General features: G+C 56.1%; 192 protein-coding genes, 1 tRNA gene, 3 rRNA genes and 10 pseudogenes. 78 read left to right on the forward strand and 128 right to left on the reverse strand.

The window, feature by feature from the left end:
* From MKZ35_RS18875 to MKZ35_RS18885, 3 genes are all read left to right on the forward strand, one after another.
* Positions 1-701: DUF547 domain-containing protein (locus tag MKZ35_RS18875; protein WP_482514797.1), on the forward strand; the 701-nt coding region annotated here is incomplete at its 5' end.
* 308 nt (positions 702-1,009) lie between these two features.
* The gene (locus tag MKZ35_RS18880; protein ID WP_482514798.1) at positions 1,010-1,627 is read left to right on the forward strand and encodes a DUF4136 domain-containing protein; all 618 of its coding nucleotides are present in this window, start codon (positions 1,010-1,012) and stop codon (positions 1,625-1,627) included.
* Between the two features lie 225 nt (positions 1,628-1,852).
* Positions 1,853-4,267, forward strand: coding sequence for an endonuclease MutS2 (locus MKZ35_RS18885; protein ID WP_482514799.1), 2,415 nt, complete (start codon positions 1,853-1,855; stop codon positions 4,265-4,267).
* A gap of 235 nt (positions 4,268-4,502) precedes the next feature.
* Here the strand turns inward: MKZ35_RS18885 and murB are convergent, their stop codons facing one another.
* Positions 4,503-5,537 carry a UDP-N-acetylmuramate dehydrogenase gene (murB, locus tag MKZ35_RS18890; protein ID WP_482514800.1) on the reverse strand — a complete coding sequence of 345 codons (1,035 nt, stop codon included), beginning with the start codon at positions 5,535-5,537 and terminating at the stop codon, positions 4,503-4,505.
* Positions 5,538-5,626: 89 nt separating this feature from the next.
* Complete coding sequence (locus MKZ35_RS18895; protein ID WP_482514801.1) at positions 5,627-7,033, reverse strand: sugar MFS transporter; 1,407 nt, start codon at positions 7,031-7,033, stop codon at positions 5,627-5,629.
* Between the two features lie 468 nt (positions 7,034-7,501).
* Between MKZ35_RS18895 and MKZ35_RS18900 the strand changes: the two genes are divergently transcribed.
* Both MKZ35_RS18900 and MKZ35_RS18905 read left to right on the forward strand, forming a co-directional pair.
* Complete coding sequence (locus MKZ35_RS18900; protein WP_482514802.1) at positions 7,502-8,686, forward strand: THUMP domain-containing class I SAM-dependent RNA methyltransferase; 1,185 nt, start codon at positions 7,502-7,504, stop codon at positions 8,684-8,686.
* Between the two features lie 199 nt (positions 8,687-8,885).
* On the forward strand, positions 8,886-10,748 hold the full coding sequence (locus MKZ35_RS18905; protein WP_482514803.1) for an alpha-amylase family glycosyl hydrolase: 1,863 nt from the start codon (positions 8,886-8,888) through the stop codon (positions 10,746-10,748).
* 190 nt (positions 10,749-10,938) lie between these two features.
* On the opposite strand, the gene MKZ35_RS18910 is transcribed toward MKZ35_RS18905, so the two are convergent.
* Both MKZ35_RS18910 and MKZ35_RS18915 read right to left on the reverse strand, forming a co-directional pair.
* The gene (locus tag MKZ35_RS18910; RefSeq protein ID WP_482514804.1) at positions 10,939-11,292 is read right to left on the reverse strand and encodes a four-helix bundle copper-binding protein; all 354 of its coding nucleotides are present in this window, start codon (positions 11,290-11,292) and stop codon (positions 10,939-10,941) included.
* Positions 11,293-11,439: 147 nt separating this feature from the next.
* On the reverse strand, positions 11,440-12,465 hold the full coding sequence (locus MKZ35_RS18915; protein WP_482514805.1) for a hypothetical protein: 1,026 nt from the start codon (positions 12,463-12,465) through the stop codon (positions 11,440-11,442).
* Positions 12,466-12,670: 205 nt separating this feature from the next.
* Between MKZ35_RS18915 and recQ the strand changes: the two genes are divergently transcribed.
* Positions 12,671-14,911 carry a DNA helicase RecQ gene (recQ, locus tag MKZ35_RS18920; RefSeq protein ID WP_482514806.1) on the forward strand — a complete coding sequence of 747 codons (2,241 nt, stop codon included), beginning with the start codon at positions 12,671-12,673 and terminating at the stop codon, positions 14,909-14,911.
* A gap of 242 nt (positions 14,912-15,153) precedes the next feature.
* Positions 15,154-15,957, forward strand: a complete 804-nt coding sequence (locus MKZ35_RS18925; protein WP_482514807.1) for a helix-turn-helix domain-containing protein — start codon at positions 15,154-15,156, stop codon at positions 15,955-15,957.
* A gap of 71 nt (positions 15,958-16,028) precedes the next feature.
* Here MKZ35_RS18925 and MKZ35_RS18930 read toward each other — a convergent pair whose 3' ends face one another.
* The gene (locus MKZ35_RS18930; RefSeq protein ID WP_482514808.1) at positions 16,029-16,550 is read right to left on the reverse strand and encodes a peptide deformylase; all 522 of its coding nucleotides are present in this window, start codon (positions 16,548-16,550) and stop codon (positions 16,029-16,031) included.
* A gap of 171 nt (positions 16,551-16,721) precedes the next feature.
* Here MKZ35_RS18930 and MKZ35_RS18935 point away from each other — a divergent pair, with 171 nt between their 5' ends.
* The 3 genes from MKZ35_RS18935 to MKZ35_RS18945 all read left to right on the forward strand — a co-directional run bounded on the left by MKZ35_RS18935 (position 16,722) and on the right by MKZ35_RS18945 (position 19,857).
* On the forward strand, positions 16,722-17,441 hold the full coding sequence (locus MKZ35_RS18935; protein WP_482514809.1) for a pirin family protein: 720 nt from the start codon (positions 16,722-16,724) through the stop codon (positions 17,439-17,441).
* Positions 17,442-17,536: 95 nt separating this feature from the next.
* Positions 17,537-18,268 (forward strand): GAF domain-containing protein, encoded by a 732-nt coding sequence (locus MKZ35_RS18940; protein ID WP_482514810.1) that lies wholly within the window; start codon positions 17,537-17,539, stop codon positions 18,266-18,268.
* A gap of 560 nt (positions 18,269-18,828) precedes the next feature.
* Positions 18,829-19,857 carry an MFS transporter gene (locus tag MKZ35_RS18945; RefSeq protein ID WP_482514811.1) on the forward strand — a complete coding sequence of 343 codons (1,029 nt, stop codon included), beginning with the start codon at positions 18,829-18,831 and terminating at the stop codon, positions 19,855-19,857.
* 229 nt (positions 19,858-20,086) lie between these two features.
* Here the strand turns inward: MKZ35_RS18945 and MKZ35_RS18950 are convergent, their stop codons facing one another.
* Positions 20,087-21,937, reverse strand: coding sequence for a M2 family metallopeptidase (locus MKZ35_RS18950; protein ID WP_482514812.1), 1,851 nt, complete (start codon positions 21,935-21,937; stop codon positions 20,087-20,089).
* A gap of 607 nt (positions 21,938-22,544) precedes the next feature.
* Between MKZ35_RS18950 and MKZ35_RS18955 the strand changes: the two genes are divergently transcribed.
* The 5 genes from MKZ35_RS18955 to MKZ35_RS18975 all read left to right on the forward strand — a co-directional run bounded on the left by MKZ35_RS18955 (position 22,545) and on the right by MKZ35_RS18975 (position 27,169).
* The gene (locus MKZ35_RS18955) at positions 22,545-24,053 is read left to right on the forward strand and encodes a sensor histidine kinase (RefSeq protein ID WP_482514813.1); all 1,509 of its coding nucleotides are present in this window, start codon (positions 22,545-22,547) and stop codon (positions 24,051-24,053) included.
* A complete protein-coding gene (locus tag MKZ35_RS18960) occupies positions 24,040-24,447 on the forward strand; it encodes a response regulator (RefSeq protein WP_482514814.1) in 408 nt (135 codons plus the stop codon). The genes MKZ35_RS18955 and MKZ35_RS18960 overlap by 14 nt, the downstream gene beginning before the upstream one ends.
* 126 nt (positions 24,448-24,573) lie before the next feature.
* A complete protein-coding gene (locus MKZ35_RS18965; protein ID WP_482514815.1) occupies positions 24,574-26,046 on the forward strand; it encodes a carotenoid oxygenase family protein in 1,473 nt (490 codons plus the stop codon).
* Positions 26,047-26,297: 251 nt separating this feature from the next.
* Positions 26,298-26,666 carry a response regulator gene (locus tag MKZ35_RS18970; RefSeq protein ID WP_482514816.1) on the forward strand — a complete coding sequence of 123 codons (369 nt, stop codon included), beginning with the start codon at positions 26,298-26,300 and terminating at the stop codon, positions 26,664-26,666.
* On the forward strand, positions 26,648-27,169 hold the full coding sequence (locus MKZ35_RS18975; RefSeq protein WP_482514817.1) for a BLUF domain-containing protein: 522 nt from the start codon (positions 26,648-26,650) through the stop codon (positions 27,167-27,169). The genes MKZ35_RS18970 and MKZ35_RS18975 overlap by 19 nt, the downstream gene beginning before the upstream one ends.
* Before the next feature lie 42 nt (positions 27,170-27,211).
* On the opposite strand, the gene MKZ35_RS18980 is transcribed toward MKZ35_RS18975, so the two are convergent.
* From MKZ35_RS18980 to MKZ35_RS18995, 4 genes are all read right to left on the reverse strand, one after another.
* Complete coding sequence (locus MKZ35_RS18980; protein WP_482514818.1) at positions 27,212-28,153, reverse strand: zinc-dependent peptidase; 942 nt, start codon at positions 28,151-28,153, stop codon at positions 27,212-27,214.
* Between the two features lie 148 nt (positions 28,154-28,301).
* A complete protein-coding gene (locus MKZ35_RS18985; protein WP_482514819.1) occupies positions 28,302-28,937 on the reverse strand; it encodes an NUDIX hydrolase in 636 nt (211 codons plus the stop codon).
* A gap of 57 nt (positions 28,938-28,994) precedes the next feature.
* Positions 28,995-29,321 carry a low molecular weight protein tyrosine phosphatase family protein gene (locus MKZ35_RS18990; RefSeq protein WP_482514820.1) on the reverse strand — a complete coding sequence of 109 codons (327 nt, stop codon included), beginning with the start codon at positions 29,319-29,321 and terminating at the stop codon, positions 28,995-28,997.
* A gap of 172 nt (positions 29,322-29,493) precedes the next feature.
* Positions 29,494-30,876 carry a DEAD/DEAH box helicase gene (locus MKZ35_RS18995; protein WP_482514821.1) on the reverse strand — a complete coding sequence of 461 codons (1,383 nt, stop codon included), beginning with the start codon at positions 30,874-30,876 and terminating at the stop codon, positions 29,494-29,496.
* Between the two features lie 205 nt (positions 30,877-31,081).
* On the opposite strand from MKZ35_RS18995, the gene MKZ35_RS19000 reads away from it, so the two are divergent.
* The gene (locus MKZ35_RS19000) at positions 31,082-31,858 is read left to right on the forward strand and encodes an MFS transporter (protein ID WP_482514822.1); all 777 of its coding nucleotides are present in this window, start codon (positions 31,082-31,084) and stop codon (positions 31,856-31,858) included.
* A 3-nt stretch (positions 31,859-31,861) separates the two neighbouring features.
* Here the strand turns inward: MKZ35_RS19000 and MKZ35_RS19005 are convergent.
* Positions 31,862-32,874 (reverse strand): annotated as a pseudogene (locus MKZ35_RS19005) (IS701 family transposase).
* 77 nt (positions 32,875-32,951) lie between these two features.
* Here MKZ35_RS19005 and MKZ35_RS19010 point away from each other — a divergent pair.
* Entirely contained in the window at positions 32,952-33,359 is a 408-nt protein-coding gene (locus tag MKZ35_RS19010) for an MFS transporter (RefSeq protein ID WP_482514823.1), read from the forward strand.
* Positions 33,360-33,374: 15 nt separating this feature from the next.
* On the opposite strand, the pseudogene MKZ35_RS19015 reads toward MKZ35_RS19010, so the two are convergent.
* A pseudogene (locus tag MKZ35_RS19015) lies at positions 33,375-34,159 on the reverse strand (YihY/virulence factor BrkB family protein).
* A gap of 14 nt (positions 34,160-34,173) precedes the next feature.
* The gene (locus MKZ35_RS19020) at positions 34,174-34,332 is read right to left on the reverse strand and encodes a hypothetical protein (protein ID WP_482514824.1); all 159 of its coding nucleotides are present in this window, start codon (positions 34,330-34,332) and stop codon (positions 34,174-34,176) included.
* A gap of 216 nt (positions 34,333-34,548) precedes the next feature.
* Here MKZ35_RS19020 and MKZ35_RS19025 point away from each other — a divergent pair, with 216 nt between their 5' ends.
* Complete coding sequence (locus tag MKZ35_RS19025; RefSeq protein WP_482514825.1) at positions 34,549-35,004, forward strand: DUF2062 domain-containing protein; 456 nt, start codon at positions 34,549-34,551, stop codon at positions 35,002-35,004.
* 81 nt (positions 35,005-35,085) lie between these two features.
* Here the strand turns inward: MKZ35_RS19025 and MKZ35_RS19030 are convergent, their stop codons facing one another.
* The 4 genes from MKZ35_RS19030 to MKZ35_RS19045 form a co-directional block, all read right to left on the reverse strand.
* A complete protein-coding gene (locus MKZ35_RS19030) occupies positions 35,086-35,841 on the reverse strand; it encodes an enhanced serine sensitivity protein SseB C-terminal domain-containing protein (protein ID WP_482514826.1) in 756 nt (251 codons plus the stop codon).
* 372 nt (positions 35,842-36,213) lie between these two features.
* The gene (locus MKZ35_RS19035) at positions 36,214-36,639 is read right to left on the reverse strand and encodes a c-type cytochrome (RefSeq protein ID WP_482514827.1); all 426 of its coding nucleotides are present in this window, start codon (positions 36,637-36,639) and stop codon (positions 36,214-36,216) included.
* Positions 36,636-37,334, reverse strand: a complete 699-nt coding sequence (locus MKZ35_RS19040) for an SCO family protein (RefSeq protein WP_482514828.1) — start codon at positions 37,332-37,334, stop codon at positions 36,636-36,638. Before MKZ35_RS19040 ends, MKZ35_RS19035 begins: the two co-directional genes overlap by 4 nt.
* Complete coding sequence (locus MKZ35_RS19045) at positions 37,331-37,768, reverse strand: hypothetical protein (RefSeq protein WP_482514829.1); 438 nt, start codon at positions 37,766-37,768, stop codon at positions 37,331-37,333. The genes MKZ35_RS19040 and MKZ35_RS19045 overlap by 4 nt, the downstream gene beginning before the upstream one ends.
* Positions 37,769-38,378: 610 nt before the next feature.
* Between MKZ35_RS19045 and MKZ35_RS19050 the strand changes: the two genes are divergently transcribed.
* From MKZ35_RS19050 to MKZ35_RS19075, 6 genes are all read left to right on the forward strand, one after another.
* Positions 38,379-39,209, forward strand: a complete 831-nt coding sequence (locus MKZ35_RS19050) for an IS5 family transposase (protein ID WP_482511268.1) — start codon at positions 38,379-38,381, stop codon at positions 39,207-39,209.
* Between the two features lie 27 nt (positions 39,210-39,236).
* A complete protein-coding gene (locus tag MKZ35_RS19055; protein ID WP_482514830.1) occupies positions 39,237-40,901 on the forward strand; it encodes a hypothetical protein in 1,665 nt (554 codons plus the stop codon).
* Between the two features lie 110 nt (positions 40,902-41,011).
* Positions 41,012-41,224 carry a hypothetical protein gene (locus MKZ35_RS19060; protein WP_482514831.1) on the forward strand — a complete coding sequence of 71 codons (213 nt, stop codon included), beginning with the start codon at positions 41,012-41,014 and terminating at the stop codon, positions 41,222-41,224.
* Positions 41,224-41,916, forward strand: coding sequence for a hypothetical protein (locus MKZ35_RS19065; protein WP_482514832.1), 693 nt, complete (start codon positions 41,224-41,226; stop codon positions 41,914-41,916). The genes MKZ35_RS19060 and MKZ35_RS19065 overlap by 1 nt, the downstream gene beginning before the upstream one ends.
* A gap of 59 nt (positions 41,917-41,975) precedes the next feature.
* Entirely contained in the window at positions 41,976-42,659 is a 684-nt protein-coding gene (locus tag MKZ35_RS19070; RefSeq protein WP_482514833.1) for a hypothetical protein, read from the forward strand.
* A 143-nt stretch (positions 42,660-42,802) separates the two neighbouring features.
* Entirely contained in the window at positions 42,803-43,024 is a 222-nt protein-coding gene (locus MKZ35_RS19075) for a hypothetical protein (RefSeq protein WP_482514834.1), read from the forward strand.
* A 69-nt stretch (positions 43,025-43,093) separates the two neighbouring features.
* Here the strand turns inward: MKZ35_RS19075 and MKZ35_RS19080 are convergent, their stop codons facing one another.
* Entirely contained in the window at positions 43,094-43,858 is a 765-nt protein-coding gene (locus tag MKZ35_RS19080) for a DUF4112 domain-containing protein (RefSeq protein WP_482514835.1), read from the reverse strand.
* A gap of 243 nt (positions 43,859-44,101) precedes the next feature.
* Here MKZ35_RS19080 and MKZ35_RS19085 point away from each other — a divergent pair, with 243 nt between their 5' ends.
* The gene (locus MKZ35_RS19085; protein ID WP_482514836.1) at positions 44,102-45,070 is read left to right on the forward strand and encodes an aldo/keto reductase; all 969 of its coding nucleotides are present in this window, start codon (positions 44,102-44,104) and stop codon (positions 45,068-45,070) included.
* A 350-nt stretch (positions 45,071-45,420) separates the two neighbouring features.
* Here MKZ35_RS19085 and MKZ35_RS19090 read toward each other — a convergent pair whose 3' ends face one another.
* Positions 45,421-46,869 (reverse strand): diadenylate cyclase, encoded by a 1,449-nt coding sequence (locus tag MKZ35_RS19090; RefSeq protein WP_482514837.1) that lies wholly within the window; start codon positions 46,867-46,869, stop codon positions 45,421-45,423.
* Positions 46,870-47,094: 225 nt separating this feature from the next.
* Between MKZ35_RS19090 and MKZ35_RS19095 the strand changes: the two genes are divergently transcribed.
* Positions 47,095-47,343, forward strand: coding sequence for a hypothetical protein (locus MKZ35_RS19095; protein WP_482514838.1), 249 nt, complete (start codon positions 47,095-47,097; stop codon positions 47,341-47,343).
* A 46-nt stretch (positions 47,344-47,389) separates the two neighbouring features.
* Here the strand turns inward: MKZ35_RS19095 and MKZ35_RS19100 are convergent, their stop codons facing one another.
* From MKZ35_RS19100 to MKZ35_RS19110, 3 genes and pseudogenes are all read right to left on the reverse strand, one after another.
* The gene (locus tag MKZ35_RS19100; protein WP_482514839.1) at positions 47,390-47,731 is read right to left on the reverse strand and encodes an NAD(P)/FAD-dependent oxidoreductase; all 342 of its coding nucleotides are present in this window, start codon (positions 47,729-47,731) and stop codon (positions 47,390-47,392) included.
* 59 nt (positions 47,732-47,790) lie between these two features.
* A pseudogene (locus MKZ35_RS19105) lies at positions 47,791-48,030 on the reverse strand (hypothetical protein); the annotation flags it as partial.
* Positions 47,931-48,608 (reverse strand): FAD-dependent oxidoreductase, encoded by a 678-nt coding sequence (locus tag MKZ35_RS19110; protein ID WP_482514840.1) that lies wholly within the window; start codon positions 48,606-48,608, stop codon positions 47,931-47,933. The pseudogene MKZ35_RS19105 and the gene MKZ35_RS19110, both read right to left, overlap by 100 nt.
* Positions 48,609-48,869: 261 nt before the next feature.
* On the opposite strand from MKZ35_RS19110, the gene MKZ35_RS19115 reads away from it, so the two are divergent.
* A complete protein-coding gene (locus tag MKZ35_RS19115) occupies positions 48,870-50,057 on the forward strand; it encodes a cation:proton antiporter domain-containing protein (RefSeq protein ID WP_482514841.1) in 1,188 nt (395 codons plus the stop codon).
* 79 nt (positions 50,058-50,136) lie between these two features.
* Positions 50,137-51,084 carry a mechanosensitive ion channel family protein gene (locus tag MKZ35_RS19120; RefSeq protein ID WP_482514842.1) on the forward strand — a complete coding sequence of 316 codons (948 nt, stop codon included), beginning with the start codon at positions 50,137-50,139 and terminating at the stop codon, positions 51,082-51,084.
* A gap of 44 nt (positions 51,085-51,128) precedes the next feature.
* On the opposite strand, the gene MKZ35_RS19125 is transcribed toward MKZ35_RS19120, so the two are convergent.
* Positions 51,129-51,659 (reverse strand): DUF421 domain-containing protein, encoded by a 531-nt coding sequence (locus MKZ35_RS19125; RefSeq protein ID WP_482514843.1) that lies wholly within the window; start codon positions 51,657-51,659, stop codon positions 51,129-51,131.
* Positions 51,660-51,797: 138 nt separating this feature from the next.
* Positions 51,798-53,111, reverse strand: a complete 1,314-nt coding sequence (locus tag MKZ35_RS19130) for a DUF2254 domain-containing protein (RefSeq protein ID WP_482514844.1) — start codon at positions 53,109-53,111, stop codon at positions 51,798-51,800.
* 239 nt (positions 53,112-53,350) lie between these two features.
* On the opposite strand from MKZ35_RS19130, the gene MKZ35_RS19135 reads away from it, so the two are divergent.
* Positions 53,351-53,926: a DUF421 domain-containing protein gene (locus MKZ35_RS19135; RefSeq protein ID WP_482514845.1), complete on the forward strand. Its 576-nt coding sequence runs from the start codon at positions 53,351-53,353 to the stop codon at positions 53,924-53,926.
* 108 nt (positions 53,927-54,034) lie between these two features.
* On the opposite strand, the gene MKZ35_RS19140 is transcribed toward MKZ35_RS19135, so the two are convergent.
* The 10 genes from MKZ35_RS19140 to MKZ35_RS19185 all read right to left on the reverse strand — a co-directional run bounded on the left by MKZ35_RS19140 (position 54,035) and on the right by MKZ35_RS19185 (position 66,424).
* Positions 54,035-55,813 carry a chloride channel protein gene (locus MKZ35_RS19140; protein ID WP_482514846.1) on the reverse strand — a complete coding sequence of 593 codons (1,779 nt, stop codon included), beginning with the start codon at positions 55,811-55,813 and terminating at the stop codon, positions 54,035-54,037.
* Between the two features lie 98 nt (positions 55,814-55,911).
* Complete coding sequence (locus MKZ35_RS19145; RefSeq protein ID WP_482514847.1) at positions 55,912-56,736, reverse strand: mechanosensitive ion channel family protein; 825 nt, start codon at positions 56,734-56,736, stop codon at positions 55,912-55,914.
* A gap of 202 nt (positions 56,737-56,938) precedes the next feature.
* Positions 56,939-57,895 (reverse strand): DUF5694 domain-containing protein, encoded by a 957-nt coding sequence (locus MKZ35_RS19150; protein ID WP_482514848.1) that lies wholly within the window; start codon positions 57,893-57,895, stop codon positions 56,939-56,941.
* Between the two features lie 99 nt (positions 57,896-57,994).
* The gene (locus MKZ35_RS19155) at positions 57,995-58,372 is read right to left on the reverse strand and encodes a magnesium citrate secondary transporter (protein ID WP_482514849.1); all 378 of its coding nucleotides are present in this window, start codon (positions 58,370-58,372) and stop codon (positions 57,995-57,997) included.
* 1 nt (position 58,373) lies between these two features.
* Positions 58,374-58,679, reverse strand: coding sequence for a hypothetical protein (locus MKZ35_RS19160; protein ID WP_482514850.1), 306 nt, complete (start codon positions 58,677-58,679; stop codon positions 58,374-58,376).
* A gap of 136 nt (positions 58,680-58,815) precedes the next feature.
* Positions 58,816-59,250 carry a nucleoside deaminase gene (locus MKZ35_RS19165; protein ID WP_482514851.1) on the reverse strand — a complete coding sequence of 145 codons (435 nt, stop codon included), beginning with the start codon at positions 59,248-59,250 and terminating at the stop codon, positions 58,816-58,818.
* Between the two features lie 179 nt (positions 59,251-59,429).
* Positions 59,430-60,560 carry a PepSY-associated TM helix domain-containing protein gene (locus MKZ35_RS19170; RefSeq protein ID WP_482514852.1) on the reverse strand — a complete coding sequence of 377 codons (1,131 nt, stop codon included), beginning with the start codon at positions 60,558-60,560 and terminating at the stop codon, positions 59,430-59,432.
* 11 nt (positions 60,561-60,571) lie between these two features.
* The gene (locus MKZ35_RS19175; protein WP_482515221.1) at positions 60,572-62,326 is read right to left on the reverse strand and encodes a TonB-dependent siderophore receptor; all 1,755 of its coding nucleotides are present in this window, start codon (positions 62,324-62,326) and stop codon (positions 60,572-60,574) included.
* Positions 62,314-62,937, reverse strand: coding sequence for a carboxypeptidase-like regulatory domain-containing protein (locus MKZ35_RS19180; protein ID WP_482514853.1), 624 nt, complete (start codon positions 62,935-62,937; stop codon positions 62,314-62,316). The genes MKZ35_RS19175 and MKZ35_RS19180 overlap by 13 nt, the downstream gene beginning before the upstream one ends.
* 451 nt (positions 62,938-63,388) lie before the next feature.
* The gene (locus MKZ35_RS19185; protein ID WP_482514854.1) at positions 63,389-66,424 is read right to left on the reverse strand and encodes a PD-(D/E)XK nuclease family protein; all 3,036 of its coding nucleotides are present in this window, start codon (positions 66,422-66,424) and stop codon (positions 63,389-63,391) included.
* Between the two features lie 126 nt (positions 66,425-66,550).
* Between MKZ35_RS19185 and MKZ35_RS19190 the strand changes: the two genes are divergently transcribed.
* The 9 genes from MKZ35_RS19190 to MKZ35_RS19230 all read left to right on the forward strand — a co-directional run bounded on the left by MKZ35_RS19190 (position 66,551) and on the right by MKZ35_RS19230 (position 79,288).
* Positions 66,551-67,063, forward strand: coding sequence for a hypothetical protein (locus MKZ35_RS19190; RefSeq protein ID WP_482514855.1), 513 nt, complete (start codon positions 66,551-66,553; stop codon positions 67,061-67,063).
* Positions 67,064-67,359: 296 nt separating this feature from the next.
* On the forward strand, positions 67,360-67,965 hold the full coding sequence (locus MKZ35_RS19195) for a TetR/AcrR family transcriptional regulator (RefSeq protein ID WP_482514856.1): 606 nt from the start codon (positions 67,360-67,362) through the stop codon (positions 67,963-67,965).
* Between the two features lie 61 nt (positions 67,966-68,026).
* Positions 68,027-69,430: a TolC family protein gene (locus tag MKZ35_RS19200; RefSeq protein ID WP_482514857.1), complete on the forward strand. Its 1,404-nt coding sequence runs from the start codon at positions 68,027-68,029 to the stop codon at positions 69,428-69,430.
* A gap of 193 nt (positions 69,431-69,623) precedes the next feature.
* Positions 69,624-70,763 carry an efflux RND transporter periplasmic adaptor subunit gene (locus MKZ35_RS19205; RefSeq protein WP_482514858.1) on the forward strand — a complete coding sequence of 380 codons (1,140 nt, stop codon included), beginning with the start codon at positions 69,624-69,626 and terminating at the stop codon, positions 70,761-70,763.
* 239 nt (positions 70,764-71,002) lie between these two features.
* Entirely contained in the window at positions 71,003-74,296 is a 3,294-nt protein-coding gene (locus tag MKZ35_RS19210; protein ID WP_482514859.1) for an efflux RND transporter permease subunit, read from the forward strand.
* A 251-nt stretch (positions 74,297-74,547) separates the two neighbouring features.
* Positions 74,548-75,258, forward strand: a complete 711-nt coding sequence (locus tag MKZ35_RS19215; RefSeq protein ID WP_482514860.1) for a helix-turn-helix domain-containing protein — start codon at positions 74,548-74,550, stop codon at positions 75,256-75,258.
* A 139-nt stretch (positions 75,259-75,397) separates the two neighbouring features.
* Positions 75,398-75,808 (forward strand): DUF2141 domain-containing protein, encoded by a 411-nt coding sequence (locus MKZ35_RS19220; RefSeq protein ID WP_482514861.1) that lies wholly within the window; start codon positions 75,398-75,400, stop codon positions 75,806-75,808.
* Between the two features lie 11 nt (positions 75,809-75,819).
* Positions 75,820-76,731: an oxidoreductase gene (locus MKZ35_RS19225; RefSeq protein WP_482514862.1), complete on the forward strand. Its 912-nt coding sequence runs from the start codon at positions 75,820-75,822 to the stop codon at positions 76,729-76,731.
* An 88-nt stretch (positions 76,732-76,819) separates the two neighbouring features.
* A complete protein-coding gene (locus tag MKZ35_RS19230) occupies positions 76,820-79,288 on the forward strand; it encodes a TonB-dependent receptor (protein WP_482514863.1) in 2,469 nt (822 codons plus the stop codon).
* Between the two features lie 947 nt (positions 79,289-80,235).
* Here MKZ35_RS19230 and MKZ35_RS19235 read toward each other — a convergent pair.
* Positions 80,236-82,488: a xanthine dehydrogenase family protein molybdopterin-binding subunit gene (locus MKZ35_RS19235; protein WP_482514864.1), complete on the reverse strand. Its 2,253-nt coding sequence runs from the start codon at positions 82,486-82,488 to the stop codon at positions 80,236-80,238.
* 28 nt (positions 82,489-82,516) lie between these two features.
* On the reverse strand, positions 82,517-82,990 hold the full coding sequence (locus MKZ35_RS19240; protein WP_482514865.1) for a (2Fe-2S)-binding protein: 474 nt from the start codon (positions 82,988-82,990) through the stop codon (positions 82,517-82,519).
* A 252-nt stretch (positions 82,991-83,242) separates the two neighbouring features.
* Between MKZ35_RS19240 and MKZ35_RS19245 the strand changes: the two genes are divergently transcribed.
* Complete coding sequence (locus MKZ35_RS19245) at positions 83,243-83,764, forward strand: vitamin K epoxide reductase family protein (protein WP_482514866.1); 522 nt, start codon at positions 83,243-83,245, stop codon at positions 83,762-83,764.
* A gap of 450 nt (positions 83,765-84,214) precedes the next feature.
* Here MKZ35_RS19245 and MKZ35_RS19250 read toward each other — a convergent pair whose 3' ends face one another.
* The 13 genes from MKZ35_RS19250 to MKZ35_RS19310 all read right to left on the reverse strand — a co-directional run bounded on the left by MKZ35_RS19250 (position 84,215) and on the right by MKZ35_RS19310 (position 105,687).
* Entirely contained in the window at positions 84,215-85,123 is a 909-nt protein-coding gene (locus tag MKZ35_RS19250) for a hypothetical protein (protein ID WP_482514867.1), read from the reverse strand.
* 178 nt (positions 85,124-85,301) lie between these two features.
* Positions 85,302-86,093 (reverse strand): hypothetical protein, encoded by a 792-nt coding sequence (locus MKZ35_RS19255; RefSeq protein ID WP_482514868.1) that lies wholly within the window; start codon positions 86,091-86,093, stop codon positions 85,302-85,304.
* On the reverse strand, positions 86,080-87,195 hold the full coding sequence (locus MKZ35_RS19260; RefSeq protein ID WP_482514869.1) for a hypothetical protein: 1,116 nt from the start codon (positions 87,193-87,195) through the stop codon (positions 86,080-86,082). Before MKZ35_RS19260 ends, MKZ35_RS19255 begins: the two co-directional genes overlap by 14 nt.
* Positions 87,196-87,230: 35 nt before the next feature.
* Positions 87,231-91,016 carry a hypothetical protein gene (locus MKZ35_RS19265; protein ID WP_482514870.1) on the reverse strand — a complete coding sequence of 1,262 codons (3,786 nt, stop codon included), beginning with the start codon at positions 91,014-91,016 and terminating at the stop codon, positions 87,231-87,233.
* 86 nt (positions 91,017-91,102) lie between these two features.
* Positions 91,103-94,234 (reverse strand): hypothetical protein, encoded by a 3,132-nt coding sequence (locus MKZ35_RS19270; RefSeq protein WP_482514871.1) that lies wholly within the window; start codon positions 94,232-94,234, stop codon positions 91,103-91,105.
* A gap of 5 nt (positions 94,235-94,239) precedes the next feature.
* Positions 94,240-96,159, reverse strand: coding sequence for a DUF6603 domain-containing protein (locus MKZ35_RS19275; protein WP_482514872.1), 1,920 nt, complete (start codon positions 96,157-96,159; stop codon positions 94,240-94,242).
* The gene (locus tag MKZ35_RS19280; RefSeq protein ID WP_482514873.1) at positions 96,048-96,365 is read right to left on the reverse strand and encodes a hypothetical protein; all 318 of its coding nucleotides are present in this window, start codon (positions 96,363-96,365) and stop codon (positions 96,048-96,050) included. Before MKZ35_RS19280 ends, MKZ35_RS19275 begins: the two co-directional genes overlap by 112 nt.
* Positions 96,347-97,669 (reverse strand): hypothetical protein, encoded by a 1,323-nt coding sequence (locus MKZ35_RS19285; protein ID WP_482514874.1) that lies wholly within the window; start codon positions 97,667-97,669, stop codon positions 96,347-96,349. Before MKZ35_RS19285 ends, MKZ35_RS19280 begins: the two co-directional genes overlap by 19 nt.
* 12 nt (positions 97,670-97,681) lie before the next feature.
* A complete protein-coding gene (locus MKZ35_RS19290; protein WP_482514875.1) occupies positions 97,682-99,085 on the reverse strand; it encodes a Nal1-like putative serine protease in 1,404 nt (467 codons plus the stop codon).
* Positions 99,086-99,214: 129 nt separating this feature from the next.
* Positions 99,215-99,592: a hypothetical protein gene (locus MKZ35_RS19295; RefSeq protein WP_482514876.1), complete on the reverse strand. Its 378-nt coding sequence runs from the start codon at positions 99,590-99,592 to the stop codon at positions 99,215-99,217.
* Between the two features lie 527 nt (positions 99,593-100,119).
* Positions 100,120-101,385, reverse strand: coding sequence for a TCR/Tet family MFS transporter (locus MKZ35_RS19300; RefSeq protein WP_482514877.1), 1,266 nt, complete (start codon positions 101,383-101,385; stop codon positions 100,120-100,122).
* A 217-nt stretch (positions 101,386-101,602) separates the two neighbouring features.
* Positions 101,603-103,969: a DUF559 domain-containing protein gene (locus MKZ35_RS19305; RefSeq protein WP_482514878.1), complete on the reverse strand. Its 2,367-nt coding sequence runs from the start codon at positions 103,967-103,969 to the stop codon at positions 101,603-101,605.
* A 26-nt stretch (positions 103,970-103,995) separates the two neighbouring features.
* Complete coding sequence (locus tag MKZ35_RS19310) at positions 103,996-105,687, reverse strand: UvrD-helicase domain-containing protein (RefSeq protein WP_482514879.1); 1,692 nt, start codon at positions 105,685-105,687, stop codon at positions 103,996-103,998.
* Positions 105,688-105,787: 100 nt separating this feature from the next.
* On the opposite strand from MKZ35_RS19310, the gene MKZ35_RS19315 reads away from it, so the two are divergent.
* Genes MKZ35_RS19315 through MKZ35_RS19325 form a run of 3 tightly spaced genes read left to right on the forward strand, consistent with a single transcriptional unit; the run spans position 105,788 to position 106,994 of the window.
* Entirely contained in the window at positions 105,788-106,474 is a 687-nt protein-coding gene (locus tag MKZ35_RS19315; protein WP_482514880.1) for a homing endonuclease associated repeat-containing protein, read from the forward strand.
* A 59-nt stretch (positions 106,475-106,533) separates the two neighbouring features.
* Positions 106,534-106,731: a DUF433 domain-containing protein gene (locus MKZ35_RS19320; protein WP_482514881.1), complete on the forward strand. Its 198-nt coding sequence runs from the start codon at positions 106,534-106,536 to the stop codon at positions 106,729-106,731.
* Positions 106,728-106,994: a hypothetical protein gene (locus MKZ35_RS19325; RefSeq protein ID WP_482514882.1), complete on the forward strand. Its 267-nt coding sequence runs from the start codon at positions 106,728-106,730 to the stop codon at positions 106,992-106,994. Before MKZ35_RS19320 ends, MKZ35_RS19325 begins: the two co-directional genes overlap by 4 nt.
* Positions 106,995-107,005: 11 nt before the next feature.
* On the opposite strand, the gene MKZ35_RS19330 is transcribed toward MKZ35_RS19325, so the two are convergent.
* Positions 107,006-107,143: a hypothetical protein gene (locus MKZ35_RS19330; RefSeq protein ID WP_482514883.1), complete on the reverse strand. Its 138-nt coding sequence runs from the start codon at positions 107,141-107,143 to the stop codon at positions 107,006-107,008.
* 159 nt (positions 107,144-107,302) lie between these two features.
* Here MKZ35_RS19330 and MKZ35_RS19335 point away from each other — a divergent pair, with 159 nt between their 5' ends.
* Together MKZ35_RS19335 and MKZ35_RS19340 are read left to right on the forward strand one after the other, a co-directional pair.
* A complete protein-coding gene (locus tag MKZ35_RS19335; protein WP_482514884.1) occupies positions 107,303-107,653 on the forward strand; it encodes a type II toxin-antitoxin system RelE/ParE family toxin in 351 nt (116 codons plus the stop codon).
* Positions 107,634-107,939 carry a helix-turn-helix domain-containing protein gene (locus tag MKZ35_RS19340; protein WP_482514885.1) on the forward strand — a complete coding sequence of 102 codons (306 nt, stop codon included), beginning with the start codon at positions 107,634-107,636 and terminating at the stop codon, positions 107,937-107,939. The genes MKZ35_RS19335 and MKZ35_RS19340 overlap by 20 nt, the downstream gene beginning before the upstream one ends.
* Before the next feature lie 8 nt (positions 107,940-107,947).
* On the opposite strand, the gene MKZ35_RS19345 is transcribed toward MKZ35_RS19340, so the two are convergent.
* Positions 107,948-108,367, reverse strand: coding sequence for an acyl-CoA thioesterase (locus tag MKZ35_RS19345; protein ID WP_482514886.1), 420 nt, complete (start codon positions 108,365-108,367; stop codon positions 107,948-107,950).
* A gap of 608 nt (positions 108,368-108,975) precedes the next feature.
* On the opposite strand from MKZ35_RS19345, the pseudogene MKZ35_RS19350 reads away from it, so the two are divergent.
* Positions 108,976-110,554: pseudogene (locus MKZ35_RS19350) on the forward strand (DEAD/DEAH box helicase); the annotation flags it as partial.
* A 521-nt stretch (positions 110,555-111,075) separates the two neighbouring features.
* On the opposite strand, the gene MKZ35_RS19355 reads toward MKZ35_RS19350, so the two are convergent.
* The 4 genes from MKZ35_RS19355 to MKZ35_RS19370 all read right to left on the reverse strand — a co-directional run bounded on the left by MKZ35_RS19355 (position 111,076) and on the right by MKZ35_RS19370 (position 115,065).
* Positions 111,076-111,525 (reverse strand): PA2169 family four-helix-bundle protein, encoded by a 450-nt coding sequence (locus MKZ35_RS19355; protein WP_482514887.1) that lies wholly within the window; start codon positions 111,523-111,525, stop codon positions 111,076-111,078.
* Between the two features lie 76 nt (positions 111,526-111,601).
* Entirely contained in the window at positions 111,602-112,444 is an 843-nt protein-coding gene (locus MKZ35_RS19360; RefSeq protein WP_482514888.1) for an alpha/beta fold hydrolase, read from the reverse strand.
* A 286-nt stretch (positions 112,445-112,730) separates the two neighbouring features.
* Positions 112,731-113,984: a BaiN/RdsA family NAD(P)/FAD-dependent oxidoreductase gene (locus MKZ35_RS19365; protein ID WP_482514889.1), complete on the reverse strand. Its 1,254-nt coding sequence runs from the start codon at positions 113,982-113,984 to the stop codon at positions 112,731-112,733.
* Positions 113,985-114,201: 217 nt separating this feature from the next.
* Positions 114,202-115,065 (reverse strand): NAD-dependent epimerase/dehydratase family protein, encoded by an 864-nt coding sequence (locus MKZ35_RS19370; RefSeq protein WP_482514890.1) that lies wholly within the window; start codon positions 115,063-115,065, stop codon positions 114,202-114,204.
* A 121-nt stretch (positions 115,066-115,186) separates the two neighbouring features.
* On the opposite strand from MKZ35_RS19370, the gene MKZ35_RS19375 reads away from it, so the two are divergent.
* A complete protein-coding gene (locus MKZ35_RS19375; protein WP_482514891.1) occupies positions 115,187-116,059 on the forward strand; it encodes an SDR family oxidoreductase in 873 nt (290 codons plus the stop codon).
* 110 nt (positions 116,060-116,169) lie between these two features.
* On the opposite strand, the gene MKZ35_RS19380 is transcribed toward MKZ35_RS19375, so the two are convergent.
* Positions 116,170-117,036 (reverse strand): LysM peptidoglycan-binding domain-containing protein, encoded by an 867-nt coding sequence (locus MKZ35_RS19380; RefSeq protein ID WP_482514892.1) that lies wholly within the window; start codon positions 117,034-117,036, stop codon positions 116,170-116,172.
* A gap of 83 nt (positions 117,037-117,119) precedes the next feature.
* Positions 117,120-117,419, reverse strand: coding sequence for a hypothetical protein (locus tag MKZ35_RS19385; RefSeq protein WP_482514893.1), 300 nt, complete (start codon positions 117,417-117,419; stop codon positions 117,120-117,122).
* A gap of 120 nt (positions 117,420-117,539) precedes the next feature.
* On the opposite strand from MKZ35_RS19385, the gene MKZ35_RS19390 reads away from it, so the two are divergent.
* The 6 genes from MKZ35_RS19390 to MKZ35_RS19415 all read left to right on the forward strand — a co-directional run bounded on the left by MKZ35_RS19390 (position 117,540) and on the right by MKZ35_RS19415 (position 125,256).
* Positions 117,540-118,298 (forward strand): glycosyltransferase family 2 protein, encoded by a 759-nt coding sequence (locus MKZ35_RS19390; RefSeq protein WP_482514894.1) that lies wholly within the window; start codon positions 117,540-117,542, stop codon positions 118,296-118,298.
* A 55-nt stretch (positions 118,299-118,353) separates the two neighbouring features.
* A complete protein-coding gene (locus MKZ35_RS19395; protein ID WP_482514895.1) occupies positions 118,354-119,025 on the forward strand; it encodes an HD domain-containing protein in 672 nt (223 codons plus the stop codon).
* 81 nt (positions 119,026-119,106) lie between these two features.
* Positions 119,107-119,352, forward strand: a complete 246-nt coding sequence (locus MKZ35_RS19400; RefSeq protein ID WP_482514896.1) for a hypothetical protein — start codon at positions 119,107-119,109, stop codon at positions 119,350-119,352.
* Between the two features lie 116 nt (positions 119,353-119,468).
* Complete coding sequence (gene gyrA, locus MKZ35_RS19405; protein ID WP_482514897.1) at positions 119,469-122,036, forward strand: DNA gyrase subunit A; 2,568 nt, start codon at positions 119,469-119,471, stop codon at positions 122,034-122,036.
* A 178-nt stretch (positions 122,037-122,214) separates the two neighbouring features.
* Positions 122,215-123,357, forward strand: coding sequence for a tetratricopeptide repeat protein (locus MKZ35_RS19410; protein ID WP_482514898.1), 1,143 nt, complete (start codon positions 122,215-122,217; stop codon positions 123,355-123,357).
* 870 nt (positions 123,358-124,227) lie between these two features.
* Positions 124,228-125,256 (forward strand): hypothetical protein, encoded by a 1,029-nt coding sequence (locus MKZ35_RS19415; protein WP_482514899.1) that lies wholly within the window; start codon positions 124,228-124,230, stop codon positions 125,254-125,256.
* 415 nt (positions 125,257-125,671) lie between these two features.
* Here the strand turns inward: MKZ35_RS19415 and MKZ35_RS19420 are convergent, their stop codons facing one another.
* Complete coding sequence (locus MKZ35_RS19420) at positions 125,672-126,538, reverse strand: glycerophosphodiester phosphodiesterase (RefSeq protein ID WP_482514900.1); 867 nt, start codon at positions 126,536-126,538, stop codon at positions 125,672-125,674.
* A gap of 148 nt (positions 126,539-126,686) precedes the next feature.
* On the opposite strand from MKZ35_RS19420, the gene MKZ35_RS19425 reads away from it, so the two are divergent.
* Positions 126,687-127,679, forward strand: a complete 993-nt coding sequence (locus MKZ35_RS19425) for a GDP-mannose 4,6-dehydratase (RefSeq protein ID WP_482514901.1) — start codon at positions 126,687-126,689, stop codon at positions 127,677-127,679.
* Here MKZ35_RS19425 and MKZ35_RS19430 read toward each other — a convergent pair.
* From MKZ35_RS19430 to MKZ35_RS19465, 8 genes are all read right to left on the reverse strand, one after another.
* The gene (locus MKZ35_RS19430; RefSeq protein ID WP_482514902.1) at positions 127,676-128,263 is read right to left on the reverse strand and encodes a cyclic nucleotide-binding domain-containing protein; all 588 of its coding nucleotides are present in this window, start codon (positions 128,261-128,263) and stop codon (positions 127,676-127,678) included. The two genes, MKZ35_RS19425 and MKZ35_RS19430, sit on opposite strands and share 4 nt — an antisense overlap.
* Positions 128,157-130,880: a cyclic nucleotide-binding domain-containing protein gene (locus MKZ35_RS19435; protein ID WP_482514903.1), complete on the reverse strand. Its 2,724-nt coding sequence runs from the start codon at positions 130,878-130,880 to the stop codon at positions 128,157-128,159. The genes MKZ35_RS19430 and MKZ35_RS19435 overlap by 107 nt, the downstream gene beginning before the upstream one ends.
* Before the next feature lie 69 nt (positions 130,881-130,949).
* Entirely contained in the window at positions 130,950-131,936 is a 987-nt protein-coding gene (locus MKZ35_RS19440; protein WP_482514904.1) for a YitT family protein, read from the reverse strand.
* A gap of 225 nt (positions 131,937-132,161) precedes the next feature.
* Positions 132,162-133,205, reverse strand: coding sequence for a sensor histidine kinase (locus MKZ35_RS19445; protein WP_482514905.1), 1,044 nt, complete (start codon positions 133,203-133,205; stop codon positions 132,162-132,164).
* A gap of 100 nt (positions 133,206-133,305) precedes the next feature.
* Positions 133,306-134,010, reverse strand: a complete 705-nt coding sequence (locus MKZ35_RS19450) for a hypothetical protein (RefSeq protein WP_482514906.1) — start codon at positions 134,008-134,010, stop codon at positions 133,306-133,308.
* 131 nt (positions 134,011-134,141) lie between these two features.
* Positions 134,142-134,699, reverse strand: a complete 558-nt coding sequence (locus tag MKZ35_RS19455) for a hypothetical protein (protein WP_482514907.1) — start codon at positions 134,697-134,699, stop codon at positions 134,142-134,144.
* A gap of 105 nt (positions 134,700-134,804) precedes the next feature.
* Positions 134,805-135,818: an IS701 family transposase gene (locus MKZ35_RS19460; protein ID WP_482511450.1), complete on the reverse strand. Its 1,014-nt coding sequence runs from the start codon at positions 135,816-135,818 to the stop codon at positions 134,805-134,807.
* The gene (locus MKZ35_RS19465) at positions 135,812-136,402 is read right to left on the reverse strand and encodes a hypothetical protein (RefSeq protein WP_482514908.1); all 591 of its coding nucleotides are present in this window, start codon (positions 136,400-136,402) and stop codon (positions 135,812-135,814) included. The genes MKZ35_RS19460 and MKZ35_RS19465 overlap by 7 nt, the downstream gene beginning before the upstream one ends.
* Positions 136,403-136,666: 264 nt before the next feature.
* On the opposite strand from MKZ35_RS19465, the gene MKZ35_RS19470 reads away from it, so the two are divergent.
* Positions 136,667-137,170, forward strand: coding sequence for a hypothetical protein (locus MKZ35_RS19470; RefSeq protein WP_482514909.1), 504 nt, complete (start codon positions 136,667-136,669; stop codon positions 137,168-137,170).
* Between the two features lie 477 nt (positions 137,171-137,647).
* Here MKZ35_RS19470 and MKZ35_RS19475 read toward each other — a convergent pair whose 3' ends face one another.
* The 11 genes and pseudogenes from MKZ35_RS19475 to hisG all read right to left on the reverse strand — a co-directional run bounded on the left by MKZ35_RS19475 (position 137,648) and on the right by hisG (position 147,647).
* A complete protein-coding gene (locus tag MKZ35_RS19475; protein WP_482514910.1) occupies positions 137,648-138,307 on the reverse strand; it encodes a lipid-A-disaccharide synthase N-terminal domain-containing protein in 660 nt (219 codons plus the stop codon).
* Between the two features lie 8 nt (positions 138,308-138,315).
* Positions 138,316-139,095 carry a glycosyltransferase gene (locus MKZ35_RS19480; protein WP_482514911.1) on the reverse strand — a complete coding sequence of 260 codons (780 nt, stop codon included), beginning with the start codon at positions 139,093-139,095 and terminating at the stop codon, positions 138,316-138,318.
* Positions 139,096-139,244: 149 nt separating this feature from the next.
* Positions 139,245-139,529, reverse strand: a complete 285-nt coding sequence (locus tag MKZ35_RS19485) for a hypothetical protein (protein WP_482514912.1) — start codon at positions 139,527-139,529, stop codon at positions 139,245-139,247.
* A 181-nt stretch (positions 139,530-139,710) separates the two neighbouring features.
* Positions 139,711-140,355 carry a bifunctional phosphoribosyl-AMP cyclohydrolase/phosphoribosyl-ATP diphosphatase HisIE gene (gene hisIE / locus MKZ35_RS19490; RefSeq protein WP_482514913.1) on the reverse strand — a complete coding sequence of 215 codons (645 nt, stop codon included), beginning with the start codon at positions 140,353-140,355 and terminating at the stop codon, positions 139,711-139,713.
* Between the two features lie 7 nt (positions 140,356-140,362).
* Positions 140,363-141,121, reverse strand: a complete 759-nt coding sequence (gene hisF / locus MKZ35_RS19495; RefSeq protein WP_482514914.1) for an imidazole glycerol phosphate synthase subunit HisF — start codon at positions 141,119-141,121, stop codon at positions 140,363-140,365.
* A 28-nt stretch (positions 141,122-141,149) separates the two neighbouring features.
* Entirely contained in the window at positions 141,150-141,866 is a 717-nt protein-coding gene (hisA, locus tag MKZ35_RS19500; protein WP_482514915.1) for a 1-(5-phosphoribosyl)-5-[(5-phosphoribosylamino)methylideneamino]imidazole-4-carboxamide isomerase, read from the reverse strand.
* A gap of 127 nt (positions 141,867-141,993) precedes the next feature.
* A complete protein-coding gene (gene hisH / locus MKZ35_RS19505; protein ID WP_482514916.1) occupies positions 141,994-142,581 on the reverse strand; it encodes an imidazole glycerol phosphate synthase subunit HisH in 588 nt (195 codons plus the stop codon).
* A 251-nt stretch (positions 142,582-142,832) separates the two neighbouring features.
* Positions 142,833-143,933: a bifunctional histidinol-phosphatase/imidazoleglycerol-phosphate dehydratase HisB gene (hisB, locus tag MKZ35_RS19510; RefSeq protein WP_482514917.1), complete on the reverse strand. Its 1,101-nt coding sequence runs from the start codon at positions 143,931-143,933 to the stop codon at positions 142,833-142,835.
* Between the two features lie 145 nt (positions 143,934-144,078).
* Positions 144,079-145,125, reverse strand: a complete 1,047-nt coding sequence (gene hisC / locus MKZ35_RS19515) for a histidinol-phosphate transaminase (RefSeq protein ID WP_482514918.1) — start codon at positions 145,123-145,125, stop codon at positions 144,079-144,081.
* A 211-nt stretch (positions 145,126-145,336) separates the two neighbouring features.
* On the reverse strand, positions 145,337-146,632 hold the full coding sequence (hisD, locus tag MKZ35_RS19520; protein ID WP_482514919.1) for a histidinol dehydrogenase: 1,296 nt from the start codon (positions 146,630-146,632) through the stop codon (positions 145,337-145,339).
* Between the two features lie 164 nt (positions 146,633-146,796).
* Positions 146,797-147,647, reverse strand: a pseudogene (gene hisG, locus MKZ35_RS19525) (ATP phosphoribosyltransferase).
* A gap of 515 nt (positions 147,648-148,162) precedes the next feature.
* On the opposite strand from hisG, the gene MKZ35_RS19530 reads away from it, so the two are divergent.
* The 3 genes from MKZ35_RS19530 to MKZ35_RS19540 all read left to right on the forward strand — a co-directional run bounded on the left by MKZ35_RS19530 (position 148,163) and on the right by MKZ35_RS19540 (position 150,754).
* Positions 148,163-149,071, forward strand: a complete 909-nt coding sequence (locus tag MKZ35_RS19530) for a DUF2911 domain-containing protein (protein WP_482514920.1) — start codon at positions 148,163-148,165, stop codon at positions 149,069-149,071.
* A 99-nt stretch (positions 149,072-149,170) separates the two neighbouring features.
* A complete protein-coding gene (locus MKZ35_RS19535) occupies positions 149,171-149,740 on the forward strand; it encodes a Crp/Fnr family transcriptional regulator (RefSeq protein ID WP_482514921.1) in 570 nt (189 codons plus the stop codon).
* 282 nt (positions 149,741-150,022) lie between these two features.
* Positions 150,023-150,754 (forward strand): sterol desaturase family protein, encoded by a 732-nt coding sequence (locus tag MKZ35_RS19540; RefSeq protein ID WP_482515222.1) that lies wholly within the window; start codon positions 150,023-150,025, stop codon positions 150,752-150,754.
* A 128-nt stretch (positions 150,755-150,882) separates the two neighbouring features.
* Here MKZ35_RS19540 and MKZ35_RS19545 read toward each other — a convergent pair whose 3' ends face one another.
* From MKZ35_RS19545 to MKZ35_RS19585, 9 genes are all read right to left on the reverse strand, one after another.
* Positions 150,883-151,275 carry a hypothetical protein gene (locus tag MKZ35_RS19545; RefSeq protein WP_482514922.1) on the reverse strand — a complete coding sequence of 131 codons (393 nt, stop codon included), beginning with the start codon at positions 151,273-151,275 and terminating at the stop codon, positions 150,883-150,885.
* 349 nt (positions 151,276-151,624) lie between these two features.
* A complete protein-coding gene (locus MKZ35_RS19550; RefSeq protein WP_482514923.1) occupies positions 151,625-152,986 on the reverse strand; it encodes a hypothetical protein in 1,362 nt (453 codons plus the stop codon).
* 141 nt (positions 152,987-153,127) lie between these two features.
* Complete coding sequence (locus MKZ35_RS19555) at positions 153,128-154,417, reverse strand: TonB-dependent receptor (protein ID WP_482514924.1); 1,290 nt, start codon at positions 154,415-154,417, stop codon at positions 153,128-153,130.
* Between the two features lie 26 nt (positions 154,418-154,443).
* Positions 154,444-154,914, reverse strand: coding sequence for a hypothetical protein (locus tag MKZ35_RS19560; protein WP_482514925.1), 471 nt, complete (start codon positions 154,912-154,914; stop codon positions 154,444-154,446).
* Positions 154,902-155,633 (reverse strand): carboxypeptidase-like regulatory domain-containing protein, encoded by a 732-nt coding sequence (locus MKZ35_RS19565; RefSeq protein WP_482514926.1) that lies wholly within the window; start codon positions 155,631-155,633, stop codon positions 154,902-154,904. Before MKZ35_RS19565 ends, MKZ35_RS19560 begins: the two co-directional genes overlap by 13 nt.
* Positions 155,633-156,355, reverse strand: coding sequence for a ribulose-phosphate 3-epimerase (gene rpe, locus MKZ35_RS19570; protein ID WP_482514927.1), 723 nt, complete (start codon positions 156,353-156,355; stop codon positions 155,633-155,635). Before rpe ends, MKZ35_RS19565 begins: the two co-directional genes overlap by 1 nt.
* A 174-nt stretch (positions 156,356-156,529) precedes the next feature.
* Positions 156,530-156,991, reverse strand: coding sequence for an RES family NAD+ phosphorylase (locus tag MKZ35_RS19575; RefSeq protein ID WP_482514928.1), 462 nt, complete (start codon positions 156,989-156,991; stop codon positions 156,530-156,532).
* A 12-nt stretch (positions 156,992-157,003) separates the two neighbouring features.
* Positions 157,004-157,468, reverse strand: coding sequence for a type II RES/Xre toxin-antitoxin system antitoxin (parS, locus tag MKZ35_RS19580; protein ID WP_482514929.1), 465 nt, complete (start codon positions 157,466-157,468; stop codon positions 157,004-157,006).
* A gap of 351 nt (positions 157,469-157,819) precedes the next feature.
* Positions 157,820-158,158 carry a hypothetical protein gene (locus MKZ35_RS19585; RefSeq protein WP_482514930.1) on the reverse strand — a complete coding sequence of 113 codons (339 nt, stop codon included), beginning with the start codon at positions 158,156-158,158 and terminating at the stop codon, positions 157,820-157,822.
* 288 nt (positions 158,159-158,446) lie between these two features.
* Between MKZ35_RS19585 and MKZ35_RS19590 the strand changes: the two genes are divergently transcribed.
* The 5 genes from MKZ35_RS19590 (at position 158,447) to MKZ35_RS19610 (ending at position 161,635) form a co-directional block, all read left to right on the forward strand.
* Positions 158,447-159,781: a hypothetical protein gene (locus tag MKZ35_RS19590; protein WP_482514931.1), complete on the forward strand. Its 1,335-nt coding sequence runs from the start codon at positions 158,447-158,449 to the stop codon at positions 159,779-159,781.
* Between the two features lie 42 nt (positions 159,782-159,823).
* On the forward strand, positions 159,824-160,612 hold the full coding sequence (locus MKZ35_RS19595) for a hypothetical protein (RefSeq protein ID WP_482514932.1): 789 nt from the start codon (positions 159,824-159,826) through the stop codon (positions 160,610-160,612).
* Between the two features lie 37 nt (positions 160,613-160,649).
* Positions 160,650-160,955, forward strand: coding sequence for a hypothetical protein (locus MKZ35_RS19600; RefSeq protein ID WP_482514933.1), 306 nt, complete (start codon positions 160,650-160,652; stop codon positions 160,953-160,955).
* 81 nt (positions 160,956-161,036) lie between these two features.
* Entirely contained in the window at positions 161,037-161,306 is a 270-nt protein-coding gene (locus tag MKZ35_RS19605) for a hypothetical protein (RefSeq protein ID WP_482514934.1), read from the forward strand.
* Positions 161,307-161,428: 122 nt separating this feature from the next.
* Positions 161,429-161,635 (forward strand): DUF305 domain-containing protein, encoded by a 207-nt coding sequence (locus MKZ35_RS19610; protein WP_482514935.1) that lies wholly within the window; start codon positions 161,429-161,431, stop codon positions 161,633-161,635.
* A 173-nt stretch (positions 161,636-161,808) separates the two neighbouring features.
* Here MKZ35_RS19610 and MKZ35_RS19615 read toward each other — a convergent pair whose 3' ends face one another.
* The 3 genes from MKZ35_RS19615 to mnmA all read right to left on the reverse strand — a co-directional run bounded on the left by MKZ35_RS19615 (position 161,809) and on the right by mnmA (position 165,733).
* Positions 161,809-163,455, reverse strand: coding sequence for a S8 family serine peptidase (locus MKZ35_RS19615; RefSeq protein WP_482514936.1), 1,647 nt, complete (start codon positions 163,453-163,455; stop codon positions 161,809-161,811).
* 331 nt (positions 163,456-163,786) lie between these two features.
* A complete protein-coding gene (locus MKZ35_RS19620) occupies positions 163,787-164,548 on the reverse strand; it encodes a hypothetical protein (RefSeq protein WP_482514937.1) in 762 nt (253 codons plus the stop codon).
* 12 nt (positions 164,549-164,560) lie between these two features.
* Positions 164,561-165,733 (reverse strand): tRNA 2-thiouridine(34) synthase MnmA, encoded by a 1,173-nt coding sequence (mnmA, locus tag MKZ35_RS19625; RefSeq protein WP_482514938.1) that lies wholly within the window; start codon positions 165,731-165,733, stop codon positions 164,561-164,563.
* A 197-nt stretch (positions 165,734-165,930) separates the two neighbouring features.
* On the opposite strand from mnmA, the gene MKZ35_RS19630 reads away from it, so the two are divergent.
* Together MKZ35_RS19630 and MKZ35_RS19635 are read left to right on the forward strand one after the other, a co-directional pair.
* On the forward strand, positions 165,931-166,548 hold the full coding sequence (locus MKZ35_RS19630) for a beta/alpha barrel domain-containing protein (RefSeq protein WP_482514939.1): 618 nt from the start codon (positions 165,931-165,933) through the stop codon (positions 166,546-166,548).
* 188 nt (positions 166,549-166,736) lie between these two features.
* Positions 166,737-167,801: an IS701 family transposase gene (locus MKZ35_RS19635; protein ID WP_482511431.1), complete on the forward strand. Its 1,065-nt coding sequence runs from the start codon at positions 166,737-166,739 to the stop codon at positions 167,799-167,801.
* A 222-nt stretch (positions 167,802-168,023) separates the two neighbouring features.
* Here MKZ35_RS19635 and MKZ35_RS19640 read toward each other — a convergent pair whose 3' ends face one another.
* The 13 genes from MKZ35_RS19640 to holA form a co-directional block, all read right to left on the reverse strand.
* Positions 168,024-168,644, reverse strand: a complete 621-nt coding sequence (locus tag MKZ35_RS19640; protein WP_482514940.1) for a maleylpyruvate isomerase N-terminal domain-containing protein — start codon at positions 168,642-168,644, stop codon at positions 168,024-168,026.
* Between the two features lie 9 nt (positions 168,645-168,653).
* Positions 168,654-169,316, reverse strand: a complete 663-nt coding sequence (gene trmB / locus MKZ35_RS19645) for a tRNA (guanosine(46)-N7)-methyltransferase TrmB (RefSeq protein WP_482514941.1) — start codon at positions 169,314-169,316, stop codon at positions 168,654-168,656.
* 181 nt (positions 169,317-169,497) lie between these two features.
* The gene (locus MKZ35_RS19650) at positions 169,498-170,805 is read right to left on the reverse strand and encodes a bifunctional folylpolyglutamate synthase/dihydrofolate synthase (RefSeq protein WP_482514942.1); all 1,308 of its coding nucleotides are present in this window, start codon (positions 170,803-170,805) and stop codon (positions 169,498-169,500) included.
* Positions 170,806-170,931: 126 nt separating this feature from the next.
* Entirely contained in the window at positions 170,932-171,885 is a 954-nt protein-coding gene (locus tag MKZ35_RS19655; RefSeq protein ID WP_482514943.1) for a hypothetical protein, read from the reverse strand.
* A 57-nt stretch (positions 171,886-171,942) separates the two neighbouring features.
* Complete coding sequence (locus tag MKZ35_RS19660; RefSeq protein WP_482514944.1) at positions 171,943-172,356, reverse strand: ExbD/TolR family protein; 414 nt, start codon at positions 172,354-172,356, stop codon at positions 171,943-171,945.
* Positions 172,357-172,449: 93 nt separating this feature from the next.
* A complete protein-coding gene (locus tag MKZ35_RS19665) occupies positions 172,450-173,151 on the reverse strand; it encodes a MotA/TolQ/ExbB proton channel family protein (RefSeq protein WP_084447443.1) in 702 nt (233 codons plus the stop codon).
* A 1-nt stretch (position 173,152) separates the two neighbouring features.
* The gene (locus MKZ35_RS19670) at positions 173,153-174,409 is read right to left on the reverse strand and encodes an HU domain-containing protein (protein WP_482514945.1); all 1,257 of its coding nucleotides are present in this window, start codon (positions 174,407-174,409) and stop codon (positions 173,153-173,155) included.
* Between the two features lie 118 nt (positions 174,410-174,527).
* A complete protein-coding gene (locus MKZ35_RS19675) occupies positions 174,528-176,156 on the reverse strand; it encodes a porin family protein (RefSeq protein WP_482514946.1) in 1,629 nt (542 codons plus the stop codon).
* Between the two features lie 170 nt (positions 176,157-176,326).
* Positions 176,327-177,547 carry a tetratricopeptide repeat protein gene (locus MKZ35_RS19680; RefSeq protein ID WP_482514947.1) on the reverse strand — a complete coding sequence of 407 codons (1,221 nt, stop codon included), beginning with the start codon at positions 177,545-177,547 and terminating at the stop codon, positions 176,327-176,329.
* Positions 177,548-177,703: 156 nt separating this feature from the next.
* On the reverse strand, positions 177,704-179,545 hold the full coding sequence (locus MKZ35_RS19685) for a tetratricopeptide repeat protein (RefSeq protein ID WP_482514948.1): 1,842 nt from the start codon (positions 179,543-179,545) through the stop codon (positions 177,704-177,706).
* Positions 179,546-179,788: 243 nt separating this feature from the next.
* A complete protein-coding gene (locus MKZ35_RS19690; protein ID WP_482514949.1) occupies positions 179,789-180,475 on the reverse strand; it encodes a hypothetical protein in 687 nt (228 codons plus the stop codon).
* An 88-nt stretch (positions 180,476-180,563) separates the two neighbouring features.
* A complete protein-coding gene (locus MKZ35_RS19695; RefSeq protein ID WP_482514950.1) occupies positions 180,564-180,998 on the reverse strand; it encodes a response regulator in 435 nt (144 codons plus the stop codon).
* Between the two features lie 134 nt (positions 180,999-181,132).
* Positions 181,133-182,218 (reverse strand): DNA polymerase III subunit delta, encoded by a 1,086-nt coding sequence (gene holA, locus MKZ35_RS19700; RefSeq protein WP_482514951.1) that lies wholly within the window; start codon positions 182,216-182,218, stop codon positions 181,133-181,135.
* A gap of 115 nt (positions 182,219-182,333) precedes the next feature.
* Here holA and tyrS point away from each other — a divergent pair, with 115 nt between their 5' ends.
* The gene (gene tyrS, locus MKZ35_RS19705; protein WP_482514952.1) at positions 182,334-183,863 is read left to right on the forward strand and encodes a tyrosine--tRNA ligase; all 1,530 of its coding nucleotides are present in this window, start codon (positions 182,334-182,336) and stop codon (positions 183,861-183,863) included.
* 279 nt (positions 183,864-184,142) lie between these two features.
* On the opposite strand, the gene MKZ35_RS19710 is transcribed toward tyrS, so the two are convergent.
* The 4 genes and pseudogenes from MKZ35_RS19710 to MKZ35_RS19725 all read right to left on the reverse strand — a co-directional run bounded on the left by MKZ35_RS19710 (position 184,143) and on the right by MKZ35_RS19725 (position 187,292).
* Positions 184,143-185,039 carry a prohibitin family protein gene (locus MKZ35_RS19710; protein WP_482514953.1) on the reverse strand — a complete coding sequence of 299 codons (897 nt, stop codon included), beginning with the start codon at positions 185,037-185,039 and terminating at the stop codon, positions 184,143-184,145.
* Complete coding sequence (locus MKZ35_RS19715; protein WP_482514954.1) at positions 185,014-185,427, reverse strand: hypothetical protein; 414 nt, start codon at positions 185,425-185,427, stop codon at positions 185,014-185,016. Before MKZ35_RS19715 ends, MKZ35_RS19710 begins: the two co-directional genes overlap by 26 nt.
* Before the next feature lie 204 nt (positions 185,428-185,631).
* Positions 185,632-185,799 (reverse strand): annotated as a pseudogene (locus MKZ35_RS19720) (histone H1); the annotation flags it as partial.
* 248 nt (positions 185,800-186,047) lie between these two features.
* A complete protein-coding gene (locus tag MKZ35_RS19725) occupies positions 186,048-187,292 on the reverse strand; it encodes an aminotransferase class I/II-fold pyridoxal phosphate-dependent enzyme (RefSeq protein ID WP_482514955.1) in 1,245 nt (414 codons plus the stop codon).
* Positions 187,293-187,591: 299 nt separating this feature from the next.
* On the opposite strand from MKZ35_RS19725, the gene accC reads away from it, so the two are divergent.
* On the forward strand, positions 187,592-189,103 hold the full coding sequence (gene accC / locus MKZ35_RS19730) for an acetyl-CoA carboxylase biotin carboxylase subunit (RefSeq protein WP_482514956.1): 1,512 nt from the start codon (positions 187,592-187,594) through the stop codon (positions 189,101-189,103).
* Positions 189,104-189,252: 149 nt separating this feature from the next.
* Here accC and MKZ35_RS19735 read toward each other — a convergent pair whose 3' ends face one another.
* The 11 genes from MKZ35_RS19735 to MKZ35_RS19785 all read right to left on the reverse strand — a co-directional run bounded on the left by MKZ35_RS19735 (position 189,253) and on the right by MKZ35_RS19785 (position 199,837).
* Positions 189,253-189,738 carry a hypothetical protein gene (locus MKZ35_RS19735; RefSeq protein WP_482514957.1) on the reverse strand — a complete coding sequence of 162 codons (486 nt, stop codon included), beginning with the start codon at positions 189,736-189,738 and terminating at the stop codon, positions 189,253-189,255.
* 394 nt (positions 189,739-190,132) lie between these two features.
* On the reverse strand, positions 190,133-190,465 hold the full coding sequence (locus MKZ35_RS19740) for a type II toxin-antitoxin system HicB family antitoxin (protein ID WP_482514958.1): 333 nt from the start codon (positions 190,463-190,465) through the stop codon (positions 190,133-190,135).
* A 23-nt stretch (positions 190,466-190,488) separates the two neighbouring features.
* The gene (locus tag MKZ35_RS19745) at positions 190,489-190,740 is read right to left on the reverse strand and encodes a type II toxin-antitoxin system HicA family toxin (protein WP_482514959.1); all 252 of its coding nucleotides are present in this window, start codon (positions 190,738-190,740) and stop codon (positions 190,489-190,491) included.
* Positions 190,741-190,809: 69 nt separating this feature from the next.
* Entirely contained in the window at positions 190,810-191,529 is a 720-nt protein-coding gene (gene bshB1, locus MKZ35_RS19750) for a bacillithiol biosynthesis deacetylase BshB1 (RefSeq protein ID WP_482514960.1), read from the reverse strand.
* Positions 191,530-191,650: 121 nt separating this feature from the next.
* Entirely contained in the window at positions 191,651-192,724 is a 1,074-nt protein-coding gene (locus tag MKZ35_RS19755; protein WP_482514961.1) for a peptidoglycan DD-metalloendopeptidase family protein, read from the reverse strand.
* A gap of 222 nt (positions 192,725-192,946) precedes the next feature.
* Positions 192,947-193,894: a thioredoxin-disulfide reductase gene (trxB, locus tag MKZ35_RS19760; protein WP_482514962.1), complete on the reverse strand. Its 948-nt coding sequence runs from the start codon at positions 193,892-193,894 to the stop codon at positions 192,947-192,949.
* Between the two features lie 195 nt (positions 193,895-194,089).
* Positions 194,090-194,953, reverse strand: a complete 864-nt coding sequence (locus tag MKZ35_RS19765; protein ID WP_084447456.1) for a sigma-70 family RNA polymerase sigma factor — start codon at positions 194,951-194,953, stop codon at positions 194,090-194,092.
* Positions 194,954-195,062: 109 nt separating this feature from the next.
* Positions 195,063-197,228 (reverse strand): polyribonucleotide nucleotidyltransferase, encoded by a 2,166-nt coding sequence (gene pnp, locus MKZ35_RS19770; RefSeq protein ID WP_482514963.1) that lies wholly within the window; start codon positions 197,226-197,228, stop codon positions 195,063-195,065.
* Positions 197,229-197,425: 197 nt separating this feature from the next.
* Positions 197,426-197,701, reverse strand: coding sequence for a 30S ribosomal protein S15 (rpsO, locus tag MKZ35_RS19775; RefSeq protein ID WP_482514964.1), 276 nt, complete (start codon positions 197,699-197,701; stop codon positions 197,426-197,428).
* A 174-nt stretch (positions 197,702-197,875) separates the two neighbouring features.
* On the reverse strand, positions 197,876-199,309 hold the full coding sequence (locus MKZ35_RS19780) for an LptF/LptG family permease (RefSeq protein ID WP_482514965.1): 1,434 nt from the start codon (positions 199,307-199,309) through the stop codon (positions 197,876-197,878).
* A 114-nt stretch (positions 199,310-199,423) separates the two neighbouring features.
* Positions 199,424-199,837, reverse strand: coding sequence for an START-like domain-containing protein (locus MKZ35_RS19785; protein WP_482514966.1), 414 nt, complete (start codon positions 199,835-199,837; stop codon positions 199,424-199,426).
* A gap of 136 nt (positions 199,838-199,973) precedes the next feature.
* Between MKZ35_RS19785 and MKZ35_RS19790 the strand changes: the two genes are divergently transcribed.
* Positions 199,974-200,047: transfer RNA gene (locus MKZ35_RS19790), tRNA-Met, on the forward strand.
* A gap of 320 nt (positions 200,048-200,367) precedes the next feature.
* On the opposite strand, the gene MKZ35_RS19795 is transcribed toward MKZ35_RS19790, so the two are convergent.
* Complete coding sequence (locus MKZ35_RS19795; protein ID WP_482514967.1) at positions 200,368-201,315, reverse strand: IS630 family transposase; 948 nt, start codon at positions 201,313-201,315, stop codon at positions 200,368-200,370.
* Between the two features lie 592 nt (positions 201,316-201,907).
* Between MKZ35_RS19795 and MKZ35_RS19800 the strand changes: the two genes are divergently transcribed.
* From MKZ35_RS19800 to MKZ35_RS19815, 4 genes are all read left to right on the forward strand, one after another.
* Positions 201,908-203,420: ribosomal RNA gene (locus tag MKZ35_RS19800) — 16S ribosomal RNA — on the forward strand.
* A gap of 241 nt (positions 203,421-203,661) precedes the next feature.
* A 23S ribosomal RNA gene (locus tag MKZ35_RS19805) occupies positions 203,662-206,576 on the forward strand.
* A gap of 84 nt (positions 206,577-206,660) precedes the next feature.
* Positions 206,661-206,772: ribosomal RNA gene (gene rrf / locus MKZ35_RS19810) — 5S ribosomal RNA — on the forward strand.
* The 16S, 23S and 5S rRNA genes sit together here, the layout of an rRNA operon.
* A gap of 123 nt (positions 206,773-206,895) precedes the next feature.
* Positions 206,896-207,909, forward strand: coding sequence for an IS701 family transposase (locus tag MKZ35_RS19815; protein WP_482514968.1), 1,014 nt, complete (start codon positions 206,896-206,898; stop codon positions 207,907-207,909).
* Between the two features lie 755 nt (positions 207,910-208,664).
* Here MKZ35_RS19815 and rplT read toward each other — a convergent pair.
* The 8 genes and pseudogenes from rplT to MKZ35_RS19855 all read right to left on the reverse strand — a co-directional run bounded on the left by rplT (position 208,665) and on the right by MKZ35_RS19855 (position 218,734).
* On the reverse strand, positions 208,665-209,009 hold the full coding sequence (gene rplT, locus MKZ35_RS19820) for a 50S ribosomal protein L20 (protein WP_482514969.1): 345 nt from the start codon (positions 209,007-209,009) through the stop codon (positions 208,665-208,667).
* A gap of 131 nt (positions 209,010-209,140) precedes the next feature.
* On the reverse strand, positions 209,141-209,335 hold the full coding sequence (gene rpmI, locus MKZ35_RS19825) for a 50S ribosomal protein L35 (RefSeq protein ID WP_187312636.1): 195 nt from the start codon (positions 209,333-209,335) through the stop codon (positions 209,141-209,143).
* Positions 209,336-209,510: 175 nt separating this feature from the next.
* A pseudogene (infC, locus tag MKZ35_RS19830) lies at positions 209,511-210,068 on the reverse strand (translation initiation factor IF-3); the annotation flags it as partial.
* Positions 210,069-210,268: 200 nt separating this feature from the next.
* Positions 210,269-211,333, reverse strand: a complete 1,065-nt coding sequence (locus MKZ35_RS19835) for an IS701 family transposase (RefSeq protein WP_482511431.1) — start codon at positions 211,331-211,333, stop codon at positions 210,269-210,271.
* Between the two features lie 46 nt (positions 211,334-211,379).
* Positions 211,380-213,322, reverse strand: a pseudogene (thrS, locus tag MKZ35_RS19840) (threonine--tRNA ligase).
* A gap of 175 nt (positions 213,323-213,497) precedes the next feature.
* On the reverse strand, positions 213,498-214,595 hold the full coding sequence (locus tag MKZ35_RS19845) for a tetratricopeptide repeat protein (RefSeq protein WP_482514970.1): 1,098 nt from the start codon (positions 214,593-214,595) through the stop codon (positions 213,498-213,500).
* A gap of 165 nt (positions 214,596-214,760) precedes the next feature.
* Positions 214,761-215,510 (reverse strand): tetratricopeptide repeat protein, encoded by a 750-nt coding sequence (locus MKZ35_RS19850; RefSeq protein ID WP_482514971.1) that lies wholly within the window; start codon positions 215,508-215,510, stop codon positions 214,761-214,763.
* Positions 215,511-216,008: 498 nt separating this feature from the next.
* Positions 216,009-218,734 (reverse strand): annotated as a pseudogene (locus MKZ35_RS19855) (DNA gyrase/topoisomerase IV subunit A).
* 846 nt (positions 218,735-219,580) lie between these two features.
* Here MKZ35_RS19855 and MKZ35_RS19860 point away from each other — a divergent pair.
* On the forward strand, positions 219,581-220,918 hold the full coding sequence (locus MKZ35_RS19860; protein ID WP_482514972.1) for a M1 family metallopeptidase: 1,338 nt from the start codon (positions 219,581-219,583) through the stop codon (positions 220,916-220,918).
* Entirely contained in the window at positions 220,903-222,054 is a 1,152-nt protein-coding gene (locus MKZ35_RS19865; protein WP_482514973.1) for a HEAT repeat domain-containing protein, read from the forward strand. Before MKZ35_RS19860 ends, MKZ35_RS19865 begins: the two co-directional genes overlap by 16 nt.
* A gap of 85 nt (positions 222,055-222,139) precedes the next feature.
* On the opposite strand, the pseudogene MKZ35_RS19870 reads toward MKZ35_RS19865, so the two are convergent.
* Positions 222,140-224,073, reverse strand: a pseudogene (locus MKZ35_RS19870) (DNA topoisomerase IV subunit B).
* 241 nt (positions 224,074-224,314) lie between these two features.
* On the opposite strand from MKZ35_RS19870, the gene MKZ35_RS19875 reads away from it, so the two are divergent.
* The 5 genes from MKZ35_RS19875 to MKZ35_RS19895 all read left to right on the forward strand — a co-directional run bounded on the left by MKZ35_RS19875 (position 224,315) and on the right by MKZ35_RS19895 (position 228,892).
* Positions 224,315-225,490 (forward strand): AI-2E family transporter, encoded by a 1,176-nt coding sequence (locus tag MKZ35_RS19875; protein ID WP_482514974.1) that lies wholly within the window; start codon positions 224,315-224,317, stop codon positions 225,488-225,490.
* A gap of 157 nt (positions 225,491-225,647) precedes the next feature.
* Entirely contained in the window at positions 225,648-226,112 is a 465-nt protein-coding gene (locus tag MKZ35_RS19880) for a ferritin-like domain-containing protein (protein ID WP_482514975.1), read from the forward strand.
* A gap of 458 nt (positions 226,113-226,570) precedes the next feature.
* Positions 226,571-228,052, forward strand: coding sequence for an exonuclease domain-containing protein (locus tag MKZ35_RS19885; RefSeq protein ID WP_482514976.1), 1,482 nt, complete (start codon positions 226,571-226,573; stop codon positions 228,050-228,052).
* A gap of 259 nt (positions 228,053-228,311) precedes the next feature.
* Positions 228,312-228,434: a hypothetical protein gene (locus MKZ35_RS19890; protein ID WP_482514977.1), complete on the forward strand. Its 123-nt coding sequence runs from the start codon at positions 228,312-228,314 to the stop codon at positions 228,432-228,434.
* A gap of 47 nt (positions 228,435-228,481) precedes the next feature.
* Positions 228,482-228,892, forward strand: coding sequence for a hypothetical protein (locus MKZ35_RS19895; RefSeq protein ID WP_482514978.1), 411 nt, complete (start codon positions 228,482-228,484; stop codon positions 228,890-228,892).
* Positions 228,893-228,976: 84 nt separating this feature from the next.
* Here the strand turns inward: MKZ35_RS19895 and MKZ35_RS19900 are convergent, their stop codons facing one another.
* The gene (locus tag MKZ35_RS19900; RefSeq protein WP_482514979.1) at positions 228,977-230,593 is read right to left on the reverse strand and encodes a hypothetical protein; all 1,617 of its coding nucleotides are present in this window, start codon (positions 230,591-230,593) and stop codon (positions 228,977-228,979) included.
* Positions 230,594-230,686 lie beyond the last annotated feature (93 nt).

Here is a 230,686-nt window from a genome sequence, read left to right on the forward strand (position 1 = left end):
CTACCTCCAAGGACAGTCGCCCCGTGAGCCACGAGCCCTGGGATGCCCTGCTGAAAAAGCACGTAAATGAGCAGGGCATGGTCGATTATACCGGCTTTCAGGCCGATAGCACCACATTGAACACCTATTTGACCACGCTCAGCGACAACCTGCCCAACGATAACTGGAGTGAGCCCGAGCGCCTGGCGTACTGGCTGAATGCCTACAATGCCTTCACCATTCAGCGCGTCATTCGGGCCTATCCGCTCAAAAGCATCAAGGACCTGGGCGGCGACAAAACGTTGGTCAACACCGTCTGGGACCAGCCTTTTATCCGCCTCGGCAACGACAAGCACACCCTCAACGATATTGAGCAGCGCATTGTCCGCAAGAAGTTCGACGAGCCGCGCATTCACTTTGCCCTGGTGTGCGCGGCCATGTCGTGCCCCAAGCTGCGCCGTGAAGCCTACGTCGCCGCCCGCCTCAACGAGCAGCTGGAGGACCAGGCCACTAACTTCATCAACGACCCCACCAAGAACAAGCTTACGCCCGCCGATAAGCCCGAGGTATCGAGCATCTTCAACTTCTACCCCAAGGATTTCGCCAAAAATGATAACTCCATTCAGAAGACCATAAACCGCTACGCCACCCAGAAGATTAACCCTGACGCGACGCTGACTTATATGACCTACGACTGGTCGGTGAACGAGCAGAAGAAGTAGCCAGACTCTTTATCAAGTACATTGATTGACAAAAAGCCCCCCAGCAAAGAAGTTGGGGGCTTTTTTGTTAGTGCTTCTCCAGCGGAATAAAGAGCAGAAAATATTTATTCTCTGATTATTAAAATAATTTAAAGTAATATTTAACTGAGATTACAAGAGGGACAGTTTAACTTAAAAAATGAAGGAATTGGTTTATATGATTATCATAAATTATTAATATATTAAATAATTAAATCGAACAACAATTATTTATTGCCGTAAAAATAAGTAATCAGTTTATATCAATTGATTCGTAAATAAATCTAGCTATGAAAGCTTCACCTCAAATTTTGCTGCTTCTATTATTCGCACTCTTCGCTACCGGCTGTGCTCAACAACCTGGTGTTACCGTTGGCAGCGACCAGCGCGGCGGCCCCGATGTTAATGTCGGAACAGGCGTAACTACTGTAACCCCAACCGATGCTCCTGATTTCAGCAAGTACAAAACGTACTCTTGGGCAAGCCAAGTAAGCGACCCGCAAAACAGTAGTTATTTTCTTAGTGACTTAATGTTCAAGGTAATGTTACGCGACGCCGTGCAGCATGAGCTGGTCAGCCGTGGCTACACGTACCAACCTACGGGCGGCGACCTGGTAGTCAATTTCCGAACGTTCGATGAGCCGGTTGAAATTGTAAGCAACACCAATCTAGGCGATGCCTACTGGGCTTCGACCGAGACGTATACCAACAATGATCAGCGTAAGATCAGCCTGGATAAGGGCAGCATTTTGGTTCAGATGATTGATCGGGAAAAAGGAGTTGGCGTGTGGCAGGGCTATGCTTCTGGCCTCACCGATGGTAATCTTTTTAATAAAAATAAAGACAAAGTATATGTTGCCGTTGGTCAGATCTTCGAGCAGTATAATCATCGAGCTGATAAATTATAATTCTTGATATTATTCCACAAATTAAAAAAGGGCAAAACATATGTTTTGCCCTTTTTTAATTTGTGCTTTTATTCGGACTGTATAGAAGACAAGCTGAGCAGTAAAGATCCAAACCTTATACCTTTCTAACTATACTGCTGTGCACGAATCTTTCTTGGGGCTACTGCTGTTTATCTATCTTCGCAACCTACTCTTACTTTACAGACGGCAACTGCTGCTTTTTCTTTGCTATTACCTTCCAATTTCGAACACAAAATAGGCTTCACGCAGCTGCGTGAGATGTTGGACTCCTTGTGTCTGAGTGCTTTAGGTCGGCATTTTGTGGCCAAAATGCAGTTCCAGACCAAGCACGACCAACTGCAGAAGCTGTTGCTCCAAACCGATGAGTTCCGCGTCCTGCTCCAGTCGGGCGCCGACTTTCCCAGCCAGCATTACCATGATGTGCACCCGCATTTGGTGCGCGCCAGCCTACCAGGTGCTTACCTGGAGGTGACGGCTTTTTTTGCAGTAAAAATGAGCCTGCGCACCATTCGGCAGGCGCTCACTTTCTTTACCCACGCCGAGGAAACGCTGTATCCGACCCTGCGCCTGCTGGGCATCGGCGTGCAGGTAGACCGCAACTTGTTGCTGGCGCTGGACAAAGTGGTGGACGACGAGGGCCAGGTGCGCGACAACGCCTCACCGCTGCTCATGCAGCTAAAGCAGGAGCTGATTGCCCGCCAGGGCCAGTTGCGCAAGCAGATTGCCGGCATCCTGCGCCACGCCAAAACCGAAGGCTGGATACCCGGCGACGCCGAGCCTACCATTCGTGGGGGGCGTTTAGTGCTGCCCGTTATTGCCGAGCACAAGCGCCGCGTCAAGGGCCTGATTCACGACGAGTCGGCCTCGGGCCAGACGGTTTTTATTGAGCCGGAGGCGGTTTTTGAGTTAAACAACGACATCAAAGACCTCGAAAATGCCTACCAGCGCGAGCTCATCCGCATTCTCACCCAGCTCACCGATCAGCTGCGGCCCCACATTCCGGACCTGCGCAAAGCCTATCAATACCTGGGTCTGCTGGACTTTGTTCGGGCTAAAGCCTTGCTGGCCAGTCGACTGGAGGCGTCTTTGCCCACGCTGCACCCGCGTCCGCTGATCAAGTGGGAGAAGGTGCGCCACCCGCTGTTGTACCTCACGTTTCGGGAGCAGCCGAAGGAGACACGTCGCGAGGTGGTGCCTTTGAGCATCGACCTGAATCCTGAGCAGCGCATTCTGCTGATTTCGGGGCCGAACGCGGGGGGCAAATCCGTGGCCATGAAGACCGTGGGCCTGGTGCAGTACATGCTGCAATGCGGCCTGCTCATCCCGGCCGGCGACGGCTCCGAAGCGGGCGTATTCGACGATATTTTCCTGGATATCGGCGACGAGCAAAGCCTGGAGAATGACTTGAGTACCTATTCGTCGCACTTGCTGAATATGAAGCAGTTTTTGCTCTTTGCTGGCAAGAAAAGCTTAGTGCTCATCGACGAATTTGGCACCGGCACCGAGCCCGCGCTGGGTGGTGCCATTGCCGAAGCCGTGCTCGACGAGCTCAACCGCGCCCGCAGCTTCGGCGTGATTACGACCCACTACACCAACCTGAAAAACTACGCTGAGCGTTCGCCCGGAATCGTAAACGGGGCCATGCGCTACGACCCCGAGCGTTTACAGCCGCTGTATCGGTTGGAAATCGGTAAGCCGGGCTCCTCGTTTGCCATCGAGATTGCCCGTAAGATTGGCTTGCCCGCCCAGCTTGTGGAGCGCGCTACCCAACTCGTGGGCAAGGACAAAATCCGCTACGACCGTCTGCTGGAAGGCCTGGAAAAGGAAAAATCTGATCTGGAGCAGCGCACCGCCGAAGCCGAAAAGCAGGAGCGCCGCCTCAAAAAAGCCGCTCAGGAATACCAGGACCTCAAGCGCCACCTCGAAGACACCCGCCTCGACGTATTGCGCGACGCCAAGGCTAAAGCCAAGCTGTTGCTCAAGGATACGAATCAGCAAATTGAGGCCACCATCCAGGAAATCCGCTCGGCCCAGGCCGATAAGGAGCAAACCAAGCAGGCCCGCCAGAAGCTGGACGACTACGTAAAAAAGGAGCTGCAAATTGAGCCGCCCAAAGCCCGCCCGACCCGCGAAACCGCCGACGCCGCCACCCTCCGGCCCGGCGACAAAGTGGCCCTCATCGGCCAGGACGGCTACGGCGAAATCATGAGCCTGAAAGGCAAGACGGCCGAAGTATCGTTTGGCGGCATGAAAACCATCGTCAAGATCGCGCAGCTCGAAAAGCTGGGCCGCGCCGAAATCAAGGAGCGGGAGAAGAAAGCCGAGCGAAATGCCCCCCAGAGCTCCGGCCTGAACATGACCGGCCGCATGGCTAACTTCAGCCCCAACCTCGACCTGCGCGGCGAGCGGGCCGAAGACGCCCTGCAAAAAGTAATGGCCTTCGTCGACGACGCGGTGATGCTGGGCATTCCCGAAATCAAGTTCGTGCACGGCCGCGGCAACGGCATTCTCCGCCAGATCACCCGCGACTACCTGCGCTCCGTGCGCTCCGTAGCCAGCGTCGCCGACGAACACGCCGAACGCGGCGGCGATGGTGCGACGGTGGCGGTGTTGAAGTAGTTATTTTGATTAGATAAGAACGAAGCTCCCCTCCTCAGACGAGGAGGGGACGCCGTCACGAAGTGGCGGCTGGGGTGGTTGACCTCGTTGCTGATGTTGTTCGTCGAAGAAAACCTGCTTCAGGACAACATGCTAAACAATCAAACAACGACCTCAACCACCCCAGTCTCCGCTACGCGGTGACATCCCCTCTCTGCTTCATGCGCAGAATCATCTGAGGAGGGGAGCTTTGTTCTTACATAATGTTCACCTCGGGGTGCAGCTCTACGCCGAACTTCTCTCGTACCGAGGCGATAATCTCGTGGGCAAGGTCTCGGATATTTGCCCCCTGGGCACCGCCGTGATTGACTAATACCAGGGCTTGGTGCTCATGCACGCCGTGGGGGCCGAAGCGGCGACCTTTCCAGCCACACTGCTCGATAAGCCAGGCGGCGGGCACTTTTACGCCACCGGGTACGGGGTAGCCGGGCAACTCAGGGTGCTGGGCTTTCAACTCGTCGAAGCGATGCTGGGAGAGTTCGGGGTTCTTGAAGAAGCTGCCCGCGTTGCCGATTTGGGCGGGGTCGGGGAGCTTACTGCGGCGGATGCGGATGACGGCCTCGCTCACGTCCTGGGGCGTGGGGTCGGCCTCGATGCCCATGTCGGCGAGGGTGGTACGCAGGGCGCCGTAGCTGATATTGAGCTGATGCTTGCGTTGCAGCCGCAACACCACGCTGGTCACGATAAACTGGTTTTTGAGCGGGCCCTTAAACACGCTTTCGCGGTAGCCGAAGCCGCACTCTTCGCGGGTAAACGTGCGCAGGCGGCCGGTGCTGGTTTCCAGGGCTTCCAAGTGGTCGAAGGTATCCTGCAGCTCAGCTCCGTAAGCGCCGATATTCTGCAACGGCGCCGCGCCCACCGTACCCGGAATCAGCGACAGATTCTCAATGCCGCTCAGGTTCTGTTGCAACGTGTACTGCACCATGCCGTGCCACGATTCGCCGGCACCGGCACGCACCAGAGCGGTGTCGGTGTCTTCGTCCTGCTCAATAACTTCGAGGCCTTGAATCTCGTTTTTGAGTACTACGCCCCCGAAATCCTGGGTGAAGAGCAAGTTGCTGCCGCCGCCCAGAATCAGCTTTTCGGCCTGCTGTACTTCGGGCAATGCCAACAAGCCGCGCAGCTCCTCTACGTTGCGGAAGCGGGCAAACAAGCGGGCCTTGACATCGATGCCGAAGGTATTGTAGGCGCGCAGGGAAACGTCGTGTTCGAGAAGGGAAGCCGAAGCCATAGGGAAAGCGAAAAGGTGATTTGGCAGTAAAAGTAGCGCCGTGGCTGCTAAAAAAGCCCCCCAGCACCTAAACGCTACCCCCCAACTGCTTAGCGCACCCGGTAGCCGCTCACGGCATAGTAGAGCAAATAAGCATAGCAGAGCGCCGGCACCACGAAGGCCACACGTAGCCCACCCCCATCGGTGGCCAGCCAACCCATGAGGGGCGGAATGATGGCCCCGCCTACGATGGCCATGATAAGGTAAGAGGAGCCTTGCTTCGTGAATTGGCCTAATCCCTTGATAGCCAAAGGGAAAATAACCGGCCACATAATAGAGTTGCACAAGCCGCAGAGCACAATAAGCCATAAAGCAGCTTCACCTGTGCTCAGAATAGAAGCAACTACCAGCGCCACGCCAGCCGCGCACACAGCTATCAGCATGCCGCGGTTGTTGAAACGCAGCAACAGCGGAATGCCCACCAGTCGGCCTACCAAGGAGCCAAACCAGTAAGACGACACCAGCACCGCACCTACGGCTTTAGTAAAGCCCCCTGAAGTGTCGATGGGCGCAGGCTCCTGACCAAAGAATACTAAAGCGTAGTTGGTCGCCACATTTAGCCCTTGTACTAAGCTTTGAGTGAAGTCGCTAAGTTGCCGAATCCCCTGCGACTCGCCGTAGCGAATCAGAAACGAGCCCAAGCCAACCTCCACGCCCACGTACACGAAGATAGCCACAACGCCCAGCACCAAGTGCGGAAAGCTGAGTGCGCTCGTGCGTGTTGTAGCCTGACCATCTGCTCTCGGAGCCGTTTCTTCGGCGGGCAGACTTTCAAGTTCGGGTAACTTTAACAAGAAAAACACCCCGGCCAAAACCATTAGAAAAGCCGCCAGACCCAGGTAGGGCCCTTTTACCAGTTGGGCCTCCTGGTCCAGGCGCTGCGCAACTGGAAGGGCGGCCAGCTGGGCTTTGAGCGCCACAGAGCCACCGAATAAGATCAATCCGCCAACCAGTGGCGACAAGGCGCCACCAAAATTATTGGCGACCCCGACGATGCTTACCCGCGCCGCCGCATTGCGCGCCGGCCCCAGCACCGATACGTAGGGGTTGGCTGCCACTTGCAGCAGCGTAATGCCGGCGCCGAGTAGGCCTAAAGCCGTGAGAAACAAGGCGAAGGTGCGCGAATTAGCTGCTGGCACGAATAACAACGCGCCGCAGGCCATTACCAACAAACCCAGCACAATACCATTTTTGTAACCCAGGCGCTTGAGTACAAAGCCAGCTGGCAGGGACATCAGAAAATAAGCCCCAAAAAACGCCGACTGCACCAACGATGACTGCAAATCCGTGAGCTGGCACACGTCCTTGAGATAGGGCATGAGCACGTCGTTGAAATTGGTGACGGCCCCAAAGAGGAAAAACAGGGCCGTCATGGCCAACATGGGCACGACGTAGCTGTGACTGGTAGCGCTAGCGCCGGTAGTAACAGGAGAGGAGGAAGTTGTAGGAGCAGCCATTGCGGGCGGGAAGGGGAAAGTTGTGGGCCTTAAAGATAGAAATAGTGAGCGAAGCTTGTTGGAATACTAGTGGGCCGTCAGAACGACAAGCTCCCCTCCTCAGCGGAGGAGGGGACGCCGTGCCGAAGGCGCGGCTGGGGTGGTTGGCGTCGTTGCTGATGTTGTTTGGGCGTTCTAAAAGGCGGTCGTGCCAAGGCCTTGTTGTTCAAAAAGGCGGTCATGCAGAGGCGGAGCCGAAGCATCTCGCGTGCTGATGTTGCAATGGTAATCCAACGACCGCGAGCGAGATGCTTCGGCTCCGCCTCTGCATGACCGCCTTTCGAATCGTTCTCTCAAACAACTAAACAACGACGCCAACCACCCCAGCGGCGGCTGCGCCGCCGCGTCCCCTCCTCGGCTGAGGAGGGGAGCTTGCCGTTCTGCCTTGCTTTTCCCGACCTTTACCCTTCACACCTAAAAAAGCCCCCCATGGCCGACAACCGCCGCGACGAACCTTTTTTCATGACGGCTACCACCCAGTTTGGCCTCGAAGACGTGTTGACTCAAGAATTAGAGCAGCTGGGGGCCAAAATTGAGCAGGTACACAGCCGGGCCATCGAGTTTAGGGGCAATAAGCAGTTGCTCTATGAAGCAAACTTGTGGTGTCGCACGGCCATGCGCATTCTAAAGCCTTTCGCCGCCTTTTACGCCCCCGACGAAAAAGCCCTGTACCGCGAAGTAGGCCGCGTTGACTGGACCCGCTACATTCGGCCCGATCAAACCTTTGCTATCACGGCGGTGGTCAATAAGTCCACGTTTGAGCACTCCTTATTTGTAGCTCAGTTAACTAAGGACGCCATCGTAGATCAGTTTCGCGACCGCACTGGCTCGCGGCCCAGCGTGGACGTAAACAAGCCCGATATCCGTCTGCATCTGCACATGCTGGACAACGAGGTGACCTTGTCGCTCGACGCCTCGGGCGAGTCGTTGCACCGGCGCGGGTACCGGCAGCAAACCAACGCGGCCCCGCTCAATGAGGTGTTGGCGGCCGGCCTGTTGTTGCTCACCGGCTGGGATGGTAAGAAAACGCTCGTGGACCCCATGTGCGGCTCGGGCACCATCCTGACTGAAGCGGCACTCATTGCTCAGCGCATCGCGCCCGGCCTGTACCACCAAGGCAAGTTCGGCTTCGAGAACTGGCCCGACTTCGACCTTGCCCTCTGGGAATCGGTGCAGCTCGACGCCCGCAACGCTCAGATTGAAGAGCCCCAGGCCTACATCGGCGGCTCCGACATTTCGCCCGAGTTCTTGGAACTGGCCCGCCAGAACGTGGAAGCTGCCGGCCTGGAAGATTATATCCGCCTGGCTGTGCGCGACATGCGCGAGGCGAAAGCGCCTAAAGGTGACCCCGGCCTCGTAATAATGAACCCGCCGTATGGGGAGCGAATAGGAGAGGAGGCACAGATGGCCGAGCTATACAAAATGATTGGCGACACGCTTAAGTCAACCTTCCAGGGTTACGACGCTTACATTTTCACGGGCAATCTGGATGCAGCTAAGCGCGTGGGTTTAAAAGCCTCACGCCGCATCCCGCTCTTCAACGGGCCTATCGACTGCCGCCTGCTGAAGTATGAGCTCTACCAAGGCTCACGCAGAGTAGCACGGCCCGAGTAGTAAACCGGCCACTTAAAATCTATATATCAGAACGTCATGCAGAGCACAGCGAAGCATCTCGCGTGCTGACGTTAGGTTTGTAATCCAACGTCAGCACGCGAGATGCTTCGCTCCGCTCTGCATGACGTTCTAGTGTTTTGCTTAGCATTGTTGGTTGTCACAGCTCATTCTGGTCCTTCTCACCTAAACCCTCAACTACATGAAAAAACTCTATTCAAACCTGCTTTTGCTAATGCTGCTGGTACCGCTTTGGGCAATGGCTCAAACCCCGGCTATCCAACGCGTAAATCCTACCAACTGGTGGGTAGGGATGAAGGAGCCGAAGCTGCAACTGCTCGTGTATGGCCCGAATGCCGGCACCCTGACTTACAGCATCAATTACCCAGGCATAAAGCTGATTAAAACCAATACCGTCGAGAATCCGAATTACGCCTTTCTGGATCTGACTATTGCCGGCTCTGCTAAGCCCGGTACTGTCCAGATCGTAGGCAAAAAAGGCCCCCAGACTGTAACCCAGGCCTGGGAATTAAAAGCCCGCGACAATTCGCCAAAAGGCCAGGGCGTCACGCAGGCGGACTTTATCTACCTGGCCATGCCCGACCGCTTCGCCAACGGCGACCCAGGCAACGACAAGTTCGCCGATATGCGCGACCCCAACCACGATCGGAGCAACGGTTTCCTGCGCCACGGCGGCGACCTGGCCGGCGCTACCCAGCGTCTGCCGTATCTTAAAGACCTGGGTGTTACGGCCGTGTGGTTTACGCCGGTTATTGAAAATAACCAACCCTTAACCAATGAGGGCGGCAGCATGCGCGCTTCTTACCACGGCTACGGCTTCACCGATCATTACAACGTGGACCGCCGGTTGGGGGGCAATTCTGCCTATAAAGCCTTCGTGGAGAAGGCGCACGCGGCCGGTATGAAGGTCGTGCAGGATGCGGTTTATAACCACATTGGCAATACGCACTGGTTTATTCAGGATTTGCCCATGAAAAGCTGGCTGCACCAGTGGCCAAGCTATACCAATACATCCTACCGCCAGCAGCCCATCACCGACCCGTACTCTTCCCAGATAGACAAGAAGATTACGCTGGATGGCTGGTTCGTACCCTTCCTGCCCGATCTGAACCAAGAAAATCCCTACGTAGCCAACTTCCTGATTCAGCACGCCATCTGGTCGGTGGAGAACTTTGGCGTAGATGCCTGGCGGATTGATACCTATATGTACAATGACCAGCCGTTTATGAACCGCTGCAACGCGGCTCTGCTCGCCGAGTACCCGCGTATTCACATCTTCGGGGAGTCGTCGGTGAATAACGTGGTGGATCAGGCCTACTACGTGCGCAACAACATCGATTTCAAGTTCAAGTCCAACCAGCCTGGCGCCTTGGACTTTATCCTGGAAGGCGCTATGGTAGAGGGACTAAAGCATGATGGTGGCCCCCAGCGCATGTACGAGGCCCTGGCGCAAGATGCAGTCTATCAGGACCCGACCAAGTTTGTCACCTTCCTCGACAACCACGACCACGACCGGTTTCTGTCGGTGATGGGCGAGGATTTCGACAAGTACAAAATGGGCCTGACCTGGCTGCTTACCACCCGCGGCATCCCATCTATGTACTACGGCACCGAGATTCTGATGAAGAACCTCAAAAACCCCACCGACGCCGAGGTCCGCAAGGACTTCCCCGGTGGCTGGCCCGGCGACAAGCAAGATAAATTCACGGCCGCTGGCCGCACAGCCAAGGAAAACGAAGCCTTCCAGTTCGTCCGCACCCTGGCTACCTATCGCCGCGACCATCCCGTGCTGCACTCCGGCAAGCTCATGCAGTATCTGCCCCAGGATGGCCTCTATGTGTACTTCCGCTATGATGATAAGGGCACAGTGATGGTCGCCACCAACGCTACTGATAAACTCATTAGCATGCCCACGGCGCGCTTTTCAGAGCGGATGAATGGCTTTAGCAAGGCTCGTAATGTGCTTACGGATGAAACGTTAGCTAGCGTTGCTACCGTGCAGGTGCCCGCCAAAACCGCTCTTGTGTTGGAACTGATGAAGTAGCAAATAAGAGGTTGTAGAGACGCAAAATATTGCGTCTTGTCATTGTGGACGTTATTTAACCCTGTCGTTCAACTCCTAGACGCAAAATATTGCGTCTCTACTACAGTTTTGTACAATATAGCATCAAACAAAAAGGGAGGCGCCGCATTGGCACCTCCCTTTTTGTGTTTTACGAGAATATATAGGGCATTTAAGCCTTGTAGCTCTTACAAGCTTCTACGCAAGCCCGGCAAGCAGCGGCGCACTGCTGGCAGTGCTCGTGCTCGTGACGGCCGCACTCGTCGGCGCACTTCTGACAGATTTCGATGCACTCGCGCATGATGTGCTGGGCATGGTCGGAGCCACGGGCTATAAAAGCGGCCGTGAGTCGGCAGATGTCGGCGCAGTCGCGGTCGAGGCGAATGCAGGGCACCATCATCTGAATGTTCTCTTCGCTTAAGCAAGCATCGGAGCACATTTCGCAGGCCGCGATGCAGCGGCTGAGGGCGTCGAGTACCGTCTGGGCGTTCTGGTTTTGAGTGGCGTAGGTGCGGGATTGTTCCATGATAAAAAGGATCTGGTTTATAACACGTTAGCTTACTCTTACGCCGATACTGGTGTAAAGGATAGTGCAGGATTGTGCGGGCAGTGAATACAATTCCTGCTTTAACGTCTTGAAAATGCCCCCAGACCGTCAAAACTCACCTTAAAGTTAAAGTGGACACTGCTTGCGCAACTGCTGGTAGCCTGCGTGCTGATCGAGGCCAGTGATAGACTCGAACATGCTGACAAAGGCGCGTACCAGCTCAGGGTCGGCCGTGAGCATGGCCCGCGCCTCCGTAAGCTTGTTGAGGTTGTATTGACCCAGAAAAATAACCAAAGCCCGAAACGGCTCGGGCCCCTCCAGGTCAATCTGAATAAACACTTGCAAGGGCAGCACGGGCAGCCGCAGGTGAGGGCCCAGGCCGGCTGCTTTTTGCTCCTGGTGCCTGGGGGCAGCATCGAAAGCGACTTGCACTTCCTCCAGTGTGCGCTGATGAATTTGCCGCTGGGTATCCCAATCAGCTTCGGTCAGGGGCTTGTCGGGGTTGAATTGCTGCCAAAACGGCTGCACGTACTGGCTAAACAGAGGGTTGTCGGCAGCGGTAGGGGGAAAGGCCGCTAACTGCTCCTCGGTGCCGAGGGTAGCCAGATAAAACTCACGGGCGTCCTGGACGCGGGCCAGCAGCAAGTCGTGAATGCGGGAAGTCAGCAGGTGTAGCTCGCGCGGGTTGAGGGGCGGGTGGCGGAAGTACTCATACGGCTTACCGATGGCGGCCGAATCGGTCATGATGGCCACAAACTCGCTGTTGGCGGCGCGGTCCAGGAACTCCCGCACTTGCTCCAGAATAGGCTGCAAGCCTTTGTGCAGCTCACGGGTAGCATCAGAAATAGTGTCCACGGCCCGCCTGATTTGCTGGTCAATGGCGTAGTTGGAGTGCGCTAATTGTTGGGTTTCATGGGCAATACTCTGCATCTGTCGCAGGGCTTCATCGGTTTTACGGGATGCCTCATCGGCCGCCCGCCAGCTCTGAAATGCTACAAACAAGCCCAGAAACGAGGCCACGCTACCAATAATGGAATAGTGCCCGATTAGGGCCTGGTACAGGTTTAAGCCCAACGCAATCAATACCACCAGCAAAGCCAGGTAGAATAAACTGTTTTTGGCGGGGTCGAATAGAAAGGGGCGGCGGTGCATAGATGGGTAAGCAAATGTTTTGGTCTGAACGCAAGGAACGGGCGCAGGTTGTAGGGTGTTTTGACCCTTATACAAAACCCCAAAACGTCATGCTTCATCTGGCGTCCGCCCGTCGAAGCATGACGTTTTGATTTTTTGTGACGACGCTGCAGGCAGGCTTTTATTCTGCCTTTCAACTCCCACCTAACCGCCGTATTTTTACCGAATGTTATTTGCCCCCCAAACCTATACGCCGACCTTAGAATCTGCCCGGCAAGTCTTAAAGCAATACTACGGCTACGATTCGTTTCGGCCTATGCAGGAGGAGATTATCTCCTCTATATTGAGCGGACGAGATACGGTGGTGCTCATGCCGACGGGGGGCGGCAAGTCGGTGTGCTTTCAGGTGCCGGCCGTGGTGAGTGAGGGCGTGTGCGTGGTGGTGTCGCCGCTGATTGCCTTGATGAAAGACCAGGTAGAGGCATTGAAGGCCAACGGCATTGCGGCGGCGGGCATCAACAGCAGCATCGGGCAGAGCGAGCAGAACAACATTGGCGCGGCCTGCATGAGTGGCTACCTCAAGCTACTGTACGTGAGCCCCGAGAAGCTGCTTTCGCCGGGCTTTCTGCAGTTCTTACAGCGCCTAAAAATCAGCATGTTTGCCATTGACGAGGCCCACTGCATCTCGTCGTGGGGCCACGATTTCCGGCCCGAATACACGCAGCTCCGGCTCTTGCGCGAGCAGTTTCCGCAGGTGCCCATTATTGCCCTGACTGCCACCGCCGACCGCCTTACCCAGCGCGATATTCAGCAGCAGTTGCGCCTGAGTGAGCCCCAGGTTTTCACGGCCAGCTTCGATAGGCCCAACCTCAACCTCATCGTGCGGCCGGGCCAGGACCGCGTGGGGGGCATTTTGGAGTTCCTGGATCGTCACCCCGATCAGCCGGGCATTATCTACTGCCTCTCGCGCAAGCAGTGCGAAACCTTGTCGCAGAAGCTAATAGCCAAAGGCTACCGCGCTGGCCACTACCACGCCGGCATGACGCCCAACCAGCGCTCCTCGGTGCAGGAAGGCTTTTTGAAGGACGATTTGCAGGTGATTATTGCCACTATCGCCTTCGGTATGGGCATCGATAAGAGCAACGTGCGTTGGGTGATTCACTACAATCTGCCCAAAAATATCGAGGGCTACTACCAGGAAATTGGCCGCGCCGGCCGCGACGGTACCGATGCCACGGCCCTGCTTTTCTACAGCTTCAGCGACGTGATGAGCCTTCGGGACATGCTCACCAAGGACAACCCGAACCTTACTCAGCTTAACCTGACTAAGCTGGAAAGGATGCAGCAGTTCGCGGAAGCGGCCAGCTGCCGCCGCAAAATCCTGCTCAACTACTTCGGCGAAACCCTAGCCACCGACTGCGGCAACTGCGACATCTGCCGCAACCCGCCCACCACGTTCGACGGCACGCTCATTGCTCAAAAGGCACTGTCGGCAGTGGTGCGAATGCGGGAGCGGGCCAGCATTGGTCTGCTCATCGACGTGCTGCGCGGCATGCGTAACCAAGCCGTGCTCAGTGGCGGCTACGACCAGATAAAAACCTACGGCGCCGGCGCCGATTTGCCTTACCTGGACTGGTACAGCTACGTGCACCAGATGCTCAATGACGGCCTGCTTTATATTGCTTATGAGGAAGGCTACTCGCTGAAAATCACGGAGCTAGGCAAAGAAGTGCTGCAAGGCCAGCGCCAGCTGCCGCTTAAACAATTTAAGCCTGCCGAGAAGGCTGAAAAAACAACGCGTGCCAGTCGCAAAGCGGCCCAGGCTGCTGTCAAGCCCGCCGATGCTACGACAGCTCTGTTTGAGCGTCTTCGCCAATTGCGTAAGCGCATTGCCGATGAGCAAAACGTGCCACCCTACGTGATTTTTACCGATACGACCTTGGAAGAAATGGCAGCGGAAAAACCTGTTTCGCGGGTGGCGATGCTGGCTATTTCGGGCGTGGGTATGAAGAAATTCGAGACCTATGGTGAGGCCTTTATCAAGGAGATTCTGGAGCACAGGGGTGGTGGCGCGCCCGACGCGAGCAATACGGTGTACGCCGATAGTACGGATGGCCTGGAAGAAATGCCCCCCACGCCCGCCCCACGCAAGCGCGAAGTGGGCGACACCCACGAAACGACGTTTCAGCTGCACCGCGTGGGCCTGAGTGTAGATGCCATTGCCGAGCGCCGCAGCCTGAGCACCGGCACCGTGCGCGCCCACATTGAAACGCTCTACGCCAAAGGCTACCAGATTCGGTTGGAGGAGTTTCTGACCATGGATGAATTTGCCGAAATTCAGACCGCCCGCGACCAGCTCGGCGGCGAGCCGCTACTGCGCGACTTGTTCGACCACCTGCGCGAAAAGCACGATTACTTCAAGCTACGGCTGGCGGTGCATTATCAGAAGCGGCTGCGGGGCGAGTAGTATTGCAGGCGTTGGGTTCCCGCAGCGGAAAATCCGAGGGTCGGCTAACGCCTTCCTTCAGGTCGCGGAGTGCTGACGATAGAACACTGCGAACCTCCGCGTTTTCCTCTGCGCTCCACTGCGGGAACCTCTTATCTATAAAAAAATAATAGCTAATTGAATTAGTAAAGCTGCAAGAATGTTGCTAATTTCACGAGCCGGTAATGTTTTGATGTCGAAGCTTTTCCCGTCTCTCTTTAGCGATGATTAACACGAACTTAAAATTCTGGCGCCGTGAGCTAGGCCTCACCCAGGCGCAAATGGCCGAGAAGCTAACTATAAAACGCTCTTTAGTGGGCGCCTACGAAGAAGGCCGCGCCGAGCCCAAACTCACGACCCTCGTAAACATGGCCCGCTTGTTTGGCATTACGCTGGACGCGCTGGTAACCACTGACTTTAGCAAAAAGAGCGTAGCCAAAGCGGCGATGCGCCACCTCGACCCGGCCCTACAAACGCCCGAGCCGCCGCGCCCCGCCGACCGTCTGCGCGTACTGGCGCTTACGGTCGATAAAGATCAAAACGAGAACATCGAACTGGTGCCTCTAAAGGCCAGCGCTGGTTACCTCAATGGCTATGCTGATGCCGAATTCATTGAGGAACTGCCCAAGTTCCGTCTGCCTATGCTGGGCTCCGGCGGCACGTACCGCGCCTTCGAGATTGAAGGTGACTCGATGCTGCCCATTGCCTCGGGTACCGTCATCGTCGGCCGCTACGTAGACGACTGGCTGACGCTGAAAGACGGCACGCCTTGCGTGGTAGTAAGCGCCAAGGAAGGCATCGTGTTTAAGCGCGTGTTCAACCGCCTGAAGCAGGGTGCTATGCTGACTCTGCACTCCGACAACCCCGTGTACTCGCCCTACGAGATTGACGTGGAGGACGTGCTCGAAATCTGGGAGGCCAAAGCTTATATCAGCAGCACTTTCCCGATTGCCGACCTCTCGCTGAACCGCCTGGCCAGCATTGTGCTGGACCTCCAGCAGCAGATGACGATGTTGAAGAAGGCCTAAGCGCAGCTACGCACTCAGCTACAATAAAAGGCACGAATCGGAATGGTTCGGGCCTTTTTGTTTTATCGGTACTATTCATCTATGGTCCAATTCCCAAGAGCAGGAGTAGGGCGCCAGCGAAATGACAGCGGGTCGAGGGCTCGCATGGTACAAAGGATGCCGTCGAGGTGGTCGCATTCGTGCTGAAGCAGCTCGGAGATACCATCCTGCACGGTCCAGATTTGGGGCTGCCAGTGCTCATCGAGATAGCGCACCGTGACCTGCTGATGGCGGCGCACTTGCACCAGCAGATTGGGGAAGCTCATGCAGTCATCCCACAGCTCGAAGGTGGCCGTGCTCAAGTCTACCAGCTCAGGATTGAGGAGTACGTGAGGCTGTCCGTCGAGGTGCAGGTACACCAGGCGCTTCATCACCCCAATCTGCGGGGCAGCAATGCCGCGGCCAAAGTGGTAAGTGGCTCTGATATCGGCCATTACCGCGTGCAGGTCAGCCACCCAATCTGCTACTAGCGGCAACTCTTCTTCCAGTACTGGCGCGCACTGCTCGTAGAGGCGGGAGTCGCCCAGCAGCACTATATCGGCTATGGTTTTCATGCCCCTAAGGAAAGCATAAGTTGACTTTTATTGATTACTGGCTTTTACCCGCCGCTGGGGGGCATTTCATTGACAAAACGCCCCCCAGCGGTAGGCCTGGGGCCATAGAGCTAACTTACCTGTGCTGCCTCGCGTATGCGAAAGTATTGGCCATCAACCCAACCAGCCCCTATGCTCAAGTATATTCCTGCCACCGAACGCCATCATGCCGCACCTGTGCAGTGGCTTAGCAGCTACTTCCTGTTTTCTTTCGCTGATTACCACGAAAAGGATAACATGCAGTTTGGCCCTTTGCGCGTGTTCAACGACGATACCATCGCGCCTAAGTCTGGCTTTCCGCAGCACCCACATTCCGACATGGAAATTGTGACCCTGGTGCTCGACGGTGAGGTAGCCCACGAGGATACCATGGGCAACCGCGCCGTGATAAAAAAGGGCGAAGTGCAGCGCATGACGGCCGGCACGGGCATGGCCCACGGGGAACGCAACGAGACAGATGAAGAGCTGCGCATTTATCAGCTCTGGTTTATCCCCAATCAGAAAGGCTTAAGTCCGAGCTATGAGCAGAAGGATATTGATTTTCTGGCTAGCAAGAATGAGCTGATTCCGCTGGTGTCGGGGCAGAAAGTACTGGAGGATGTGGTGTACATAAACTCCAACTCGACTGTTTATTGGGCTAATCTAGACGCCGAAAAAACCATCACGTTCAAAACGTTTCCCATTCGCAATACCTTTATTTATGTGCGTCAGGGCACTATCTATGTCAACGGCTCCGAGATTGGTCCCAGCGACCAGGCCCGTTTGGTAGATGAGCACGTAGTTGAAATTCGGGGTGAGAAAGATGCGCAGTTTATTCTCATCGACTTGCCGGCCAACGAGGCTAACTATTAGGGAACCTGCCGGACGCTGGGGTGTTGTAAGCGCAGGGCTTCGACGCTGAGCGCTTCCGCCCAACGTCCGGTTATTTTTCCGCTCTATCCATTTGCATGAATAAACCTTTTCCCCAATCCCTGATTCCGGCCGACGACGCCACGCGCCTGCGGACCCTGCATCAGTATCAGATCGTTAATACGACCCCCGAGGCCATTTTCGACGACTATACGGCTTGGGCGGCGCAGCTCTTTGGTACGCCTATCGCCCTTATTTCGCTGGTTGATGACGAGTATGTGTGGTTTAAATCGGTAAACGGCGCGGAAGGCATTCCGGGCCTGCCGCGTCAGGAAAGCATGTGCTCAGCGGCCATTCTGCAGGATGAGCCAGTCATTACGTCGGATTATAAGCCCGAAAGCTGCACCCTCATCAAGCCCGATGTGGCTCAAGCCATTGGCCTGAAGTTTTACGCGGGTGCCGCCCTGCAAATGCCCGGCGGCGTGCGTGTGGGAATGCTGGCCGTTATTGGCCGCGAGTTTCGGGAGATTTTAAATGTAGAGGCGGCGGTGTTAGCCCGGCTGGCTGGCTTAGTCAGCCAGACTATTGAGCTGCGGGCCCGCTATCTGAGTGCCCTGCAGCCGGGCAAATGGGAGAAGGCCCAAGCCGAGCTGGCCGATACGCTGGACGAGAACTCGGCCCTGGCCCGCTACCTGACTTCGCGCAACCAGCGTATCAACTTCGAGGACGAGGAGGTGGCTCAGTTAATTGCGCGACGTCTGGATGGGCTGGCAAAAGTGCTCAAGCGCCGCTTGGCAAAAGCGCCCGCGCTTACAGAAGAGGCGGCATGAAGGAATAACAGCTTTGGCTAAAATACCTTTGCTGCTACTCCAATGAGGGTGACCGCTACCACAGACCTTACAATTTTGGACGGAGCCGGTCAGCAAAGCCGGCTTTTTCGTGCCCAGGCATTATAAGTAGCCAGGGTATCTCAATGGAATGGCCGATTCTTATCGGGTCAACAACTTTATAAAAGGCCCCCAGCAGGATAACGCGGCAGCGGTAGAAGTGCTGCACCATTCTGAGAACTGCTCTAACGTAGGCAAAGCGGCCGATCCGTGGCTTCTGGTGGGTTTTGCCAGACTTTCATCGGTCGGGGTTGAATCTGGTTTATATTTGAGGGATCAGCCTTTGGTTGCTTGCTTTCTGCCCTCATGGGGGGCATTTTGTGGCCCATTTGGCGCTAAAACCTCGCGCGAATGGGCCGCTTTTCTTATATCACCCGCGCCGTCTGGCTGCTCTCGCTTATCAGCCTCTTCACCGATCTGGCCAGCGAGATGCTGTACCCGATTATGCCGCTTTATCTGCAATCCATCGGCTTTTCGGTGTTCTACATTGGGTTGCTCGAAGGGTGGCCGAAGCCACCGCAGGGCTCAGTAAAGGATATTTTGGGCAGTGGTCTGACCGGCTGGGGCGGCGGGTGCCTTTCGTGCAATGGGGCTACGGACTCAGCGCCTTCTCCAAACCCATGCTGGCAATATTGGCCACTCCCATCTGGGTTCTGCTCGCCCGCACCATCGACCGGCTGGGCAAAGGCCTGCGCACCGGGGCCCGCGACGCCCTCTTATCCGATGAAACCACGCCGGAAAATAAAGGCAAGGTTTTCGGCTTTCATCGGTCTATGGATACGCTGGGGGCCGTTTTCGGTCCTGCTGTGGCTCTGGTTTGGCTAGCCGCCCGGCCCGGCGAGTTTCGGCCTCTATTCCTGATTGCGTTCCTGCCTGGTCTGCTGGCCATTGGCATTGCCTTTCTGCTTAAAGAGCGGCGAACTACACCCTCAAACCGTCCGGTTCAACCATTTTGGGCCTCGTTCAGCTACTGGCGGGCTGCTCCGCCCGCGTACCGGCAGGTTGTAGGCGCACTGGTACTTTTCGCCTTATTCAATAGCTCCGATGCCTTTCTGCTGTTGCTGGCCCGACAGCGCGGCCTGTCCGATGCCACGGTGGTGGGCCTTTACATCTGGTACAACGCGGTGTACGTGCTTAGCGCCTGGCCCCTCGGCCACCTCGCCGATAAGCTGGGGCCGCGCCGGCTGCTGGTAGCCGGGCTCCTGCTCTTTGCCGTGGTGTACGGCGGCGTAGCGGTAGCGCACACTACCTGGGCCTTCGCCACTATGTTTGGCCTTTATGGTGTGTATGCCGCTGCCACGGAAGGTGTGGGTAAAGTCTGGGTAAGCAACCTCTGCCTTAAAGCTGATGCCGGTGCCGCCCTGGGTACTTTCTCCGGTCTTAGCAGCCTGGCTGCCCTGGTTGCCAGCGCCAGCGCTGGGCTGCTCTGGCAGTGGCGCGGGCCGGCCCTTACGTTCGGTGTCACGGCAATCGTAGCGCTGGGTGTCGCCGGTTATTTATCCATTGTACGCCTACGGGGGCAGACTGAGTAGTGAAGCCAGAAGCATGCATCTTCAGCAGCTACTGACTCTTACAGTGAAGTGTTGATTGACATATTACCGCTACTCAGACCGGTTGGATTTAGTTTTTATACGCCTGATATTATGGATGTTGCTTTAGGTTTTATGAAGCCTAACTTGGTTTAAAGCAAAGCGAGGAGCCTGGGGGGCTTTTTGCCACCTCACCCAGACTCCTCGCTTCCTTACGCTGATCAAGTGGACGCTACATGGTGTACTTGCGCCCTTTGTTCTGCTCCTTCAGATAGGCCATCAGCGGCTGAAAATAATCGACCATGGCGCGGGCGGATAAGTCTTCGCCGGTCTTTTCTTTCAGCACGGTGCGCCAGTCTTTGCTGGCACCAGGCCGCATGATGTCGGCCAGAAAAGTGCCCACTTCCTTGCTGCCGTAGTAGTTGGTGGCGTGCGGGTCCTGCTTCAGAATTTTCTTGGCGATGTGGTCGTGAAGCTGGAAGAGAATGACGTAGCTAAGGGCGTAGTCGTAGTACTGCGCCGGGTCGTCGTTAATGTGGGTTTTGGTGGCCGGGTCCAGAAAGTTTTCACCGCGCGCGGTGGGCGGCGTAATGCCCTGATACTTTTTTACCAGCTCCCACCACTTCGCGTTGAGCTGGTCGGGGGGCAAATTCTCGGCGTAGAAACTGTTTTCCCACTCGCTCATCACCCCCGAGGCAAACGGCAAAAAAGTCACGTAGTTAAGTGCCTCTTTGAGCAAGGTTTGCGTCTGGTCCGTCTTTGCTGAAGCGGGCACTAGGTCCAGACCTACCAGGAAAGGCTTTTGCGTAGCCGCCAAACCCATGAGGCTGCCCATGGCCTCGTGGTAGGCGCGGTTGGCCCCGCTGCGCAGCAGTACCGGCACCTCGGGGTTGGTGTAGCTCATGAAGTAGTAGATGTGGCCTAGCTCGTGGTGGGTGGTTTCGTACCACTCCGTGTTGGGCTCCACGCTCATCAGGCTGCGCACATCATTTTCCAGGTCCAGGTGCCAGGCCGAGGCGTGGTTGTTCTTCTTATAGTTGGCGCCGGCGGGCAATGGGTACAGGCTGCTCTTTTCGTAGAAGCTGGGGGGCAAAGCGGCGAAACCTAAGCTCTGGTAGAAGCGCTCCGCTTGCTTTACCTGCCACTCAGCGCCTTTTTTGGCTAACACCGCGTCGAGGTTCAGGCCTTTCACGTCTACCATGGCGCTCCAGTCCTGGCCCCAACGGTTGGGCAGCCAGTGAGCAGGCAGGTAATCGGGCACCTGCTTCTGCCCATATTTTTTAGCCAATTCGTAGCGGGCGTAGGTGTGCAGCTCGCGGTAAAGCGGCCGCAGCTCCGTGTTGATCTGCCGTACCAGCTGCATCATCTCCTCCCGCGTAAGACCGTAATCGGAGGCCTGGTAGGTGAAATAATCGGGGTAGCCGAGGGCCTTCACCGTCTCATTGCGCAGGCCGCGCAGGTTGAGTAACCCTTCCTTTAGCGTCGGACCAATGGCTTTGCTGGCTTCCCAAGCGGCTTGGCGCTTGGCGGGGTTTTTCTCCTTGCGCAGCACTTCATCAATATCATTGGTCGTCACCGACTTACCCTGATATTTGTAATCGAAGCCATACAGCTTTTCGACCTGCGCCGTCTCGGCTTTAATACGGCGCGTAACTACGTCGGCAATGGTCTGGGGCGAGTTGGCGGCGTTGTAGAGAGCGGCCTGCAATTGCTTGGTTTGCAGCTCACTAAGTTCCGTCTTGTGCTCTAATAGCTCTCGCAGTCGGGCAATGTTTTCAGTACTACCGGTGAAAGCGGCCATCGCCTGATTGGCGCGGGCGGTGGCCGCCGCATTCGTGGTGTCGCCGGCCACAATGTGGGTATTCGAGCGCCACTCTGCCTCCTGCGACTGCGTATACAGGCGCTGGTATTGGGTGGCGTACTGTTGCAGGAAAGCATCGGCCTGGGCACGCCAGTCGGGTGCTGACGGCTGGGTTGGCGCAGGCGTTTTGGTGGCAGTGCCGGCCGTGGGGGGCATTTTGGCCGTGGGAGCGCAGGCCGTCAGCACGGCGACCGTCAGCAGGGGCAGGAAAGATTTTTTCATTAAGACAAAGCTAAAATTTCAGTTGGATTACCTGCGCGTCCACTTCTGCGTCGCTGCCCGGAAAAGCAAATCGCAGAAAGGTCTGCGCGCACTTAAGATAGGTTGGGACGAGTTGCTACGAGCAGACACAGAGAGCCACAAGGCGTTGTCGGCGCTAAAGCAGTGAGCTGCGCGAAGCCAGTTTACTGGAAAATGCTTCATTTCCTGAAAGTAGACAAGAAATTGGTTGACGGATAAGTAGAATACGTTAACCTCACCACTTTCACTTCTTAGATTTTTAAAACCCTAGGAAAGCTGGTATTCAGGGCATTCTGCTTCGTGTTAATCAATTTTTTAGATGCCGCTGACTATAATCATCATCAGTATAAAGTATAATTTATTAAAACATTTTCTGCTCTTACGAATTAACTGTAGCAAGCCCTAAAATCAGCGATTTAAGTGTGTTTCCACTTTATTAACTGTTTTTATGAAGCTTAACTAGAAAGTCATCAGTATCCCTTGAGTTAAACAGTAACTTGCTAAAATACTACTTGGTGGCATCCCGTTTTGGAGTCTTTTCTAACTACTCATCATCCCGCATAAACCGCCTCATTATCACTTGCAACTTATGACACAAGAGTATTCGCAATTAGAAACTGAATTTCACGCACGGTCGCGGGCTGATGCGACCATCACTGACTTTTTGCAGAATCAAACGCTCGATGGCCTCTGGTACCAGGATCTGCAAACGCCCGCGAGCGAGTGGGTAAACGCTAAATTCTGGCAAACCCTGGGCTACGCGCCCGACGAGGCGCCCACCAGCCGCCGGGACGCCCTGCACCCCGACGAGCTGGCAGCTGACCAGCACTACACGGAAACCTGCACTCAGGACGCGGCTCAGCCCTCCGACCACGTGATGCGCTACCTGCACCGAGATGGCTCCACGGTGTGGATGCGGACTCAGGGCCTAGTACTGCGCGACGCCGCCGGCCGCCCTACCCGGCTGGTGTGGGCGCTACGCAACATCACGAAGGAAAAGCTGGCCGGAGCCTACTCCCAAGAGGTAGCTACCCATTATGGCCAGATTCTGAGCAATCAGTCGGTTTATATCGTCAAAACCGATCCGCAGGGCAACTACACGTACGTCAACGATTTCTTCTACGAGCGCTTCGGCTACGACAACGCCATCCTTGGCACTTCGTCCTTAGCCAGCATTGTTGAGGAAGACCGGCCCAAGTGCCTGGCGGTGGTGATGCAGTGCTTTACCGAGCCCGAAGTACCCCACCAGGTAATTTTGCGCAAGCCTTACGTGGACAACACGGTGAAGTCGAACCACTGGGAGTTCAAGGGGATTCGCGGGCCGCAGGGCGAGGTGGTAGAAATCCTGTGCGTGGGCTACGACATCACGCTCCTGATGGAGAATCTACACAAGTCTCAGCACCTGCTCGACGTGACCAGCGAGCAGAACATCCGGCTGCAAAACTTCGCCTACATCATTTCCCACAACATCCGGTCCCACTCGGCCAATCTCACTTCCCTGGTGCGGATGCTAGCCGAAGCCGAGGATGCCGAGCAAAGCAGCCTGTTTTTGCAGATGCTGCACACCAGCACCGAGCAGCTAGCCGACACCATCGTCAACCTGAGCGACATCGTCACGGTCAACGGCAACGTGAACAAGCCCAAGGAATCCCGGCAGCTGAAGGCAGAAATCGATAAAACCTTAGAATCTTTGAGCGTACTGATCCGTCAGCACAAGATAGCGGTAGAGGTGCAGGTACCAGCTGATATTGCCGTGACCATCGTGCCCGCCTACCTGGATAGTATTCTGCTTAACCTTATCAGCAACGCCGTGAAATACCGGTCGCCCCAGCGGCCGGCGGTCATTCGGCTGCAAGCGCACCGGGAGCCGGGGTTTGTCGTGCTGGCCGTGCAAGACAATGGGCTGGGCATCAACCTGGTAAAAAACCGGGCGAAGCTGTTTGGCATGTACAAAACGTTTCACGACAACGAGGACGCGCGCGGGGTGGGCCTTTTTATCACCAAAAACCAGATTGAGGCCATGCAGGGTAGCATCACGGTGGAGAGCGAAGTAGGGGTTGGTTCCACGTTTAAAGTGTCCTTCAATGAGAACGCCTAAGCTGGTCTATGTGGTGGAGGACAACCCAATAACGTCCACTATCACGGAGCTAGTCGTCAAAAAGCAGCTACACTGTAATCAAGTGCAGAAGTATGCCAATGGGCAGCGGGCCCTGGATCAGCTCCTGACGGTGCTGGACGAGGGCGGCGACGTGCCGGACCTGATTCTGCTGGACTTGAATATGCCCCTGATGGACGGCTGGGAGTTCCTGGCGGCTTTTACCGACCTGCCGCTGGCTACCGGCGTGTGCGTGTTTATTCTGACTTCCTCCATTCACCCCCACGATATTGCCAAGGCCAAGCACTACAAGGAAGTGCGGGGCTACTTTTCTAAGCCACTGGAAAAAGGCAACGTGACGCAAATGCAGCAGCTATTCGAGGAAGCTACCGACTGAGGCCGCCAGAGGGGTTGTTCGTCGCAAATAGCGGCGGTGTCATCCGTCCCGTTGTCTTTCCTCATTCCGTTTAAAAAAATGCCCCCCAGGCCGGAATTTTCCCTGGCTTCCCGGTGGCCCACCCGCATGTCCGTCCGCTACCACCCAACCCTGGGCGACTACCTCGCGGCCAACCGCTGTGGTGCCGCCGAATACGACGACGCGCCCCTGGAACTGGTCGAGGGCGCGCTGCCGCCCGACCTGGTGGGCACGCTGCTACGCAACGGCAACGGGCGCTTCGAGCACCACGGCGTCCGCTACGAGCACCTGTTTGACGGCGACGGCATGGTGGCGCGCTTTCAGTTCGATGGGCAGCAGGTGCGCTACCGCAACCGCCACGTGCGCACGGCCGAGTACGTAGCGGAAGAAAAAGCGGGTCGGATGCTCTACCGCAGCTTCGGCACCAACCTGCCCGGCGGCCTGCGGACCAACTTCCTGCGCACGGCTTTCAAAAACACGGCGAATACTAGTCTGGTGCAGCATGGGGGGCATTTATTGGCTCTCTGGGAAGGCGGCCTGCCTCACCGCCTCGACCCCGACACGCTGGCCAGTCAGGGGCGATTCGACTACGAGGGCGTGCTGCGTAACCCCTTCTCTTGGCTCGACCGGCGCATCTCGCCCGAGCTGCCTTTCTCCGCTCACCCTAAAGTACACCCCGAAACGGGCGTGCTGCACAACTTCGGGACGGTAGCCGGAAGCCGCCACCGCCTGGTGCTGTACGAAGTGAGCCCGACGGGGCAGGCCCGAATCGCGCAGGTGGTGCCCATGCCCGCCGCCACCTTCGCCCACGATTTCCTGCTGACCAACAGTGGACACCAGATTTTTCTGCTGACGCCAGTAGCTTTCGATGTGCTGCGGGCGTTTTCGGGCCTGGCCTCGCCGGCGGCTTCTCTGCGCGTGGACCGCACCCAAGCCACGCAAGTGGTAGTAGTAGACCCTACGGGTAAAGTCCACCGCCTGCCCACGGAGTTCGGCTTTGTGTTTCACTTCGTGAACGGCTACCAGGACACCGACGGTACGCTGGTCGCCGACGCGCTGCTGCTGGCCGATTACCCCAGCCCCGCCGCCCTGAAAGAGTACCTGACTGGTCGCGTCCCCGATGACCAGCCCCTGGCGCGCTTCGTGCGCTTTCGCGTGGATTTGGTCAATGGCACCGTCACCCGGCAGGCGCTGGCGAAGCACGAGGGCGAGTTGCCCGTGGTGAACCCTGGCTGGGAGGGGCGGCCCTACCGGTATACCTGGGCCATCGGCCGGCCGCCAGGGCATCCGTTGCCGCTGCTGGATCACCTGATCAAGCTGGATTGGCGAACCGGGGCTGCCCGCCACGCTTACCTGCCCGGTACCCTGTGCAGCGAGCCCGTAGTCGTGCCCCGTCCGGCCCCGACGGGCGACCCCAGCAGCCCGGAAGATGACGGCTACCTGCTATACCTGCGGTTTGTCGCTGCTTCCTGCACCACGGAGCTAGTGGTAGCCGACGCGGCCGACCTGCGCACGCTGGCCCGCCTGCGGCTGCCCGATAACATCCCCCTAGGGTTTCATGGGTTGTGGTTACCAACCTGAAGCTGATATGAACGTGCTGGAATAGAGTGGACAAGGCGCCTTTCTCATTTAATAAATCACATTCTCCATACAAGCGAAAGTATACTCGCAGCTATTTTCGGCACGCTATTTAGCAGTCCAAAGCCGCTGAACTCAATAAACACTCCCGGTTGGCGTAACCTTCGCAACACACTTTTTTGTTGCTTACTACTATAAACATTTCTTCTATACAGCATCTATACCCTGCCCATTGGGGCGTGTAATTCAGTACTATGAGTCAATTTAAACTAACGTATGTAATTGAGGACAACCCAATTACTGCTGCTATCACGAAAATACTGTTGGAAAAAACCCAGCGCGCCGGGCAGGTACAGCTGTACGGCAACGGGCAACGGGCCCTGGATCAGCTCACGGCGGCGCTGGACGAGGGCGGCGACGTGCCGGACCTGATTCTGCTGGACTTGAATATGCCCCTGATGGACGGCTGGGAGTTTCTGGACGCGCTCGGTTGCCTGCCGCTGACCCAACCCGTCTGCGTATTGGTCCTGACTTCTTCCATTAATCCCGAAGACCGCGCCAAGGCCGCGCGCTACCCAAACGTAGGGGGTATTTTGCTAAGCCGTTGGACGTCAGCGGCGTGATGCAGATGCTGTACTTGCGCCGCGCCGCCAGTGGACCTCTTTCGGTTGCGCCTACTATTCCTTCTGGCACTTCCCTGCACTATTTAGTTTACCAGAGCAGGGCCACGGCTCCGCTGGGAGAAGCCGAACTGGCGCGCCTGCTCACCCAATCCCGGGCCTATAATGCCGCCAACGGCCTGACGGGCGTATTGTTCTATAGCCAAGGCAATATTATGCAGCTCCTGGAAGGTTGCAAAGCCAACGTGCGTGCGGTCTTCACCCGCATTGCCCGTGACCCCCGCCACACCGGGGTCGTGACGCTGGCCGACGGTCCGGCAAGTCAGCGTCTGTTCGACCAGTGGTCGATGGGTTTTCGGGCGATTAAACCCACCGATTTTCTTTGCCTGCTCGGTTATATCAACCCAGATGAACAAGCTTGCCTGACTCAGGAGCCAGCCCAGGCCGACCCTAGTCTGCACATGTTGCTGGCGAGCTTCGTAGCCGACAGTGAGTTGTCGTACTAGGTAAGCGGCGCGTGAATTTCAGTGTGGCCTCCGTTACAGACTTTACGCAGCCTGCTCTTGCAGCAAATGGCAGTCCTTGTACTTCTTACCGCTGCCGCAAGGGCAGGGGTCGTTGCGGCCAAACTTGCGCCGACCACGCACGGTTTTCAGCCATTCGCGCGGATCGACGGTAAAACGCAAAAACCGCTTCTTGGGGTTTTGACGCAGGGCGCGAGTAAGAAGTTGATACAGCTCGGGGTGATTTTCCTGGAGCTTTTCCGGCTTCTCGAAGAAATACTCAGTTACAACCGCGAAAAACTCGGCTTCATTAGTGCCAGCGTAGGAGTTAATGTCGGATTTGCCGTCGCGAATGGCTTCGATTTCGCGCTGCATTACCTCGGCCCAGGGCTGAAGCAGCTCGGGGGGCAAAGCCATTGAGGGTACGCCATCTATCACACCGTCGGCCTGATCAAGTAGGTGGGCAAACTCATGGATGCCCACGTTTTGCTTGTCCAGCGAATCCTTAAAGCCCTGCTCCAACGACGACTTGGAAAGGTGCATGTAATGAGACGTTTGGAAGTTTCGCACGCTGCCGAGTAGCTGGCCTTGCAGCGGCGTTATTTCCTTGTTTGGGTCGCGGGCTTCCCGCCAGGCATCGGGCACAATAAGCACCTCGCTCAGATTTCCGTATTCCCAGTCGGGAAAGCCAAAAACAGGAATGATAGCCGATGCGGCCACCAGTACCCTTGTCGTATCATCTACCTCGGTCTGAACGCCGGTGATGAGCGTTTGGGCCAGAAAAACCTGCACCGATTTCTCAAAACGCTGTTTTTCATTCTTGGTCAGTGACAGATAGAAAGCCACCCGTTCCATCAGAATGCGGCGCCACTCTATCGGGAATTCTTCGGCCAACGCCTCCGTCCGCACGCGCGAATCGCGGGTGATGTAGCGGTAGAATATAAAGATCAAACCACCAATGATGGCCAGAAAAATAGCGTAGCTCATGAGGTTTTAAGCAAAGAAACAGGCCTCGTGTACGCATTAGCGTCTTTAGTAGCTAAGCTGGGGGGCTTTTTTCTTGCTGCTTAAGTTAAACTTCCATAAGAAGGAGCAAAGCGAACCACGTTTTCACTGCTTATCGGATAGCTACTCGTTAATCGCAGAGGGTTGGTAAATCGGGGTTTTGGGCGAAGTCCAGCATCTGCTCAAGTTGGGACAGTGTTACGCGGTCGGTAGATAAGTTTAAGTGGTGTAGTTCTGCGCGGTGGACCCAACGTACGCCCGTCGTTTCGGGTGTGTCGGCTTGCAGGCTGCCGCCTACTATATCACAGAGAACGAACGCTTTGTATACGTACCAGGGCTGCGGTGGGTGCGGGTGCTGTTTCTTGTCGAGCAGGGCCAGCAGGCGTACCGCCCGGGTTTCAAGTCCTGTTTCTTCCCATGCTTCCTTTACGGCCACTTCAAAGGGCGTGTAGCCCACATCAGCCCAGCCGCCGGGCAGCGTCCAGCGGTTTTCGTCAATCTTTTCCCGCACCATCAGGATTTCCTCGGAGCCGCGAAATAGTACCGCCCGCACGTCTACTTTGGGAGTAGGATAGCCTGCTTCGTTGGCGAATATAGCAGTAAGCTTTGGAACTGGCTCGTCTGCCAAGCTGGCCATCAGCTGGAGGCTAAGCGCGTGTACCTCCTGGTAGCGCTCGGCGTCATAAGCATTGGGCGCATACGCTAAGCCTGCCTGCGCCAGCGCCTGCAAGCGTTGAGCAACAGTCAGCCAGTCGATAGTAGTCATTGGATGGAGTTTTGTCTAGCTCTAATTTAACTATGGATTGCCTTTAGAAAAGGCCCTCTAAAGCTCCGGCAAGAAAGGTTGCAGCCGTTCCCGCAGCAACTCCTGAAGCACCGGATCCTGAAATTGGTACTGGTCGGGGATGCGTAGGCAGATGAGGGGCTTGCCGGCGAGCTGGGGGGCAAATTTCGCACGTAAACGCTCGGTATGGCGGCGCTCCATCACGAAAATAATATCGGCCCAACCCAGATGCCCAGCCGTAACGCGCACTCTAGCGCCCGGCTCGGTGCCAGCCGAGCGGGCCTCGTAGCGCGGGTGGTCGTCGAACAGGCGTTCGGCCGTGAGGCTGCGCCACCGGTTTTGGCTACAGATGAAGAGAATTTTCATACTACCCAACCCCAGATTTCCGTTTGAAGAAACGTTGCGAGTAGCGCGAAGCTTCTGCTTCGCGTATGGTTAGATAACTCGCGTCGGGGGCTTTTTAGCACCGTTGTTCAACTAAACAACGTTACGCGAAGCGGAAGCTTCGCGCTACGATTCCCCAAGCTATAGCCGAGCGCTACATCACCACCGACACCCGAATCTTGCGGCCTTTGATTTTGGCACCCGTTACGCGCTGAACCACATCCTGAGCATGCTGGCGCGGCACGGCCACGTAGCTATAGTGGTCGAATACTTCGATGTGCCCCACAGACTCGCGCTCCAGGCCGCCGTGGGCCACAAATGTACCCACCAAGTCGTGGGCACTGACCTTGTCCTTGCGGCCCGCCGAAACGTGGAGGGTCACGTTTTCGGGACGTGGCGCTTTGGGCGCGGCGGGGGGCAAAGCCGGCGCGTGCATGGTTTTCCACTGAATCTTTTCGGCCACGGGCCACTTCTGCACGTGGTTTTGCTCGTGGGGCGTGGCCAGAATGTGGGCCGTACCTAGGGCACCGGCGCGGGCCGTACGACCGGCGCGGTGCTGGAAAGAGTCGGCTTTGTCGGGCGCGTCGTACTGGATGACGGTGTCGAGGGCGGTAACGTCGAGGCCGCGGGCGGCTACGTCGGTGGCTACCAGCGCCTGAGCCGAGCCGTTGCGCAGCTTCATGAGGGCTTTGTCGCGCTCGGGCTGGGGCATTTTACCGTGTAATACTTCGGCGGCTACGCCCCGGCCAACCAGGAAACGGGCCAGCTCCACACACCGGTCGCGGGTATTGCAGAAAATGAGGGCGCGGCCGGTTTCGGGCTGATGGAGCAAGTGGAGTAGGGCAGCGGGCTTTTTCTCAATGGGACCTACCTGGCCCAGCAAGGTCAGGTTTTCGGGCAGCTCATCCGTGTCCTGGCCGGCATTCACCACGCGCGGCCGGGTCAGGTTAGCCCGAATCAGGTTCAAGACCTTATCCGACATCGTGGCCGAAAACAGCATGGTCTGGCGGCGGCGGGGCAGGCGCTTAATGATTTCAACCAGCTCATCCTGAAAACCCAGCTCCAACAGCTTATCGGCTTCATCCAGAATCAGGGTTTTAAGCTGGTTAGGAATGATGGTGCGTCGCTCCAAATGGTCGAGCAAGCGGCCCGGCGTGGCTACGACTACGTGGGGCGTTTGCTTCAACGATGCCGTTTCCTCGCGCATAGCGTGGCCGCCGTAAAAGGCCGTCACGCGCAGGTTAGGGAGGTATTTGCCTAGTTTTTTGAGGGCATCGCGCACCTGCAGGGCCAGCTCGCGGGCGGGCACCAGCACCAAGATTTGCATGGTGTCTTGGGTTACATCAATGTGCTGAAGCACAGAGAGGCCGTAGGCCGCCGTCTTGCCCGAGCCCGTGGGCGCTTGACCCGCTACGTCCTGACCAGCCAGGGCCATCGGAATTACTTCCGTCTGCACGGGCGTTGGAGCGGTAAAATTCAGCTCTTCGAGGGCTTGGAGCAGCGGGGGCGCGAGGCCGAGGTCGGAAAAAGAAGTCATAGAAAGCACAAAAGGATACCACAAAGGTAGGCAGCCCGCGGGCAGCAGCCGCAACCCTTTTCTGGGGCACCTCGTACCTGCGCTCCGTACCTTTGCACTAGCAGGCACGTATCCTGCTAACAAAAAAGCCCCCCAGCCACTTTAAAGGTCAGTTGAGCAGGCCCGGTGCCGCTGAACTTACCCGCGTAGTGAGAAGAACGAAGTTGTGATTACTCAGAACAGAACCCAACACCCCACCTCATTACTTACCCCAACACAGGCCCCGCTCACGAGCGGGCTCGTGTGGCTGATGGCCATTACCTGCGGCCTGGTGGTGGCGAATATTTATTACAACCAGCCACTGCTGGTCGAGATTGGCCGCACCTTTCAGGTGTCGGATAGCCGGGTGAGCCTGGTGGCGACCATCACGCAGGTGGGCTACACGCTGGGCTTGCTGTTTGCCGTGCCGCTCGGTGATAAAGTAGAGCGTAAAGGACTGATTTTGCTGCTGCTGCTGTGCGCGGCGGCTTGTTTGGCGGGCGCTGCCTTGGCACCGTCCTTCGCGGTGCTGGTGGCCGCCAGCCTCCTGATTGGCATTTTTTCAGCCGTGCCGCAGCTGCTGGTACCCATGGCCGCCTCCCTGGCCACCGACGCCGAGCGGGGCAAAGTGGTAGGCAAAGTGATGAGTGGTTTGCTCATTGGTATTCTGCTCTCGCGCACGCTGAGCGGCTACGTGGGGGCGCATTTTGGTTGGCGCACCATGTTTGGTGGCGGTGCCCTGCTGATGCTGGTACTGGTAGCTGTTCTGGCGCTGCGCCTGCTCCGCAACCAGCCATCTTTCAACGGCACCTACGGCAGCCTCATGAAGTCTTTGTTGACGCTGACCCGCGATCTGCCCACGCTACGCCGCTCCTCACTGGTGGGGTCATGCATGTTTGGCGGACTAACCGTTTTCTGGACTACGCTGGTGTTTTTCCTGGAGGGTGCACCTTATTATTATTAGGACTTACGCACTTGCGGGGAGCAGGGCAGGAATGAGGGGCTTGGCGAGCAGCTGGCTCAAGTAGGGAGCCCATTGGTGCTGGTGGGCCTGATAAATCGTTTGGGCCGTTGATCGGGCAAACTCGCGCAGGGACACCCACGCCAGGTAGCAGCAGGCCAGATGGTTGCGCTGGGCCTGGGCACGGCGGCACTGGCATTTCTCGGCCCCGGTCAGCTGCTTGAAGCTGCGGTGAAACTCTTCCACCTGCCAGCGGGTGCGGGTGGTGGCCTCGACCAGCGGTTGGGTAAGCGTAAAGGCGAAGTTGTTGGTCACGACCCATTCAATGTCGCCGTTTGGGGCGACCAGCCGGAACAAGCGCACCGCAAACGGCACCTTCTGCAAGCGTACTTCCAAGCCGGTGCTCCACCCACCCGGCGGCGGGGCTACGTCGGCCAGGGACTGGTAGCCCCCTCTTTGCTGGCACTCACTAACCGGTTGCTTTTCAGGGTCGTGAAAAACGTCCAACCGGCCCGCTGAATCAGCTTCAGGTTGTCGCTGCCGCTGTACCAGGCATCGAACAGGAGCGTGCGGGCCTGAATTTTATTTTCCGCCACGACGTGGGCGAACATGGCCTGGAAATGCTCGTTTTTGGTCAGGCCATCCAGCTCCGGGGCATAGACGCGGTAGTCCAGGGGCAGAAAATCCCCGGCCTGTCCGCTGCTGTGGACCAGGTTAACCAGGCAGATGCCGGTGACCAGGCCATGTTCGTTGCCCGAATACTGGCGTTTGGCTACTTCAATGAAGCGACTGTAGCGCTTGTCCTGCACGCTATCATCGACCAGCAAAAAGGCCTCCGGCGAGTCGTGGAGCAAGGGCAAGACCAACTCGCGCAACTGCGTGGGCGAAAACGAGCTGCGGCGCAGAAATCGGTTCACTTGATCGTGGCTCACCTGCGACAGGTGCTCGGCCAAGTGCGTACACGTATAATTGCGGGGCGTACTAAGCAGGTACTCGATGTAAGTCGCTTGCGTCACCATAAAGCCAGGCTTTTTCTCAAGTTACTACTAAGTGCGTAAGTCCTAATTATAAAAGCGACGTAGTAGGCTTTTTCGGCGTGATTGGCGCCTGTGGAGCACTGGCGGCGCCCTTAGCAGGCAAGCTAGCCGATAAGTGCGGCTCCGACTACGCCTTGAGTATGGGCATTCTGCTGGCGCTGGGGGCCTATTTGCTGCTGGGCGTAAGCGGCGTGTATCTGGTGGGGCTGATTATAGGCGTTATCATCCTGGACGTGGGCCAGCAGGTAACGCACATCTCCAATCAGTCGCGTATTTTCTCTCTGATACCCGAGGCGCGTAGTCGCCTGAATACGGTGTACATGACCAGCTCTTTTGTTGGCGGGTCGCTAGGGTCGTTGGCTGGTGGGTTTGCGTGGGCGCATTGGCAGTGGCCGGGCGTGTGCACTATAGGCTTGCTTTTTGTAGTGACGGCCTTTCTGATTAACCGTTTTTATGGCCGTAGCTAGGTCTGGGGGGCTTTTTTATCCCTTTATATTTTTCACGCCGTCTTCGCTGATATCGACTAAGTGGTAGCGCACCGCCGACTTTTTGGGCTTGATATCCATGCCGACGTAGTGAGCATACACCTTTGTAAAGCAGGCGCCGAAGTAGAAAATCATCGCCGAGTAAAACACAAATAGCAGCACGAGCACAATACTGGATGCGGGCCCATAGATGGGACCTAAGTTGTGGGGCACCAACAAATAGCCCAGCAGAATTTTGCCAATGTTGATGCAGACGGCCGTCAATAATGCCCCCGAAACACCGCTCGCCACGGAACGTGGGCGCTGCTCAGGTTGCGAAATGTGACCGCAAACCAGCTGGACAAGATCAGTAGGGAAGTTACCATACTCAACCCCTGAAATAGGTAATAGCCAAACGTGGCGTCGAAGTCGCGGGTGTAGTCGGCCAAGAAAGCCAGCACGGCATCCGTCAGAAAGGCCAGCAGCGTAAGCAAAGCAGTGGCCAGCAGCACGCCCAAAGAACGAACCCGCTCGTGCAGCACCTTGTGAAACTGATCTTCATTACGTTGGGGTCGCACTTTCCAGAGCTGGTTGAGGGAGTGCTGAATAACCACAAATAGGGTAGTGGCTATAAAAACCAAAAAGGCCGACCCCAGCCACGTCATCAGGCGGCTGCGCTCAATATTGCCCACGTTTTGCAGAATCTGCTCCACCAGACCCGCCGCCGGGAGCCCAAGCAGTTCCGATAACTTGTGCAGCAGCATGCCGCGCACCGTGGAGGCCGAATAAATGGCCCCCAGCACCTGAATGAGGATAATCAGGATAGGTGGGAGAGCAAACGTGGTAAAAAAGCCGTAGCCGCGCCCAAACGCAAAGGGTCGTTGGCGCCCAACTCGCGGGCGGCACGCCGGAGCAGGACAAAAAAATCGGTCCAGACTTTGCGCCGGGGCTGACCCGGCTCGCGTACTTTTGTCATGCGCCTCATCTAGTCAGTTTGCGGCCACACTATATACGCTCTCTGCGGCGCCCATCGAGAATGCTAGCGGTTCAAATGGGTAAAGAATTCGCCCGCACTGGCTCCGGCTTTGAAAATAAAATAAGCGGAAAGAATGCACAAAGCATCCTTCACGGGCTTCTTTTCAAGTAAATGAGCATAGCTACTCAGGTCTTTCATAATAAGTTGCCGTGATGTATGAGTGAACAAATAATTCCGCAGGCATCACCTCCCGCTACATCCCCCACGCCGGCCCGTGCCAATTGGCTACGCCGTCGGGTACTCACGCCCTTGCTTAGTTTATTGCAGCAAGGACTTTCACCTACGCAATTGGCCCTCACGGTGGCCTTGGGGGTAGCGTTCGGCCTAATTCCAGTTTTAGGCATAACGACGCTGCTTAGCACATATGCGGCTGTACGCCTGCGGCTGAATGTAGCGGCCTTGCTACTCATCAGCCACCTGATGAGCCCTTTACAGCTGCTCCTGCTTATTCCGCTGCTCCAATTGGGAGCCCGCGTCGTGGGCGATGGTACAGATACTGAGCTAACCCTGACGCAGTTGCAGCACTTGCTTAGCACCGACTGGATGGAAGCGGCTCGTTTGCTCTGGCGCGCCAGCTTGGGGGCTTTTTACTGTGGCTATTGGGCTCCATAGTAGTGGTGCCCAGCCTGTTCTATGGGTTGCGGCCAGTATTTGACCGCATAGCTCGCCAGAAGGCGAAGTAACCCTTTCCGGCTACTCGCTGCGCTTATATATGGGCTCGTTCTGATAGAAGTAATGACTCAGCGGCTCCTCCGACTCGGGGCTAATAAGCACAATATCAACGAACTGGTGGCTGGCATCGAGGTGGTGCTGAATAACGGCCCCTATTTCCTGTAGAAACGCAGTATCATCACCTTCCACCTCGAAGCCTAGCAGCAAACGAGCTGGCTCCGGGCTGTCGGGGAGCTGCATTTGGGCCAGGTAGATAGCCCGAATCAGCGGCTGATTGGCGGCATACGTGCTCAGCGATCCTACCAGAGCTGAGGGAAACTCAGCAGGTTGGCCCAAGAGCACCTGGGTATCGGGTGAGATCTGGTGAGCCGGGGCTTCAAACAGATTGCCAGCTAGTAAGTCTTCTAGCTCATTTGCCATCAATAGCTTGCCCAAGCTGGAAAAAGGATTCAGCGCACAGTCTGCGCCTTTAACCATTTGAAACAAATCGAAGCCCGACAAACGCAGGTAAGGCACTTCCTCCTTTACGACGCTGCTATCGTTAATGCGCCCCGGAGACGTAAAAACCGGAATTTTGCCATCGTGCAATACCTGCAGCTGCACTTCCATATTTTCCGTCACAGGAATTTCGCCGCCTAGCTGGCCTTCCTTGGGCTGGGTCAGCACCAGGACATCCTCCTGCAGCAACGCCTGGTAAAAACCGGGGCGGGCATCAGGGTCGGCGGCGGCATGCAACAGCATCTCTTCGAGACGGTTGACAGGCTCGAACGCGGGCATTGGGGGGGCGGGGGCGGGAGTACGGGCGCCGGGGGTGGAGGCGCTACGGGCGAGGTAAAATTGGCGCCTTTATAGCGCGGACCAGTAGCCGGCGTTGCGCTGGCAGGTGTAGGGGCGGCTGGCGCTGGGGTTTCAACAGATTGTTTATTGAATTTCAGAAAGTCGAACAGACCCATAATTCTAAAGTAATTTGAGATGGCAAGCTAAGGAGGAAAGCTGAGGATAAACGCGAAAAAATAGGAGCAATTCTTTGCTTTGAGAGTAGAATACAGCGTATGAAACTTGTAAATCAGCGAGTTATGACGGTTTCAGCTTTCGCAAGGCCAGCAAAATGAAAGATGTGACTATGTGATTCTGCCGCCTGAATTCAAGCTACTGCCCGTCGCTGCCGGCGCAGGCCTGAAGCTGCTGCGATACCTCCCGAATCGTGTACGGCTCACCCTTATTACCCCATGACGACTGCACAAAGTTCAGCAGGTTAGTGATTTCTGAATCGGTCAGGTCTTCGTGGCCGGGCATCACCTGGTTGAACGCAATGCCATTAACGACCATCGGCCCATTCACTCCGCGGCGCACGAGGCAGGCCAGTCCGTTACGGTTTTGGGCCACGTAGTCGGCGCCAGCTAAGGGCGGGATGAGGCGGCGTAGCCCTTGACCTTCATCGCCGTGGCAGTGGGCGCAATGCTGAGCATAGAGGCGTGCACCGGCATTCTGACGCTCCGTGAAGCAGCCGGCGGCCAGTGTTCCGGCCGCCAAAAAGCCCCCCAGCCGCAACCAAGCTGCCGCGCGCCACCTCATAGCGCGGCCTGGGAGGAGGTTTCGGCTTCCTCTTTCAGCAGCACCGGCAAGTCCTCGATGAGGCGAGCCACTTCATCAGGGTTCATACCATCATATAGGCCCCGCACACGGCGCCTGGAGTCAACGAGCGTGAAGGCTCCGCTGTGCGCGAAGCCCCCGGCTACGGTCGAGTCTTGTTGGGCCGGCACGTAATAGGCGCGGGCCAGACTGAAAATAGTATCGTGGGAAGCGGTAGCGAAGTGCCAGCGACTAGCATCCTGAATGCCTAGGCGTTGGGCATAATCGCGCAACACGGCTACCGAATCGTGCGCCGGGTCGATGGTGTGAGAGAGGAAAAGTACCCGCGGATCATCCTTAAACTTCTCGTACACGCGCAGCATCTCGCTCTGCATTTTGGGGCAGATGCTCGGGCAGGTTGCGAAGAAGAAATCGGCCACGTACACCTTATTTTTGAAGGTGTCGTTGGTGATAGTGGCGCTGTCCTGGTTCGTTAACGTGAAGCTGGGAATGGTGGCATAGAGCGTATCGGCCGGACCGCCATCAGCACGCGGTACTACTTCACGCTCACCTAGATAAGGGAGGCGGTCAACAGCAGCGGTATCGGGTTGACCCTGGCAGGCGGTGAGCAGGAGCAGAGCGCCACTGCCCACTAGTATGCCGGCCCGGCGGGCGCGGGTTAAAAGGGAAAACATCATTTGGAGGAAGGATTAGACGAATTACCAGCCTGAGCATCAAGCACTAGCCGGGCCGAATCGATGCTGGTCCGCATCAGGCGGCCCACGGAATCGATTTTGTGCTCCTGAGCGGCAAAATAGACCATCACTTGCTCATGAGCCACCGTGTCGGCGGGACGACGGTACTGGTGCATCCAACCCATCATGGCCGCGTCGGCCCGGAGCAGGGAGCGGCGCCGGCTTCCGGCTTCGGTGGTATCAGGAAGAGTGGCGCGCTGAAGCTGCTGGCGCAGGGTGTACAGCTGATCCATCTGGGCCATAAACTCATCGTGCTTGGCCATAACGGCTTTCTCAGCGGCTTCGGCCTGCTGCTCCTCGCTTTGCAGCGACAGGCAGGAGGAGAAAAGCAGAACGCCCAGCAGGCAGCAAAAGGAGATAGTATGAGGAAATTTCACGGGGCAAAAGTACGGCACGGATGCTTGCGCTGCGCCTATTTACCTTGCTAACAAGCCAACCAGCAAAAACTCTCCCCGGATGAGAATTTAGGTGGCAAGGAGGTTTGGCGCAGCCAGAGTACGGAAGCCTTGTAGCTAATCACAAAAAAATAATATTTAAAAACAATTTTACTTATTAAACTCCCGGCTATATATAGCGAGCTATATTATAAAGGCTCTCACCTGTAGGCCGGTGATTATCTTTACTGCCGCTCCCTCGCCTACCCGCCCCTATTGCTGCTTCTGAGGTTTATTTTCTGCTCTCACGGCTGAAAAGGACATACTATGGTCTTTTTTGCCGGGTATGAGCAGCAATCCTATTGTTCGCGCTCGGGCTTACCCCACACCCCATTGCTCCGCTTTGTTTTAGCCAGCCTCTTTGAGGTGCCGGGGCGTAGTGCGCCCTAGCGTATCGTCTGATAATGCAAGTGAATTCTAGTTTCTAGTACGCGTTCGTTTATCTCTTTCAATCGAAGCTGTTTAGAAAGTAGTCGTTGGTCAACAGAAACGCAAAGGACTCCCACAATACGGGCGAAATTTGGGGTGCGACCCACCTCATCTCACCTGCTTCATGGAAGTCCTGCCCAAAGATATTATTCGTACCTGGATTCTGCCACATCTGCCCCAGTCTCCCATTGGTCGCCCTAGTCGGGTGGACCCGGTCGAGTTGCTTGAAGCGCTGCTCTACAAACTCAAAACCGGCTGCCAGTGGCGCTATTTGCCGGTTAAACAGTTCTTCACCGGTGCCATTGTGACTTGGCAAGGCGTATATGCCCGGTTCAATAAGTGGCGCAAAGATGGGTCGTGGAAAGTAATGTGGCTAAACGTGTTACGGCGCAACAAACACCTGCTCGATTGTTCCAGCGTGCAACTCGACGGCAGCCATACACCGGCCAAAAACGGTGGGGCGGCCGTGGGCTATCAGGGGCGCAAAAAGGCCCGCACCACCACGGCCCTGTTCCTGGCCGACAATCAAGGCCAGCCCCTGGCTTGTGCGACCCCGCAAGCCGGCAACCACCACGACAGCTACCGCTTGGCGGTCTTGTTTGAGGAGTTGTGCGTACTGCTCGAAGCGGCCGGCATTGCGGTAGCTGGGCTGTTTTTAAACGCCGATAGCGCCTTCGATACCACCGAGTTGCGCCAAGCTTGTGCCGCCCGTGACATCGAAGCCAACATCGCCCGCAACCGCCGCGCCACCGATTGGCAAACGGCTGATGACACGTTCTTTGACCCCGAACTCTACCGTCGGCGCGCCGTGGTGGAACACGCCAATGCCTGGCTCGATAGCTTCAAAACCTTACTCGTACGCTATGAAACCAGCATCGGCAACTGGCTGGCGTGGCATTGGTTGGCGTTCATCGTCCTGTTTTTGCGAAAAATCAACCCTAAACCGACTTTCTAAACAGCTTCATCTTATCCTTTTTATCGTATGAAAAAGCATTACCTGTTACCCGTCGCGTTAGGGCTTACTGGCCCACCCTTAAATTGGCTGAAATACCCGCAACTTGCCGTCCGTAGCGGTGCTATGGACTTGCTGCTCCTACTCGGGGCCTGCGAGAAGCCCGACCTGGAGTCGGGCGAGGCCGGTGTAGCGGCCCACACCAGCCAAGCTGACCTCAACGCCAAAGGCAAAGACAATCCCTTCACAGTGGAAGTGATGCGCAAAGCCCTGAAGAATCTCCAATCCGGCAAAGCTGACGGCAGTTTTTCCACAATGGTTATCGAAGCGCCCACCCATACCTACGTGCGCCTCAAGCCCGCCGACACCGACCAGCTGGCTGATTTGGAGGATGTGGGGTTACAACTCTCCTTCGAGCCGCTGGATGAAACGGTGGCGGCTAATACGGTTGTTGACTATTCCGCGGCCGAGATTCCTTGGGTGTACAGTGCCGTGCCGTACGGCGTGGAGTTGCCCTACCACATTCAACGCGAGACCCTGGAGAATCTGTATCTGTTCAATGAAGACGCGGGCGACGAGCAGGATGAAGACCCTTGGCAGCCGGAGCCTACGCCTTGCGAGCCGGTATGGGACTATGGCTGCCGCTGCTACGTTGAAGTTCCCTGCCAGCAGGTAGCCCCGTCCGCCCCGAAGCGCAACAATACCAAGGCGGCCACCGAGCAACTGAAAAAGGCCGGTGTCTCGCCCCTGGCTCTCTACAACGAAGCCATGCGCATTACCGGCCACAAAGAGGAAATTATTGAAAAGCCCGCACCGGGGGAGGTTACCATTCAAGCTACTCGTTATTATCCGAGCGGCATAGTTCGGGTGTGGGAAACCGAGTTGCGAGCGAACGTACCCCTCCACCGAGTTAATGTAATTACTCGGCGCTGGTTTAAGATGGACAACGACTTCACGAACGACAACGGCTATTTCGCCGTGAACACTGGCTATCGGGATAAGGCGCAGCTATTCGTTCAGTTTAAGAATATGTTTGCTACTACTCGGGGTTATACGAATACTTTTACTACGCAGCCTTGGAATGCTGTGCTGCCCATTCGCTACCCACTAGGCACGTACGAAAAAGGACAGATGGAAGGAATAGGCCCCACGTTTATGTACGATGCGAATGCTAATAGTCAGAATGCTTTAGCGTGGGTGGCCGCCACAACGTTTAACGCTTTAGTTGATGCTCATACGTTCTCAGCCGCACGAGGCATTGCGCCGCCGCCCATGGGACTCAACATCTGGCTCTCATCCACCATCACTGAGCTTGCCTCAGCGCCTATGCTGCGCCGAATCACCTCTACTTCCCTTATTTCTCAGGCCCTGGATAGATATCTTTCCTTCACGGGTGGTCCGTTGGCAGTTGGACTCAAGAAGCTGATCCAACGGCAGCTACCAGACATTACCTGCCGTTACGGTAGCAGTACGAACGCGCCCCGCCAAAGCGGTGATTTACACGACACGTTCTACCACGAGTTGGGCCATTCTCAGCATTACGGTCAAGTAGGTAATAACTACTGGACGGCGTACATCGCGTATGTATTGACCTACGGGAATACAGATAATCCGTACGGGCAAAAAACCGATCCGGGAGCCAGTAGAATTGCTATCAGTGAGACCTGGGGTAATTATACGGAGCGGCTTTTTTAAACGATAAGTATCGAGGAACTACTCGGGCGAATATAGCCAGGGATGCAATTAATCAATTAGAGGATCAAGTTCCGGCTGATGATGATTCTGATAAATGGATTGTCTATGGTATGCTACACGATATGACCGATGTAGGAGAGCCAACGGGTATAGGAGGAACAGGGGTCACGGATAATGTAGATGCCTTCAATGCTGCTACCGTATTCCGCGGTCTACAGCCGGAGGCAAACTCCGTGCGTGCCTACGAAGAAGCGATTCGCGTACAAAGCAACAACTTGCAGGCTCCGCAAATGGGCCAGTTGGTTACTTCTTACCGCTGGTAATGAACACCCTCTGCTATTTCTCGCTCGCTGCGCTTCTGTGCATGGGGGCCTGCACCAAAGAGCCGGCCCCCACCTTTCAGGAGTTGTTCTTTGAAATCCCGCTGACCATGCGGCCGGCCCAGGCCACGATGGCGCTGGGCGACACGCTCTGGTTGGAGGCCAACTACTCGGACTCGCTGCTCGACATTCGCAGCGGGCAGCGGTTTCGCCTGCGTCCCCAGGATGCGAAGCCCTTCACGTTTATTAGCTTTCTGGAGCTGACCGGGCAACCCGAACGCCAGCGCAACTTTGCCCACGCGTTTGAGGTCATCAACCAAGTGGGCCGCATTGATAATTTGCAGCAGACGGCAGGTCGCTTTGAGCCGACGTACCAGGATGGGCGTTACCGTATCAAGATTGGGCTGCGGGCGGTCAAACCTGGTATTGCTAATATTGTCCTCAACTTTAGTTCCGAGCCCGGAAATCCATTTGAACGGGGCAGCAACCTATCCTTCCTTGACCTAGGCAAGGATGTGAATGGGCGAAAGATAATTCCGGTATTACGTGACATCTACTACGTCATTAATGAGGGCAAAGCCAATAATTTCCACCTACTCCAGCAGCACAGCAAAACATTCTCTATGAACGTTGGAGCACCGGAAGCCACGGTATACGATGAGCAGAAAAGCAGCTTCAACGTTGTCATTAAATGATTTGAAAGCGCCGCCTGTGTCGGGCGGCGCTTTTTACTAAGCCATTTTTATTAGTAGCCATGCGCCGCCTCACCTTTTTCTCCTGCTTGTGCTTGCTGGTGCTGACGGCCTGCCCGAGAGACGAGCCCAGAACTTTCACCCCCGTAACGTTCGTCATTCCGGCCACTATCACGCCCGAGCGTGACACGTTCGCGGTGGGTGACACGCTCTGGCTGACTATGAACTGCCCGGATTCGCTGCTCGACATTCGCAGCCAGTGCCGCTTCCGCGTCCGGCCCCAGGATATACCCCTTCCTACTTCAGTAGGATTTTACGAATTACTGGGCCAGGAGACAGAAAAAGCCAGTGCCACGGCCGCGTTTCAGGTCGTTAATCGAGTCGGGCACTTGTCCATTGTAGGCCGCACGTTTGGTCGCCTGGAACTCGTATATGATGGTAGTTTCTACCGGGCCCGAATTGGCATCATTCCCCAGCGGCGGGGCGTGTTTGCCCTGACGGTGTTCATCAATATGGGTGATTTTTTTGAGCGTAGCCGGAGCCTGTCGTTCATTGATTTAGGACTGGATCAAAACGGTCAAGCCCAAATTCCCACTTTCGACGATATGTACTATGTTCTCAATGAAGGCCGGACTAACTTTCCCTTGTTCCAGCAGCACAGCCGCACAGTGTCCACGGCTCCGGGAGCCCCGGAACCGGTAGTGTATTTTGAGCAAAAAGAGACGTTCGCTTTTACGGTTGATTGAGTACTAAATAAAAAGCTCCCGCCGGACGCAGGTGGGAGCTTTTTTCGTTTACCCAAACCTGAACTGCTTATGATGATTCAAGCCCAAAACAACAATTTACAAGCCTCGCAGATGGGGCAATTAGTTACCTCGCATCGCTAGTGATGAATATTACGAAGACGCTACTTGGCGTGGGTTCGGCACTCTCGCTCACTGGCTGCCCGGTCAAGGAGGAATTTCCCGAGATTGTGCCTATCGGCTTCCTACCAGCAGTGACTATAACTCCCACGGCCCGCACCATGCAGCGTGGGGATACGCTCTGGCTGGAAGCCAACTTCTCCGACTCGCTACTGGACAAAAATAGCGGGTGGCGCTACCGGGTATAATGAGCAGAAAGGTTGCCTCAACCGTCGTAATCCAATAGCTCTAAAGTCCGGCCTGCGCCAGGCTTGTCCTTACCCAAAACTCAAAAGCCCTTCCGACCATGCGGTCGGAAGGGCTTTTTTGTACGGTGGTCTACCTGATCTGCTGCTTTTCAGGCGGGGTTCGTCGGCTAAAAAATGCCCTAACGCCACCTCCGAGAAGTCGAAAAAAGATTTGGGCAAGGATAAGCCTGCGCCAGGCGGGGGCTTTTTTATTAACAAGCTTATCAGTGCCCGGCTTACGAGTCGTAAACACCCCGATGCTGCGGGAGCCAAAAACTCTCCCCGACTACCACCAGTTTTGCCCCCATACGTCCACAGCCAGTCTACCGCCACCCACAGGCCCCAGGCCAGCAGGCCAAACACGAGTAGCATCCCGACCAGTACCACCGCCAGCAGACCCTTGCCGCTGCCTTGGTACTTACCCTCGGCGTAGTGTCGGCGGAGCAGGCGTACGTTGCGGTCGTTGGCTTTATAGGCGAAGTCAAAGATGTTGCCCAGCACCGGGATAGCCCCAATGATAGTATCCAGTAAGATGTTGAGCACCATGCGAATAACCAGGCTGCCGCTGGCCCCGTGCCGCATCATCGTCAGCACCAGCGCCCCCGATACGGCCATACTCGTCAGGTTACCGACTACGGGCAGCAGGCCCAGAATCGGGTCGAGGCCGAAGCGAAAGCGCGTGCCGGGCAGCGTAAACTGGCTGTCCATGAGGCGGGCGATGCTCTGCACCCAGCGCAGGCGCTCGTCGGCTTCGAAGGGAGGATCAACCGATTTGGGGGGCATTTTGGGCTGCATAGGGAGAGGGCTTTCAGCTTTAAACGGAAGAATGAGATGCGCGGGTACATCAAAGAAATTGGGAGCGCCGGGCGGATCGGTGGTTCGTTGCAATGGATTATTTGAGATAAACCTCCCGCAGCCTGCAAGCGAGTGTGTGGTAAGACCAACAAAATTTTCTGCTCCTCAAACCCAGCCTCGGCGGCGTCTCTCCTCGTTATGCTTTAAGCTATGCTTCTCACTTTCTTACCTAACAAAAACTATATGCAAACGCGCACCTTAGGCCGCTCTGGCCTGTCAGTTTCGGCCCTGGGATTAGGCTGCATGGGTATGTCCGACTTTTATGGCAAACGCGACGATGAGCAGAGCATTCGCACCCTGCACCGCGCACTGGATCTGGGCGTTACCTTCTTCGATACCGCTGATATGTACGGCCCGTACACGAATGAAGAACTGGTGGGCCGGGCCCTGCGCGACCGGCGCGGCCAAGCCGTTATTGCCACCAAATTCGGTATTCTGCGCGACCCCAACGACCCTACCAAACGGGGCATAAATGGCAAACCCGAGTATGTGCGCCAAGCTTGCGAGGGCAGCCTGCGCCGGTTGGGCACCGACCATATTGATTTATATTACCAGCACCGTGTCGATCCTAATACGCCGATCGAGGAAACCGTAGGTGCCATGAGCCGCTTGGTGGAAGAAGGCAAAGTGCGCCACCTGGGCCTTTCTGAAGCCTCTGCCGACACCGTGCGGCGGGCCAGCACCGTGCATCCCATAGCGGCTCTGCAAAGTGAATACTCGCTCTGGAGCCGTGACCCCGAAGACGGTGTGCTGGCCGCTTGCCGCGAATCAGGCGTTAGTTTGGTCGCTTATAGCCCGTTGGGCCGCGGTTTCCTCACGGGTCAGATTCAGCGCTTCGAGGACCTTGACGCTGACGATTACCGCCGCCACACGCCTCGTTTTCAGGGCGAAAACTTTCAGCGTAATCTCGATGTGGTAGCACGCATTAAGGAAATGGCCACGCAGAAAAACTGCACCCCAGGTCAGTTGGCGCTTGCCTGGGTGCTGGCTCAGGGCAACGACATCGTGCCCATTCCCGGTACCAAGCGAATCGGGTATTTGGAAGAAAACCTGGGGGCGCTGGAGGTGCGGCTATCGGCCGAAGAACTGGCGCAGATAGATGAAATTGCCCCCGAAGCGCCATTGCCGGACTGCGCTATCCGGAGGCAATGATGGGCAGCGTGAATGGGTGAGTGGTAAGTTCGCTGTTCTTGAGGCAGCTGTATTTGGGGCTACCCGTCCCGTAAATACTTACGCAGAGCACGAATCATTAAGTAAAGTACATAAGCACCGAGCAGCCATATGCCCATGACAACTACCTGCCAGATCACCATGAACTGCATTATATCAAAAAGGAAAAGAGTAGATTTTTGCATAAAATGTAATCTGTTAGATAAGGATTCGATTCGCCTTGCTGCCAAGCTTGGATCAAGATAGCTTTTAATTAATTCGTTTGCTGAATACTTCAAGGATTCTAAAACGGTCATTACTAATAGCCTCCGTCTCTACTTATGCCTAAGCTGCTAGCTTCCCACTGGCGGCAGCAAATCAATCAGGCCATCTTCGCTGACCACCACGGCCAGCACGGGGTACTGGCTGCTTTCCACGTAGCGTAGGGCGGAGTTGTAGCGGGAGCCGCGGGAGGAGTCGCCTTTAGCAGTGGCCAGGCCGTCGAGGATGGCACCGATGGCGTGGCAAATCCCGTTTTGGTCCACGAGTACCGCCCCATCAATATTCGTGACCAGGCGCATGATAGCGGGTGTCATCAAGCGTGGTACCACCCTGAAACACTGGCGGGTAAGTCGCTGGCTCTCTTGGGAAGCACCCTCGGAAATTACCAGAATGGTGCCGTTCGACTGGCTGCTGGCTTCCTGCGTGAGCCGCCAGAGATACGCAATACCTGTGTCGTGCAGGTCGGGCCACTGCTGGCGCACGGCATGCGCGAAATTGTCGGCATCGACGCGGCCCTGGGGCAGGCGGGGTGCGTTCGACACTACCTTCATCATAATATGATCGGCGTGCGTCAGCTCCCAGCTATAGTGCTTGGTAAAGTGCACCATAAACAAGGGCTCGTAGCTCGAATGCGTTTCCTCAACCAGATAGCCGAGGCCGAAGACATGCGTGGCGTCCGTTATCAGGGCTGTATTGTCTTCGCTCAGCTCCAGCAGCTTCCGAATAGAGCGATGATCCCGCAGGGTAATAGGCGTGTCCAGGGTCAGAACCGGTACGACGGCCGGGTGGTGGCGGCGAGCAACAATCATCAGGCCGATGCCCTCGTCGCCTTCATGCCGTAGCGCGGCTACGCCGTTGCAGGCATCATAGAGGCCGTGAGTGCCGGCCGCGGCCCGCAGCATAAAGCGCCGGCCCGCCGCGCGCAGCATCTCGTTGTAGTCACGGTCGAGAACGGGGTGGGCATCGTCGGAATCAGATTCGCGCAGGGCGCGGGCGCAGTCCTGCAAAAACTCCTGAACTGCCGCGGCCAGCAAGGAGTTGGCGCGGGCCACAATCTTGTCGGGCAAGGCGTAATAGCCGTGATAAGCCTCAGACGAAAGCTGCAGCACTACTATCACCAAATAGCCATTAAAGCTGACCGGCAGCGAGCAGAAGGAAATCCGCGGCATCGGTTCGGAGGGCATTTCATTCAGCGTCAGCTCAGTAGCTTGGCGGAGCAGCTCGTACCAGCGTTGCTTCTCAAAGCGGTCCTGGTCGGTGGGGTGCAGGTGGTACACGACCTCGCGGGGGCCTTCGGCCGACTCCAGGGTAGCAGCTCGTCCCTTCACTTCGGTAAACTCCGCGCTGGGGTAGCGGTGGTTGGCGGGCTCGATGATCACCGCTTGGGGCTCGTCGGGTTCTTTCGCCGAGGCCAGACCAAGTAAAAAAACTTCGGGCTTTAAATTTCTGTCCAGCAGATTAAAAACGCCTTCGGCAAATAGCTGGGCCGAGACGCGAAACAGACTTTGGTGCTCCCACATAGGGTAGTTTGGGCGGTCAGGAGAAGGGAAGGGGCAGAAAACAGTACAGGTACGCGAAAATGCCCCCCAGGGTGGTATGGTCAGGCGGCAACATTCCGGCCAGATTAAGGCAACATCCGGCCGCCAACATAGTTATAGTCATTATAAATCAGGCTTGTTCAGCGTTGGGAAACTCTCGCGAACCAAGTATCTTCACGATACCGCTCACCCATAGCTGCCATCGCCATGTTTGTTGATTTACTGCTGGGCTTTTTGTGCGCTATGTCGTTCCTGCCCCTCACTACCGGCTACTGCGCCCACAGCTATGGCCGGTCGTTTTGGCTGTGGTTTGTGTTGGGCTGGGTGTTGCCGATTGTATCGTTCTTTCTGCTCTTCGCGCTGATCTGCCGCAAGCAGCTCAACCCCGGCGAGTGCCTGCTGGATGAGGCCAAGGCTATTCTGGCCGAGGCCGAGCAAAAAGCAATTAACAGGTAACAGGTAACACTTTCGGACATAGCTACCAATTGTTAAATGTTACCTGTCAAATGTTAATTGATTTGGCCACCCAGGCGCCCGTGCTGAAGCAGCCTTGCAGCAGGTAGCCGCCCGTGGGCGCTTCCCAATCCAGCATTTCGCCGGCTATAAAAGTGCCGGGCCGCCGATGCAGCATCAGGTGTTCATCTACCTCTTCCCACGCTACGCCGCCCGCCGTGCTGATGGCCTCATCCAGCGGGCGCAGGCCACTTACGGGCAAAGGCAACTGCTGAAGCAAGTGGGCCAGACTTTCGGGCGAGCTGGTAATGGCTTCGGGGGGCGCCACCTCACGCAATAAGGTTGGGATGGGCGGCCCCAGGCGCAAGGCTTGCTGCAAAAAGCCCCCCACGATTTGCTACCGCGGGGTTTGCTTAGCTTTTGCACGAGCTGGTCGGGCGTCAGGTCAGGCTTAAGGTTGAGCCAGAGCTTTGCCGGTTTTTCGCGGCTGAGCGCCGCGCGTAGGGCCGGCGTGAGGGCGTACACCGGGCTGCCTTCCACGCCATAGTCGGTCAGGAGCAATTCGCCGCGCATGGTTTGGCCTTCGCAGGTCAGGGTAATGTTTTTGAGCGGAGTGCGGCCCACCTTTTCCCTGAAAAAAGCCCCCAGGCTATTTCGGCACCACAGTTGGCAGGCGCAAAGGGCGTACATCGTACGCCAATTTCGGTGAGGGCAGCTGTCCAGCCGCCGTCGGAGCCGGTTTTGGCCCAGCTGGCCCCGCCCAGGGCCAGCACCACGGCTGGGGGGCAAATTGTGAATTCTTCGTGGGTTTGCTCATCGCGCAGGAGCAGGCCGTTGGGCGAGTCGGGCACGAAACCCAGCCAGCGGTGCCGCGTTTTGATTACAACTCCAAGCTCCGCCAGACGTGCCAGCCAGGCCCGCAAGAGTTGGGCAGGCTTGTAGTCAGCCGTGGGAAATATTCGGCCACTACTACCCACAAAGGTTTCTACGCCCAAATCAGCGGCCCAGGCGCGCAGCTGTTCGGGTCCAAAATTAGTGAGAAACGTACCAAATTGGTCGTGGTGAGCCCCATATTGCTTTCCAAAGGTGGGCAGCGGCTCGCTGTGGGTCAGGTTAAAGCCGCCGTGTCCGGCTACCAGGAACTTGCGGCCTACGGTAGCCTGAGCTTCATACACCGTCACACGGTGGCCCGCTTCGGCCAGGTGCTGAGCGGCCAGCAAACCCGCCGGGCCGCCCCCGATAATAGCAATGCTGGGGAGAGAAGACATAGAATGAGAAAGGGAGTTCACGGGCGGCAAGATACGGCACCGCGGCGCTGGTCGCTTTGAAGCTGTTTGACTTAGCTAGAATTTGGTAGAGACGCAATATTTTGCGGCTCATCGTTGAACGATTCACCCGTAAGGAGGCTCCAACTATTGCGTCTCTATATCGTCCGGCCAGTCAAGGATTAATTCAAACAGCCTCCAATGCATAGTTAAGTTTCTGGCGCCGCCGTATAGAAAACAGTCCTTTCCCTAACTTCTTCCCGCATGGGTCCATACACTATCCTCATTGGCCTGAGTCTGGCCGTTGTCTTGTCCTACTTATTTGATCTTGCCGCCAGGGCCACCAAAGTGCCGTCGGTGCTGATGCTGCTCTTCACGGGTATCGCGCTCAAGCAGGCTGCCGACTACGGGGATATCGGAGTATTGATTCCACAAGTAGTACTGGAGATTTTCGGGATTATTGGCCTAATACTGATAGTGTTAGAAGGGGCGCTAGACCTGAAAATAAGCCGCGAAAAAGCCCCCCTGATTCGGCGCTCCTTCGCGGCGGCGGCGCTTATTCTGGTGGTGCAGGCCCTCATTATTGCCGAGCTGCTGCAACTCTATCTGGGTGTCTCATTCCAAAGCTGTTTAATTAATGCCGTGCCGCTGGCTGTCATCAGCTCGGCCATCGCCATCCCCAGCGTATCCAGCTTAGGCGGCGAGAAGCAGGAGTTTATTGTCTACGAAAGTACCTTCTCCGACATTTTGGGCATCATGCTTTTCAACTTTGCCTTGCAGGATAACTTCGCTCAGGGCATATCCATTATCACGTTTCTGCGCGATGTTATAGCCGTTTCGATTGTGGCTGTTATTAGCACAGCCATCTTGGCGTTTATGCTCGACCGCATCCGGCTGCACATCAAGTTCTTCCTGATTTTTGCCTTTCTGGTCCTGATTTACAGCCTCGCCAAAAAGCTGCACCTATCGTCCCTGCTGCTGGTACTTGCCTTCGGACTGGCCGTGAATAACGCCGAACTCTTCCTAAAAGGCCCCCTGAAGCGCCTGCTGCACCCCGAGCGCCTTTCCGAGGAGCTGCATCAGTTCAAAAGCATCACGGCCGAGTCGGCTTTTCTGATCCGTACCTTCTTTTTTCTGCTGTTTGGCTATTCCATCACTCTTACCAATCTTATCAGCGTGACGCTGTTGTGGCAGGGGCTGCTGATAGTGGCGGTGCTCACCGTTATCCGCTTTTTCTACCTGCGCTACATCGCCAAATCGGACCTGGTACCGGAGCTGTTTATCGCCCCCAAAGGCCTGATTTCCATTCTGTTGTTTTATAGCATACCCAAGGCTCATCTTATTGGGCAAGTCAGCGAAAACATTCTGTTTGTCGTAATTCTACTGACGGGGGTGCTTATGATGGTTGGCTTGCTGCTGGCGCGTAAAGAGCCGGAGCTGGGCGAGTATTAAGCCGACTGCCCCGCAATAGCGCAGATTTACCGTTCAACTGCGCTATGAAACCCGGTTAACTCACTGAAATTTCGCGCCTATGGATTTCTCAATTGCCTGGCAGAAGCTAAACCAGATTGGCCGTGACCTGATGGCCACCTTGCCCAATATTGCCATTGGAGTAATTGTATTCGTGCTGTTTATGCTGCTGGCTCGTGGGGTGCGCTCCCTGGTGCAGCGCATTACACGGGGCAAACGTCAGAATCAGAGTCTGTCATTGCTATTGAGCCGGCTAGCTTACGTAGCCATGATTATCCTGGGCGTGCTGGTCACGGTGACTATTGTGCTGCCCGGCTTTACCCCGGCCAGCTTAGTCAGCGCCCTGGGAGTGGGCGGCATCGCTATTGGCTTTGCTTTCAAAGACATCTTTCAGAACTTCCTGGCGGGCATTCTGCTGCTATTTACCGAACCGTTCAAGATCGACGATCAGATCAAGTATAAGGACTTTGAGGGTACCGTAGAATCTATCCAGATGCGGGCCACCACCATCAAAACTTTTGATGGTCGCCGCGTGGTTATTCCTAATGCTGAGTTGTTTACCAACGCCGTAACCGTGAATACGGCCTACGATCAGCGCCGCTTGCAGTACGATGTCGGCATTGGCTACGGCGACGATATTGCCAAGGCCCGGCAATTGATGCTGGAAGCTGTTGGCGAAGTAGAAGGGGTGCTGCAAGTGCCCGCTCCCGAGGCGCTGGTAATGGAACTGGCTGGGAGCAGCGTGAATATTCGGGTGCGGTGGTGGGTGAATCCGCCGCGTCAGGCCGACGTGCTCGATGCGCAGGATAGAGTGCTGGAAGCTATTAAGAACAAGCTTACGGCTAATGGCATCGATCTGCCATTCCCAACTCAGCAGATCCTATTCCACGACCAGACCGAAGTGACGGATGGTGACCGCCGTACCCAGCGCGAAGGCTGGCCGGCCGGCAAGGGCGATGTGCCGCTTGCCCGTGCCGCGGTACCTGAGCCTAAGTTGGAGGAAGAATAGCTTCGCTCCGGGCTTGTGTGAAGTAGTAAAATGCCCCCCAGGGCTTACTGCTTCTTTTCCTTCAGGGGCACATCCTGTAGCACGGACTGTGGCCCGTCGCTCGTGTTTTTGAGGATGCTCAGGTCGCCGCCGGTTTCCAGTACCACTGCGGCGGCATCGGCCACGCTGGCCACGCCTTGTTCGCGTAAGCCAGCCAGAATTTCTGCTTCGGTAACCCGTTCAGCTTTCAGGGCCTCCGACAAAAATGCCCCCCGGTACACCAAAAGCGTCGGCTCAGACTTGATGAGCTTGCTCACCGTTTTGGAGCGAACCGACAGCCAGGTTAAGACATATTGCAGAAAAATCAGCAGCGCAAGCGCAGTAAGCCCATCGGCCAGCGGTACGCTTTTGTTGAGCAGTATGGTGGCCAGTGTAGAGCCAAGCGCCACGGTAACTATTAAATCAAAGGCATTCATCTTGGTCAGCGTTCGTTTGCCCGACAGGCGCAGTAAAGTAATCAATCCAGCGTAGGCGGCTACTCCAATGACCAGCGTACGGGCGATGCTTGTCCAGCTTGAAAAGAAAAATTGTTCCATAGCATAGGTGAGTTAGATAGGTGTGAATCAGGTACAACGCTTCTGCGGTGTACAATAAGTTGACCAGCTGAAGTAAGCAGTCATCGCAGCTCCAGGGCATTTCGTGGGCAGAAGCTACTGCTAACTTGCCCGCCTTTATCAGGATTCCAGCAAGGTCAGGCGCTCCCGCACCTGGGTGCGCTCGTACTCCGTTTGGAGCGTACGCTCGGCCGCCTCGCCGATCAGGCCTCGCTGGCGGCGTAATACCAGGGTGCGCTTAGGGTCCTGGGTGCGCTGCCCGATAACGGAAAGCGCGGTAAGCAGGCGCAGATAAATAGCCACATTGCCATCGGCACAGACACGAATCTGGTCGAAAGCAGTGGTTACAAATTTCTCGAACGACGGGCGCACTGCCACCACGCGCACCCGATTGTTGTCGGTGCGTAGGGGACTGCCTGTCTGGCGGTCGGCCAGCTGCGCGACCAAAGCGCCGAGGTGATCAATACTGATAATGGCCGTTGTGGTGTCGTTGATGCCCGGTGAGAGGGCCTTCAGGGCTATATCCACGATTTGCCGCAGGCCGAAACCAGCATCCTGTTCGATGGTACGCTGGCTGCCCAAGCCAAACCTGGCATTAATCCGGTCGGTTAGCTTGTCATCAAGCAAGAGGGTTTCCCCCTGATAAACGGCCACCGATACCAGCGCCGCGCCGCGCGCCACAAAATCGCCGATACCGTGCTCCATACGTATCACGCCGTGCAGGTTGCGCGCTAAGTCCAGCAGGCCCTCATCATCCACGCTCTGCACATACCCGTTAGCTCGGGAAGGCACGGTCAGCCAGGTGAGCTGGCCGGCCTGGCGCAGGAGCTCCTGGGCTTCGTTGGCGTCCGCTTCCTGTCCAATCTGGTCGGGAAACAGGCGTTTGATGGCGGCTTCCGTTTCCTCGGTTGCGTTGCGGACAATGTTGGATGCCTGAATGGAATTGGCGATGTGGTGGATAAAGAAAATAAGCACTCCGATGCTGACCAGGGCCAGCACCAAACCCATCAGTACCGCCAAGGAGGGAATAAAGCTGCCTTCGTCGCCACCCCGGATGGTACGCAGCACAATGAGGCAGTACACGAAAATGCTGACAAAGAAGCCCAGCACCATTTGATTGGCCCGGTCGCTCATGAAGTTGCGCAGCACCCGCGGGGTGTATTGGCTGGATACCTGCGCCAGCGTGCTCAGCGTAAGTGAGAAAATAAGGCCAGCCACCGTAATCATGGAGCCGGCAACGGCCGTGAGCACCCCGCGGGCCCCATCGGAGCCAGCCCCGAACAGCAGAGGATATGCTTCCAGCCAATCATGCTCAATGCGTAAATCAATGAATACCAAGGTGAAAGCCAGCAAAACGGACCCCGCAACCATCAGGGTTGGGATAAACCATAAGCTGGCATCCAGATTCAGCCAAAGCGCGCGGAGTCGATTCATACCTTAGTAGGTACTGCCGAGTCTGATGCAGGGTTTTCCCGGCTGGTATCCCGGCGCCGTTTGCAGACGGGGAGATTTAACTTATCCCGCTGTCATTTTCTCTACGGCGGCCGAATTTGCCCCCCAGGAGAAGTGACGCCATAAGTCTGTCATTTTTAACTCGATGGCCCCTGTGTCGTACCTCAGGAGGGAGCCTGGCCAGCGTCGGCCACGCTTTCACTTACCACAAACCCAATTCCATGGTACTGCTTTTTCTTAGCCAGCTTCAAGCTGCTGTTGATAATGTCTTGGGCATAGGGCTGAATGAAATAAATGCCTGGCAGGCGGCCCTGCGTGCGGTAGTGATTTACGTGGTGGGCCTACTATTGGTGCGGGTAGGAGCCAAGCGCTTTCTGGGTAAGAATACCGCTTTCGCTGTAATAGTGGGCATTATGCTCGGCTCCATCCTTAGCAGGGGGATTAATAGCAATGCCTCTTTTTGGGGGACATCACTGGCTAGCATTACCCTGATTGGCCTGCATTGGCTTACGAGTTACCTATCATATAACTCTGACTGGTTGGGCGCTTACGTGAAAGGCTCCAAGCGGATATTGGTGGAGGATAGCCAAATTGACTGGGACGCCATGCAAAGCAGTAGCATTAGTCGCAAAGATCTGATGCGGGCCATCCGCAGCAACGGAAGCACCGAAGACCTGGCGCAGGTAAAGCAGGCCATTATGGAGCGCAACGGTAAAATATCTGTTCTGACGAAAGATGCGCCTCATATGCCGCCGGAAGTGCGCATTCTGGAAGTGGAGGTGCAAGACGGCGTGTAGCGCATTCGCATTGAAATTAGCTAGGCTGATTCATGCGGGTATTCACTCTAAGTTGGCGTTCGGTAACTTTAGTGGTCGAGTTTCTGATTACGTCGCAAGGCTAAGCGACTACTCAATCTCCTTCAGCAACTGTCGGCGGTAATTGGCCAGAATAGTGGACTTGAGCAGAAAGCCCAAGTAATAGCCATCCCGAACAACCGGCAAAGCCCAGGCGTCGTGGTGCTCCATTTCGCTGAGCGTATCCAGCAGGCTATCCTCGGGCGATACCACCGCGACGGGCGGCGCCATCAGGTCGCTGACGTAGGTGGTAGTGTAGTGCTCGTCGTCGAAGAGGGCGTCGCGCACGGTATCCAGCGACACAATGCCCACCAACCGATTATCGGCGTCGACTACGGGAAACAGGTTGCGCGTGGCGTGGCGAAAGATGTTCACCAACTCGCCCAAAGTGGTTTCGGGGTGAACCGGCACAAAGTCGTTCTGCACCAAAGACAGCGGTTCGAGCTGGGCCAGCAGGCCCCGGTCGCGGTCGGCGTGCATGTGCACGCCGCGCTGCACGAGCTTGCGGGTGTACACCGAGTAAGGCTCGAAGTACTTGGTAATCAGATAAGAGCTGGAAGTAACCACCATGAGCGGCACAAACAGGGCGTAGCCGCCGGTAATCTCGGCAATTAGGAAGATGGCCGTGAGGGGCGCGTGCACCACGCCCGCCAGCGTACCGGCCATGCCCAGCACTACAAAATGCACCTCCGAAACCGGATACCAGCCGCTCATATTGATCAGGCGAGCGAGCAAAAAGCCCCCCAGCGCCCCCGTAAACAACGACGAGCCAAACATGCCACCGTTTCCCCCGGAGCCAATTGTGACGCAGGTAGCCAGTACTTTGAGCAGCATGCTGCAAGCCACTACCAGCAGCAGCAGCCACACGTTTTCGTCGCGGTAAACGGCGAAAATAGAGCCTTCCACCAATCCTTCGGGCCGGCCGTTGAGCAGCATCTCGACAATATTATAGCCTTCACCATAGAGGGGCGGAAACAAAAACACCATGATGCCCAGCGTGAAGCCACCAAATACCACCTTGCGAAAAGTGCCCGGAAACCGCTCGAAATACTTGTCGGAGGCGAAGTAGATGCGAATCATGTACACCGATAGCAGCGCGGTAAACAAGCCCAGCATCAGGTAGGACGGCACTGCTTCCACCGGCCAGGTAGTAGTAATCAGTACGAAGGGCTGGCCCGCGTACAGGGCCTTGGAAACCACCGTGGCCGTGGCTGAGGAAATAAGCAGCGGAATAAAAAACGGGGCCGACAGCTCCGACAAAATCACTTCCACCGCGAACAGCACGCCCGCAATAGGGCTGTTGAAAATAGCGGCCACGCCTGCCGCCGCCCCGCAGCCAACGAGCAAGCGCCGCTCACGCCGGCCCACCCGCAGAATGCGCCCGATATTGGAACCCAGAGCTGAGCCCGTGACCGAAATAGGTGCCTCCAGACCTGCCGATCCACCAAAGGTGACCGTAAGAAAAGAGGTAATAGCCTGCGAATACAGCTTGCTGCGCGGCACCACGCTGCCCTGGCGGGCAATGTTATACAGAATAGGACCGATGCCCCGGCTCAGGGTACCGCCCAGCGCGTAGCGCGTAAAAAGCACGGTGAGTCCGATGCCAAGCATCGGGTATAAGAACAGGGCAAATACCCGGTTTTCTTCGGGCACCCAGGAATACAACAGATTCTGGGCGGTGTGAACAGAGCCTTTGAGCGCAACCGCCGCCAACCCCGCGCCTATTCCGACCAGCACGCTCACCAAAATCAGGTAAACCCGGTCGTTGACGTGGCGCAGTCGCCACAGCAACAAGGGACCTAAGAGACGGTGAAAAGGACTTTTCGGCATGAAAATCAACTAAAAGCAGAGCCCAATCCGCAAGAAACCGGCCACTAATACAAGGTACAAGCAATAAAAGGAATAAGCAGCTTAGTACTGACTACGTATTAGTTTGCGCCCGAAACGGCGTAGCCTTCAGCCACTAGCATCGCTTTGCTGCCCTTCATTAGCGCGCTTTTCAGCTCCAGAGTGCCGCGGCGGTACTCTTCGGAATAGGCCCAGAAGAAAACGCGCAGGTCGGCGGAGGTGCTGCTCATTTTCTCGACGATGATATAGGGGGTATGTGGGTCGCGGGTTTCCACGCCTTTATGGCTGCTCACATACTTAAGCAACAGATCCTCAATCCGATCCGAAGAGGTTTCAGTGCCCATATCGACGCTTATCAGAAGGTCCTGACGAATGAAGCCATCGCGGGTGTAGTTGGTAAGCGGCTCACGCAACACCAGGGCGTTGGGCAGAAAGATGTGCTTACCATCGAAGGTCCTGATGAGGGTAGTGCGCAGATTCAGAGCTTCTACTTCACCCATTAAGTCCCGTATCTGCACCGTATCGTGGATGCGGAAGGGGCGGTTGAAGGCCAGCACCACGCCGGCCAGGAAGTTCTCCGCGATATCCTTCAGGGCAAAGCCCACGATGAAAGCCGACAGTCCGGCGCCCGCCAGCAGCCCGCTGGCCACTCCCGACAAGCCAAGCACGTGCATAGCCAACAATACGCCCGTCAGCAGCAAGGCCCAGCGCGTGAAGTTGGTCAGAAAATCGGCCAACAAGGCGTCGTGGGAGCGTTTGCGGAGTCGGTTGCCGAGTAAGCCACTAACGTGATTGGCAACGGCTACCCCAACGGCAATGACGATCAGGGCAATGAGAAATTTGGGTAGTAAGTGCAAAAATTGATGCCAGTAATCAAGCAGCACCTGGTTCAATTCGTCGAGCATAGGGAAGGGCAGAGAACAAAATTTGCCCCCCAGCATAGTGCCGGGGGGCATTTTTATGAAACCAAACTGCTAACAGTACGGGGAGAACTGGCCAGAAGGTTAAAAAAAGCCCCCCAGCGAATTATCTTATCCTACCCAAAACGCTATCAGCACCTTAGTCTGCCCCTTGATTGAACTGCCCTGCCAGCTTTATCCGTGAAGTTTAAGAAGACGGAGCGTAGCTGTCTTTTTTGGACTTTAAATATTTTGTGGCCTTGGTTTTTAGATAGGTAGAGGCGGGTACTACGTGGTAATTAGGATTGTTAGCAAATAGCTCCTGCAGCACGCCTACGTGGGCTAGTCCCATAATAACCATAATGCGCTTGGCCTTCGTTTTCTGCTGGGCCCGCAGGATATTGGAGTAGATTTTTAGGTTGCGGTTGTAGAATAAGCTGATGTAGTGCGCCCCAATGTAGGCTGTATCTACCTTACCCAAATCAACTGTATTGGTACCGGTAGCGGAAAACGCGCCGTTGGTCACCATCGCGGGGTTATTGAACATTACGCGGTGAATCATGGCTACTAAGTCGGGGTGATTGGCTAAGGCGATGTAATCGTACACCGATAAGCTGTCGTGCTGGGCCATGCGTTGCAGAGGGCGAGCGGTAAGCTGCATTTCCTTTAGTCCTTTGTTGAAATAGTCGATGTTGTCGCCGGTGCTCAGCAGCGATTGGGAGGTGGAGGCGTAGTAATCGATGCAGGATGGACTTGCTAGGTTCAGTTGCTTGGCTATCGCAAAGCCTATTTGGTAGCGCTCACTGCGGCCGGTGCCGGAAGGCAGCGTGGAGAAATCAAGGTTGTCGGCGCGGTACAGGGCGTACAAGCTATCCATCTGGCTCTGTTCCGAAGGTTCGGCTTCTATCATGATAGCATCGGGCCGAAACTTGAGCAGGTGCTCCCGCAGCTTGGCTATCTCCGCTTGCTTCTTGGGGTTGAGTACGTCTGACTGCGGCTCTTTATTATAAATTTGAGATAGGTGCACAAACCCTACTATCATGATTTCCGCCCGATCTTTCTTGCTGTTTTGAGCTCTGGCTTGAGTAGATACCAGCAAAAGAGTAAGGCTGAGTAGCCCAATAAACCTGTTGAAAAAACGGCTGTGCAGTTGATACAGTAACATAGGGGAGAGAAGAAGATGGGAGATGGAAACAAATAAAGTGTACAGTACCTTGTAAAGCAAGTTACCGATCCACAAATATTTGCCAGTCCTACTCCCGTATCAGGCGGCTATGGCAGGCTTATTAAGCCAGTACCGAAAAGCAACCGTACCGACGGCGTACGCTACAACATCGAATAGATCGGCCACGGCGGTAGCGGAGAAGTAGGGCAAAATGCCTTCAAACCACAGCGACACGTAGAGCCAGGCCGCAATCAGCCAGGTATCGGGAAGTACAAAGGCGCGCGTATGGGCCACAAAGCGCCGTTGGGCGGCCAAGGCCAAGCTCAGCATGACTGGCATGGCGGCCAGATCACCTAAGTAAGAGGTAAGCAGCGCGGGTAGAGGCCAATGCAGCAGGTAGCGGTTGAGGAGGTAGCCCGCATACAGGAGCACGGCGACGAGAAACAGCGGGTGTCGAAACTCGGGCCAGCGCTTCATATCAACCTGCAACAACTGTTACTACCCAAACTATGAACGACAGGATAGCCGCAAAAGCTAGCTGTCCACCCCGGACCATAGTTTTGAAAAAACGCGTCACGCCCTTGTCTTCGGGCTTTATTTCCATCAGAATAAGGGAGGACGTCTTCTGATTTTCCAGCTCCGCGCGCTCGATGGCACTTTGTTGGGCCCGCGGATCAAGCAGCTCGCCGCAATGCTCACATCGGTCCTCAGGATTGTGTTGCCACCCGGACCATTGCTGGCAGTGCGGACACTTTTTGGAAGCAAGTAAAGGAGTATCAGCCATCTGTGGGATACGCACGAAATGAGTGGCGAGGTTGCATAAAATGCAAAAAGACCAAAGCGCCACCAGAGGAGAGCTTTAGTCTTTTAAATACTATTTAACCAGGTTTTAACTTGAATAAGGGCTGCCGACTGTTCGTCTATAACTCCATAATATCCTCATTCCAGAGGGTGGGCTCAGCCTCGATAAACTCCTGCATCATGGCCACGCACTCGTCCAGATCCACAATCTCGACCTCCACGCCGTGGGCCTCCAGAAACTCCTTCGACTCGCCGAACGTGCGCGACTCGCCCACGACTACTTTCGGAATTTTGAACTGTACGATGGTGCCTGCGCACATAAAGCAGGGCATGAGGGTGGTGTAAAGTACGGTGTCGCGGTAGGTGCGCTGGCGGCCGGCGTTGAAGAGGCAGTCCATTTCTCCGTGCTTGATTGGGTTGTTTTCCTGCACCCGCTTGTTGCGGCCGCGGGCCACAATTTGCCCCCCACGCACCAGCACCGAGCCAATTGGAATGCCACCTTCCCGGCGGCCTTGTCGCGCCTCGTCGATGGCGGCTTGCATGAATTCGTCCATGAGTTCTCAGGGGTGAGTTGAAAGTAGAGCCGCAAAGGTATACCGTGTTACTCTCCAAATAGCGCTCTTTTGGCAAAATGGCAGCGCCGCCGTCGGTTTCTGCAGTGTACACAAGCATCACTTGGCACAAACGCTCCAGAAGGCAATGAAACTCTCTGTACAATATTTTCGCTCAACTGCTAAGCGAGTTGAGGGGACGGCCGCTGCCCAACCGCCATGCGCTCAGGGCGGCGCTTGCCGCTCACGCGGCGCCGCCACAAAAGAAAGCCCGTGAGGCTGAGCAAAGCGGGAGAAAGGCCGCCCATGGCCCATACTACTTTCAGCAGCAGCCCACCAAACTGACCAAAGTGGAGGGTAAGAGCCACAAGCTCTGCCCGCTCACCGAGGCCAGCCTGTCGTACATCGGTGGCGGTAACTACCTGACCAGTGCGCGCCGATACTTCAATAGTTTGACTGAAATTGCCATAAAGCGGCTCATTGGCCAGCTTGCCCATGGCCGTAATTACCGTATCGGCGGCTGTTTTGGGCAGGGCAATCCCCTGTAACTGAAAGCCGGGCACGGCCAGAGCCACTCGGGAGGCGAGAGTGTCCAACGACACGGCTAAAGGCGGCTGGGTAAGGAGCGGCTTTTCTGGCTCAGTAGTATAGGTTTCGGGTAAGAATGCGTGGCGCAGCATCCACGCCCCGCTCCCAGCCAAAACCATGTTGAAGAGTAAGGCCCACACGCCCACCACCCGGTGCAAGCCCGAGGAGGCCGTGCGCCAGTTCTTCCAGCTAATACGTTGGCGGAATAGTAGCACCGGCAGCAGATGCTTGCGGTACACCACCGCGCCGGTGAGCATACTCAGCAGTAGCGCGATGCCCAGCAGGGCAACCGTCAGCTCCCCGCCGGTGCCAGCTAGCAAGCTGTAGTGTAAGCCTAACAGCCAACCGAAAAAATGCCCCCTGGCATCGCGCTGGCCCAGGTAGCGGGCCGTATAGGGGTCGAAATAAGCCAGCGTCCAGGTATGGTCAGGCTGCTCGACACTGATTTCGAGGGCATCGGTGGGGGTGGCGGGAATGCGGCGGAGGCGCAGGTAGGCCGGCTGGGGAAAGTGTTGTCGGGCGGCCGCAAAGGCCCGATCCAAGGAAGGCCGCGCCGAAGCAGGCGCCGCTACGGTCAGCAGCTTAGGGTTGAGAGCGTGGTCAAGCTCCGGCTCAAACAGCAGCACCACGCCGCTCAGGCTCACTACCAGCAGCAGCAAGCCGGTGCCCAGCCCCAACCAGCTGTGCAGGGCAAATAGGCGGCGAGTGAGGGTGGAGCGGGCCATAAGCGCGGAGATTAGAAGGAGTAGCCGGCCGTGAGCCGGAAGGAGCGGGCATTACCCACCCACACAATATCACGGAAGAATACGCCGGAATAGTAGCGGGTATCGGCCAGGTTGTAGGCATTTAAGGCCAGTGAAACGTTCTTGTATTGATAATTCACTACTGCGTCGAAGGTGGTGTACTTAGGAATGGAGAAGCCCGCGTCGAAGCTGTAGCGCTTACCCACGTGATAGGCGCCCCCACCAAAGCCCAGGCCAGCCAGCGCGCCCTGCTGCACCGTATACACGGCCCATACGTTGCCCGAGTGGTTGGGAGCATTTTCAAACCAGGGTGAGCCGTAGGGTTGGTCGGGGTTGCCGTTCTTGGTGATGCGGGCCTCGTTGTAGGCATAGTTGGTAATAACATTGAGGCCTGGCAGCACGCGGCCCGTTACCGAAACTTCCACGCCCCGGCTGGTGGCTTCGTTGCCGGCAATCTGGCGCTGCCCATCCAGGTCATTCGGATCGGTAGTAAGAATATTCACCTTGCGAATGTGGTAGAAGGCAAGAGAACCCACTAAGCGGCGGCCGAGCAATTCGGTGCGGGCGCCTACTTCCCACTGCTTGCCGGTCTCGGGGTCGAAGGGTCCGCCTGAGCGGGGCAGGTTGGAATATTGGGGCTCGAAGCTTTGACTGTAGGAACCATACAGGCTAAGCTCAGGTAGGGGTTGATACACAAGGCCAGCGCGGGGTACAAAGGCGGAGGCCGTAGAAGTATCCTGGGTAATTACCAGGGCCGCCGTGGGATCTGATACCTGCTCGGTTTGGTCCTGGTCGCGGCTGGTACTGCGATAGTTATCATAGCGCAGCCCTAGTACAGCTTTAAGTTGGGGCGTTAGGGTAAGCTGATCCTGAACATAGCCCCCAATGAAGTTAGTAGGGTTATCAAATCGTGCATTGTAGCCTTCGCCGCGGTAGATGCCCCGGTTGGTATCCCCGTACTGAGGGTTAAAAATGTTCAGGCCGGGCACGCCGTCGTAGCTCTGGGCGTAGTCGTAGCCGTTGTTGCTATAACCGTAATCGAGGCCCGCGAGAATGGTGTGCTCAACGGAGCCAGTAGTAGGCTTCCACGTCAGGTAGCCGTTCACAAACGCGTCCTGGGTGACATTATCAAAGTCGCGGAAGTGCCGCTGGATCGTGCCCGTGGCCGGGTCATAGCTGCGACGGGTGATGTGATGATACTGCTGGATAGAGTTGTAATAGCTATAGCGGGCCAGTAAGTTTACCGACAGCTTATCCGAGATGCGGTGCTGCCCCAGGAACTGAGCAGAAGCAATTCGGTCGGCGCCTTTGTCATTTGAATCGTGGTGGCTCCAATCGCGGGGCAATACGCCCAGGTCGCTCTGCACAGCCATAATGCCCCGGTTGTACCAGGTACCACCGTCCTCGTTTTGATGGAAGTAAGAAGTGGTCAGCGTCAGGTTGGTGCGGTCGGTGGGGCGAAACGTAAGGGAAGGGTTGACAAAGACATTGCGCGTTTTCCAGTCGCGCATCTGATGGTCGGTACGCTCGGCACCGGCCACCATCCGGTACAGCCAGCGGCCGTCGGCACTTAATGCGCCGGTAGCATCGGCCACGCCGCGAAACTGATTGAAACTACCGTAGGTCAGCCGCACCTCGCGGCGGGCCGTGGCTTCGGGTAGCTTGGTGGTCTGGTTGATAATCCCCCCTGGGGCCGCAAAACCATAGAGCACCGATGCCGGCCCCTTAATAGCCTCTACACTTTCCAGGTTGTAGGTAGGCTGAGGCGTGTACGAAGAGCCCCCAGGCGCTGCCCATTATAAGCAAAGTTACCCGTCGTGGACCGGAAGCCACGCATATTGAAGTCATTGTAGCCGCCAAATTGGCTGATGCCGGCAAAGTTGCGAATGCTTTCCTGCAGCAATTGCACCTGCTGATCGCGCAACACAGCTTCGGGTAGTACCTGCACGCTTTGGGGAATATCGCGGAGCGGGGTTTCCGAGCGGGTTGCGATGTTGGTAGCGTCGCGCTGATAGGTAGTATAGCTGCGGCCCGTAACCGTTACCTCGTTTAGGTTAGTTAGGCTATTCGTGAGTTGTATGCTAGCCTCAATAATCTGCCCACCCGCCACTATTACTGTTTGGGAATGTGGCGCAAAGCCAACTGCCTGGGCAATTAAGGTATACGAGCCAGCCGGTATCCGTGTCAAACGGTAGCGGCCTTGCTCATCAGCGGTTGTGCCAAGGGCAGTGCCAGCTAGCGCCACCGTAACAAAGCTGGCTGGCTGGCCATCTGATTTACTAACGGTACCGCTGATGGTGCCAAAATCCTTATCAGTATCAGTTGCCTGAACTAGGATGGTAATAAATAATAGCCACACTATCAGACCGTATCGAGAAAAGGAACTAGGGCTCATGCTATTTTGAATCATTATGAATAGCACAAAGGAATACTGTCTAGCCTAACATTGCAAACTTTATTTATATTAATTATAAATAAGCAGTAGGAGAAACACGGCCAATACAGTAGCTGCCGGTTTCAGAGGTATTGAAGAGAATTCCTCTGAGATGTACTGTGTGTATGAACAATTACACAAAGGGGCGGTCACGCAGAGCGGTAGCGAAGCATCTCGCGTGCGGCCGTCTGAGTGGTAGCTCACTCAAAAAGGCGGACGCTAGATCCAGCATGACGTTATTATTGAATGGCAACGAAGCACACCAGATGTTTCACTATCGTTCTGCATAGCCACCTGCTTACTCTAGCAAAAATGCTCCTGTTCACACCTCTGGAGTAAGACAAAACGGGTGGTTGTTCAAAAATGCTGAAGGGTATCACCGCGCACAAATGCCTTTGTATGGGCAGTATTGGCACCGCTCCAAATCATCGGTCTTGCGGATGGGCTCGGCTGGGTCCAAGATGCGGTGTACGAAGCTGGTGAGCAGCTCCTGACCTTTATCGAGGAACGAGCTGCCGTCTTCGGTCAGAAAACTCATGTCGGCCGTCATGGGGCCGGCGCTGAGGTTGCGCAGGGAAATGATGGCGGCATTGGCGGCGGGGCGACCTTCACGCTCCAGCATGAGGCGGTAAAGCCAAAGCTGGCGCACTTTGTCGGCGGCGGATGTGGCGTCGGTGAGCAGGCGCTGGGTAGCGGCGGCAGCATCTTCGCCGCGCTTTTGCAGGCGCAGCTCGTGGGCCTGCACCAGGCCGGTTTTATAGTCTACCACGCGCAGGCGGCCGTCGGGCAGCTCGTCGAGGCGGTCGGCAATGCCGTAGAGGCGCAGGGGTAGGATGTCGCCGCTGGGCAACGTAACGGGGATGGTGGTTTGCAGAATCTCCTCTAAACCATCTACTTGCAGCGGTAAGGTGCCGGCCTGCTCGGGCAAGCCTTCGAGGTAGCGGCGCACGAGTTGAGCGGCCACTTGGCCCAGCACGTGGTTCAGGCCTTCGTCGGGGCGGGCGTGGCGCTCATCTTCTTCCTGGCGCATGGCTTTGGCTACTTCCTCCGGCACTTGTTGGAGCAGGGCGGGCAAGTCGGCAGCTGTCAGGGGGCGTTTTTCCTGAAGGAAGGGCCGCAGTAGATTTTCCAGCACCTCGTGTACTACGGTGCCGAAGCCATCGGCGCCGAGCTTTTCTTCTACCTCCTCGGCCTCCTGAAACTTGGCCAGGCGGGCGAAATAGAACTGAAGGGAGCAGTTCAGGAACTGATTCAGCGCAGAAGGCGAGAGGCCCCGAATGAGCACGCCGCGCAGAGCGGTAAGCATATCAAAGTCCTTTTCCAGCACTAAGTCGCCTACGGGCGAGGGTCGTTCAACGGATGCCTCACCCCTCAGGAGCGGGGGGCCGGAGGGGTGAAGCAAATCGTTGCTGATGTTCACCGTTGCTACCACATCGCGCAGCACCAAGGCTGGGTTCTGGGGGGCTAAATCATTAGCAATCTGTAATAAAAACCGGCTTCGCTCGCCGGTGCGGGTGCCTTCGGCTCCCGGCAGCACGTGCAGCAGATCTACCTTGCGGGCGCGCTGGAGCAGGCGCCAGAACTGGTGGGCGGTGGCCGCTTCGTGGTCGGCGTAGGTGGGCAGGTTGAACTCGCGCAGCACGTCGTAGGGAAAGAGAGACATGTGGCGTTTGGGCGCGGGCAGCACGTTCTCGTTGCAGCTCAGAATAATGACGTGGTCGAAGTCTAGGGCACGCGTTTCGAGTAAACCCATCACCTGCACCTCAGCAATGGGCTCGCCGCTGAAAGGCAGGCGGGTGCGGGCCATCTGCTCGTACAAAAACCGCCGAAACGAGCGCACCGACAGACGCTGCTCCCGGCAGTCGAACACCGAATTGAGGCGCTTTACCAAGGTGAAAAACAAGTACAGGTACTCTGCTTCAATAGCTGAATGCTGATCCTGGTACGCTTTTTTCAGCAAATCAATAATTGTATAGCAAGCCGCAATAATATCGTCGCAGGTGTCCCAGGTGGCAAATAGCGCTTCAACAAGCGGATGTTGCTTACCTAGCTGCAACAGCTCGCTGGCCGGCAGCAGCACGGCGTTGCGCTTCACGATCTGGTTGCACACGTGCTCGAGCAAACCATGGTACTGGGGGGCATTTTCCTGCTTGTCGAGCCACTGCTGATAGCGGCGCAAAAACGGGTGTTGCAGCAGCTTCGTGACGGCCAGATGGTGGTAGCGCGGCACGCCGTAGCCGGTTTCGGGTGAGCCTTCCCGGATGCCGGTCAGGTGCACCTCAAACAGCAAATCGACGAGGTTAAACAGCGGCGTGCTCTGGAAGCTCAGTCCCATGGTCACGTTGTACTCGGGCACGGCCTCGGGGGGCAAGCCGTGCAGCACGGACAGCAGCAGGGTTTCGTCGGGCAATACGATGGCAACCTTGGCCCGCGGGTTTTGCAGGCGGGAAGCAGCCAGAAGCTGGCCCGCTACTTTGCCCTGCATACTGGCATTGGCCACGCCCACAAACTGGATTTCGCGGGGCATGGTGCGCAGCAAATCGGGGAGGGCGCCGGTGGTGCTGGCGAAGCTCTCGGGGGGCAAATCCCACTGCTGGCGGTAGCGGCGCAGGTGCTGGCCAGCCCGGTTGGGCGAGTCCTGCTCCAGGTAAAAGGCGTCGCCGTCGAAGCGTACTTCGGCCCGGCCTTGTTTGAGCAGCAGGCGGATGAGTCTTTCTTCGGCTCTGGACAAGGAGCCCAGGCCCAGAAAAACGTGCTGGGGGGCTTTTTGGCCGTTATCCAGCATGTTTTGCACATGCTCCACGGCCAGTCGGTAAGCTAGGCCAGGGTAGGCTACGCCCTGCTGCTCCATGCGCTTGCGCAGGCGCCAGTACACTTTCTCCAGGTCGTCCCAGAAGCGAAAGTACGCGACGGTGGTGCTGGCGGGAGCTGGCATCTGCTCCAGCGCCCAGCGCTCCAGCGCTTTGGCCTCGGTGAGGTAGTCGAAGACTTTGGCGGGGAAAGCCAGGTTTTGGTCGAGATTGGAAAAGTCCTGCAACAGCAGCCCCGACCAGCCCACAAACTGGTCGAAGTCCAGCTTCTTATCAATCTCGCGCAGAATATCAAACAGCAGGAGCTGCAGGGCAATCGGCTCCTCCACCTGCACGCCCGCCAACTCCACCATGTGGTCTTCCATGGCCGCGATGCGCGGGCTCCACAGGGCCGTGCCTACTTCCGTGGCCAGGGCCAGCTCATTCTTTAAGTACACTACCGCCCGCCGCGTGGGCACAACTACCACCACATCCGACAATTCGGAGCCCGGATAGCGCGCTACCAAATCCCTCGCGGCCTGAGTTAAAAAGGCTACGGGCGCAGCCTTAACAGTAGCGGGCGGAGGGGAAGAAGCAAGAATAGGGGAGGTGGTAAGAGACATGAAGCTGGAAAAGGATAAAAACAGACCGCTAATTCTTCTAAGTGCTAACCGAAAAAGCAGCTATTGATGAGGAGGCACGAAATATGCTGTCAGTCCGGCAAAATACAATTCTTAAACATCCTGTTTATGCGTACAGTTCGTTACTTATTGCTGATCCTCTCACTGCTGGCGGCTTTTCATAGCTATGCGCAGATGGGGCGGCTGGGAGCTACCCGGCCGGTTGAAGAGTTTAAATTTAAATCCATTTTTGGTGCTCCCAAGAAAGATAGCACCTTGGCTTACTGTCTGCTGGGAACGGGCTTTTTCAAAAGCCGGCAGGCCCAGGGCGCTGACACCTTGATTGCCAGGTGGATAAAGCAGCACCCGAGCGCGCGCGTAATACCCGTTTCGACCATTCAATCAACGATGATAGGGGCACCCAACTCCAGCATGACCTACTGTTGGGTGGTTGACAAGGACCAAAACCTGAATGTGTACCTGATTAGAAACGGCTACTTCCCGGGCGGCACTATGCAAAAGCCCAAAACCGGCGTAAAGAACCACATCAGCAAGAAGGAGTACGAGGAATTTATGCTGCAAATCCGGCTGGCCGATATCTACGCTCAGAAAAAGAAGCTCGGAGTGTGGGTAAAGGAATAAGTATCGCAGAGGTCGATAGTGAGCTTGACGCGGTTGTAAGTAATTTAAAGAGAATAGCTTAGATAGAAATAAGGAAAGACATGGCCCCCTTATCCTGGTTCGCTTAGCAGGCGAAGCCGGGATAAGGGGGCCATGTCTTTTCAGTAGTATTCGAAATTTAATCAAACATTTAAAACATTAACATAAAACCTAAGTTTAAATCCTCTAACCCAACAGCAGAATCGCAAAGCCGAAAGCTTGGCGTGTCCGGAAGTTGGCGGCCAGCCTTGCTCAAATTCATACTTATTGATTAACCGATGTCCGACGAAAACCCGCAGTGCACCGAACAAAAAATCAAGGAAGCGGCGCGCAAGGTGTTTATAGAGAAGGGCTTTGATGGGACCACTACCCGCGACATAGCCGAGGTAGCCGGTATCAACCAGGCTCTGACGAACTATTATTTCCGCAGCAAGGAAAAGCTGTTCCGGCTGATTTTTGAGGATATCTACCGGGAGTACTTTCAGGAAATCTTCAGCATCATGGCCCAGCCCCTGGAGCTGCGAGCCAAAATTCCGCAGCTAGTGGAGGCGCACTTCACCCTGTTTGAGCAGAATCCGGATCTGCCCCTGTTTCTACTCTCCGAGATGCGCCGGCACCCCGGCTTACTCACGCCCCCCGGCAAGGACCGACCGGTGTTCTTTTTCCTGCGCCAGCTACAGCAAGCGGCCGACGAAGGCCAGATTCGGCCGGTGGCGCCCATGCACATATTGCAGCTACTGATGGCCAATATCCAGTTTATGTACCTGTCGCGGCCCATTACCATGGAGATTTCCGAGTGGGATCAGGCAGCCCACGCGGAGTTCACGCGTCGGCATAAGGACCTTGTACTTGATATGCTGACGACTTACCTGTTTACTTTTTAAAAAAGCCCCCCAGTTGCGCAGCCGTTGGTTTTTTCAGTGTTGCGCCTGCTGCCTTTTTAATTTGAATACTGATTACGAGATGAAGCAATTATTTGCCCCCCAGAAGTTTATAGGTCGTGCTTTCGTACTAAGCGTAGCGTTGGTGTGCGGTCCGCTGCTTGGTTGGGCTCAATCGGGTGGACCTGACACACCGGCGGCGTTGCCAGCCAACGCCACCTTGCAGGAGTGCGTGCAGTTTGCCCTGCGCAATCAGCCGCTGGTGCGCCAGGCGACGATTGATGAGGCCATTGGCGAGCGGCAAATCCGCATTGGCTTGTCCGATTGGCTGCCCCAGGTGCAGGGCGTGGGCTCTTATACCCGCAACCTGATTCTGCCCACCACCGTGCTGCCCAACTTTCAGGACCCCACGGCCGGGCAGCAGCTGGTACGCATCGGCCTTAACAATACCTCGACCATTGGCTTGCAGGGCACGCAGCTTCTGTACAGCAACGACGTGTTGCTGGCCGCCCGCTCCCTGCGCTTCGTGCGGTTGAATAACAGCCAGAATACCACCGCCTTCAAGATTGACGTAGTAACCAACGTGAGCAAGGCGTTCTACGATATTCTGCTGACGCAGGAGCAGCTGCGTATTCTCGATGAGGCCATCGTGCGCCAGGAAAAGCAGCTCAAAGACGCTTTCGCGCAGTACGAAGTGGGCATCGCCGACAAGATCGACTACAAGCGAGCCACCATTTCGGTGAAAAATGCCTACGCCCAGCGCAAGACCACGGCCGAATCGTTGAAGGGTAAATACGCAAATCTCAAGCAGCTGATGGGCTACGCGCCCGAAAACAACCTGGCGCTGGCCTACGACACGGCCCGGATGATTCAGCAAACCCGCCTCGATACGACCCAGCAGCTGGCCTTCGAAAATCGCATTGAGGTGCAGCAGCTCCTGACGCAGAAGAAGCTCCAGCGCCTAAACATCGACTATTACCGGCTGGGGTTTCTGCCTTCGCTCTCGGGCTTTGTGAATTACAACCGCGTGTATCAGAACAACGACTTTTCGGCCCTGTACGACCGCGCCTTTCCCAACTCCCAGGCCGGCTTGCAGCTGGCGCTGCCCATTTTTACGGGCACCCGCCGCACCCAGAATCTGAAAATCGCGGAGCTGCAGGATGAGCGCCTCGACCTGGACTTGTTCGACACCAAAAACCAGATCAACTCGGAGTACGAGCAGGCGCTGGCTACGTATAAAAGTGCCCTCAACGACCTGGCTACCCAGCAGGAAAACGCCCGCGACGCCCAGGAAATCTACGGCATCGTGAAGCTGCAATACGATGAGGGCATCAAAACCTATCTGGAAGTAATTGTGGCCGAAACCGATTTACGGACGTCACAGCTTAACTATTACAACTCGCTTTTTGCCGTGCTGGCCAGCAAGCTGGACGTGGAGCGGGCCCTAGGCGTTATTGCGCTTAATTAATTCAGTAGCAACATACCAGACGGTCATGCAGAGCAACGCGAAGCATCTCGCGTGCGGTCGTTAGATTACTAATCCTGCATCAGCACGCGAGATGCTTCGCGTTGCTCTGCATGACGTTCTAACTGGATAAGCTTTAAAAAATGCCCCCAGGTCTTTGCAATAAATTTCTAATATCCTCTAAGATACTCAACCCATGAAGTGGAATTTAGTCCGGCTGTTACCCTTACTTATCGGCTCCGTGGCAGCTACTGCCTGTGGCGCGAAGAAAGAGGATGCTCCGCAAAACGCGGCCCCGGTGGCCGTGCCCGTGACGGTATATAAAGTGACCGAGGAAAGCGTGGTGGGCATCGATACCTACCCCGGCACGGTGGTGCCGCTGAGCGAAGTGGAGCTGCGGGCCGAGGTGAGCGGCTACCTGACCAAAAGCTACGTGCAGGACGGGCAGCGCGTGACTAAGGGGCAGAAGCTCTACGAGATTGACCAAAGCCGCTACGCGGCGGCGTATCAATCGGCGCAGGCGCAACTGCGCATCACGCAGGCCAACTATGAAAAGGCCGTCAAGGATGCCGAGCGCTACAACCGCCTGGCCGAGCAGGACGCCATTGCCCGCCAGCGCGTCGATTACGCCGCCACCGACGTAGCCAATGCGCGGGCCCAGATAAGTGCCGCCCAGGCCAACCTCGCCAACGCCGCCACCGATTTGCGTCGCTCAGTGCTTATTGCGCCGTTTGCCGGCACTATCGGGCTGGCGCAGGTGAAGCTGGGCTCCCTGGTCACGCCCGGCACGACCCTGCTGAACACGATTTCCTCCGATAACCCGATTGCGGTGGACTTCCCGGTAAACGAGCAGCTGATTCCGCGCTTTGCGAAGTTTCAGCGGCCGTCGGGGGGCAATTCCGACTCGTTGTTTACGCTGGTTTTGGCAGGGGAGGAAGCGTACCCCGCACCCGGCAAAATCAACACCCTCGACCGGGCCGTGGACCCGCAAACCGGCACCATCATGGTACGTCTGCAATTCCCGAACCCCGACCGCACGTTGCGGGCCGGCATGAACGCCACCGTGCGCGTGCTGAACGAGGATACCGGCCGCCAGCTTGTCATTCCGAGCAAAGCGGTGACGGAGCAAATGGGCGAGTTCTTCGTGTACGTAGTCGGCGACAGCAGCAAGGTGAATCAGCGCAAAGTGCTGACTGGTACGCGGGTAAAAGATAAAATAGTCGTGCGCCAGGGCCTCAAAGCCAACGAGGTAATTGTCAGCGAAGGCACGCAGAATCTGCGCGAAGGTGCGGTAGTGAAGGTGGGCGAAACGGCCGCGCCCGTAGCTACCAAGTAGCGCGAAGCTTCCGCTTCGTGCATCGTTGAACGACTGTAGCGCTACTCGCAGGACGATAAAGCAGACCTCCGCTTCGCCTTTCGTTGAACAATGACGCTTGGGGGCTTTTTCTAGCGACTTGTTTCACTAAACAACGATGCGCGAAGCGGGAAGCTTCGCGCTACATGCAACGACCGCAACGATTCACCAACCGAAGGACAGCGCAGCTAAGCTGGAGCTTGGTGCTACATTAAAACCGTATGATATCTGACGTTTTTATTCGGCGACCGGTCACGGCCATCGTCATTTCAGTGGTGATTGTGCTGCTGGGGGGCATTTCTATCCTGAACCTGCCCATTAGTCAGTACCCTAACATTTCGCCGCCCGTGGTGCAGGTAGCGGGCAGCTTCACGGGAGCCGATGCCCAAACGGTGGAGCAAACCGTGGTGACGCCCATCGAAACCCAGATCAACGGGACGCCGGGCATGGCCTACGTGCAAAGCAACGCCACCAACGACGGCCGCATGAGTACCAACGTCACCTTCGAGATTGGTACCAACATCGATATTGCCACGCTCGACGTGCAAAACCGCGTCAGCGTGGCCCAGCCTACCTTGCCCGACGAAGTGAAGCGCCTGGGCCTGACGGTAAAAAAACGCAACCCGACCACCCTGATGGTGCTGGCCATCTACTCGCCCAAGCGCACCCACAGCACCGCCTTCCTCGATAACTACACCAACGTGTACGTCCGCGACGCCCTGCTGCGCGTGCCCGGCGTGGGCGACGTAACCGCGCTGGGTCAGGACTTTAGCATGCGTATCTGGCTCCAGCCCGACAAGATGGCCCAGCTCGGCCTGAGCGTGACGGAAGTGACCAACGCCCTGCGCGAGCAGAACGTGCAGGTGGCGGCCGGCTCCGTGGGCACGGCCCCGCAATTCAGTACGCAGGCCTTTCAGTACACGATTTTTGTGAATGGCCGCCTGAATCAGGTAGAAGAGTTTGAGGAAATAGTGGTGCGGACCAACCCCGAAGATGGCTCCGTGGTGCAGCTCAAAGACGTGGCTCGCGTGCAGCTCGGTCAGTTCGACTACTCCCGCTACAACACCACCAACGGCATCCCGACCACGCTGCTGCTCGTCAACCAGACGCCCGGCGGCAACGCCCTCCAAACGGCCGACGGCATCTACGCCACCATGGACGCCTTGCAGGAGAAATTCCCGCCCGACGTAACCTACAAGGCGGCTTTCGAGTCGGTGACGGTGGTGCGCGTATCTATCCGGGAGGTGCTCCAAACCCTGGGTGAAGCCCTGCTGCTGGTGACGCTCGTCGTCTTTCTGTTCCTGCAAAGCTGGCGCGCCACGCTCATCCCGATTCTGGCTATTCCGGTGGCTATTGTGGGCACATTTATCTTCTTTATTCCCCTGGGTTTCACCATTAACACGCTGACGCTCTTTGGCTTCGTACTGGCCATTGGTATCGTGGTCGATGACGCGATTGTGGTGGTGGAAGCCGTACAGCACTACATCGACAACGAGAAGATTTCGGCCCGCGAAGCCACCATAAAGGCCATGAAGGACATTACGGCCCCGGTCATAGCCATTGCCCTGATTCTGGCCGCGGTGTTCGTGCCGGTGGGCTTTATTCCGGGTATCGTGGGCAAGCTCTACCAACAGTTTGCCATCACCATCGCTATTTCGGTGGTGCTGTCGGCCTTTATTGCCCTTACACTCACGCCGGCTCTGTGCGCTTTGCTCATGCGCCCCACCGAGCAGAACGCCGATTCCAAAGGCCTGAATAAGCTATTCTACCGGTTCAATATGTGGTTTGGCCGCACCACCGAATCGTACTCGCTGGGCGTGCGCAAAGCACTCCGGTTCGCGCCCTTTGTGATGATTCTGCTGGCCTGCATCTACGCGGGTACCGTAGGGCTTTTCACCGCCAAGCCCACGGGCTTTATCCCGACGGAGGACGAAGGCCGGCTGTTTGTATCCGTGGAGCTTCCTCAGGGTGCTTCCAGTGCCCGCACCAAGCAGATTCTGGATCAGATGTCGGAGATTATGCGCACCAAAGCGCCGGCTTTGCGCACGTACACGGCCGTGGGGGGCTTAAATGCGCTGAATTTCTCCTTTAAGCCCAGCAGCGGCACCTTCTTTATTCAGCTCAAGCCCTGGGATGAGCGCAAGGACGAATCCTTGCAGCTGGCGGCCGTTATTGCGGGTCTGCAAAAGGAGTTTTCGGTGATTAAGGGAGCTAACATTGTGGTGGTGCCGCCGCCGGCTATTCCGGGTCTGGGCAACACGGGCGGTTTTAGCTTCCAGCTGGAGCAGCGCGAAGGCTCCACGGATATTAAAGCGTTCGAAGCGGTCATTAATAAGTTTGTGGCGGCGGCCAACCAGCGGCCGGAAATCGGCCGCGCCTTCACCTTCTTTACGGCCAAAACCCCTGGCTACCAGGTAACCGTGGATCGGGAGAAAGCCAAGAAGCTGGGCGTGTCGCTCTCCTCGGTGTTCACTACCATGTCCACCTACATGGGCTCGGCCTACATCAACGACTTCACTAAGTACGGCCGCAACTTCCGGGTCGTGGCCCAGGCCGACACCTTCTACCGCAAGGATATCGAGAACCTGGGGGGCTATTATGTGATGAATCAGCAGGGCCAGAACGTGCCGCTGCGCTCCATCATCTCGACCAAAGTAGTGGAAAATGCCCCCCTGATTTCCCATTACAACCTGTTCCGCTCGGCGGAGATAAATGGCGACGCGGCTCCCGGCTACAGCTCCGGTCAGGCCATCACAGCCCTGGAGGAAGTGGCCGCCGATGTGCTGCCCGCCGGCTACGGCTACGACTTCTCCGGTTTGAGTCGCGAGGAAATCAGCTCCGGCAACAGCACCATTATCATTTTCGGTCTCTCGATTCTGTTTGTGTTCCTGCTGCTGGCTGCATTGTATGAAAGCTGGTCGGTGCCGTTTTCGGTGCTGCTCTCGGTGCCGCTGGGGGCGTTTGGGGCTATGGTGGCGCTGATTTTTCTGCCCAAGCTCACCAACAACGTCTACGCCCAGATCGGTTTGATTACGCTCATTGGCCTGGCGGCCAAAAACGCCATTCTGATCGTGGAATTTGCCAAGGAGCGCGTCGATACGGGCATGAACCTCATCGAAGCCACCATCGACGCGGTGAAGCTGCGCCTGCGGCCCATTATTATGACCTCGCTGGCCTTTATTCTGGGGGTGCTGCCGCTGGCGTTTGCCTCGGGCGCGGGCGCCGTGTCGCGCCAGACCATCGGCTGGACGGTAACGGGCGGTATGCTGGCGGCGACGTTCCTGGCCATCTTCATCGTGCCGGTGCTCTACGTGCTCATCACCAAGTTCGCCTACGGCAAAACCAGGCTGGCCGAGCTGGAAGCCAGCTACGACCCTGCCGCCCACGGTCACGTGCAGCACGGCTCCAAAGAGCCAAATACGCCCCCCACGGGTCCGGCCGGCCCCAGCAGCAACGGCCACGCCACCGAGGAGCGCAAACGCAAGCAGCAAACGCCCCCCGAGCTTGGGACTTAGGACATTTAAACTGCGCGTTACCAGCAGGCAAAAAGGCTGGCCATCGTCGGTCGCAACATAATAAGCATGAGCCGTAAAAACTACGACGTGGTCACCTTCAAACGGTTTGTGGCCCGCTATTTAGACTCCCCTCCCGACACCTTTGAGTTTCAAAAGAGCGCCGTCCAGATATACCCGCTCTCCCTGGCCGTCGCGCGCATCAAGCCCCCTACCCCCTTTTTAAGGCCGAGTACAGCTTTTTACTGCTTTTTTTGGCGGGCGGGGGGCAGCAGCAGGTGGACAATGAAACCCTGGCGTTGACCGCCAACGACGTGCTCTTCATTCGGGAAGGCCATCTCAATGCCATCAAATCCATCGATGAAGGCACGCAGGGGTATTACATCCACCTCGAAAGTACGCTGCTGCCCCAAATTTTTACGGACCGTGCGTTGCTGCACCGGCTCACGTTTTATCCCAAACATTCGGTTTGCACCGCCGACATGGAATGGCTGTGCCACTGCTGCGAGCTCATCCTTCGCCAGGCCGGGGACCAGGGGTATACCGAAGAAATTCAAGCCGCGTTGCTCCGCGCGATGGTGCTGAAAGTGGCGGAAGCCTCGGCCACCACCTTGTGCCAACCCGACCGGCCCTCCGAAATTACCATGCGGTTCAAAGAGTTGGTATACGACCAGGTTGCCACCAACCGGGAGGTGGCGTTTTATGCGAATGCCCTGGCCGTGTCGGAAAATTACCTGAACCGGTGCGTGAATCAGCTGACCCGTAAGCCACCCAAGCAACACATCACGGAAATGGTGATTCTGCGGAGCAAGGTGCTCTTGCAGGACCGTTCAAAGGACATTGCCCAAGTCGCGGTTGAACTCAACTTTGCCGACCCTTCTTACTTTGGCCGGCTATTCAAGCAGGTGGCGCAGCAAACGCCCACCGAATACCGAAATGCTTTTTTGCAAGGTTTGTCCGAATAAGCGCAAGATTCCTGACAACGAAAAGGCGGTTGCGCTCCTGACCTTTGTGAACCTTAAAGTAGGGCAGGTACTACTTGAGGAAAGGTTTCACGCTTAAAACTGGAAAAGCAACATGTTACGCCACACCGCTTCCCTGTTCATGCTGCTCCTGCTGGGTGCGGCACCGGCTGCCTCGAAGCCGTTGAATCAACAAGCACCCTTGCAAATTCAAATCCTGAACGTCGAAAAAAACAACGGAAAGGTGGTCGTTGAAATCTACAACGTTGAATCGGACTGGCTGAAAAAGCCCTTTAGGCGAATGACGTTAGTGGCCGATGACGATACCAAAAAGGCGGTGTTTGACGTGCCCTACGGCAAATACGCCGTTTCTATTTACCAGGACACCAACGAGAACGGCGAGTTGGGAATGAATTTCCTGCAAATTCCTAAAGAACCTGTCGGATTCGGCAACAACTACAAGCCGTTCGGCGAGCCCAAGTTTGAGTCAGCGTTGATCGACTACAGCCCGACCTCGAAGCCCGTAGCCATCAAGCTCTACAGCGTGTTTTAAACGCCTAACCAATGGACCAAAAGTGGAGCGTAGAACAGGCGCCGGCGCAGCACGACCGAATTGCCGTGGTAACCGGGGCAAACAGTGGCGTAGGATACGAAACCGCCCTTGCCCTGGCTAAAAAGGGCGCGTGGGTGATTCTGGCCTGCCGGAATCTGGAAAAAGCAGAAGAAGCCAAAGCCCGGATAACAGCGGCTTGTCCCAACGCCAGCCTGGAAACCATGCGGCTGGATGTGAGCAGCCTGCGCTCCGTCCGCGAATTCGCCGCGCACTTGCGCACCCGGTACGACCAGCTAAACCTGCTCATCAACAACGCGGGCATTATGATGTCGCCCTTCGAAGTGACCGAAGACGGCTTCGAGAACCAGTTGGCCACCAACTACCTGGGCCATTTTGCCCTCACTGGCTTGTTGCTGCCGGTGCTCACCGCTACGCCCGGCTCGCGGGTCGTCAGCCTGAGTAGTTTGTCCTATAAGTGGGCCGAGATTGACTTTGACGATTTGCAGGCCCAGCAAGGCTACAGCCGCCGCAAAGCCTACGGCCAAAGCAAGCGGGCCTGCCTGGTGTTTGCCTACGAACTGCAGCGCCGGCTAGCCGCTGCTGGTTACCGCACCCGGTCGATAGCGGCCCATCCGGGCTTGGCCAAGACCAATCTGGACCAGTACTTCCCGGCTTTCGTCCGGCCGCTGGGCAACCTCTTCTTGCAACCCGCCAGCCAGGGAGCCCTGCCCATCCTGTACGCGGCGTTAGGGGAAAATCTGAAAGGCGGGGAGTTTATCGGGCCGGCCGGTTTTCAGCAAATGAGGGGCTATCCAACCCAGGTGGATTCGGATGACTCTTCCAGGGACGAAAATGTTGCTGACCGGTTGTGGCAGATGAGCGAAGAGCTGACGACTCAGTACTACCTCAGCGAGCAGATTTAGGGTGGCCCGCACACGACGTCCTGCTTCCCCCTGGCTTCGAAACCACCTTGCTTGCCCTATCAAAGGTGTAAGCTGCCCCAATTGCCGTATGCGACTGCGCTACTTCCTGACCTGGCTGGCCCTGCTGCCGGCATTTTTCGCCCACGCCCAAAACACGGGCAGCATCACCGGCCTAGTGCGCGACCGGGCCACGCAGGAGCTGCTGCCCGGCGTGACGGTGGTGCTGGAAGGCACCGCGCTGGGCACGGCCACCGACGGCACCGGCCGCTACCGCCTGAGCGGCGTGCCGGCGGGCAGCTACAACCTGCGGGCCACTTTCATCGGCTACGAGCCGCTGCTGCGGGCCAACGTACTGGTGAACAGCGGCAACGCCAACATCATCGACCTGGAGCTGGGGGCCGGCGCGCAGCAGCTGGGCGAGGTGACGGTGGTAGCCAACCGCGCCATTCGGGTGGCCACGCCCGAAACGCCGCTGAGCGTGCAGCGCATCAACACGGAAGAAATCAAAAGCAACCCGGGGGGCAATTTCGACATCTCGAAGGTGGTGCAGACGCTGCCCGGCGTGGGCGGCGGGGGCACGGGCGGCACGGCGGGCTTCCGCAACGACATCGTCATCCGCGGCGGCGCGCCCAACGAAAACGTGTACTACCTCGACGGCATCGAGGTGCCGGTCATCAACCACTTCCAGACCCAGGGCTCGGCAGGTGGGCCGGCGGGCATTCTCAACGTGAGCTTTCTGGAAGACGTGACGCTGAGCACGTCGGCCTTTAATGCCCGCTACGACAACGCCCTGAGCAGTGTGCTGCAGTTTCGGCAGCGCGAGGGCAACCCCGACCGGTTGCAGGGCAACCTGCGCACCTCGGCCACCGAAGTAGCCCTCACGCTGGAAGGCCCGCTGAGCCGGCGGGATTCGAGCGGGGTGGCGGGCACCACGTTTCTGGCCTCGGCCCGGCGCTCGTATTTGCAGCTGCTCTTCGAGGCCATCGACCTGCCCATCCGGCCCTCGTACTGGGACTTTCAGTTCAAGACCACCACCAAGCTGGGGCCGAAAACCACGCTCACCACGCTGGGCCTGGGGGCCATTGATAAGTTTCGGCTGGGCGTGCCCCGCAACGCCACCCCGGAAACCGAGCAGGAGCTGCGGCAGAACCCCACCGCCGACCAGTGGAACTACACCGTGGGCGTGAACCTGCGGCGGCTCATCCGCAAAGGCTACCTGAACGTGGCCCTGAGCCGCACCCAGCTCGACAACCAGCTCGACCAGTTTCAGGCCGGGGCCGAGGGCGACGAAAGCCGGCGCATCCTGCTCACGCGCTCGGGCGAAACCGAAACCAAGCTGCGGGCCGACGTGAACGGCACGGCGGGCGGCTGGCAGTACAGCTACGGCGTGATGGGGCAGTACGTGCAGTACGACAACCGCTTCTTCAACCGCCTGCGCCGCCCGGTGCTCGACGCGGGCGGCAACGAATTGCAGCCAGGCGTGGACGTGCGCTTTCAGACGGCCATTGATTTCGGGCGCTTCGGGGCGTTCGGGCAACTGACCCGCTCGTTTCTGGACGGCGACCGGCTGACCGTTTCGGCTGGGGTGCGTACCGACGGCAACACGCTCACCGACGACGGCCGCGACCTGCTCCGCACCCTCTCGCCCCGCCTCAGCGCGAGCTACGCCCTGCTGCCCACGCTGAACCTGAACGCCTCAGTGGGGCGCTACTACAAACTGCCGACGAACCCGGTCCTGGGTTTCCGCGACAACGCGGGCCGGCTCGTCAATCAGAGCAACCAGTACCTGCGCTCCGACCACTACGTGACGGGCCTGGAGTGGCTGCCGGCCCCGGCCACGCGCTTCACGCTGGAAGGCTTTTACAAAAAATACGCGGACTACCCGGTCACCGTCCGCGACGGCATCAGTCTGGCTAACCTGGGCGGCGACTTTGCAGCTATCGGCAACGAGGCCGTGACCAGCACCGGGCGGGGCCGGGCCTACGGCCTGGAGTTCTTCTTTCAGCAGAAGCTCACCCGGAAGGTATTTGCCGTGCTCTCGCTGACCGGCTTCCGCTCGGAGTTTACGGGGCGTAGCGGCGCGTACGTGCCCTCGGCCTGGGATTCGCGCTTCCTGGCCTCGGCGCTGCTGGGGCGCAAGTTCAGCAAGAGCTGGGAGATGGGCCTCAAGTACCGGGCCGGCGGCGGCTCGCCCTACACGCCCCTGAACCTGGCGGCCTCGCGGGCCAGCTACCTGGCCACCGGCCGCGGCGTGTTCGACTTCAGCCAAATCAACACCCTGCGCCTGGGCACGTTCCAGCAGTTCGACTTCCGCCTCGACAAGCGCGTGAACTGGCGGCGCTTCACGCTCGACCTGTTTCTGGACGTGCAGAACGCCTTCGTACTGCGCAATCCGGCCGTGCCGAGCTACGCCTTTCAGCGCCTGCCCGACAACTCGGACTTCGCCACCACCGACGGGCAGCCGATTCGGTTGGATGGCTCGAATGGCATCCCGCTGCTGCTGACCAATGACGACCCGATTGTAACGCCCACCCTCGGCTTCATCCTTGAGTTCTGAGCGGTAAGCGGCACCCGGCGCCCCTGGTCGAGCGCGAACGGGCCTTATTGCTGCGGTGCGCAGGTGGCTCGAATGCCCCGTTTGGTAGGTCAATGGGTAGCTGTCCGGGTAACCGGGTGGGCCAACCTTTCAGGATAGGTCGGCTTTCTCACCGTATGGCAGGAAAGCCAGCGCTTCCGCAATCCATGTAACATGTGGACCAAACTTTTAACCAAGGCCATTGAAGTGAGAGCATCAAAAAGTGTGGGGCAACGATTGACCAGCTTTCGGCCATCACCAGTGGGACCTATGCCAACGGCCGCTCGCTCCGGACTGCCCCACACTTTTTGATGCTCTCCATTGAAGTGGCATTGATGTGTAATAACCCCACGAAGTAGATGCTAAGGAAAAGCGCGTACCAATGAGCACTTCTGGTGAATGGTGTGAGTTAGCCTGGATGAACCAAAAACATGCGCTTCTATTGCTCATCGTAGGGTTAGGTCTCGGTGTATTAAGTGTCTTATGGAAAATACTGCACTATCCCTACGCCGATATTCTACTAGGGGCTTAGGAAGCAAACAAATATTTTTGCGTCATAAAACGCTCAAATGCAGCTACTTATAAGCAGATTTATTTTTCGACTCGTTTAGGCTGAATAAAGCCCTGGCCTAAAAGCTTTTAATAACTGACATTCAGTCGGTTGAGAGGTGGTTTCAACCTCTTAACTGACTAGTTTGCTTCCTAAGCCCATCTACTAATAGCCAGTCTAACTCTAAATCTGGTGGCCGTACTAATAGGACTGTATAAAATACTTTCTCATCCCAAGGCTAAAGGATTTTTGAATCGTTAGCTGCCCCAAGCCTGCTGACGGATTCGCTCATACTCTTGTCGTGGCTGAGAGATTTTACAGTAGGTTCTAGGTATCATAAATCCTGTGCTGCGCTGTAGTTATTTCCGATTCAAATTGCTTACATCTCCTTCATCTGCACCAGCTTCTCCGGCCGGATGGGTAGCGACCGAATACGCTTCCCGCAGGCCTGAAACACGGCATTCGCCAGGGCCGCCGAGGTGGGTCCTTGGGCCGCTTCGCCGGCACCGAGGGGCTTTTCATTGGGCCGGTCGATGATGGCAACAGTCACGGCGGGCACTTCGTCAAAGCGGAAGATGGGGTAGGTTTCCCACTGCCGGCTCGTGACGTGCTGCTCGTTGAAAAGTACTTCTTCTTTTAAAGTCCAGCTGGAAGCCTGAATCAAGCCGCCTTCAGTTTGGTTTTTCAGGCCGTCGGGATTGATAGTTTCGCCCGCGTCGATGGCAGCCCAAAGGTGGAGGGCGCGGATGGTGCCCATTTCCTCGGCCACGTGCACCTTGGCTACCACGGCGCAGTAGGCCGCCTGGTTTTTGTATTGGGCGAAGCCAAGGCCAAAACCTTCGCCGGGGGCCAGCTTTTCGTTTCTGATCATCTCCCGCGTCCGCTGAATCACGGCTTTGGCGCGCTCATCGGTGAGGTGACGCAACCGGAACTCCCACGGGTCTTCCTTGGCTTGCAAGGCCAATTCATCCATAAAAGACTCCAGCGCAAACACGTTGCCGAAGGCTCCCAGTCCCCGTAGCGCCGACACGCGCAACGGCCCCTGCACATAATGCGCCTCCAGGCGCTGATTGGGAATGGCATACAGCGGCTCGCCGTTGCGATAAATGGCGCTACTCACTTCAGTCACGGACGACGGCAGCGCAGGCTGCGCCAACAGGCGGGCGGCCAGCAACGACTCCGGTTTGCCCCCCGGCCGCGTGCTGTGCGTGTCTGACCAAATGTTATTATTCAAATGGGTAATATAGCCTTCTTTATTTAGACGGGCATCGAGCTGCATAACCATAGCGCTACCGTAAGGCTCCCAGGCGTGCTCATCATCCCGGGACCATTGCAGGCGCACGTGTCGGCCGGGGTAGGCGCGGGCCAGCAGCGCCGTGTCGGCGGCTGCGTCGTCGGCGCCGTTGTGGCCGTAGCAGCCCGAGCCCGGCACAGCCTTCACGTGAATGCGCTCGGGGGGCATTTCTAGCAGCGCCGCCAGCGTAGCCCGCAATGGATACACGCCTTGGCTATGGGTCCAGATATGCAGCATTCCTTCCTTATCAAACAGGGCCACCGCGCAGCTCGGCCCCACGGACGCGTGCATGAGGTAAGGCTTGAAATACCGTGCGCTGAGAGAAGCGCCAACAGGAGCCGCACCGGTACCAGCGGTATCAAAGCTGCTCATGTCGCCCTTGTTCACGGCACGCTTGGTAATGGCCGGCAACGCGGTCAGCAGCTCCGGTAGCAGCTGTCTGGCGGGAAGTGCGGGGCCGTTAGTCCACTGGGCGTGCTGAATGCCGTAGTCCTGGGCCAGCTTGGCCTGGTATTCCTTTTCGGCAATAAAACCCACGAAACTGCCGTCAATCACCGTTTTGAGCAGGCCCGGCAGCAGCTGCATTTCGGCCATGTCTAGCTTTGCTAATTTTCCCCCGGAAGAGGTAGGGCGCAGCACGCGGGCGTGTACCATGCCCGGAAATCGTAAGTCCTGCACGTACACCGTCTCGGCCCGCACCATGCGTTCGATGTCGTCGCGGAGCACTGGTTTGCCTACGTGCTGATATTCACTCTTGGCTTTGAGCTGAACCGGTAATTTTACCTCGCCCTGCAACTGTTTGCCTTTTAACAATTGGGCAAACGTGAGCTGACGCTTTCCATCAATCGTGCTTACCACGCCATCGGTGAGGCGAAGCTGGCTGGCTTTTACGTTGAGCTGCCGCCCAGCTAGCGCCAGCAGTTGCTGCCGAGCGGCGGCGGCGGCGTAGCGAATGCTCATGCCGCTACTTTCAATGGAGGCACTGCCGGAGGTGTAGCGCTCATCGGGCGTGCGGCCGGTTTCGGCCAAAACCACTTCCACGCGCTCCATGGGCAGGTACAGCTCCTCGGCCGCCAGCTGAGCCACGGCCGTGCGGATGCCCTGGCCGATTTCGGTTTTGCCCGTGAGCACCCGCACCCGACCATCGGCCAGTACTTCCAGCCAGGCATTAATGCGCGGGTTTTTGGCCAGACTTTCCGGCAGCTCGTCCGCCACTAGTGTTTCGCCCGCCAGCATATCGACCCCGCTGCCCAGCACGAAGGCAATGGTGAGGCAACCGGTACTTTTGAGAAAATCGCGGCGGGAGGCAGAGTGCTGAGAGGCAAATTCGGACCTCATATAAACAAATGGATAAGATGGGTATAATTTAGGATTTCATCGTATAAGCCGCCTCTTTGATGGCCGCCAATGCCCGCGAGTGCACCCCGCAGCGGCACAGCACCCGGTACAAGGCATTACGAATGGTCTGATCGTCGGGCTTCGGGTGCACAGTCAGTAGCGCCACCGCCGACATCGCCATGCCGTTCAGGCAGTAGCCGCACTGGGCCGCCTGCTCCTCCACAAATGCCTGCTGCACGGGGTGCAGGCTGCCATCGGGGCGGGTGAGGCCTTCCAGAGTAGTGATGGCCGCGTTTTGCACGTTGGCTACGGGCAGCTGGCAGCTGGGCCAGGCAATAGTATCCAGCAGAACCATACAGGAGCCGCACTGCTGCAAGCCGCAGCCAAACTTTGGCCCGTTCAGGCCCAGGTCGTCGCGCAATACATAGAGTAGGGGTGTAGCCGGATCGACGCGCACGGTGCGTGCCTGGCCGTTGACTTGTAGAGTGAATTCGGCTTCCATAGTCGAGGTGTTTCATAGAAATACTCTGGTCAGCGGTAAAAGGATGTGCTGACGAGCTCAGCCCCTGCCCGTTCTCTTCATCAGTAAGCCCCAACTCCTGGCCTTATTCAGTTAAAAAAGCTCCCCAGGCAGAAGTATAGCCAGTCAAGCGAGGCTGCCGCGCCATCAGCTGACCAAAATCTTACTCCCAACTTAAGCCCAACGGCGCGCGTACGCTAAAGCTTACCCTACCTCATTCTAATTACTAACGCTATGAATCCTACTCAATTAAGCGACGAGCTGCGCAACGCCGACACCCCCGACCTGAACCGCCGCCGCTGGATTATCGGCCTCTCCATGCTGGGAGCCGCCGCCGGCCAGATCGTTGGCCTTTACCAAACCGGTATCATCAAAACCCTACCCGATCCGCCCTCCGGTGGCTTATTCAACTCGGCCAAAGTCGATGCCTCCGACTACGCCTACAAGCGCTTTGATACTCCCGACGCGCTTATTATGCTGGTGAGCTATGGCATCACGGCCTGGCTGGCGGGCGCGGGGGGCAAAAATCGGGCAACGCAGGTGCCCGCCTTGCCCATTGCTATGGGCGTCAAAACGCTGGCCGATACGCTTACGGCCGTGAAGCTGGGGCAGGAAGAATGGGCCGCGAATAAAGCCCTGTGCTTTTACTGCCAGGTAGCCACGGTGGCCTCAGTAGCTTCGGTAGCCTTAGCCGTGCCGGAGGTTATCAGGGCCGTGAAAAATATTGGCGGCAATGGGAAGACTCAGGCTGCTTAGAGCAGTTTTTAGGGGCAGTGCGTCTCTACTCACTACCTCTAAACCGCTTTAGGTTGTGAAGGACAAACACCTTAGGTCGCCAACGCAGTAGTACACGGCCGAATAGAAGAGGCTCCTCTGACAGAAAACGTCTGTCAGAGGAGCCTCTTGCTTTCCGGTACCTGGCCTCTGCCGGTTTCAGAAATCCTTGGCAGAAAGAGCAGCCTGGGGGGCTTTTTGGCCTTACTACCTGACGTTACGCAGGCGTGTCGTTCTGGTGGGTGCCTCACCCCTAGCCCCCTCTCCCGAAAAGAGGGGAACTAGCTCTAAAAAAGGTAGATTTTTAGAAGCAGCTGGTTTTCTAAAAGCTACAGCTAGTTCCCCCTCTCTCCGTGGAGAGGGGGCTAGGGGGTGAGGCCAACGGCAGAACGACACGCCTGCGTAACGTCAGGTAGTAAGATCCATACCCAATCAAACCGTATCAAAGGCCAGGCCTGAGCTGCCCTCGCCGCGGCCGGTAGTGAACTGCCGCCCTTTCCAGACGGAGACGCGGCCGACATCGTCGCGGCAGCGCTGGTAGGTGGTCTGCACGATCTTGCCGGCCCGCGGAATTTCCTCCTCAAAAATCAGGTAGGGCTTGCCCTCGGCAATGCCTACGGCCAGGGTTTCACTGCTGGGCCGCAGGGTTTCCAGCGCAGTGCCAATGAAGTCGGCGCCTTCCAGAATGCGCAGGAGCCGGGCCCGCTGAAACTGAATCTGCCGCCGCGACTGGCCCGTTTGGACCGGAATAAAGGGAATCCAGTTGGCCGGCGTGCTCGTTTGCAGCAGGTAGCGCAGCTCGGCCAGCTTGTCGGGGTCCAGGGGCGCGGGCGTGGCGAGGCCGTACAGGCGCTCCAGCAGTTTCTGCTCTTCCGTGGCTAATTCGTAGCCGTTGCGGGCGGTGCCGGTCAGGGTTTCCAGCACGGATTCTATGCCCCAGGCCAGGTTGGCCATCTCATCTTTCAGGAATGTGATTTTCTCGATGGGCTTGCTTTCCAGTGACTTGCTCACCACCGGCGGCACGAATAGCGCCGTGCTGGCCGCCTCGCCCCGGCGGCCGCGGGTGCTCAGATTAAACATGCGCCACTGCTGCCACGCATCGTCCAGGCCACGGCCGGCCGGGTTGATAAAGAGCCGTTCCCCGAACACATCCGTCACCACCATGCCCTTGATCTGCGCCATACTGCCCACCGGCAGCTTGTAGGGAATCACGAACCAGTCGTTGGACGACATCAGGGCGAAATCGGTCATCAGCAGCGTCACCAGGTCAGTCGTCTGGGTGTTGATGTTGGCAAAATTCACCACGTCATCTTCAAAAGTCCACCACCGGGCCTGGGGCATGCCGCTAAACTGCACCGGCGTGGGCAGGAAGGAAAGCGTCTCCGTTTTGACCTCGGTTTCAAGGGGGTGTCGGGCGTTATCTGCTCATTATCAGGGTCGATATCAAACGAATACCAGTTGAGCGTGCCCTGCCCGTAGTTGTCGGCAATGAGGGTTGTCGATGTGTTATCCGGCTGTTTCAGGCTGCACTTAAACTGATATTCCAGCTGCTCCGGCGACCAGTTATCGTCATCAGCATCCAGCGGTTGATTATACTGCCGCCCAAACCACGCCCGCAGCTCGTCGCCCGCTTTGGCAATTTCGGCCTTATCGCCCGCCGGCACCGTGACCAGCTCAAACGGGTCGCCGGTAGCCAGCAGGGAAGCCCAAAAAGCCCCCCATCGAGGTGTTTTCCTTCCACTGCTTCCGCCCACTGCGCCACCTCCTGATGGGCGTACGTGTGCAGAAATGCCCGGCCTTCGGCCTCGCTGAGGCCAGCCACATCGGCGGGAGTAAGAGCTTGTTTGGGCTTTTTGAAGGCGTACGCTTTCAGGTAGTCCAAACCATAATCGGTGCCGACGAGGCCATCAGTGGCCCGCTTGCGCAGTAGCTTCAGCCAGTACTGCCCGATTTGCAGGCGCACCGGGTAGGTAAGCTGCATCGGCCGACGCTCCACCAGGGTTTCGAGGGGAATAGTCGGGTCGTAGGGCTGAGCCAGTCCCGTGCGGCCTTTCACGGCCTGAATCGGGCTGGTTTGCACCTGCACTTTGGCCAGACACGGCGAGCCCGCGTTGTCAAACCGAAACTCGCCCAACTGCCACTGCCGGGTAAGCATCCAGAGCGGGTCGCGCACCTCGGCGCGCAGACTCCGGCTCAGGTCCTGGGCGCGCGGGCTGCCTTCAAGGCGGTTCCAGCAGGTAAGAGCCGGATACAGCAGTTCGACTGCCAGCGCCGCGTTCAGGTTGACGGAAGTGAGGTCAAATAATGGCATTGTACTTCGTGGTTGCGAGTTTGACAATGTCTTCCCAAACGAACAGATTATCCGCCAGATTGGTCGAGAGCGAGCTTTTATCAGTCGTGACGGCCAGCAGCACGGCGGGCAGCACCTGGGCGAAAGGCGAGGTGTCGATATGGGCCGGCTCTACGGCCCGCACCTTAGCCATCTCAAAGGTTTCGGTGACGCACTCAATCAGGTTTTCCCAGGTCCAGCTGCCCTGCGGAATTGGCGACACGGCCAGCAGCAGCGTTTGGGGCGGCTCGGAGTTGGGCCGATTTAAATGAGCCGTAATGCCGGTCGTGACCGTAGGCAGCGGAATTTCTTCCATCCACTCATCCACCAAAAGGCCGCATAGGGCTTGTCCGTCATCAAACACGGCACTACCCGCGAAGGCCGCGTCGAGGTGCAGACTCAGCAGCAGCTTGTTCTGCTCCAGCGTGAAGATGCGCGGCTGGTCGGGCGGGGGCAGCGTACGATAGATTTCGGGGATGCGCAGGCCCAGCCAACGGTCCTCTTCGATGTAGGGCAGCTGCATAGCCTGCACCGAAAAAGCCTCCTGGGTAAGCAGCTGCAAGGTTTCGACGGTTTGCATGGCCGGCCGAACCCGCGCAATGCCATACAGCCATTCGTCGGTGGGGAAGGCGTGGGGCTCGTCCTGGAAAAGCTGGCTGCTGCTGCTGTCGGTGTGGGCGCTGGCGAGCTCGGCCGCATTGTGGGGCTCGAAAGTAGGCAGGAACCGAAACGCCGGCCCCAGCAGGGCCTGACCCGCTTTCTGCAAAGCCGGAAGGATATCTTCTTCCGTAGTCAAGGTCGAGGCCAGGGTTAGGTGTTTATCGGACTCTTTTAGCTGCGCCGTCATTTGGGTCAGCACCGCGCCGGCCTGCTCCAGCAGGGGCTGGCGGAGAGCATCGCGGCTGGCCCGTTCTTCCTCGGTGGCCACGACTTCCACCGCCCGCACAGAGTGGGGCATGGTGCGCGCCAACCCCCAAAACGACAAGCTCCACAGCACTAGGCGCAGGTCGTCCAGCGTTTGGTTATCGGTGACCAGATCATACGCCGGATCATCGGCTGCCGGCATCTCGCTGGCCGCTTTCAAAGCGCTTTCCAGATCATCCTGGGCGTTTTTAAACGTTAGCTGCAGTTCTTTGATCTGAGTAGAGAGAGCTGGCAGATCGTAGCGTTGGCCGCTGAGGAGGTTTTGCCGGGGCGCGGCTGGGTGGCGGTCAGATCCATGGCGCCGGTGGGGCGCGAGGCCGTAAGCAGCGTGCTCAGCGCTTTCAGTCGGGGCAGCAACCCAAACAGTGCCACATCGGTTGGGGCCCAATCCGGACCCTTTTCCGTGTAGCGCACCTCCACGGCTACATCTTCCTTCAGCGGCTGACGCAGAAAAAACGCGACGCGCTCGTTCAGCTCCGTCAGGTCGTTCTGGGCGGTGTCGGAAGCGATATACAGCAGATCGATGGGCGTGAGCCTGAGGTCGGCCATACTTACGCTCTGCTTATCCGGAGGGCTGCCGTCTCTTGTAATAACTGCTACTACTTTTACCGTTGTCAGGTTGGGCAAAAAGCCCCCCAGCCAGGCAGTAACGGCGGGTGCGGCTATTGCCCGTGGGGTTGCATCGTCAGCAGGGTCGGTGGGTTTGAGCAGAATGACCGCCTTGTGCGCCAGCGGGAAGCCTCCGCGGGGAATGTTGAGGATTTCCGGCATCGGGATGTGCTTGCCTTCCTGCAAGGATTTCATGGCCCCGGCGGCCCGATCATAATTGCCCTGCACTACCTGGTACACGCTTTCACTCAAGACCAAATCACCCACGGCATCGTAGCTATCCAACAGATTATCAATGGCCTGCACGATTGCCGGCACGGCCTTATTGACCAGCGCAGTGGCGGGCGCGGGGGCGGTGCTGGTGAGAATGGCGCGCACGAAGGCCACTTTGTCGGGCGCGGCGCGGTAGTCGGTGGTCAGGCGGGTGCCGTCCACGACGTTGCGGGCGGCCTGGGCCTCGGAGCTCTGGCCGGTGTTCGTGGTCAGGCGGTCATCGACGAGCGGAAACCGACGACGGAATTCAAAGATGAAGCGGTCAAGCTCAAGGTTCTGCTTGTCGGCGGCCTCGTGCAGCTCGCGCTCAAACTGGTAGCCCAGCAGCGCCCCGATGTACTGCCCGTTATTCACGCCCTCAATCAAGCCCAGCGCCGTGCGTACCCGCTCCGACGACAGGTTGACGGCCATCGTGTCGGCATCGGCGCGGGTGGTGTGGGTAAGGTAGCCGTTGCGCAATACGGCCGCCGCCACGGCGTGCGTCAGGGAAGGCGCGTGCACATGACCGCCGTTGGTGCTGTCTTCTACGATAGTTGCCCCCTGCACCCGCAGCTCGGGCGGTAGGGTGTTCTGGTTTTTGGGCGTTTTGGTATTCGGCACCGGCCGCACGTTTTCGAGCCAGCCGTAGGCCCCGGCGTAGAAGCCCGGCCGCTGGCCCTGCTGCTGCCGCCGACTCTGATTCTGCGTCATACGCTGGCTGGCCAGGCCCGTCATCCAGGCATCGAGGCGGTAGCTGCACAGGTCAATGTGCTCGGCAAAGGCGCGTTCGAGCTTGGCACTGGGCCGGTCGGCCAGCTGCCCCAGCGCCTCCAGTACATCGCTCACCGAAAGCGCCTCGGGAGACCGCCGCTTCGCTTGCTCAAAGACGAACTGCGCCAGGGTTTTTCGCTCGGAGCCCGTTACGGCGGCGGGGGCGCTGTACAGATTCAGCAGCTTGCTATTACGGACCGTTTTCTCGCTCATGCTATAGTAAGCCGAGTCCCGTAGTTTCTCCGCAATCAGTCCTTTAGCCTTCAAAATACCCGATCCGCTGTCGTTGTAGGCTTGCCGGAGCGCGTGGCGCAGCAGCAGGTACAGCAGGGCATTGGGCTTGGTGATGCCGGCCCCGAATGTTTCCTTCTCAATCTCGTCGGGCTTGGCTTCCAGCAGCCATTTAAGGTAGTTGCGGCCATCGGGCAGGAAGGGCAAAACGGCGAGGGTTTCCGACAGCGGCACCTTATCGCGCTCCACCACTCCCCCAAACAGCTTAAAGTACTTCTCGAAAAACATGAGGTCGTAGACCTGCCCGTTCGTTACCCACGGCGCCATCATCGTGTGCACGTCGCGGTCGGCGGCGAATGATGTTGTCTGGCCCACATGCCTGGTGTAGCGCTTGGTGGAGCTCATCTTCACCAGATCCTCGTATTGACGCTGGGCCAGCGCGTACCGCTGAAAGAACGAAACAGAGCTGGCCTGCAAGCCTAGCACTTCCAGCAGATCTTTGTCGGGCTCGCTGGTTTTTTGCGTAGCGGAAGTCAGGGGGATAAGGTGGCGCTTAAAGTATTCGTACGCAATCTGTAAGATGCTATTCAGGCGGGTTTCGAAGCCCCGATTGGGGGCCCATTTGGTGTAGGCCGAGGTGGGCAGAATGCCGTAGGGCTGGCTGCCGATGCGGAAGGCGGGCAGGGGCCCCCGCCCGCTGACGTTGTTGAGGAAAAAGTCGCGCACCTCGGCCACGGTTCTCTCGTCGAAGGGCGGTTTCAGGGGCTTTTGCACTTCTTCCGCGTCGGTGCCGGGCTGCATCATTTCCTCCAGAAAATACCCCAGCGTGCCGTGCCAGAGCGCCTGGTGCATGGCGCGGGCGTCGCGCTGGTCCAGCTCGTCGGCGTTAGAAGTACGGCTTAACAGGCCGGATTGCAGCCCCAGGCGCTGCTTCAGCAGAAACCCATCGGTTTGCTCAGCGGGGGCGGGGCTGTCCTTAAACTGGGCCGGCCCGAAGAGCAAATCGAAGCTTTCGGTAGGGGAAAACGCAAACTGGGTCAGGCCCGAATCGGTGCCGTCGGTGTTATTGGTGGTCGTGCCGTTGGGCACGAGGCTGAAGCCCTCGGTGGTGTAATAATGGCCTTCCAGCAGCTCCTCAAACGTTTGGCGCGCTACCTGCTCATTGTCGCTGAAGCGCAGGCCCAGCACCAATAGCTTATCGAAGCCCGCCGGGGCGTTCATTTTTACGCCCATTCCCACTTTTATGGCCTCCACGAAGTCGGTCATCCAGGCCATGCCTTCATCCATAATCAGCTCCGCGCCGTCGCGCCGGATGCCTTCGCCCTGCATGGTTTTCACCGGATCGGGGCCGACGGGCAACGGGTACGGAATAGTATTGCCCAGCACCTCCGTGCGCGTGGTGCCGTTGATGCCGATGAAGGCCAGCCGGTCGGGCATCATGCTTGCCCGCGCCGGCTGCGACCAGCTTTCGGCGCGGACTTCGTAGGGCGGAAAGTCCGGCGCCTCGGGTAAGCTCAAAGATGGGCTCTGGGGGGCATTTACGGGGCGGTATTCGCGCACAATCCAGGCGGCCCGCTGCCACGATAAAGCGCCCTGCACCAGCTGGCCCCAGGCTGCCCGTGTCAGGGCGTCATCGCCCGCGGCCTCACTTATCGCGGTCCAGAATAGCCGGGCGATGCGCACTTCATTTTCGGTCAGCTGGCTTTCGTGCGTTACCACCTGCAAATCGTCGGGGTAAGCGCGTACCCACAGCTCGGCCCCAACGAACTTAGCTTCCAGGCGCAGCGGCAACAGCATCACCGGCACTTCCGCGCTGAGGTTGGCGGTCAGGCGGGCGGGCGTGAGGTTCGCTAACAACTGCTCCCGCACGGTTCCGGCCACCTTAAGCCTTTCCTTGAGCTGGTCGGTCTGCTGCTCCAGCGTACTGTTCAAGTCGGTGATTCGCTGCCCCACCGACGCCAGCGCGGCGGCGTTGGCGGTGGGGCTCATGGCCAGAGCTGCCTGCTGCCTTTGGAGCCGCACGAGTTGCTCGCGGGTGTGCAGGGCCTCGTCCTGCGCCGTCTGGTGTTCCTGCCGGGCCTTCGCGACGAGTGCCTGCTGTTCAGAAAAGGTAGCCATAAGAAAAGGGAGTCAAGAACAAGGAAAGACCAGATGAAACGAGTGCAGCCAGCCAGGTGCAGCCCCGAATTTGCCCCCCAGCTGTTCTAAAAGTTTAACATCTCACTACCATGTATCGCAATCATCACTTTATCCTGATAAGTGATGTAGGCAATGTCAGCCGCGTTGGTCGTCGTGCTCCAGCTGTACTTTACGTCCTCGTCGTGGCGGGCTTTGTTATCAAGGCCGGCCTCACCCGTGAGCGGATTGGTGTTGCCCAGCGTGAAGTTGCGGTTGATGGTCAGCTGCCCGCCGTCGGCGGTGCCGAGGTTTTTCCAGTTCAGCTCATTCCAGGTGTAGAGCGGAGTTTGGGGAGCGTCGCCGATATCGAAGCCGAAGCGGGGTTCGCCGGGCCGCTCGCGCAGAATGAAAAACCAGCCGGGGTTTTCCGCCAGGCTGTTGCCGGGGTCGCCTTTTACCTCTTTCACGGTCAGGTTGAAGCCGATAAAGTAGATGTCGGGCAGAATCTGCGCCTTGAACAAGGGGTGCTGAAGGTTGGCCTGCCCCGCCACACTACCATCCTCGTCCGCCAGGTTCCGAACCACAGAGTTGTCAAGCTGCCCATTTTTCACGGGCCACTCGGCGCGCTGGGCGTAGATTACCGTGTTGGGGTAGCGTTTGAGAAGCTCGCCCCGCACCACCAGCACCACGTTGTCCTTCACGGTGGGGCGGTTGTTGTGGTCGCCCAGGTCACGGTTCAGGGTCCAGCGGTGCAGCTCGGGGATGTCCTTGAACTGCTCGATTTTGGCTTTGGTGGGGTTGGTGCCCATCACCTCGCGCACGTCCCAGAACTGGCGGAAGTAGCTGCCGCGCTGGTCGGTAGGGTACTCGCGCCACAGCAGCTCGCGGGCAAACTCGTGGTTTACGCCCGTCATATACGACTCGATGAACTTGCCATTCACGTTGAGCAGCGAAATCACATTGTTCTGAATCATCTTCAGATTGGGCACCATGTACTCCCCCGAAATGTCGCGCAGGGGCGCGTACATGGGGTCCGTCAACTCGGGGTAAGCCATGACGGGCCGCACGAACTTAGCCCACTGGCCCAGGTAGTAATCGGCCAGCTTAATGGTGGCCACGGCCCGGTTTTTCATCGTCACCACCGGATCGATTTTCTGCAAAACCTGGCCGTAGATGGTAGGAATATTGACCGATTGGGCCACCACCACCGGCGACACGAGAGCGGAGGCTTCAAACAGCAGATTCTGCTTCTGCAGGGCCGACCGAAACGCCAGATCGTCGTCGGTTTGCTGGGGAAAGAAGCGGGTGGGTGGCAGTCGCAAGCGGAGGCCGCGCGCTACCCCACCGCCTGCGCCACCGCCCGGATTTGCCCCCCGGCCAGGAATTGGGCGCGCATCAGCTTTGGTAAAGCGCACGTCGGCTTTGGAGTTAATCACGAAATCCTTCACCGACCTGATATTCTGCACGTTAAGCACCGTGAGCTGGTCGGCCCGAAGCAGGGCGTTGGCTTCGGGGCTGGCGGGCTGCGCAATGAGCGCGGTGGCGGCTTTCTCGATGCTGAACAGGAATTTCGGCGCGGCATCCTTAACCGGGAAGGGCAGCAGCTTCTGGGTATTTACGCCCCGCACCACCACGCCCAGCTGCAACATTCCCGCCGTAACGGGGCGCGAGTTTAGGGCTACCTGCCCCCGCGGACGCACCACCTTTTTGAAGGCATTACTCACCGTGCCACGGTCCAGGGGGCTTTTTTCAATGATTGCCTTCGCCGTAAGCGGGCTGCCGCCGGGGTTGCTGACCAGCACTTTCTGGTGCAGGTTTTTGGCCAGCAGCAGGCCCACGGAGGGGTCCAGGGTTTTGAGGTGTTTGCCGAATACGTTGAGCAGCGCCTCGGTCGAGAAGGCCAGCCGGTTCAGCTGCCGGTTGGCTTCCAGCACGCCCTCAATCTGCTGCCAGGCCGCTTCCATATACTTCTCCTGGTTGTCGCGAATTACGCGGGTGCCCAAGCCCGCCGCGGCCCGCCAGCGCGGGTCCAGGTTGAGCTCGTGCACGAAGTTGGCGTTAGTCTCATTCTTTAATTCCGGGGTCAGAAAGTGCCACTGCCCGTAGATGGGCGGGGTAATAATGGGGTCGTCGGTGGGGGCGGCTTTGCGGCTTTTTTCGGGCAGGTTCAGCAGCTGCACCAGCTGCTTGCGCAGGTCAGCGTCGGGTGCGGTGAAGAAAGGGGAGCGTGCGGCGGCGGGCGAAATCAGCGCTCCTTCCAGCAGCATGGTTTGCCGCTCGGCGGGGATGATGGCCGGATCGATGCCGCCCTGGGGCCGGCTGATGTCAATGGGACGCACGCCCACGCGCGGGTCCAGCGCTTCGGGCCGGAGCAGGCGTACCAGCTTCTCAAAATCCATGTCGTCGCCGGTTTTGAAGTTCCAGCGGAAGTAGTAGGGGTACAAATCGCCCCCCGGCCGGCCCGCGTAATCAGCCCAGGCCGACATGGTGGCAAATACCGGCTCGGGTTGTTCGAGCCCCAGGCCCGACAGCCGGCCCGGCTCGAAACTCGGCACCACAAACGCCTGGTAGCTCGTGTTGGGCTTGAGTTTGCGCCCGCACAACAGTCGCGAATACGCCCGGTCGGGGTTGAGCCGGATGAGGGCATCCAGCTGGTTCATGGCTGGCCCAACATTGGTCCCAACCAGCGGATTAGTCCCGCCCAGGGCTTCGTTGGCGTGTACGTGGGCCCAGGCCCACAGCTCACTGGCACTGGGGAAAAGCGCCGTGGGGTTGCCTTTCAGCTTAAAGCTGGGCAGCGGCTTGCTGGTGCTGATTTCCTCAAACTCGCCTGGGTTGCTGCCTTCTTTTTCTTCCAGCACCACCAGCGTAATCCAGGGCCGGATGCGGGTGGTGGTGGGGCTGCTGCTGACGGGCGTGTAGCGCCAGGGGAAATCCTCGTCGTAGAACTCAATGAGGGGCAGGTAGTTCGGCTCAAAGTTGGCCGTCCAGCGCTGGGGCTCCGTGCGCACCACGGTCCTTGGGTCAATGCCCACCACGTCGCCCGGCCCCACGAGCTTAATGAGCTGGGGTACGTCGAGCGCCGCGCCCGTGTCGGAGGCGACGCGCACGGTTACGGTGATGCTCGCGCGCTGCTTTACGGCCGTATTATTGTCGCCCTCCAGGATCTGGTTGGCGAGGCCCTGCCGCAGCCAGGGTAAAAAAGTATAGTGGCTCATGGGGGCTACAGTTCAAGGCTCGACAAAATCTGCAACTGACTGGTCAGGGCGGGGTCGGTGCCGACCAGTACTTTTAGGTGCTGCGTGGCTTCGGCCTGGGTGGCGAAAAACGAGGTGCTGCCGTGCGCCTGTAAGGAATCGACGTTGACGATGCGGAAAGCATCATCGGTGACCGTGGCGGTCTTTTTAGGAATGCCAAAGTCCAGCTTCGAGGCCTGCGACAAAGCCGACCGGGAAGCCGCGTTGCCGGCCAGCAGGTGCGTGAAAAGGCCCGCTTTTACGCCGGCCATGCGGAGTTTGCGCTCCCGCCGGAACTTGGAGTCGAAGATGATCTGCTCGTAGCGGACGGTCTTGATGGCCGTTTTGTGGGAGCGCAGATCCAGCCCGCTTTGCCGTACTTCCACGCCGCCTTGCATTTTCTCAAACGAGGGCCGCGCGAGCTTTTCGCTGTTGGTCATCTCCAGGTACTGGGCCGCGGCAAAATAGTCGGTGAAGGGCGTAGTGCTAAGGGGCGTGCTGAGCGGGGCGGTGCCCGCCGTCACCGTCTGAATCGTGAAGCGCTGGCCGTCGCTGGGGCGTTTGGTGCCGTATTTCTGAATATCGAGGTCGAGCGGGGCGTTGCGCTGGGCAATGCGCAGGAAGCCCGCCGGGTGCAGCAGTATGTCGGCCGTGTCGGCGCTCAGGTCGCGCAGCGACACGAGCAGGCTGCGGTTGTCGGGCAGAATGGCCTGCCAGCTTTGCCGTGCCTTGAAGGCCGTTTCCAGCTCTCGGAGCACTTCCACGGTGGGGAGCGGATCGTTGGGCCGGTCGCCCCACTCCACGTCGAAGTTCGCTTTCACTTTCACGAACAGCACGCGGAACGAGGCCCTGCCGGAAACGTGCCACGGGGCCGGCCCGGACAGATGCGCTTCCAGGTGCACGGCAAACAGCTCTTCCTGCCCCAGCCGAACCGCCAGCATCGCCTCGAAGTCAATCATGAACTTGAAGGGGCTGAACTGCAGCAGCGCATCGTAGGCCAGAAAGCCGTAGACGTTGAACTTCCAGGCCGCCGCGTACAGCTCCACCCGCGAGCCCACCTGCACCGTGTTGGACGTGACGGCGAAGTAGCTTTCCAGCCGCAGGCGCGGGTTGTCTTCGGCCAGCAGGTTGATCGTGATCCGGCGCATGGTGGCCAGGTCGGCGGGAGGCTGAAAGGCCGGGTGAAAACCGCCCACCGACAGAATGAAGCCCGGATTTGCCCCCCAGTTGAGGCGCGCGGCCATATCGCCGGTGAGCGTGAAGGTCAGCAGCCGTGAGTCATAAAGCGTGGCGTCGAAGCTGAGCAGGCCTTTGTCGAAGTCGAGGGTGCCCAGAAAGTTGACCTGGAGGCGCAGCAGGGGTAGCTCTTCGCGGGGCAGCAAGGTTTTGAGCACCCCCAGAATAGCAATCCGGATGGGGTTGGGCACTTCAATCACCAGGCCCAGCTCAATGCTGATAAGCGTAGGCGTGCCCCAGCCGATAATGAACATGGGACCGAAGGCAAACCGACCCTGCTGAACAGGAAAGAAGCGTTCCAGGTCGCTGACGATGCGGTTGATGTTGGCTACGATGTCCACCGGGAACAGCACGCTCTTGATGGCATTGGTGCGCACGCCCTCGCGCATGGCTTCGAGCTGCATGGTCCGGTGGAGGGCCAGCAAGCCGCCTACGCCGTTGAGCGTGAAGCCAAAGGAGAGCTGCAGGGGCGGAAACTCCGCCGTAATGAGTATCAGCAGCGAAAAGCCTTTGGAGCCATCGGGGTTTTTGGTGGCGATGATGCCGATGGCTTTTAGAGTCAGAAAACCCTGGAAGGTGAGTTCCAGCGCACCCACGTAGCGGCCCCGCTCCGCGTCGATGCCCAGGAAGCCGCCGCCCTTGAATCCGCCCGCGTCGAGCGACAAGCCCACGCCTTTTGGGGGCGAAATCCGAGGCTGAAATCCAGCAAGCCAACGTTGCCGTCGCGGTTGGGCTTGAATTCCAGTAAGGCATTGACGCCCATCTCCTCCACTACCGCTTTAATGGGCCCCAGCTCCGCTTTAATGTTGGCCCCAATGTCCACCGGCACCCGGTTCCCATCCAGCCCGACGGTCAGAATCAGGGCTTGCAGCTCCACGGGGCCCAGCTGAATGTGGAGGGGCAACAGAATCTGGAGGAAGTGCTGCCCCGGAAATACAGGCCATTGCGGGTATTGAAGCCCACGGTCAGCCCAAAATCCGACTCAAGCCGGCCGGCGCCGCCCAGCAGGGTGCTCAGAAACCCATCGGCGCCGCCGAGGTCAATAACCACTTTGCCGTTTTTTACCTCGGCTTCCAACCCAAATATGCCCTCCGAATTGGCTCCATTGACCACGAAGTCGACGCCGGTTTTGGCCACCAATTGCTGTACCGTGAGGCGCGAACCGCCGGGCGCACCCAGAATGACATAGGGCGTATCATCCAGCCCGGCCGTGAGCTTTACTTCCGTCCGGCCAGCCAGCGCGGCGCCGGGGGGCTTAAACTTTAGATTGCCGTTTGGCTGAACAACTAACGTGGTAGCGGCTTTCAGCTCCCCATTAAACGAGACTTCTACCTTAAAGTCATCCTGGACGAAGGGGCGCGCTTTATCTACTTTTATCTCATCACTTAGCTTGATGAGAATGCCTTTGGGAGTTTCGTCGAGCTTGGGCGAAACCTCAAACACGGCCAGGTCGAGCACGGGCGGATTGACGCCCTGATCGAAGACGGCCGGGATGCCCGCCGAGGCCAGCATTTTCTGGGTTTTGGTGAGCAGCGCCACGCCGTTGAAGCCTGGGTCGCCCCACTGGTACAGGGCGTTTAAGTGCGCTCCTGGGCCTTTCAGGAAGTTGAGCAGCTGATCAACGCGCAGCTTGCGCTCCGTGAACGGCGGCCGGGCCGGGTCCACGGAGCCGACATTGCGTGGGGTGCGCTCCAGGGCACCAATAAAATCAAGGGCTTCGGCTGCGCCCTTGATGCCTTCCAGATTGCGGATGATGATGTAGTCGAGCAGGCGCGTGGGCAGCTCATTGGCAAAGGTATTCAGGTCGGCGGCCGAGACGCCGGCAAACGGCCCGAAGGCCCGCACCTGACTGGCTACATCAGCGAAACCGCTTATTGTGCCCTTGATTTTGCCAAATAGCTCAGTGCCTTTACTGAGGGTGGTGCCAATATTTTCGGCCCCGATGGCGGCAACAAGCTCGCCTACCAGCGGCAGTAATTCGCGTAGGTTGGTAGCCGTAGTTTGCAGCGCATTTATGAAGCCGGGGGCCGCTTCGAGGGCCGGGGGAAACTGCAGCCCCAGCTCGGCTAACAGCAGCCTGGCTTCGCCGGCCTCCATTCGCTCCTCCAGGGGAGCCAGCAGGCGGGCCAGCGAGATGGCAATGCGCTCCAGGGTTCCATTAGCGGGGGCAGGAACGGGCATGGCAGTAGGGCGTTAGGAATGTACGGCGACCGGGGGGCAAATTTCCTGGTCCTGGGCCGCTCGTGGGCGGCCGCTGCCGGTCAGGTGTCGCAGAATCTCGTCTACCGTAGCGTGCTGATCGGCGGCTTCCAGTACGGCCAGAGCGTGGCGGCTGATGGCCGTGCGCAGGCGGGTGCTGCCGTGCTCTTCCAGCATAGCGGCCATACTCATCAACAGGCGCTGCACGGATACGCTTTCTATCTGGCGCGGAATCCGGTAGGCTGGTTCTTTAAGGCTGCGAAACAGGGCCGCCAGAAAGGTGGGACCCTGGTGTCGCTGCCAGGCTACGCCCACGGCGCGCTGTTTTTGCAGAAGCTGCATTACCTCAAACCGGAACTCCAGCACCACATTCAGCACGGCCCGCCCGCGTGCGGTGTGGCGGAGCGTGCGCTGCACCCGCCGCAGCAGGATTTCGCGCTCGGTGGGCAGAGGAATGGGAGAAGCGGTATCCCGCACAAAGTCGATGTCGGCGACGCCGGCGGGAATGGTAATACCCATGGCCGTCAATACATTGCCGATGTTGTTGGCAAAGCCGTTGCCGGTGTTGCCGCCCCACAGCAGGCCCACCACCTGGTTGCTGGCATTCACGACGACGGAGCCCGAGTCGCCGTTATTAGAAAATTTATCGACCCCGGCTACGGGCGCTATCCGCACCTGGTTGGTGAAACTATCGCCGACGGTGGAGTTGACGGGCGAGTTAATATCGGTGATGGTGCCCGTCGTGAGGCCCGTCGTGCGGCCTACTTTGCGTACGGTTTCGCCGATAATGGCGGTGGCCGTGCCGGCAATGATGCCTATCTGGTTGATTTCCTGCACCGTCCCGATGCTGGTGTTCACCGTGGCAATGGCGGCATCCACCAAGCCGCCCACCTGCCCGGCCAGAATGGCTCCTATTTCCCCGCAGGTGCAGCAGCACGATTCCGAAAAATCCGGTTGGCCCAGCTTATCCCCAACCCCTTTGCCCTGGGCAAACATGACGTGGTGGTTGCTCAGGACGACGGTGGCATTGTCGGCGGTGCGCTTGGCTACGCAGCCCAGCGTGCCCACGGCGCCCGTCCCGTTGCCCGTCTGGACGCCGCCTTTCAGCGGGCGGTATTCCGCCTCATCCGCGTACGGAGTGGCCTCGTCCATCTCAATGACATCGGTTTTGATGCCCAGCACTTCGGGCGGAATCTGTTGGTCGGGGGGCAAATCGGCCGTGGGCTTCTTGCGCGTGACGTACACGCGGAAGGAAGCCTCGTCGGTGAGCGCATTGTTCGTCTCCTTCAAGCCTATCCCGACCCCGACTACGCCCGGAAATTTCAGCAGTATTTTTTCGGCCCGCTTATGCAGTTTTTTCAATTGCTCCGTCCGGGCAATCATCTCGTCGCGTGTCATAAAGAGAGGAGTTTGACGACTTAATAACTGATGTTACGCAGCAACTGCATCCATTAGTCGGTAAGGCTGTTTCTGAGCGTAGCAAAAGCCGCTTTTTGAAGCGCAGCAGCAAGTCGTGCGTAACATGAGTTAATAACTATTACTCAGCTTCACATACTCTTGTCCAAACAGCATACTAAACGTGCGTTTGGAGCCATTGCGGTGGACAACGGTCAGGTCCAGACCGGGTGGTTCGGTCGTGACAACCTCCGGGGCAATCCCTACCTGCTCGATGCAGGGCTGCTTTTCCAGCCAGCGGGCAATGGTGCGGGCGTTGTCGTGGAGCGGGAGGTGGGGGTCGAGGGAACGGGCGAAGGAATCTACCGTCCGGTCGAGGGCTGGGGTTGATCGGGCTGCGGCGGCGTTGGCGGGCCAGGCGTCACAAATTTTGGAGCCTGCGTTTTTAGACTTGGTGCACGAGAGACAGATAAACGCAAGCAGAATGCTATGGAACACGATAGGTCGCATAGAATCAGGCCGGAAGAAGCTAATGCAGATAAACCCGTGCGGGGCACGGAAGCCGATAGTCAGGATACTCCCTGCTGGAATTAGCGGGCGGCTGGGGTCTTGCTAATAAATTGAGTAGCAGATATTAAGCAAAAGGTATCAATATATATTCAAACTTCAAAAGATTATTTGTTTTATCCTTTAAATTTTGGCGCAGCCATTTCAAACTCACTGTTCGAGGGCTTCGCTGGGTCCTGATCTGAACTTCCCGGATTTGCCCCCCAATGCGTAGGTCCGAGACGCGGACTGCGAAGTAGGCGAGGGACATTAAGGCCTCTATGCGGGAAGGCGCACACAAACCAGGTAGCAAAAAAGCCCCCAGGTAGTGGGGGGCTTTTTCAATAAGAAATAATGCTAAGACTGTCTGAACTGCTTGTCTGCAAAAAAATAAGTTGGGCAGCCCGGGAATACTAATTCCCGGCTTCTTGATCAGATACGTGCTTTAGGCAAAACACCCAACCGCTCTGGCATATTCTTGCACCGCTGATCTATACCTTAGCGGGCGTGCCTTGCGCAGTATCGACCGCAACTGGTGCCGCCGGGGCAACATAGTTGGCCAATGAGCGCATGACAAATATGGTGCTCACCACCGTCAGGACTGCTCCCGTCAGGAAGGCGGCACCAGGAAAGTGCACCGGCGCCTGCGGTCCGCTGAAGTACGAAAACAGATTGGTCATAAGCGGCGGCCCGATGATGGACGTAGCACTAACCAAGCTGGTGAGGGCACCCTGCAACTCGCCCTGTTCATTGGCTGGCACCTGCCCCGACATAATGCCCTGCAAAGCGGGCATCGCGATGCCCCCCAGACTATAAGGAATCAGAAAGGCGAACATCATCCAGCCTTTGGAGGCAAAAGCAAATAGCGTGAAGCCGATGGCATACAGCGTCATGCCTACCAGCACCGAGCGTTTGGCCCCCAATCGTGGATTAATAACCCGAATGAGTAGTCCTTGCACCAGGGCCGTCATAAGGCCCACGGCCCCAAGCGAGTAGCCGACCCAAGCCTCGTTCCAGCCAAACTTATACATGGTGTAGTACGACCAGGTGCTTTGGGTAGCGTGGGCCGCAATGTAGAGCAGCAGCATAGAACCCACCAATCCCAGGATAACCGGGTAGCGCCGCAGCTGCTGCAACGAGCCCACGGCATTGGCCCGCTTCCAATCAAAAGGCCGCCGATTTTCAACGGGCAAGGATTCGGGCAGAATAAAGTAGCCGTAAAGCCAGTTGAGCAGCGTAAGGCAAGCCGCCGCAATAAAGGGCACCCGCGGACCAAATTGCCCCAGTAAGCCGCCAATCACTGGTCCGATAATAAAGCCCAGCCCGAAGGCCGCCCCAATCATGCCGAAGTTCTGCGCCCGCTTCTCCGGGGGGCTAATATCGGCGATGTAAGCGGAGGCCGTGGTGAAGCTGGCCCCGGTGATACCCGCGATTATGCGCCCCACAAACAGCCAGCCCACGGTAGGAGCAAAGGCCAGAAATAAGTAATCGAGCCCAAACCCGAACAGGGCAAACAGCAGCACCGGGCGTCGGCCGTACTGGTCGCTGAGGTTGCCCAGCACCGGCGAAAACAGGAATTGCATCCCGGCAAAGGCAAACAGCATCCAGCCGCCGTACTGCGCCGCCTCGCTCAGCGTGCCGCCAGTCAGCTCCCGGATAAGCGTGGGCAGCACCGGAATGATAATGCCGAAGCCAATAACGTCCAGCAGCAGGGTGATGAAGATAAAGCCAAGCGCGGCTTTGCGGTTTTCAGCCATTGGGGGGCTTTTTTGAGGATGAGCTAAAGAAAAACCTGAAGCTCAAATAACGATATTAATTACTAAATATAATAGTATTCGTACTAAATTTAATGGTAAGATGTGGGCGTCGCTACCTCGGTTAGGCGGTCAAAAAAATGAATTCAACCAGCTTCTTAGAACACAATCACCTCTTCTGAATCAAAATAATAGAGCACATGCTGCACATCTGTATAGCCTAATTGCCGAAAAAGCCCCCATACTGCTGAAGCAGACGGCGGTGCTGGAACTCGGGCGGGGGAATGCGAAAATCAAGCAGCGTCACGCGGCCGGGCACCGGCCCGATGGTCGGCTCAAACACGATGCGGTCAGGTTTGTATTCCTGGCGGGGCACGCCACCAACCAATATTTCGCGTTCCGTCTCGGCCGATACTTCGCGGCTGAAGTAGTGGGCGAGTTGTGGGTTGTGCACCGTGCGCTGAAGTAGCTCCAGCAGTGTAGGTCGCTCTTTGGTGCTTACCAGGCCCTCTGCCACGAGGTGGGCGGCCACGCGCTCTGCGTCGGCGGCCAGAACGGTGCGACGCAGGGCGTAGTGCAGCTTGCGGCTCCATTCGCGCTGTATCTGCTGGTCGTCGAAATCAAAAACGGTGTTGGCGTGCCGACGCAGGCGCAGGCGCTCTTCCCAGGGCGTGCTGGTGAGGTTGGTCAGCGGCCAGTTGTCGGCGGCGGGCGCGGCATTCTTGACGGCCGGGATACGGTGCTGGGCATCGGCCAGCACGTAGGCCATACGCTCGTCGTCCCACTGCTCGGTGCTGAGCAGGTAGCGGTGCAACAGCTCGGCTATGGTCTTGGCTTGCTCACTGGGGGGCATTTCTGCCTCTGCGGAGCGTGACGAGCTGCTTTTGGTAGGCTTAGGCCGCCGACTGATGGCGTACAGGCGGTGGCGCGGACGGGTAAAGGCTACATAGAGCATGTTCAGCCCTTCGAGGAAGGTTTTTTCCAACTCCTCGGTGTATTGCCGGGCCAGCGGCGTGCGCGCCAGGGCCTGCGTCTGGCTGACCACGGCTATGGGGGGCATTTCCGGCACTGGCTTTTCTTCCTCCCTCAATCTACCCCAAAGCAAGGTGTTGCGGTGGGGCGTCAGGCTCCAGTCGGCGAAGGGCACGATGACCACACCATAAGCTAAGCCCTTGGCTTTGTGCACGGTGGTGATGGTGATGGCGTCGCGGCCAGCGGGGGCGTTGATGCTCAGGGAGCTTTTCTTCTGCTGCCAGTAAGCCAGGAAATTATTGAGGTTGTTGCCGAAGCGTAGGCTAAACTCCAGGGTCAGGTCGAGGAAGCGGAAGAGATACTCGCTTTCCGCATTGCGACCCAGCAGCCCGAACATACCGATGAGGCGCTCCGTTAGCTCATACAGACCCAGATTACCCGTTTCGCGCTCCTGCACGTCGTAGCCCAAAGCGCGTAGCTCGTCGAAAAAGGGGAGAGCTTTCTCCTTGTTGGCCAGCTCGGCAATATGGCGGGCACGGGCCGGCGTGGGGGGCAAATGCCGCACTACTTTATCCACTAGCAGCAAGGCCTCGGCCCGCGCCAGCGTATCGGCCGGCTGATTCAGGACCCGAAACACGGCCACCAGCAGATTCACCACCTCCGCAAACTCCAGCGACAACGAATCGGCCGAAATAATGGCGTATCCGCGCTCCTTCAGAAACTTCGCGACCCGTCTGCTACTGTCGCGGCGACGGCAGAGCACGGCAATATCCTGGAGGCGAAACCCATCTTTCAGGGCTTGTTCTACTAGCTGCAGGGTGAGGTACAGGGTGCTTTCCTCGTAGTCGAGCAGGTGGGTGAGGGGTAGGCCGGGGAGGGGTTCCTCGGAGTAGGTGCCGGTGGCGGGGGAATAGCGGCGGGCGGGCGCGTCGTCTTCGGTGAAGAGCAGTTCTACGTGGCCGTTCAACGGAGCCTCACCCCCGGCCCCCTCTCCCGCATTCCGCGCATCAAGCGGCGAAAGGGGGGAGCCTGACGACTGCTGCTGAGTTGAATCCTTGGCTTGCGCTGGCTCAAACACACTAGTATTTGTCATTGTGATTGCATTGGCAACCACGCGCGGTGGCAGACCGGCTAACGCTTCCTGAATAAGGCTTAGAACCGTTGGTAAGTCATTTATAACTTCCTCGTTGAGGAATCGAAGGACTCGATAGCCTAATTGATGTAGCTTATAAGTGCGGCCTGTGTCATACTCAGCCTGGCTTACTTCGGCATGTACATCACCATCAACTTCTACAACCAGCATTTTAGCAATACACACGAAATCCACGATGAAGGAGTTGATAACATGCTGCCGCCGAAACTTCTCGCCCAGCTTTTGATTACGTAACGCCTGCCAAAGCACGTTTTCGGCCGCCGTCGGATTAGACCGCATCTCTTTAGAAAAAGCCGCCGTCTTTTCCCAAGTATCGAAGTCAGCAGTCAATACATACTCGCCAATTGCTCCTTCACCACTGTTGCGGGTAGTACCAATAGTAGTTTCTGTACCAGCATCAGTAGTACTTGCAGCAGAAATGCCATCCCGATCCCGAGCATCGTCAGAAGTAACACCAGCCAAACCATTAGAAGAACCCGTTGCAGTCGTCAGGCTCCCCTTTCGCCGCTTGATGCGCGGAATGCGGGAGAGGGGGCCGGGGGGTGAGGCAATCGTTGCCCAAAATCCTTATCATAAATGCCCCCCACCAGCGGCAGCCCCGTGTGCCCCTCACTCACAAACTCAAAAAACGAGTTATTAAACTCAATAATGCCCCCCGCCGAGCGGTAATTAACGTTCAGATTCTGCGGCTCCAACGCCTGATCCAGCGTAAAATACCGATCCTCCAATAACCCCCGCAGCTCGTCATCAGCCACGCGGCCGTACAGGTACTCCGTCTCCTTTTTGTGCAAACGCAGAATCTGCTCCATCTCGCCGCCCCGCCAGCGGTAGATGGCCTGCTTGGCGTCGCCCACGGCCAGGCTCAAATTGCCCCCCGCCACGGCATTCTCGACCAGCGGCAGCAGGTTGTTCCATTGCAGCACCGACGTATCCTGAAACTCGTCAATCAGCAGGTGCAGATACCGCTCGCCCAGGCGCTCGTAAAGAAACGGCACCGGCTCGCGCAGCACAATGCCGGCAATGCGGCGGTTGAACTCGGCGATGAGCACCACGCCCCGCTCCCGGCTGAGCTGGTCCACGGCCTTGCTCAGCTCGCTCAGCAGCGACACATGAAACAGGTAGGGCAGCATCCCGCTCACCAGCACATAATCGGGTAGGAGGGTGGCGCGCAGGGTTTCCAGCTCCACAAAAGCATCCGTCAGGTCCGACTTCACGGCGTCGACGCGCTGCTTGTCGGCGGCGGTTTTTACTTTGCCGCTGTACCATTTGTCCTGCTCCAGGGTGGCGCGCACGTAGCTGTTGGCCTCCTTGTCGGGCTGCAAGCGCTCGTCCCAGCGGGTGAAGTAGCCGATGATGCCGCTTTTGCCCTGGTATAAGTCGGCGTCGGTTACGCCGGCCGCGTCGAGGGTAGCCAGGGCGCGGACGGCCACGGCTTGCACCTGCTGCTCAATGGCTTCCTTGCGCTTGCGCAGCGTCTCGTGCAGGCGGCGGTAGTCCTGCAGCGACATCTTCTGGAGCTGCTCCACGGCCTCGTGCACGGGCTCGGAGAGCAGGAAGCGGCCAAACTGCACCAGCTCGTCGGGCAGGGTGTTCCAGCTGCGGCCTTCCTCGGCTTTGCTCAGGGCGTAGTCGGCCAGGGAGCGGGAGAGCAGGGCCGCGTTGGGGTCGCGGTTTACTTTGTCGAGCAGCAGGGCCACGGCGCTTTGCAGCACCGCGTCGCCGTCCAGCTCTACCTCGAAGGTGGCGGGCAGACCCAGCTCCCGCGTGAAAGCCTGCACAATGCGCTGCACAAACGAGTCGATGGTGCTGACGGCAAAATCGGCGTAGTGGTAGAGCACCAGTCGAAACGTGGCGCCCGCCCGCCGCCGCAGCTCCTGCTGTTGCTCCTGGGGCGTAGCAGCAAGGCGCGAAAACTGCCCCTCAGCCGCCAGCTCCGCCGCAATATCGCGCAGCAGCGCATCGTCCTGATTTTCTTCCGTGGGGTAGGCAAACCGCCGCAGCGCCCCAATAATGCGCTCCTTCATCTCCCCGGCCGCGTCGTTGGTAAACGTAATGGCCAGAATGCTCTTGAAGTACGCCGGATCATCGGACCCCAGCGCCAGCTTCAGGTATTCCTTGGTGAGCTGATAGGTTTTGCCGGAGCCGGCAGAAGAGGAGTAGATGCGGAAGGTGGAGGGCATTTGGGGAGGATCGGAGGGCTGTACTGCAAAAGTAAAGCGGAAGTGATGGAATGCAGATTGTTTGGGTAAATTGCGGCTAATTACTGTTTCACACACAACTATGAAATTTCATCTAAAAGAATTTAATAGAAATATTCCGGACGCTAAATTACTTGACGATTTAAAAAGAGTTGCTAATATTCTAGGATCTAATAAGATCTCATCTAGAAAATATGAAAGCAATGGAGGTAAATATACTGCTGGAACAATCGGTGTGAGATTTGGGAGTTGGAATAAGGCATTAGAAATAGCCGGTTTAGATTTTGTATTAAAACATAAACCTTCAGAAGTAGAATTATTTCAAAATATTGAAGAAGTGTGGATAAAACTAGGTAGACAACCACTGTTTAGAGACATGAAACGCCCACTTTCAAAGTTTTCTCCTAGTGTATATATCAATAAATTTGACACTTTCAGAGCTGGTCTTGAAGCATTTATCGAGCATGTAAAGTCAGTAAATACAAATCAAGAGATAGCGGACGCAGAAATAGTTTCTCACATAAATAAAGAAAGTGAAATTTCATTTAGGCATAAGACAAAGAGATTTCCAAATGATAGGCTAAAAGTTCAAGTATTGATGAGAGACGGAAATAAGTGTAGACTTTGTGGTATTACTGTGACCGGAGATGATATTCATTTTGATCACATAATTCCTTGGTCTAAGGGTGGAGAAACAGTTTTAAATAATATTCAAGTGCTCTGTAAAAAACATAATCTTGCCAAAGGGAATTTAGAATACGAAGCTTAGCAAAAGCTCTCACATCAAGGGAAATTCATGACCTACTACTCGTTTTTCAACCCCTCTATATGGAACTGAAAGACCTTATCGCCACCGACTCCGACATTCTAGGAGGACAGCCTGTCTTCAAAGGAACACGGGTTCCTGTCGAGACGCTGTTCGATCATCTGGAGGCTGGAGTGTCGATGGAAGAGTTTTTAGATGACTTCCCGACGGTTACCAGAAAACAGGCTATTGCGACGCTCGAAATCGCTAATAAGCTATGATGATTTATTACAGAAGACCTTGGGATGAAGGCACAGGAAACCCATTGTCGGATTCTTGGGGAACCTCAACCTTTTATTTTGAAGTAGACAAGAACGGCGAGGTTTTGCGTCAAATTCAAGCTTTTGAAAATGGGCGAAAACTAAAATATAGTTTAAATTATATAGAGGACGAATTTGGAGGGCTTTCAGAAGTTTCGTTAGAGTTTGAGGAATACAAAGAGTTTATAATTGACCAGCGAGAGTTTGAAGCCTTATGGAGATAGTATAGCACGCTTCACTCCACGGGCTCCCATAGCCGCTTCTTTACCGCCTCTTCCACCCGCTTCGGGCGCTGGGTCTGCGGATCCAGGAGCACCCACTGGGTTTCGGCTTCGCAGAGCAGCACGTCATCGGCGGCCCGCTCGATGCGCACGAAGCGCTGGGACTGGGCCCCACAACCTTCCCCACCGCACGTAGGGTAAAGCTGTTTTCAGGAGGCTGCCCATATTTCGCTGGACCAGCAAACTCGTGCATCTTGGTTCAACTATGAAGTTTTGTTGCACTTTCGGGCAACTTTTTTTACCTTTGCTTTGTGAACGAAAGGCAGAAACACCGAACTATCGTTTTTTATAAGAATTACTTTCAAGAGTTCTTTGAGAAGCAGCGGGACAAGGTGAAAGATAAAATCATCTGGACTTTCGACCTACTGGAAGACCTGCCAAGAGTGCCTGAATCTTACCTCAAACACCTTGAGAATACGGATGGGCTTTATGAAATCCGGGTGCAGCAAGGCAGCGACATTTTTCGCATCTTCTGCTTCTTCGACCAGGGTCAGTTAGTAGTATTGGCTAATGGCTTTCAAAAGAAAACCCAGAAGACCCCGAAGCAGGAGATAGAAAGAGCACTTAAAATAAAGAGCGAGTATGAAAGCGAAGAAAAATAATATAGTCACGTTGGAGCAGTTCAAAGATCAGAACTACGGGAAGCGTGGGACTGAAAAACGTGATGCGCTCGAAGCAGGGTACCAAAATTTCAGAATCGGAGCTTTACTCCACGAGGCCCGACTTGAAAAGGGATTAACGCAGGAGGAGCTTGCCGAAAAAGTAGGGACAACAAAATCTTACATTTCAAAGATTGAGAATAACATAAAAGAGGCTCGCATTTCGACGCTGCAAAAAATAGTTGAACTCGGCTTGGGCGGTCACTTGGAGCTATCAATTAAGCTCTAAAACTCTTTTCACCCCACCGGCTCCCACAACCGCTTTTTCACCGCCTCTTCCACCCGCTTCGGGCGCTGGGTCTGCGGGTCCAGGAGCACCCACTGGGTTTCGGCTTCGCAGAGCAGCACATTATCGGCGGCCCGCTCGATGCGCACGAAGCGCTGAGACTGGGCCCCGCGCACTTCACCCACCCAGGTAGTGCAGCGCAGCTCCTCGCCCAGAAACGCGGGCTTGTGGTAGCGGATCCGGTGTTCCAGCACCACCCAGATATATTGCTCCCGCTCGCCCTTCGGGATGGCGGTCAGCCAGTGCGCCGCCGCGGTGTCCTGCACATACTGCACGTACTGCACATTGTTGACGTGGTGTAGCTCGTCGATGTCAGACGCAACGACGGTAAGCAGGCGGGAAAAGCGGAAGGCAGGCGTGGGTTCGGACATGGTGGAGCGGTTTTGCAATTAGCGTACGGGGTAGAGACGCAATATTTTGCGTCTCCTCGTTGAACAGTTCGCCGTCAGCAACGAGGAGACGTAAAATATTGCGTCTCTACCATATAACTGGCAGCGATGCCGCAAAGGAAAGGAACGGCGGGCCGGTAGCGTTCGGGATAGCGGCCACACCGGGAAAGCAACGAAACGTAATTTTATCTTAATCCTAAATAGCTACTACTACGTGCATTAGGATCAGCTGCTATCTTCTGATAGATAGAATTTGATTATAGCGGAACGTGAATTTTTAAAACGTGTTATAGCACCTCACAGTAGGGTCAGCCGAACGTTGGCGTACCATTCAATTTGCCCCCCAAGGCTAGCTAAGAGAGCTAATCTTGTCACTGGGGGGCTTTTTTACGAAATAAAATCGTATCTTTGCACCCGCATTTGAGAATGGCCCCGTTCCGCGCAGCTACGGCTGCTTTTTGTAAATTTCTGGCCGTCACCGTCTTCCGTCCGTTGCTTCCGTCGCTTGTCGTTGTTGAGAGTGTGGGTGAAGAACGTCGCTGAATCTGCTGTTTTCAGAGCTAGTTCATCTCATTCCATCTAAAGACAACATGGAAAAAGTAAAATTTGAAGAACTGTCGTTATCGACAGAAATGCAACGCGCGATTACCGAAATCGGCTACGAAGAGGCTTCGCCGATTCAGGCAGAGGCAATTCCCGCGCTGCTCGCAGGTCGCGACGTGATTGGCCAGGCCCAGACGGGTACCGGCAAAACGGCGGCCTTTAGTATCCCGGCCATTGAGGGCGTTGATACCAATTCGCGCAACACTCAGGTACTCGTACTCTGCCCCACGCGTGAGCTGGCCGTGCAGGTTTCGGGCGAAATTCAGAAGCTCGGTAAGTATAAGTCAGGTCTGGCCGTAGTGCCTATCTACGGTGGCTCGTCTTACGACCGGCAGTTTCGCGCCCTGGAGCGCGGTGTGCAGATCGTAATTGGTACGCCGGGCCGCGTAATGGACCACCTGGAGCGCGGTACGTTGAAGCTGGATCATTGCAAAATGATCATCCTCGACGAAGCCGACGAAATGCTGGACATGGGTTTCCGTGAGGATATCGAGACGGTGCTCAAGAAAATGCCCGAGGAGCGCCAGACGGTGTTCTTCTCGGCGACCATGAGCAAGCCCATCATGGACATGACGAAGCGGTATCAGAAAGATCCGCAGATCGTGAAGGTCAACCACCAGGAAATGACTGTTTCGAACATCGAGCAGTCGTACTACGAGGTGCGTGGTCCCCAGAAAAAAGACGTGCTTACCCGCCTGATTGACATGTTCAATCTGAAGTCGGCCATCGTGTTTGCCAACACCAAGCGCATGGTAGACGAAATCGTGGGCGATTTGCAAGCTAAAGGCTATTTCGCCGAAGGCTTGCACGGCGACATGGGCCAGCAGCAGCGTCAAAACACCTTGGACAAATTCCGCAAAGGCACCCTGGAAATCCTCGTGGCCACTCGACGTAGCTGCCCGCGGCATCGACGTGGAAAATGTGGAGGCCGTCATCAACTATGACCTGCCCGCCGACGAGGAGTACTATGTGCACCGTATCGGCCGCACCGGCCGCGCCGGTAAGTCGGGTCGCGCCTTCACCTTCGTGAGTGGCCGCGACATCTACAAGTTGCGCGACATCATGCGCTTCACCAAGGCTACCATCAAACTGGAACGCGTTCCGTCGTTTGAGGATGTGACCGAGGTGAAAACCACGCTGTTCCTGACTCAGATCAAGGATGTCATTGAAAAAGGCAACCTGGAGAAGTACGTAGGCCGCGTGCAGCGTCTGTTAGATCAGAGCGAAGAAATTACCTCGCTTGACATTGCCGCTGCCTTGCTCAAAATGAGCATGAAGGAAGAGAAGCGCGTGGAGCAAAGCCTCGACGCTGGTCGTAGCCAAGCCGCGCCGCGCCCCGGCTACACCCGCATGTTCGTAACCATGGGCAAGAAGGACCGGATTCACCCCCGTGATATCGTTGACCTGATTGCTGAGAGCACGGGCCTCACTGCTGGTAAAGTAGGTGACATCGCGCTGTACGACAAGTTTAGCTTCGTAGAAGTGCCTTCGGAGTTTGCCGAAGAAATCGTTACCAACCTTGGTCGGGCCAGCATCAATGGTCGGCCGGTGGCCTTTAACGTGGCTACGCCCGTGCAGGAAGGTGATGCCAAGCAGGAAGGTGGTCGTGGCGGCTTCGGCGGTGCCAACGAGAATCGTCCTGCTCGTCGTGGCCCAGGTGGCTTCGGTGGCGGTGAGCGTCGCGAAGGCGGCTCCGGCTACGGTGGCAACCGTGGCGGCAGCAGCTACGGCGGTGGCGACCGTCGCGAAGGTGGTTCCAGCTACGGCGGTGGTGCTCGTGGCGGCAGCAGCTTTGGCGGCAACCGCGGTGGCTCCAGCTATGGTGGTGGTTACAAAGGCAACCGCGACGGCGGCAGCAGCGGCAGCAGCAGCTACGGCGGCGGTTACAAAGGCAAGCGTGATGGCGACAGTGGGGCTGGCAACGCTGGCAGCACCGGCGGCGGCTACAAGCCCCGCAGCACTAGCGACTTCGACGAATAGATCAAGCCTCCAGGTAGCTTTCGCTGATCACACGGCGAATCTACTTTAAGTAAAAAAGCCCCCCAGACGTTGGTCTGGGGGCTTTTTTTGTGGTGACGAAACCAGTACTACTTCTTACTCGCGTCGCGCAGCGACTTAATGGTGTCGTGGGCTTCACGCACGCCCTGGTATTGCTTCTCGATGATAGACTTCAGCTGGCCGGGGAGGCTTTCCGCTTTCAAAGCCGTCTGGTAGGCTTTTACGGCGTAATCTTCGCCACGCTCGCACTCGTTGAGGATGCTTTCGCGGTCCTTGCTGGTGATGGCAGCCTTGATGTTAATGAACGCGCGGTGTACAGTGCCGGTGATGGAGGTGTCTTCCTCGGCTTTCAGGTTAAGCTGGTGCATCTGGTCTTCCAGCTCGGTGAGGTAACCGTCGCGCTGGGCGGCGTATTTCTTGAAGACGTCCTTTAGATCCTGATCTTCTACGTCGGTGAGAGCGGTGGCGTAGCCAACTTCGCCGTCTTTCAGGGTTTGAACGAGTTCGTTGAGCAGGGTTTGGGTTGCTTTGGAATCCATGAGGAGTAGGGTTGGGAGTGGTAAAACAGTAACTGTACTGCTTTACTGTGTCCATACCCGCAAGGTTGCAATTTGACTAACTAGCCCACCTGGCGGCGCTGGAGTAGCTGGGAGCATCTGAGCTTGCGCTATGCAGGAAGGTTTCTATGGCTGCCAGCGTTTCGATGGGGGCGCTTAAGTGGGGGCAATGGCCGGTTGCCCGCAAGGTTACCAACGTAGAATCGGGGATGGACTGGTGCACGAAAGCGCCTACTTCGGCGGGCGCAATTATGTCGGCGCAGCACTGTAGAATCAACGTTTTGGGGAGCACCCTGGGCAGATCCTGGCGGTTATCCGACAGAAAGGTGACCCTGGCAAACTCCTTGGCAATGGCGTTATCGGCGCGGCTGAAGTTCTCCATTAATTCCTGCGCCAGAGAAGGACATTCGGGATTACCCATGATTAAGGGCGCAAACGTGTTGGCCCAGCTCTGAAAATCCTGGTTCATCAGGTCTAGCATCGCCTCAATAGCAGCGCGCTCAAATCCTCCGAAGTAGTCGTGGTCGTTGATATAGCAAGGGGAGGGGCCAATGAGAATCAGCTTTGAAAACAGATCCGGCGCCTGAATCGTGCTCAGGGCGCTGATCATGGCTCCCACGGAGTGACCCACCAGAATAACATCCTGCAGGCCCAGCGTGCGACACACCTCCACAATATCGGCCGCGTAGCCGTGCAGGGTAGCGTATTTATCCGGGTCGTAGGCTGAGAGAGCGGAATTGCCAACGCCTACCTGGTCTAGTAGCACCAGTCGGTAGTTCGCTACTAAGCCCGCCGTGATGTAGCGCCAGATATTTTGATCACAGCCAAAGCCGTGGACCAACACCATCGTCTGCTTGCCCTGACCAATAACCTTGACGTTGTTTCGTATGCGTGCATCCATAATCCAATGCAAACCAGATGACCCAGTGCCGGCGGGTACTTTCCTGCTAAAATATGTAATGATTCGCTATCAAAAGATAAAGGCGCACCCATTCTACTTTCGTTGCACCGGAATAGTGGATGCAATAAGCGCTTACAAGACAACAGCGCCCCAATCAGGGGTAGAATAAAAAATTGAGATGTTACGGTTCAGCTCTGCAATGGTCAACGTATCTGACTCTGTTTTATAGAGTTAAACTGATTTGATACGATGAAAGCGCGAACCGCTCGCTTGACAGTACGGGCAGCTAAGAATTGCCGGCTCCTATTGCCCGGCCAGCCAGATACCCGGTAGTCCAGGCGGCCTGAAAGTTGAAGCCGCCCGTAATGCCATCGATATCAAGCACTTCGCCCGCAAAGTAGAGGCCTGGCACCCGTCGGCTTTCCATGGTATGCATGTTTACCTCGCCGAGAACAATGCCGCCACAGGTCACAAATTCCTCTTTGTAAGTGGTTTTGCCCCGCATGGGCAATGGCGTGCGGAGTAGGCTTTCAATCAGGCGGTTTTGCAGCTTGGCGGGCAGCTCACTCCAGCGCATCTCCGGGCTGATGCCGGCCTGGTCGGTGAGGGTACGCCACAGCCGCTGGGGCAAACCAAATAAGGGGTTGCTCTCTACTGTTTTACGCCCGTTCTGGTCGCGGAAGGTGTGCAGCCACTGGCGCAGCGTTTCTTCAGTATGGGCCGGCACCCAGCTCACCAGCGCCGTGCTTTCATATTGTAGCTCATGCAGGCGGCGAGCACCCCAAGCCGAAAGCTTAAGCACAGCCGGGCCACTCACACCCCAATGCGTTACCAGGATCGGGCCTTCATACTCCAGCTTTTCGCCCGCCACTCGCACACGCACGTTGGGCACGCTCACGCCCGGCAGCTCCCGCAGCGGCGACTCTGGTACATTAAAGGTAAACAGCGACGGTACTGGCTCGGCCACCGTGTGCCCCAGCTGCCGGAGCCACTCGTAGCTCTCCGACTTAGGCGCGCCGCCAGTAGCAATGAGCAGGCGGGCAACGTACATCTGCTGGGCGTGGGCACCGGTAAGCCGCAACTGGAAGCCGCCACCGGGCTGGGGGGCAATTTCGTCGGCGTTAGTTTGCTGTAAAATGCGTACGCCGGCCCGCTGCGCCGCGTCGAGCAGGCATTGGGCAATGGTTTCGGAAGAGTCGGTGGTGGGAAACATGCGACCATCGGCCTCCGTCTTGAGTGCCACGCCGCGCGCTTCAAACCAGGCGATGGTGGCGCGGGCATCAAACTCGCGGAAAGCTTCTTTGAGCTGCTTGCCCCCGCGCGGGTAGTGTTGCGCCAGCTGGGTCGGCGACTCGCAGGCGTGGGTTACGTTGCAGCGCCCGCCGCCGGAGATGCGCACTTTGCTCAGCAGCTTACCGGTTTTTTCGATGAGATAAACCGTTAGGCGGGGGTTGGCATCGGCGCAGGCAATGGCCCCGAAAAAGCCGGCCGCGCCACCGCCCAGCACGGCTACGGTGTTGGAATGAGAAGGAGTTTGCACAGCCCAAAGGTACGAACCCCGCCTGCTTAAATCTCTCTTAGGACGGGTACAGAAAGTAATCTAAACTAAACAACGCTGAAACGTCATGCTGAGCTTGTCGAAGCATCTCTACTGCTTTGTTTGGGCGGTTCAGCGAAGCGGTAGAGATGCTTCGACAAGCTCAGCATGACGTGCTGGAAGTTTTCCGTACACACGCTTAGAGCTGGCAGGCGCTGAGCTAGCAGGCGGCCAATGCCACCTCGATATCGTCGTGTTTAAATTGATACCCCAGGGTCTGCCGAATCAAAGTGCTATCAATGATTTTGCCCCCCGGCGCGTCATCCTGACCAAAAACAGGCGGCTGTAATCCCAGATGCCGGGTTGCTTTGGGATAGAAGTCGCCGCGCACGGGATGGGAAATGGCGCACGCATTAAAGGTGTGTCCCCAGGCTTGCTGCCGAATAATAGTGGTCAGCAAACCCACACAGTCGGTGAGGTGAATAAGGTTGACGGGGGCACTAGCCTGCGCCACATCATGACGGCCCGCCAGAAACCGGCCGGGCGGCCGCTGGGGACCAAACAAGCCCGCCAGCCGCACCACGGTATTATGCGCTTGGTCAGGGTTGGTATCCTGGGGGGCAAAAAGAGCTTCGGCCCGTAGCATATCAGAGGCAGCGTCTGAGGCAGCTTGGGCATCGGTTTCGCGCATGGCGCGGGGTTCGTCGGGGTATACGCTGGTCGAGCTGACAAACAACACGTGACCAACTCCACAATCCTTGGCCGCTTCCGCTACGGGATGTAGCAGACCTGAATAGCCGCTGGCGGTAGCGCTCCGGCGCGGGGGCACGTTGAGCACCAATACATCGGTGCCGCTGAGCAAGGTGTGAAGGGTGTCGCGGTCGGTGGCCGTGAATTTGCCCCCCAGACTCAGCAAATACGGCCGAATGCCCGCGTCGCGCACCGTGAGTACGCGCGTGGGCGTGGTGGTGGTGCCGGCCACGGAGTAACCTTCGGCCACGAGAGCCTGCGCCAGGGGCAACCCCAGCCAGCCGCAACCAAGCACGGCCACCGTCGGACGAAGACTTTGAAACGAATCAATCATGCAGACCAAAGGTGGTAAAAAATCATTACCGACCAAGCGGCTTACCTCAACCGACAATTCCCGTTCTTGTGACTTTCCTGGCTTCGCCTTTTATTTACATCTAACCTCGACCAAACGCTTTATGTCTGCTCCCTACACCCAACCCATGCTTCGTGACAATGCCTTGCAAGGCAAAACCATCGTCGTGACTGGCGGCGGCACCGGCCTGGGTCGCGCCATGACCACGTATTTTCTCCAGCTGGGGGCCAATGTCACCATCAGCAGCCGCAAGTTGGACGTGCTGGAAAAAACCGCTGCCGAATTGCGCCAGCAAACCGGCGGTAAGGTATTAGCCGTGCAGTGCGACGTGCGCAAGTATGATGAAGTGGAAGCGATGTTGCAGCGCACCATCGACGAGTTTGGGGGCGTCGACGTATTGCTGAATAACGCCGCCGGCAACTTTATCTCGCCTACCGAGCGCCTCAGCCACAAAGCCTTCGACGTCATTGTGGACATCGTGCTGCGCGGCTCCTACAACTGCACGCTCGCCTTCGGCAAACGCTGGATTGCCGACCAAAAGCCCGGTACCATTCTTAACATTGTGACTACCTATGCCTCCGTGGGCTCGGCTTACGTGGTGCCCTCGGCGGCGGCTAAAGCCGGCGTACTGGCTATGACGCGCTCTTTGGCCGTTGAGTGGGCCAAGTACGGTATTCGCTCCAACGCCATTGCGCCCGGCCCGTTCCCCACGGAAGGCGCCTGGAGCCGCTTATTCCCCGAGCCGCTCGCCAAAAAGCTCGATCCGGCCGCTTCCGTGCCGCTCAAGCGCGTAGGCGACCACCAGGAGCTGGCTAACCTGGCTGCTTACCTCGTGTCCGATTTCTCCGCTTATATGAACGGCGAAGTGGTCACCATCGATGGGGGCGAGTGGCTTAATGGAGCCGGCGAGTTCAATAAGCTGGAGTTGATCCCGGCCCCGATGTGGGACGAAATCGAGAAGGCCATGCGCCGGTAAGTTCGGAAGTACAAGTTCGATTAAACTGCCTGGCTACACTAAAAAGCCCCCCAGATATTATCTGGGGGGCTTTTTCTCGCACGTCAAATGCTATGCTGGATTGCGTGGAATTATAGATTGTAGTCTTTAAAACCCTTGGTAAACTCCTGGGTTGAAATAGGCTGGTTGGCCACCAGATCCAAAAACTTGAACTCCTCGAACAGGCCTTTATCATCCTCCGTCCGCACCAGAACCGGCAAAAACAGCTTTTTATCAACACAGATAAGGGTGCGCGTGCCGTAGCTGTTCGGCACTTGCAGCACCTTACCCGTGGAAATGGGTGCGTCGGCGGCCACCCCGTTTTTCTCCATAATACGGTATTCACCGCAGCCAAATTTGTCGGCAACCTGCGCTACGGTTTCGCCCTTGCCGGCGGTATACGCCACGTAGCGAAACTTGGGAAAGTCGGAGCGGAGCTGGTAGCACGGCCGGCCCGCTACCGTAGTATCGTTGGTGTAGCGGAATGAGCGTTCGTACGACCGATCGGGACGCTGGGCGGAGCCGCGCAGAATATCCGCAATCATCCCGTAGCCCGCATCCAGCACGCTGTGGTGCTGACCGCGGCGCATTAGGGTGCCATTCGGGTCAAGGCTGAGCGTGACGTACGGAAAGCTATTGGGATACACCCACGCGTCGCCGTCATTCTGACCCGTTACCCAAAGCACTTCCACGCCTTTCTTATTACGCAGAAATATCCGCAGGGGAGCATACCCCAGTTTCATCGTGGAGTTAGCCTGGGTGTATTTGGTGCCTAGTCGTTCCTGCGCGTGCACGGTGCACCGCAGTGTCTTTAAATTATCAATAGCCAGCCGCAGCCGCGAAACGAGCTGCTCGGTAGTCATGCTTTCCGGGGGCGACGATGCGACGGTAGGTAGGAAAATAGAATAGAGAGCTAACAGGCTGGCAACCGGCATTACAAGCCAAGGAATTGAAAACATAAGCAACTGAGTATGTATTTTGCAAATGGATAAACCAAATGGGTAATGAAATTCTTTGCTGACGCTACTGCGGTGTTAGCTTGTTAATTGAGGCTGAGCCGGGGGAAGCGGGATTTAGCAGAATCAAAAATAAACAGCTCATCGATTTCAACCTCCGTCATAAAGGAATACAGCGGAAACTGCTCCACCACTGCCTGCACCGCCGCCGCATCGTCTGCGTTGATGGTGATCCAGCCCCGGGTTCGGTCGGCGCTGATGGCATAGGTCTCAATTACGTGGTCCTCAATAAGCTGCTGAATAAGCGCCCAATGCGATGGAATGAGCGCAATAAACTCTTGGTTGAACAACGCGGGTAGCCGCAAGCTAACTACGAATCTGGGCATAAAAGCGGGAGGGCAGAAAAACGAGGGGTTTATTGCTGCTGAACGCCAGCCGCTGGCGGAAAGTTGAGCTTTTATGCCGGCGCGGGTAACTTTTTAAGGCAAAATCCAGAATAGAGAGCCATGCACTTTTCCGTTATTACTCCCAGCCACAACCGCCGCCAGTATCTGCCTGAAGCGGTGGCCAGCGTACAGGCCAGCATCAGCGCTCCGCTCGACTTCTCATACGATCATCTCATCTACGACAACGGCTCTACCGACGGCACCGGCGAGTGGCTCCGTCAGGCCGCAGTCGATACGCCGAATTTGCGCACCTGGAGCTATCCCGAACCTTTAAAGGCCGGAGAAGCCCGCAACCGTATTATCCGCGAAACGCCCCCCGATGCCTGGCTGGTGCCCCTCGACGACGATGATATTCTGCTTCAGCGCACGCTCTATCACTATGCCGACCTGGTGCAGCGCCACCCCGCCGCCCCCTGGTTTGTCGCCGATTTCCTGCGCATTGACCAGGATGGGCGCTACCTACCCAACGAAGATTACTACGCCTGGCGCTTTGATTCGCCGGTTGATATGCTGGGGGCCATTTTTCGGGCTGAGCATTTCATCCAAGGCAACGTATGCTATAGCCGGAGTCTGTTTGATCAGGTAGGGAGCTACGATTGGCAGTTGCCCATGGCCGAAGACCTGGACTTATATGTCCGCTTTCTGCTGGCGGGCCATTTGCCGGTTGTCTCGCCCCACATCAACCACCTGCACCGGTTTCATACCAGCAACGTAAGCATCGGGGTAGATGGGGATAAGCACACCCAGGATCTGCGGGCGATTTACGCTAAATATGCCCCCCAGCTGCGGGCCTTAGGTATTGTTGAGCCGGAGCATTAATTTCGCCGGTGACAGGGCGTAAATCATTTTTTAAACATTTGTATATAATACACATTTGAATAACAAAGAAGCTATTACTCGGACGGTTGACTTCATTGAAGCAAAATTTCTAAACGAGGGTTCTGGGCACGATTGGGCTCATATCAAGCGGGTGTGGCACACGAGCCAGGCGCTTGCCGCCCAAACACCCGGCGTCGACCCTTTCGTGACCGAGCTAGGTGCCTTACTCCACGACGTAGCCGATTGGAAATTTCACGCCGGCGATGAGGAAGCCGGACCTCGTGCTGCCAGAGAATGGTTAGAGAGTTTGGGCGTAGAGGAAGCTGTTATCCAGCGCGTGGAAGTCATTATTCGGGAAATTTCCTTTAAAGGAGTGGGCGTCCCCACGCCCATGAGCACACCGGAAGGGGAGATAGTGCAGGATGCTGACCGCCTCGATGCTATTGGTGCCATTGGGGTAGCGCGGGCCTTTGCCTATGGAGGCCATAAAGGTCGTCCGCTCCACGACCCCGCTGTGCTGCCTGTCGCCCACGACTCCTTCGAGAGCTACAAGCAGAATACCGCGCCCACTATCAACCACTTTTATGAAAAGCTACTGCATCTGCAAGATCGACTACAGACACCGGCGGCTCGTGCGGTAGCAAAGCAACGGCATCAGTTTATGGAGCAGTTCCTTGTCCAATTCCTGCGCGAGTGGGAGGGTAAGGACGTTGTGATGAAGCCGTAAAGGAAAAGGCAAGTTCCCTCATCCTGGTTTGCCCGTGAATAAGGGCAGCGATAACTCGCTACGGACCGCTACTTTTAGGGCATGAATCTACGTTTACTCTATGTTCGGTTTGTGGTGGCCATTTTTCTGCTGGTCGCCGCTGCCTCGTGTCGTACCTGTCCCATTTTGTCGTGTCACACGCGCAAAGTGCATTTTCATGAGGGCAGTAAGTTTCGGGGCCAACCTATTTTTAAGAAACAAAACCCGGCTATTGGCGAGAAAATCAAGGTCCACAACGAGGGTAACAGCAAGCGCCGCAAAGCCGACAAAAGCAAGCCGCTGAAATAGGCCAGAATTAGGCAAAACGGGCCTTTTTTCGTAACTTGCGGGCTTCACAAAGTACTCATTCACTGGTGCCGAAAAAGCCCCCTGGGGGGCTTTTTTAGGCTTACTTAAGTTTCTCTATGGCGGAAGGCGAAAAGATCATTCCGATTAACATTGAAGATGAGATGCGCGGGGCCTACATCGACTATTCGATGTCAGTTATTGTATCCCGGGCTCTGCCAGATGTGCGCGACGGTTTGAAACCCGTGCACCGGCGCGTGCTTTATGGCATGAGCGAGCTGGGCGTATCCTATAATAAATCCTACAAGAAAAGTGCCCGTATCGTGGGCGAAGTGCTGGGTAAATACCACCCGCACGGCGACTCCTCGGTATATGATACCATGGTGCGCATGGCCCAGGACTGGAGCCTGCGCTACCCGCTGGTCGACGGGCAGGGCAACTTCGGTAGCATCGACGGCGACTCGCCGGCTGCCATGCGCTATACCGAGGCCCGTCTGAAGCGTTTGGCCGATGAGCTTTTGGGTGATCTGGACAAAGAAACGGTTGATTTTCAGCCCAACTTTGACGACTCCCTCGAAGAGCCTTCGGTAATGCCGGCCAAGTTCCCGAACCTGTTGGTAAACGGCACCACGGGTATTGCCGTGGGTATGGCCACCAACATGGCGCCTCACAACCTGACGGAGGTGGTCAGCGGCATCATTGCCTACCTCGACAACGCTGAGATTACCATCGCCGAGCTGATGGAGTACGTTACGGCTCCTGACTTTCCGACCGGGGGCACTATTTACGGCTACGAGGGGGTAAAGCAAGCCTTCGAAACCGGCCGCGGCCGGGTAGTCATGCGGGCTAAAGCCCACTTCGATACCCTGCCCAGCGGTAAGGAGCAGATCATCATCACCGAGATTCCCTATATGGTGAATAAGGCTTCGATGATTGAGAAAACCGCTGCTCTGATCAACGAGAAGCGCATCGAAGGCATTTCGGATTTGCGCGATGAGTCGGACCGCGACGGTCTGCGCATCGTCTACGATCTGAAGCGCGACGCCATGCCCAACGTGGTGCTCAACAACCTGTACCGCTACACCCAGCTGCAAAGCAGCTTCGGCGTCAACAACGTGTGCTTGGTAAAAGGCCGCCCGATGACGCTGAACCTGAAGGAGCTGATTCATTACTTCGTCGAGCACCGCGCCGACGTAGTAGTGCGCCGCACCCGCTATGAGTTGGCCGAAGCGCAGAAGCGTGCCCATATCCTGGAGGGTCTGCTTATTGCCCTGGATCATCTGGATGAAGTAATTAAGCTTATTCGCGGTTCCCGCGACGGTGAGGTAGCTCGTGCCCAGCTTATCGAGCGCTTCAAGCTCAGCGAAGTGCAAGCCCGTGCCATTCTGGATATGCGCCTGCAGCGCCTTACAGGCCTGGAGCGCGACAAAATTGTGCAGGAATATGATGAGCTGATGAAGCTGATCGACCACCTGAAGGCGGTACTGGCTTCTGATGTATTGCAGCGGCAGATTATCAAAGACGAGCTGCTCGATATCCGGGAGCGTTACGGCGATAAGCGTCGGACCGCGATTGAGTACGCCGGTGGCGACTTTAGCATGGAGGATATGATTGCCGACGAGAGCATGGTAATCACCATCTCCAATGAAGGCTACATCAAGCGCACCGCCCTCGACGAATACCGGTCGCAGGGTCGGGGAGGAGTTGGCTCCCGCGGCGCGTCCTCCAAGCAGGATGACTTTACTTCTAATCTGTTCGTAGCGACCACCCACGAATACCTTTTGTTCTTCACGGAACTGGGCCGGGTATTCTGGCTGAAAGTATACGAAGTGCCAGAAGGAGGGAAGAACGCCAAAGGACGCCCCATCCAGAACCTGATCGAGATTCCCCGCGAAGACTCGGTTCGTTCCGTGCTGAACGTGCGGGGCCTGCGAGATCCGGATTACCTGGAAAACACCTTCCTGATGTTCTGCACTGAGCAGGGAACCGTGAAAAAGACGCCGTTGGAAGCTTATTCGCGTCCTCGCACGGCGGGTATCAATGCCATCACCATTAATGAAGGCGACCGACTGCTGGATGTGCAGCTCACTACGGGCAGCAGCGAAATTGTAGTTGCCTTACGTTCGGGCCGGGCAGTGCGGTTCCCCGAAGGCAAAGTGCGTTCTATGGGCCGTAATGCTGCCGGCGTGCGTGGTATCACCTTAGCGAATGCCAATGACCGCGTAGTAGGTATGGTCTGCGTGTCGGATCCTTCGCAGGAGTTGCTGGTTGTATCGGAAAACGGCTACGGCAAGCGCTCTGAGCTGCAAGAGTACCGCATTACCAACCGTGGCGGCAAAGGTGTGCAGGCCATGAAGGTGACAGACAAGACTGGTGCGCTGGTTGCCATCAAGGACGTGAATGACACGGACGACTTGATGATCATCAATAAGTCAGGTATCATTATTCGTCTGCGTGTAGCTGATTTGCGCATCATTGGTAGGGCCACGCAAGGTGTCCGACTACTGAAGATCAGTGCGGGCGACGAAATTTCATCCGTTGCTAAAGTAGCTGCCGAGGAAAAGGAGGAAGAAATTCTGAATGGAAATGGGGAAGACGGCAGTGCTGGCAGTGCTCACCCTATTGATGTCGATGCCTCAGCCGATTTAGCTACACTAACTGATCCTGAGCAGCTTAGCGATAACTAAGCTTACTTTGGTGGCTGAAAATTGATAGTAATGATGGTTTTTCTGTCGTTACTGTCTTTTTTCAGCCATTTTTGTTTCTCAACCGCTTTACTCACAACCCAAGGCTGAACCAAGCGCTGATTTTCCGCGTTTGGGCAGCAATTCCTTTCTTTCACCCTAATTCCTGCGTTTCATCTCTATGAAGAAGATTCTTTTGACCCTGGTTGCTGCAGCCACCCTCCACACTGCCTCAGCTCAAAACTCGGCTGTTACCAACGCGATTCTATTCCAACGTCAGGGTACGCTTGACAAGGCCCGTACGGAGATCGACAAGGCCGTGCAGAATCCAAAAACCTCTACCAAGGCTAAAACCTGGTATACGCGCGGCGAGATTTATGATGGCTTAGCTGCCAGCCCCATTTATGGCAAAGCCTTAGGTGCTGGTGAGGGAGCAAAAAATGCTTTTGAATCGTATCAGAAAGCCATTGAGTTGGATGGTAAGGACGGTGAATTCGGTAAACAGGCTGTCGCGAAAATGGATAATCTGTACGGCTTGGCCCTCAACGCCGGCGTAGAAAGCTACAACGGTAAGAATTTCGATGAGGCTATCAAGTCGTACCAAATGGCCCAGCAGATCCGGCCCCAGGATACAACTGCTTATCTGTACGCTGCTTACGCAGCCGAAGCCAAGCAGGATTTTACGTCGGCCAAAGCTACCTATAGTAAGCTGCAGGCAATGAACTATAAGTCGCCGCAGATGTACGGCCGCTTGCTGCAGATTGCTCGCGAGGAAAAAAATGATGCTGAAGCTATGAAAGTAGTGCAGCAGGCTTTGCAAGCATATCCCAATAACAAGGCATTTATGCTGGAAGAGCTGAACATGTACCTGGCTGCGGGTCGTGGCAAGGAAGCACTGGATAAAATCGACCGTGCTATTGCGGCTGACCCGACCAACTCAAACTTGTATGCAGTAAAAGGCTCCATTTTGGATCAGAACAAGCAGCCAGAGCAAGCGTTGGCCGCTTATCGTAAGGCGGTTGAGGTTAACCCAGACAACTTTGACGCTCAGTTCAACATGGGCGTGTATAACTACAACAAAGCGGCTGAGAACTTCACCAAGGCCAGCAAGATGGACATGGCCAGCTACCAGAAGTCGGGCAAGAAGCTGGAAGCCGACGGCAAGAAGTATTTCGAGCAAGCGTTGCCGCACTTTGAAAAGGCGTTGCAATTGCAGCCCGATGATCGGGCAACCATTTCGTCTTTGCAGAAAGTATATGTTCGTCTAGGGCGTAACGCTGATGCAGAGAAAATGAACTCGAAGCTTGAGACACTCAAGAAATAGAACACAACTCCGGGGAGTAAGTATTGGGGGAGTAAGTATTCAGTAGCCCGAGTATCAAGGTGGTGCTCGGGCTACTTTTTGAAAACACTACTTAACATAATATAAATTATAAGACAAATAGAGCTTATGGATTTGGTGGCTGTCAGTAAGCTCAATTCAGATTCTAATGCCATTGCCAGGAATAAGTAATAAGTAAAAAGTAGAATGTGACTGACAATCCACGCAAACTGAAACCCGCGCTACTCTAAGTCTGGTCATGAGCTTTGTCTGGTCATGTGTAAACAAAACCAATCAAAACCAATAATGCCTACGCGACTTATACACACTTATGTCTTAGAAGAGTTAAAACTCAGGTCACGGCAGTGACTGAAGCTTCTTAAAAAGGTTTACGCTTTTAATCACGCTTAATCAAAACCTATTTAACAGTAACTAATGATCATATACAATCTGAATCAGTATTCGCCTTCAAAGCTAAGGTTCAGGCATTCTTAAAGCTTAAGTCACTCCTACTGATACACTCTCTTTAAAGGCCTTTAATAAGCACTTAGGAATTGGATTTGAATAATCTATGCCAAGGCAAATAAATCGATTGTAGGGCTTCTACTGCGCTAATAGCCCCTGGTTAATTCCCATCCGTTCCTGCCCGGCCCTGACATTAGATTAGTATTTAAATATCATTGGTATAGACTGATTTATAAACACTTGCAAGGTAGTATTTCTATGATAATCTATTAAAGCACAAAATAGTATATAACAGTAGTAAATAGCATTACTTTTTTATACTTTGTACTACTGTTATATACTTATATATCTTATACTTATATTTCTTATACTTGTACTCGCATTAATTATATATATCATCTCACTTATATGCCTAAGACCATTGAGTATCCTCGCACCAGTTACCTGAGTGCCTGGGAAGTCGCTGAAGTAGTTGATGACACTGGTGGCAAGTGCGCTATAGAGACATGCGCTCGTAAGCTCAACAGAAAAGTAAGTGGCTCTTTTAAAGCAATTATAGGCTCAGCTGTAAAGTTTGGGCTTATAACCAGCAAGCGTGAGTTACTTACTACCACGAACTTGTTTCGTCGAATCAAACATGCCTATGATAAACAGGAGGAGAAGATATATCATAGAGAAGCATTTCTGCATCCACCGCTCTTTACCCAGATATGCCGTAAGTTTCGCAGTCGTGAGCTACCAGTGCATATGCTGGATGTAATGCTGATCAGAGAATTCGGCGTTGAAGAAATTAATGCTCAGAATGTAGCAAAGGCATTTGTGGAAGGTGCCCGCATGGTTGGAGTGATGGATGAGCGCAATGTGGTAGCGGACATCGATCAGTTAGCAGCCCAGCAACCTCCGCGGCGTGAGCTAGCCAGTACGGACATGCCTATGAATCTATTCCGGGGGCCGGTAACGCCTGCTACTGAAACCTCCGTTGCCTCAGATACCTCCGCTACAATAAAACCCTCCGAAGCAGATACCAAACGTATTCCTAATAGTATTAACGCTATAGGGAGTCTTGTACCAAAGGTATCCTCCAGGGATGCCGTATCTGCGCTCTTTGGACTAGACACAGACGATCTGGAACAAGAGGTTGAGGGCATGCCCCCTAAAGCACCGGGACGAGAACCGTCAGCCTTTAGCAGGGAGATGATTCCACCTGTGCCTGTGCAGACAAATACTCCATCTGTTGCTACCAGTAGTGCGGTCGCCCCGAACGTCGTCAGTAATCCAGTTTCGGCACCGGCACCTACCAATACGAGTTCAACACCTTCATTCTCCATCCATATCACCGGACCAGGTATGGATACTCAGTTTAACATTCAGGATCTGGATGACGTGGAGATTGTACGTATACTTTTAGAGAAAATCAGGAGGCAGTTAGCCGGGTAGCTTTGCTGATACGTACTACTGCCCTATTGTCAGTTATCATTAATACAGGAAGACTCTCCTTTATTAATAAATTATGTTAAGTAAATTATTATGTTTTTCTTTAACTCCTAACCTCTTCGAATGAAATCCATAATTCCCCGTGTACTTGTTTCCCTCCTGAGTTTAGCGGTCTTTGTGGCCTGTGAACCCCAACAGTCGACCGCTTCTTCCCCATCAGACAGCACCCAGGCTATGCAGCGGGAGAACGATAGATTAAAGAGCCAGAATGATAGCCTTCAGAAGCTATTGGAAAGTGAACGGATGACACCCCGCTCAGAAATGCCCCCCACTACCCTACCAGCGGCGACCGATACAGCGGCCACAACAATTCCTTAAATTCGGAAGCTGCTTTGAAAGAGCCTGCTGCGCACGCTGCCTATCGCTGGAGCGTGCGCAGCAGCTGGGGGACATTATCAACCTCGATGGCATCGGGGTGCGCTCCTACTAAGCGTCGGATCGAGGCCGCCGAACGCCCGCCAAACAGGACCGCGTCGAAGCCCGCCGACTGAACCTGGGCAACTTGCTCGGGGGTAGCCATAGCTTTGGGCATTACAATGGCCTGAACACCGATAGCCCTGGCTGCGACCAAACCCTCGCTTAGATCTTGCTCTTTAGTTACTTCCAACCCCAGCGGAACCTGCGGGAGCGCTTGCCGGAGTTGGCGTAATGTAGGTTGATAGGTTGTCAGAATAAGCAGACGATCTGTGGGCACCTTGTAGCGACGTAGCAAGGACGCCAGCGCGCGAACCAAAGCCGGGGAACGGGTATACTCTCCACCGCACCCATCGTGCTCGTGCAAATCGAGGTGCAGGTAGGGATACTGCGGATAGCGGGCAGCGCGCGCCAGCAAAGTTTCCAACGTCACAATGCGTTCGTTATGAAACAAATCGTAGCCCCAGCCGCCCCGATACGGAAGCTTCACCAAAGCCGCCGCGGGCTGCTGGCTAACGCAGCTACTGCCGGTGGTCATGCTGTTGAGCGTCGGGTCATGGTAGAGAATCGGGATACTATCCTGGCTTAGCTGCACATCAATCTCCACGCCGTCGGCACCCTGCGCCAGGGCCTTCTCCACGCCGGCAAGGCTGCTGGGCGGCAAGGGGTTGAAGGGGTTCAGGGGCGTAAAGAAACCGGAGCCGGCGTGGCCAATAACCTGAATATGACCACCGTGGCGGTTAGTCACTGAACCGGGCACCGAGGCATTAGACTCCCAGATCAGGCGGCCGGCACCCAGTATGCCAATCAAAAGCAGTGCGCTCCCTCCTATCCGGCGGGCTCGGTTCGTTAGACGCATAGCCCGCAAGTTCGTCGTTTAAGCTGGCTTCCTACCTACGCTCAACCGCATAATTCATTTTACCTTTGGTCCAGCTTTACTGCTCTCTCCTTCTTTGCTTATGCCTTCGGTTCTGGTTACGGGTTGCGCCGGCTTTATTGGGTCCCATCTTTGTGAGCGGCTGCTGGCCGATGGCTATCAGGTGGTAGGCCTGGACAACTTTGACCCCTTTTATGACCGTAGCCTTAAGCAGGCCAACCTGGGGGGCTTTTTGCAGCATTCGAACTTTCGTTTTCACGAGCTGGACCTACGCGCCGGCCCCGACGCGCTGACGTACGCCCTGGGCGATACCGCCATCGACCTAGTACTGCATTTGGCGGCCAAAGCCGGCGTTGGGCCTTCGGTGCGGGAACCGGCGGCCTACCTGGAGAACAATGTGCTGGGCACGACCCACCTGCTGGAATGGATGCGGCTGCGGGGCGTAGGCAAGCTGTTTTTTGCCTCGTCCTCCTCGGTGTACGGCAACACGCCCCAGCGGCCCTTTCGCGAAGACCAATCGTTGCTGCAGGCCTGCATTTCGCCGTACGCGGCCTCGAAGCTGGCCGGTGAACAGCTGACCTACACCTACCACCACCTTTATGGGCTAAGTGTACTGAACGCTCGCTTTTTCACCGTCTTTGGCCCCCGCCAACGCCCCGATCTGGCCATTCACAAGTTTGTGCGTCTGCTACGAGCCGGCGAACCTATTCCGGTATTTGGCGACGGCACCACGGCCCGCGACTACACTTTTGTGCTGGATACCGTGGATGGCATTGCCCGCGGCGTGGCGTACTTGCTGGCCCAGCCCGCGGGCTTTCACACGGTGAATCTGGGCAACAGCCAGCCCGTTACCTTACTGGAACTCATTGAGGCAGTCGGAAAAGCGGTCGGAATTGCCCCCCAGCTGGTGTTCCAGCCCATGCAGGCCGGCGACGTCGATGTTACCTACGCCGACATCAGTAAGGCTCGTGAGCTGCTGGGCTACGCTCCCCAGACCTCTTTGGCGGAGGGTCTCCGGCAGTTTGTAGAGTGGGAAATGAGGGAAAGGGCATTAGCTACCGCAAGCCTGCGCTAAGCCGCCACTCCGGGCAACATCTTCTCATTCTGAAGGCGCAGACGCTGGCAAAGGACCCGCATAATATTGCGGGCCACTTCAGCGCACTCTTCCATTACATCGTAAAAGTCTTCCTGGTCAATGCGAAAGGCGACGACCGGGCCCAGGGCCATTGCGGTAGCCGAACGCGCTTCAGCATCTAATAAAGCCAGCTCGCCAAAGAAATCACCCTTACGGAAAGTGGTCAGCTGCACCGGGCCATCGAAGATACCGACCTCGCCCTGACACACAATAAACAAGGAGTTGCCCAGGGTGCCTTTCACGAAGATCTCCTGAGCGGGCTGAAAAGAGACCTCCTGCATAATGGGCACAATGGTGCCCAGCACACTCTCAGGCGTTTCGGCAAACAGAGCCGTTCCTTTCAGCAGCAGTACGCGCTCCCGCGCCGATACACAGGAAGCGGTAGCGTGGGCATTGTTCATAAGCAGCTGATTTACATCAGGGTAAAGAGTGAGTAATTGGTCGTAAGCCGCGGGGCGCTGCACGGGCAGCTGCCGCAGCACCGTCATGGCGCTCTCCTGAACCAGAATGTTCGTAGCCTGCAAGTGGGGGTAAATACACAATGGTCTCCGGGTTCGGGTGCCACTGCAGCAGTGCTACGCTGATAGTCCAGGTTGAAAAGGACGAAGAGCCGCGACGCACGATGGCGGTTTGAATAAGCTCGGCGGAGGTCAGGGGCCCCAATAAGCTATCGAAGGTTTGTACCTTATCCCGCAGCCGGCCAGAGTCGAGCAATGCCTGCAAGCCCTGATACAGCGGCCGGGGAATTAAGTTATCCAGAATCTCCAGGGCATTGGCCTGCCTCTCGCCCGCCGAGTGAGCTACCCCGCGCTGGGCATCCAATATGTGCTGGCGCTCATAGATCTGCATCAGCAACCAGAATAAGCGCTGCTGTGCCCTTTTTAGCTCGTAGCGCAAGGCCGAACGCAGCTCAGCGTTAGCCCCACTCATACCGTGCAGGACTTGTTGGGCCAGGCGCATTTCCTTCTCTACCAGCCGCTGAAACATTGGCGCATCGGTGGGTACCGTGGCGTAGCTGCTCAGGGCTCGCAATACGGCGGCCCGTGCGTGCAGATTAGAAGTCTGGGCTACTTCCACCAATACCTGCCGCGCCTCGGGGCTCGCCAGACGGGCACATACCTGTGATAGGAAGTGAAGGTAGCGCCCGTCAAGGCCCTGCGTCAAGGCTTCCTTTATCCGGGGCAAAGCACCCGCCCCCACCCCCACCAGGCTGTCGGCGGCGGCATGCCGCACCGCTTTGTTGCGTAGCAAACCCAGCAAATCATCCACCAGGGCCGGATTGGTCGTGTCGGCGGCGGCTACAATAGCGGCCTGCACCACCTCCGGCACCGAGCTATGCAGGCAAGTAGTCAGGAGTTCCGTTTGTTGCTCGGGGGCCAGAAAGCGAATCAGCCCCAGCGCCACGAGGCGGGAGCTGGTGTCGGGCGAAGCCAGGATGGCCGTCAGGCTTTCCCAGGCCTTAGTGTCCGTTGGGGCTTGCTCCAGCCGGCCCCGCAAGGCTCCTCTCCGCACCACCAGATCCGAATGGTGCAGCAAATCATTCGCCTCCGGGTGGCGGCCGGCCAGGGTGCTGGCGGTTTCGCGCAGCTTCGGGTCCGGGTCGTCGAGGGCCAGGCGCCGTAGCAAGCCAGCATCGGCCTGATGCCCTACCAGGCGCAGCACCCGCGTGCGCACCCGGCTATCCGTGTGCGAGAGCAAGGCTTCCGTGTTCTGTACCAGCGCCCCTGAGCCGGCTTTCAGCAGATCTTCAATCGCCTGCAGAGCCTCTTCGACCGTATTGTCGGTCTCCTCATCCTCTTGCGTCGAGGATAGGCCGCTGGGGGGCAAATTGGGCGCAAAGCTGGCCTCAAACCGTAAGCCCAGCGCGTCCTTCAGCTCATCCAGATACTTCCAGTAGGTGCGCTGCAGCAAAAACACAGCCCCCAGCAGCAGCAGCCCCATCCACACAAACGGCACCCACTGATTCAGGGCCGGGGAATCGCGCAAGCCAAACAGCAGCAAGCCCCCAAACCCCAGACCCAAGGGCTCATAGAAACCTTTCGCCAGGGTATGACCTTCCAGGCGTTCCAGGGGCGTGAGCGGTTGAAAAAGCACCAGAAAGACCGGCTCAAACAACGCCCGCCGCAGCACTTCCAGCGCCAGATAAAGCCCCCCAAAATACACCAGCAGCAGGGCGGGGTCAACGGCAGCCACCTGCAAGGCCCCGAATAACAGGATACCGCCCAAGGCCGTGAGCGGCAGCAAGGCCAGGGTCCAGCGCACCCCGAGGCGGTCGATGCCGTGGCGCGTAAAAAGCAGCTTAAACAGCATGGCCAGCAGGTAAGTAAGCGCCAAAACGCCCCCCACGTACTGCAAAATCGTGGTCTGATCCTGCAGCTTGTACTTCACGTTCACGAAGAAGATATACTCCACGCCTACCGCTACCGCCGCGATGGCCGTCAGGCTAAGACCCATGGCGTGAATCAGGGGGCTGGCCCCAAATACCTGACGCACCAGCGCCGACTGCACCGGCCGCGCCACCCTGGGCAAGCCCGGCCGCGCCGCTACTACTTGTGACTTGAACGTGGCCCGCTGGATCACCGAGGCCAGCACATACGCGCCGGCGGCGGTTAGCAGCAGTACGTACAACTCATTATAGGCATGTACCACCACGGCCAACACCGCCCCGAGGGCTTTGGCGGGCATATCGCCGGCGCTGATAATGCTGAACAGCCGCCGGCCCTGTCGCACGTTGAAGACCACCGCCGACATGCCCCAGAACTCCAGGTTAGTCAGCAGATAAATCAGGCGGTAGCCACTCATGATGGCCACGGCCGTCGTTACCGACGGCCCCCGCAAGAGCAGCAACGCCAGCACCAGGGTGAGCACCACCGCGACCAGTAGGGCGCGCACGGCCAGCTTGTGCAACAGCCAATGGTGTTCAAAGTGCGCGTACAGCTTGCCCACGGCCATCATAGCCAACGCACCCACGCAATACGCCAGGGGCAGATTGCGCTCGGGGTTTTCTTCCAGCAGCAGCACATTGGCCGTCACGTACACCAGGATGGTGCCGATGCCCAGCAGGAAGTTATGCGCGAAAAACAACCAGACCGTCTTCGTCTCGCCGGGCCGTATTCCCAGAAATCGATATAGCTTCTCCATCAGAATTCTTCAGTTAAAAAAGCCCCCCAGCCGCCCACTAGGAGACGGGGCCAGCCACAACGGGGCGGCTTAGTGCAAGGCCCGCTTCTTTACCAGTCCGCCTTTGGTATCGCTGATGCTTTGCATGACCACAAACGCGTTCGGATCGATTTTATGAATCTCATCGGTCAGGCCCATGACCTCCAGCCGGGTAACGACCGTGAAAATAGCTTCTACTTTCAGGTGCTGATGCCCGTGCGAGCCGTAGCCCTGGGTGACCTCAAACACCGTAGCGCCCCGGCGCAGCTTGTTGGTGATCATCTGCCGGATTTCGGTGCTGTGAAAGGAGATGATGGTCAGGCCGGTGTATTCCTCGATGCCCACCAGGATAAAGTCCACGGTTTTGGCGGCTGATAAGTACGCCAGAATAGAGTATAAAGCGGTTTCGATGGACAGCAGCCAGGCGGCAACTCCAAAGATGATAATATTGATAATCAGCACGATATCGCCAATGGAAAGCGGCAGCTTGCGACTAAGCCAGAGGGCCAGAATCTCCGTGCCGTCGAGCACGCCGCCGCCCCGCATGGCCAGACCGATGCCCGCCCCCAGAAAGAAGCCGCCAAACACCGCAATCAGCAGCTTATCATCCGTAACGCTGGGGAATGAAACAATAAGCAGCGCCCCGGCCAGGGCCAGAATGGTCAGCAGGGTTTTGAGGGCGAATTTCCGCCCCAGCTGATAGTAGCCTAAGACAATAAAGGGGATATTGATAACCAAGATCAGCAGCGACAGGGATATGCCCGTCAACTGACTTACCAGCAGGGACATACCCGTGACGCCGCCATCAATAAAATCGTTGGGCAACAGGAAGCCTTTCAAGCCCAGGGCCGCCGAAAAAACGCCCGCCAGCAGCAGTAGGGTTTGGACTATCGCTCGGCGCACCCAGCGCTGCGACACATTATAAAACAGCTTATAGTCGGCCGGGGCCGCCTCAGCGGCTTCCACCGGCGCAGCTACCACTTGCCGGGCGTAGCGTTTGGTGCGAAAGCGCGAAGGAATGAGGTGATCGAGCAACATTGCAGCCAGCAAAAGCCAGATGTTCACTACCGATATACGCTCAGCCAGCCAGCCAGTGGCCGCTGCCTGATCAACGCGGAAAACGTCAGTCGCTAGCCCATGGCATGTACGCACCGACACCGAAGCACCGAATCTGAGGCAGTGCCCATTTCTTTTTAAAGAATATAGGGAGCACTATTCAACAATATCGAATTAATTTAAATGATTCACAAAATAATACTTGAGCTACGCAGGTTGCTTTTTGGGGTCAGCGGGCAGGCTAATAGTGAATTCCGTGTATTCGCCTTCCTTACTTTCCACGCTGAGCGTACCGCCGTGGCCTTTGGTGATGATGTCGTAGCTCAGCGACAGGCCCAGGCCTGTGCCCTCGCCCGTGGGCTTGGTGGTGAAGAAGGGCTGGTATATCTTCTCACGCACCGCCGCCGGAATTCCATTGCCGTTATCGCGTACCCGCACCTGCACCATGTCGCCCACCCGGCGGGTTTGCACGCATACCTCCGCAGAGTAGCCCGCCGGCGCTTGCCGGCGCTTTTCTGCTACAGCGTAAAAGGCGTTGGTGAGCAGGTTCAAAAATACCCGACTCAGATCCTGGGGCAATACCAATAGGGGCTCCAGAGTTGGGTCCAGATCGGTAGTGAGAGTGGCGTTGGAATCCTTGCTCTTGGCCCGCCAGCCGTGGTAAGCCAGGCGCAGACTTTCCTCAACCAGGGCATTTATATTCGTGGGCTGCCGCTGCGAGCTATTCGCTCTGGAGTGCTCCAGCATACTTTTCACGATGCGGTCGGCGCGGTGCCCGTGCTGGTGAATGCGGTTCTGGTTTAGAATCAGCTCCCGCAGCAGCAGCTGGATGTTGTGTTGGCCACTTTCCGACAGGCGCTCTTTGGCCAATTCCTCCTCCAGCTCCGCTACCAGATCAACGCTCAGGTCGGAGAAGTTGGTGACGAAGTTCAGCGGGTTCTGCATCTCGTGGGCAATGCCGGCGGTTAGCTCCCCCAGGCTGGCCATTTTCTCCCGCTGCACCAGCTGGGTTTGCGTCGTTTTCAGCTCGGCGAGAGCCTGCTCCAGATCATTACGCTGGGCCAGTAACTCCGCGGTGCGGGCCGCCACCTGCTGTTCCAGCTGCTCATTCTGTTGAGACAATAGCTGCTGCTTTTCCTGCTCCTGCACCAGTCGCCGCCGCTGCTCCCGAATCAGAATGGTCACAATGCCCAGGGCCAGCAGCAGCAGGATGGGGCCAACGAGCAGAAAGGGAATCAGGACGTCGGGCATGGCAAGAGCCAGCTAAGCTCAGTTCAGCGTAAAAACAACGAAGCCGGATGTCTACTACAAGATAAGCATCCGGGGGGCAAAATCAGCGGCTCCCGTCGCCTCATTTATCCTGAAGAAGTTGTTTCGATTTGGCAACCGCGGAAGGTGTGAGCGGGTAGGAAACGACCAGCAACAGGGCGGGTAGCGGCTGCCCCAGCAGGCGGTAAGGCCGGGGGCGCCAACTGCTATAGTGCAACCACCGAGGCAGGGCCCCGCGCACCGAAACACTTACGGGAGTAAAGCTGAACATCCAGGCCAACAAAGCCATATGGACGGCGGCCAGAAACGTATCAGGACTGCTCAGTAGCGTGTCCAACCGTATCATAGTGGCAATATCATAGTCCGCATTATAGATGATATTGATCGCCGCATACGTGACCACCGAGCAGGAGCAATACACCAGAATAGCAACGCTAAAGAAGAACTCGGGCTGCTTTTCCAGCTCGAAGGGCGCACTTCGGGTAAGGTAGACCACATGAATAATGGCCAGGGTAACCAGGATGGTGCACCCCAGGGCCTGGGCGTAGCTGTTCACGTCCGTAAAAAGACCATTGAGCAGAGTAGCATCCAGGAAGGCAACCAGCAGAAATACCCCTATGCTTACGCGAATAAGCGGCTGTAGCCTTCCGGGGGGCAAAAGCCGCTGATACGTGCCCGCCAGCAGCAGCACCATGAGCACCGTGGCCAGGTGAAAAAGGTAGACGTTGTTGTAAATGGTGATGCGGCTGAGCGTGTCAATCGGGAAGAGAACAGTCTTTGCAGCCACATAATAAAATACTAAGCGGAGATTATAGGGAATATGCCGCCGCCGCAGGCAAGCACAGGCGAACGGCAGCACTGGTGCCGCCTCCAATACTCGATTTATTTGGTGAAGTGCGACCCAGGCATCCATAGCGCTTACTGTTGCTCTTCGAAGCTACCGCAGTTATGCGGGCATTTTTCCTCGCTTATGCCGAATGTGTACTCCCCAGTGAACCCATCCTTTAGCTGGATGGGGGTTTTCACTTCTTTCCCGGTACTATCAACGGCTGATATCAGTACGCCGAAGCCCTTTTTACCCGGCGTATACGTACGGTACACCCGTAACCCACTCACTTTCTTATCTGTCTCGGAGCCCTCCTTACCAATGAGCACCCGGATCAGCGAGTCGCTGAAGTAGTTGCTGGTAACTAGTGCTTTCTGAGTGTTTTTGTATGTCTTTATCGATTGCAGGGCCGCATCGTAAGCGGCCCTGGTGGCTGGCACCCGGCCGGCGCGCGGATTAAACCTGTCGCCCGGTAGCAGCGCTACGGAATCCTGGCTTGTTTCTTCCTCCACCGTGTCAGACGGCGTTTGCGTGACTACTTGCCCCGTGCTTCCTTCTTTTGATTTTGGGCCTTCACAGCTAAAAAGCCCCCCAGCACACGCTACAACCAAACTCCCCGCCACCCAACGCCGATTCGTACCTGTTTTCATAAAAGTTTATATGTAGTGAAAAGTCAAATGATTGGTTGAGAAGACAATGGCCTGCCAGCCCATCAGTCCATTTACCTGACCGCGTGCGGCTTACTCATATAGGACTTACGCACTTGCGGGGAGCAGGGCAGGAATGAGGGGCTTGGCGAGCAGCTGGCTCAAGTAGGGAGCCCATTGGTGCTGGTGGGCCTGATAAATCGTTTGGGCCGTTGATCGGGCAAACTCGCGCAGGGACACCCACGCCAGGTAGCAGCAGGCCAGATGGTTGCGCTGGGCCTGGGCACGGCGGCACTGGCATTTCTCGGCCCCGGTCAGCTGCTTGAAGCTGCGGTGAAACTCTTCCACCTGCCAGCGGGTGCGGGTGGTGGCCTCGACCAGCGGTTGGGTAAGCGTAAAGGCGAAGTTGTTGGTCACGACCCATTCAATGTCGCCGTTTGGGGCGACCAGCCGGAACAAGCGCACCGCAAACGGCACCTTCTGCAAGCGTACTTCCAAGCCGGTGCTCCACCCACCCGGCGGCGGGGCTACGTCGGCCAGGGACTGGTAGCCCCCCTCTTTGCTGGCACTCACTAACCGGTTGCTTTTCAGGGTCGTGAAAAACGTCCAACCGGCCCGCTGAATCAGCTTCAGGTTGTCGCTGCCGCTGTACCAGGCATCGAACAGGAGCGTGCGGGCCTGAATTTTATTTTCCGCCACGACGTGGGCGAACATGGCCTGGAAATGCTCGTTTTTGGTCAGGCCATCCAGCTCCGGGGCATAGACGCGGTAGTCCAGGGGCAGAAAATCCCCGGCCTGTCCGCTGCTGTGGACCAGGTTAACCAGGCAGATGCCGGTGACCAGGCCATGTTCGTTGCCCGAATACTGGCGTTTGGCTACTTCAATGAAGCGACTGTAGCGCTTGTCCTGCACGCTATCATCGACCAGCAAAAAGGCCTCCGGCGAGTCGTGGAGCAAGGGCAAGACCAACTCGCGCAACTGCGTGGGCGAAAACGAGCTGCGGCGCAGAAATCGGTTCACTTGATCGTGGCTCACCTGCGACAGGTGCTCGGCCAAGTGCGTACACGTATAATTGCGGGGCGTACTAAGCAGGTACTCGATGTAAGTCGCTTGCGTCACCATAAAGCCAGGCTTTTTCTCAAGTTACTACTAAGTGCGTAAGTCCTATCATATAAAGTAGCGCCCACACAATTCTCCGGGCATTTGTCTTCACTTATCCCAAATAGGTATTTCCCCTGGCTTTTAACCCCAGTTTGGTCTTCCAGGGTAGTGAGCGTCACCAGGTCAAGGCCATCTTTATCGACGCCTATCACTACTATTCTCTCCTGCCCTGCACTGTCAGCCAGATACACGCGTAGGCCTTCGCATTTACCGTTGGCCAACAGGTCTTTCACGATTTGCTTGCTCACGTAGCCATTGTGCAGGCCGGCGGCTGGGTGGGTATTCTTGTACCTTTTTACTGATTCAATCGCACTGGTATAGTCAGCTTTCGTCTTCGGCTTTCTTCCGGGTTTGGGCTTTTTAACTGGTTTCTGGCTTTCCGCTTCTGTACCTGTATCTGATTTAAGAACAGCAAAGTGATACAACGACGAATGATCTTCAGAACGATGTTCCTGGCTTGCGCTGGTTTGATTGCACCCGCTAAGCGTCCCGCTGGCAGCCAGCACTAAACAGCCCAGCCAGAAATGATTAGAACGTGTTTTCATAGAGCGCAGCTTAAGTGTGTTGTGAAACGGAGGCGGACCGCGTAAGCAACTTACTATCAACTTAGCGAAGCTTCTCAAGCTTCGTAGGAAACCCGCTAGGCACGTCTAATATCTATAAATTTTCTTTAAATAATATATACTCACCTCTGCCTATCCTTCTCTTGTATCCGAAGCGCTCAGCCTATTGCCCGCCACTGCTGTTTGACTACTCCCTTCATGTTGAATTGCTCCCTTCTTCTACTACTGCCCGCAGTCAGGGTCCGCGTGGTCGGACTCCTGCTGTTTCCAGGCGTCTGCACGCCGGGTTATGCGCAGATGGCGCCTGCTGCTGCTACCCTGCGCAAGTATGAAACCCCCGCCGACGCCACGACAAAGAAGCCCTGGTACCGGGGCAAGCTGGTGCGGGCGAGCATCGTGTCGGCCGTGCTGATTGGCTACGGCATCTTTACTCAGGATGGCGGCGGTTTTTATACCAACGAGCAGGCCAACCGCGACATCCACAAGCTGTTTCTCACCTACCGCACCAAGCTCGACGACTTCCTCATTTTTGCCCCCTACGCCGAGTTGGGCGTGGTGGCCCTGGCCGGCGTAGAATCGCGCGACGACCGGATAAATATGCTGCTTGTTATTGGCAAAGCGGAGCTGATTATGCTCACTGGCAGAGCGATGTGGTGGCCGGCGCGGGCTTCGGTATTTTCTCCGCTCACCTCGCCTACCTTACCCACCGCTACCGCTGGGGGCGCCAGCCCCGGCTGCCGGAGGGCATGAGCTGGTGCCTCTTTATTCTGGTGGTGCCACGGGGCTGTGCTTCACCTGGCAGCCCCGCTAACCGAGCGCAACGCAGCCCTTTCGTTTTTCAACGATGCTATCTCGGCAGTAGCACTGAGATAAACCAGCGGCCTTTTTTGCGCTCGCGCCCCAGATAGAACGCGTCTACTACCCTGATCCGCAGTCGCCGGCGCCAGCGGATCGGGAGTTGCTGGCCCGCTGGCGTGGCCGAGAAAACCGCAATGGGCAGGTGCTGCAAGGGCAGCGAATCGGTGGCCGGATTGTACTGGAATAAGCGCAGGCCTTAGTAGTCATCACCTGGCTGCACTTTAACCTCGTTTTAATGTGTGAGTTGGTAGTTAACGACCAGGAAAGAAAAATGTATATAGATTCTGGTCAGTGTAAACAAAAAAGCCCCCCATGCACGCATGGGGGGCTTTTTTGTTTATCTTGCTTAGCTATTTAGGAAGCGCCTGCTCACTTCTCAATTTCCTCTACGCGCAGCCCTTTAATTTCCCGCCGCAGCAGCACCACGTTGCGGGCGTACACCACGATGCCGGGTACGTTGCCCAGAATCAGGACATAGTCTACGGGGCGGCGCAGCACGGCGTAGGCCAGAATAAGAGCGGAGCCGATGAGGCTGACGAGCCAGAAACCCAGCGGCAGCACCGACTCGCCTTTGCGCTCGGAATATAGCCACTGGTACACGAAGCGCAGCAGAAAGATGGTTTGCCCCACGGCCCCGAGCGCCAATACGCCACCGGGAATTCGGTTTTCGAGCATGGTTTGCAAGCTGAAAAACGAGGTGCCGGCCACAAACCAGCCAATAGCGGCCGGCGGAAAAACGTAGGCGGCGGCGCGGAACAGGCCGTGGAGCTTCCGCCATTCGCCCAGCAATTGCAGGTTGCGGATATAGATGCCGTAGCTGATGAGCTGGGCCGCCAGAATAATGGGGTCGTGGCGCAGCATGCCGTACAGTATCATCAGGAACGACGATATCAGGCTGATCTGCCAGAACAGCACCGGCACCAGCACCCGCTTGGCCCGCTCGCTCTGAATCCACTGCAGAATAATGCGGCTCGAAAACAGCAGCTGCGCAAGTAGCCCAACTCCGTAAGCGACGACTTCGGTCTTCATGCTGCGGGCTAACCTTCGAGGGTGCGGCCCGCCTCGGCCGGCGGCTGGCGCTGCTCCTCCCCGATGGCGTAGTTCAGCCAGCGGCTCCGAATCCAGCGGAAGCCGAAGGTATCGACCAGGGGCTTCCAGGCGCGGTTCCAGAGGTTGTATTTGGCCGTGCCGGCAAAGCGCGGAAAGTGGCGCACGGGCAGTTGCTTCACTTTGCCCCCCTGCAGCTGCACCAGCGCCCCCAGAAACCGGTGCATGCCGTGAAACAGCGGCACGCGCCGGGCATACTCGATTTTGATAATTTTCAGCGGGCAGCCCGTATCCTGAATTCCGTCGTTGATAAGCGTGCGCCGCACCGTGTTGGCTACCTTCGACGAGAGTTTTTTGACCAGCGTATCCTGCCGCTTGGCCCGGATACCGTTCACCATGTCGTATTCGGGCAGAAACTCGAAGAAAGTCAGGAAGTCGAGCGGCGTTGTCTGGATGTCGCTGTCGATGTAGCCAATCAGGGTGCTGCGGCAGTGGTCGATGCCGGCTTTGATGGCCGTGCTCAGCCCACGGTTTTGGGCCAGACTAATAAACTCGTAGCGGCTGCCAGCGCGGCAGATATCGCGCAGCAAGGCCAGGGAGCCATCCGTGGACCCGTCGTTGACAAACAACACGGTCGTCGCGACGGGCGTTTGAGCCAGAAATTTATCCATCTCCACCACAAACTGCGGCAGGCTTTCTTCCTCGTTATAAACGGGAACAAGCACCGTGAGCAACTGGGTGGCGAGGTAAGCGGAGGGGGCAGCGGACATAGAAAAGCGAGGTAGCGGGGCGCAAGGTAAAAGGATTTAGCGCCAGCGGCTTAATTGGGGGCTATTTCCGCGCTAAAAAGCCCCCCCAGAATGCTTTTACATTTGATAACGACTGATTATTAATTGTTAGAAAAAAGCTGTTTACCAGGTTACTTCCAACTAAAGGCAAAGGAATTGGCGAGTGCTTGAATGCTGTCTTCTGAGAGGAAAGGATAAGTATTTTTCACGGCCACCTTTACTTTATCTGTTGCCGATTTATGCGTTTCCACAGACCAGTCTATCTCATAATTCACTGCGAAGTTGTAGACCTCTTTCACCAAATAAAAAGTACCCATACCATATGTGGATTTAATCGCCTCTTCTTTGTCCTGAGTTAGCCAGGAACCCAGCCGGGGAATAGCTGCATTTGCTTTTTCTTGAATAAGACTTTGCATAAACAGGGTAGCGGTTTGAGTTGATAGATACTAAAGATTATTTATATAAACTGTCATGCAGAGCGGTAGCGAAGCATCTCGCTCGCGGTAGTGGGATTACTACTCCTGCATCAGCACGCGAGATGCTTCGCTACCGCTCTGCATGACGTTCTACTTTCTCTAATTGAATAAGGCAAGCTCCTTACTCCCGCCGCACACCCGCCGAAATGGTGCTGTGCCGCTCGCGCAGTACGGCTACCACATCATCCAGCGTCAGGTTAGAAGCGGCCAGCAGCACCAGCAGATGGTACAGCAAATCGGCGGCTTCCCCTTTTAGTCCTTCAAAATTACCCCCCACGGCGTCAATCACCGTTTCTACGGCTTCTTCGCCTACTTTCTGGGCGATTTTGGGCATGCCTTTGCGAAACAGCGAGGCCGTGTACGACTTCGGGTCTTCGTCGGGGAAGTCGCGGCGGCGCTGCACCAGGCGCTCCAGCTCGGCCAGAAACCCGATGGGAGCGGCGGGAATAGCCGTTTGGTCGGGCTGCTCGAAGCAGCTGACGGTGCCCCGGTGGCAGGTGGGCCCATCGGGGCGGGCGCGGATGAGCAGCGCGTCGCCGTCGCAGTCGGGGTGCAGACTTACCACGGAGAGGAAATTGCCGGAGGTTTCGCCCTTGGTCCAGAGGCGGTTTTTGGAGCGCGAGAAAAAGGTAACGCGGCCTTCCTGCTGGGTTTTGGCCAGCGCTTCCTGGTTCACGTAGCCCAGCATCAGCACTTGCCCGGTGGCGGCATCTTGTACCACGGCCGGAATCAGGCCGTCGGGCATTTTATCGAAATCGAATTTCATCTCTGATTTATAATCGCACCGGAATCCCATCCTGGCGCAAGTGTTCTTTTAGCTCCCGAATGCCGATTTCACCAAAGTGAAAGATGCTGGCGGCTAGTCCAGCATCGGCATGGGCATTTTGGAATACTTCCGTGAAGTGCTGCTTGCTGCCGGCCCCACCCGAAGCCACCACGGGCACGGATACGGCGCGGCTTACGGCGCCGGTGATATCCAGCGCAAAGCCGTCCTTGGTGCCGTCGTTGCTCATGCTGGTGAGCAGTATTTCGCCCGCGCCACGGTCGGCGGCTTCCCGGCACCACTGCACGGCATCGCGTCCGGTGTTGTGGGTACCGGCGCGGGTGTATATCTGCCAGCCTTCGGGCGCGTGAAAGCGGGCGTCGGCGGCCACCACGATGCACTGGGAGCCGAAGCGGCGCGCCAGCTCGTCAATCAGCTCGGGGCGGTGCAGGGCCGCGGAGTTGATGCTGACTTTATCCGCGCCATTCATGAGTAAGGCTTCCACGTCGGCCACGGTGCCGATGCCGCCGCCTACGGTGAAGGGAATATCCAGCTCGCGGGCCACGTCGCGCACCAGCGCTATTAGGGTGGCGCGCTTCTGGTTGGTGGCCGTAATGTCGAGAAACACCAGTTCGTCGGCACCCTCGCGGGCGTAGCGGGAGGCCAGGGCCACGGGGTCGCCCGCGTCACGCAGGCCCTCGAAGCGGACGCCCTTCACGGTGCGGCCATCTTTCACGTCGAGGCAAGGAATAATGCGTTTGGTAAGCATTGGGGGCTTTTTTGATTCCTAAACTAGCTTACAGCTGAGCGTGCAATTGCTCCAGCGTGATGGTGCCTTCGTAGAGCGCCTTACCGATAATAGCACCGTGCATACCGATACTGGCCAGCGCGTCCACGTCCTGCAAGGTCGTTACGCCGCCGCTGGCCACGAGCTGGGCCTGGGGGTATTGCTGGCGCAGCTCCTGATACATGGGCAGCGAGGGGCCTTGCAGCTTGCCATCCTTGCTTACATCGGTACAGATGAAGGTAGTAGCGCCAGCCTCCAGGTATTCCCCGATAAACGCGCTCAGCGTCCACTCCGACTGGTCGGCCCAGGCGTTGATGGCAATGTGATTGTGGCGAAAATCGGCCCCCACAATGATTTTATCGGCCCCGAACGTGGTCAGCCAGTGCTGCACCACGCCCGGCTCGCGCACGGCAATGCTGCCGGCCGTAATCTGCGCCGCGCCCGCATCAAAGGCCTGGCGCACCGATTGTTCGCTTTGCAGCCCGCCGCCAAAATCGATATGGAGTTGGGTGTGGCGGGCAATCTTCTCCAGCACCGGCAGATTGACCGGATGCCGGGCCCGCGCCCCATCCAGATCTACCAGATGCAGCCGACGCACGCCCTGCTGCTCAAAGCGCTGCGCTACGGCCAGCGGATCGGCATCGTAGGTGGTTTGCTGGGCAAAGTCGCCTTCCGTAAGGCGGACACATTGCCCGTTAATGAGGTCGATGGCGGGGATGATATTCATAGGCTCAATAGTAAGCAGCTGCTTGTGTGGAGTTGTGGTTGGAAGCGCGTATAGCGCGAACCGAAGGACAGCGCAGCTACGGTTCGCGCTACAATCGTGCAACGATTCGCCAAGCTGGAGCTTAGCGTTACAGTTGCAGGAAGTTCTCCAGAATACGCGTACCTACCGGGCCGCTTTTTTCGGTGTGAAACTGTACCGCGTAGAAATTCTTGTGCTGCACGGCCGCACTAAAAGGCGCTGGGTACTCGGCCTCGGCAATGGTGTAGTCACCCACCGGAGCATAGTAGCTATGCACGAAATATACATAGTCCTCCGCGCCGAGTCCGGCAAACAACGGCGAGCGCAGCCGCTGTAAGGTGTTCCAGCCCATATGCGGAACTTTATACTCCGGCAACTTTGGGAAGCGCTTTACCTCGAAGGGTAATATACCAAGCAAGGTGGCGTCGTTCTCTTCGCTGTGCGTACCCAATAGCTGCATGCCCAAACATACCCCCAGAAAAGGCTGAGTAAGAGTCGGCAGTAGTACATCCAACCCTTGCGCTCGCAGCTCGCGCATAGCGGAGGCTGCTTCGCCTTCTCCAGGGAAGATTATCTTATCGGCCCGCCGTATCACTTCAGGGTCGGCGGTGAGGGTGGGCTGGCACCCTAAGCGCTCAAGCGCAAAGAGAACTGACTGCACGTTTCCACCCTTATAATCAATGACTGCTATTTCCATTTGAGTATTTTAAATTTATTACTCATTTGTTCAAGACCCTGAGTAACCAGCAAGTAACACAGATGCAGGAAGCAACTTTCTGTGAAGCTCACAGAACCATGAGTGAGAGACGCGTAGTCGCGTCCAATAGTTGCTGAGGTTGTTTAATTAGCGCATTGCCAGTCGTTCAACGACTAGACGCGACTACGCGTCTCTACTGGACTATGCTGGCTTGAGCGACATTATCCAAATGTTTATACAAATGGATAAACCTACAAAACACCCTTTGTACTTGGAATTTCCATTTTAGCCGCATCGCGCACCAGTGCCATCTTCATTGCTTTGGCTACGGCCTTAAAAATGGATTCGATTTTATGATGTTCGTTGTCGCCGGCGCACTGAATATTGAGGTTGCAGCGGGCACCATCGGAGAAGCTTTTGAAGAAGTGGTAAAACATCTCAGTTGGCATATCCCCTACCCATTCGCGTTTAAACTCAGCCTCCCAAACCAGCCATGGACGGCCCGAAAAGTCTATAGCGGCTTGTGCTAACGCGTCGTCCATGGGGAGTAAAAAACCGTAGCGGGCGAGGCCGCGCTTGTCGCCGAGGGCCTGGGCAAAGGCTTCGCCGAGGGCCAGCGCGGTATCTTCGATAGTGTGGTGCTCGTCGATGTGCAGGTCGCCTTGTACTTCAATTTTCATGTCCACGCCCGAGTGCTTGCTGAGCTGATCGAGCATGTGATCAAAAAAGCCCAGGCCGGTGTGCATACTAGGGCGGCCCTGCCCGTCGAGGTTTAGCTCGACGCGAATTTTGGTTTCGTTCGTGTCGCGCTGCACGAGCGCCGTGCGGGCGGGCAAACGGAGGAAGCGGTAGATGTCGTCCCAGCTTTGGGTAGTGAGGGCCGCGCGCTCATCAGCTTCTTCTCGGAGCAGGATTGACTGGCACCCCAGGTTTTGCGCCAGCTCTACATCGGTGAGCCGGTCGCCGATGACGAAAGAGTTGGCTAAGTCATAACCGCTATCCGGTCCGAGATACTGACCCAGCATGCCGACGCCAGGTTTGCGGGTAAGCAGATTTTCGTGGGGGAAGCTGCGGTCGACGTGCTCGCGGGCAAACTCCACCCCTTCTCCCCGCAGAATATCGAGCATGAGATTGTGCGCGGGCCAAAATGTTTCCTCGGGAAAACTGGCGGTACCGAGCCCATCCTGGTTACTGACCAGCACCAGCTCGTAGTCCAGCTCGCGGGCAATGCGGGTCAGGTTGCTGATCGAGCCGGGCAGAAACTGAAACTTCTCCAGCGAGTCAATTTGAAAATCCGTTGGCGGCTCGATGAGGATGGTGCCGTCGCGGTCGATAAAGAGTACTTTTTTCATGAAATAGAATGTAACGTCAAGCGCTGCGTCGTTTATCGTGCGATGTAGCGCGAAGCTTCTGCTTCGCGTATCGTTAACGAACGAGGAGCGCCGGAGCATTTTAAACAACGATTGCAACGAAACGCGAAGCAGAAGCTTCGCGCTACTATTTAAATTCCCGCAGCGCCGTCAGCAGCTGCTCGTTTTCGGCGGGCGTACCCACGGTCAGGCGGAGCGTGCCGGCGCAGCCGGGCTGAGTAGTGCGGTTGCGCACGACAATGCCGCGCCCAAGCAAGAAGTCATACACGGCGGTAGCATCGGGCTTGAAGCGCACCAGCAGGAAATTAGCATCGGAAGGAAATACCTCCGCCACAATGTCCAGGGCCGGCAGGCGCTCGGACAGCCACTGTCGACCCACCAGCAAATCATTGCGCAGGTTATCAAAATGCCCCCCAGCCGCCAACGCCGCCAGCGCGTGCTGCTGCGTAGCTTCCGATATATTATAAGGAGGCTTGATTTTATTCAGGTAGCCAATGATTTCCGCAGAGGCGAAGGCCATACCCAGGCGCAGACCGGCCAGACCCCAGGCCTTGGAGAAGGTCTGCAAAATCACCAGGTTCGGAAATTCGGCTAAGCGCGTAGTCCAGCTGGGTGCGGAGGCGAAGTCGGCGTAGGCTTCGTCTACAACCACCAGCCCGCGAAAGTCGCGCAGGATTTTCTCGATGGCGTCGGCGTGGAGCAGGTTGCCGGTCGGGTTATTGGGCGAACAAACGAAGACCAGCTTCGCATCGGAGGCGATAACGCCGGCCACGATTTCGGCGGAAAGCTGAAAATCGGCGGTCAGCGGCAAGCGCTGAATGACGACATCATTCAGGTTAGCGGCCACCTCGTACATGCCGTAGGTGGGGGGCAAAATCAGGATGCTATCCTGGCCCGGCACGCAGGTGAGGCGCACGAGCAGGTCGATGGCTTCGTCGGAGCCGTTGCCGAGGAAAATTTGCCCCCCAGCCACGTTCTTAATTTTGGCCAGCTCCGCTTTCACCGCCCGCTGCTGCGGATCGGGGTAGCGGTTGAAGGTGGCGGGTCCGGCGCTGCCCAGGCTGTTTTCGTTGGCGTCGAGCATCACCTGCGCGTCGCCCTGAAACTCGTCACGCGCCGAGGAGTAGGGTTTCATCGCCCGGATGTTGGGGCGAACGATGCTTTCTAAATCCATGATTACTGATTTACGCTGATTATTGATCTTAAAAAGGCAGTCATGCTGAGCTTTGTCGAAGCATCTCCACTGGTTACTAATCTCAATATTGTTATGCCAAAGCGGTAGAGATGCTTCGACAAGCTCAGCATGACCGCCTTTTTCCAATGATCTACCACTCAGACGTGAGCACGCGAGATGCTTCGCGTTGCTCTGCAAGACCGCCTTTTTATTAATGTTCGTTGCTCAAACTCTCCAGCCGCAACGTGACCGCGCGGGCGTGGGCGTGGAGTCCTTCGGCTTCGGCCATGGTTTCTACTATTGGTCCCACGTTGCGCAGGCCTTCGGTGGTGAGGCGCTGGAAGGTGATTTTTTTCAGGAAGGAATCGAGGGAAACGCCGCTGTAGTTGCGGGCATAGCCGTTGGTGGGCAGGGTGTGGTTGGTGCCGGAAGCATAGTCGCCGGCGGCTTCGGGTGTGAGGTGGCCCAAAAATACCGAGCCGGCGCTGGTGACGCCCGCACTATATAGTTCGGCGTCCTCCACGGCCAGAATCAAGTGCTCGGGCGCGTATTGATTGGAGAAATACAGCATTTCTTCGGGCGTGCGCAGTAAAATAGCGCGGCTTTCCTGCAAGGCCAGGGCCGCTACTTCGCGCCGGGGCAGCGTGGCCAGCTGCCGTTCTACTTCCTCCATAACGGCCACTAATACTGTGTCGGAGGTAGTAAGCAGCAACACCTGGGAATCGGGGCCGTGTTCGGCCTGGCTAAGCAGATCGGCGGCGACGAAAGCTGGATTTGCGGTTGAATCCGCGATTACCAGTACTTCCGATGGGCCGGCGGGCATATCGATGGCCACGCCGTAGCGGGTAGCCAATTGCTTGGCGGCCGTGACGTAGCGGTTGCCGGGACCAAAGATTTTGTCGACGCCCGGCACGCTTTCCGTTCCACCGGACAAGGCAGCAATTGCCTGCGCACCTCCCGCTTTGATAATGGTGGTAATGCCTAAGAGCTGCGCCGTGAACAGGATAATGGGGTTCACGGAGCCATCCTGAGTAGGCGGCGTGCACAGCACAATGTCGGGGCATTCGGCCAGGCGGGCAGGTACTCCCAGCATTAATAAGGTGCTGAACAGCGGCGCCGAACCACCAGGAATGTATAAGCCCACCCGCTGCACTGGCACTGCCCGGCGCCAGCATTCTACACCCGGCATGGTTTCGATGCGCTCTTCCACCGGGCGCTGGAGGGTGTGAAACGTAACCAGATTAGCGTGCGCCTGCCGAATAGCAGCTTGAAGCGCGACCGGCACCTGGGCCGCGGCAGCAGCAAATTCTTCGGGCCGGACGCGCAAATCGGTGAGCGTGGCACCATCGAAACGGGCACCGTACTCGCGCAGGGCCTCGTCGCCGCGCTGGCGCACGTCCTCAAAAATCAGACGCACGCGTTCTTCCAGTTCGCGGGCCTCGCCGGCGGCGGCGCGCTGCTGCAAAGCCGGCCACTCGGCCATATCAGGATAGCGGATGAGTTGCATACGGTGAGATAGTAAGTGGTGAGATAGTGAGTAGTGAGATAGTGAGATAGTGAGATAGTGAGTAGTGAGATAGTGAGTTTGTCGTTCTGGCTGTTACAGTGCCTATAATGGTCGGCGCCGCTAGAACAGCAAACTCACTATCTCACTATCTCACTATCTCACCTTTAGGAAATCATTTTTTCAATGGGCAGCACCAGGATGCCTTCGGCGCCGACGGCTTTGAGCTGACCGGTGATGTGCCAGAAGTCATCCTCGTTTACCACCGATTGCACCGATACCCAGCCTTCTTCAGCCAGGGGCGTAACCGTGGGCGACTTGATGCCGGGCAGCAACGCGTGCACAGCCTCCAAAGCGCTCTGGGGGGCATTTAGGATAATGTACTTGTTACGGCGGGCCCGGCGCACGGCCTGCATCCGAAAGCGCAGCTGGTCCAGAATCTCCTGCTTTTCGGCCGACAGATTTCGGTTAGCAATCAGCACCGCTTCAGAGCGAAATACCGTTTCTACTTCGCGCAGACCATTGCCGAGCAGCGTTGAGCCCGAGGAAACAATGTCGCAGATGGCGTCGGCGAGGCCGATGCTGGGCGCAATTTCCACCGAGCCGCTAATAGTGTGCAATTGCGCTTTCACGCCCTCGCTGGCCAGGTAGCGACCCAGAATCTCGGGGTACGAGGTGGCGATATTCAGGCCCTGCAAGTCGGCCACCGACGAGTAATTTGCCCCCGGGGCACGGCCAAGGAGAGGCGGCACTTGCTGAAGCCCAGGGCTTCCACTTCCAGGTCAGGATAGCCGGCTTCGACCAACACATTTTGGCCCACGATGCCCAGGTCGGCCACGCCGTCCTGCACGTAGCCGGGAATGTCGTCGTCGCGCAGAAACAGAATTTCGAGGGGGAAATTGGTGGCTTCGGTCTTGAGCTTGTAGGTGCTGCTGACGAAGGAAATACCGCACTCACGGATCAGATTCAGGGAATCTTCACTTAGGCGGCCCGACTTCTGGATGGCCAGACGAATCATGGGGAAAGGAGTAAGGGAAATAGGATAGTACGAATGACCTGGGGCCTTGCTTCGTACTTTTCTAGACAGAACCGTAAAAATGGGCAAATGGCTGAAGAGCGGTCGAAAATTGGTCAGAAAAGGCCAACACGAGCGGGGCTGCCTTTGTGGGGCGGCCGGGGAGCCAACTGCGGCTCACCCCATGGGGACGATATGCTTGTATGATTCCTCTAGAAAGAGGAATGGTGCCCGTGGTGATGATGGTGCGGCGCGCCTACGCCGGCAACGGCCCCTGAAAGCAGGGCTGCCGAAGGGCTCAGGTAAAAAAACAGGCGCGAGGCGACGGGCATAAAGGCAGATTGCGGGGCAAAAGTACACGTAGATACGAGGGCCCCAAATTTTTCGGCTAAAAAGTTTCGGGCATGCGGCCCAAGCTACATGATAATCAGCCAGCAATAGTTTGGCACTATTCTTACGGAAAGATCAAACCATTCCTTTTTTCGCCCTATTTTACCACCCCATCGCACCTAGCCGTCATGTTCTCCCTGCTTGCCCGCTCCTTTCCGCTTGTCACCGGTTGCATCTGTTGTTTATTGCTCAACCTGACTACGCCCACCCTGGCCCAGCAACCCATGGGTGACGCCCCGGAATTGCCTTTGCCTCAGGCTAGTCCGCACGCGGCTGTACTCCAGACCATTGGCCTTACGGATGTGACAGTGGACTACCACACGCCCGGTGTGAAGGGCCGCGCGATATGGGGTAACCTGGTGCCCTGGAACAAGGTATGGCGGGCCGGAGCCAATGAAAACACGCTACTTACCTTCTCTGAGCCCGTGAAAGTAAATGGGCGCGCCGTGCCCGCTGGCCAGTACTCGTTCTACGTGCTGCCCCAGGACAACCAGGATTGGCAGCTCATTTTCAACCGCGTCACCACGCACTGGGGCAGTGAGGGCTATGATGAGCGCGATGATCTGCTGCGCGTGCCGGCCTCTGCTGAAGCGGCGCCCTTCCACGAAACCCTGCTGTATTGGTTTTCTGAGGTGAAGCCTACCACGGCCCGCCTCAACCTGACCTGGGAAAAGCGCACGGTCAGCATGACCATTGAAACGGAAGTGCACGAGCAGGCCCTACGTGGCATTCAGAAAACCCTCGCTGCCAATCCCGGCAACTGGCAGCTCTTGGCGCAGGCCGCCGACTACATGGTCATCAATAACCTTCAGGGCGAACTAGCCTTACGTTACATCAACGAGTCGATTCGCCTGAAGGATATATACACCAATAATTGGATAAAAGCGCGGTTGCTGGCCTCCAAGCAGGATTATGGTACGGCCATCGTGTATGCCCGCAAAGCCATTAAAATGGGCGACAAAAATGACGACACCTTCAAAGCCCAGCTCCCGAGCATGCGCGTTGCCCTCACGGATTGGCAGGCGAAGGCGTATTAACTTTCCGAAAGAAGAAACTAAACGCGCTGGGGGGCAAAATTCCGGAATTTTGCCCCCCAGACCGTCTTTTGTCCTTCGAATTCGATAACGATGTCCGCTGTGTCGCCCTCGCCCCTGTTAACCTTGCTGGAAACCATGCAGCCTCTATCGGCGGAGCTGCGGGCGGAACTGGAGCGCCTGATGCGGCGGGAGCAGTTGCCGCGCCATACCCACCTGTTGCAGCCGGGACAGGTGGCGCACCGCCTGTATTTTGTGGAGCAGGGCGTGGGGCGCGGGTTTTATTTGAAAGATGGTCGGGAAGTGTCGTCGTGGTTTATGAAGGAGAATGACTTTATCATTTCCATTGTCAGCTTCTTTACCCAAACGCCCTCGCTTGAGTACGTGGAGCTACTGGAAGATGCCACGCTCTGGTCGTTGAGCTACGCTCAGCTGCAGCACCTGTATCAGCAGTTTCCGGAGTTTAATTGGATTGGCCGGGTACTTACCGAGAACTATTACGTGCTCAGTGAGCGGCGCACGCTCAATCTGCGCCTGCAATCGGCCCCGGCCCGCTACGAGCAGCTGCTGGCCGACTTTCCAGCTATTTTTCAGCGCGTGCCGCTCAAATACATTGCCTCTCACCTCGGCCTGACGCCCGAAACGCTAAGCCGCCTGCGCGCCCGGCGGTAAATTTGCCCCCCACGACCGCTGTAGAGACGCGACACTTCGCGTCTGGTCGTTGCTGCCCTTGTTATAAGGAGGAGTAGCACCGGGTATTCAACGAGGAGACGCGAAGTGTCGCGTCTCTACAGTATGTAAAAAGCCGCCCGCCGAACTTGATCTGCATCAATTTCGCCCTCCCGCCAAGCCGCCACCTTTGGGTCAATCATTCACTTAATCCCAAAGGCCATGCAACTGCCCCTTTTCCTGTGCTGCGTCAGCTTCCCTAGCTTTTCCTGGAGCAACCCGCCGATTCTACTCATTATCTTTCTCGTATTCGTGGGCTGCTTTCTGCTGGAGCGCTTGGTGCCGGGCTGGAAATTGCCCGCCGTCCCCACCTGGACGCGGCGCGTGCTGGCGCTGAATTTTCTGCAGCTGCTGGTGGTGTTGCTGGCGGGCGCGAGTTGGGAAAAATGGTTTTCGGCCTACTCCATATTTCACTTGTCCGAGCATGTCAGCCCGGTGGTGGGCGGGTTGGTGGCTTACTTTGTGGCCACGTTTATCTTTTACTGGTGGCACCGCTGGCGCCACACCGTGGACTTTCTGTGGCAGCATTTTCACCAGATTCACCACAGCCCCCAGCGCCTGGAAGTCATTACCTCCTTCTACAAGCACCCGCTGGAAATGACGGCCAACTCCCTGCTCGGCGGCCTGCTGATTTACACGCTGCTGGGCTTGTCGCCGGTGGCGGGGGGCATTTATACGCTTTGCACGGCGCTCGGCGAGTTTTTCTACCACACCAACGTGCGCACCCCGCAGTGGATCGGCTACATTTTTCAGCGCCCCGAAATGCACCGCATCCACCACGAGTACCAGAAGCACGCCCACAACTACGGCGACATTGTGTGGTGGGACATGCTCTTCGGCACCTACCGCAACCCCCGCGAGTTCCGCGCCACCTGCGGCTTCGACGCCGACAAGGAAGAGCAGCTCCTGCCGATGCTCGGGTTTCGGGACGTGCACAAGGAGGAAGCGAAGAGTTGACGCATACAAATTTCAACTTGGTGCTTTACTCGTATACAAACAGGCTGGGGGGCAAAATGCACTGCATTTCGCCCCCCAGCCTGTTTACTCCCCATTCTTTATACTCGCCGACTTTCGACCAACCCTAGTCACTCGCCATTTTGTAAAGTAGATTTAAAAGGGATTAGTCTATAGCCTACCGTGACGGAATACATAATCATCTTGTCCGTACGATTAGTGGCAAAACCGTCGTATAAGTAGTGCGCGGCGACGGTGTAGGTCCAGGGCTTCTGAGCCGAGCCAAAGATGGCGGCCACATCGGCGGTATTCGTTTCTACCCGGATGTTTTGGTTGATAGGCCCATTATTCAGGTAAAATCGTTTGCCTGTATGGACAATACCCCATCCGATAGCCAGTGCGGTAGGTTTATACCAACGGAGATTTTGGTAGTATAATCGCTTGGTTAGCCAAAGCTGCTGATCAAGAATAAATTCTTTTTTGTCCACGCGCTTGATCTGCAAACCATCGGGGCTTCGCTCCAAAACACTATAGGCATACCCATATCGAAGGAAGGGCGTATAACTGATGGCTAAATCGCGGCCTAATTCTACTTTGGGGCCAATACCAATAGTTTGGAAATTTCGCTCATAGTCATAGGGAATATAAACACTAGTTCGAATACCTCTAAAATTAAAAAACTCATGACTGTGCTTCGCACCCGTACGCTAGGGGATATAGTCAGGGAAATTTAGCACTTTGTGCTAAACAGGCCGGGTATGATAGAAGTACCATTAGTACAACCAGAGACCAATGAGTGGAGCCAGCATGCTGACCCCACCCACTAACCGAATGCTTATCCTTATCAATGATTTGTTTTTTCATCAACCGTTATTAATAAAACCAGTATTGAATTTGAGTTGTGATGGGATAATGGCGTTGATAGTTAAAAGATGTTGATTCAAATGGGAATGAAGTTGTCTGTTCTGAATAGTAGCCGTCAGCACTACTATTAGATGCTTTAGTAGGATCTGTTGTTACTATTTCTTCGTGAAACGGAACGTCTGAAGAGCGGTATTCGATAAATACATACACGGAGGTAGTAGTGCTTCCAGTACTTAAATACCACTCCTTGCTACGCATCGCACTAGGCCAGGCATCTGCTTCATAGATGAGGTAAGGGGCCGTATCACCTTTCGTATCTACGGGGCCATGATAGCCTGGGGTAGGATACCAATAGGGGTTCCAATAGCTAACAATTGCAAAATCAACTGTTTTCCATTGTTGATTGGACACTTCGTTGCGTGTCCAATCAGCTACCGGGGTATTACCGGGCCCGTCGTAACCACCTATCTGACCATTAGGCCCTACACGTGAGACATCCGGCATATTATTTGGCGGATTATATGGGTTTAAACCTCCGGGCGCGCGCCACACTACCGCACCAACACAGGCTACTTCACTGGCACCGCCGGCCCAATCCTCTCGGTGGGATTTAAGGGACATCATGCCAATTTTTGCCTCTACAGGCGTGCCCATTGTTTTAATTTGTTTCCCTTTATTTGGCATAGCGCTTGGAACCACATTAACACTTTCATCTATACTAGGCCGCAATTTTTCTGAAAGGCCGATAATCATAATTTCATGCGTAGCTGCGGTTTCTTCCGTAGCCATGAACGCTTTAACGGGAACACCAGCATTATTCACCCGAAATGTCTGGTACGTAGTTACCCCCGGTTCTCCGGCATAGGTGAAAAAAACCGGACTGGAACTATCCTCTTTACGGCCTACTTTATCGGCCTTTTTCAACATCGCGTAGTTAGGAATATAAATTTGAGGCTGCCAAGTATTGCCATCAATACCTTTAAAAGCCAGCAAAGCATTGGTGACCGTTTCCTTTACACCAGCGGCGCTAAGGGCACGGTTCATCTCATCTTCCAGATTGATACCCTGCGCCGCTGCTTTTTCGATTAAGGTCTTAAATAACACGTTTTCCAGACCCGGTTTGCAAGCATTGAACTCGCCATACATAAGACTGCGAATTCGTTCGTCCTTTTGTAACAACGCCAGTGCTTTGCCGAGCACCGCCAAATGCTTGTGCGTGTAAGCCACTTGGTCAGCGTAGGATGCTTTGCTAATTGCGGCAGTGTCAGGTAAAGCTTCAGAGTGAATAAGTTGCTCCTTCTCACAGGAAGTCAGACCACAAAGCATTCCGACTAGCACGGCGGAAAGCCCGGTTCGTAAATATTGTTTCATAAGGTTTTATGATTTGGTTAATTGAATAGCCAAACCTACCTACCTACCTACGCACAAGGAAGTTCTTTCTAAAATTGTGACATTAAGAATAATCTATATTATGTATTATTCTATAATCGGTCAATCGGAGCTTAATATCCCTCAAAACCGCGCAATCACCCGCAGATTCACTACGCGCTGGGACAGGTAATTGGGCACTGAGTACGTGTCGCCGTTCACGTCCTGCAGGTAGCTGTAGCCGCCCACGTTGTTAGCGGCCAGCACGTTCAGGATTTCCAGGCCCAGCCACAGGCTCTCCAGCTGCCCCACGCGGCGCGGCGTATTAGTGTCATTGCGTAGGGTGAGCACTTTGGAAACGCCTAAATCGACGCGCTTATAGGAGCGGCTGAGCTTGGTAGTACCCCGCTCCTCCGGCAGGTTGGGCGGGCTAAAGGGCAGGCCGGAACCAAACACGAGATTCACGTAGCCTTTCACCGAAGGGTTGTTAGGCAAATGATCCTGGAAGAAAATACCCACATTCAGGCGCTGGTCGGTAGGGCGGCGGATGTAGCCTTTCTCTTCGCGGCCAATCTCGGTGCCGTCGGCGTCGCGCAGGGTGATGAAGTCGTCGTCGAGGTTTTCGCGGGTGGTGAGTAGGCCCAGGCTAAACCACGATTCCGTGCCGGGGACAAACTCCCCAGCCACGCGGGCGTCGAAGCCGGCGGCGTAGGCGGTGGCGTTGTTGCGGGCAAAGTAGCGCAGGCGCACATTGTCGAGGTCGTAAGGCACGACGTCGGTGAGGTACTTGAAGTACATTTCCCCGGTGAAGCGAAACGGGCGGCCCCACTGCTCAAACTTCAGATCCTGGCCGGCAATAAAGTGCAGGGAGCGCTGGGCCCGCAGCTCCGGATTCAGCAGGCCCTGCTGATTGCGCAGCTCCCGGTAAAACGGCGGCTGGTAGTACACGCCCGCCGCCACTTTGAACGACAAATCCGGGTTGCGGCGGGTAATAAATGAGTACTGCACCCGCGGACTCACCACCAATTGCTTATTCACGCTCCAATAATGGGCCCGCACGCCATACGTGAGCGTGCGCAAAGAATCGAAGGTGATGGTGTGCTGGGCGTAGCCCTGGTACCGCTCACTTTGCAGCACCAAATCGGTGCGCAGGCGGGTCATGCGGCTTTCGGGCACAAAGCCCGCCGAATCGACGAAGCCGTACTCGTTGAGGATATCTTCGATGTGTTCGCGGCCGACTTTTGCCCCCCAGCGTATTGCGTGGCGGCTGGTGGGCGTCCAGGTGCCGCGGGCTTCGAGGGTGGCCAGGCGGGCGGTGAGGTAGTTGCGGGAGTTGTCGAAGCGCGAGCCCAGGTCGCGGATACGGACGGGCCGGTTGAAGTCGGGCGAGTTGGGATCGACATTGATGTCGGCGAAGCGGTAGCTGGCTTCCACATCTCGGAACTCGAACTCCCGCGAAATTAGCCCCCAGCCAGCAGCTCACCCGTAAAATTGGGCGTGAAGGCGTGGCGCAGATTCAAACCGCCTTGGTAGGTGTCGTACTGCATCCGCTCACGGCCATCGTAGGCGATGAAAAGGCGGGTAAACTGGTTGGTGGCGGTGCTGAACGTGCTCTGGCCGGTTTCGGGCGTGAAGCGGTAATCGTTGTGGGCGAAGGAAGTCAGCAGACCCAAGCTCGTGCGCGTCGGCTCCGATTTGCCCCCCAGCGCGGCGTTGATGTACAATTGCCCATCGTAAAACGTCGGGTTGTAGCCACCCTGCGCCTGTTGCAGGGAGCGCAGCACGTACTGGGCATTTTTGTAACGAATGCCGGCCAGGTAGCTCACCCGCTTGTTGGGCGACGTGGCTTCCACGTGGGCCGTGCCGCCCACCAGACTAGCCGTGGCCGACGCCCCAAACCGGGCGGGCGTTTTGTACTCTACATCCAGCACCGAGGAGAGCTTATCACCAAACTTAGGCTGCCAACCCCCGTCGAAAAGGCCACCTGGCTCACCAGATCAGGGTTGATAAAGCTGAGTCCTTCCTGCTGGGCGGCCGTGACCAGAAACGGCCGGTACACCTCAATGCCGTTCACGTACACCAGATTTTCTTCGTAGTTGCCGCCCCGCACCGAGTAGGTGCTGGTCAGTTCATTATTGGCCACCACGCCGGGCAGCGTGGTCAGGATTTTGTTGAAATCGCCGAAAGCCGAAGGCAATTCCTTGGCCGCCCGCGGGTTGATGCGCGTGAGGCTGACTTGCTCACGGGTATCGGTTCTCTCGTTGCGGCCGCGCACTGTTACGTTGCCCAGAGCGCGGGCATCAGCGACCAGCATAAGCTGCTGGGGGGCATTTTTGGCTAAATCGAGCGTGGTGCGCAGGGGCTTGTAGCCCAGGCGCCGGGCCATGAGCACCAGGGCCGGCGCGCCGGGCGCGGGCGGCGTTACGCGCAGCGAAAATTGCCCCCCAGTGTCGGTAGTGGTGCCGCCGGGCTGGCCTTCTACGCCGATATCTACCAGCTCCAGCGGCTGCCCGTCCGCGTCGCGGACGCTGCCGCTGATCAGGATGCGGGTGGCTGTTTGTTGAGCCACCGCGCCCACCCCGACCAATACCAGCAGCAAGGTTAGCAGCAGGAAGCTGAGCTTATTTTTCAGGCTTGTAAGCAATTGCATTAGGCGTCCTGGCTTTCCTCCGATTCACCGTCCAGAATCCTCCCGCTTTCACTTAAGTGAGCCCGCAACTCCGCCAGCGTCGCCACGGGGTCGGGCGAGCCGAACACGAAGTTGCCGGCCACCAGCACATCGGCCCCGGCTTCCACCAACGCGGCGGCATTGTCGCGGCTTACGCCCCCGTCAATCTCAATCAGGGCCGACGAGCCACTATCCACGAGCAGTTCCTTCAGGGCGGCCACTTTGCGCAACGTATTGGGAATGAAGGCCTGCCCGCCAAAGCCGGGATTCACCGACATCACGCATACCAGGTCCAGATCGGCCGCAATATCTTCCAGCAGCCACACGGGCGTGTGCGGGTTCAGCGCCACACCCGCCCGGCAACCTAAGGCTTTGATTTGCTGAATCACGCGGTGCAAGTGCGGGCAAGCCTCGTAGTGTACCGTGATGTTGGTAGCGCCCGCGTCGCGCACGGCACTGAGGTAATTCTGGGGATCTTCAATCATCAAATGCACATCCAGCGGCTGCTTGGCATGCCGACCAATGGCCTGCAACACGGGTATCCCAAACGAGATATTGGGCACAAAACGGCCATCCATGATGTCGCAGTGCAGCCAGTCGGCGGCGCTACCGGCGAGGCGCTCGATTTCAAATTGCAGGTTGGCAAAATCGGCGGCGAGCAGCGAAGGAGCCAATAACGGGGCCAGGCGGCGGGTAGAAGTCATACCGCGAAGGTAAGCGTTTGGAGCAACGATTACCTCACCCCTCGGCCCCCTCTCCAAAGGGAGAGGGAGCCTGACGATTCTTCCTCTGCATCAGCCCGCGCGATGCTTCATCGCCGCGCTCCACCAGCATGGTGTTGTACACCTCGCGCGGAATGCTCTGCATGACGTTCCATGCTACTCCTGATTCTCTGCTTTAATGCGTGGGTCGAAGGCAAACTCCTCGCGCTGGATGATGCGGATGCGGGCGAAATCGGGGTGGCGGGCGTGCAGAATGTAGTTGTACTCGCTGGCAATAATGGAAGACGGCACCCGCAGCACGGGTGCCGTTTTTCGTTCATACCAAGCGTTGCCCAAGGGCTGGCAGAGGGCGTAGCTGCGGGTTTTGTGCCAGTTGGGGGGCAGATCTTTCAGCGTAATAGTCTCCACGGCTAAATCCTCCGGAAGTTGAATGACAATCACCTTGAAGCGCTGATTCAGCCCTTCTCCACCCCGATGCACCACGTTTTCCAGGCAGGCCAGAGCCCGGCTGCTGGCCGTGTAAATCACGAAATGGCCTTTGGAATTCCAGCGCCCGCGGTTGCCGGAGGCAAATAGATCCTGGGCGTACTCCGCCAGGCAAATACGGTATACTTCCACCCTGCCGCGCGTTTAAGCCAGGTCGCCGTAGGCAATGCGGTCCAGCTCTTCCAGCACCAGATCAATGCCGCCGCTGGTTTCCAGTAGTGTGAGCGGTACTTGGTCATCGAGGCCGTAGGAAGGCTTTTCGAGCCAGCGCACGAAGGCGTCCCCATCACCAAATACCTGCTGCCCGCGCAGGTGCAGCGCCAGCAGCTTCAGGGTTTGCTCGCTGTGCGCGGGGTTCAGGTTTTTCTGCTCCTGCCGGTAGGTACGCAAGGTTTTGCTCGTGATGTTAAGAATATCAGCCAGCTGCTCGGGGTGCAGGTGCAGCAGGCCGGCCACCGCAATAGCCGTAGCAGCCGAAATGCCCTGCCGCGCCGCCATTACCAATGAGAAGGAATCTTTCACCACCGTCTTGAGCGCCGTCAGCTCCGAGCCGGCGACCGGGCGACCAGCGACTCCGCCTGCTTTGCGAGTTGTTGCTATCGTGCTCATGGTGGAAGTGGTTATTGGCGTTATTCCAAAGTTAGGAATATTTTCCCTTAAACTCGGAAAGTTTTCCTTTTGTTCGATAATGTTGTTGATTGAGTAAAAGCCTGCACCAAATCATCCTAATACGAACCTCTATCAAACAGAACGTCATGCTGAGCGGAGTCGAAGCATCTCTACTGGTTACTAATCAATAGCATTGCAACGAAGCGGCAGAGATGCTTCGACAGGCTCAGCATGACCGCCTTTCTTAGTGCAACGACCGCACGCGAGATGCTTCGCTCCCGCTCTGCATGACATTCGAATTAAGATAAGGCATTAAAAAACGTAGCTCGAAGTGAATACTTCGAGCTACGTTCAAACTATAATGTGTAAAACCTCAGCCTTACTTCTCCCCTTTTTCCAGGGTTGCCAGTCCAATTCGCTATTCTCGCGGCGGCGCAGGAATACGGTCTGGTCGTCTTTTTGGGTTTTGCCAAAGGTCACGTCGCCGCGGCAGTCGAGGCATTTGACGGAGGTGTACTTGAACTTGTCCTGGGCGATGCGGGAGGTCAGATCGAGGTTGTCGGAGCCGCAGAGGCCGCAGGCGGGCACATCAGCGAAGCTCAGGCGGTCGTATTCGGATACTACGTCGTGGAAGTTTCCGCCCTGAACGGTAAAGTGAAACTGCCGGCGCCCAATGCGCTTGGTAATCATGAGTTGAAGCACAGCGAAAACGTTGGAGAGTGAAGGCTAATGGATGTTTTGCTGCAATTAAGCGGATTTAGCCGGGAGGCGGGCCACGCTGAACTTCCGCTCTTACATAAACGCCCGGCAGCACCGGGCGTTTTTCGTTTGCGGTCAGCGCCAGCAGGATATGTTGGGCCCAATCGAAATTGTGTAAGAAAGTACAGCAATTATGTTCAAACAGATCTTTTATGGGGTCGTACACACGGATTCATGCCAACGGGCAGCCTACGCAAGGCCAGCCCATGCAATCATACTATGTCAACTAAAACTAAACCTGTTCTGGCCGCGGGGCTGGCGCTACTACTCACGGCGTGCTCAGCCGGCCACACCACCACTGAGCCCCGCAAGGAAGTCAGCTACATTCGCGGGCCGTACAACGCCGCGTTTTTCCGCCGGCACGGGCCCTCGGAGGCGTTTTCGGCGGGCTTCCACTTTCACCACGGCCGCGAACACGACGTGCTGCTGCAAACCAAGCTGGCCGACCGCGAGAAGGTGGACGCCGACTTCGACGCCCAGGTGTTTGACTTTGTGAAAAACAAAAAATCGAAGGTGGGCCCTTCGATGGAACTGTACGGGCCCTACACGGCGCGGGTGATGTGGCGGCTGTTTCGCACCATCGACTGGACCCACCAGCACCACGAGCAGACCTACGACATCATGGCCAGCCAGCGCGTGGCCTGGGACAAGAAAAAGGAGTGGACCGACCGCGCCGTGAAGCTGTATCTGGCCCGCAACCAGGACGTGGCCCGCTCGGTGGCCCCGCTCGACATCACCATGCGCCGGGCGGCCTGCATGATGAAGCCCTACTTCACCTACTACCGCAATTTCTACCCCAAGTCTAACTCCCAGGCCTGGGTGGCGCACTGGTGGCACCCGGCCATCTACGAGGCCCAGATGCTGAGCGGCAACGCCGACGGCGGGCAGGAGGCCGCACTGAAAACCGTAAACGACCTCATGTTCAATGAGGTGTATAAGAACCGGCCCCAGCGCATGCTGCTCAGTCGCGAGCTGATGCCGCGCTACTCGCGCATGTCGCCCGAGTCGGCCAACATCTTCGATAACCTGCACATGCTGCACGGCCTGGCCTACGACATCCTCAGCTACGAGGGCTGGACCGAGCAGCAGCAGCGCGACGAGCTCTACCGCGTCATCGACGCCATGAGCTACCAGCCCGGCGACGAGCAGTACGTGCGCAAGTTCGACCTGCCCTACCCCGACGTGGACCCGCGCCTGTACCCCGCCTGGATGGCCGGCCCGGAAGGCGCGATGTCGAAAATCATGATGGAAATGATGATGGAGATGATGCCGATGATGATGCCCGACATGGCCCCCGACATGAAGGAGAAGATGATGGCGCAGTTCCAGATGAAGATGCGCCCCGGCATGGAGCCCGGCGAAATCGAAGGCTCGCTGCACGACGCCATGATGAAGATGATGCCCGGCATGAAGATGATGCCCGGCGCGCTGGAACCCGGCAAAACGCCCAAAATGATGCGCGAGGCCATGCTCAAGGGCTGGCAGGAAAAGCACGGCGCAATGCCCGACGTGCCGCCGCTCGACATGAGCCAGGAGCCCACGCTGGCCCGCTAGTGCCGGAGCCGTTTTTCTTTTTACCTCCCGAATCATCTTCTTATGAATAAGTCACTTACCCTGCGCGGCCTGCTACTGGCTACCGGTTGCCTGCTGGGCCTGGCCCCGGTGGCCCACGCCCAATCCGACCAGATTAACCTCGATGCCGGCCTGCCCACCCGCCTCGAAGACGCCTACCCCACGGCCTACGGCAACCGCGAATTCCAGCTGCCCGTGCGCTTCCAGCGCAGCCAGCAGGGCGACAACCTAGTGCAGTACACGCCTACCCTGGAATTTGGGCCCCTGCGCAATACCCAATTGGCCGTGGCCGTGCCCCTCCACTCGGGCAACGGCGACCGGTCGGGCAGCGGCAACGTGCAGGTGTCGGGCCACTACAACTTCAATACTGAAGGCAAGTACCTGCCCGCCATGGCCCTGGCTGGCACCCTCACGCTGCCCACCGGCCTGCGTAGCGAGGGCACCGACTACAACAGCCGCTTTATCCTCACCAAAAGCTTTCTGGGCACCCTTAACCGCCTGCACCTCAACGTGGCGTACTTCCACAACAGCCAGCCCGGCGTGCAGGCCGAAGGTGACCAGCTGAAAGAGGAGCGTCCCGACCGCTTCGCCCTGCTGGTGGGCTATTCCACGCGCATCGCGCCGCAATCGTCGCTGGTGCTGGACTTTGTGCGCGAGCAGCGCCGCTTCCGGGGCGAAATGGGCTCGTCCCTCGAAGCCGGCATCCGCCGCCAGATGAATCCGCGGTTGGTCCTCAGCCTCGGCGCATCGGCCGGCCTGGGCACTGACGCCGATAAGTTTACGGCCACCCTGGGATTCCAGCACGCTTTCTAACCGTAGCCCGCACTGCTGGCCGCTTTCATTTCCGCCGATGCACGTCACCCGTCAGTCAATCTGTGCTGTTGTGATGGGGGCTTACCGTTACCGGTGCCTACCTGCTTACCGAACCCTGTGGTTTTTGTTTGGGGCCGTGGGCTTTACCTACACCGCCGTAGCGATGGATAGCAGCGCCCGCAAATGGCTATACGCCGGCGCGGCAGTGCTCAACTTAGCCGGCGCCCTGGGGCTGTGGCTCAACCCCAACTTTCTGAAAGGCTACCAGTGCATGCTACTGGATTTTCCGCTGCGTCGGCGGCACGAGGCGCGTCAACCCAATCATCCGCAGCCGGCGCGCTAGAAGCTGTTTTCCCGCGGCTGCTTCCGGGCTGCTTTGCCCCAGCACAAAGCTCTCTTTTTCATTTGCCTTAATACCTTTCTCATGGAACACAAGAAGCCTTACTCCCGCTTTTTTCTAATGTTGGGCACCTCGTTGGTAGCCATGTACGTGGTGATGTATCTGAACGTGTACACGTGGGACCATGTGTATTTCAGCCTCACCCGCCTGTACATGGCCCTGCTTATGCTGGTGCCCATGACCCTGATTATGATGGGCTTTATGTGGAGTATGTACCCCAACAAGCGCCACAACGTGCTGATTATGGTTGGTAGCCTGGTGCTGTTTGGGGTTGTCACCTTGGCGGTGGTCTAAAGCGTGGTGATAAGCCTAATGCATGACCAACTGAAAAAGGCGCTGAACAAGCTATTCAAGCTCCTTTTGATTCAACCTGAAACGGCACCATCACCACGCTTTAGACCACCGCCGTCACCTTTATGGTACGCGCCCAAGTATTCGTGGACGACAAACTGTGGATGAAGGCCATGATTCCGCACCACTCCATTGCCATTCTGGTCAGCAAGCGGGCTACCATTAAAGATCCCGAAGTGCGGGCCTTGGCCGACAGCATCATCAGCGCCCAACAGCGCGAGATTGGCCAGATGAAGCGCATGCTCGACCGCCTGCAGCAAACGCCGCGCTGATTACTCAGGCTGATTAGTGCCGCCCGCTGCGGCTTACCGGATAAACCTGCCCATTAGCAACAAGAACACCTAATAAGGAGGTAAGAATAACGGTTTTATTGCAAACAAAAGTCCACAAAAAAGCCCCCCAGACCTAAAAATCGTTGTCGGGGGGCTTTTTTCTTAAAAAGGAATTACAGCTTCACGAAGCGCACCGAGCGGCGCAGGCGCTTGGCTCTTACCTCGCAGGTATAGGTACCATTAGCCAGCACGCCAGGCCGCAATTCCACCTGCGGAGCCGAAGTAGCGGCCACCTTCTGCTCCACTACTACCCGCCCCCGCGAGTCGATGAGTCGCACTTGCAAGGCTACGTTTTGCAGCTCGGGAGTAAGCTGTAGAAACAGAGCATCGTCGCGGGTTGGGTTGGGATAAACGGCCAGCTGACCGCGGGTGGCAGCTGGCGCCGTTACGGGTAGCACCGCGCCGGCCGCCAGTTGCTGAGCCCTGGCAAAGTCGGGGATACCGTAGCCCAACTCATTATCGGGGCGGTCGGCCTGAGAGCCGGAGCGCTGCAAGGTGGCAATCACCTGCTGGGCCGTCAGCCGCGGATTGGCTTGCCAGAAGCCCGCCGCCATGCCCGCCAGCGTGGGGCAGGCATAGGAAGTGCCATTGCCATTGACCACCGCACCCGCCGCCGTGAGCACGGCCGAGGCCCGACCCTGCGCCGCCAGCGCGGGCTTGATGCGCCCATCAGCCGTGGGGCCGACAGAGCTAAACCCGGCCCGCTGCAACAGCACCGAATCGACGGCTCCAACAGTCAGAATGGAGTCCGCGTCGGCGGGGGCATTGATGTAGCGCCAGGGGCTGCTGCCCTCGTTGCCGGCGCTGTTTATTACTAGGATACCCACGCGGGCCGCTACCGTAGCCGCCCGCGAGGAAAGCGCCGTGCGACCATTTAGATCGGCGTAGGAATAGTCCGGGGAGGGCTGATCGAAGTCGTTGTAGCCCAGGGAAGAGCTGATAATATCCACGCCCACTGAATCGGCGTACTCGGCGGCCAGCAGCCAGTTGGCTTCCTCTATTGAGTGCTCCGACTTTACATCCTCCGTAACCAGCAAATGGTAGCTGGCTTTGGGGGCCGTGCCGACAAAAAAACCAGGCTGGTTGGCGCCCATCGTTGATAAGCACTGGGTGCCGTGCTCATTGCGGCCGTACACTGCCTTGTTATGCTCCACGAAGTTATACGTACTCAGCAGGCGCTTTTCCTCAAATAAAGGCGCAAACGCTGGCAGGCGGTCAACGCCCGAAAAGCCGCCATCGAACACGGCAATCTGCATGCCTTCACCCTGAAAACCGGCTTCGTGCATGGCCACGGCACCCATCATTTGGGCTTGGCCATAAGCCGGCCCGTAGGTAGGGCGCCCCGGCGCCGTGGTGGTAGTGGGCGGCGCAACAGCCGGCGGATTGGTAGCTATAGGTGCCGCTGGTGCGGCCTGCGCCCGAATCAAGGTTTGAGTGCCCTGCACTGAAGGCAGCGTGCGAAGTGATGCCAGTGTGGTTGAGTCGCAGACTACTACGGCGGCATTAAACCAGCGCGACGTGTACCACACCTGCACGCCCGGCACCGCCCGCAGCTGAGCTACATAAGTAGGATTGACGGGCAAATCGCGGGGCTGAATGGCGATATTCTGGCGCGTGCGGCGGGAAATAGCGCGGGCCGATAAATACGCCTGGGGCTGCGTGAGGCTATAAGGCGAGTTGGTTTTATCCTTAAAGAAAACCAAATGCCTGCCCACAACGGCCGTTACCTGCGGCGAACCAGTAGGGCTTGACTGGGCCATAGCACTACTTAGGTAGCTACTGAGCCCCATCCAAAACAAGACAAGCAGAGAAAGGCGCATTAAAAGCGAGTAAAGAGGATCAGGAAAAGAAACCAAAGGCTGGGTAGCAAAAAGCCCCCAGACCAAGTACGAACCAGATTAGCAAACAAATAAATCCGCTAATGGCCTAATGGGAAACGGCAGGATAAGAACACCCGCACAAGGGAAGTCGTTGCATTGCCAGGCTCCGCAAAAAGCCCCCAGCAGCTGAGCTTACAACAGCGCCCGACAATGGCAGTTCTACATCTGCCATTGTCGGGCACTACTTAAGGTTGTTTCGCCCTGCGACTAACTACAGCTTTCCGACTTCAATCAGCGTTTCAACTCGTGCGTTACCTGCCAATCTATAGCCAGGCACTAAGGAGCAGTCGGCGGGTGAGCCGGGCGGGCAGCCATATACGTACCGCCGCCGCCACCGATGAATAGGCCCCACTTCCCGGGCAAATACCTGGCGTTGAATATTGAGGTTGAACAGATCGTAGGCTGTCGTATCGGCGGTAGTTACGGTCTGCTCGTAGCGCTGGGGTTGGGTGGAAGCGGCTAGCTCAAAAGGTTCTCCCACCCGGTCGTAAGCGCGTTTCTCAGCCGTGATAGTATCGCCGGAGTTGTAGGCGTTAGAATTCCATTTGCGGCCCGTGCGCACCGGAAACACCAGCTCCACCGTGCGCCGGTTGCTGCGCGTAAGCAGCAGGGTATTCGGCGTGGTCTTGATGATGAATACGCTGTCGTCGCGCCAGGTATCGGCCGGTGTAACCCGGCGCGACCGCACCACGCGGTAAACTGAGTCGCCGGCAGCATCGATAAACGTTTCGTCCACGCGCTCCCGAAACTGAAAGCGGGTAGCCGTCCCACGGTTATTCTGATAAATAGAATCTACCACGGCATAAACCCGATACGCCCCAACCGCCACCGGATAATACTCCAGGCCCATGTCGGGGCCCGGCTCCGTTTCGCGGGTACAGGCCCCCGCCACTCCCATTGCCAGCAAACCAGCCGCCACAGCACGACGACCAGTGAATAACCAAGAGAAACGCGGACGATAGAAGTGACTCATGCAAAAGCAGGATTAAAGAGCTGAACCGGCAAGGGCCGCAGCTTGAGTAGTAGGATCAGATATTATATGGCGCTCAATCCAGCCGCCACCCAGCACGTCATTGCCCTCGTAAAAAACGGCGGCTTGGCCAGGAGTAACAGCGTGAACTGGTTCCTCGAAATAAGCATACACCTTGTCGCCGATCTGTTCGAGAAAAGCAGCCGCGCCATCGTGATTATAGCGAATTTTCGTGGTAGAAGGCACCAAACCTCGTCCTTCCAAGGAGGCGTATTTGCCCATGTTCAGCTTGCCCACTACGGTAGTGGTGCTGGCCAAATCCTCAAAATTACCGAGAACGACTTGATTGGAGTCAGGGCGAATTTCAGTGACGTAGGCCGGAAAACCCAGCGCGATGCCCAAGCCCTTGCGCTGCCCGATGGTATAGAAAGGATAACCTTCATGCTTACCAACTACGGTGCCATCGCGCAGCACAAATTGCCCCCCAGCCACGCGCGCTTCGAGTCCTTCTACCCGCCGCTTTAGGAAGCCACGGTAGTCGTTGTCGGGTATAAAGCAGATTTCGTAGCTCTCCGGCTTGTTTACCAGCTCGGTAAAGCCTCGGCGCCGAGCCTCGTCGTAAATCTCGGTTTTGCGCATGCCGCCCAGCGGAAACATCGTCCGCGCCAGGCTCTCCTGCGACACGCCCCACAGGGCATACGACTGGTCTTTGTTCTCATCTAAGCCTTTGCTAATCACGTAGCGGCCGTTTTCCTGGCGTATATTGGCATAGTGGCCGGTGGCAATAAACTGGCAGCCGAGCTGATCGGCGCGGCGCAACAGCGCATCCCACTTGATGTGCGTATTGCAGAGCACGCACGGATTAGGCGTCCGGCCGGCCAGGTATTCGTCGGTGAAGTTATTGATTACGAAGTCCCCGAACTCATCCCGGATATCGATGATAAAGTGGGGAAAACCGAGCTCAACCGCAATCTGGCGGGCATCGTTGATGGAGTCGAGCGAGCAGCAGCCAGTTTCCTTCTTGGAGCCGCCGGCCGAGGCGTAATCCCAGGTTTTCATGGTCATGCCCACCACTTCGTAGCCTTGCTCGTGCAAGAGCACAGCTGCTACGGATGAGTCGATGCCGCCGCTCATGGCGACGAGAACGCGCCCGCGAGGGGACGGCGTGGAGGAAGTGTTTTCAGTCATAAAAGAAGCGCCCGTGAGGTCAAGGCTCCGGCCGCGGTGGCAAAGATAACACCCAGCGCCGGCCTGCGGTTCAGCAGCGCCTTCCATTCGTAGCGTACAAAGTACATGCCGAGCGTGGTAGTAGCCTAGATTCCTTACTTTCGCGCTTCGCCAACTCGTCGCCGGTGTTCAGGCTGGCTTTCTATTTTTCTTAGTCTATGGCTTTGCTTACTTCCGTGCTGGTGCGCGGCATTAATAACCTCTCCGACGCCCGCTACTGCGCCGGCATGGGCGCTGACGGCCTCATTTTTACCCTCGACCCTGCCCTGCCCGGCGCCGTTGATGCTGCCACCGTACGCGAGCTGGCCGGTTGGGTAGCCGGCGTGGAGCTGATTGGGGAGTTTGATGAGATGCCCGTATCCGAAATCAATCGACTGGTAGAAGAGTGCGGCCTGCAAAGAGTACTACTCCACCAACGGCCCGAAGCTCCGCTCTCCGTGCCGGCGCTGCTGCACGCGCCGCTGTTTCTGATTACTTCCAATAGCTTAAGAAACGAAATGCTGCTACAGTACAGCCCGATCTTTCCCGCTGGTCTGGGCGTAGCCGCCTCGTTAAATATGAATGACTTACCCGAAGCTCGGCAGGAAGCCTTGGCCGAGGCCGCTACTCAGATTCCGCTGTGGCTAAGCGGCGCCATTACTGCCGACAATGTATCGGGCTTGCTGAACGCCATTCAACCGGCCGGCCTCATCCTGGAAGGTGGCAACGAAATCAAGCCGGGCTTGCGTGATTTCGAGGAATTGGAAGCGGTGTTTGAGGCGCTGGAAGAGGACTAGCGGGGGGCAATTCTAGCCCATTACTGTTATTAACTGATGTTACGCGGCATATTAGTCGATTGCTTGGAAAGGATGTTTCCTGAAGCAGCAATAGCTTCTTTCTGAGGCAGAGGTGCAGTTGCCGCGTAACATCAGTGAGTAACTGCTGTTACGCAGTCAGAGTCGGCTTCTGCCCGTTTACTACGCTTATGACGACTTGCACGCTGGACTTGTACACGGATTATTTGTTGAGTTCGACGGGTCCGACAACGGCCACGGGCTTGTCGCGCCTGGTAGACGGGGCCTTGAGCCACGACCAGATCACGCGCTGGCTGAGCAGCACCGCGTGGGGCTCGGCCGCTATTTGGCGAGCGGCCAAGCCGCTGATTCGCCAGGCCGAAGCCCAGCGTGGAGCCGAGGAATTTGCGGTGCTTATCGTCGACGATTCGATTCTGGAAAAGGCCCATACCGCTGCCAACGAGCTGATTTGCACCCACTGGGACCACAGCCAGCAGCGCTACGTGAAGGGCTTGAATTTCGTCAGCCTGCTCTACCAGGCCGGCGAGTTGGCCCTGCCGCTGGCCGTCGAGCTGGTGCGCAAAACGGTCCCGGTCTACCATGCCAAGACCCAGCAAACCAGCTATCAAAGTGCCTTTACCAAGAACGAGTACCTGCAGCAGATGCTGCGCGTGGCCCAGCAACAAGTGGCTTACCGCTACCTGCTGGCCGATACTTGGTATGCCTCGGCCGAGAACATGAGCTTGGTGCGAGCCCTGGGCCACCATTTCGTCTTTGCCCTCGAATCCTCCCGCACCGTGGCCCTGAGCGAAGCGGCACGGGCGCAAGGCCAGTTTCAGGCCGTGCAAACGCTGGTGTTTCCCGATACGCAGCCCCTGCGGGTCTATTTGCGGGCCGTCCAAGAGGCGGTGCTGGTGAGCAGGCACGTCTTGACAAACCAAGACGGCAGCCAGGGCGTGTTATATCTGGTCAGCAGCGACACCGACTTGAACCAGGCCCAGTTGACTGCGATTTACCAGAGACGGTGGAAAGTGGAAGAATATCATAAATCGCTCAAACAGAATGCCTCCATGGGCAAATCGCCCACCAAAACCCTGACCACGCAGGCCAATCATTTCTTCGCGGCCGTGCTGGCCTACACCAAGCTCGAGATACTCAAACTCAAGTGTGGGATGGGCCATTTTCGCCTCAAAGCCCAGCTCTACGCCGTGGGCCTCAAAGCCATGTACCACCAACTTGGCCTACTCCGTGCGTAACATCAGTTATTAAGTTAAACACCTGCTCCCCCAAACGTTTATCGCCGGTTAGCTTTACATGGGCTTCGGCCTGGGTGCGCGGCAGACTTTTGGTAAACAAGCGCCAAGCCACGGCCCCATCAATGGTAACACCTGCCACGACAGGGCCAGCTTGGACCTCCTGCAACTCCCACCGCCCAGCGCTGCTATACTGCAGAAACCAGGTGCCGCCGCCCTCGCCCGTTACCGTGAATTGCAGCGTTTGCCCAGGCTCAACTGCCAGCTGCCGGTAGTGGTGAGGCAGCGCCCTGACGCAGGTGGCCAGAAAAGCTGATGTAGCTCTTGCGTTAGCAGCTCTTCTTCCCCTCGCCCCACCGCCTGTCGAATCTGTTGCTGATGGTGCCATTTTTCGGTGTAGTCGCGCGCTATGTGAAACCAGTTGAGCGACGTTTGCTCCCCAGCCCAACCTACAGCAAAAGCGGCTGGCTCCCACGGATCAAGCGTCCGTAAGAAGGCTATATACTCCCGCCCCGTCGACTCTAACAACTCCACCACAATGCGCGGGCTCAGCCGTCGGGCGGCTTTTACCCAGTCCGCGTTCAGCTCGTTCAGAAACTCTACGATACCCTCATAACTGTTCGGATCGGCTGGTGTCACCCCATAATAGCCGTCGCGCAGCATGGATAGCGTTTGCAGGTTGCCGGCCAGCAAGTGCAAAGCCACATCCAGTACCTTCCATTGCGGAGCCAGCGTTTTCGCCTGCCATTCTGCGGGCTCCAAACCCCGAAGAAACGACAGCAGCTTCTCGTCCAGAATGGGAAACAAGGGCAAAGTTTCGATAGGCACAGGGCGTGCGGCGGGCATAAGACAGGCTTAACTCAACGTAAACTGAATGTACTTGATAGCGATACCCTCACCGCGGAAGCGACGCTCGTAGTGGGTTTGAATGTCTTCGGCGTGGGGCAGCAGCTCAGGTGTGGCATAGATGTCGGCGGTGTGGGCTAAGGTGCGGGCGCCAATACGTGTTTGCAGCGTTTCAAGCGTGTACTCGTAGAGCGGCGTATCATCTGTTTTGAGGTGAATTAGCCCCCCACTACGCACTATCTCTTGATACAGATTGAGAAAGCGAGGCGACGTCAGCCGGCGCTTAATATCCCGGTCGCGGGGTCGTGGATCAGGGAATGTGACCCAGATTTCGGCAAGCTCCTGGGGGGCAAAATGGGCGGTCAGCGCCTCGGCGCGGGTACGCAAAAAGCCGACATTTGTCAGGCCCATCTCTTCGGCGCGGGTGCTGCCCCGCCAGATTCGGTCGCCTTTAATATCAAGGCCCAGAAAGTTGCGCTCGGGGTAGCGAGCCGCGAGGCCCACGGTGTAGTCGCCCTTGCCGCAACCCATTTCCAGGGTGATGGGATTGTCATTCTGAAAGAAATCCTGGTGCCAGCGCCCGCCCAACTGCTCATAATTGGCTTTGCCCGGCTCCACAATATCGGGCCGCTCCGCGTTGTGGGCGAAGCGCATTAGTTTCACTCGACTCATTTATGTGATGATTAAAAGCGGCCTTTAACAAATCTATGAATGTCATCCTGAGCTCGCGAAGGACCTTATGTCCGATGAACAACTAGCATCCCGACAACTCGTGCTGACGTGAGAAGGTCCTTCGCAAGCTCAGGATGACACACGAAATTGGATGTCTTCATCAACTCAGTTAGCTCCACTCTTATTCGTAAAGCTCCTCAACCTCAGCCACCACGAAGGTACTGCCCCCGATAAAAACAACATCATCAGGCTCCGCAGCGGCGCGCGCAGCTTGCACGGCAGCTGGCACGGGACCATAAATTGCCCCCCGAAGCCCGGCTTCGGTAGCCAGTTCGGCCAACTCAGCGGCGGGTAAGGCTCGCGGAATGTTAGCCTGGCAAAAGTAGTAGATAGCCGTGGGGGGCAAAATCGTGAGCATTTTGGTCACGTCCTTGTCGTTGACGACGCCCAGCACCACGTGCAGTTGACGATACGTGAGTTGAGCCAGCTGGGCAGTTACGAGGCGTAGGCCCGCTTCATTATGGCCCGTGTCACACACTACCAACGGGTGACGCCCAATGATGCTCCAGCGCCCCCGCAGGCCCGTAAGTTGGCTCACCTCGCGCAGCCCCTGTCGTACTGCGGCTTCAGAAATCTGATAATCCTGCCGCCGTAATTCATCGAGCACATCTAATACACCAGATAAATTAAGACGTTGATAATCACCCAGCAAACCTACTCCAACCTCATCAAACACCACAGCATCATTTAACTTGACCCGAAAGCTCTGTGTTTCGGCATCCGAAAACTGGGGGGCAATTTTGGCTATCCGATAATGCTGGTCGGCGAACGTGAGCGGCGCAGCCATACGGCGTGCTGTTTCCTCAAAAACGGCGGCTACTTCCGGCTGCGTTTGGCTGATGACAACGGGCACGCCCGGCTTGATTATCCCAGCTTTCTCGGCGGCAATGAGCGGCAGCGTATCGCCTAGTAAAGCCTGATGATCGAAGCTGATATTGGTTATTAGCGAAACCAACGGCGTAATAATATTGGTAGAATCGAGCCTCCCGCCCAAGCCAACTTCCACGATGGCGATGTCAACCTTTTCCTCGGCGAAATACTGAAAAGCCAGGGCTACGCACATCTCGAAAAAGGACGGTTTTACCTCTTCAAATAACGGTTGCCATTGCTCCACAAACGCCACCAGGTAGTCGGGGGGCAATTCCTGGCCGTTGATTTTGATACGCTCCGTAAACTCGCGCAAGTGCGGGGACGTGTATAATCCCACTTTGTAGCCTGCGGCTTGCAGCACGGCCGCCAGCATATGAGAGCTGCTTCCCTTCCCATTGGTACCAGCTACGTGCACGCTGCGAAATTTCCGCTCCGGGTGGTTCAGGACAGCGGCTAACGCTTCGGTGTTGCCTAGACCTTTCTTGAAACCGGCCGCGCCAACTCTCTGAAACATGGGCAGTTGCTCATACAGGTAAGCCAGGGTTTCAGCGTAAGTCATGGATTGCAGAATAAATGAGTAGGCAGAAGCTTGTCAGTTCGATAAAGGATGCTGATCTGAGCGCAAAAGAAAGCCGCCGGCCGGATAAATCCGACCGGCGGCTAGGCTAACAAGTAAAAATAAGGCTTACTCCAAGCGGAAACGGAAGGTGATATATCCCACGCCGCCGCCTGGATCGGGACGCGTTTTGCGGAAGGAAAACTGCTCGCGAATGATCTTGACGCAAGCCTGCACCTGGGCCGGCGACATCGTGCCGGCTACTTTGCCAACCGATATAATTTCGCCGTCGCCATCAATCGTGATTTTGAAGCGTAAGTAGCCACCCTGATTATCTACCAGCGGCGGCTGCGGCTTATTGGCGAATGCCCAGCCGCCGTTGCCGAAGCCGTCGCCGGAGCCGCTGCCACCACCGGAGCCGCCCCCATCGCCACCGCCACTGCCGGGCGTACCATACAGGGCGCGGGCATCGAGGCTGCCTTTCGGATTTCCCTGGTCGCCGGTTGCACCCGGCCGGTCGCCATTGTTGTTACCAGTGGGTGTGTTGCTGGTACCAGCAGATCCATTACCACCGCCATCATCACTGCCTTTGGGCGTGTATAGGGTACGGGGCTTGGGCGCAGGCGGTGCTTCACGCACAACTTCCTTTACCGGCTCCGGCTTTTCAACGGGCGGGGTTTCACGCACAACCGGTTTAGGCGGCGTAGGGCGCTCCACCGGGGGCACTTTGACTGGACTCTCCTCCGCTTCACTGGTCACGATTTTCTCCTCAGCAGCGTCGGGCGGCGTGGGGGCCGCGGCTCGCGCTGGCTGCGGGGTAGGCTGTGGATCGGGGTTGCGGGCGGGCGGGCGGCTGTCCTCGGTGTTGCGTGAGTTGTTAGCCTGCGCCAAGGTCTGAATATCGCCGTAGCCGGCTTCATCTACACCATAGTTCAGCTCTACGCCTCCGCCACCCATTTCTGTAAGAGGCGGATCTGGGCCTTTGAAAACGGTGAAGATGAACAGCAATAACAGCAAGACATGAACGACCACCGTCCCGACTAGCGCCTCTTGGCGGTGATGTTCGCGGTAATCGAGTGCCATGAGTTGTCTTAGATTTAGGTGTCGAGTTGTTCAACGCAAACCATAAATGGCGCGTTCCTACCCGCGCGCTGCGTTTTGCTGAGCCTGCGTAGCCATCACCATTTTGACTTTTAGTCGGTTGCCGATTTCGAGGATATCCACCAGCTTCTGCACGTTCAAAGAAGCGTCGACCCGCAGCACCACGGTGGGCTGGTCGAGGCCGGCCACGCGCTTGCTAAGCGCAGATTCTAAATCGGTAGACGTCACCGGCTGACGGTCCAGAAAGTACTGCCCGGCGGCGTCAACCGAGATATTGATGGTTTCTTTCATCACGGCCTTGCCCGAACGGGCATTAGGCAGAAGCAGCTTAATCACGTTGGGATTAACCATCGTGCTCACGATCAGAAAGAACAGCATCAGGAAGAACATGATGTCGTTCATCGAGCTGGTCTCGACGTGCGAGGAAAGCTTACGGCGGCGGCTAAGATCCATAGGGGAATGAGTGGGTGAATGAGCGAATGAGTGAATGGCTGAATGAAGTCGTAAAACTCACCCATTCAGCTATTCACTCATGCAGCCATTAATTTAATTATCCTGCAGGATATCCATGAACTCAATGGCCGAGTTCTCCATGCGGAAAACCAGGCGCTCAACCATGATGCTGAGCCAGTGGTAGCCCACGTGGGCAATAATGCCGACGATAAGACCAGCCGCCGAGGTTACCATCTTGGTGTACAAACCGCCCGAAATCTGGGCAATACCGAAGTCGCCGGTGGTGCTGATGGCGTAGAAAATCTTGATTACGCCGATGATAGTACCCACAAAACCCAGCATAGGCGCAATACCAGCAATGATGCCCAGGATGCTGATATTCTTCTCTAAACGGGCAATTTCGATTTTGCCCACATTCTCCACGCTGGTTTCAATGTCTTTGAGGGGTAAGCCGATGCGGCGAATACCCTTCTCAATCATGCGGGCCAAAGGAGAAGCATTTTGCGCGCACAGCATTTTTGCCCCCTGCAAGTCGCCTTTCACCATTAGTCCTCGAATGCCCCCCATGAAGGAGTCGGGGTTGCTGGTGGCTTTACGAATCGTGATGTAACGCTCCAGAATAATGAAAACCGAGATGGAGAAGAGAATGAAAATGGGAATCATTACCCATCCACCCTGCAACACCAAATCAATCAGGGAAAGCTCAGGAGCTGCCGCGTTGGCCGCGGCATTGGCGGCAACAGCCGCAGTATCAAGGGGAGCAGTGGTGGTAATTTGCAGGAGCAACGATGTCATTTTAGTACTTAAGAACCCAGAGTGCTGAGCCGTATTGTTTGCGTAATTGAGAAAGGCTGCGGTCAGCCGAAGCGCGGTCGGCAAACTCGCCTACCGTAAGACGGTAATAACGGCTGCCCGCAGAAGCGCGCGTAGGGCGCACGGGCCACAAAACCTGCGCAGGGCGATTTTTACGGGCTAAAGCGGCCCGGGCTTTCTCCACGCTGAGAGGGGTATCGAAGCTGCCGGCCACCACGTAGAAACGCCCTGTCCGGGTTTTGATTGTAGAAGCCGAAGCTGCTGAAACGGGTGTTGCCGTTGCGGTGGCTTTTGCCACTGCTGCGGGCTTGGCTGCCGCAAGCGTTGCGGCTGGTGCAGGAGTAGCAACGGGCTTAGCTGCTACCGGCTTGGCAGTAGGCTCGGCACTGGAATCTACTACGGGTTGTCCCGAGATGTCGGGGGTGGTGGCGGGTGTATTAGCTGGCTGATCCTTATCCCAATCAGCAGTTTCTGGACTTATTAGGGCAATCGGAGCCGTTGCATCAGCAGTGCCGTTGGGTACGAACTCTTCGCTCCAGCCATGATTAGCTAACGTAGCCTGCTGCCGGGCTCTGGATTGTGATTTAATAGTGCTGGGGGGCGTTTTTTGCTCCTGTGCCACCCACGAAGCCGGCACCGCCCGTGCGCTGTCGGGCAAGTGCCCCAGACGCAATGCAAACAGATAACCAGCCGACAGCATCAGACCGGTGAGAACCGTAGCGGCGGCTACATTGAACACCCGAGCGGCCCGGCGTGAGCGGCCGGCTACGGTAAGTTGAGGCGCGGTTGGCTGCCGTTCGCGGGCAATTAAAGCGTCGGTTGCGCGCACCGGCCGCGACACTAATTCCGGCAAACCATAACTGGCTGCCAGCAGATTCTGAGTGCCGGTGTACTCGAACTCCAAACCTCTCCCCACAGCTCGGCGAAAGACGCCAATACCAGGCAGTTCCGTGCGCTGGGCGCTTTCCAGCTCCGCCTGCAGGTTAGCCACCGCGTTGCGCACCATCTGACGGGCTTCCGAAGCAGGCACGCGCAGAGCATGGCTCAAAGCATCTACCAACAAGCCATCATTGCGGGTGAGCGCGCCATTGAAGGCTACGGTTTTGGTGGGTGGAGTCAGAGTGTGGCGCACGGGATGAATCCGGGCCGGAGCGTAATCGGCGATAAGTCCGCCGAAACCGGGAATAATCACGCAATCGTGGTCCCGGAGTAAGCTGAGGATATGGTTGGAAATCGGCAAAGTCGGTTGTGTTTGTGGTGCGTTACTCTTTGCTGCATTGATGCTGTAAGTAGCTTACTATTTGGGAATAAGCCTCGGAATATTCTATTCGTTACCAGTGCATCAGCGCAGTAAAAAATTAAAAATCATAGGTCACGCCCGCCAGTACGTTGATGCCCTTCACCGGGTAGTTCAGGAAACGCTCGTACTTGCGGCCCAGCAAATTGTTGCCTAAAGCAAAGATTGACAGATTTTCCGAGAAACGATAATCGCCACGCAGGTTCAAATCTACGACGGTATCGGTGGGGCGCACTACCTGGGCGAGGGTTCCAGAGGTACCCGACCGCTTATACCCTGCTCCGAAACTAGAGCTGTAGGTGTATAACTCTGCCCCTAGCAGCAGCTTATCACCAACATTATACGTTCCAAACAATACTGACTGGAAAGCTGGCCGGTGAAAGGCTTCGGCCAAAGTCTTGGTGTTATAACCATTGTAATCGGCCTTCACGCCCAAGCGAAACTGCTCGGCGGCATTATACATCACTTCGCCGTGCACGTTAAGTAACTGAGTTGATTTGCGGTCATAAACCAAATTAAAGCGGGAGGTATCGGTGGGGCTGTTGGCGTAGAAATACAAGTTGCGGTCGTTGGCGGCCGTCACTTTGGCGCTCACCGACAGGCCCCGAGCGGGCGTTGCCGTGAAGCCCCCGTAAATAGTAGGGCCCCGGTGCGTATCCGCCACGCGCTGGTTGGGAGCCAGCCAGGGGTTTTCGGTGGTCAGGTCGTACATGGTGACGCGCTGCAACGCGCCACCCAGGCCGCCAAACACCACGAACTTGTCCTCAGCCACGGTGTAGCCCACCCGAATGGCCGGATACACATTGAACTGCGAAGCCGTCCCGATGGTGTCGCCGGTGTAGCCCAGCGTAGCGCCCACCGATACGGCCAGCCGGTTCAGGTCAGCTTCAAAAGCCGGTGTGACCTGCACAAATGGCCGACTGGTAGTGGTTAGCTCGTCTTTCTGGGAGATAAAGGATACATCACCATTCAAGGCAATTCGCCCTTTTTCGCCCAGCGCATAGCCTGAGCGCAACGACGCATTGAAGTTGCTCTCGCTGGCCGCAAACCGATCTTTCCAATAGTTAAAGCCCACGCCGAAGTCGTACTGAAAAGCGGCATCGGTGGCGCGGTTGCGGGCATACACCTTCGCGGCGGCGCGGGTGAATACTTGCTTGATGTCATCGACATCGGGGGGCAAATTCTGAGTCTCGCGGTTGTAGCCGTAGAAGTTATACCGCTCCCGGCCCAAATCTAGCTTAGCGCCCAAAGCGGTTGTACCACTGTAGGTTTCACCATTAAGCCCCAGACTGGTTTGGCTAAGGCTGGAATTCTTACGGTCCACCGGGCCGCGCGAGGAGGAAATATGGCTGAAATCGAGACCATAGGAAGCGGCCTCGCTGCGGGTGTTGTGCAGGTAGGCCTTGCCGTAAATGGTCCCGTAGTTGCCCAGCGCGCCTTTGAGGTAATTACCGGTCTGGGGGGCTAATTCCTCCTGCTTAATTGTGAGCACCCGTACCGACGGATTGAGGCGGTCGGCCGGCAGGCGGAAGTCAGGATAGGTGAACTGCACCGTCTGCGCCTGCGGAGTTGGGGCCTCCACTTTAATTTTATCAAAGTTGCGCGTCGCCTCGGGTAGCTCGTTCACGCGCTCCTTCACAATTTCAATTTCAGCGTCTTCAATTTTGCCCCCGGTCGCTGCTGCGCCCACGAAATGCGGGGCGCGGCCACGGCTAAAATGGTGGCCAGAGCTAGGGAATAAGGCGAGCGAAGCGTCATAGCAACAAAGTTGGGCTGAATATAAGCTTTGATTTAGCTCGGCTTAATCAACCTATTGTGAATCAAATATTTATTTTAACCAGCAATCAGCATTTACATCTCCTACTGCTCTATTGGGGAAGGCGAAGGCGAAGCGGTAGAATCGGTTGGCTGGGCTTGAGTAGACTGCAAAGACTGGCGGGCGGCGGCCCGACGAGCGGCGGGTGAAGCTGGCTTAGCAGGTGCCGTTTTGGTTCCCGCAGGCGGCGTAGTTGCAGGTTTAGTGCTGCTACTGGTAGGCGCGGGCGCAGCAGCCCCGTCAGCGGGCAGAGCCGCTAGTCGCTGCTTGGCACCTTCAATGATTTCCGCCACCGGGAATTTGTTGTCGATGATGGAATTCAGCGTAGCCCGCGCCTGGAAAATGTCACCTTGTAGCGTGTAGATGTCGGCGATAAGCAGGAAGCCCCGGCCCTGCCACAGCTCATATCTGGAGGCGTTGGTTTTGTAAGCGGCATCCAAAGCCTCGGGATATTTCTTCTGGTCGAATAATACCTGAGCCAACAGGTATTGCGCTTCGGCCCCGTTTTCGTCGGTCGCCGTGGCAGCCGCCGTTGTCAGCTCGGGTATAGCCTGGTCCAGATTACCAGCTTTGTAGCTGGCTTTGCCCAAATAAAGCAGCGCCGCATTGGTCGCGTTCAACGACGCATTACCCAACGCCCGCAGATCCTGCGCCACCCGGCGCGTGCCCTCGTAGTCACCGCTCTCGTAGTAGCTCCGCATCAGCCCGATGCCGGCGTCGGCCACTTCCCGCTTGTTCTGCGACACTTCGCGCAAACGAGTGTAATACTTGATGGCTTCCGGGTAATTCTTGTTGGCAAACTCCAGGTCAGCAACCCGGCCTGCGGCGCGGTTCACAAACTCGCTCTTGCCCTCAGTCACCACGTTCTTCAACCCGGCCAAGCCCTCCGCCTGCTTGCCCGTTTTCAGGTAAGAATCACTGAGGAAGTAACGGCCATCGGCGGCCAGGGACGTGTTGGGGTACTGCTTCAGGTAAGATTCCAGCCGCGGAATGGCCTGGGCGTACTTCTCAGCGGTGTACAACGACTTAGCCGCTTCAAACTCGACGCTTTCCGTGGCTCCGCTCTGCGGATTCTGCTGCTTGTACTGGCCAAGCGCCTGGTCAAATTCTTCTGTCTTGCCCAGTGCAGCTAAGCTTTCCTGCAAGCCCGACAGCGCATTCGTCGCTGACTTGGTGCGCGGATACCGCTCCAACACCTGGCGGAAGTCGGCTACGGCTTTATCATACTGGTTAAGGTTGGCATACGCTACGCCCCGTTTCTGCAAGGCCTGCGGAATCAGGGCACTATTAGGGCGGGCCCGAATCAGGCGCGAGAACCCATCAACGGCGGGTTGGAAATTGCCCCCTCAAACTCAAACTGCGCCTGCTGAAACACGGCGTCATCGGCGTAGCGCGACTGGGGGCAGTTTTGAGCAAGGTATTCAACGTATTCGTCGCTTCCCCTGCCGACCTAACAAACCTAACGTTACGCTCTTCTGGTAATAAGCATAGTCCTTGTCGGGCGCGTTGGAGGCAATTACTTTGTCGTAGCCGGTCAGGGCCTGCTTGTAGTCTTTGGCCACGTAATAGGTATCAGCCAGGCGCAGGGCTACGTCGTAGTAGTTGGGGTCACTGGCGGGCTGGCGGGTTTCGGCATCCTTCAGATAAGCCTGAAACTGCGGCCGCGCCCGATCATACTGCTTCGTGTTGTAATAAGCATAGCCCAGGCCGTAGCGGGCTTTCTGGTCGAAATCCGTTTCGGCCGCGCTACCGGAGCGCGCGGTACGGGCTGCGGCCGTGTAGCTTTGAATGGCTTCTGGGTATCTTTGGCCAATACTATAAATCTCCCCGCGCAACACCTGCGCCGCCGCCCGCAGCGCATCGTCCTGGGGGTATTTAAGCGACTTATCCAGCAACGGCAGCGCCTCATTAAACTTGCTGTTATTGTACAGCGTGGCCGCTTGCAGGTACGTCACGCGCTGATAGGTAGCGTTCAGACGGCTGCTACGATTATCCAGGCCTTCAAGGTAAGTAATAGCCTGCGCGTAGTCCGAGGAGTTGAGAAAGCTCTCGCTCAGGATATCATCGGCGGCAGCAGCATTTTTGGAGCGCGGAAACTTCTTGTTAAAGTCTTTTAAAGAGGCAATAACTTCCCGACCATTACCCAGCTGGTAGTTCACCTGCGCATATTTGATCGTGGCGTTTTCCCTGATATTGCGGTCGAACGTGGCATTACGGGCCGCGTCGAAAGCATTCAGGGCGGGCTGATTCTGCTTGAGCTGCAGGTAGCTCAGGCCCATATGATAGGCCGCGTTCTGACCCAGCGAGTCCTTGCGGGCTGCTACTCCCTTCAGGCTGTTTACCGCCCCTTTGAAGTCGCCCATCTTGTAGTTGGCGTACCCAATTTTGTACTGTACCGTCGGGTCCATCTTCTTGCGGCCGGCAGCGTAGCGATTAAAGTACTCGGCCGCACTCTGGAAGTCGCTTTTCTGATAATAAGCATCGCCCACGAGCAGCTGGATTTCATCGGCGCCCTGGGGCGGTGGAGTTTGGGCCAACGCCTTCGAGCCATAGGCAATCAGGCCATCGAAGTCGCCCTCTTTGTAATAAATCTGAGTCATGACGGCCGGCACCACGAGACGGTAGCCGTCACTCTCCTCGGCCACCGCTAAATCGCGGCGGGCACCGGCAAAGTCGCCCGCCCGGAAAGCCAGATAGCCGGCATAGTAGCTGCTGGCGTAGCGATACTCCGAGCTGCCCTGCTTGGTGCGGTCAAACAGCAGGCGCGCCTTGTCGAACTCCTTCTGGGCGAAGTAGCTATACGCCAGCTTAAACTCCGATTCTTCGCGCTGCTCCAGCGTTAGGTTATCGGGGCCCACGCGCTGCATGTACTCCGCAGCCTTGGCGTAATTCTTCTTGTCGAAATAGACTTTTCCGAGCTGAAAAAAGGCCTCCGCTGCCTTCGGGTGCGCCGGATTGTTGGCGGCAAAGGCCAGAATCCGGTCTTCGGCATCGGGGTGAAACAGGTAAAGCCCCGACACGGCGTAGTAGTATTCGGCGTCGGTGGTGCGGTCGCGCTGTTCGCCGGTGCGGCGCTGGGTAAGGTCGAGGTAGCGCTGAAAAGACTGCTGCGCGGCGCCGTACTTGCCACGGTCGAAGAGCTCAAGGCCTTCCTGGAAATGACGCTCATCGGCGGCAAAAACCTGGGTTTGCTGGGCTGCGGCCACCAGTGGGGCCGCCGTGCTAAGCGTGGCGGCCAGCGCCAGGCGGGGAAATAACTTCATTGCGGGGCGTTACAAGAAAGGGCGCTGCGGGCCCGGGAGTGGCCAAAAGTAGCGAAAAAGTGGCGGAGGTTGCACAGAAAAGGCATTCCGGCACCCTGGCAACGCGCTGGGGGGCTTTTTTGGTATAGATGCCGCCGCTGTAGCTGCTACCCACTGAGTAGCACAATTTTTTATCCACCCGGTAAGATTATTCTTAAAGCCAAAACAAGAGAATAAAGCTATACCGCTCTCTGGGGGGCTTTTTTACAAGCCAAAATGCATGGTATAGTCCGTCCCATCGGTGATGTGCACGCGCTTGAAACCAAGAGCTTTCAGGTCGATACACACCTGTTTTATTACCGTATCCTTACTCTGAGCATTAAATGATGGCGATGACATAACCACTACGTCAGCTTGCTCTCCTACCACGTTGACCTTGGCTTCTATCCCTTTTTGCAGTAGGATATTGGATAGTTGGGCGGCATACTCCTGGCGCTCCTCTATGGCTACAACGTCTTTGGCTATAACCGTTTTGGGAGTGATACCTTCAGTAGCCAAAGCTGAATCAGCGACCGACGCGGAAGGTGCTTGCAGCGCTGTATCAGATGAGCTGACTAATGCAGCAGATGCGGGTGGTAGTTGCTTATTTGGCTTGTTTGAGCGGAATTTATTGTCGGCACTTAGCTTTTGCACAGGCACTGGTGTGTTGAGCGCAAGATCATCTTCGGTACCTTCTTCCTGGTAGGCTGCGGTTCGCATAGCCGCCAGCAGTCGAAGGGCTTCCTTCTCGCTTGCATCCGACAAGTCCGCCGCGTAGGCGACCCCTGCGGCGGCGCTTACTCTGCTGGGAGTATGCGGACGGGCAGGCCGCGTCCATCTTCCCAATATGAAAGCCCCTAAAAAGGTAAGCAGTATAATCCCGAGCAGGCCGAAAAGTGAGTTACGATTCACAAAACAAATAGTAGAATGCTCGCCTTTGCAGCAATCGATACGATTAAAAGGCGAGAAAGTCTACTATGGCAATCGACAAGCCAATTGTCTAGCTTCGGTACATTGTTTCGCCCTCCATCAACTGCCAGCCAAAGTGTTTGCTAAGCATATCCCTCACTTTCTCCTTGGTTAGCGGCTTAGTCAGGAAGTCCGCAACGTGGAGCTGCTGTCCTCGCTCCACGTCCTGAGAGTTCACAGACGTAGTGAGCATAATGATGACGATGGCTTCTTTTCGCTCCAGCGGCAGCTGCTGGTAGGAAAACAGAAACTCGAAGCCATTCATGACGGGCATATTTACGTCCAGCAGAATCAGGGCCGGACATGCAGCATCAGGACATTGCTGCTTCAATAAAGCAAATGCCTCCTGCCCATTTAGTGCCACCATTAGCTGATCGGCAATAGCTAAATCTTCCAGCAGACGCTGATTGAGGAAGTTGTTAACGGGGTCGTCGTCCACTAATAGGATACACGGTAGCTTCACCACGCAAATACCTAATTATAGATGTTGGGATAAACACAAAACTGTTGTACTCCTTGAAAGCAGCTCGTGGGGGGCAAATCTAAGATTTAAACTGAACAGTTTCCACGGTGCTGCCTAAAGGCATTGCTCTTAATTATTTAGCCTACTATGGCGCTCAACGGCACGGGGTGCAGAACCAGAAATATCAGCTCGCGCAAAATCTCACCCTCCGTCATTGAGCCCGACTCGATTCCCTTACTCTGAGCATCGGCGCGGCGCAACAGATGGATAATGTCGCGGGTGCGCTGGAAGCTGTAGTTGCGCATGGCCACTTGCGCGTCTTTCTGCTGAAAGCTGTTTACCATGCTCAGCTTTTTATAGTCGGCGTCGGAGGGGTTGCCGATCTGGTGCAGCACGAGCAGCTTGGTAAAAAAGCCGAAGAGCAACGTCAGATTCGGAATGATAGGATTAGCCTTGGGGTTGGCTTCGAAGTAATGCAGAATCCGGTTGGCCTTCAGCACATCACGCTGCACCAGCGCCCGTTGCAGCTCAAAGATGTTGTAGTCCTTACTGATGCCCACCAGGCGCTGCACCAGGTCCTCGTCGATGGCCTGCCCGGGCTTTACGTTGAGCAGCAGCTTGTCAATCTCGTTTGTCAGCCGGCCCAGATCAGGCCCGATATATTCGCTGAGCATCGCCACGGCCTGGGGGGCAATTTGCTGCTGCTTGCTGCGCACGTAGCTCGTCAGCCAGGGCGCTACCTGATTGTCATAAAGCTTTTTACTGGTCAGCACGGCCGCGTGCTTGGTCATGGCTTTGGCCAGCGCCTTGCGGCCGTCCAGGGTTTTATGCTTGTAGCAAAACACGAGCACCGTGCTGGCCAGCGGATTTTTCAGATATGCTTCAAAAAACGGATAGCTGCTCTCCCGCTCCAGGTCGGCCACCGACTGCGCTTCCTTCACAATGACTACCGAGCGCTCGGCCATCATCGGAAAGCGGCGCGCCTGGCCCAAAATGGTCGCTACATCTACGTCTTTGCCATAGAGCACCACCTGATTAAAGCCGCGCTCATGCTCCGGCATCACGTTTTTCTCAATTATATCGGCAATCAGATCGATGTAGTACGGCTCCTCGCCTTGCAGGAAATACACGGGTACAAACTGCCGCTGCTGGAGCTGCTTCAGAATCTCGTCGGGGCTGAAGTTGGGCACTTTGTTAGAAGGGAGAAGCGAGAAGTGAGACAATCTAGGGCGGCAAAGGTAAACAGTGCGTCTTACCTTTGCTGCTCGCTGGGTCCGGTTGCCGGTTTGCCGGTCTTGACCACCTCTCATTTCTCACCTCTCTGTACTCACTTCTCCCTTGAATCTTCTCGACGAACTCCGCTGGCGCGGAATGCTGCACGATACCATGCCCGGCACGGCTGAGCACCTGGCCGAACACCAGCCCATCAGCGGCTATATCGGCTTCGACCCTACGGCCGCTTCCCTGCACATTGGCAACCTGGCCACTATTATGCTGCTGGTGCATTTGCAGCGGGCCGGCCACCGGCCGGTAGCGCTGGTGGGCGGCGCCACCGGTATGATTGGCGACCCGTCGGGCAAGTCGTCGGAGCGTAACCTGCTGGACGAGGACACGCTGCGCGGCAACCAAGCCGGTATTCAAGCTCAATTAGAGAAGTTTCTGGAGTTTAACGACGGCCCAACCGGCGCCGTGGTGGTCAATAACTATGACTGGTTCAAGGACTTTGGCTTTCTGCAATTTCTGCGCGATGTAGGCAAACACCTCACGGTGAACTACATGATGGCCAAGGACTCGGTACAAGCACGTATTGGCCAGAACAGAGAAGGAATAAAACGTGAACTTCTTAATTCGATTGATATAATCACTATAATAAAGTCAGATATCAATAGTGGGGATTCTAAGGCTGCAATTCAGCAACTAAATAGTTTACAGGAATTCTTGGATATTCTTTCTAAGAAAGCCTCGCCCGATTATGAGGCTAGAATGGAAGTGTTTATAAATAGTTTGCATGAGAGCATGCAAAAACTGTATAACCAGCTTCCTTCTGATCAATTAACTGTTGGAATGTCCTACACCGAGTTCAGCTACCAACTGCTGCAGGGCTACGACTTCCGCCACCTCTTCCAAACCCTGAACTGCACCCTGCAAATGGGCGGCTCCGACCAGTGGGGCAACATCACGACCGGCACGGAGCTGATCCGTCGCCTCGACGGCGGCAAGGCTTTCGCCCTCACCTGCCCGCTGGTCACGAAGGCCGACGGTACCAAGTTCGGCAAGTCGGAAGGCGGCAACGTGTGGCTTTCGCCCCAGATGACTTCGCCTTACCAGTTCTATCAGTTCTGGCTCAACGCCGCCGATGCCGACGCCAGCCGCCTCATCCGCGTGTTCACCCTGCTCAGCGAAGCCGAAATTCTGGACCTGGAAGCGCAGCACGCCCCAGCCCCGCACCAGCGCATCCTGCAGAAAGCCTTGGCCAAAGACGTCACCACCCGCGTCCACTCCGCCGAGGCGTACGAAGCGGCGGTAGCTGCCTCCGAAATTCTGTTTGGCAAAGGCGACCTCGAAGACCTACAGCGCCTCGATGAGGCAACGTTGCTAGACGTATTTGCCGGTGTGCCGCGCCTGGAGGTGCCGCGTGCCCAAGCCAGCAGCTTGCTGGTAGCCGATTTGCTCAGCGAAGCCACTCAGTACCAAGTCTTCCCTTCCAAAAGCGAAGTTAAAAAGATGATTCAAGGCGGCGGCGTAAGCTTAAATCGTCAGAAAGTAGCCGCTGCCGACCAAGCTGTGTCTGAACTTCCCTTACTGCAGGATAAGTATCTGGTAGCCCAGAAAGGCAAGAAGAACTACTTCCTGATTGCTCTGGTCTAGAGTGTGTGGACAGCAAGCAGAAAGGCGGTCATGCTGACGAAGGAAGCATCCCTCCCGCTTCGTCGCGCCTCGGTTGACATTACCATTGCAGTAGAGATGCTTCGACAAGCTCAGCTGACCGTCCTAATGATTGAAATTGAGCTAAAAGATATTGTTCACACATAATAAAGCGGATTTCAGCTTGCTTAGAATATAGACTGATTGTGCTCCGCTTGATTTTTACAAAAAAGCCCCCCAAAGGATTTCTGGGGGGCTTTTTTGTAAACTAACAAACGCGTGTTATTTACCCACAGTACCAGCAGGAAGTTGCAGTAGAAACTGACTACCGCTGTTGCCGCTGCCCGAGGTATACGCCGGCACGGCACTGCCACCTTTCTCCCAGGCCTCTATCCAACGCATTTGTACCAGCAGCGGCGTGAGCGACTGTTGCTGCTTTTCGTTGGCATACGCCTGCGCGTCGGCCGCAATGCGAATCGATTTGGCCCGGCCTTCAGCTTCCGCAATGTTGATGCGTGCCTGCGTTTCCGCCTGCCGAATGCGGTTTTCGGTTTGTAAGCCGGTTTGTACAGCCGTATTCTTCGCATCGATGGCCGCTTTCAGGCTGGCCGGTGGCTCTAGCTTGGTCGTGATTTGTTGCACAGTGAAGCCCATCGTCTGAAGCTGACTGATGAGATTGGCCTTCACCTGGGCCTCGTAGCTACCGCGGTTGCTGATGAGGCTGTCGGCGGTGTAGCGGTTTGTAGCAACGCGGTAGGCTTCGTACACGGCTGTTTTAAGGAAACCATCCTCAATAGCAGGCAGCGGCCGACGGTACTGCCGAAAAATGTCGTCCACCTTATCTGACTGAATAAAATAGTTGAGACTGGGCGCCACGCCGAATCCCGAGCCGTCTTTGCTCTGCACCTCAAACTCTTCGTACTCCTTGTGTTGGGTGTAAACCGGAAACTCATACACGGCCGTGCTCAAGGGCGTATAGAATACCCAACCCGTGGTGTAGGTAATATCGTCAACGCCGCGCGAGGAACCAGCGAGGTTCACTTTGATGCCCACGTTGCCGGCATCTATTCGCTCAACTTTAATCAGGCTGCACCCGGCAATAGTTGCTACTAATAACAGACTGCCAAAAACGATAGGTTTAAACCAACGACGATTAGAATTTTGTAGAAGATTGGTCATTAAATGAAGATGGTGGAGTAGAATGTGAGTGTGATACGAAGCGAATAAGGGCACGCGCAGCCTGATATACTGATAGAGCTACGCCAATTGTCAAGACTAAAAGCCCAATGGCTCCCCAGCCCAACCACCAATCGGAGGGGCGGCTGAGCCAGTCAAGGAATAACGGCACGGCAAAGGGCAGCACGCCGGCGTAGAACAGCGCCCAGGCAGCCAGCCACAGAGGAAAAGTGCGTTTTGTGGGCATAATGAAGTAACTGTATTGATTGGGTAGAGCCGCAATATCTGAACTGTTGCATACACCACCTAATGCTTGGTAGCGGATGCACACGTTAGAAAGCAAGTGGTATTGCTTCTCATCTCGCTGGCTTTTCGCGCGAACAACAAGCACTACTAAAAAAGGCCCCCCAGAATTTATCTGGGGGGCCTTTTTGCACTAACAAGGTTCACAGAATATGCGGAATCCGAAAACTCCGAATATCCCCGTGAATTACTTCTTTTTAGCTGGAGCGGCTTTCTTAGCAGCAGCTGGAGCAGCCTTCTTAGCAGCTGGAGCAGCTTTGGCGGCACCGCCTGCAGCTTGGCCACCACCATCATTCTTCATGTTCTGCACTTCGGTGCGGATCTCTTGGGCCATGTTCTTCAACTCCTGCATTCCTTTGCGCACCCGGGTACCGGCGGCCGAGTTCTGCTTGTCGTAAAACTTGTCGAAGTCACCCTCGAGCGACATTACTAGGTCCTTGAGTTTGCTAAAATTGTTCATTGGAAATGGGTTTATGGGGGAAGAAAGGTTGTTATTGATTGGCCCTAATATACAGGGATTTCAAATACAAGCAATATTTCTATTTTTTTTCTAAAACGCCCCCCAGCGCTTTATAGAGGGATTTTTTTCCTAATTGAGCTTATGATGCAGATCCAATAACGACGAGCTTATATCAATATAATACCAAAAATAACACCGACAACCATTATGGCTGTCGGCGTTAGTACCTCCGCGCATTACTAAATATACTAGGCTTGCACTGATGCAGTACTCTTGGAGTATAGGCCCTTATCGAGCTTTTCAGCCACTGCTTCGAACGCAGTAATGGTCAGGCGCACGTCTTCGAGCGTATGCACGGCCGTTGGGATAAGGCGGAGCATAATCACGCCTTTCGGAACTACCGGATAAACCACGATAGAGCAGAAAATACCGTGATTCTCGCGTAAATCGAAGGTTATTTGGGTTGCGTCGGGTATTTCGCCGCTCAGGAACACCGGAGTTACCGGCGACTGCGTCGTACCGATATTGAAGCCTTTTTCGCGCAAGCCGCTCTGCAGAGCCCTTACTACGGTCCAGAGATTTTCTTTCAGCTCTGGTTGCGTGCGAAGGAGCTCTAAACGCTTCATTGCCCCTACTACGAGCGGCATAGGCAGCGATTTGGCGAAAATCTGGCTACGCATATTGTATCGCAAATATTCAATTACGCTCTCAGGGCCCGCTACGAAGGCTCCGATGCTCGCCATGCTCTTCGCAAACGTTGAAAAATAAAGATCAATGCCGTCCTGAACGCCCTGTTCTTCGCCCGCGCCAGCCCCTGTAGCGCCCATTGTACCAAATCCGTGGGCATCGTCAACGAGCAAACGGAACTGATATTTTTCCTTTAAAGCCACTACTTCGCGCAGGTTGCCCTGGTTGCCCGACATGCCAAATACACCCTCGGTAATTACAAGAATACCGCCGCCGGTTTCGCCCACCATGCGGGTAGCCCGCTGGAGCTGCTTTTCGAGGCTCTCCATGTCATTGTGCGGATACACGAAGCGCTTGCCTTGGTGTAGTCGTACTCCATCAATGATGCAGGCATGCGACTCCGCGTCGTACACAATCACGTCGTGGCGGTTCACCACCGCGTCGATGATTGACACGATACCTTGGTAACCAAAGTTGAGCAGCAGGGCGTCGGGCTTCTGAACGAAATCAGCCAGCTCGGCCTCCAGTTGCTCGTGCAGGTTGGAGTTGCCACTCATGATGCGAGCACCCATGGGCGTGCCCATGCCCCATTCAACGGCCGATTCGCCATCTACGCGCCGCACCTCGGGGTGATTAGCCAGCCCTAGGTAGTTATTTAGGCTCCAGGTAAGCACTTCCTTCCCGCGGAAAATCATGCGGGGCTTGATTTCGCCTTCTAGCTTGGGAAAGGTAAAGTAGCCGTGCGCATAGTGCGAGTGGCTGCCCAATGGGCCGCGGTTGGAAGCAATCTTCTCGAAAAGATCCACGGAGGAATATATTAAATGTGAAACGAATACGGCAATAGCCTACTGGGCACAACCATCAGGTTTGTGCAAAGTTATGGCAATTCACGCAGGTAACGGCCAAAGACAGACCTTTCTACTGAATTGGAGTAGCACAAAAATGCCCCCCAGTGCTTCCCCGAGCCGACAGAATCGTGTTTCTTTGGGCTAAGTTAGCGGTAAATTGTGCCTTGTCAGTTTCCAGTATAGCACAAAAAACTGACTTTATAGTCCCTAAAACTTGTAGCACACGTTCTACCACCCGCAATTTCCACCTCACCTCCATGAAGCACATCAAAAAACTATTGGTCGCCAACCGGGGCGAAATCGCCCTCCGGGTACTGCGCTCAGCCCGCGAAATGGGTATCCAGACCGTAGCTATCTATAGTGAGGCTGACCGCCAGGCCCTGCACGTACGCTACGCCGACGAGGCGGTGTGCGTGGGTGGGCCCCAATCGAGCGAAAGCTACCTGCGCGGCGACAAGATTCTGGAAGTGTGCCGCCAGCTTGGCGTCGATGCCATTCACCCCGGCTATGGCTTTTTGAGCGAGAATGCCGCCTTCGCCCGGTTGGTAAAAGAAGCGGGCTTGATTTTCGTTGGTCCATCGCCCGAGGCCATGGAGCTAATGGGCTCTAAGCTAGCGGCCAAAGCCGCCGTGGCAAACTTTAATATTCCTATGGTGCCCGGCACCGAGGAAGCTATTACAGATGTAGAAGCCGCCAAAGCAGTAGCCCGTCAGGTTGGCTTTCCGATTCTTATTAAGGCTTCCGCCGGCGGTGGCGGTAAGGGCATGCGCATTGTAAATGCCGAGAGTGAATTTGAGGAGCAGATGCAATTGGCCGTATCGGAGGCCACTAGCGCCTTTGGCGACGGGGCCGTATTTATTGAGAAATACATCGGCTCGCCCCGCCACATCGAGATTCAGGTATTGGGCGACGAGCACGGCAACATCGTGCACTTATTTGAGCGCGAGTGCAGCATTCAGCGCCGCCACCAGAAGGTAATTGAGGAGGCGCCCTCCTCGGTACTCACGCCTGCGCTACGCGAGCAGATGGGCCGCGCCGCCGTGGATGTGGCTCGCGCCTGCAACTACACCGGGGCCGGCACGGTAGAGTTCCTGCTCGACGAAAACCATAATTTCTACTTCCTGGAGATGAACACCCGCCTCCAGGTAGAGCACCCTGTCACGGAGCAAATAACAGGGCTTGACCTCGTAAAAGAGCAGATTCGGGTGGCCCAGGGCGAGCCCTTGCCCTTCCAACAGGATGATCTAAGCATCACCGGCCACGCTCTCGAGCTGCGCGTGTACGCCGAAGACCCCGCTAATAACTTCCTGCCCGACATCGGCACGCTCACAACCTATGTGCGCCCCCAGGGTCCCGGCGTACGCGTCGATGACGGCTTCGAGCAAGGCATGGACATCCCCATCTACTACGACCCCATGATTGCCAAGCTCGTCACCTTTGGTAAGGACCGTGCCGAAGCCATTGCCCGCATGCTCCGCGCCATCGACGAGTACCAAATCACCGGCATCCAGACCACCTTACCCTTCGGTCGTTACGTGCTCCAGCACCCTGCTTTCGTGGGGGGCAATTTTGACACAAACTTCATCCGCGACCATTTCACGCCTGCCAATTTAGTCCCCAGCACCGATGATGAAGCGGAAATAAACAAGCTGGCCGCCGTGCTCGGTGCCATGCTGCTTACTGAGAAGAAACCGCCAGTAGCAAGCGCCGCTGCGGAAGCTTTAGGTACGGGCTCGGCATGGAAGCGGAATCGGTTGGGCGTGCGGTAAGTGGTAGTTGATTAAACTAAAAAGCCCGGCTGGATTTGCCGGACTTTTTAGTTTAATCAACTTCTCTAGTTTCGAATGGCTCACGTTTAAGGAAGCTCACACATTCCCCATTGACTAGCCTTGGTTTACAAATGAATTACAACAACCTTTTAACGTACGATATTGTAATGCTTAATGAGCATTGCACGAGAATATTGCTTCTCACTTTCGCTAGCGCTATCATCAGCAAGTACTTCAAATAGAATAGTTTTGGCTAACGAATCTTTTTTATTTAATAAAAAATCAAAATCCATACTACCTATAATCTTAAATTTTTTATAATCATTAGATACACTTTCTTTTACATATCTGTCGTACTTTAATCTATTAGTTTCAAGCAGATCGATCTTTTCATCAAAATCAGGATCTTTACTAAAAAATAGATTAAGCATAAAAACGATAGAATCATGATTTAATTCAAACTGTTGATATTCCTCTATTTGAGAGAATGATTCAAACTGTTCAGTATTTTTATATATTGAAATAACCCAAGTTGTATCGATAGAGGGAGTCCACTTCTTATTAATTTTGGGTTTCGTTGCATTTCTGATGGTAGCATCAGTTTGATTTATTACAGGATTTTTAGCAGGAATCATCCGTTTTGTATTATCACTATTTTTCTCCTGACAACTAACAAATAGTACAAGTAAGTGAAGAAATGCGCGCGAGTTCATATTAATTAAAAAATCTGCAAAATATGCTGAGTGATAGGACCAGGAAGAGCAGTGTCTGGCTGATCCGGTATTTTGAACAAATAATTGTGCTGCACTTGAATAATTTCCTAACTGGCGCGAGCTTATAGCTCGCGCCTATTTTTGCGATGGAGGTTGTACCTCCACTGGCGTGCAGCGACAAGCTACGACAGAACACGTTCCCTGCAAACGGCGCGGGTGCCGGGAGGCGCAGCCTCCCCAGCAGAGATAGGCACGAGTTACGCTGCGCTAAACTCGCGCCAGTGGCGAGATATTTTACAACTTCAAAAATCCCATCTCAATCCACATACTGCCGCACCGCCTGAGTCATCAATTCGTTCAGACTGATGCGCTGCGACAACGCAGCTAATGCGGCTTTACGATGCAGCTCAGTCCCAAGCCGGACATTGAAAACGCCTTTAAAAGTCTTATCAGGCGTTTTACCTACCTGCTGACACGTTTCTCGGTAGTCATCTACGGCAGCCTCGAACTCCTGCCGCAGCTGCTTCGCCGAATCAGCCTCGAAGGTAACGAGGTCAGTGATAGCCTCTACGCGGCCGTGAAATACTTCATCTTCCGGGCTGTACTGCACCGAACCGATGTATCCTTTGTAGGTGAGTACATTATCCATAAGAAATTAAGTAGAGAAAGAAATTAACGGCAGATGCCTAAGTGCTCAATAACTTCCTTGAGTTGGTATTCTTTGAGAATATTACCGGGGTGAGGTTTGTGTAAGGTTATGACACGCTGCGTAATTTCATTGAAGAAACGTCGTCGGCTACCACCCGTTTTGCCCCCTACAACTTCCATATAGTTGTGGGCTCGTAGCAAACGGGCAAGCTCTTCCCAGGTAAAATCTTTTGGCTTGGCGCAAATTCGTTTATGCAGCTTGTCGAGTTGCGTCATAACATATGTAACTAATTTTTAGTTACTCAAATATAATTTCTTTTTTTGCTTTGTCTATCTCCTCAAATCTTAAATCAAATCCGTCAACTGCTTTACCCCCAGCGTGCGCTCGCGGGTAAAGCCTTCGCCGAACTCCACTCCTATCAAATGCCCGAACTCACGGGCGCGGGCTTCCATAAACTTGGAAAAGGCGGGCGTAGACAAATAGGTAACTGGCTCGGTGTTGTCAGCATCGAAGAACTGGCTTTCAAACGCCTGAATTGCCTCCCACTTCTTGTCCCAGAACTCAGATATATCCACCACAAAATCGGGCGTAATTTGCCGATCTTGAATGTAGTGATACACGAGGCGCGGCCGCCAGGCTGCCTGAGGCTGGCCGTTCTCGTCCAGGGTCTCAATCATCTTCAGTCCCGACAAAAAGCAGGATTCAGAAGCAAGTTGAGAGCCGCGACCGTGGTCAGGGTGGCGGTCATAGATGGCATTGAGCAGCACTATATCGGGCTGGTAGCGGCGCACGGCGGCAATTACAGGCAATTGGTGTTCTCGGTCGTTGCTAAAAAATCCGTCGGCCAAACCTAGGTTTTCACGGGCGTGCAAGCCAAGTATCTTGGAAGCAGCGGCGGCTTCTGCTGCCCGTATTTCAGGTGTTCCACGCGTCCCTAATTCACCTCGCGTTAAGTCGACTATTCCTATCTTTTTGCCTTGTGCGGCGGCGGCTATCAATGTGCCGGCGCAGGACATTTCCGCATCGTCGGGGTGGGCGGCGATGGCCAGAATATCTAATTTCATTCAGAGGATGGTTAAAACGTAAATGGCTTACCCGGTAGCGGCTGCGTTGTTTGCTGAATTTCAATACAACGCAGCCGCTACCGGGTAAGCCATCTTAGGCATAAATAAGTATAAGGGCGCTTTACTTGATACGAAGTGACCGACCAATACGGAGCGTGGCAGTGCCGCCATTTAGTCGTTTGATTTGACTTACGCTAACCCCGTATTTCTGGGCAATTTCTGAAAGCGTATCTCCGCTTCGAATTTTGTGCGTAACAACGCGCCGGGCCGCTGTAGGCTTGCTGCTGCTGGAAGACGACGATCGACTCTGCAAAGCCCGGCTGTAATAGTTGAACAAAGCCGATGTAATTTGAAAGTTGTCCTGCCGCAGCTTATAATCCGGAAAGTCATACATCCGCTCGGGGTCGATAGGATTGCCTTCATAGCGTACCTCGTAGTGAAGGTGCGAGCCCGTACTACGGCCCGTATTGCCCCCCAGCCCGATTATCTGTCCGGCCTTCACAAAAGTACCCGTCGTGACGAGTGCCTTGCTCAGGTGTCCATACAGGGTTTCAATACCATTATAATGACGCACCAAAAGATAGTTGCCGTAGCCACTACCGTCCCATTTCGAGATGCGGATCACCCCATCGAATGCTGCTCTCACAGAGTCGCCGGTCTCCAGATCCAGGTCAACGCCGTAATGCCAGCGACTACCGCGAAAACCGAAATCGGAGGTTGTTGGCGTCGTTTCTAATGGCATTTTGGCATAGCGCTTCCGAGGCGGGTCTACCAACTTCAGCGTGAGCGTATCACGTAGCCGGCGACCATCTACCCGGTACGGATTGATGGTGCGTGTATCCCAGATAGCATAATAGCCCGCTACTTTCACCCATGAGCTGTCGATGCGAACCTCATCGGACATTTCCACAATATGCTGCTCGCCTTCGTTTAGTGAGGTGGTATCCTCACTTACCATCGACAGCTTTTTGGCTGGATTAAAGAAGATGGATTTGGCTGCTTCCGAGTTGTCATCGGGCAAATCTTCCGTCTTTATCAGAACAGTGGTATCAGGCCGCACGTAGCGGATCGTAGGAGATTTCATGCGGAAGAAATCCTTCCGCTGACCCGCCGACCCACCCTTAGCTTTGGGCTGGGGGGCTTTTCGGCGTTGGGCCTGGGCTGAGTTGGGCCACGCGAGGAGGAGCCCAACCATCAACAGGGGCAGTAGCCCGTATTTCAAAAAATTCAACAAAAGCTAAGACGTTGAAGCGTTCCTCACCCCTAGGGGTAGTTTTTAAGACAGCAAGGTAAGTAACCAAACGAGAATGCGTGGTGGCTAGTGTGCAGGTTAAAGGCAAAGAGCCCGGAAAACTTAAATTAACAAAACGTCATGCTCAGCTTATAGCTGAGCATGACGTTTTACCTAAACGAACACCTAATGCTCCCCTAAAGCAGCCAAATAGCGTTCAGCATCCAAAGCGGCCATGCAGCCCGTGCCAGCCGCCGTTACGGCCTGACGATAGGTATAGTCCTGCACATCGCCACAGGCAAAAACGCCGTCCACATTGGTTTTGGACGAACCTGGGATGGTTTTCAGATAGCCCTGCTCGTCGTGATGCAGATAGGGCTGGAAGATCTTGGAGTTAGGATCATGCCCGATTGCCACAAAAAAGCCCTCCACCGGAATTTCGCGGGTTTCGTGCGTCAACGTATTCTTCACGCGCACGGCTTCAACGGCGTGCTCACCTAGAATTTCGTCGGTCACGGTGTTCCAGAGCACCTCAATCTTAGGGTTGTCAACTACCCGTTTCTGCATGATTTTCGAAGCGCGCATCTCCCCTTTTCGCACAATCATGTACACTTTTGAGCACAGGTTGGCTAAATAAGTTGCCTCTTCAGCGGCCGTATCACCGGCTCCTACAATAGCCACTTCTTTCCCGCGGTAAAAGAAACCATCGCACACAGCACAAGCTGATACTCCCGAGCCATTCAACCGCGCTTCCGACTCCAACCCGAGCCACTTAGCCGAAGCCCCAGTGGCAATGATTATAGTATCCGCGGTGATAGTTTTGTTCTCGTCAATGGTCACTTGGTGCGGATGGCCCGAAAAGTCGACTGCCGTAGCTAGGCCGTAGCGAATATCGGTACCGAAACGCTCGGCCTGATTTTTCAGATCTTCCATCATAGCCGGGCCCATTACCCCATCCGGGTAACCAGGGAAGTTCTCGACATCATTCGTAATGGTAAGCTGGCCGCCAGGCTGTAGGCCCTGATACATGACGGGTTGCATGTTGGCGCGAGCAGCATAAATGGCTGCTGTATAGCCGGCTGGCCCCGAGCCAATAATCAAACACTTTATGTGTTCTGAGTTAGTATTTTCCATTGCTGGGTTAAAGCAAAAAAGCAAGTAGTAGGTATGAGGCACTATCCTTTGACTTAGGACCTCATGACAAAGTAACAACAGAATAAAATGCCCCCCAGGTCCATTTTCACTTGCCAATAAGAATAAAAGCTGGCGTCGTGTGTAACAAAAAACCCCAACGAATAAGCTGGGGTTTTTGAATCTGGGGGGCAAATTTTACCCGAGGTAAGGCTTCAACGCTTTAGAGCGCGAAGTATGACGCAAGCGGCGAATCGCCTTCTCCTTGATCTGGCGGACCCGCTCCCGAGTCAGACTGAACTTCTCTCCGATTTCTTCCAGCGTGAGGGAGTGCTCTCCGTTCAGGCCAAAGTAAAGGGTAATGACGTCCGCCTCACGCTTGGTTAGCGTGGAGAGGGCGCGCTGCACTTCTTTGCGCAGCGAGTCGTTCATCAGGCCCGTATCAGGCGATTCCTCGTCCTCGTTTTCGAGCACGTCAAGCAGGCGATTTTCCTCACCCTGCACAAACGGCGCGTCAACGGATACGTGGCGGCCTGAAATCTTGAGCGTATCCACTACCTCGGAGGTAGTCAGTTCCAGCACTTCGGCAATTTCTTCGGGCGAGGGCTCGCGCTCGAATTTTTGCTCCAGTTCGGAGAAGGATTTCGAAATCTTGTTTAGGGAACCAACCCGGTTCAACGGCAGACGCACAATGCGCGACTGCTCGGCCAAAGCTTGCAGAATGGACTGACGAATCCACCATACGGCGTAAGAAATAAACTTAAAGCCGCGGGTCTCATCAAAGCGCTTGGCTGCCTTAATCAAGCCGAGGTTACCCTCGTTAATTAAGTCGCCCAGCGAAAGTCCCTGGTTCTGATATTGCTTGGCTACTGATACCACAAAGCGCAAGTTAGCTTTGGTAAGCTTTTCCAGTGCCTGTTGGTCACCTTCCCTAATCCGCTGCGCCAGCGTTACCTCCTCGTCGGGGGTGAGCAAATCCACTTTGCCAATCTCCTGGAGGTATTTATCCAGCGACTGGCTTTCGCGGTTGGTGATTTGCTTGCTGATTTTAAGCTGTCTCATTGCGGGCGCGAAAGAGTTGTATTGTGATAATAATTGAACGTTACTGATACCTTTTACGGGTACCGGTCAGTTTAGGGCAACATACCGGTACCCGCGAAAGTTCGCCGGATTAAGCTTGTGCTTCACCGTTGTCGGCCGCCGTGCGCTCGGGACGGGGCAGTAGAACCTTGCGCGAGAGACGGTACTTACCAGTTTTCTTATCGATATCGAGCAGCTTTACGTCTATTTCCTGCCCAACTTCCAGCACACCTTCCAGACTATTGAGACGCTCGTGGCCTACTTCTGAAATGTGCAACAGGCCGTCTTTGCCAGGCATAATCTCAACGAAAGCACCATAAGGTTGGATGCTACGAACTTTGCCTTTGTAGGTCTCACCAATCTCCGGCTGAGCCGCAATAGCACGGATGCGACCAATGGCAGCCTCCATATCCTCTTGGTTCGAAGCGTAAATGCTTACGTGGCCCTTCTCGTCCTTCTCTTCGATAATTACCGTGGCGTTGGTGTCCTTCTGAATCTGCTGAATGACTTTGCCACCGGGTCCGATAATGGCACCGATAAACTCTTTCTCAATCAGCATCTTGTGCGAGCGAGGCGTATGCGGCTTCATATCGGCGGCTGGCTGGCTGATAGTCTTCGCCATTTCGCCCAGAATGTGCAGACGACCCTCGCGGGCCTGGTGCAGAGCCGCCGTCAGAATCTCGCTGCTCAGACCCTGGATCTTAATATCCATCTGGCAAGCCACAATTCCTTTCTCCGTACCCGTCACTTTGAAGTCCATGTCACCCAAGTGGTCTTCATCACCCAAGATGTCAGATAGTACGGCGTACTCACCGGTTTCCTTGTCTTGTACAAGGCCCATGGCAATACCTGATACGGCGGCGCGAACTTTCACACCCGCGTCCATCAGTGCCAGAGAGCCAGCACACACCGTAGCCATCGACGAAGAGCCGTTCGACTCCAGAATATCCGACACGATGCGGATGGTATAGGGGTTCTCTTCTTCACCTGGCAGTACGCGCTTTAAAGAACGCATAGCCAAGTTACCGTGACCTATCTCGCGGCGGCCCGGCCCGCGGTTGGGCTTCACTTCACCAGTCGAGAAGGCCGGGAAGTTATAGTGTAGCATGAACTTGCTGTAGCCCGAAAGCATAGCTGAGTCAATGATCTGCTCATCAAGTTTGGTACCCAACGTTACTGTGGTCAACGATTGGGTTTCGCCACGTGTAAACAGCGCCGAACCATGAGCACCGGGTAGATAGTTGATTTCGCTCCAGATAGGACGGATTTCCGTGAGCTTACGACCATCCAGGCGCGTACGCTCCTTGATCATCATGTCGCGGATTGCCTTCTTCTCCGCTGATGCGTGGTAGCGGCTGAACATTTTCATGTTCAGCTCAGGCTGCTCGGCCAACAGAGTTTCAAGCAAGTTTTTCTTAATAGTACCGAATCCTTCTTTGCGACCTTGTTTGCTGGTATTGCCAGAGTAAGCGACAGTATAGGCTTTCTGATAAACAGCATCGGTAATGCGCTGCTTCAGTTCGGCATCCTCCTCATATTTTGGATAGTCACGCTTAACAGCGGCTTTCGCAACGACAGCGCCAAGCTCCATCTGCACGCGCACCTGCTCCTTGATGGCTTCGTGAGCGTAGGCAATGGCTTCCACCATTTCCTCTTCGCTAACTTCGTTCATCTCGCCTTCCACCATGGCCACTGAGTCGGCCGTAGCACCTACGATCAGGTCGATGTCAGCACGGGCAATATCCGAGGTTTTAGGGTTGATTTGCAGCTTACCATCGATACGCGCCACGCGTACTTCTGATATAGGGCCAGCGAATGGAATATCAGAAACCGACAAGGCGGCCGAGGCAGCCAAAGCAGCCAGCGCATCGGGCTGCACGTCTTTATCGGCCGAAATCAGCGAAATCATCACCTGTACTTCGTAGTGATAATCCTTGGGGAACATGGGGCGCAAAATGCGGTCAACCAAGCGACAAACGAGGATTTCGGAATCCGACAAGCGACCTTCACGGCGCTGGAACGAACCGGGAATTTTACCGGCCGAGCCAAATTTCTCTTGATAATCAACTGACAACGGCAGGAAGTCAACGCCTTCGCGTTGGCTTGGCTGCGAAACTACCGTAGCCAGCAGCATGGCATCGCCAAGGCGCACCACTACCGCTCCATCGGCGAATTTGGCCAGCTTGCCAGTTTCTATGGTTATCTGCCGACCGTCTGGCAGCGTAATAGTTTTGGTAATAGCGTGGTAATTAGGCATCGGAAAATTGCTTAGGAAAGCGACAGCGGGCGAGCAGCCAAAAAAACAGCGCCGGCCTTCGGGACTGTTTTACTCAAAAATCGTTTGGGGGGCGTTTTTGTAATGTAAACAACTTACCCTACTCAAATAGTGACCAAAGGGGTCAAAAAAAGAGCAGGGAACCCTCTAAAGAGGGCTCCCTGCTCCTATGGGCGGGATTACTTGCGAATACCCAGCTCCTTAATGATAGCGCGGTAGCGGTTGATTTCGCGGTGCTGCAGATAATCAAGCAGACGGCGACGCTTACCTACAAGCTTAAGCAAACCTAAGCGAGTCGAAAAGTCTTTCTTGTTAACCTTCAGGTGCTCCGTCAGGTGGGTGATGCGGTGGGTGAACAGCGCAATTTGCGATTCAGCCGAACCGGTATCGGTGGCAGATTTGGTGAGGCTATTTTCAGCGAAAATAGTCTGTTTTGCTTCGGTAGTGAGTTTCATCGGCAGATAGGAGTTACCCGTCTGGAATTAAAATATGAAAAAAAGGCCACCCCGCATTTCGGAGTGGCCGCAAAGGTAAGGGTTTTTATGGCTCGTTGTTCGTTTTTGCTAATCCAGATTTGTACTTATTGCTTTGAAGGATCGTGGTTATGGCACTTTAAGCTGTGATTCCCATTAGGCTGCACGTCGGTACCCGCGGAAGGGCCAACGAATGTTGGCCGGTATACGGCGCCAGAAGTCAACTTCTAATACACCTGAGTCACGGCGTGCCTGATAGAGAAAAAACAGACCTACCGGGAGTAACAGCGCGTCGGCAATCCACATACCTAGCCCCACTGGCAGCACGCCTTCACGACCATACTTTTCCCCCATTATGGAAGCCACATAATAGATAATAAAGAACAGAATGGAAATCAGCACCGGCACGCCCAAGCCACCTTTCTTAATAATGGCTCCCAGCGGTGCGCCAATCAAAAACATGATCAATACAGCAGCAGACTGCGTGTACTTGCGGTAAATCTCAATACGGTAGTTACCAGTTTCGCGAGCGAGTGTTGTAAGGCGCTCTACCGAGCTACTCAAATAGCCACGCAAGTTGCGGGCCCGGTTAGTGGCCTGTTGCACCTGATTAAGAGTGACGGGGGGCAATTCTTTGGTTGATACCTGCCAACTCGCTACCCGCTTATTAGCTGCTTGCCCAGTAGTATCAAGGCGCATATGCACGTAATACGGATTCAGCATCCGCACCTGCTGTTGTCGCTCAGTTCCTAAGCGCTTATGCAGCGAATCGGTATACTGATGCAGACGTGGCAGATCCATCATCATTTTATTCTCGGTGAAGAGCTCCTGCTGCGTCCGATTTAAATCAAAGGACGCTAAAGAGAACGTAATCAAGTTGCGCGAAAAAGCCTGGCGCACGAAGCTCGCACCCGCCCTGTTGCGAACATCCGGTTGCTCCAGATACATTACGCCATCAAACAATTCCAGCCCTAGATATTGCCCCCCAAAGCGCATAAACATCCGGCCAGAATCAGCCAGAATAACCTTGGAGTTGCCATCTGTGTTGGTGTGGTCATAAATCATAACACCCTTAAGAAGGTCGCCATTCTCACCAGCCTTCTCATTCACCTTAATAGTATAGCCAGGAATACCGTTATAGAACACGCCTTCCCTAATATCCAAGGACAGTTTCTGCTGGCGCACATCCCACAGCAAACTATAGGCGTTCAGATTGGCCTTAGGAACGACGGTGTTGTTAAACCAAAATGCCCCAACGGCCAACACCAGACTTACCAGCAATACAGGTCTTAGAATGCGTGTTAGTGAAATTCCAGAAGTCTTAATGGCGGTTAGCTCCTGGTGTTCACCCAAAGTTCCGTAGGTCATGAGCGACGATAATAGCACGGCCAAAGGCAATGCTATCGGCACCATTAGCACACTGAAGAAGAATAACAACTGGCCGATAACCGCGAAACCAAGGTCTTTGCCAATTATATCATCCATATACTTGAGCATATACTGCGTCAGCAGGATAAACTCCACCACCGCGAACGTCAGTAAAAAAGGACCGGCAAAGGCCTTAAGAATCAGTTTATCGAGTTTTTTCATTGCTTGGCCAGAAATGCACCGCTGGGGGGCATTTCCACTAAAAAAGGAGCAGTAAGTAAACGTAGCTGCTGCCCGTTTAGCTTCTGCTCCTTCATTTTTTATAATAAACCCGACTTAGCCGCCTACTTGTTCCCGCAACTTGACAATCAGACTATCCCACATCTCCTGTAATTCTTCTTCATCCGTTTCTTCCGAGTAGTCTAACACCCGCAAATAGACCTCCTGCGTCAGCTGCGACTCTTCTAAGCTAAAGTCAAGGTAGCTCGCATCCGGCGTAACCCGCTTGTTCTGATCCAGAAACACGTAGCGCACCGACCGATTAGTGCGGTGGGAGCTCATCTCAGCGTAATGTGGCTGATTATCCCAGATAAAGTTGAAGCGATGATCCTCATCAATGCGCACATCCTGACAAAACCACTGCGTCAGCCCCGATGCTGAGGCTAAATATGGGTACAGAATCTTAGTTGAAGCATTAATAGGGTATTCCACCGAAAAACGGTGCTTCGAGCGAGTTGCAGAGAGCGGCATAAGGCAGAGATAGTAAAGAACAGCAGTACGCCTACCCAATAGATATGGCAGGCAGTGGGCAATATACACGGGTTTTTTTTCTCTAAGGATTGCGTTGGGTCAAATGTTGTGCCTACCTTTGCGCCATCAAAAATCCGGCGGGGTAGCTCAGTTGGTTAGAGCACAGGATTCATAACCCTGAGGTCACGAGTTCAACTCTCGTCCCCGCTACAAGAAAAAGGCCTTCCTAGTACAGGAAGGCCTTTTTTGTTTTCTTCCGTGTGGCCCCTTAGAAGACAGGAAGCATATCACTATTTATGAACAGAGTGAATAAGCAGAAAGTGGCCATTCTCAAATCGACTCATGCCAATCTCAGAACAGTATGGGACGGTTTACTCCGAGCATCAACACTTTAGCCTTCAAAGTCCACCAATAGGGGTAGGTCCATACTCTTTAATCCGTGATTTGAGCCAAACGGAACTTCATGGCTACATTTTTAAGGAAGGTATTACGCTAGCGGGCCTAAACTAAGTCCTAGAGCAATTTTCAGGTTAGTGTACGTGGTAGCCACAATGGTCAAACCAGTTTTTCGCGTCGGCTTCGGTCACCCATTCGATGGCCGTTTGGATGACCGTCTCCAAGGCGTCGCGGGTGCGGGCCTGGGCCGTGCGGAGCCAGGTTTTGAGCTTGCTGAAGGCGAGCTCAATGGGGTTGAAATCGGGTGAGTACGGCGGCAAATACAACAGGCGGGCCCCGCGGGCTTCGACGCGTTCGGCCAGGCCAGCCACTTTGTGGGCCGGCAGGTTGTCGAGCACGACCACGTCGCCGGGCACGAGCGTGGGGCCGAGCACCTGGTCGAGATAGGCGGCAAACACGTCGCCGTTGAGGGCCCCGCTCACGGTCATGGCCGCTTGCAACCCGTTCGGAGTCAGCGCCGCCACGAGCGTCACGTTCGGTCCGCCGTGCAGGGGCGTGGCTTGCGGGGCGCGCTGCTCGCCTTCGGCGCGGGCGTAGCGGCGGCAGTAGGTCAGGTTGGTGCTGGTTTCGTCCACAAATTTGAAACAGGCAAACTCTTCGGCTTGCACGTCTTCGAGAAAGGCCGCCCGCAAGGCCCTCACGCGCTCGGTATCACGCTCGGCGGCGTGGACGCTCTTTTTTCGCCGCCAGTCCAGCGCCTGCACGGCGCGGCCCATCGTGGCTGGGCTCACACTCGGGCCGCCCAGCGCGGCCACCCACACGCGCAACTCGTCCAGGGTCGCGTCGGGCTGCTGGCGCAAGCAGGCCGCCAACTCGGCGCGGGCTGCCGCGTCCAGCAACGGCGCGGGGCCGCTGCGGTGGGGCAGCGCGGCCACCGACCCACTCGCCCGCTGGCGCTGGCGCAGCTTTTCGACAAACGAGACCGAAACGCAGAACCGGGCGGCGACGGCGGTTTGCGTGGCACCGGGCGCGGCGCACGCCGCCGCCACCCGCTCCCGTAAATCATTCGAATACGCTTTCATATCCAAAAGATACGCCCAAACCCATACATCAACCTAAGAATCGCTCTAAGCACACCACTCACCGCATTCGAACAGTTCAGTGAAGCAAACACATTATTTAACTCAGATGTAGACTGCTATTTACTATTGATTGATATTCTAAAGACCAGTGAAACTTCTTAAAATAACTCACTGTTACACAGTGCTCATGAAGGGAAAGCAATAGGCACTTAAAAAATATTTAGCGCGTCTATTGTATTGTTAAGTGAATTTCCTACCTTTGCACCCCGATCACAGACACACTTCGTCAGGAAGTGAAACAATCGAGAAAAAATATTCAGAAATATTTGGAGGGATAGGGGAAAATCTTACCTTTGCAACCCCGAACGAAAAGGTGTCTGGGTTACTAGGGAGGATAAGGCAGCGCAAGCGGCCACAGGGTCAGTCCGGCAGGGGCTGACGCACGTTCTTTGAATGGTTGGAAAAGACAAATTGGTAAGGCTGCCAAGGTAGGTAACTACCCCGGCAGCGAGCGTAACAAACGAGTTCAACAAGAAGAGTTGGATTACGCCCAAGACAGCAGCCTATGTTCGCATAGGTGAAGAGAATTTATACAATGGAGAGTTTGATCCTGGCTCAGGATGAACGCTAGCGGCAGGCCTAATACATGCAAGTCGAACGGGTGTAGCAATACACTAGTGGCGCACGGGTGCGTAACGCGTAACCAACCTACCCGCAACTGGGGGATAGCCCGCCGAAAGGCGGATTAATACCGCATAATATAGAGTGACGGCATCGTCGTTTTATAAAAGATTTATTGGTTGTGGATGGGGTTGCGTAGCATTAGCTAGATGGCGGGGTAACGGCTCACCATGGCGACGATGCTTAGGGGACCTGAGAGGGTGATCCCCCACACTGGCACTGAGATACGGGCCAGACTCCTACGGGAGGCAGCAGTAGGGAATATTGGGCAATGGGCGAGAGCCTGACCCAGCCATGCCGCGTGCCGGATGAAGGCCTTCTGGGTTGTAAACGGCTTTTCTCAGGGAAGAAAAAGGTCTTGCGAGACCAACTGACGGTACCTGAGGAATAAGCACCGGCTAACTCCGTGCCAGCAGCCGCGGTAATACGGAGGGTGCAAGCGTTGTCCGGATTTATTGGGTTTAAAGGGTGCGTAGGTGGCTTGGTAAGTCCGGGGTGAAAGCCCACAGCTCAACTGTGGAACTGCCCTGGATACTGCCAGGCTTGAGAGTCGTCGAGGGTGGCGGAATGGACGGTGTAGCGGTGAAATGCATAGATACCGTCCAGAACCCCAATTGCGTAGGCAGCTGCCTAGGCGACATCTGACACTGAGGCACGAAAGCGTGGGGAGCGAACAGGATTAGATACCCTGGTAGTCCACGCCGTAAACGATGGATACTCGTTGCCAGCGATAGACTGTTGGTGACTTAGCGAAAGCGGTAAGTATCCCACCTGGGGAGTACGCTCGCAAGAGTGAAACTCAAAGGAATTGACGGGGGCCCGCACAAGTGGTGGAGCATGTGGTTTAATTCGATGATACGCGAGGAACCTTACCTAGGCTAGAATGCGCGTGACCGGTTCAGAGATGAGCCTTTCCTTCGGGACACAAAGCAAGGTGCTGCATGGCCGTCGTCAGCTCGTGCCGTGAGGTGTTGGGTTAAGTCCCGCAACGAGCGCAACCCCTACTTTTAGTTGCCAGCATGTCATGATGGGGACTCTAGAAGGACTGCCTGCGCAAGCAGTGAGGAAGGCGGGGACGACGTCAGGTCATCATGGCCCTTACGCCTAGGGCTACACACGTGCTACAATGGCCGGTACAGAGGGTCGCTACACGGCAACGTGACGCCAATCTCACAAAACCGGTCTCAGTTCGGATCGGAGTCTGCAACTCGACTCCGTGAAGCTGGAATCACTAGTAATCGCGTATCAGCAATGACGCGGTGAATACGTTCCCGGGCCTTGTACACACCGCCCGTCAAGCCATGGAAGTCTGGTAGACCTGAAGCTGGTGCTCGTCACAGAAGCCAGTTAGGGTAGAACAGGTAACTGGGGCTAAGTCGTAACAAGGTAGCCGTACCGGAAGGTGCGGCTGGATCACCTCCTTTCTGGAGCTGATCCGACTCGTGAACTTCGTTCAGTACGCTACTAACTTACCAATACGTCTTTTCCTCTCATTCAAATATTATTAGGAGGGCGACAATAATGCCTCCCTCCTACCCTGATCTAGATCGTAGATCAACTGTTCTTTGACGTAGGATAACGAGTAAGAAGAAAAAGAAAGAAGCGAGGACTACTTTTAGTGGTTTCTTGTTACGAGCCGGCCTTCCTGTTTACGGGAGGGCTAGAAGGTAAGTAAGCAAGGGCACACGGGGGATGCCTAGGCTCTCAGAGGCGAGGAAGGACGTGATAAGCTGCGAAAAGCCGCGGGGATTGGCACATACGAAGTGATCCGCGGGTATCCGAATGGGGCAACCCACTACCGTGAAGCGGTAGGGCCTATAGCTTTAGTGCTATAGGGGCAAACCCGGGGAACTGAAACATCTAAGTACCCGGAGGAACAGAAAATAACAATGATTCCCTAAGTAGTGGCGAGCGAACGGGGACGAGCCCAAACCGAGTTGGTTACGGCCAGCTGGGGGTTGTAGGACCTCAAGATCTGATTGTTTGATTTTAGCTGAACGACGTGGGAAAGTCGACCAGAGACGGTGAGAGTCCGGTAAGCGAGCAAGTCAAGCACGGTAGAGGATTCCTGAGTAGGGGGGACCGGAGAAATCCCCTCTGAATCCAGCGGCACCATCCGCTAAGGCTACATACTCCTGAGAGACCGATAGTGAACCAGTACCGTGAGGGAAAGGTGAAAAGAACCTCGAATAGAGGAGTGAAAAGAACCTGAAACCGTGTGCTTACAAGCGGTCGGAGCCTTCTAGTGGGGTGACGGCGTGCCTTTTGCATAATGAGCCTACGAGTTACTCCTCCCTGGCAAGGTTAAGTGTCTGAAGACGCGGAGCCGCAGCGAAAGCGAGTCTGAACAGGGCGCAGAGTCAGGGGGTAGACGCGAAACTTTGTGATCTACCCATGACCAGGGTGAAGGTTGGGTAAAACCAACTGGAGGCCCGAACCAGTTTCCGTTGAAAAGGATTTGGATGAGTTGTGGGTAGGGGTGAAAGGCCAATCAAACTGAGAAATAGCTCGTACTCCCCGAAATGTATTTAGGTACAGCGTCGCGGTCAAGTCAGCCGGAGGTAGAGCTACCGATTGGACTAGGGGGTGTCACAGCCTACCGAATCCAGACGAACTCCGAATGCCGGTTGATATACGCGGCAGTGAGGCGTGGGGTGCTAAGGTCCCATGCCGAGAGGGAAAGAACCCAGACCATCCGCTAAGGTCCCTAAATCCGGACTAAGTTGAACAAAGGAGGTCCACTTGCCTTGACAGCCAGGATGTTGGCTTGGAAGCAGCCATTCATTTAAAGAGTGCGTAACAGCTCACTGGTCGAGCGAGAGGGCATCGATAATACGCGGGCATCAAGTCCGGTACCGAAGCGATGGATTTACACGGATGTGTAAGTGGTAGGGGAGCATTCTAGCAGCGGAGAAGGTATGCTGTCAGGCGTGCTGGAGCGGCTAGAAAAGCAAATGTAGGCATGAGTAACGATAAGGCGGGTGAGAAACCCGCCCCCCGATAGACTAAGGTTTCCTGCTCAACGCTAATCGGAGCAGGGTTAGTCGGGACCTAAGGCTACGCCGAGAGGCTACGTCGATGGACAGCTGGTTGATATTCCAGCACTTACTCTAAGAAGTGATGCAGTGACGCAGAAGTGAAAGATGCGCGGGCGGACGGAAGTGCCCGTTGAAGCGCGTAGGTATAGGGTTGGTAGGTAAATCCGCCGACCTTGCTGAACCGTGATAGTACCCTACGGCCTCGGCCACGGGGATAGTCATCCTAATCAGACTGCCAAGAAAACCTGCTAAGCGTTTTAACCTTAGAGTAACCCGTACCGCAAACCGACACAGGTAGTCAAGGAGAGTATCCTGAGGGGCTCGAGTGAATCACGGCCAAGGAACTCGGCAAAATGGACCTGTAACTTCGGGAGAAGGGTCGCTTCCTCTTAGCAATAAGAGAAGCCGCAGTGAAAAGGCCCAGGCGACTGTTTAACAAAAACACATGACTTTGCGAACGCGTAAGCGGAAGTATAAGGTCTGACACCTGCCCGGTGCCGGAAGGTTAAGAGGGGAACTTAGTGGCGCAAGCTGCGAAGGTTTGAATCGAAGCCCCGGTAAACGGCGGCCGTAACTATAACGGTCCTAAGGTAGCGAAATTCCTTGTCGGGTAAGTTCCGACCTGCACGAATGGTGTAACGATCTGGGCGCTGTCTCAGCCGTGAGCTCGGTGAAATTGTAGTCTCGGTGAAGATGCCGAGTACCCGCCACGGGACGGAAAGACCCCGTGCACCTTTACTATAGCTTGACATTGACGCTGGGTAACACATGTGTAGGATAGGTGGGAGGCTTTGAGCCGGGGGCGCCAGCTCTCGGGGAGCCAACGTTGAAATACCACCCTTGTGTTACTCGGTGCCTAATCTCCTGAACGGGGAAACAGTGTCTGGTGGGTAGTTTGACTGGGGTGGTCGCCTCCAAAAGAGTATCGGAGGCTTTCAAAGGTCCGCTCAGACCGCTTGGTAACCGGTTGTAGAGCGCAATAGCAGAAGCGGGCTTGACTGTGAGGCCTACAAGCCGAGCAGGGTCGAAAGACGGATATAGTGATCCGGTGGTTCCGCATGGAAGGGCCATCGCTCAAAGGATAAAAGGTACGCCGGGGATAACAGGCTGATCTCCCCCAAGAGCTCATATCGACGGGGAGGTTTGGCACCTCGATGTCGGCTCGTCACGTCCTGGGGCTGGAGAAGGTCCCAAGGGTTCGGCTGTTCGCCGATTAAAGTGGCACGCGAGCTGGGTTCAGAACGTCGTGAGACAGTTCGGTCCCTATCTGTGGTGGGCGTGAGAGATTTGCGAGGACCTGTCCTTAGTACGAGAGGACCGGGATGGACCAGCCGCTCGTGCACCGGTTGTGGCGCCAGCTGCAGCGCCGGGTAGCGACGCTGGGATGAGATAAGCGCTGAAAGCATCTAAGTGCGAAACTCACCTCAAGATGAGATCTCTTATATAGGAAGAGTCGTGGGAGACGACCACGTGGATAGGCTACAGGTGGAAGGTCGGAAACGGCCGAGCCGAGTAGTACTAATGACTCGAACACTTACCAGACAATGCTCTTTTTCTGCTTTCTTCTTACCCGTTACCTGCGTCAACGTTATTTGTTGTGTCTGTGAACTAGACACGAGCGCCAGTAATGGTGGCTTTAGCCCGGGTGTTCACCTCTTCCCATTCCGAACAGAGCAGTTAAGCCCCGGTGCGCCTATGGTACTACCTTCACCGGTGGGAGAGTCGGTCGCCGCCAACCTTATATTCCAACAGCCCCCCAGCGTCCCACTATCCGGATGCGGGGGGCTGTTCCCGTTTAAGGCTAATCTTATGTAAATAGGACTTACGCACTTGGTGGTATGTTGAGGAAAAACCTGTCCTTATGGTGACGCAAGCGACCTACAGCGAGTACCTGCTTAGTACGCCCCGCAATTATACGTGTACGCACTTGGCCGAGCACCTGTCGCAGGTGAGCCACGACCAGGTGAACCGCTTCTTGCGCCGCAGCTCGTTTTCGCCCACCCAACTGCGCGAGTTGGTCATACCCTTGCTCCACGACTCGCCCGAGGCCTTTTTGCTGGTCGACGACAGCGTGCAGGACAAGCGCTACAGCCGCTTCATCGAAGTGGCCAAGCGCCAGTATTCGGGCACCGAGCACGGCTTGGTCACGGGCATTTGCCTGGTTAACCTGGGGCACAGCAGCGGGCAAGCGGGCGACTTTTTGCCCCTCGATTACCGCCTCTATGCCCCGGAGCTGGACGGGCGTACCAAAAACGAGCATTTTCAAGCCATGTTCGCCCAGGTGGTGGTGGAGGGGAAAATCCAGGCCCGCACCCTTTTGTTCGACGCCTGGTACAGCGGCAGCGACAACCTGAAGTTGATTCACCGCACCGGTTGGACGTTTTTCACGACCCTGAAAAGCAACCGGTTGGTGAGCCCGAGCAAAGAAGTCGGCTACCAGGCCCTGGCCGACGTGGCCCCGCCGCCGGGCGGCTGGAGCACGGGTCTGGAAGTACGCGTGCAGAAGGTGCCCTTTGCGGTGCGCTTGTTCCAGTTGGTGGCCCCAAACGGCGACGTGGAATGGGTCATCACCAACAACTTCGCCTTCACCCTGACCCAGCAACTGGTCGAAGCGACCACGCGCACGCGCTGGCAGGTGGAGGAGTTTCACCGCAGCTTTAAGCAACTCACCGGCGCGGAGAAGTGCCAGTGCCGCCGCGCCCAGGCTCAGCGCAACCATTTGGCCTGCTGCTATTTGGCCTGGGTTTCCCTGCGCGAGTTTGCCCGAACAACGGCCCAAACTATCTATCAGGCGCACCAACAGCAGTGGGCACCCTACTTGCGCCAACTGCTCGTCAAGCCCTTCATTCCTGCACTGCTCCCCGCAAGTGCGTAAGTCCTATGAAGGTAATATTATCTATTTGCGTAAATGATATTTGGCCTCTAATACGTGCAGATAGTAGCTAATCAGCCTCAATATGCTGTATTCATGAGCATAATTTGTAATTATGTTAGCTACTAGCAGCTGCATCAAGTCCATTAAGTTTCGTGCTAATCGGCTGCTTATAACTGCGCCGCCAACCAATTGTATCCACTAGATGGCCGGGATTTGACCTTTTCGGAAGATAAATGACCGCCTACTTAACTCCTCTACTCGAAGGTAAGTGATAGTTGGGTAAAGCCAACTTCACACTCTGCCTGTACGCGTATGCAACCATGACCAATGCTTTCTTCACGCAGAGATTTCAGCCAATTAAGTATATTGTTTAGATACAGCTATAAGTTTTCTTTTAGCCGTAGAATTAGCTCGCTAACTCGTTTTAATTTAACGCTTAGGCTCTATCTAGACCTACATACGTGTAGAGGTAATGGCCCATTTCCAAGTAAACATCTTTAAGAAAAGCGAAAGATGTGTCGTGAGGCAGAAATTTGGTTTTAAGAATGCTCAATCCAGCTTGGGTGTTGTCAAAGGGATTATCTATCCGACTGAAAATGGGCGCTACTCTGGTTTCATTGATGCAGAGCCTACGAAATTTTGTAAGGTTTTAGCAGTAGTTAGCTTGCTACTCAACATAAAATTTACTTCCTAAGCCCCATACGAAAAAGGCTCCACTAATAAGTGGAGCCTTTTTCATTTTATCAAAAATGATATTACTTAAGCTTTTCAATAATGCCTTGAAAGGCAGTAGGGTGATTCAAAGCTAAATCAGCAAGTACTTTACGGTTCAAATCGATGCCTGCTTTCTTCAGGCCGCCCATGAACTGTGAATAAGACAGGCCATGCTCACGAGCACCTGCATTGATACGCTGAATCCACAAGGCACGGAACTCACGCTTTTTGGTCTTGCGGTCGCGATAGGCATACAGCAGGCCTTTCTCAACAGCATTCTTTGCAACGGTCCATACATTCTTGCGACGGCCAAAATAGCCTTTCGCAAGCTTCATTACTTTTTTGCGACGGTGGCGTGAAGCCACGTTATTCACACTTCTTGGCATAACCTACTTTTTTTGGCAACCGGTGACCTCTGTCTTGTAAACCGGGTGCCTGGTGGAAATTAAATTGCTAATTGACATTAAAGTTAAATGGTGGTTTGAGTTTTAAAATCACCGTTTTAACCATTCGTCATTTAGATATTAAGCATATCCTTCACCCGATTCATATCGGCCGAGCTAACAAGCGTTACGTGCGTCAGATTACGCTTTTGCTTAGTAGTCTTTTTGGTGAGAATGTGGCTTTTGAAGGCGTGCTTCCGCTTCACCTTGCCCGTTCCGGTGAGCGTAAAACGCTTCTTAGCACCGGATTTCGTCTTTACTTTTGGCATTGTGGTATAAATTGAGAAAAAAGAAATGCTTGTTGAAAAACCTAATTAATCATTTGCTTAGGCAATTGATCTTTTGGGTTTAAGCCTGCTCTTCTTTGGCTTTAACTTCTTTAAGCTCTTTTGGCGCAGCTTCCTTGCCTTCCTTCCCTCCTTCTTTAGTAGCAGGAGCTTTAGGTTTGGCAACTACAGCAACCTTAGGAGCCAAATACAAGAACATACGTTTGCCCTCTAATTTAGGCAACTGTTCTACTTTAGCTAAATCTTCAAGTGCCTGGGCAAACTTAAGCAACAGAATCTCACCGCGTTCTTTAAACACGATTGAGCGACCTACGAAGTGCACGTAGGCTTTAATTTTGGCCCCCTCGCGCAAGAACTCTTGCGCATGCTTCAACTTGAAAGCAAAGTCGTGTTCGTCGGTATTAGGACCGAAACGAATCTCCTTGAGTACCACTTTCGTGGCTTTAGCTTTCATTTCGCGGGTGCGCTTCTTCTGCTCATACTTAAACTTAGAGTAGTCGATAACGCGACATACAGGCGGTACTGCCGTAGGCGAAATTTCTACCAAGTCCAAGTTCTGCTCCTGGGCTAAGCGACGGGCCTGCTCAATTGGATAAACACCTTGCTCGATGTTTTCACCGACTAGGCGCACTTCGCGGGCCGTAATCTTCTGGTTGATTTTGAACGGCTCCTCCACCTGAGCACGGGGGATGTAGCGGCGATTTGGGGTTGCTATGAGTTGGTCCTCCTTCTGAAAGGTGAGCGAATAATCTTTAGGTACTGTTAAACCTAACACAGTCAGCCGTGATGAGTTTCAATCAGCGGGCAAATATCCGCTTATTTTTTGAATCTAAAAAGTAACTATATAAAAACATGCTCATTATGTTGTTTGCTATAATGAGCATGTTCTTATGACAAGCTTATTAATTACTGATGTTACGCACGGAGTAGGCCAAGTTGGTGGTACATGGCTTTGAGGCCCACGGCGTAGAGCTGGGCTTTGAGGCGAAAATGGCCCATCCCACACTTGAGTTTGAGTATCTCGAGCTTGGTGTAGGCCAGCACGGCCGCGAAGAAATGATTGGCCTGCGTGGTCAGGGTTTTGGTGGGCGATTTGCCCATGGAGGCATTCTGTTTGAGCGATTTATGATATTCTTCCACTTTCCACCGTCTCTGGTAAATCGCAGTCAACTGGGCCTGGTTCAAGTCGGTGTCGCTGCTGACCAGATATAACACGCCCTGGCTGCCGTCTTGGTTTGTCAAGACGTGCCTGCTCACCAGCACCGCCTCTTGGACGGCCCGCAAATAGACCCGCAGGGGCTGCGTATCGGGAAACACCAGCGTTTGCACGGCCTGAAACTGGCCTTGCGCCCGTGCCGCTTCGCTCAGGGCCACGGTGCGGGAGGATTCGAGGGCAAAGACGAAATGGTGGCCCAGGGCTCGCACCAAGCTCATGTTCTCGGCCGAGGCATACCAAGTATCGGCCAGCAGGTAGCGGTAAGCCACTTGTTGCTGGGCCACGCGCAGCATCTGCTGCAGGTACTCGTTCTTGGTAAAGGCACTTTGATAGCTGGTTTGCTGGGTCTTGGCATGGTAGACCGGGACCGTTTTGCGCACCAGCTCGACGGCCAGCGGCAGGGCCAACTCGCCGGCCTGGTAGAGCAGGCTGACGAAATTCAAGCCCTTCACGTAGCGCTGCTGGCTGTGGTCCCAGTGGGTGCAAATCAGCTCGTTGGCAGCGGTATGGGCCTTTTCCAGAATCGAATCGTCGACGATAAGCACCGCAAATTCCTCGGCTCCACGCTGGGCTTCGGCCTGGCGAATCAGCGGCTTGGCCGCTCGCCAAATAGCGGCCGAGCCCCACGCGGTGCTGCTCAGCCAGCGCGTGATCTGGTCGTGGCTCAAGGCCCCGTCTACCAGGCGCGACAAGCCCGTGGCCGTTGTCGGACCCGTCGAACTCAACAAATAATCCGTGTACAAGTCCAGCGTGCAAGTCGTCATAAGCGTAGTAAACGGGCAGAAGCCGACTCTGACTGCGTAACAGCAGTTAATTACCTGTTATCATCTCAGTCACTTGACTTTGAAAGCTGCGAATAAATGCCTCAATTGGCATACTTCCCAGGTCACCTTCTCCATGCTTACGAAGCGAAACAATGCCATTTTCCTGCTCCTTTTCGCCTACAATGAGCATATAAGGCACCTTAGCCATTTCGGCATCACGTATTTTACGCCCTATCTTCTCATCGCGACTATCTAATGATCCGCGCAACTCAGACTGTACTAAACGGTCATAAACCTGCTGTGCGTAGTCTTGGTATTTCTCAGAGATAGGTAGTACGGCGAATTGTTCAGGCGAGAGCCATAACGGGAAATTACCAGCGCAATGCTCAATCAGCACTGCAACAAAGCGCTCCAACGACCCGAAGGGGGCTCGATGAATCATCACGGGGCGCTGACGCGAGTTGTCGGGGGCAACATATTCGAGCTCAAAGCGCTCAGGCAGATTGTAATCAACCTGAATAGTACCTAGCTGCCATTTACGACCTAAAGCATCACGCACCATAAAGTCGAGCTTAGGACCATAGAAAGCAGCTTCGCCTAACTCCGTAACGGTAGTCAAGCCTTTCTCAGCGGCCGCCTCCTGGATAGCACTTTCCGCCAAGGCCCAGTTTTCATCGGAGCCAATATACTTTGCCTTGTTTTCGGGGTCGCGGAGGAGATTTGCGCTGTATAATTCTCAAAGCCGAGCGCCCGGAACACGTACAGTACAAGATCTATAACCTTGATAAATTCTTCCTTTACCTGATCGGGTCGGCAGAAGATGTGAGCATCGTCCTGCGTAAACCCACGTACCCGAGTAAGACCATGCAATTCACCGCTTTGCTCGTAGCGATATACTGTTCCAAACTCAGCTAGGCGTAGAGGCAAATCGCGGTACGAGCGAGGCTTGGTTTTGTAGATCTCACAGTGGTGCGGGCAATTCATTGGCTTGAGAAAGAACTCCTCACCGGGGTTAGGCGTCTTAATCGGCTGAAATGAATCAGCACCATACTTTTCGTAGTGACCTGATGTAACATAGAGCTCCTTAGAGCCAATATGAGGGGTCACCACGGGTAGATAGCCTGCCTTCACCTGGGCACGGCGCATGAACTGCTCCAGACGTTCACGTAAGGCAGTGCCTTTGGGCAGCCAAAGCGGAAGCCCCGCTCCTACTTTCTCCGAAAAAGCAAACAGCTCCAGTTCCTTGCCCAGCTTGCGGTGGTCACGTCGCTTAGCTTCCTCCAATCGCTCCAAATACTCAGTGAGATCCTTCTGTTTAGGGAAAGTAATGCCGTAAACACGAGTGAGCTGCTTATTCTTTTCATCGCCGCGCCAGAAGGCACCAGCTACATTCAGCAGCTTTACCGCCTTGATCGGGCTAGTGTCAGGTATGTGTGGGCCCCGGCAGAGGTCAGTGAAATCGCCTTGGCTATAAAAGCTGATAGTGCCATCTTCCAAGCGCTCCAGCAAGTCAAGCTTGTAGGGGTCGCCTTTTTCTGTGAAGTAAGCGACAGCCTCAGCTTTGGGCACTTCGCGGCGCTCGTACTGACTTTTCTTTCTGGCCAGTTCCAGCATTTTCTGCTCGATCTGGGGAAAGTCGTTCGTCGATATGGTCCGGCCTTCACCTAAGTCAATATCATAATAGAAACCGTTTTCAATAGCTGGGCCGATGCCAAGCTTTACACCCGGATACAAAGCCTCGAGAGCCTCAGCCATTAAATGAGCTGACGAATGCCAAAAAGTATTTTTACCCGCGTCATCATTCCAGGTTAGGATTTCAATAGCGGAATTCTGCGTGATGGGGCGGTGAAGGTCGCGGACCTCGCCATTTACGCGCACGCCCAAAGCGTTGCGAGCCAAGCCTTCGCTAATGCTAGCGGCTACGTCGAAGCCCGTCGCGCCATCTACAAACTGGCGCACGGAGCCATCGGGAAGAGTGATGTCAATCATTGGTTGGGGAAAAATGCTCTACAAACAGCGTTAGCCCGCAAGTTAGTAGGTTGGGATGGACTTAAGGGCAGTTTTACGGTAATTGCTTTAACTGCACTATACACTAAAAGCGCTTCCGTACGCTCAAAGAAGCCAATTTCAAGATAAGTTGATCAGAAAATGCCCCCCAGTACACTTAGCGCAGCAAAGGCAATGAGCGTTCGGGAAGAGGAGCAATAGCCTGACGAACTGGCCGCCGGAGCGTATTACCTCGCGTTTGGCGGGCCCGCTCGCCGGCTCTCCATACCCGGTAGGTCCAGTGCTTGTTGCCCGGATTTTCGGCTACCAACAAGCGGTAGTGAGCTATTGCTTCGGCAGAGCGACCTAGGGCCTCATAGCTTTCGGCGAGTGCCAGGCGGGCGTTGGGCAGCCGAGGGGCACGACGCAAGGCCCGCTGCAAGTGAGGCAACGCCTCGGCATAGCGTCGTTGCTGGAAAGCTGCCAAGCCAAGTCGGTAATCGGCGCGGTACAGCGTTGTGTCCAGCTCTAACGCGCGGCTGTAAGCAAGAAGGGCACTGTCCGGCCGGTTCTGCAGCTCGTGTTGGCGACCATAGTCGTACCATAGTGGGCCATGAGTTGGAGCCAAGCGAAGGCCGCGGGCGGCATACACGGCGGCGGCGGCGGGACGGCGGTTCGCATTTGATAAAAAAGCCAGCTGATGCAGTATTTCGGGCTGACGCGGGTCGCGGGCAAGGCTAGCGCGCAAATAATCTAAAGCCTGGGCAGTATCGGTGAGGGCTGCGTGGGCTAACCCTTTATAAAACAGTGCGGCAACAAGTTCTGGCTCCTGTTGCAGCGCACGGTCGAGGTGGTCGAGGGCGTCCTGAGGGTGGCGGGCAGCCAAGTGGGTTTCTCCCGCTAACAGGTTTAGTTCGGGCGACGAAAATCCGCGCCTTGATGCTTCAGCTGCTGCTGTTAACGCAGCATCCAAGCGGTTTTGGGCCCGCAGGGCGCGAGCTTTTATAAAATAAAATTCTCCGGGTGCTTCGTCAAGACGTAGTGCTTGTTCGATATCAGCCAGAGCCGGCGCTATTTGGTTGGCTGCTAAACGAAAAGCAGCCCGGCGCGCGTAGAGCGAGGCTTTGCGGGGCTGGCGGCTAATAGCACCCTCTAAGGTTTGCGCCTGCAATTGAGGCCCGCTCTGTACCGTGGCCAGATTTACCATCATAGCGGGCGGGCCAGAAGGCGTCTGGTCGCAGGCTGAGATGATGACAGCAGCGAAGAGCAGCAGCAAAAAAGGCGAAGAGAAGCCACGGAAGCGTAAAATATCAGATTGGCAAGGGTTAATAACGTGCGAAACGGTAGTCAGCCGCAGAGACAGAGCATAAGCTCCACAAAGATAAACCTAACAGCAAAGATATGACCGGCCACATCGAGACCGGTACCAGTCGGGACCCGATCAGGCTGACTCTGTGCCGCCGCGGTTTTTGCGGGCTAGCTGCTGTAATAAATTCCGACAACGGCGGCTCACCTCCAGTTCCTCACTGGTTACCGGCTCCAGTTTCTGCGACTCAACCAGCACGGCGATGGCCTCCTCCAGCTGACCCTGATTCTGATATACGCGGGCAAGGTCGTAGCAAAACTCTATGCGGTTTGGGTCAAGCTCGTGTGCTCGTTTAAGAGCATCAACAGCTTTTTTGCTACTTGCGCCACCGGGCATGCCACCCAAGATCAGCTCGCTGTATATCCGTTCCAGCACGTTATAATGATCTACGCGGTAGTGCCAGCGGCCTAGCAGCTGCCAAGTATCAGCCCAATCGGGGCGGCGTGCTACAGACCGAAATACGTATGGCTGCATTTCTTTGTACATCAGCAGACGGCCGCGGGCCCGCAGCAAAGTGGCTTGGTTTACAAGAGCGAGGGCCACGGCGTAGTTGGCCTCTCCCCCATCCGATTTGGCCACGAAAGCCCGATAGGCATATTGCCCGGCCGAGGTGAAATAAGCCGACCGCCGGGTTTCGTCGGTGTAGCGTGTGCCAATCCGGACGCTCAGTATGGCTGCTTGCCAGAGGGCTTCATAGTTTTTGGCATCTTCGTTCAATACTTGTTCATACTTCGCTAAAGCCTCCGAATCAAGGTATTTGCGTTGGAGCAGCCGCGCTTCAGCCAGCAGCTTGCCAATATCGGGCACTGGCGTGGGGGCTGCCATAGCGCCTCGCCCACTCAGCAGTAATATGCTAAGTAACCAAACTAGCCAGAAAATACGGGGCGACAACATATACAAGAGCAGATTTTGGACTAAGCTGCCGGTTTTTCAGCTCTGTTCAAAAACCGGCTTTCTTTTCTATCGTTATTAACGGTATTCGTACCGGATTAAATGCACTGGGGGGCATTTTAATTGGCAAAGCTGCATGCTACCTAACCCGGAGAATAACGCTGACCAGACATGAACCCGTTCGCACGGGGTAGTAGTCAACAGCTGAGAGTGTTCACAAAAAAGCCCCCAGAATCTTTGCTTGTTCTTACCCAAATCTTTTTCTGACTTCCCAGCAGTAAAGTAAGGGCCCTTTTCGTCAGATGAAATAGCCTGAAATGGGAGTGAACCAGTCAGTCAACCGCGCAAAAAAGCCCTTCCGACCATATGGCCGGAAGGGCTTTTGAGTTTTGGGTAAGGACAAGCAAAGATTCTGGGGGGCTTTTTTGTGCCTTAAAATAATTTCAGCTGCGACTTAGGGCGACGCAAAACAGCTTGTGCTCGCTCTACATCCTCATTCGTCACTTCCACTGGCCCCGTGAGTTCAGGCAACGGAGCGGCTGGCTCGGGCGCGGCGGGGCGCGGAATAGTGGCCGGACCGCGCTTCTTAGCAGCGGCGCGACGCTCGGGCTCTGGACCTTCATCGGTAAGCAACGCCACCGAATGAACCTTATAATAAGTAAGCTTATTACCAGCCGCTTTCCATCCTTTCACATCAATAAACGTGTGCAGCGGCAGCTTTTCGATTTCACGGTCGGCTTTCTTGTCACGCTGAATTTTCAGCTCGACCAGCGGCTCCAGGTTGGCCGTAACGACCAACAGCTTGGAGCTTTTGCTTTCTGAGATGAATAAGAAGCGCTTCTCCAGCGTGGTGGTTTCAATCTTAAAGCGCTTCACGTAGTGTACTTTCGTCTCGCCTTCCACATACATGGCGCTGAGCACCGTGTCAGGCTCCAGCTTACGCAGCAGCACGATGTTGGGCACATCGAAGTGGTGGGCCGTGTCGGGCGACTTCAGCTCATAGCTGCCGTCTTTATATACTATCAGCACCGTATTATCGGTGTCGAAGGTGCCCAGGTAACGACCGTGGCCGGCCGTATTGAGGCGGCCCACCACACTGTCAAAGAACATCTCACGGCCGCCCAAAGTTGAGTCGCCGAGCGCCTCTTGCTTGATCCGTTTAATGGGCTGCTTCGTAACGATGTTGCCCTGCGAGCCTTTGCCTTTGATAGCCAATTCAGCGAAGTCGAACTCAAACTGCTTTACCCGCGCCGGTGCCTTATCTGAGAGTTGAATGCTCACGATTTCCGACTCGGAGTTGGGGTTGGCGGTGAGGTAAAGCACCTTGGAATTTTTGCCCCCTTTGGTCAGATCGTAGGTTTTGTCGCGGGTAATGCCTGTCACGAGGAAGCGCTTGGCGTAGGTCACGCCCGACGGGCCATCCTGGTACATCATGTTGTACACCAGCCGGTCGTCGTTCTTGTTGTACACGCCCACGTGCAGGATATCCTTGCCAACAAAGGTTTTCTCCGCGATGCGCGTCACCATAAACGACCCATCGCGGCGGATGGCGATGATATCGTCGAGGTCAGAGCAGTCACAGATGAACTCGTCTTTTTCAAGCCGAAGCCGACGAAGCCGTCCTGGCGGTTCACGTAGAGCTTCTGGTTGGCTACCGCTACTTTCTGGGCCGTAACCACGTCGAAGGTGCGGAGCTGGGTTTTGCGCTCCCGGCCAGCACCGTATTTTTTCAGTAAGCCTTCAAAGTACCCAATAGCATAGCGCGTGAGGTTGGCCAAGTGGTCGGCTACTTCGGCCAACTCCGCTTCCAGCTTCTGAATGTACTCGTCGGCCTTGAAACCGTCGAACTTGGAAATGCGCTTGATACGGATTTCAGTCAGACGCGTCAGATCGTCCTCGGTAATGGCGCGGCGCAGCACAATCCGCGTGTCATTCGCCTTCAGCTTCTCCCCTTCCAGGCGCACAAACTTCTTCAGGCCGGCATCAATGGTTTCCAGAATCTCATTCCAGGTTTCGCATTCCTCAATCTTGCGGTAAATGCGATTTTCAATGAATATTTTCTCCAGTGAAGCCGAGTGCCATTTTTCGTGCAACTCATCCTGGCGGATTTCCAGCTCACGCTCCAGCAGCCGCACCGTTTTCTGGGTGCTCAGGCGCAACATATCCTCCACGCCCACGAAGCGCGGCTTGTCCTCGATAATAACGCAGGTATTGGGCGAAATCGAGATTTCGCAATCCGTGAAGGCGTACAGCGCATCCATGGTGAGGTCGGGCGATACGCCGGTGGGCAGATGCACCTGTATTTCGACCTCCGCTGCTGTGTTGTCGACTACCTTCTTGATCTTGATTTTATTGGCCTCCGATGCCTTCACGATGCTTTCCATCAGCGCCGTGGTGGTGGTGCCGTAGGGAATATCGCGAATGACCAACATGGTTTTGTCGGCCTTCTCAATGGTGGCGCGCAGGCGGATTTTTGCCCCCCGCTGCCCGGAGTTATAGTTGGTAATGTCGCAAAGCCCGCCGGTAGAGAAATCCGGAAATAGCTGAATGTCACGACCCCGCAGCACGTCGATGCTGGCTTTGCACAACTCGCGGAAATTGTGGGGCATAATCTTGGTGCTCAAACCGACGGCAATACCTTCGACGCCCTGGGCCAGCAGCAATGGAAACTTGACGGGCAGCGTAGTGGGCTCGCGTTTGCGGCCGTCGTAGCTCATCTGCCAGTCGGTGATGTCAGGATTAAACACCACATCGAGCGCGAACTTGGACAGGCGCGCCTCGATATAACGCGGGGCCGCGGCGCCGTCGCCGGTGCGGATGTCGCCCCAGTTGCCCTGGGTTTCGATCAGCAGATCCTTCTGCCCCAGGTTCACCATCGCGTCGCCGATGGAGGCGTCGCCGTGGGGGTGATACTGCATGGTTTGCCCAATGACGTTGGCTACTTTATTAAAGCGACCATCGTCCATCTCCTTCATAGCGTGCAGAATGCGGCGTTGCACGGGCTTGAGACCATCCTCAATAGCGGGCACGGCGCGCTCCAGAATCACGTAGGAGGCGTAGTCCAGAAACCAGTTCTGGTACATGCCGGCCACGGTGGCCACGTCGTGAATGGTTTCGCCGGGGGCAAACTTAGGCTCCTCCTCCGTTTCTTCCGTCACGGGCGTGGGCTCGGTCGTGACGTGCACGTCGTCGGACGATTCGGACAGCAGCAGCTCGCCGGAGGCACTCACCACAAATTCTGCCGTTTCCTTTTTCGATTCGGCCTCAGCATCCTCGGGCGTGGCCGTAGACCCGAACTCAAAGGAGTCGCCGGCGCCAAATAGGTTCGGCTGCTCTTCCTGATCCGGGTCCTGGGGGTTCTTCTCTTCTGACACAGTGGGGTGTGGCGCTTGCCACGGTTAATGTTCTTGTACCTCTCTTTCAGCCGAAGGGCTGAAAGGCTTTTCACTAAAGACGCCTGAAAATGGACAACAGGCAAGAATGTATCGATCAACTCATAGAATTTGAGTAAAAGCTACGAAGAAAATCAGCAGCGCACCAGCTGGTTCGGCTACGAGTGTGCGTATCAAAAGTACCGTTAGCTGCGCAGAACGCAATATTTGTAATGCGAGCGAAGCCCATAAAGTTCCCAATAATATTAGCTAAACACAAGCATGAACTCAACTTTCTGCAGCGTTAAACCAGTTTTCGCCACTAACAACAATTGCTAAACCGCATAAAATATACTAATTAAGTTAGCTAAATATAGAATACAGTTTATAACTAATTTTCTGTAGCCAAGTCGTTACCACAATCCTTACTACAACAGTCCGCTGTTCGCACTCGCAAACAGGAGTAACGAACAAGCATTATCTCGACTTTTCTGCGCCGGGGGACAAATTGTTGCCTGCCACAGACAACCCCCGATAGTACAGGCAGCATCTGGATAAGTGAAGCGCTAAGGAAGCATATTTGCAAATACGCTTCACTTGCCTTAGCCACCCACCTCTCCTATTCTACTCCTTGTGCATTTCACCCACAAAACTCTGCCGGTCCTGCTGACTTTGGCTAGCCTTACCGCTGCCAGTGCGCAACCATCTGCCACTACATACCGCGCCACGGAGCGCCGGGTTAATGATCTGGTTCATACCAAGCTCGACTTACAATTCGACTATAAGAAGCGCTACGCATACGGGAAGGAATGGCTGACGCTGCAGCCCCACGGCTACCCCACCGATTCGCTGCGGCTTGATGCCAAGGGTATGGACATCAAGACGGTGGCATTGGTCATGGGCGCGACCCAGCAACCACTACAATACCGCTACGCCAACGAGCGAAACCTATGCGTGAACCTGGGCAAGAAAATGCCTCCCGGCACTCCGTATACCATTTACATTGAATATACGGCCAAGCCCAACGAGGCAAAAGTGAAGGGCAGCGCCGCTATTTCGGAGGCAAAGGGCTTATACTTCATCAACCCCGACAGTGCCGTTGCCGGCAAACCCGTGCAGATCTGGACCCAGGGTGAGACGGAGGGCTCATCGGTGTGGTTTCCGACTATTGATCGGCCCAACCAGAAAACGACCTCCGAAATCAGCTTGACTGTGCCTAGCAAGTATGTGACACTCAGCAATGGGGCCTTGGTGAATCAAAAAGCAGCGGGTGCGGGTCTGCGCACCGATACCTGGAAGATGGAGCAGCCCCACGCCCCCTATCTCTTTATGCTAGCCGTTGGCGACTTCAAGATTACGAAAGACACGTGGCGGGGCAAAGAAGTAAGCTACTACCTGGAGCCAAAATTTGCCCCCCAAGCCCGCGCCATATTTGGCAAAACGCCTCAGATGCTGGAGTTCTTCTCCCAGAAGCTTGGGGTAGATTACCCGTGGAATAAATACGCTCAGATTGTAGCCCGCGATTATGAGAATGGGGCCATGGAAAACACCACCGCCTCCCTGTTTGGTGAGCAAGCCCAGGGCACCACACGGGAGCTGTTGGATTGGGAGTATGCCGGCGTGGAGCGCGAAATTGCCCACGAGCTGTTTCACCACTGGTTTGGCGACTTCGTAACGACCGAAAGCTGGAGCAATCTGACCATGAATGAGTCGTTCGCCAACTTCAGCGAAGTACTCTGGGCTGAGCACGCCTACGGACCCGATGCCGGCGCAGCCCAAGCCGACCGTAGTTTGCGCAACTACCTACGGGGTGGCTCCAGCAATTACGAGAAGCCGCTGGTGCGCTTTCAGTATGACGATAAAGAGGACATGTTCGATGGCGTTTCGTACCAGAAAGGCGGCAGCATTCTGAACATGCTACGCGCCACCTTGGGCGAGGAGGTGTTCTTTCGGGCTTGCAGCGCTACCTAAAACAACATGCATTCGGCACGGGCGAGCCGCACCAATTGCGGCTGGCGCTGGAAGAAGTATCAGGTCAGGATCTGAACTGGTTTTTCAACCAATGGTATTACCGCGCCGGCCATCCTATTGTCACTATTGATTATCAATGGGATGCGGCCCGCAAGCGCCAAGCGGTGGTGGTGCGCCAAACGCAGGCTGGGGGGCTTTTTGATCTTCCGCTGCTGGTGGATTTGTATACTGGTGGCAAAGCGCAGCGCTACCCTGCCACCCTACGGCACGCCGTAGATACGCTGTATTTTCCGGCCGCTACCAAACCCGAGCTTGTCAACGTGGACGCCGCTAAAGTGCTGGTCTGGCAAAAACAGGATAACAAATCATTAGCTGAATTCGCCTATCAATACAGCCACGCCCCTCACTACCTCGACCGGCGCGAAGCCCTTGCTGCCGCCCAGGCCAAAGCTACCGACCCGCTGGCCCGAAAAATTCTGCTGGCCGGCCTGAAGGATAAATCACCGTTCCTACGGCAATTGGCCGTGGAATCCCTGGGCCTTAAGAATGCCCCCCAACGTAAGGCGGCGGCCCTAGTACTAGCCAAGCTCGCAGCCTCCGACTCATCGGTGCAGGTGCGGGCGGCGGCGCTTACGGCGCTCGGTACGCTGGAGGAAAAGCGTTATGCTAAGCTGTTTACCGAAGCTCTAGACAGCAAATCATACCGGGTGCAGGGAGCGGCGCTGCAAGCGTTGTTGCCACTGGAACCCAAGCAGGCGCTGGCCCGCGCTACCGCTTTCGAGGCTGATAACAAAGGCGCATTAACCACGGCGCTGGTGAGGGTGTATGGTCAGGCGGGCGGACAAACCCAGTGGCCCTTGGTGTTGAGCAAGTACGATGCGGCCGAACCAAACGGGCAACTCGATATGCTGCCCGGTATTGTGTCTATGCTCGGGCGTCTGGAAGATCCAGCGGCGCTTTCCGCAGGTATTACGCGCATGAAGGATCTGGCCGTGAAGTTCAAAGCCTATGGAGTCGCTGAACCAATCATCGGTGGGCTGCGGCAGATAGAGCAGCAACAGGCCGCCCGGCCAACCGCAGCCCAGGCCAAAGGGCTGGTCGAATCAGCGGTAAAAGAGATTCAGGACGCGAAGTAGCGGTGACACCAAGCTGGTTTCCTGCAAAAAAGCCCCCCAGAGTAAATCTGGGGGCTTTTTTATACTGTATGAGCTACTGTTTATTCTAGGCAAATGCCATGTCCTCTTCGGCTACTTCCTCTACCGGAAGCACATCGGAGGTAATCAGGTCCTTTTCCTGGCGTAGATTGTCAATGATAAATTCCTGGCGGGCGGGCGTATTCTTGCCCATATAGTACGTCAGGACCTGCTGAATGGAGCGGTCAGATTGCAGAATGACGGGCTCCAGTTTGATGTTATCACCAATGAACTTGCCGAACTCATCGGGGCTAATTTCGCCGAGGCCTTTGAAGCGCGTTACTTCGGGGTTGCGGCCCAACTGGCGCATGGCGGCCTGCTTTTCCTGCTCGTTGTAGCAATAGATGGTCGTTTTCTTGTTGCGGACGCGGAACAGCGGCGTTTCCAGAATGAAAACGTGGTTGTTACGCACCAAATCCGGGAAGAATTGCAGGAAGAACGTGAGCAGCAGCAGGCGAATGTGCATACCATCCACGTCGGCGTCGGTGGCGATAACCACGCGGTTGTAGCGCAGGTTTTCGATGCCTTCTTCAATGTTGAGCGCGTGCTGGAGCAGGTTCAGTTCCTCGTTCTCATACACGATTTTTTCTTCAACCCAAAGCAGTTCAAGGGCTTGCCGCGCAAGCTGAACACGGCCTCCGTTTCTACGTTGCGGCTCTTGGTGATGGAGCCCGACGCGGAGTCGCCCTCGGTGATGAAGAGCGTGGTGAGGGCTTCGGCTTCCTGCTTGCCTTCGCCGAGGTGGAAGCGGCAGTCGCGGAGCTTGCGGTTGTGCAGGTTGGCTTTTTTGGCGCGCTGGTTGGCCAGCTTCTTCACGCCCGCCATGTCCTTACGCTCCCGCTCGCTCTGCTCAATGCGCTTTTTCAGGGCATCGGCCACTGCCTGATTTTTGTGCAGATAGTTGTCGAGGTGCTCTTTTAAGAAGTCTTGAATGAAGCCGCGCACCGTAGGGCCGTCCTCGCCCATGTTGATGGAGCCAAGCTTGGTTTTGGTCTGGCTTTCAAACACCGGTTCTTGCACCCGCACCGAAATGGCGGCAATAATACTGCTTCTGATATCAGCGGCATCGTACTCCTTGCTTTTATTAGTCTTGGCGTAGAACTCACGCACCGTTTTCACCACCGCCTCGCGGAAGGCCGCTAGGTGCGTACCGCCCTGGGTGGTGTACTGGCCGTTTACGAAGGAGTAATATTCCTCGCCGTAGTCGTTGCCGTGGGTCAGGGCCAACTCGATGTCGGGGGCCTTGAGGTGGATGATGGGATAGCGCAGGCTCTCCGCATCGGCTTTGCGACTGAGCAGGTCGAGCAGGCCGTTTTCGGAGTAATATTTCTGACCGTTGAAGTTGATGGTGAGCCCCGCGTTTAGATACACGTAGTTCCAGATCTGGTTTTCCAAGTACTCCGGAATGAAGCGGTAGTTGCGGAACACCGTGTCATCGGGTTGGAACACCATCAGCGTTCCATTGCGCTGGGACGTTTTCTGGGGCTTGGAATCTTGTACCAGTTTGCCCTGCGAAAACTCCGCCGACTTCATCAGGCCCTCGCGCACGCTTTGCACCAGAAAGTAGCTGCTGAGCGCATTCACGGCCTTAGTACCCACGCCGTTCAAGCCCACGGACTTTTGGAAAACCTTGGAGTCGTACTTACCGCCGGTGTTGATTTTGCTGACCACATCTACCACTTTGCCCAGCGGAATGCCGCGGCCGTAGTCGCGCACCTGCACGCGCTGGTCGGATATTTTAATGTCGATGGTGCGGCCGTGGCCCATCACGTGCTCGTCAATGGAATTATCAATAACTTCCTTTACGAGCACATAAATACCGTCGTCGTAGGCCGAGCCGTCGCCGAGCTTGCCGATGTACATACCGGGCCGTAAGCGGATGTGCTCGCGCCAATCCAGGGAGCGGATACTGTCTTCGGTGTACGCGTGTTGGGGGGCAATGGGAAGTTGTTCGTCAGCCATAATAACCAGGTAATCAAATTTGAGGTAAAATAACGCAGAAAATTGACCTTTTCTCAACAGTAAGCCGTAGGAGGGCGCAAGACTGCTGCTCGTGTGACCGGCGCGCTGATTTTAGCCATAAATATTAGTAAAATTCCTGATTAAAACCAACGTTTTGCCTACATAGTTCCTTTCAAAAACAACGCTCACTGCCCTGATACCGGATTTTACTCCTCCCCTGCCCTCCTAATTTTTTTAGCTAATGCTTTCCCCCTCTAAACATTTTAACGGCCCCCGACCCAACTCGACTCCGGCCGAGGTGAAATTGCCCCCCGTCATTTATTATACCTTTCTGCTCGTTGGTCTGTCGCTGCTCGTGTTCGTGCTCTGGAAGCTCGACAATGTGTTGCTGCCCATTACGTTTGCGGTCCTCTTTTCCATTCTGCTGTTGCCTTTGTGCCAGCGCTTTGAGCGGTGGGGCTGGCCTAGGGTGCTGGCAATTCTCTTTTGTCTGCTGCTAGTAATTGTGGGGTTGGCGGGCATTATTTTCGCGTTTGGCTCCCAGATGACGCAGTTTAGGGCCGAGCTGCCCAAGCTGCAGGCCAGCTTGGTGCAGTATTTCGACCAGATTCAGCAGATGCTGAGCCAGCGCTTTGGCATTGAGCCTATCAGCAAAGACGAGTTTATCGACTCTTCTATCAAGAACGCCAAGAAAGACGCGGGCGGCTACCTGGGCGCTACTCTGAACACCACGGCCGACGTGCTGAGCGTCGTCACGCTGGTACCTATCTATATATTTTGCTTCCTGTACTACCGCGACCATATGCGGCAGTTCATGTTCCGCTTTGTAAGCCCCGAGAAGCGTACGTCGGTGCTGCACACCGTGGACAGCATCCAGACCGTAGTGCAGGCCTATATCAGTGGGCTGATGACGGTTATCGTGATTGTGGCTATTCTTAATGCCATCGGCCTTCTGGTGCTGGGCGTCAAATTCGCCATTTTCTTCGCCGTCTTTGCCTCCGTTCTTACCATCATTCCCTACATCGGTATCCTGATCGGCTCGGCTCTACCGGCCCTGATTACGCTGGTCGAGACGGGCTCGCCGGCTAAGGCGCTGGGTGTCGTTGGCGTGTTTGTATTCGTGCAGTTCCTGGAGGGCAACTTTATTACGCCCATGATTACCGGCTCCAAAGTGAGCATCAACCCCATGGCTGCTATCATCGCCCTTATTCTGGGGGGCGAATTGTGGGGCACACCGGGTATCATCCTGAGCATTCCTTTGATAGCCGTAATCAAAGTGGTTTTGGACGCGTCGAAAGCTACCGAGCCGTTCGGCTTTTTGCTGGGTGATGTGGCCGATGGCGACGACATAATAGACCGGAAGGCCGAGCCGGGCTTTTTCGGCAGGCTTTGGCAGCGGGTGCGGGGCACATCTTAATATGAGGAATGAGGACGCCTGCTATTTCCTTATTCTTCATTCCTCATTAAGTAAAGCGTACGTAACCTGGGGGGCAATTTGGTAGTATAAACTCCCGATCAACCGCTTGCCGCGGTTGAGCTTTCTTTCTGATCAACAACCACAAAACAAACTACTCATGGCTTCTATTAGCGATAACACTGCCCGCGCGTACAATGACCTCGTTGAAATCAACGAAACTGGTGCCAAAGGCTACCAGGAAGCGGCAGAAGGTGCCACTAACCCTCAAGTAAAATCTCAGCTGAGCCAGTTCAGCCAGCAGCGCGCCAAGTTCGCGTCGGAGCTAAAGCAGCAAGCCAAGCAGTTTGGCATTAATTCCGAAGATACTACTACGGTGCAAGGCTTGGCGACCGACGCCGCTGCCGCAGTACACCGTGGCTGGATCAACATCAAATCGGTCATCACGGGCCAGGACGACAACGCCATTTTAGGCGAGTGCGAAACCGGCGACAAAGTAGCTCTCGAAGCTTACGAGCAAGCCCTGAAAGCAGAAGGCCTACCCGTAGAAGCCAAGTCGATCATTCAGAAGCAGCACGGCGAAATCCTGGCTGCCAAAAACCAGATTACTTCGATGAAGCGCTAATTGGCTTCTAATCATTCCTAAAAAAGCCCCCCAGACGAATCTGGGGGCTTTTTTATGCGTTAATATTTTTGATAAACAGGCGGTCATGCAGAGGCAGAGCCGAAGCATCTCGCGTGCAGTCGTTGCCAAACTAACTGTCATGCTGAGAAATCGAAGCATCTCTACCGCTTTGTTGCAGTACCGTTGAGGTTACTACCCAGTAGAGATGCTTCGATTCCTCAGCATGACCTCCCTTTTCTATTGCAACGACGCACGCGAGATGCTTTGGCGTTGGCTTGCTGCGTCCTATGTGCTGCATGACCACCTTTTTAACAACTGCAGGCGACACACTTCACGCTACTTGGCCTGTTCGGCTACTATCGTGTCATGGTGTGCTACAATTTCTTTTGCAACCTTAGTAAGGCTTATCTTTGTTACCAATAGAATTAGCCAAGTAGTAACCCGTATCCGCGCCGCCTTTGTACGCTATTATTGACCTTGAAACGACCGGCGGTCAGCCCACGCAGGACCGCATCACCGAGTTGGCCATATTCATTCATGATGGCGACAAAGTGGTAGACCAATACGAGACGCTGGTCAATCCGGGCCGGTCGATTCCCTTCTTCATTACCCAGCTCACCGGCATCACCGACGATATGGTGCGCGATGCTCCCCGCTTCCATGAGGTAGCGCGCAAAGTGGTTGAGATGACGGAAGGCTGCGTATTTGTAGCCCACAATGTGCGCTTCGACTACTCTTTTCTGAAGAAGGAATTTGCGGACTTAGGCTACAATTATTCGCGCAAAACGTTGTGCACGGTGCGCCTGAGCCGCTCGCTGATTCCGGGTCAGCCGAGCTACAGTCTGGGCAAGCTGTGCCAGAACATCGGTATTCCGCTGGAAAGCCGGCACCGCGCCGCCGGCGACGCCGCCGCTACCGCCATTCTCTTTGACCGCCTGCTCAAGATTTCGCAACAAGACGAGGCCTTGGCCAACCCCACGCTGAGCCCCGCCGACACCCTGGCTACCGTGGATGCACTGGCACCCAACGGCCGGACGGTGGCTACCAAAAAGCCCAGCGCCCGGCGCGTAACGGCCGTGCAGGAAGCCATCAAGACGGCGCTTTTGCCCCCCAACATCACCCCCGAGAAAGTAGCCGCCCTGCCCCAGGAAGCCGGCGTCTATTACTTCCATAATGAGCAGGGTGAGGTGATTTACGTGGGCAAAAGCATCAATATCTACAAGCGCATTCAGCAGCACTTTGCCGTCGATTATAAGTCGCGCAAGTCGCTGGAGTTCAAGAACAGCATCTCCGACATTACCTGGGAGCTGACCGGCTCCGAGCTGGTGGCATTGCTCTACGAGTCGGCGGAGATTAAGCGCATGAAGCCGTTTTACAACCGCGCCCAGCGCCGCTCAATATTTCCGGCCGGCATTTATCTGCGCCAGGACGCGCAGGGCTACAAGCATCTCTACTACGGCCGCGCCGACGCCGACAACCCCGCCACGCCCCTCATTGCGCTGGCCAATCAGTTTAAAGCCAAAGGCTTTCTGTTTCATAAAGTATCCAAGTTCAACCTTTGCCAGAAGCTCTGCGACCTGTACAAAACGCCGGGCGCCTGCTTCGACTACCAGGTGCACCGCTGCAAGGGGGCCTGCGTGGGCCAGGAGTCGCCGGAGGAGTACAACCTGCGCGTGGACGAGGCCATCGAGAGCTTCACCTTTGAGCACGGCTCCTTCGTGGTTATCGGTAAAGGTCGGCGCGAAGATGAAAAGTCGATTGTGGTGGTCGAAAACGGCCGCTACCTGGGCTTCGGCTACGTGGACGGCGAGTTCTCGGCTCGTCGGCTAGCTGATTTTCGGGAGGTAATCAAGCCCTACGGCGACAACAAGGACGTGCAGCAGATTATCCGGCAGTACCTGCGCACCAAGCATAAGGACAAGGTGAAGGTGTTTAAGTAATTGGGTTGGCCCCGGCTTCGGTTCAATGAAGGCCTCACCTCCCGGCCCCCTCTCCTAGGGGAGAGGGGAGCCTGACGAACTGTTCAGCGAAGCCTTAGCTTAGGCTAAGACTTCTACCGCTTTCACAAAAGAAGTACTGATCGCAGGTAGCGGTTGCGGAGGCGGTAGCCGACGCAGCCGCGCAGGCCGAGCGCCTGGCTCCCCTCTCCCCTTGGAGAGGGGGCCGGGGGTGAGGTTCACCGTTGCAAACCTAAACCCCATGCCCCTCTCCCTTTCCGAGCTAAGCCGCCTCGAATTCCTGTTTGAGCAGTACCGGCAGTTGCAAGCGCCTCTGCTGCCGCCACCCAAAAAAGCCCCCCGCAAAACTAAGCCCCCCGTTTAGCTTGCCCCCTCGTATACTGTCGAGTTTCCGCTTCCATTTTTTGCTTTATGCCCGACCTTTCCTCCGTCCAGATTACTTACCGCCCCGATTTAGACGTGCTTACGGTGCGCTGGCTCACCGATTCGCCTTTTGCCAGCCTCCAGGCCGACTACGAGGCGGTGCTGGCTGCTAGCCAGCACTACCACACCCTGCGCTGGCTGCTGGACGTGCGCCGCCGCGTGCTACCCACCCCCGAGTCGGCCCGCTGGGTAACCCATGACTGGCTGCCCCGCGCCGTGGCGGCCCTGGCTCCGGCCCGCCCGCGCATCGCCTACCTCATCTCGCCCTCCCGCGAAGAATTGCTTCGCACCGACGCCACCTTACAGCCCGGCGTGCAAGCGGCCCTAGCTCCCAGCCGCCCCTACGACCTGCACCTGTTCGTTGATGAAGGCGCTGCCGTGCGCTGGCTCACCAATTAGCTTCTTTCATCTGGCGCCCGCTGATCGAAGCATGACCAGTTTTCGGGGCTGAAAAACCAATACCATGGCTACCGTCCACACACTCTAATACAGGCGGTGGCGCAACAGCCAGCCGGCCGCGTCGAACTCGTTGGCCAACGGCTGATACGCCTCTGCCTTGATTTTACTACCCGGCGGCAGCTGCAAAAGATTGCCATCGCCGCTGTCGAAAATGGTTACATCCGTATCTGAATCCGTCTGGGGGGCTTTTCCGGTGATGACCAGGTCCTGACCGGCCCCGTCGTAGATGCTTATCGCAATAGCAGGGTCAGGCAGGCCGCGCAGCTCAAACACATCGTTGCCGCCCAGCCCGAGGAGCTTGATGGTGCGGGTTTCGCTGGCTTTAAACGTGCGTTGGTTCAGCAGGCTATCCGCCATCGCCAACCGGCGGGCCAGCACGCTGATGCGCACCTCACCCGGCGCCACTGCCTCTATCAGAAAGCGCTCCGGTTGGTCGGTGCCGGGGAGTTCGACGTCGCGGGCCAACAGCTCGTAGAATTTGGCGGCCACGGCCGGCAGCTGCTCCCGCCGGCTGCGTAGCTTGTGCTCAAACTCCGCCCCCGACAAGGCATAGATCTGGGGCGGCCACACGCCCACGGCCTCTTTGATAGCCACGTCGGGGAGGCGCAGGCGCAAGGAGTCCGCGATTTGGCGGAAGTCCTCGGCCGATAAATAAGCCAGCAGCGACTTATCCATGGGCCGGGCGGCTTTGTTGAGCCCTTCCACATCCTGGAGGCGAATGTTTTCTTTGAACGTCTGGTAGTTGGGCTTAAACCAGCTGATTAGCCGCGTCATCAGGCCATCATCGAACTTAAAAAAGGCGTGGTCCCGGTCACGCGGGATGCCCCGATACGTAACCGTGCCGCCCGGCCCCGGAAAGCTGGCCCAGCGCCACTGGTCCTCGCGCCGGCTCCAGTCGCCCAGCCACATATCAAACAGCCGCGACCGTAAGTAATGGCGCGCATCGACGCGGTAGTTGTGCGTGACATAAAGAGAAGTAAATGCCTTCCGGGAGCTCTCAACCAATGAAGAATTGCCGAAGTTTGGGCTGTTAATCTGGTTGCCATCGGGGCGCTCCTCAAACAGATACAGCGCATTGCCAAACTCCTCCCGAAACGGCCCCAGCGCGGAATCAGCCGGCAGCCACACCAGGCGCGGATTGGCATGATACACGCCCGCCGCCCGCGCCAGCCGCGGCACGATATACGCCCCGTACGGCTGAATAACGCTGGTCTGGTCCTTCATCAGGCGACCAATGGGGCCTTTTTGCAGGCTGGGGGGCAGAGCCTTGGTAGCATCTTTATCCACCGTGCGCAGTACGTACTCGATGCCAGCCGAATCGACGAGGCGCAGGTTTTTGGTTTGAAAACTGCCCCCCGCCTGCAGGGGCCGCAACCCGCCGGGCACCGCCGTACGCAGGTTGAACACGGGCGCTTTCACTGGCGTGGCCCATTCGCGGCGGTAGTGCTCGCCCCAGAAAAACTGATGCACAGCGCCGCGCTGGTACTGCGGACCGGCCGCCGCACTCACCGTCGAGTCGGGGCCAATGACGGGCAGCGAACCGGCCGGCACCTCACGGGCAGAGCACGCGGCCAGCACCAGCCAGCTAGTACCTAATCCCAGTAAGCGGCCAGACCGGAAGGCTTTCAGTAGCAAGTTCACAGGTAGCAGGAGTAGCGCGATGAGGTAAGCCGGCTGCGTACGCAGCCAATAACATAAGTTATAGCGCAAACGGGAAAAGAGCAATTGCGTTGG

The organism is Hymenobacter sp. R533113 (assembly GCF_056835965.1).

Coding starts and splice junctions, on each gene's coding strand:
- MKZ35_RS18880 (WP_482514798.1), top strand. CDS start 1,010: ATGAAAGCTTCACCTCAAATTTTGCTGCTTCTATTATTCGCACTCTTC.
- murB (WP_482514800.1), bottom strand. CDS start 5,537: ATGGCTTCGGCTTCCCTTCTCGAACACGACGTTTCCCTGCGCGCCTAC.
- MKZ35_RS18895 (WP_482514801.1), bottom strand. CDS start 7,033: ATGGCTGCTCCTACAACTTCCTCCTCTCCTGTTACTACCGGCGCTAGC.
- MKZ35_RS18900 (WP_482514802.1), top strand. CDS start 7,502: ATGGCCGACAACCGCCGCGACGAACCTTTTTTCATGACGGCTACCACC.
- MKZ35_RS18905 (WP_482514803.1), top strand. CDS start 8,886: ATGAAAAAACTCTATTCAAACCTGCTTTTGCTAATGCTGCTGGTACCG.
- MKZ35_RS18910 (WP_482514804.1), bottom strand. CDS start 11,292: ATGGAACAATCCCGCACCTACGCCACTCAAAACCAGAACGCCCAGACG.
- MKZ35_RS18915 (WP_482514805.1), bottom strand. CDS start 12,465: ATGCACCGCCGCCCCTTTCTATTCGACCCCGCCAAAAACAGTTTATTC.
- recQ (WP_482514806.1), top strand. CDS start 12,671: ATGTTATTTGCCCCCCAAACCTATACGCCGACCTTAGAATCTGCCCGG.
- MKZ35_RS18925 (WP_482514807.1), top strand. CDS start 15,154: ATGATTAACACGAACTTAAAATTCTGGCGCCGTGAGCTAGGCCTCACC.
- MKZ35_RS18930 (WP_482514808.1), bottom strand. CDS start 16,550: ATGAAAACCATAGCCGATATAGTGCTGCTGGGCGACTCCCGCCTCTAC.
- MKZ35_RS18935 (WP_482514809.1), top strand. CDS start 16,722: ATGCTCAAGTATATTCCTGCCACCGAACGCCATCATGCCGCACCTGTG.
- MKZ35_RS18940 (WP_482514810.1), top strand. CDS start 17,537: ATGAATAAACCTTTTCCCCAATCCCTGATTCCGGCCGACGACGCCACG.
- MKZ35_RS18950 (WP_482514812.1), bottom strand. CDS start 21,937: ATGAAAAAATCTTTCCTGCCCCTGCTGACGGTCGCCGTGCTGACGGCC.
- MKZ35_RS18955 (WP_482514813.1), top strand. CDS start 22,545: ATGACACAAGAGTATTCGCAATTAGAAACTGAATTTCACGCACGGTCG.
- MKZ35_RS18960 (WP_482514814.1), top strand. CDS start 24,040: ATGAGAACGCCTAAGCTGGTCTATGTGGTGGAGGACAACCCAATAACG.
- MKZ35_RS18965 (WP_482514815.1), top strand. CDS start 24,574: ATGTCCGTCCGCTACCACCCAACCCTGGGCGACTACCTCGCGGCCAAC.
- MKZ35_RS18970 (WP_482514816.1), top strand. CDS start 26,298: ATGAGTCAATTTAAACTAACGTATGTAATTGAGGACAACCCAATTACT.
- MKZ35_RS18980 (WP_482514818.1), bottom strand. CDS start 28,153: ATGAGCTACGCTATTTTTCTGGCCATCATTGGTGGTTTGATCTTTATA.
- MKZ35_RS18985 (WP_482514819.1), bottom strand. CDS start 28,937: ATGACTACTATCGACTGGCTGACTGTTGCTCAACGCTTGCAGGCGCTG.
- MKZ35_RS18990 (WP_482514820.1), bottom strand. CDS start 29,321: ATGAAAATTCTCTTCATCTGTAGCCAAAACCGGTGGCGCAGCCTCACG.
- MKZ35_RS18995 (WP_482514821.1), bottom strand. CDS start 30,876: ATGACTTCTTTTTCCGACCTCGGCCTCGCGCCCCCGCTGCTCCAAGCC.
- MKZ35_RS19020 (WP_482514824.1), bottom strand. CDS start 34,332: ATGACAAAAGTACGCGAGCCGGGTCAGCCCCGGCGCAAAGTCTGGACC.
- MKZ35_RS19025 (WP_482514825.1), top strand. CDS start 34,549: ATGAGTGAACAAATAATTCCGCAGGCATCACCTCCCGCTACATCCCCC.
- MKZ35_RS19030 (WP_482514826.1), bottom strand. CDS start 35,841: ATGCCCGCGTTCGAGCCTGTCAACCGTCTCGAAGAGATGCTGTTGCAT.
- MKZ35_RS19035 (WP_482514827.1), bottom strand. CDS start 36,639: ATGAGGTGGCGCGCGGCAGCTTGGTTGCGGCTGGGGGGCTTTTTGGCG.
- MKZ35_RS19040 (WP_482514828.1), bottom strand. CDS start 37,334: ATGATGTTTTCCCTTTTAACCCGCGCCCGCCGGGCCGGCATACTAGTG.
- MKZ35_RS19050 (WP_482511268.1), top strand. CDS start 38,379: ATGGAAGTCCTGCCCAAAGATATTATTCGTACCTGGATTCTGCCACAT.
- MKZ35_RS19055 (WP_482514830.1), top strand. CDS start 39,237: ATGAAAAAGCATTACCTGTTACCCGTCGCGTTAGGGCTTACTGGCCCA.
- MKZ35_RS19060 (WP_482514831.1), top strand. CDS start 41,012: ATGCTACACGATATGACCGATGTAGGAGAGCCAACGGGTATAGGAGGA.
- MKZ35_RS19065 (WP_482514832.1), top strand. CDS start 41,224: ATGAACACCCTCTGCTATTTCTCGCTCGCTGCGCTTCTGTGCATGGGG.
- MKZ35_RS19070 (WP_482514833.1), top strand. CDS start 41,976: ATGCGCCGCCTCACCTTTTTCTCCTGCTTGTGCTTGCTGGTGCTGACG.
- MKZ35_RS19075 (WP_482514834.1), top strand. CDS start 42,803: ATGAATATTACGAAGACGCTACTTGGCGTGGGTTCGGCACTCTCGCTC.
- MKZ35_RS19080 (WP_482514835.1), bottom strand. CDS start 43,858: ATGCAGCCCAAAATGCCCCCCAAATCGGTTGATCCTCCCTTCGAAGCC.
- MKZ35_RS19085 (WP_482514836.1), top strand. CDS start 44,102: ATGCAAACGCGCACCTTAGGCCGCTCTGGCCTGTCAGTTTCGGCCCTG.
- MKZ35_RS19090 (WP_482514837.1), bottom strand. CDS start 46,869: ATGTGGGAGCACCAAAGTCTGTTTCGCGTCTCGGCCCAGCTATTTGCC.
- MKZ35_RS19095 (WP_482514838.1), top strand. CDS start 47,095: ATGTTTGTTGATTTACTGCTGGGCTTTTTGTGCGCTATGTCGTTCCTG.
- MKZ35_RS19110 (WP_482514840.1), bottom strand. CDS start 48,608: ATGTCTTCTCTCCCCAGCATTGCTATTATCGGGGGCGGCCCGGCGGGT.
- MKZ35_RS19115 (WP_482514841.1), top strand. CDS start 48,870: ATGGGTCCATACACTATCCTCATTGGCCTGAGTCTGGCCGTTGTCTTG.
- MKZ35_RS19120 (WP_482514842.1), top strand. CDS start 50,137: ATGGATTTCTCAATTGCCTGGCAGAAGCTAAACCAGATTGGCCGTGAC.
- MKZ35_RS19125 (WP_482514843.1), bottom strand. CDS start 51,659: ATGGAACAATTTTTCTTTTCAAGCTGGACAAGCATCGCCCGTACGCTG.
- MKZ35_RS19130 (WP_482514844.1), bottom strand. CDS start 53,111: ATGAATCGACTCCGCGCGCTTTGGCTGAATCTGGATGCCAGCTTATGG.
- MKZ35_RS19135 (WP_482514845.1), top strand. CDS start 53,351: ATGGTACTGCTTTTTCTTAGCCAGCTTCAAGCTGCTGTTGATAATGTC.
- MKZ35_RS19140 (WP_482514846.1), bottom strand. CDS start 55,813: ATGCCGAAAAGTCCTTTTCACCGTCTCTTAGGTCCCTTGTTGCTGTGG.
- MKZ35_RS19145 (WP_482514847.1), bottom strand. CDS start 56,736: ATGCTCGACGAATTGAACCAGGTGCTGCTTGATTACTGGCATCAATTT.
- MKZ35_RS19150 (WP_482514848.1), bottom strand. CDS start 57,895: ATGTTACTGTATCAACTGCACAGCCGTTTTTTCAACAGGTTTATTGGG.
- MKZ35_RS19155 (WP_482514849.1), bottom strand. CDS start 58,372: ATGAAGCGCTGGCCCGAGTTTCGACACCCGCTGTTTCTCGTCGCCGTG.
- MKZ35_RS19160 (WP_482514850.1), bottom strand. CDS start 58,679: ATGGCTGATACTCCTTTACTTGCTTCCAAAAAGTGTCCGCACTGCCAG.
- MKZ35_RS19165 (WP_482514851.1), bottom strand. CDS start 59,250: ATGGACGAATTCATGCAAGCCGCCATCGACGAGGCGCGACAAGGCCGC.
- MKZ35_RS19170 (WP_482514852.1), bottom strand. CDS start 60,560: ATGGCCCGCTCCACCCTCACTCGCCGCCTATTTGCCCTGCACAGCTGG.
- MKZ35_RS19185 (WP_482514854.1), bottom strand. CDS start 66,424: ATGTCTCTTACCACCTCCCCTATTCTTGCTTCTTCCCCTCCGCCCGCT.
- MKZ35_RS19190 (WP_482514855.1), top strand. CDS start 66,551: ATGCGTACAGTTCGTTACTTATTGCTGATCCTCTCACTGCTGGCGGCT.
- MKZ35_RS19195 (WP_482514856.1), top strand. CDS start 67,360: ATGTCCGACGAAAACCCGCAGTGCACCGAACAAAAAATCAAGGAAGCG.
- MKZ35_RS19205 (WP_482514858.1), top strand. CDS start 69,624: ATGAAGTGGAATTTAGTCCGGCTGTTACCCTTACTTATCGGCTCCGTG.
- MKZ35_RS19210 (WP_482514859.1), top strand. CDS start 71,003: ATGATATCTGACGTTTTTATTCGGCGACCGGTCACGGCCATCGTCATT.
- MKZ35_RS19220 (WP_482514861.1), top strand. CDS start 75,398: ATGCTGCTCCTGCTGGGTGCGGCACCGGCTGCCTCGAAGCCGTTGAAT.
- MKZ35_RS19225 (WP_482514862.1), top strand. CDS start 75,820: ATGGACCAAAAGTGGAGCGTAGAACAGGCGCCGGCGCAGCACGACCGA.
- MKZ35_RS19230 (WP_482514863.1), top strand. CDS start 76,820: ATGCGACTGCGCTACTTCCTGACCTGGCTGGCCCTGCTGCCGGCATTT.
- MKZ35_RS19235 (WP_482514864.1), bottom strand. CDS start 82,488: ATGAGGTCCGAATTTGCCTCTCAGCACTCTGCCTCCCGCCGCGATTTT.
- MKZ35_RS19240 (WP_482514865.1), bottom strand. CDS start 82,990: ATGGAAGCCGAATTCACTCTACAAGTCAACGGCCAGGCACGCACCGTG.
- MKZ35_RS19245 (WP_482514866.1), top strand. CDS start 83,243: ATGAATCCTACTCAATTAAGCGACGAGCTGCGCAACGCCGACACCCCC.
- MKZ35_RS19250 (WP_482514867.1), bottom strand. CDS start 85,123: ATGCCCCAGGCCCGGTGGTGGACTTTTGAAGATGACGTGGTGAATTTT.
- MKZ35_RS19255 (WP_482514868.1), bottom strand. CDS start 86,093: ATGCCATTATTTGACCTCACTTCCGTCAACCTGAACGCGGCGCTGGCA.
- MKZ35_RS19265 (WP_482514870.1), bottom strand. CDS start 91,016: ATGGCTACCTTTTCTGAACAGCAGGCACTCGTCGCGAAGGCCCGGCAG.
- MKZ35_RS19270 (WP_482514871.1), bottom strand. CDS start 94,234: ATGAGCCACTATACTTTTTTACCCTGGCTGCGGCAGGGCCTCGCCAAC.
- MKZ35_RS19285 (WP_482514874.1), bottom strand. CDS start 97,669: ATGCCCGTTCCTGCCCCCGCTAATGGAACCCTGGAGCGCATTGCCATC.
- MKZ35_RS19290 (WP_482514875.1), bottom strand. CDS start 99,085: ATGACACGCGACGAGATGATTGCCCGGACGGAGCAATTGAAAAAACTG.
- MKZ35_RS19295 (WP_482514876.1), bottom strand. CDS start 99,592: ATGCGACCTATCGTGTTCCATAGCATTCTGCTTGCGTTTATCTGTCTC.
- MKZ35_RS19300 (WP_482514877.1), bottom strand. CDS start 101,385: ATGGCTGAAAACCGCAAAGCCGCGCTTGGCTTTATCTTCATCACCCTG.
- MKZ35_RS19310 (WP_482514879.1), bottom strand. CDS start 105,687: ATGCCCTCCACCTTCCGCATCTACTCCTCTTCTGCCGGCTCCGGCAAA.
- MKZ35_RS19315 (WP_482514880.1), top strand. CDS start 105,788: ATGAAATTTCATCTAAAAGAATTTAATAGAAATATTCCGGACGCTAAA.
- MKZ35_RS19320 (WP_482514881.1), top strand. CDS start 106,534: ATGGAACTGAAAGACCTTATCGCCACCGACTCCGACATTCTAGGAGGA.
- MKZ35_RS19325 (WP_482514882.1), top strand. CDS start 106,728: ATGATGATTTATTACAGAAGACCTTGGGATGAAGGCACAGGAAACCCA.
- MKZ35_RS19340 (WP_482514885.1), top strand. CDS start 107,634: ATGAAAGCGAAGAAAAATAATATAGTCACGTTGGAGCAGTTCAAAGAT.
- MKZ35_RS19345 (WP_482514886.1), bottom strand. CDS start 108,367: ATGTCCGAACCCACGCCTGCCTTCCGCTTTTCCCGCCTGCTTACCGTC.
- MKZ35_RS19355 (WP_482514887.1), bottom strand. CDS start 111,525: ATGGATTCCAAAGCAACCCAAACCCTGCTCAACGAACTCGTTCAAACC.
- MKZ35_RS19360 (WP_482514888.1), bottom strand. CDS start 112,444: ATGGATGCACGCATACGAAACAACGTCAAGGTTATTGGTCAGGGCAAG.
- MKZ35_RS19370 (WP_482514890.1), bottom strand. CDS start 115,065: ATGATTGATTCGTTTCAAAGTCTTCGTCCGACGGTGGCCGTGCTTGGT.
- MKZ35_RS19375 (WP_482514891.1), top strand. CDS start 115,187: ATGTCTGCTCCCTACACCCAACCCATGCTTCGTGACAATGCCTTGCAA.
- MKZ35_RS19380 (WP_482514892.1), bottom strand. CDS start 117,036: ATGTTTTCAATTCCTTGGCTTGTAATGCCGGTTGCCAGCCTGTTAGCT.
- MKZ35_RS19385 (WP_482514893.1), bottom strand. CDS start 117,419: ATGCCCAGATTCGTAGTTAGCTTGCGGCTACCCGCGTTGTTCAACCAA.
- MKZ35_RS19390 (WP_482514894.1), top strand. CDS start 117,540: ATGCACTTTTCCGTTATTACTCCCAGCCACAACCGCCGCCAGTATCTG.
- MKZ35_RS19400 (WP_482514896.1), top strand. CDS start 119,107: ATGAATCTACGTTTACTCTATGTTCGGTTTGTGGTGGCCATTTTTCTG.
- gyrA (WP_482514897.1), top strand. CDS start 119,469: ATGGCGGAAGGCGAAAAGATCATTCCGATTAACATTGAAGATGAGATG.
- MKZ35_RS19410 (WP_482514898.1), top strand. CDS start 122,215: ATGAAGAAGATTCTTTTGACCCTGGTTGCTGCAGCCACCCTCCACACT.
- MKZ35_RS19415 (WP_482514899.1), top strand. CDS start 124,228: ATGCCTAAGACCATTGAGTATCCTCGCACCAGTTACCTGAGTGCCTGG.
- MKZ35_RS19425 (WP_482514901.1), top strand. CDS start 126,687: ATGCCTTCGGTTCTGGTTACGGGTTGCGCCGGCTTTATTGGGTCCCAT.
- MKZ35_RS19435 (WP_482514903.1), bottom strand. CDS start 130,880: ATGGAGAAGCTATATCGATTTCTGGGAATACGGCCCGGCGAGACGAAG.
- MKZ35_RS19440 (WP_482514904.1), bottom strand. CDS start 131,936: ATGTTGCTCGATCACCTCATTCCTTCGCGCTTTCGCACCAAACGCTAC.
- MKZ35_RS19445 (WP_482514905.1), bottom strand. CDS start 133,205: ATGCCCGACGTCCTGATTCCCTTTCTGCTCGTTGGCCCCATCCTGCTG.
- MKZ35_RS19455 (WP_482514907.1), bottom strand. CDS start 134,699: ATGAAAACAGGTACGAATCGGCGTTGGGTGGCGGGGAGTTTGGTTGTA.
- MKZ35_RS19460 (WP_482511450.1), bottom strand. CDS start 135,818: ATGGTGACGCAAGCGACTTACATCGAGTACCTGCTTAGTACGCCCCGC.
- MKZ35_RS19465 (WP_482514908.1), bottom strand. CDS start 136,402: ATGAAAACACGTTCTAATCATTTCTGGCTGGGCTGTTTAGTGCTGGCT.
- MKZ35_RS19475 (WP_482514910.1), bottom strand. CDS start 138,307: ATGAAGACCGAAGTCGTCGCTTACGGAGTTGGGCTACTTGCGCAGCTG.
- MKZ35_RS19480 (WP_482514911.1), bottom strand. CDS start 139,095: ATGTCCGCTGCCCCCTCCGCTTACCTCGCCACCCAGTTGCTCACGGTG.
- MKZ35_RS19485 (WP_482514912.1), bottom strand. CDS start 139,529: ATGCAAAGTCTTATTCAAGAAAAAGCAAATGCAGCTATTCCCCGGCTG.
- hisIE (WP_482514913.1), bottom strand. CDS start 140,355: ATGAAATTCGATTTCGATAAAATGCCCGACGGCCTGATTCCGGCCGTG.
- hisF (WP_482514914.1), bottom strand. CDS start 141,121: ATGCTTACCAAACGCATTATTCCTTGCCTCGACGTGAAAGATGGCCGC.
- hisA (WP_482514915.1), bottom strand. CDS start 141,866: ATGAATATCATCCCCGCCATCGACCTCATTAACGGGCAATGTGTCCGC.
- hisH (WP_482514916.1), bottom strand. CDS start 142,581: ATGGAAATAGCAGTCATTGATTATAAGGGTGGAAACGTGCAGTCAGTT.
- hisB (WP_482514917.1), bottom strand. CDS start 143,933: ATGAAAAAAGTACTCTTTATCGACCGCGACGGCACCATCCTCATCGAG.
- hisC (WP_482514918.1), bottom strand. CDS start 145,125: ATGGATTTAGAAAGCATCGTTCGCCCCAACATCCGGGCGATGAAACCC.
- hisD (WP_482514919.1), bottom strand. CDS start 146,632: ATGCAACTCATCCGCTATCCTGATATGGCCGAGTGGCCGGCTTTGCAG.
- MKZ35_RS19530 (WP_482514920.1), top strand. CDS start 148,163: ATGTTCTCCCTGCTTGCCCGCTCCTTTCCGCTTGTCACCGGTTGCATC.
- MKZ35_RS19550 (WP_482514923.1), bottom strand. CDS start 152,986: ATGAAACAATATTTACGAACCGGGCTTTCCGCCGTGCTAGTCGGAATG.
- MKZ35_RS19565 (WP_482514926.1), bottom strand. CDS start 155,633: ATGCAATTGCTTACAAGCCTGAAAAATAAGCTCAGCTTCCTGCTGCTA.
- rpe (WP_482514927.1), bottom strand. CDS start 156,355: ATGACTTCTACCCGCCGCCTGGCCCCGTTATTGGCTCCTTCGCTGCTC.
- parS (WP_482514929.1), bottom strand. CDS start 157,468: ATGAGCACGATAGCAACAACTCGCAAAGCAGGCGGAGTCGCTGGTCGC.
- MKZ35_RS19585 (WP_482514930.1), bottom strand. CDS start 158,158: ATGATTACCAAGCGCATTGGGCGCCGGCAGTTTCACTTTACCGTTCAG.
- MKZ35_RS19590 (WP_482514931.1), top strand. CDS start 158,447: ATGTCAACTAAAACTAAACCTGTTCTGGCCGCGGGGCTGGCGCTACTA.
- MKZ35_RS19595 (WP_482514932.1), top strand. CDS start 159,824: ATGAATAAGTCACTTACCCTGCGCGGCCTGCTACTGGCTACCGGTTGC.
- MKZ35_RS19600 (WP_482514933.1), top strand. CDS start 160,650: ATGCACGTCACCCGTCAGTCAATCTGTGCTGTTGTGATGGGGGCTTAC.
- MKZ35_RS19605 (WP_482514934.1), top strand. CDS start 161,037: ATGGAACACAAGAAGCCTTACTCCCGCTTTTTTCTAATGTTGGGCACC.
- MKZ35_RS19610 (WP_482514935.1), top strand. CDS start 161,429: ATGGTACGCGCCCAAGTATTCGTGGACGACAAACTGTGGATGAAGGCC.
- MKZ35_RS19615 (WP_482514936.1), bottom strand. CDS start 163,455: ATGGCCCAGTCAAGCCCTACTGGTTCGCCGCAGGTAACGGCCGTTGTG.
- MKZ35_RS19620 (WP_482514937.1), bottom strand. CDS start 164,548: ATGAGTCACTTCTATCGTCCGCGTTTCTCTTGGTTATTCACTGGTCGT.
- mnmA (WP_482514938.1), bottom strand. CDS start 165,733: ATGACTGAAAACACTTCCTCCACGCCGTCCCCTCGCGGGCGCGTTCTC.
- MKZ35_RS19630 (WP_482514939.1), top strand. CDS start 165,931: ATGGCTTTGCTTACTTCCGTGCTGGTGCGCGGCATTAATAACCTCTCC.
- MKZ35_RS19635 (WP_482511431.1), top strand. CDS start 166,737: ATGACGACTTGCACGCTGGACTTGTACACGGATTATTTGTTGAGTTCG.
- MKZ35_RS19640 (WP_482514940.1), bottom strand. CDS start 168,644: ATGCCCGCCGCACGCCCTGTGCCTATCGAAACTTTGCCCTTGTTTCCC.
- trmB (WP_482514941.1), bottom strand. CDS start 169,316: ATGAGTCGAGTGAAACTAATGCGCTTCGCCCACAACGCGGAGCGGCCC.
- MKZ35_RS19650 (WP_482514942.1), bottom strand. CDS start 170,805: ATGACTTACGCTGAAACCCTGGCTTACCTGTATGAGCAACTGCCCATG.
- MKZ35_RS19655 (WP_482514943.1), bottom strand. CDS start 171,885: ATGGCACTCGATTACCGCGAACATCACCGCCAAGAGGCGCTAGTCGGG.
- MKZ35_RS19660 (WP_482514944.1), bottom strand. CDS start 172,356: ATGGATCTTAGCCGCCGCCGTAAGCTTTCCTCGCACGTCGAGACCAGC.
- MKZ35_RS19665 (WP_084447443.1), bottom strand. CDS start 173,151: ATGACATCGTTGCTCCTGCAAATTACCACCACTGCTCCCCTTGATACT.
- MKZ35_RS19685 (WP_482514948.1), bottom strand. CDS start 179,545: ATGAAGTTATTTCCCCGCCTGGCGCTGGCCGCCACGCTTAGCACGGCG.
- MKZ35_RS19710 (WP_482514953.1), bottom strand. CDS start 185,039: ATGACCAATCTTCTACAAAATTCTAATCGTCGTTGGTTTAAACCTATC.
- accC (WP_482514956.1), top strand. CDS start 187,592: ATGAAGCACATCAAAAAACTATTGGTCGCCAACCGGGGCGAAATCGCC.
- MKZ35_RS19735 (WP_482514957.1), bottom strand. CDS start 189,738: ATGATTCCTGCTAAAAATCCTGTAATAAATCAAACTGATGCTACCATC.
- MKZ35_RS19740 (WP_482514958.1), bottom strand. CDS start 190,465: ATGGATAATGTACTCACCTACAAAGGATACATCGGTTCGGTGCAGTAC.
- MKZ35_RS19745 (WP_482514959.1), bottom strand. CDS start 190,740: ATGACGCAACTCGACAAGCTGCATAAACGAATTTGCGCCAAGCCAAAA.
- bshB1 (WP_482514960.1), bottom strand. CDS start 191,529: ATGAAATTAGATATTCTGGCCATCGCCGCCCACCCCGACGATGCGGAA.
- MKZ35_RS19755 (WP_482514961.1), bottom strand. CDS start 192,724: ATGGTTGGGCTCCTCCTCGCGTGGCCCAACTCAGCCCAGGCCCAACGC.
- trxB (WP_482514962.1), bottom strand. CDS start 193,894: ATGGAAAATACTAACTCAGAACACATAAAGTGTTTGATTATTGGCTCG.
- MKZ35_RS19765 (WP_084447456.1), bottom strand. CDS start 194,953: ATGAGACAGCTTAAAATCAGCAAGCAAATCACCAACCGCGAAAGCCAG.
- pnp (WP_482514963.1), bottom strand. CDS start 197,228: ATGCCTAATTACCACGCTATTACCAAAACTATTACGCTGCCAGACGGT.
- rpsO (WP_482514964.1), bottom strand. CDS start 197,701: ATGAAACTCACTACCGAAGCAAAACAGACTATTTTCGCTGAAAATAGC.
- MKZ35_RS19780 (WP_482514965.1), bottom strand. CDS start 199,309: ATGAAAAAACTCGATAAACTGATTCTTAAGGCCTTTGCCGGTCCTTTT.
- MKZ35_RS19785 (WP_482514966.1), bottom strand. CDS start 199,837: ATGCCGCTCTCTGCAACTCGCTCGAAGCACCGTTTTTCGGTGGAATAC.
- MKZ35_RS19795 (WP_482514967.1), bottom strand. CDS start 201,315: ATGAAAGCGTATTCGAATGATTTACGGGAGCGGGTGGCGGCGGCGTGC.
- MKZ35_RS19815 (WP_482514968.1), top strand. CDS start 206,896: ATGGTGACGCAAGCGACCTACAGCGAGTACCTGCTTAGTACGCCCCGC.
- rplT (WP_482514969.1), bottom strand. CDS start 209,009: ATGCCAAGAAGTGTGAATAACGTGGCTTCACGCCACCGTCGCAAAAAA.
- rpmI (WP_187312636.1), bottom strand. CDS start 209,335: ATGCCAAAAGTAAAGACGAAATCCGGTGCTAAGAAGCGTTTTACGCTC.
- MKZ35_RS19835 (WP_482511431.1), bottom strand. CDS start 211,333: ATGACGACTTGCACGCTGGACTTGTACACGGATTATTTGTTGAGTTCG.
- MKZ35_RS19850 (WP_482514971.1), bottom strand. CDS start 215,510: ATGGCAGCCCCCACGCCAGTGCCCGATATTGGCAAGCTGCTGGCTGAA.
- MKZ35_RS19875 (WP_482514974.1), top strand. CDS start 224,315: ATGCTTTCCCCCTCTAAACATTTTAACGGCCCCCGACCCAACTCGACT.
- MKZ35_RS19880 (WP_482514975.1), top strand. CDS start 225,648: ATGGCTTCTATTAGCGATAACACTGCCCGCGCGTACAATGACCTCGTT.
- MKZ35_RS19890 (WP_482514977.1), top strand. CDS start 228,312: ATGCCCCTCTCCCTTTCCGAGCTAAGCCGCCTCGAATTCCTGTTTGAG.
- MKZ35_RS19895 (WP_482514978.1), top strand. CDS start 228,482: ATGCCCGACCTTTCCTCCGTCCAGATTACTTACCGCCCCGATTTAGAC.